206 protein-coding genes, 3 tRNA genes, 2 rRNA genes and 2 pseudogenes (2 of these 213 running past the window's edge) are annotated in these 223,847 nt (G+C 71.3%); 119 read left to right on the forward strand and 94 right to left on the reverse strand.

The genetic code is table 11. The features are described from left to right. The 6 genes from IAI59_RS05870 to IAI59_RS05895 all read left to right on the forward strand — a co-directional run. A 23S ribosomal RNA gene (locus tag IAI59_RS05870) occupies nt 1-1,381 on the forward strand; it begins 1,355 nt to the left of the window's first position. A 134-nt stretch (nt 1,382-1,515) separates the two neighbouring features. Continuing rightward, a 5S ribosomal RNA gene (rrf, locus tag IAI59_RS05875) occupies nt 1,516-1,630 on the forward strand. A gap of 54 nt (nt 1,631-1,684) precedes the next feature. Continuing rightward, a tRNA-Met gene (locus IAI59_RS05880) sits at nt 1,685-1,758 on the forward strand. A 141-nt stretch (nt 1,759-1,899) separates the two neighbouring features. Beyond that, nucleotides 1,900-3,348 carry an amidase gene (locus IAI59_RS05885; protein WP_207419594.1) on the forward strand — a complete coding sequence of 483 codons (1,449 nt, stop codon included), beginning with the start codon at nt 1,900-1,902 and terminating at the stop codon, nt 3,346-3,348. Between the two features lie 29 nt (nt 3,349-3,377). Further along, on the forward strand, nt 3,378-3,596 hold the full coding sequence (locus IAI59_RS05890) for a DUF1289 domain-containing protein (RefSeq protein ID WP_207419593.1): 219 nt from the start codon (nt 3,378-3,380) through the stop codon (nt 3,594-3,596). A gap of 112 nt (nt 3,597-3,708) precedes the next feature. Further along, the gene (locus IAI59_RS05895; RefSeq protein ID WP_207419592.1) at nt 3,709-4,188 is read left to right on the forward strand and encodes a hypothetical protein; all 480 of its coding nucleotides are present in this window, start codon (nt 3,709-3,711) and stop codon (nt 4,186-4,188) included. Between the two features lie 67 nt (nt 4,189-4,255). Here the strand turns inward: IAI59_RS05895 and IAI59_RS05900 are convergent, their stop codons facing one another. The 3 genes from IAI59_RS05900 to IAI59_RS05910 all read right to left on the reverse strand — a co-directional run bounded on the left by IAI59_RS05900 (nt 4,256) and on the right by IAI59_RS05910 (nt 11,041). Further along, nucleotides 4,256-6,403 (reverse strand): transglycosylase domain-containing protein, encoded by a 2,148-nt coding sequence (locus tag IAI59_RS05900; protein ID WP_207419591.1) that lies wholly within the window; start codon nt 6,401-6,403, stop codon nt 4,256-4,258. Nucleotides 6,404-6,563: 160 nt separating this feature from the next. Beyond that, nucleotides 6,564-8,084: a sensor histidine kinase gene (locus IAI59_RS05905; protein ID WP_207419590.1), complete on the reverse strand. Its 1,521-nt coding sequence runs from the start codon at nt 8,082-8,084 to the stop codon at nt 6,564-6,566. Between the two features lie 155 nt (nt 8,085-8,239). Further along, the gene (locus IAI59_RS05910; protein WP_207419589.1) at nt 8,240-11,041 is read right to left on the reverse strand and encodes a phosphoenolpyruvate carboxylase; all 2,802 of its coding nucleotides are present in this window, start codon (nt 11,039-11,041) and stop codon (nt 8,240-8,242) included. A gap of 248 nt (nt 11,042-11,289) precedes the next feature. Between IAI59_RS05910 and prpC the strand changes: the two genes are divergently transcribed. Continuing rightward, nucleotides 11,290-12,438: a bifunctional 2-methylcitrate synthase/citrate synthase gene (prpC, locus tag IAI59_RS05915; RefSeq protein ID WP_207419588.1), complete on the forward strand. Its 1,149-nt coding sequence runs from the start codon at nt 11,290-11,292 to the stop codon at nt 12,436-12,438. Nucleotides 12,439-12,717: 279 nt separating this feature from the next. Here prpC and IAI59_RS05920 read toward each other — a convergent pair whose 3' ends face one another. The 7 genes from IAI59_RS05920 to IAI59_RS05950 form a co-directional block, all read right to left on the reverse strand. Next, nucleotides 12,718-13,023, reverse strand: coding sequence for a YciI family protein (locus IAI59_RS05920; protein WP_207419587.1), 306 nt, complete (start codon nt 13,021-13,023; stop codon nt 12,718-12,720). Nucleotides 13,024-13,427: 404 nt separating this feature from the next. Then, nucleotides 13,428-14,969, reverse strand: coding sequence for an acetolactate synthase large subunit (locus tag IAI59_RS05925; RefSeq protein ID WP_207419586.1), 1,542 nt, complete (start codon nt 14,967-14,969; stop codon nt 13,428-13,430). 333 nt (nt 14,970-15,302) lie between these two features. Continuing rightward, entirely contained in the window at nt 15,303-16,316 is a 1,014-nt protein-coding gene (locus IAI59_RS05930) for a cysteine synthase A (RefSeq protein WP_207419585.1), read from the reverse strand. Next, the gene (locus IAI59_RS05935; protein WP_207419584.1) at nt 16,313-16,951 is read right to left on the reverse strand and encodes a peroxiredoxin; all 639 of its coding nucleotides are present in this window, start codon (nt 16,949-16,951) and stop codon (nt 16,313-16,315) included. The genes IAI59_RS05930 and IAI59_RS05935 overlap by 4 nt, the downstream gene beginning before the upstream one ends. Nucleotides 16,952-17,088: 137 nt before the next feature. Further along, nucleotides 17,089-17,376: a hypothetical protein gene (locus IAI59_RS05940; RefSeq protein ID WP_207419583.1), complete on the reverse strand. Its 288-nt coding sequence runs from the start codon at nt 17,374-17,376 to the stop codon at nt 17,089-17,091. Nucleotides 17,377-17,403: 27 nt separating this feature from the next. After that, nucleotides 17,404-18,087 carry an SCO family protein gene (locus tag IAI59_RS05945; RefSeq protein ID WP_207419582.1) on the reverse strand — a complete coding sequence of 228 codons (684 nt, stop codon included), beginning with the start codon at nt 18,085-18,087 and terminating at the stop codon, nt 17,404-17,406. 84 nt (nt 18,088-18,171) lie between these two features. Continuing rightward, nucleotides 18,172-19,092, reverse strand: a complete 921-nt coding sequence (locus IAI59_RS05950; protein ID WP_207419581.1) for a LysR substrate-binding domain-containing protein — start codon at nt 19,090-19,092, stop codon at nt 18,172-18,174. 169 nt (nt 19,093-19,261) lie between these two features. On the opposite strand from IAI59_RS05950, the gene IAI59_RS05955 reads away from it, so the two are divergent. From IAI59_RS05955 to IAI59_RS06000, 11 genes are all read left to right on the forward strand, one after another. After that, nucleotides 19,262-20,011: an SIMPL domain-containing protein gene (locus IAI59_RS05955; RefSeq protein ID WP_207419580.1), complete on the forward strand. Its 750-nt coding sequence runs from the start codon at nt 19,262-19,264 to the stop codon at nt 20,009-20,011. A gap of 247 nt (nt 20,012-20,258) precedes the next feature. Then, nucleotides 20,259-21,200 carry a DMT family transporter gene (locus tag IAI59_RS05960; RefSeq protein ID WP_207419579.1) on the forward strand — a complete coding sequence of 314 codons (942 nt, stop codon included), beginning with the start codon at nt 20,259-20,261 and terminating at the stop codon, nt 21,198-21,200. Between the two features lie 125 nt (nt 21,201-21,325). Continuing rightward, complete coding sequence (locus tag IAI59_RS05965; protein WP_207419578.1) at nt 21,326-22,054, forward strand: class I SAM-dependent methyltransferase; 729 nt, start codon at nt 21,326-21,328, stop codon at nt 22,052-22,054. Between the two features lie 367 nt (nt 22,055-22,421). Beyond that, nucleotides 22,422-23,348, forward strand: a complete 927-nt coding sequence (gene coxB, locus IAI59_RS05970; RefSeq protein ID WP_237181006.1) for a cytochrome c oxidase subunit II — start codon at nt 22,422-22,424, stop codon at nt 23,346-23,348. A gap of 49 nt (nt 23,349-23,397) precedes the next feature. Next, nucleotides 23,398-24,996: a cytochrome c oxidase subunit I gene (ctaD, locus tag IAI59_RS05975; RefSeq protein WP_207419577.1), complete on the forward strand. Its 1,599-nt coding sequence runs from the start codon at nt 23,398-23,400 to the stop codon at nt 24,994-24,996. Between the two features lie 51 nt (nt 24,997-25,047). Next, a complete protein-coding gene (locus tag IAI59_RS05980) occupies nt 25,048-26,022 on the forward strand; it encodes a heme o synthase (protein ID WP_408887632.1) in 975 nt (324 codons plus the stop codon). Beyond that, nucleotides 26,019-26,147: a hypothetical protein gene (locus IAI59_RS23320; RefSeq protein WP_272874692.1), complete on the forward strand. Its 129-nt coding sequence runs from the start codon at nt 26,019-26,021 to the stop codon at nt 26,145-26,147. Before IAI59_RS05980 ends, IAI59_RS23320 begins: the two co-directional genes overlap by 4 nt. Before the next feature lie 4 nt (nt 26,148-26,151). Next, nucleotides 26,152-26,784, forward strand: coding sequence for a cytochrome c oxidase assembly protein (locus IAI59_RS05985; protein WP_207419576.1), 633 nt, complete (start codon nt 26,152-26,154; stop codon nt 26,782-26,784). A gap of 144 nt (nt 26,785-26,928) precedes the next feature. Continuing rightward, nucleotides 26,929-27,774: a cytochrome c oxidase subunit 3 gene (locus tag IAI59_RS05990; RefSeq protein WP_207419575.1), complete on the forward strand. Its 846-nt coding sequence runs from the start codon at nt 26,929-26,931 to the stop codon at nt 27,772-27,774. 226 nt (nt 27,775-28,000) lie between these two features. Then, complete coding sequence (locus IAI59_RS05995; protein WP_207419574.1) at nt 28,001-28,681, forward strand: SURF1 family protein; 681 nt, start codon at nt 28,001-28,003, stop codon at nt 28,679-28,681. After that, a complete protein-coding gene (locus IAI59_RS06000; protein WP_207419573.1) occupies nt 28,678-30,159 on the forward strand; it encodes a carboxypeptidase M32 in 1,482 nt (493 codons plus the stop codon). The genes IAI59_RS05995 and IAI59_RS06000 overlap by 4 nt, the downstream gene beginning before the upstream one ends. A 274-nt stretch (nt 30,160-30,433) precedes the next feature. Here IAI59_RS06000 and IAI59_RS06005 read toward each other — a convergent pair whose 3' ends face one another. After that, nucleotides 30,434-30,886: an Lrp/AsnC family transcriptional regulator gene (locus IAI59_RS06005; protein ID WP_207419572.1), complete on the reverse strand. Its 453-nt coding sequence runs from the start codon at nt 30,884-30,886 to the stop codon at nt 30,434-30,436. 177 nt (nt 30,887-31,063) lie between these two features. Between IAI59_RS06005 and maiA the strand changes: the two genes are divergently transcribed. The 3 genes from maiA (at nt 31,064) to IAI59_RS06020 (ending at nt 33,553) form a co-directional block, all read left to right on the forward strand. Then, nucleotides 31,064-31,711, forward strand: a complete 648-nt coding sequence (gene maiA, locus IAI59_RS06010; RefSeq protein ID WP_207419571.1) for a maleylacetoacetate isomerase — start codon at nt 31,064-31,066, stop codon at nt 31,709-31,711. After that, nucleotides 31,701-32,045, forward strand: coding sequence for a hypothetical protein (locus IAI59_RS06015; protein WP_207419570.1), 345 nt, complete (start codon nt 31,701-31,703; stop codon nt 32,043-32,045). The genes maiA and IAI59_RS06015 overlap by 11 nt, the downstream gene beginning before the upstream one ends. 92 nt (nt 32,046-32,137) lie before the next feature. After that, entirely contained in the window at nt 32,138-33,553 is a 1,416-nt protein-coding gene (locus IAI59_RS06020) for a M20/M25/M40 family metallo-hydrolase (protein ID WP_207419569.1), read from the forward strand. A 280-nt stretch (nt 33,554-33,833) separates the two neighbouring features. On the opposite strand, the gene pheT is transcribed toward IAI59_RS06020, so the two are convergent. The 4 genes from pheT to rpmI form a co-directional block, all read right to left on the reverse strand. Beyond that, nucleotides 33,834-36,311, reverse strand: coding sequence for a phenylalanine--tRNA ligase subunit beta (pheT, locus tag IAI59_RS06025; RefSeq protein ID WP_207419568.1), 2,478 nt, complete (start codon nt 36,309-36,311; stop codon nt 33,834-33,836). A gap of 4 nt (nt 36,312-36,315) precedes the next feature. Continuing rightward, nucleotides 36,316-37,398, reverse strand: coding sequence for a phenylalanine--tRNA ligase subunit alpha (pheS, locus tag IAI59_RS06030; protein ID WP_207419567.1), 1,083 nt, complete (start codon nt 37,396-37,398; stop codon nt 36,316-36,318). A gap of 94 nt (nt 37,399-37,492) precedes the next feature. Further along, nucleotides 37,493-37,864: a 50S ribosomal protein L20 gene (rplT, locus tag IAI59_RS06035; protein ID WP_207419566.1), complete on the reverse strand. Its 372-nt coding sequence runs from the start codon at nt 37,862-37,864 to the stop codon at nt 37,493-37,495. A gap of 13 nt (nt 37,865-37,877) precedes the next feature. Beyond that, nucleotides 37,878-38,084 carry a 50S ribosomal protein L35 gene (rpmI, locus tag IAI59_RS06040; protein ID WP_207419565.1) on the reverse strand — a complete coding sequence of 69 codons (207 nt, stop codon included), beginning with the start codon at nt 38,082-38,084 and terminating at the stop codon, nt 37,878-37,880. A 211-nt stretch (nt 38,085-38,295) separates the two neighbouring features. Here rpmI and IAI59_RS06045 point away from each other — a divergent pair, with 211 nt between their 5' ends. From IAI59_RS06045 to ftsY, 4 genes are all read left to right on the forward strand, one after another. After that, entirely contained in the window at nt 38,296-39,198 is a 903-nt protein-coding gene (locus tag IAI59_RS06045; RefSeq protein WP_207419564.1) for an EamA family transporter, read from the forward strand. Between the two features lie 83 nt (nt 39,199-39,281). Further along, nucleotides 39,282-40,124, forward strand: coding sequence for a diaminopimelate epimerase (dapF, locus tag IAI59_RS06050; RefSeq protein WP_207419563.1), 843 nt, complete (start codon nt 39,282-39,284; stop codon nt 40,122-40,124). Next, complete coding sequence (mtaB, locus tag IAI59_RS06055) at nt 40,121-41,362, forward strand: tRNA (N(6)-L-threonylcarbamoyladenosine(37)-C(2))-methylthiotransferase MtaB (RefSeq protein WP_207419562.1); 1,242 nt, start codon at nt 40,121-40,123, stop codon at nt 41,360-41,362. The genes dapF and mtaB overlap by 4 nt, the downstream gene beginning before the upstream one ends. 695 nt (nt 41,363-42,057) lie before the next feature. After that, nucleotides 42,058-42,924, forward strand: a complete 867-nt coding sequence (gene ftsY / locus IAI59_RS06060) for a signal recognition particle-docking protein FtsY (RefSeq protein ID WP_336512484.1) — start codon at nt 42,058-42,060, stop codon at nt 42,922-42,924. A gap of 71 nt (nt 42,925-42,995) precedes the next feature. On the opposite strand, the gene IAI59_RS06065 is transcribed toward ftsY, so the two are convergent. The 10 genes from IAI59_RS06065 to hemH all read right to left on the reverse strand — a co-directional run bounded on the left by IAI59_RS06065 (nt 42,996) and on the right by hemH (nt 52,227). Continuing rightward, entirely contained in the window at nt 42,996-43,388 is a 393-nt protein-coding gene (locus IAI59_RS06065) for a PRC-barrel domain-containing protein (protein ID WP_207419561.1), read from the reverse strand. Nucleotides 43,389-43,597: 209 nt separating this feature from the next. Further along, a complete protein-coding gene (gene trmB, locus IAI59_RS06070) occupies nt 43,598-44,311 on the reverse strand; it encodes a tRNA (guanine(46)-N(7))-methyltransferase TrmB (RefSeq protein WP_207419560.1) in 714 nt (237 codons plus the stop codon). 90 nt (nt 44,312-44,401) lie between these two features. Further along, a complete protein-coding gene (metK, locus tag IAI59_RS06075) occupies nt 44,402-45,589 on the reverse strand; it encodes a methionine adenosyltransferase (RefSeq protein WP_207419559.1) in 1,188 nt (395 codons plus the stop codon). Nucleotides 45,590-45,708: 119 nt separating this feature from the next. Beyond that, nucleotides 45,709-46,377: a DUF7002 family protein gene (locus IAI59_RS06080; protein WP_207419558.1), complete on the reverse strand. Its 669-nt coding sequence runs from the start codon at nt 46,375-46,377 to the stop codon at nt 45,709-45,711. Next, nucleotides 46,341-46,601, reverse strand: coding sequence for a CBU_0592 family membrane protein (locus IAI59_RS06085; protein WP_207419557.1), 261 nt, complete (start codon nt 46,599-46,601; stop codon nt 46,341-46,343). The genes IAI59_RS06080 and IAI59_RS06085 overlap by 37 nt, the downstream gene beginning before the upstream one ends. A gap of 64 nt (nt 46,602-46,665) precedes the next feature. Then, nucleotides 46,666-47,448, reverse strand: coding sequence for a 4-hydroxy-tetrahydrodipicolinate reductase (gene dapB / locus IAI59_RS06090; RefSeq protein WP_207419556.1), 783 nt, complete (start codon nt 47,446-47,448; stop codon nt 46,666-46,668). A gap of 189 nt (nt 47,449-47,637) precedes the next feature. Next, complete coding sequence (locus IAI59_RS06095; protein WP_237181005.1) at nt 47,638-49,632, reverse strand: BCCT family transporter; 1,995 nt, start codon at nt 49,630-49,632, stop codon at nt 47,638-47,640. Nucleotides 49,633-49,967: 335 nt separating this feature from the next. Further along, the gene (hemJ, locus tag IAI59_RS06100) at nt 49,968-50,420 is read right to left on the reverse strand and encodes a protoporphyrinogen oxidase HemJ (RefSeq protein ID WP_207419555.1); all 453 of its coding nucleotides are present in this window, start codon (nt 50,418-50,420) and stop codon (nt 49,968-49,970) included. Continuing rightward, entirely contained in the window at nt 50,417-51,103 is a 687-nt protein-coding gene (locus tag IAI59_RS06105) for an HAD family hydrolase (protein WP_207419554.1), read from the reverse strand. The genes hemJ and IAI59_RS06105 overlap by 4 nt, the downstream gene beginning before the upstream one ends. Then, nucleotides 51,100-52,227 carry a ferrochelatase gene (gene hemH / locus IAI59_RS06110; protein ID WP_237181004.1) on the reverse strand — a complete coding sequence of 376 codons (1,128 nt, stop codon included), beginning with the start codon at nt 52,225-52,227 and terminating at the stop codon, nt 51,100-51,102. The genes IAI59_RS06105 and hemH overlap by 4 nt, the downstream gene beginning before the upstream one ends. A gap of 344 nt (nt 52,228-52,571) precedes the next feature. Between hemH and IAI59_RS06115 the strand changes: the two genes are divergently transcribed. The 4 genes from IAI59_RS06115 to rho all read left to right on the forward strand — a co-directional run bounded on the left by IAI59_RS06115 (nt 52,572) and on the right by rho (nt 58,549). Continuing rightward, nucleotides 52,572-53,144 (forward strand): nucleotide exchange factor GrpE, encoded by a 573-nt coding sequence (locus IAI59_RS06115; RefSeq protein ID WP_207419552.1) that lies wholly within the window; start codon nt 52,572-52,574, stop codon nt 53,142-53,144. A 402-nt stretch (nt 53,145-53,546) separates the two neighbouring features. Further along, nucleotides 53,547-55,472, forward strand: coding sequence for a molecular chaperone DnaK (dnaK, locus tag IAI59_RS06120; protein WP_207419551.1), 1,926 nt, complete (start codon nt 53,547-53,549; stop codon nt 55,470-55,472). A 99-nt stretch (nt 55,473-55,571) separates the two neighbouring features. Continuing rightward, a complete protein-coding gene (dnaJ, locus tag IAI59_RS06125; RefSeq protein ID WP_207419550.1) occupies nt 55,572-56,711 on the forward strand; it encodes a molecular chaperone DnaJ in 1,140 nt (379 codons plus the stop codon). Between the two features lie 563 nt (nt 56,712-57,274). Beyond that, nucleotides 57,275-58,549, forward strand: a complete 1,275-nt coding sequence (rho, locus tag IAI59_RS06130; RefSeq protein ID WP_207419549.1) for a transcription termination factor Rho — start codon at nt 57,275-57,277, stop codon at nt 58,547-58,549. A gap of 168 nt (nt 58,550-58,717) precedes the next feature. Here the strand turns inward: rho and IAI59_RS06135 are convergent, their stop codons facing one another. Further along, nucleotides 58,718-59,743, reverse strand: coding sequence for a DUF2125 domain-containing protein (locus tag IAI59_RS06135; RefSeq protein WP_207419548.1), 1,026 nt, complete (start codon nt 59,741-59,743; stop codon nt 58,718-58,720). A 22-nt stretch (nt 59,744-59,765) separates the two neighbouring features. On the opposite strand from IAI59_RS06135, the gene IAI59_RS06140 reads away from it, so the two are divergent. Further along, on the forward strand, nt 59,766-60,338 hold the full coding sequence (locus IAI59_RS06140; RefSeq protein ID WP_207419547.1) for a gamma-glutamylcyclotransferase: 573 nt from the start codon (nt 59,766-59,768) through the stop codon (nt 60,336-60,338). A gap of 217 nt (nt 60,339-60,555) precedes the next feature. Here IAI59_RS06140 and IAI59_RS06145 read toward each other — a convergent pair whose 3' ends face one another. The 4 genes from IAI59_RS06145 to IAI59_RS06160 are packed head-to-tail and all read right to left on the reverse strand — an operon-like array spanning nt 60,556 to nt 63,704. Next, nucleotides 60,556-61,425: a lysophospholipid acyltransferase family protein gene (locus IAI59_RS06145; RefSeq protein WP_207419546.1), complete on the reverse strand. Its 870-nt coding sequence runs from the start codon at nt 61,423-61,425 to the stop codon at nt 60,556-60,558. Nucleotides 61,426-61,451: 26 nt separating this feature from the next. Beyond that, on the reverse strand, nt 61,452-62,141 hold the full coding sequence (locus tag IAI59_RS06150) for a YdcF family protein (RefSeq protein ID WP_237181204.1): 690 nt from the start codon (nt 62,139-62,141) through the stop codon (nt 61,452-61,454). Next, on the reverse strand, nt 62,138-63,037 hold the full coding sequence (locus tag IAI59_RS06155) for a cell division protein FtsX (protein ID WP_207419545.1): 900 nt from the start codon (nt 63,035-63,037) through the stop codon (nt 62,138-62,140). The genes IAI59_RS06150 and IAI59_RS06155 overlap by 4 nt, the downstream gene beginning before the upstream one ends. Then, nucleotides 63,030-63,704, reverse strand: coding sequence for a cell division ATP-binding protein FtsE (locus IAI59_RS06160; protein ID WP_207419599.1), 675 nt, complete (start codon nt 63,702-63,704; stop codon nt 63,030-63,032). Before IAI59_RS06160 ends, IAI59_RS06155 begins: the two co-directional genes overlap by 8 nt. 106 nt (nt 63,705-63,810) lie before the next feature. Here IAI59_RS06160 and IAI59_RS23325 point away from each other — a divergent pair, with 106 nt between their 5' ends. After that, nucleotides 63,811-64,776 carry a zinc-ribbon domain-containing protein gene (locus IAI59_RS23325; protein WP_207419544.1) on the forward strand — a complete coding sequence of 322 codons (966 nt, stop codon included), beginning with the start codon at nt 63,811-63,813 and terminating at the stop codon, nt 64,774-64,776. Between the two features lie 164 nt (nt 64,777-64,940). Beyond that, nucleotides 64,941-66,050: a TRAP transporter substrate-binding protein gene (locus IAI59_RS06170; protein ID WP_207419543.1), complete on the forward strand. Its 1,110-nt coding sequence runs from the start codon at nt 64,941-64,943 to the stop codon at nt 66,048-66,050. Nucleotides 66,051-66,146: 96 nt separating this feature from the next. Here the strand turns inward: IAI59_RS06170 and IAI59_RS06175 are convergent, their stop codons facing one another. Continuing rightward, nucleotides 66,147-66,296 (reverse strand): hypothetical protein, encoded by a 150-nt coding sequence (locus IAI59_RS06175; protein WP_207419542.1) that lies wholly within the window; start codon nt 66,294-66,296, stop codon nt 66,147-66,149. A gap of 377 nt (nt 66,297-66,673) precedes the next feature. Here IAI59_RS06175 and IAI59_RS06180 point away from each other — a divergent pair, with 377 nt between their 5' ends. Continuing rightward, nucleotides 66,674-67,396, forward strand: coding sequence for an aspartyl/asparaginyl beta-hydroxylase domain-containing protein (locus tag IAI59_RS06180; RefSeq protein WP_207419541.1), 723 nt, complete (start codon nt 66,674-66,676; stop codon nt 67,394-67,396). Between the two features lie 107 nt (nt 67,397-67,503). Beyond that, on the forward strand, nt 67,504-68,322 hold the full coding sequence (locus tag IAI59_RS06185; protein WP_207419540.1) for an undecaprenyl-diphosphate phosphatase: 819 nt from the start codon (nt 67,504-67,506) through the stop codon (nt 68,320-68,322). Between the two features lie 162 nt (nt 68,323-68,484). On the opposite strand, the gene IAI59_RS06190 is transcribed toward IAI59_RS06185, so the two are convergent. Further along, nucleotides 68,485-69,792 (reverse strand): esterase-like activity of phytase family protein, encoded by a 1,308-nt coding sequence (locus IAI59_RS06190; RefSeq protein ID WP_207419539.1) that lies wholly within the window; start codon nt 69,790-69,792, stop codon nt 68,485-68,487. Nucleotides 69,793-69,929: 137 nt separating this feature from the next. On the opposite strand from IAI59_RS06190, the gene IAI59_RS06195 reads away from it, so the two are divergent. Continuing rightward, nucleotides 69,930-70,925: an SPFH domain-containing protein gene (locus IAI59_RS06195; RefSeq protein ID WP_207419538.1), complete on the forward strand. Its 996-nt coding sequence runs from the start codon at nt 69,930-69,932 to the stop codon at nt 70,923-70,925. Nucleotides 70,926-70,930: 5 nt separating this feature from the next. Beyond that, nucleotides 70,931-71,356, forward strand: coding sequence for an NfeD family protein (locus IAI59_RS06200; protein ID WP_207419537.1), 426 nt, complete (start codon nt 70,931-70,933; stop codon nt 71,354-71,356). Nucleotides 71,357-71,474: 118 nt separating this feature from the next. On the opposite strand, the gene IAI59_RS06205 is transcribed toward IAI59_RS06200, so the two are convergent. Beyond that, entirely contained in the window at nt 71,475-72,230 is a 756-nt protein-coding gene (locus IAI59_RS06205) for a hypothetical protein (protein ID WP_207419536.1), read from the reverse strand. Continuing rightward, entirely contained in the window at nt 72,227-72,853 is a 627-nt protein-coding gene (locus IAI59_RS06210) for a hypothetical protein (RefSeq protein ID WP_207419535.1), read from the reverse strand. The genes IAI59_RS06205 and IAI59_RS06210 overlap by 4 nt, the downstream gene beginning before the upstream one ends. Before the next feature lie 208 nt (nt 72,854-73,061). Between IAI59_RS06210 and IAI59_RS06215 the strand changes: the two genes are divergently transcribed. Together IAI59_RS06215 and IAI59_RS06220 are read left to right on the forward strand one after the other, a co-directional pair. Beyond that, entirely contained in the window at nt 73,062-73,610 is a 549-nt protein-coding gene (locus IAI59_RS06215; protein WP_207419534.1) for a transposase, read from the forward strand. 80 nt (nt 73,611-73,690) lie between these two features. After that, nucleotides 73,691-74,926 (forward strand): argininosuccinate synthase, encoded by a 1,236-nt coding sequence (locus IAI59_RS06220; RefSeq protein ID WP_207419533.1) that lies wholly within the window; start codon nt 73,691-73,693, stop codon nt 74,924-74,926. 124 nt (nt 74,927-75,050) lie between these two features. Here the strand turns inward: IAI59_RS06220 and IAI59_RS06225 are convergent, their stop codons facing one another. Then, a complete protein-coding gene (locus IAI59_RS06225) occupies nt 75,051-75,530 on the reverse strand; it encodes a nucleoside deaminase (RefSeq protein ID WP_207419532.1) in 480 nt (159 codons plus the stop codon). Nucleotides 75,531-75,575: 45 nt separating this feature from the next. Here IAI59_RS06225 and IAI59_RS06230 point away from each other — a divergent pair, with 45 nt between their 5' ends. After that, complete coding sequence (locus tag IAI59_RS06230; RefSeq protein ID WP_207419531.1) at nt 75,576-76,283, forward strand: hypothetical protein; 708 nt, start codon at nt 75,576-75,578, stop codon at nt 76,281-76,283. A gap of 1 nt (nt 76,284) precedes the next feature. On the opposite strand, the gene IAI59_RS06235 is transcribed toward IAI59_RS06230, so the two are convergent. The 4 genes from IAI59_RS06235 to IAI59_RS06250 all read right to left on the reverse strand — a co-directional run bounded on the left by IAI59_RS06235 (nt 76,285) and on the right by IAI59_RS06250 (nt 80,632). Continuing rightward, a complete protein-coding gene (locus IAI59_RS06235; protein WP_207419530.1) occupies nt 76,285-77,247 on the reverse strand; it encodes a Bug family tripartite tricarboxylate transporter substrate binding protein in 963 nt (320 codons plus the stop codon). Nucleotides 77,248-77,323: 76 nt separating this feature from the next. Next, nucleotides 77,324-78,043, reverse strand: a complete 720-nt coding sequence (locus IAI59_RS06240; protein ID WP_207419529.1) for a class II aldolase/adducin family protein — start codon at nt 78,041-78,043, stop codon at nt 77,324-77,326. Next, nucleotides 78,040-79,962, reverse strand: coding sequence for an FAD-binding monooxygenase (locus IAI59_RS06245; protein WP_207419528.1), 1,923 nt, complete (start codon nt 79,960-79,962; stop codon nt 78,040-78,042). Before IAI59_RS06245 ends, IAI59_RS06240 begins: the two co-directional genes overlap by 4 nt. Nucleotides 79,963-80,194: 232 nt before the next feature. Continuing rightward, nucleotides 80,195-80,632 (reverse strand): MarR family winged helix-turn-helix transcriptional regulator, encoded by a 438-nt coding sequence (locus tag IAI59_RS06250; protein ID WP_207419527.1) that lies wholly within the window; start codon nt 80,630-80,632, stop codon nt 80,195-80,197. Between the two features lie 117 nt (nt 80,633-80,749). Here IAI59_RS06250 and IAI59_RS06255 point away from each other — a divergent pair, with 117 nt between their 5' ends. The 3 genes and pseudogenes from IAI59_RS06255 (at nt 80,750) to rsmD (ending at nt 82,992) form a co-directional block, all read left to right on the forward strand. Continuing rightward, on the forward strand, nt 80,750-81,463 hold the full coding sequence (locus IAI59_RS06255) for a gamma-glutamyl-gamma-aminobutyrate hydrolase family protein (RefSeq protein ID WP_207419526.1): 714 nt from the start codon (nt 80,750-80,752) through the stop codon (nt 81,461-81,463). A 14-nt stretch (nt 81,464-81,477) separates the two neighbouring features. Continuing rightward, nucleotides 81,478-82,260: pseudogene (locus tag IAI59_RS06260) on the forward strand (pseudouridine synthase); the annotation flags it as partial. 177 nt (nt 82,261-82,437) lie between these two features. Beyond that, entirely contained in the window at nt 82,438-82,992 is a 555-nt protein-coding gene (gene rsmD, locus IAI59_RS06265; RefSeq protein ID WP_207419524.1) for a 16S rRNA (guanine(966)-N(2))-methyltransferase RsmD, read from the forward strand. A 256-nt stretch (nt 82,993-83,248) separates the two neighbouring features. Here the strand turns inward: rsmD and serA are convergent, their stop codons facing one another. Further along, complete coding sequence (gene serA / locus IAI59_RS06270; RefSeq protein ID WP_207419523.1) at nt 83,249-84,541, reverse strand: phosphoglycerate dehydrogenase; 1,293 nt, start codon at nt 84,539-84,541, stop codon at nt 83,249-83,251. 251 nt (nt 84,542-84,792) lie between these two features. On the opposite strand from serA, the gene IAI59_RS06275 reads away from it, so the two are divergent. Further along, nucleotides 84,793-85,110, forward strand: coding sequence for a hypothetical protein (locus IAI59_RS06275; RefSeq protein ID WP_207419522.1), 318 nt, complete (start codon nt 84,793-84,795; stop codon nt 85,108-85,110). A 244-nt stretch (nt 85,111-85,354) separates the two neighbouring features. On the opposite strand, the gene IAI59_RS06280 is transcribed toward IAI59_RS06275, so the two are convergent. From IAI59_RS06280 to IAI59_RS06300, 5 genes are read right to left on the reverse strand one after another with little or no spacing between them, the layout of a single operon-like run. Further along, nucleotides 85,355-87,151: a polysaccharide biosynthesis/export family protein gene (locus tag IAI59_RS06280; protein ID WP_237181003.1), complete on the reverse strand. Its 1,797-nt coding sequence runs from the start codon at nt 87,149-87,151 to the stop codon at nt 85,355-85,357. After that, nucleotides 87,141-88,256, reverse strand: coding sequence for a KpsE/RkpR family capsule polysaccharide export protein (locus tag IAI59_RS06285; protein ID WP_237181002.1), 1,116 nt, complete (start codon nt 88,254-88,256; stop codon nt 87,141-87,143). Before IAI59_RS06285 ends, IAI59_RS06280 begins: the two co-directional genes overlap by 11 nt. Before the next feature lie 28 nt (nt 88,257-88,284). Continuing rightward, on the reverse strand, nt 88,285-88,929 hold the full coding sequence (locus IAI59_RS06290; protein ID WP_237181012.1) for an ABC transporter ATP-binding protein: 645 nt from the start codon (nt 88,927-88,929) through the stop codon (nt 88,285-88,287). An 18-nt stretch (nt 88,930-88,947) separates the two neighbouring features. Beyond that, nucleotides 88,948-89,748, reverse strand: a complete 801-nt coding sequence (locus tag IAI59_RS06295; protein WP_207419520.1) for an ABC transporter permease — start codon at nt 89,746-89,748, stop codon at nt 88,948-88,950. A gap of 4 nt (nt 89,749-89,752) precedes the next feature. Further along, nucleotides 89,753-90,196 (reverse strand): hypothetical protein, encoded by a 444-nt coding sequence (locus IAI59_RS06300; protein ID WP_207419519.1) that lies wholly within the window; start codon nt 90,194-90,196, stop codon nt 89,753-89,755. A 94-nt stretch (nt 90,197-90,290) separates the two neighbouring features. Here IAI59_RS06300 and IAI59_RS06305 point away from each other — a divergent pair, with 94 nt between their 5' ends. Then, nucleotides 90,291-92,210, forward strand: a complete 1,920-nt coding sequence (locus IAI59_RS06305; RefSeq protein WP_207419518.1) for a capsular polysaccharide export protein, LipB/KpsS family — start codon at nt 90,291-90,293, stop codon at nt 92,208-92,210. Nucleotides 92,211-92,260: 50 nt separating this feature from the next. Here IAI59_RS06305 and IAI59_RS06310 read toward each other — a convergent pair whose 3' ends face one another. Next, complete coding sequence (locus IAI59_RS06310; RefSeq protein WP_207419517.1) at nt 92,261-92,446, reverse strand: CsbD family protein; 186 nt, start codon at nt 92,444-92,446, stop codon at nt 92,261-92,263. A gap of 299 nt (nt 92,447-92,745) precedes the next feature. Between IAI59_RS06310 and ffh the strand changes: the two genes are divergently transcribed. The 10 genes and pseudogenes from ffh to IAI59_RS06360 all read left to right on the forward strand — a co-directional run bounded on the left by ffh (nt 92,746) and on the right by IAI59_RS06360 (nt 100,588). Continuing rightward, a complete protein-coding gene (gene ffh / locus IAI59_RS06315) occupies nt 92,746-94,131 on the forward strand; it encodes a signal recognition particle protein (RefSeq protein ID WP_207419516.1) in 1,386 nt (461 codons plus the stop codon). Nucleotides 94,132-94,162: 31 nt separating this feature from the next. Then, complete coding sequence (gene rpsP / locus IAI59_RS06320) at nt 94,163-94,495, forward strand: 30S ribosomal protein S16 (RefSeq protein ID WP_207419515.1); 333 nt, start codon at nt 94,163-94,165, stop codon at nt 94,493-94,495. Between the two features lie 26 nt (nt 94,496-94,521). Beyond that, nucleotides 94,522-95,019, forward strand: a pseudogene (gene rimM / locus IAI59_RS06325) (ribosome maturation factor RimM); the annotation flags it as partial. A gap of 122 nt (nt 95,020-95,141) precedes the next feature. Then, on the forward strand, nt 95,142-95,855 hold the full coding sequence (gene trmD / locus IAI59_RS06330; protein ID WP_207419513.1) for a tRNA (guanosine(37)-N1)-methyltransferase TrmD: 714 nt from the start codon (nt 95,142-95,144) through the stop codon (nt 95,853-95,855). A gap of 32 nt (nt 95,856-95,887) precedes the next feature. Further along, nucleotides 95,888-96,280 carry a 50S ribosomal protein L19 gene (rplS, locus tag IAI59_RS06335; RefSeq protein WP_207419512.1) on the forward strand — a complete coding sequence of 131 codons (393 nt, stop codon included), beginning with the start codon at nt 95,888-95,890 and terminating at the stop codon, nt 96,278-96,280. A 441-nt stretch (nt 96,281-96,721) separates the two neighbouring features. Next, nucleotides 96,722-98,146 carry a 3-isopropylmalate dehydratase large subunit gene (gene leuC / locus IAI59_RS06340; RefSeq protein ID WP_207419511.1) on the forward strand — a complete coding sequence of 475 codons (1,425 nt, stop codon included), beginning with the start codon at nt 96,722-96,724 and terminating at the stop codon, nt 98,144-98,146. Between the two features lie 3 nt (nt 98,147-98,149). Beyond that, complete coding sequence (gene leuD, locus IAI59_RS06345) at nt 98,150-98,761, forward strand: 3-isopropylmalate dehydratase small subunit (RefSeq protein WP_207419510.1); 612 nt, start codon at nt 98,150-98,152, stop codon at nt 98,759-98,761. A 192-nt stretch (nt 98,762-98,953) separates the two neighbouring features. Further along, nucleotides 98,954-100,066, forward strand: coding sequence for a 3-isopropylmalate dehydrogenase (gene leuB, locus IAI59_RS06350; protein ID WP_207419509.1), 1,113 nt, complete (start codon nt 98,954-98,956; stop codon nt 100,064-100,066). A 21-nt stretch (nt 100,067-100,087) separates the two neighbouring features. Continuing rightward, the gene (locus IAI59_RS06355) at nt 100,088-100,411 is read left to right on the forward strand and encodes a hypothetical protein (protein WP_207419508.1); all 324 of its coding nucleotides are present in this window, start codon (nt 100,088-100,090) and stop codon (nt 100,409-100,411) included. Nucleotides 100,412-100,511: 100 nt separating this feature from the next. Further along, nucleotides 100,512-100,588: transfer RNA gene (locus IAI59_RS06360), tRNA-Arg, on the forward strand. 135 nt (nt 100,589-100,723) lie between these two features. Here IAI59_RS06360 and IAI59_RS06365 read toward each other — a convergent pair. From IAI59_RS06365 to IAI59_RS06375, 3 genes are read right to left on the reverse strand one after another with little or no spacing between them, the layout of a single operon-like run. Continuing rightward, nucleotides 100,724-101,683, reverse strand: a complete 960-nt coding sequence (locus IAI59_RS06365) for an alpha/beta hydrolase (RefSeq protein WP_207419507.1) — start codon at nt 101,681-101,683, stop codon at nt 100,724-100,726. Between the two features lie 46 nt (nt 101,684-101,729). Further along, nucleotides 101,730-102,143: a Zn-ribbon domain-containing OB-fold protein gene (locus tag IAI59_RS06370; protein ID WP_207419506.1), complete on the reverse strand. Its 414-nt coding sequence runs from the start codon at nt 102,141-102,143 to the stop codon at nt 101,730-101,732. Between the two features lie 21 nt (nt 102,144-102,164). Further along, nucleotides 102,165-103,334, reverse strand: a complete 1,170-nt coding sequence (locus IAI59_RS06375; RefSeq protein ID WP_207419505.1) for a thiolase C-terminal domain-containing protein — start codon at nt 103,332-103,334, stop codon at nt 102,165-102,167. Nucleotides 103,335-103,789: 455 nt separating this feature from the next. Between IAI59_RS06375 and IAI59_RS06380 the strand changes: the two genes are divergently transcribed. The 26 genes from IAI59_RS06380 (at nt 103,790) to IAI59_RS06505 (ending at nt 131,975) form a co-directional block, all read left to right on the forward strand. Beyond that, nucleotides 103,790-104,959 (forward strand): acyl-CoA dehydrogenase family protein, encoded by a 1,170-nt coding sequence (locus IAI59_RS06380; RefSeq protein ID WP_237181000.1) that lies wholly within the window; start codon nt 103,790-103,792, stop codon nt 104,957-104,959. Nucleotides 104,960-105,051: 92 nt separating this feature from the next. Further along, complete coding sequence (locus IAI59_RS06385) at nt 105,052-105,720, forward strand: TetR/AcrR family transcriptional regulator (protein ID WP_207419504.1); 669 nt, start codon at nt 105,052-105,054, stop codon at nt 105,718-105,720. Between the two features lie 28 nt (nt 105,721-105,748). Continuing rightward, nucleotides 105,749-106,945 (forward strand): CaiB/BaiF CoA transferase family protein, encoded by a 1,197-nt coding sequence (locus IAI59_RS06390; protein WP_207419503.1) that lies wholly within the window; start codon nt 105,749-105,751, stop codon nt 106,943-106,945. A 109-nt stretch (nt 106,946-107,054) separates the two neighbouring features. Next, complete coding sequence (locus IAI59_RS06395; RefSeq protein ID WP_207419502.1) at nt 107,055-108,272, forward strand: ABC transporter substrate-binding protein; 1,218 nt, start codon at nt 107,055-107,057, stop codon at nt 108,270-108,272. 12 nt (nt 108,273-108,284) lie between these two features. Beyond that, nucleotides 108,285-108,773 carry a 2,4'-dihydroxyacetophenone dioxygenase family protein gene (locus IAI59_RS06400; protein ID WP_207419501.1) on the forward strand — a complete coding sequence of 163 codons (489 nt, stop codon included), beginning with the start codon at nt 108,285-108,287 and terminating at the stop codon, nt 108,771-108,773. A gap of 27 nt (nt 108,774-108,800) precedes the next feature. Further along, nucleotides 108,801-110,117, forward strand: coding sequence for an NtaA/DmoA family FMN-dependent monooxygenase (locus IAI59_RS06405; protein WP_207419500.1), 1,317 nt, complete (start codon nt 108,801-108,803; stop codon nt 110,115-110,117). 23 nt (nt 110,118-110,140) lie between these two features. Continuing rightward, nucleotides 110,141-111,133, forward strand: coding sequence for a Bug family tripartite tricarboxylate transporter substrate binding protein (locus IAI59_RS06410; RefSeq protein WP_207419499.1), 993 nt, complete (start codon nt 110,141-110,143; stop codon nt 111,131-111,133). 152 nt (nt 111,134-111,285) lie between these two features. Further along, nucleotides 111,286-112,887 (forward strand): class I adenylate-forming enzyme family protein, encoded by a 1,602-nt coding sequence (locus tag IAI59_RS06415; protein WP_207419498.1) that lies wholly within the window; start codon nt 111,286-111,288, stop codon nt 112,885-112,887. A gap of 2 nt (nt 112,888-112,889) precedes the next feature. Further along, on the forward strand, nt 112,890-113,765 hold the full coding sequence (locus IAI59_RS06420; RefSeq protein WP_207419497.1) for a cyclase family protein: 876 nt from the start codon (nt 112,890-112,892) through the stop codon (nt 113,763-113,765). Continuing rightward, on the forward strand, nt 113,762-114,805 hold the full coding sequence (locus tag IAI59_RS06425; RefSeq protein WP_207419496.1) for an alcohol dehydrogenase catalytic domain-containing protein: 1,044 nt from the start codon (nt 113,762-113,764) through the stop codon (nt 114,803-114,805). Before IAI59_RS06420 ends, IAI59_RS06425 begins: the two co-directional genes overlap by 4 nt. 4 nt (nt 114,806-114,809) lie before the next feature. After that, a complete protein-coding gene (locus tag IAI59_RS06430; protein WP_207419495.1) occupies nt 114,810-115,745 on the forward strand; it encodes a branched-chain amino acid ABC transporter permease in 936 nt (311 codons plus the stop codon). Next, entirely contained in the window at nt 115,745-117,499 is a 1,755-nt protein-coding gene (locus IAI59_RS06435) for a branched-chain amino acid ABC transporter ATP-binding protein/permease (protein WP_207419494.1), read from the forward strand. Before IAI59_RS06430 ends, IAI59_RS06435 begins: the two co-directional genes overlap by 1 nt. Then, nucleotides 117,486-118,187, forward strand: a complete 702-nt coding sequence (locus tag IAI59_RS06440; protein WP_207419493.1) for an ABC transporter ATP-binding protein — start codon at nt 117,486-117,488, stop codon at nt 118,185-118,187. Before IAI59_RS06435 ends, IAI59_RS06440 begins: the two co-directional genes overlap by 14 nt. A 17-nt stretch (nt 118,188-118,204) precedes the next feature. Next, a complete protein-coding gene (locus IAI59_RS06445) occupies nt 118,205-119,437 on the forward strand; it encodes an ABC transporter substrate-binding protein (RefSeq protein WP_207419492.1) in 1,233 nt (410 codons plus the stop codon). Between the two features lie 9 nt (nt 119,438-119,446). After that, nucleotides 119,447-120,562: a CaiB/BaiF CoA transferase family protein gene (locus tag IAI59_RS06450; RefSeq protein ID WP_207419491.1), complete on the forward strand. Its 1,116-nt coding sequence runs from the start codon at nt 119,447-119,449 to the stop codon at nt 120,560-120,562. After that, on the forward strand, nt 120,550-121,704 hold the full coding sequence (locus IAI59_RS06455; RefSeq protein WP_207419490.1) for a thiolase family protein: 1,155 nt from the start codon (nt 120,550-120,552) through the stop codon (nt 121,702-121,704). Before IAI59_RS06450 ends, IAI59_RS06455 begins: the two co-directional genes overlap by 13 nt. Next, nucleotides 121,701-122,876: a thiolase family protein gene (locus IAI59_RS06460; protein WP_207419489.1), complete on the forward strand. Its 1,176-nt coding sequence runs from the start codon at nt 121,701-121,703 to the stop codon at nt 122,874-122,876. Before IAI59_RS06455 ends, IAI59_RS06460 begins: the two co-directional genes overlap by 4 nt. 24 nt (nt 122,877-122,900) lie before the next feature. Beyond that, complete coding sequence (locus IAI59_RS06465; protein WP_207419488.1) at nt 122,901-123,359, forward strand: Zn-ribbon domain-containing OB-fold protein; 459 nt, start codon at nt 122,901-122,903, stop codon at nt 123,357-123,359. A gap of 32 nt (nt 123,360-123,391) precedes the next feature. Continuing rightward, nucleotides 123,392-124,369, forward strand: a complete 978-nt coding sequence (locus tag IAI59_RS06470) for a Bug family tripartite tricarboxylate transporter substrate binding protein (RefSeq protein WP_207419487.1) — start codon at nt 123,392-123,394, stop codon at nt 124,367-124,369. A gap of 4 nt (nt 124,370-124,373) precedes the next feature. Next, nucleotides 124,374-125,327 carry an SMP-30/gluconolactonase/LRE family protein gene (locus IAI59_RS06475; RefSeq protein ID WP_207419486.1) on the forward strand — a complete coding sequence of 318 codons (954 nt, stop codon included), beginning with the start codon at nt 124,374-124,376 and terminating at the stop codon, nt 125,325-125,327. A 94-nt stretch (nt 125,328-125,421) separates the two neighbouring features. Next, nucleotides 125,422-126,411, forward strand: a complete 990-nt coding sequence (locus tag IAI59_RS06480; protein WP_207419485.1) for a Bug family tripartite tricarboxylate transporter substrate binding protein — start codon at nt 125,422-125,424, stop codon at nt 126,409-126,411. Continuing rightward, nucleotides 126,408-128,516: an acetate--CoA ligase family protein gene (locus IAI59_RS06485; RefSeq protein ID WP_207419484.1), complete on the forward strand. Its 2,109-nt coding sequence runs from the start codon at nt 126,408-126,410 to the stop codon at nt 128,514-128,516. Before IAI59_RS06480 ends, IAI59_RS06485 begins: the two co-directional genes overlap by 4 nt. Further along, on the forward strand, nt 128,513-129,664 hold the full coding sequence (locus IAI59_RS06490) for a thiolase family protein (protein WP_207419483.1): 1,152 nt from the start codon (nt 128,513-128,515) through the stop codon (nt 129,662-129,664). Before IAI59_RS06485 ends, IAI59_RS06490 begins: the two co-directional genes overlap by 4 nt. Nucleotides 129,665-129,669: 5 nt before the next feature. Beyond that, nucleotides 129,670-130,086 (forward strand): Zn-ribbon domain-containing OB-fold protein, encoded by a 417-nt coding sequence (locus tag IAI59_RS06495; RefSeq protein ID WP_207419482.1) that lies wholly within the window; start codon nt 129,670-129,672, stop codon nt 130,084-130,086. A gap of 3 nt (nt 130,087-130,089) precedes the next feature. Beyond that, entirely contained in the window at nt 130,090-131,211 is a 1,122-nt protein-coding gene (locus tag IAI59_RS06500) for a nitronate monooxygenase (RefSeq protein WP_207419481.1), read from the forward strand. Then, nucleotides 131,211-131,975, forward strand: coding sequence for a crotonase/enoyl-CoA hydratase family protein (locus IAI59_RS06505; RefSeq protein WP_207419480.1), 765 nt, complete (start codon nt 131,211-131,213; stop codon nt 131,973-131,975). The genes IAI59_RS06500 and IAI59_RS06505 overlap by 1 nt, the downstream gene beginning before the upstream one ends. Before the next feature lie 102 nt (nt 131,976-132,077). Here IAI59_RS06505 and IAI59_RS06510 read toward each other — a convergent pair whose 3' ends face one another. The 3 genes from IAI59_RS06510 to IAI59_RS06520 are packed head-to-tail and all read right to left on the reverse strand — an operon-like array spanning nt 132,078 to nt 134,832. Further along, nucleotides 132,078-132,884 (reverse strand): enoyl-CoA hydratase/isomerase family protein, encoded by an 807-nt coding sequence (locus IAI59_RS06510; RefSeq protein ID WP_207419479.1) that lies wholly within the window; start codon nt 132,882-132,884, stop codon nt 132,078-132,080. Then, a complete protein-coding gene (locus IAI59_RS06515) occupies nt 132,881-133,591 on the reverse strand; it encodes a metal-dependent hydrolase (protein ID WP_207419478.1) in 711 nt (236 codons plus the stop codon). Before IAI59_RS06515 ends, IAI59_RS06510 begins: the two co-directional genes overlap by 4 nt. 56 nt (nt 133,592-133,647) lie before the next feature. Beyond that, on the reverse strand, nt 133,648-134,832 hold the full coding sequence (locus IAI59_RS06520) for an alpha-hydroxy acid oxidase (RefSeq protein WP_207419477.1): 1,185 nt from the start codon (nt 134,830-134,832) through the stop codon (nt 133,648-133,650). 77 nt (nt 134,833-134,909) lie between these two features. Between IAI59_RS06520 and IAI59_RS06525 the strand changes: the two genes are divergently transcribed. After that, nucleotides 134,910-135,959 carry a ketopantoate reductase family protein gene (locus tag IAI59_RS06525; RefSeq protein ID WP_207419476.1) on the forward strand — a complete coding sequence of 350 codons (1,050 nt, stop codon included), beginning with the start codon at nt 134,910-134,912 and terminating at the stop codon, nt 135,957-135,959. Between the two features lie 2 nt (nt 135,960-135,961). Here IAI59_RS06525 and IAI59_RS06530 read toward each other — a convergent pair whose 3' ends face one another. Both IAI59_RS06530 and IAI59_RS06535 read right to left on the reverse strand, forming a co-directional pair. Next, on the reverse strand, nt 135,962-136,372 hold the full coding sequence (locus tag IAI59_RS06530) for a PaaI family thioesterase (protein WP_207419475.1): 411 nt from the start codon (nt 136,370-136,372) through the stop codon (nt 135,962-135,964). Next, nucleotides 136,369-138,027 (reverse strand): thiamine pyrophosphate-binding protein, encoded by a 1,659-nt coding sequence (locus IAI59_RS06535; protein WP_207419474.1) that lies wholly within the window; start codon nt 138,025-138,027, stop codon nt 136,369-136,371. The genes IAI59_RS06530 and IAI59_RS06535 overlap by 4 nt, the downstream gene beginning before the upstream one ends. Before the next feature lie 117 nt (nt 138,028-138,144). On the opposite strand from IAI59_RS06535, the gene IAI59_RS06540 reads away from it, so the two are divergent. Then, the gene (locus tag IAI59_RS06540; RefSeq protein ID WP_207419473.1) at nt 138,145-139,131 is read left to right on the forward strand and encodes a Bug family tripartite tricarboxylate transporter substrate binding protein; all 987 of its coding nucleotides are present in this window, start codon (nt 138,145-138,147) and stop codon (nt 139,129-139,131) included. Between the two features lie 4 nt (nt 139,132-139,135). On the opposite strand, the gene IAI59_RS06545 is transcribed toward IAI59_RS06540, so the two are convergent. Next, nucleotides 139,136-140,752, reverse strand: a complete 1,617-nt coding sequence (locus tag IAI59_RS06545; protein WP_207419472.1) for a flavin-containing monooxygenase — start codon at nt 140,750-140,752, stop codon at nt 139,136-139,138. 211 nt (nt 140,753-140,963) lie between these two features. Here IAI59_RS06545 and IAI59_RS06550 point away from each other — a divergent pair, with 211 nt between their 5' ends. The 7 genes from IAI59_RS06550 to IAI59_RS06580 are packed head-to-tail and all read left to right on the forward strand — an operon-like array spanning nt 140,964 to nt 149,195. After that, on the forward strand, nt 140,964-141,833 hold the full coding sequence (locus tag IAI59_RS06550; protein ID WP_207419471.1) for a branched-chain amino acid ABC transporter permease: 870 nt from the start codon (nt 140,964-140,966) through the stop codon (nt 141,831-141,833). Next, nucleotides 141,830-144,340 carry a branched-chain amino acid ABC transporter ATP-binding protein/permease gene (locus IAI59_RS06555; protein ID WP_207419470.1) on the forward strand — a complete coding sequence of 837 codons (2,511 nt, stop codon included), beginning with the start codon at nt 141,830-141,832 and terminating at the stop codon, nt 144,338-144,340. Before IAI59_RS06550 ends, IAI59_RS06555 begins: the two co-directional genes overlap by 4 nt. Before the next feature lie 44 nt (nt 144,341-144,384). Beyond that, a complete protein-coding gene (locus tag IAI59_RS06560; protein WP_207419469.1) occupies nt 144,385-145,611 on the forward strand; it encodes an ABC transporter substrate-binding protein in 1,227 nt (408 codons plus the stop codon). A 14-nt stretch (nt 145,612-145,625) separates the two neighbouring features. Beyond that, nucleotides 145,626-146,957, forward strand: a complete 1,332-nt coding sequence (locus tag IAI59_RS06565; protein WP_207419468.1) for a flavin-containing monooxygenase — start codon at nt 145,626-145,628, stop codon at nt 146,955-146,957. Continuing rightward, nucleotides 146,957-147,733, forward strand: a complete 777-nt coding sequence (locus tag IAI59_RS06570) for an SDR family NAD(P)-dependent oxidoreductase (protein ID WP_237180999.1) — start codon at nt 146,957-146,959, stop codon at nt 147,731-147,733. Before IAI59_RS06565 ends, IAI59_RS06570 begins: the two co-directional genes overlap by 1 nt. 53 nt (nt 147,734-147,786) lie before the next feature. Then, on the forward strand, nt 147,787-148,524 hold the full coding sequence (locus tag IAI59_RS06575) for a CoA transferase subunit A (protein ID WP_207419467.1): 738 nt from the start codon (nt 147,787-147,789) through the stop codon (nt 148,522-148,524). Nucleotides 148,525-148,535: 11 nt separating this feature from the next. Beyond that, nucleotides 148,536-149,195, forward strand: coding sequence for a CoA transferase subunit B (locus IAI59_RS06580; protein WP_207443845.1), 660 nt, complete (start codon nt 148,536-148,538; stop codon nt 149,193-149,195). Nucleotides 149,196-149,613: 418 nt separating this feature from the next. Here the strand turns inward: IAI59_RS06580 and IAI59_RS06585 are convergent, their stop codons facing one another. From IAI59_RS06585 to IAI59_RS06610, 6 genes are read right to left on the reverse strand one after another with little or no spacing between them, the layout of a single operon-like run. Continuing rightward, nucleotides 149,614-150,402 (reverse strand): HpcH/HpaI aldolase family protein, encoded by a 789-nt coding sequence (locus IAI59_RS06585; protein ID WP_207417057.1) that lies wholly within the window; start codon nt 150,400-150,402, stop codon nt 149,614-149,616. 20 nt (nt 150,403-150,422) lie between these two features. Further along, entirely contained in the window at nt 150,423-151,817 is a 1,395-nt protein-coding gene (locus tag IAI59_RS06590) for an amidase (RefSeq protein ID WP_207417056.1), read from the reverse strand. Then, nucleotides 151,814-152,008 (reverse strand): hypothetical protein, encoded by a 195-nt coding sequence (locus tag IAI59_RS06595; RefSeq protein ID WP_207417055.1) that lies wholly within the window; start codon nt 152,006-152,008, stop codon nt 151,814-151,816. The genes IAI59_RS06590 and IAI59_RS06595 overlap by 4 nt, the downstream gene beginning before the upstream one ends. Continuing rightward, a complete protein-coding gene (locus tag IAI59_RS06600) occupies nt 152,005-152,808 on the reverse strand; it encodes an ABC transporter permease (RefSeq protein WP_207417054.1) in 804 nt (267 codons plus the stop codon). Before IAI59_RS06600 ends, IAI59_RS06595 begins: the two co-directional genes overlap by 4 nt. Then, nucleotides 152,801-153,655, reverse strand: a complete 855-nt coding sequence (locus IAI59_RS06605; protein ID WP_207417052.1) for an ABC transporter permease — start codon at nt 153,653-153,655, stop codon at nt 152,801-152,803. The genes IAI59_RS06600 and IAI59_RS06605 overlap by 8 nt, the downstream gene beginning before the upstream one ends. Further along, on the reverse strand, nt 153,655-154,755 hold the full coding sequence (locus IAI59_RS06610) for an ABC transporter ATP-binding protein (protein ID WP_207417050.1): 1,101 nt from the start codon (nt 154,753-154,755) through the stop codon (nt 153,655-153,657). The genes IAI59_RS06605 and IAI59_RS06610 overlap by 1 nt, the downstream gene beginning before the upstream one ends. Nucleotides 154,756-154,919: 164 nt before the next feature. On the opposite strand from IAI59_RS06610, the gene IAI59_RS06615 reads away from it, so the two are divergent. Together IAI59_RS06615 and IAI59_RS06620 are read left to right on the forward strand one after the other, a co-directional pair. Beyond that, on the forward strand, nt 154,920-155,996 hold the full coding sequence (locus IAI59_RS06615; RefSeq protein WP_207417048.1) for an ABC transporter substrate-binding protein: 1,077 nt from the start codon (nt 154,920-154,922) through the stop codon (nt 155,994-155,996). Then, on the forward strand, nt 155,993-156,838 hold the full coding sequence (locus tag IAI59_RS06620) for an amidohydrolase family protein (RefSeq protein WP_207417047.1): 846 nt from the start codon (nt 155,993-155,995) through the stop codon (nt 156,836-156,838). The genes IAI59_RS06615 and IAI59_RS06620 overlap by 4 nt, the downstream gene beginning before the upstream one ends. A 9-nt stretch (nt 156,839-156,847) precedes the next feature. Here the strand turns inward: IAI59_RS06620 and IAI59_RS06625 are convergent, their stop codons facing one another. From IAI59_RS06625 to hisD, 5 genes are read right to left on the reverse strand one after another with little or no spacing between them, the layout of a single operon-like run. Next, nucleotides 156,848-157,912, reverse strand: a complete 1,065-nt coding sequence (locus IAI59_RS06625) for an ABC transporter substrate-binding protein (RefSeq protein WP_207417046.1) — start codon at nt 157,910-157,912, stop codon at nt 156,848-156,850. 14 nt (nt 157,913-157,926) lie between these two features. After that, the gene (locus tag IAI59_RS06630; protein WP_207417045.1) at nt 157,927-158,304 is read right to left on the reverse strand and encodes a Rid family hydrolase; all 378 of its coding nucleotides are present in this window, start codon (nt 158,302-158,304) and stop codon (nt 157,927-157,929) included. Continuing rightward, the gene (locus tag IAI59_RS06635) at nt 158,301-159,587 is read right to left on the reverse strand and encodes an NAD(P)/FAD-dependent oxidoreductase (RefSeq protein WP_207417044.1); all 1,287 of its coding nucleotides are present in this window, start codon (nt 159,585-159,587) and stop codon (nt 158,301-158,303) included. The genes IAI59_RS06630 and IAI59_RS06635 overlap by 4 nt, the downstream gene beginning before the upstream one ends. Beyond that, on the reverse strand, nt 159,587-160,906 hold the full coding sequence (locus tag IAI59_RS06640; RefSeq protein ID WP_207417043.1) for an LLM class flavin-dependent oxidoreductase: 1,320 nt from the start codon (nt 160,904-160,906) through the stop codon (nt 159,587-159,589). Before IAI59_RS06640 ends, IAI59_RS06635 begins: the two co-directional genes overlap by 1 nt. 28 nt (nt 160,907-160,934) lie before the next feature. Next, nucleotides 160,935-162,221, reverse strand: a complete 1,287-nt coding sequence (gene hisD, locus IAI59_RS06645) for a histidinol dehydrogenase (RefSeq protein WP_207417042.1) — start codon at nt 162,219-162,221, stop codon at nt 160,935-160,937. Between the two features lie 159 nt (nt 162,222-162,380). Here hisD and IAI59_RS06650 point away from each other — a divergent pair, with 159 nt between their 5' ends. From IAI59_RS06650 to IAI59_RS06670, 5 genes are all read left to right on the forward strand, one after another. Beyond that, nucleotides 162,381-162,929 carry a cupin domain-containing protein gene (locus IAI59_RS06650; RefSeq protein ID WP_207417041.1) on the forward strand — a complete coding sequence of 183 codons (549 nt, stop codon included), beginning with the start codon at nt 162,381-162,383 and terminating at the stop codon, nt 162,927-162,929. A gap of 194 nt (nt 162,930-163,123) precedes the next feature. Continuing rightward, on the forward strand, nt 163,124-164,302 hold the full coding sequence (locus IAI59_RS06655; RefSeq protein WP_207417040.1) for an extracellular solute-binding protein: 1,179 nt from the start codon (nt 163,124-163,126) through the stop codon (nt 164,300-164,302). A gap of 19 nt (nt 164,303-164,321) precedes the next feature. Continuing rightward, nucleotides 164,322-165,404, forward strand: coding sequence for an ABC transporter ATP-binding protein (locus IAI59_RS06660; RefSeq protein ID WP_207417038.1), 1,083 nt, complete (start codon nt 164,322-164,324; stop codon nt 165,402-165,404). Further along, nucleotides 165,401-166,294 carry an ABC transporter permease gene (locus IAI59_RS06665; RefSeq protein ID WP_207417037.1) on the forward strand — a complete coding sequence of 298 codons (894 nt, stop codon included), beginning with the start codon at nt 165,401-165,403 and terminating at the stop codon, nt 166,292-166,294. Before IAI59_RS06660 ends, IAI59_RS06665 begins: the two co-directional genes overlap by 4 nt. Nucleotides 166,295-166,306: 12 nt before the next feature. After that, nucleotides 166,307-167,149, forward strand: coding sequence for an ABC transporter permease (locus IAI59_RS06670; protein WP_207417036.1), 843 nt, complete (start codon nt 166,307-166,309; stop codon nt 167,147-167,149). Between the two features lie 232 nt (nt 167,150-167,381). Here the strand turns inward: IAI59_RS06670 and IAI59_RS06675 are convergent, their stop codons facing one another. The 5 genes from IAI59_RS06675 to IAI59_RS06695 form a co-directional block, all read right to left on the reverse strand. After that, entirely contained in the window at nt 167,382-168,572 is a 1,191-nt protein-coding gene (locus IAI59_RS06675; protein ID WP_207417035.1) for an extracellular solute-binding protein, read from the reverse strand. 118 nt (nt 168,573-168,690) lie between these two features. Beyond that, nucleotides 168,691-169,731, reverse strand: a complete 1,041-nt coding sequence (locus IAI59_RS06680; RefSeq protein ID WP_237181205.1) for a Gfo/Idh/MocA family protein — start codon at nt 169,729-169,731, stop codon at nt 168,691-168,693. A gap of 11 nt (nt 169,732-169,742) precedes the next feature. Then, complete coding sequence (locus IAI59_RS06685; RefSeq protein WP_207417034.1) at nt 169,743-170,558, reverse strand: transporter substrate-binding domain-containing protein; 816 nt, start codon at nt 170,556-170,558, stop codon at nt 169,743-169,745. Nucleotides 170,559-170,581: 23 nt separating this feature from the next. Further along, nucleotides 170,582-171,232, reverse strand: coding sequence for an amino acid ABC transporter permease (locus tag IAI59_RS06690; protein WP_207417033.1), 651 nt, complete (start codon nt 171,230-171,232; stop codon nt 170,582-170,584). After that, a complete protein-coding gene (locus IAI59_RS06695) occupies nt 171,232-171,903 on the reverse strand; it encodes an amino acid ABC transporter permease (RefSeq protein WP_207417032.1) in 672 nt (223 codons plus the stop codon). Before IAI59_RS06695 ends, IAI59_RS06690 begins: the two co-directional genes overlap by 1 nt. 334 nt (nt 171,904-172,237) lie before the next feature. Between IAI59_RS06695 and IAI59_RS06700 the strand changes: the two genes are divergently transcribed. Continuing rightward, nucleotides 172,238-175,096 (forward strand): PAS domain-containing protein, encoded by a 2,859-nt coding sequence (locus IAI59_RS06700; protein ID WP_207417030.1) that lies wholly within the window; start codon nt 172,238-172,240, stop codon nt 175,094-175,096. Here IAI59_RS06700 and pqqE read toward each other — a convergent pair. The 5 genes from pqqE to pqqA are packed head-to-tail and all read right to left on the reverse strand — an operon-like array spanning nt 175,069 to nt 178,195. Continuing rightward, entirely contained in the window at nt 175,069-176,160 is a 1,092-nt protein-coding gene (pqqE, locus tag IAI59_RS06705; protein WP_207417029.1) for a pyrroloquinoline quinone biosynthesis protein PqqE, read from the reverse strand. The genes IAI59_RS06700 and pqqE overlap by 28 nt on opposite strands. Beyond that, the gene (gene pqqD / locus IAI59_RS06710; protein ID WP_207417107.1) at nt 176,157-176,426 is read right to left on the reverse strand and encodes a pyrroloquinoline quinone biosynthesis peptide chaperone PqqD; all 270 of its coding nucleotides are present in this window, start codon (nt 176,424-176,426) and stop codon (nt 176,157-176,159) included. Before pqqD ends, pqqE begins: the two co-directional genes overlap by 4 nt. 2 nt (nt 176,427-176,428) lie before the next feature. Further along, nucleotides 176,429-177,157 (reverse strand): pyrroloquinoline-quinone synthase PqqC, encoded by a 729-nt coding sequence (gene pqqC / locus IAI59_RS06715; RefSeq protein WP_207417028.1) that lies wholly within the window; start codon nt 177,155-177,157, stop codon nt 176,429-176,431. Then, nucleotides 177,154-178,080 (reverse strand): pyrroloquinoline quinone biosynthesis protein PqqB, encoded by a 927-nt coding sequence (pqqB, locus tag IAI59_RS06720; protein WP_207417027.1) that lies wholly within the window; start codon nt 178,078-178,080, stop codon nt 177,154-177,156. The genes pqqC and pqqB overlap by 4 nt, the downstream gene beginning before the upstream one ends. Before the next feature lie 28 nt (nt 178,081-178,108). After that, a complete protein-coding gene (gene pqqA / locus IAI59_RS23450) occupies nt 178,109-178,195 on the reverse strand; it encodes a pyrroloquinoline quinone precursor peptide PqqA (protein WP_207417106.1) in 87 nt (28 codons plus the stop codon). A gap of 321 nt (nt 178,196-178,516) precedes the next feature. Between pqqA and IAI59_RS06730 the strand changes: the two genes are divergently transcribed. After that, nucleotides 178,517-179,818, forward strand: coding sequence for a PQQ-dependent sugar dehydrogenase (locus tag IAI59_RS06730; RefSeq protein ID WP_237180645.1), 1,302 nt, complete (start codon nt 178,517-178,519; stop codon nt 179,816-179,818). A 185-nt stretch (nt 179,819-180,003) separates the two neighbouring features. Here the strand turns inward: IAI59_RS06730 and IAI59_RS06735 are convergent, their stop codons facing one another. From IAI59_RS06735 to IAI59_RS06750, 4 genes are read right to left on the reverse strand one after another with little or no spacing between them, the layout of a single operon-like run. Then, nucleotides 180,004-181,056, reverse strand: coding sequence for a sulfate/molybdate ABC transporter ATP-binding protein (locus IAI59_RS06735; RefSeq protein WP_207417025.1), 1,053 nt, complete (start codon nt 181,054-181,056; stop codon nt 180,004-180,006). Further along, on the reverse strand, nt 181,053-181,877 hold the full coding sequence (gene cysW, locus IAI59_RS06740) for a sulfate ABC transporter permease subunit CysW (RefSeq protein WP_237181206.1): 825 nt from the start codon (nt 181,875-181,877) through the stop codon (nt 181,053-181,055). The genes IAI59_RS06735 and cysW overlap by 4 nt, the downstream gene beginning before the upstream one ends. Further along, a complete protein-coding gene (gene cysT, locus IAI59_RS06745) occupies nt 181,874-182,689 on the reverse strand; it encodes a sulfate ABC transporter permease subunit CysT (protein WP_207417105.1) in 816 nt (271 codons plus the stop codon). The genes cysW and cysT overlap by 4 nt, the downstream gene beginning before the upstream one ends. Before the next feature lie 2 nt (nt 182,690-182,691). Continuing rightward, nucleotides 182,692-183,720: a sulfate ABC transporter substrate-binding protein gene (locus tag IAI59_RS06750; protein ID WP_207417023.1), complete on the reverse strand. Its 1,029-nt coding sequence runs from the start codon at nt 183,718-183,720 to the stop codon at nt 182,692-182,694. A gap of 407 nt (nt 183,721-184,127) precedes the next feature. On the opposite strand from IAI59_RS06750, the gene IAI59_RS06755 reads away from it, so the two are divergent. Beyond that, a complete protein-coding gene (locus IAI59_RS06755; RefSeq protein ID WP_207417021.1) occupies nt 184,128-185,132 on the forward strand; it encodes a DUF2891 domain-containing protein in 1,005 nt (334 codons plus the stop codon). 10 nt (nt 185,133-185,142) lie between these two features. On the opposite strand, the gene IAI59_RS06760 is transcribed toward IAI59_RS06755, so the two are convergent. Then, entirely contained in the window at nt 185,143-185,730 is a 588-nt protein-coding gene (locus IAI59_RS06760) for a TetR/AcrR family transcriptional regulator (RefSeq protein WP_207417020.1), read from the reverse strand. A 94-nt stretch (nt 185,731-185,824) separates the two neighbouring features. Between IAI59_RS06760 and IAI59_RS06765 the strand changes: the two genes are divergently transcribed. Genes IAI59_RS06765 through IAI59_RS06775 form a run of 3 tightly spaced genes read left to right on the forward strand, consistent with a single transcriptional unit; the run spans nt 185,825 to nt 189,598 of the window. Beyond that, complete coding sequence (locus IAI59_RS06765; RefSeq protein WP_207417019.1) at nt 185,825-186,307, forward strand: (2Fe-2S)-binding protein; 483 nt, start codon at nt 185,825-185,827, stop codon at nt 186,305-186,307. Further along, nucleotides 186,304-187,362, forward strand: coding sequence for an FAD binding domain-containing protein (locus tag IAI59_RS06770; protein WP_207417018.1), 1,059 nt, complete (start codon nt 186,304-186,306; stop codon nt 187,360-187,362). The genes IAI59_RS06765 and IAI59_RS06770 overlap by 4 nt, the downstream gene beginning before the upstream one ends. Continuing rightward, nucleotides 187,355-189,598: a xanthine dehydrogenase family protein molybdopterin-binding subunit gene (locus IAI59_RS06775; RefSeq protein WP_207417017.1), complete on the forward strand. Its 2,244-nt coding sequence runs from the start codon at nt 187,355-187,357 to the stop codon at nt 189,596-189,598. Before IAI59_RS06770 ends, IAI59_RS06775 begins: the two co-directional genes overlap by 8 nt. A 165-nt stretch (nt 189,599-189,763) precedes the next feature. On the opposite strand, the gene pbpC is transcribed toward IAI59_RS06775, so the two are convergent. The 4 genes from pbpC to IAI59_RS06795 all read right to left on the reverse strand — a co-directional run bounded on the left by pbpC (nt 189,764) and on the right by IAI59_RS06795 (nt 199,387). Continuing rightward, the gene (pbpC, locus tag IAI59_RS06780) at nt 189,764-191,740 is read right to left on the reverse strand and encodes a penicillin-binding protein 1C (protein WP_207417016.1); all 1,977 of its coding nucleotides are present in this window, start codon (nt 191,738-191,740) and stop codon (nt 189,764-189,766) included. Continuing rightward, nucleotides 191,737-196,890, reverse strand: coding sequence for an alpha-2-macroglobulin family protein (locus IAI59_RS06785; protein WP_207417015.1), 5,154 nt, complete (start codon nt 196,888-196,890; stop codon nt 191,737-191,739). The genes pbpC and IAI59_RS06785 overlap by 4 nt, the downstream gene beginning before the upstream one ends. A 104-nt stretch (nt 196,891-196,994) precedes the next feature. Next, nucleotides 196,995-198,878, reverse strand: a complete 1,884-nt coding sequence (locus IAI59_RS06790) for a putative bifunctional diguanylate cyclase/phosphodiesterase (protein WP_207417013.1) — start codon at nt 198,876-198,878, stop codon at nt 196,995-196,997. A 164-nt stretch (nt 198,879-199,042) separates the two neighbouring features. Beyond that, nucleotides 199,043-199,387 carry a hypothetical protein gene (locus IAI59_RS06795; RefSeq protein WP_207417012.1) on the reverse strand — a complete coding sequence of 115 codons (345 nt, stop codon included), beginning with the start codon at nt 199,385-199,387 and terminating at the stop codon, nt 199,043-199,045. Nucleotides 199,388-199,817: 430 nt separating this feature from the next. On the opposite strand from IAI59_RS06795, the gene IAI59_RS06800 reads away from it, so the two are divergent. The 3 genes from IAI59_RS06800 to IAI59_RS06810 all read left to right on the forward strand — a co-directional run bounded on the left by IAI59_RS06800 (nt 199,818) and on the right by IAI59_RS06810 (nt 204,065). Next, the gene (locus IAI59_RS06800; RefSeq protein ID WP_207417011.1) at nt 199,818-200,078 is read left to right on the forward strand and encodes a hypothetical protein; all 261 of its coding nucleotides are present in this window, start codon (nt 199,818-199,820) and stop codon (nt 200,076-200,078) included. Between the two features lie 163 nt (nt 200,079-200,241). Then, nucleotides 200,242-201,906: a Na/Pi cotransporter family protein gene (locus IAI59_RS06805; protein ID WP_207417010.1), complete on the forward strand. Its 1,665-nt coding sequence runs from the start codon at nt 200,242-200,244 to the stop codon at nt 201,904-201,906. 284 nt (nt 201,907-202,190) lie between these two features. Further along, entirely contained in the window at nt 202,191-204,065 is a 1,875-nt protein-coding gene (locus tag IAI59_RS06810; protein WP_207417009.1) for a ribonucleoside-diphosphate reductase subunit alpha, read from the forward strand. Nucleotides 204,066-204,192: 127 nt separating this feature from the next. Here IAI59_RS06810 and IAI59_RS06815 read toward each other — a convergent pair whose 3' ends face one another. Then, the gene (locus tag IAI59_RS06815; protein WP_207417008.1) at nt 204,193-205,122 is read right to left on the reverse strand and encodes a DMT family transporter; all 930 of its coding nucleotides are present in this window, start codon (nt 205,120-205,122) and stop codon (nt 204,193-204,195) included. Between the two features lie 130 nt (nt 205,123-205,252). On the opposite strand from IAI59_RS06815, the gene IAI59_RS06820 reads away from it, so the two are divergent. Both IAI59_RS06820 and IAI59_RS06825 read left to right on the forward strand, forming a co-directional pair. Next, the gene (locus IAI59_RS06820; protein ID WP_207417007.1) at nt 205,253-206,143 is read left to right on the forward strand and encodes a dihydrodipicolinate synthase family protein; all 891 of its coding nucleotides are present in this window, start codon (nt 205,253-205,255) and stop codon (nt 206,141-206,143) included. A 146-nt stretch (nt 206,144-206,289) separates the two neighbouring features. After that, nucleotides 206,290-207,321 (forward strand): ribonucleotide-diphosphate reductase subunit beta, encoded by a 1,032-nt coding sequence (locus IAI59_RS06825; protein WP_207417006.1) that lies wholly within the window; start codon nt 206,290-206,292, stop codon nt 207,319-207,321. Nucleotides 207,322-207,366: 45 nt separating this feature from the next. Here the strand turns inward: IAI59_RS06825 and IAI59_RS06830 are convergent, their stop codons facing one another. Next, nucleotides 207,367-207,774 (reverse strand): DUF2934 domain-containing protein, encoded by a 408-nt coding sequence (locus IAI59_RS06830; RefSeq protein ID WP_207417004.1) that lies wholly within the window; start codon nt 207,772-207,774, stop codon nt 207,367-207,369. 286 nt (nt 207,775-208,060) lie between these two features. Here IAI59_RS06830 and IAI59_RS06835 point away from each other — a divergent pair, with 286 nt between their 5' ends. Further along, nucleotides 208,061-209,005: an MYG1 family protein gene (locus IAI59_RS06835; protein ID WP_207417001.1), complete on the forward strand. Its 945-nt coding sequence runs from the start codon at nt 208,061-208,063 to the stop codon at nt 209,003-209,005. Nucleotides 209,006-209,050: 45 nt separating this feature from the next. Here IAI59_RS06835 and IAI59_RS06840 read toward each other — a convergent pair whose 3' ends face one another. After that, on the reverse strand, nt 209,051-210,394 hold the full coding sequence (locus IAI59_RS06840; protein ID WP_237181207.1) for an MFS transporter: 1,344 nt from the start codon (nt 210,392-210,394) through the stop codon (nt 209,051-209,053). Between the two features lie 159 nt (nt 210,395-210,553). Between IAI59_RS06840 and cyoA the strand changes: the two genes are divergently transcribed. The 7 genes from cyoA (at nt 210,554) to IAI59_RS06875 (ending at nt 217,439) form a co-directional block, all read left to right on the forward strand. After that, complete coding sequence (gene cyoA / locus IAI59_RS06845; protein ID WP_207416999.1) at nt 210,554-211,672, forward strand: ubiquinol oxidase subunit II; 1,119 nt, start codon at nt 210,554-210,556, stop codon at nt 211,670-211,672. Nucleotides 211,673-211,798: 126 nt separating this feature from the next. Beyond that, entirely contained in the window at nt 211,799-213,772 is a 1,974-nt protein-coding gene (cyoB, locus tag IAI59_RS06850) for a cytochrome o ubiquinol oxidase subunit I (protein WP_419556589.1), read from the forward strand. A 4-nt stretch (nt 213,773-213,776) separates the two neighbouring features. Further along, nucleotides 213,777-214,424 (forward strand): cytochrome o ubiquinol oxidase subunit III, encoded by a 648-nt coding sequence (gene cyoC / locus IAI59_RS06855; protein ID WP_207416997.1) that lies wholly within the window; start codon nt 213,777-213,779, stop codon nt 214,422-214,424. Next, nucleotides 214,421-214,819, forward strand: a complete 399-nt coding sequence (gene cyoD / locus IAI59_RS06860) for a cytochrome o ubiquinol oxidase subunit IV (RefSeq protein ID WP_207416996.1) — start codon at nt 214,421-214,423, stop codon at nt 214,817-214,819. The genes cyoC and cyoD overlap by 4 nt, the downstream gene beginning before the upstream one ends. Before the next feature lie 10 nt (nt 214,820-214,829). After that, complete coding sequence (locus IAI59_RS06865) at nt 214,830-215,585, forward strand: SURF1 family protein (protein WP_336512471.1); 756 nt, start codon at nt 214,830-214,832, stop codon at nt 215,583-215,585. A gap of 29 nt (nt 215,586-215,614) precedes the next feature. After that, nucleotides 215,615-216,916 (forward strand): ATP-binding protein, encoded by a 1,302-nt coding sequence (locus IAI59_RS06870; protein WP_207416995.1) that lies wholly within the window; start codon nt 215,615-215,617, stop codon nt 216,914-216,916. Next, nucleotides 216,906-217,439 carry a response regulator transcription factor gene (locus tag IAI59_RS06875; RefSeq protein ID WP_207416994.1) on the forward strand — a complete coding sequence of 178 codons (534 nt, stop codon included), beginning with the start codon at nt 216,906-216,908 and terminating at the stop codon, nt 217,437-217,439. The genes IAI59_RS06870 and IAI59_RS06875 overlap by 11 nt, the downstream gene beginning before the upstream one ends. 10 nt (nt 217,440-217,449) lie before the next feature. Here the strand turns inward: IAI59_RS06875 and IAI59_RS06880 are convergent, their stop codons facing one another. Further along, nucleotides 217,450-217,608 (reverse strand): hypothetical protein, encoded by a 159-nt coding sequence (locus tag IAI59_RS06880; RefSeq protein WP_207416993.1) that lies wholly within the window; start codon nt 217,606-217,608, stop codon nt 217,450-217,452. A gap of 222 nt (nt 217,609-217,830) precedes the next feature. Then, entirely contained in the window at nt 217,831-218,016 is a 186-nt protein-coding gene (locus IAI59_RS06885) for a hypothetical protein (RefSeq protein ID WP_207416991.1), read from the reverse strand. A gap of 569 nt (nt 218,017-218,585) precedes the next feature. Between IAI59_RS06885 and IAI59_RS06890 the strand changes: the two genes are divergently transcribed. Then, entirely contained in the window at nt 218,586-219,143 is a 558-nt protein-coding gene (locus IAI59_RS06890) for a metallophosphoesterase (RefSeq protein WP_207416989.1), read from the forward strand. Beyond that, a complete protein-coding gene (locus IAI59_RS06895) occupies nt 219,140-219,868 on the forward strand; it encodes a DUF1028 domain-containing protein (protein ID WP_207416987.1) in 729 nt (242 codons plus the stop codon). The genes IAI59_RS06890 and IAI59_RS06895 overlap by 4 nt, the downstream gene beginning before the upstream one ends. Before the next feature lie 26 nt (nt 219,869-219,894). Here the strand turns inward: IAI59_RS06895 and IAI59_RS06900 are convergent, their stop codons facing one another. The 4 genes from IAI59_RS06900 to IAI59_RS06915 all read right to left on the reverse strand — a co-directional run bounded on the left by IAI59_RS06900 (nt 219,895) and on the right by IAI59_RS06915 (nt 222,328). Continuing rightward, a complete protein-coding gene (locus IAI59_RS06900) occupies nt 219,895-220,443 on the reverse strand; it encodes a hypothetical protein (RefSeq protein ID WP_207416985.1) in 549 nt (182 codons plus the stop codon). Nucleotides 220,444-220,559: 116 nt separating this feature from the next. Further along, the gene (locus IAI59_RS06905; protein WP_207416983.1) at nt 220,560-220,793 is read right to left on the reverse strand and encodes a hypothetical protein; all 234 of its coding nucleotides are present in this window, start codon (nt 220,791-220,793) and stop codon (nt 220,560-220,562) included. A 36-nt stretch (nt 220,794-220,829) separates the two neighbouring features. After that, nucleotides 220,830-220,906: transfer RNA gene (locus IAI59_RS06910), tRNA-Arg, on the reverse strand. A gap of 60 nt (nt 220,907-220,966) precedes the next feature. Then, a complete protein-coding gene (locus IAI59_RS06915; protein ID WP_207416981.1) occupies nt 220,967-222,328 on the reverse strand; it encodes an amidase in 1,362 nt (453 codons plus the stop codon). 300 nt (nt 222,329-222,628) lie between these two features. Here IAI59_RS06915 and IAI59_RS06920 point away from each other — a divergent pair, with 300 nt between their 5' ends. Continuing rightward, nucleotides 222,629-223,480, forward strand: coding sequence for an NAD-dependent epimerase/dehydratase family protein (locus tag IAI59_RS06920; RefSeq protein ID WP_207416979.1), 852 nt, complete (start codon nt 222,629-222,631; stop codon nt 223,478-223,480). Then, nucleotides 223,477-223,847: the 5' end (the start) of an aldose epimerase family protein gene (locus IAI59_RS06925; protein ID WP_237180643.1), read on the forward strand. 484 nt of this gene lie beyond the right edge of the window; 371 of the gene's 855 nt are visible here — the first part of the coding sequence; the start codon lies at nt 223,477-223,479; the stop codon falls past the right edge of the window. Before IAI59_RS06920 ends, IAI59_RS06925 begins: the two co-directional genes overlap by 4 nt.

The following is a 223,847-nucleotide window of genomic DNA, read 5'->3' on the forward strand; positions in this document are numbered from 1 at the left end:
GATGGAAATCAGGTGAATATTCCTGAGCCCGCTAGAAGTGACGACCGTGAACCGTTGTTCCTCCTTATCGGATTGGAGGGGCTGCCGGATCGGTCCAGGAAATAGCTCTAGCATATGGTCCGTACCCGAAACCGACACAGGTGGACTGGTTGAGTATACCGAGGCGCTTGAGAGAACCATGCTGAAGGAACTAGGCAAATTACTCGCGTAACTTCGGGATAAGCGAGACCCCTTTGCGGGCAACCGTGATGGGGTGGCACAGACCAGGGGGTGGCGACTGTTTAGTAAAAACACAGGGCTCTGCGAAATCGAGAGATGACGTATAGGGTCTGACGCCTGCCCGGTGCCGGAAGGTTAAGGGGAGATGTGCAAGCATCGAACCGAAGCCCCGGTAAACGGCGGCCGTAACTATAACGGTCCTAAGGTAGCGAAATTCCTTGTCGGGTAAGTTCCGACCTGCACGAATGGCGTAACGACCTCCCCACTGTCTCCAGCATGGGCTCAGCGAAATTGAATTCCCCGTGAAGATGCGGGGTACCCGTGGTCAGACGGAAAGACCCTATGAACCTTTACTGCAACTTCGCAGTGGTGCCAGGACAGAGCTGTGTAGGATAGGTGGGAGCCATTGAACCCCGGGCGCTAGCTTGGGCGGAGGCAACCTTGAAATACCACCCTGAGCTTTTCTGGCATCTAACCGAACCCCGTTATCCGGGGTCGGGACCCTGCGTGGTGGGCAGTTTGACTGGGGCGGTCGCCTCCCAAATGGTAACGGAGGCGCGCGATGGTGGGCTCAAGCCGGTCGGACATCGGCTGTTGAGTGCAAAGGCATAAGCCCGCCTGACTGTGAGCGCGACAGCGCGAACAGAGACGAAAGTCGGCCTTAGTGATCCGGTGGTCCCGCGTGGAAGGGCCATCGCTCAACGGATAAAAGGTACTCTAGGGATAACAGGCTGATCTCCCCCAAGAGTCCACATCGACGGGGAGGTTTGGCACCTCGATGTCGGCTCATCGCATCCCGGGGCTGGAGCAGGTCCCAAGGGTTCGGCTGTTCGCCGATTAAAGCGGTACGTGAGCTGGGTTTAGAACGTCGTGAGACAGTTCGGTCCCTATCTGCCATGGGTGTAGGAGATTTGCGAGGATCTGTCCCTAGTACGAGAGGACCGGGATGGACGTACCTCTGGTGTACCAGTTGTGCCGCCAGGCGCATCGCTGGGTAGCTAAGTGCGGAACGGATAACCGCTGAAGGCATCTAAGCGGGAAACCAGCCTCTAAACGAGATCTCCCTAAGGGCCGTGATAGACCATCACGTCGATAGGCCGCAGGTGGAAGTCTGGTAACAGACGCAGCCGAGCGGTCCTAATAGCCCGATCGATCTCAACTCTATCAACGCGGTCCATCTCACGATGAACACCGCACGCAGCATCCATCCGCGACACACTCACAACACTTCCACCCGATATCACCATCCTCATCACCTCACATCTGTGCACCATCAACTTCGATCCGGCTCGGTGGCCCGGTGGCCATCGCGAGGCTGCCACACCCGATCCCATCCCGAACTCGGCCGTGAAACGCCTCAGCGCCCATGGTACTGTGTCTCAAGGCACGGGAGAGTAGGTCGCCGCCGGGCCACCCAGCCGGATCGTACCGTTGATCACCGCACAGATCCCAACACATACACCCACGCGGGGTGGAGCAGCCCGGTAGCTCGTCAGGCTCATAACCTGAAGGTCACAGGTTCAAATCCTGTCCCCGCATCCCTCACCAAAACCTCCCCCCACTCACCATCAACCCCCGAACGCATCATACGCGTCCGGGGGGTCAGCATGCGTGGGGTGGTCTGGTGGCCTGGGCCGTCACCCGGTAGATGTTCAGCATCGCCATGCCGAGGCCCGCTTCATGACCCCTCCTGCCGACCCTACGCTGATGACGGCCAAGGATCTGTCCGCCGTCATCCAGGCGCGCCAGATATCCTGCCGTGATGTCATGACGGCGCATCTCGATCGCATCGCCCGCTTCAACCCCGCAGCCAACGCCATTATTGCACTGCGGGACCGCAATACCTTGATGGCTGAAGCTGGGGAGCGCGACGCCCAGTTGGCGCGTGGCGAAGTCCTTGGGTGGATGCACGGCCTGCCGCACGCCGTGAAGGACATCGCACAGGTCCGTGGCCTGCCCACCACCCTTGGTTCGCCCCTGCTGCTGGACAACGTCGCCGTCCAGGACTCCCTGATCGTCGAGCGGATGCGCCGCGCCGGCGCCATCATCATCGGCAAGACCAACGTGCCGGAATTCGGCCTCGGCTCGCATACCTACAACACCCTGCACGGCGTCACCCATAACGCTTACGACCCCTCCCGCTCCGCGGGCGGGTCCAGTGGCGGCGCGGCGGTTGGCTTGGCGCTGCGCATGCTGCCTGTCGCCGACGGCAGCGACTTCGGTGGCTCGTTGCGCAATCCCGCCGCCTGGAACAATGTTTTCGGCCTTCGCCCGTCCGCCGGCCGGGTGCCGGCCTGGCCCGCGACCGAAAGCTTCATCAGCCAGCTTTCCACCGAAGGACCGATGGCGCGTACCGTGGCCGATCTCGCCATGCTGCTGTCCACGATGGCCGGGCGCGACGCCCGCGCGCCGCTGTCTCTGGAAGACGATCCCTCGCTCTTCGCCCAGCCGCTCGCCGGCGAGTCCAAGGGACTGCGCATCGGCTGGCTGGGCGACTACGCGGCCAAGCTCCCCATGGAGCCAGGTGTGCGCGAGGTCTGCCAACAGGGTCTCGACCGCCTCGCCACCATCGGCTGCCGGGTCGAGGACGCCCGCCTGCCCATCTCGCGCGAGCAGATCTGGGACACCTGGCTCGGCATGCGTCACTGGCTGACTATGAACAGCCTGCTGCCTTTCTTCAACGACCCCGCCAAGCGCGCGCTCCTGAAGCCCGAGGCGGTGTGGGAGGTGGAAGGCGGGCTGCGCATGTCGGCCGCCGACACGCTGCGGGCTTCCGCTCAGCGCAGCGCGCTGTACCAGGCCTTTCTCGGACTGTTCAGCCGCTTCGACATGCTGGTGCTGCCCAGTGCCCAGTGTTTCGCCTTTCCCGCCGAATGGGACTGGCCCAAGGAGATCGACGGCACGGCGATGGATACCTACCATCGCTGGATGGAAGTGGTGTTCCCCGCCAGCCTGGTCGGCTGCCCGGTGATCAGCGTGCCCGCGGGCTTCGGCGGCGCGCTGGATCTGCCGATGGGGATGCAGATCATCGCTCCGCCGCGTCAGGATCTCGCCCTGCTGCGCCTCGCGCATGCCTATGAGCAGGCGGCCGGGTCGGTGCTCGGGCGGTTGCCGGCCGTGCTCGGGTAACTTTCAGGTCCGGCTGGCGTCTTGCCTGCATGGATACGACCGAACGACCCTGCATCAAGGTGTGCCGCTTCGACGATGTCAGCGGCTGGTGCTTCGGCTGCGGCATGACCAAGCCGGAGCGCAAGGCCTGGAAGCAGGTGCCGGGCTACCGGGCCGCCATTTTGTCCGGCCTGCCGCCACGGCTGGAGGCCCTGGCGGGCGAGGGCCATGTCACCGGCGCCGCCGCCGGCAAGAAGAAACGCGGATGAAGCCCCCTCTATGTCGGCGCGGCAGCCGAAACCTTGGCCGCAAGGCGACGTTGGCTTGCTGTCGATCCCCGCTTCCGGCGGGTCCGAGCAGAAACATTGAAGGAAACGGAGCATGATCCGCATTCCCCTGGCCCTCGCGGCCGCGACTCTCGCCATTGGCGTCGGCAGCTCCATGGCCCAGGCCCAGATGCCGATGGCCCCGAGCTCGCCTTCCATGGCGCAGCCCACGATGCCCGGCATGGCGCCCGCCCCGATGCCGGGTGGTCCCGGCATGGCGCCGCCGCCCGCCGTCGGCATGGCCCCCATGGCGCCTGCCGCCATGACGCCGCCCCCGCCGCACCGCCGCCCGATGCCGGGCCGCGCCATGCGTGGCCAGCCGCCCCACGCCATGGGCGCCGGCATGGGCGCGCCCCCGATGCAGCCGCCGATGGGCCAGCCCCCGATGGTCAGCAACGGCATGGTGCAGACGCCGGCCCAGCCCTTTTCCAACCTGAACCTGCCCAACACGGGCGTGGGTGACGGCGCCTATGGCGGCGGCGGCATGGTGATCGAATACCTGCCGGACGGCACCCGCCGCATCGTGCAGCAGTAAGCCGCACGACGATCAGCCCGCCCGGACCATCCGGGCGGGCTTTTTCGTGCCCGCCGGTCCGCCAGCCTCAGCCACCCCACACGCCCAGCCGCGCCGCCCGCGCCGCCTGCTCCGCCTGCCGCAGCTCCGGCGTGGCATCCGTGGTGGCCCGGCCGCCGCCGTTGGACAGCACCAGCTCCGACAGGTCCCGCCCGTCCACCCGGCAGCGCCAGGTGTTCGCATCCTGCGGCGTGCACACCGCGTCCCGCCCGGCGATCCACTGCGCCATGGCGCCGGTGAAATCCCCCGGCACCCCCACCACCCCACCCAGCCGCACCACGCGCCCCGCCACCTGCAGGGTGGCGGTGTCCAGCACCTGCGGCACGCCGCGCAGCGGCTCGGGCGCCAGAACCGGCGCGGCGGGCAGCGGGGCGGGCGGCGGCGCGGCGGAGGGCGCGGCGGCGGTGCGGATGCGGTCGGCCTGCCGCATGAAGTCCTGCCAGATGCGCGCCGGCAGGCCGCCGCCGCCGACGCGGTTCATCGGGCTGTTGTCGTCGTTGCCCACCCACACGCCCACCACCGCGTCGGCGGTGATGCCGACGAACCAGGCGTCGCGGCTGTCCTGAGTGGTGCCGGTCTTGCCGGCCACCGGCCGGTCCAGCCGGGCGGCGCGGCCGGTGCCGTCGCGCACGGCGGCCAGCATCAGGTCCAGCATGCCCTGCTGCGCCGCCGCGTTCAGCACCGGGGCGCCGCCGCCGCCGGGCGGGCGGGTGTAGAGCGCGCGGTCCCGGGCGCGCACCTCCTGCACCACATAGGGGCTCAGCGCCGTGTTGTAGCCGACGCGGCCAAAGGCAGTGACCATCTGCGCCAGCGTCGCTTCCGTGGTGCCCAGCGCCATGCTGGGCACCAGCGCAATGTCCTGCGTCAGGCCCAGGCGCTTGGCCATCTCCGCCACCCGCGCGCGGCCGACGCTGTCCTGCACCCGCACCGCCACCGTGTTGATCGAGCCGGCGAAGGCCTCGCGCAGCGTCACCGGGCCACGGAAGCGGTTGTCGGCGTTGTTGGGCGACCAGCCGTCGATGGTCAGCGGCGCGTCCTGCACCACCTGGTCGGGGCGGAAGCCCGCTTCCATCGCCGCCGCGTAGACGAACAGCTTGAACAGCGAGCCCGGCTGGCGCTCCGCCTGGGTGGCGCGGTTGAACTGGCTCGTGGCGTAGTCCCGGCCGCCCACGGCGGCCAGCACCGCGCCGTCCGGCGCCAGGGCCAGCAGCGCGGCCTGCCCGGCATGGGCGGCCGCGCCCTCGCGGTCCAGCCACTTGGCCACCACCTGCTCCGCCAAGTCCTGCAGGCGCGGGTCCAGCGTGGTGCGCACGGACAGGTCCAGCGGCAGCGGCCCCACCAGCCGCCGTGCCTCGGCATCCGCCCAATCCGCGAAGTAGCCGCGCTGTACCAGCGGCTCGGGCGGTGCCTGCAGCGCGGGGGGCGCGGCGCGGGCGGCGGCCACGGCCTCCGGCGTCGCGGCGCCCGTGTCCTGCATCACGCCCAGCACCACCTGGGCGCGCTCCCAGGCGGCCTCGGGGTTGCGGGTGGGGGCGAGGGCGGAGGGCGCGCGCAGCAGCCCCGCCACCATCGCCGCCTCGCCCAGGGACAGCTCTCCGGCCGGCTTGCCGAAATAGCGCCGCGCCGCCGCGTCCACCCCCACGGCGCCGGCGCCGAAATAAGCGGCGTTCATGTAGCGGGCCAGGATCTCGGGCTTTTCCAGCCGGGATTCCAGCCACACCGCCAGCACCGCTTCCTGCACCTTGCGGGTCAGCGTGCGGTCCTGCGACAGAAAGGACAGGCGCGCGAGCTGCTGGGTGATGGTGCTGGCGCCTTCGCGCAGCCGGCCGGAGGTGGCGGCGCGCGACAGCGCCCGCAGCAGCCCGCGCGGGTCGATGCCGCCGTGGCTGAAGAAGCGCCGGTCCTCGATGGCGACGATGGCATCCGTCAGCGGCTGCGGCAGGGCATCCGCCGTCACCGGGTCGCCGCGCAGCACGCCGCGCGTGGCGAAGCCGCTGCCGTCGCGGTTTTCCAGGATCAGCGTCGCCGCCGTGCCGGCCGGCTGCATGCCGCCGCCCACCGGCACCCGCAGCATCACCCAGCCCAGCCAGGCGACGGCGGCCAGCGCCAGCAGCCCCACTCCGCCAAAGCTCCAGGGCAGCCAGCGCAGGCGGCGGCGGCGGGCGGGTTGGCTCATGGGCGTTCGTCCTCTCACCGTGACGCTGACGGCACGGGCCATGCGACGACCGGCGCGACGCCGGCACCGCCGCGGCGCAGCCGGCGGGCCAGGGGCGCCACCTGTGCCCCATCCGGCGGCAAATGCCAAATCCGCGCGTGGCGGCGCCGGGGAAAGGCGCTCAGGCGGTCCGCTGCTGCTGCTGTTGCTTCTGGGCCGGCGCGCTGCCCAGCGGCAGCACGATCCGGCAGTGCACGCCGTCGTCGCCGAATTCCAGCCGGGTCTTCGCCTTGAGCTGATAAGGCAGCGCGCGGGTGATCAGCTCGCTGCCGAAGCCGCGCCGCGCCGGCTGGTCGTCCGGCATGGCCACGCCGCTTTCCCGCCAGTCCAGCACCAGCTGGCGGCCGCCCGGCTCGGCCTCCACTGTCCATTCCACCTGCAGGCGGCCGTCCGGCTGGCCGATGGCACCGTATTTCATGGCGTTGGTCGCCAGCTCGTGCAGCGCCAGGGCCATGGGCTGCACCTTGTTGCCCGGCAGCTGCAAGGGCGGCCCCCGCACCTCCACCCGTTCCGACAGCCCGTCGCCCACCGCCACCAGCTCCGCCGCCAGCAGCTCGAACAGCGACACCGACCATTCCGGCGAACAGGACAGGAAGCCCTGCACCCGGCCCAGCGCGCTGAGCCGGGCGTTGTAGGTTTCCCGCCCTGGCGAGGGCGCCATGCTGCGGCTGGCGATCGACTGCACCACGCCCAGGAGGTTGCGGGTGCGATGCTGCAACTCGGCCACCAGGATGCCTTGCCGGTCCTGCGCCCGCTTCAGGTCATCCACGTCGGTGCAGGTGCCCAGCCATTCCGCCACGCCGCCCCGCGGCTGCCCCGCGTCCGGGCCGGCGCGCAGCGGCAGCGAGCGCACGCGGTGCCAGCGGTAGCTGCCATCGGCAGCCCGGCGCAGCCGGCACTCGACATCCAGCCCGCCATGGGTGGGGGAGGACTGCCAGGCATGCACCATCGCGCCCCGGTCGTCGGGGTGCACCACGTCCAGCCAGCCCAGGCCCTGGCAGTCCTGCTGCTCCTGGCCGGTGTAGTCCGTCCATTGCCGGCTGGCCCAGGTCCACCGGCCGTCGCTGACGGAACACCACACCAGCTGCGGCATGCCATCCACCAGCATGCGGAACCGCGCCTCGTCGCCACGCGGGGCGGAAGCCGCCAGCAGCCGGTCGACCGCGGGGCCCAGCATGGCGGACAGCACCGGCAACAGGTCCAGGTCGCCGTCGCTGAATGCCCGCGGCTCCGCCGCATCGGCCTGCAGCAGGCCGAAGCACCGCCCGCCCGGCAGCAGCACCGGCAGGTGCACCACCGCCACCGCGCCGGCGGCAGGGGCGGGCATGGCGGCGAAGCGCCGGTCCAGCCGCGTGTCGCCGATGGCCACCGCCGCCGCCGAGCGGATCGCGGCTTCTTCCGCCGAGCCGTCCCGCAAGGCCGGCGGCGGCGGCGCGGCGTCCCATCCCAGGCTGGCGCGGACCAGCAGCTGCCGCTCGCCGGGCCGCAGCTCCAGCATCCTGGCGCGGCCAAGGCGCAGCATCCCGGCCAGCAGTTCGCAGGCGCGCTGCAGCACCTCGTCCAGGTTCTGCGCGCGCAGGGCGAACTGGCCGAAATCGCCCAGCATCCGCGTCTGCTCCGACAACAAGGCGACATCGACCATCAGGACATCCCGCCGGTGCAGAAACGAGGCGCGAACAATTTATGAAGATAATTCACATCTGAAACAACGTCGCTCAAATCGTTTGGATGCCGGACCGTCATGCCGCGGTCGCACCGCGCCGCGAAACCGGCCGCCTGCCGCCCGCGGAAACGCGGCTAGCCGAAGGCGCCGCATTCCAGCGACACCACGGCGCTCGCCTCGCGCACCAGCGCGAACATCGCCCGCAGCGGCGCCACGATCTCCGCCTGCTCGCGCCCGTAGCCGGCATGGCGCGGCGCCGGCGGCTCAAAGAATTCCAGCGCCTCCTCTGGCGGCGGGGCTGCGGGGAACACCTGGTCCAGCAGGTCGGCGGCGGCGGGCACGTCCAGCCGCAGCAGCCGCTTCACCAGCCCTTCGCGCGTCACGCCGTGGCGGGGCGAGAAGTCAGGCACCGCCACGGCCAGCAGCCAGATGCGGTGGATCAGGCACAGCCGCAGCGCGTGCAGCGCGAACAGCCGGTCGCTCATCAGCGGCACGTCGCCCGGCCAGGCGGCGCGCAGGCGCAAGTCGTCGGCCTTCAGGCGGCGGAACACCGCGCGCGCCGGGTCGCCCAGCGCCAGCTCCTCCAGCGCGCGGGCCACGGCCAGCAGGGCGGCGGGGCGGCCGGGGCGGCGGGTTTCGGCCGCGCGGTCCAGCCAGGTGCCGGGGTCCAGGCTCGCCACGTAGCCGCGCAGCACCTGGGTGTCGGACAGCGCCAGCCCCGCGCGGGCAAAGGCCAGCGCGTTGCCGAAGCGCGGGCTGCGCCGCAGCAGCTCATGGAAGGCCTCCGGCTCCCGCGCCGCGCCGAGGCCGAGGCCGTGCATCAGGTTGGCCGGAAAGCCCAGCTGCTGCAGCACGGCGTTGTTGGGGATGGCGCGCAGCTCGCTGGGGTGGCTGATGGCCACGGGGCCACCGCTGTCGCTTTGCCGGTTGGCGGGGCGCGAGCCGGTGCGGTCCAGCAGCGCGGGGCCGAAGGCGCCCAGCATGGCGGCGTAGCCGCGGTCCTCCACCAGCCCGTTGAAGGCGGCCCGCGCGCCCGCGAACAGGTCGGACGCGAAGCCGCCCTCGGCGTAGACCGGGTCCGGCTCGCCGCCGGGCAGGGGGGCGAAGGCATGCTCGGCCAGCCGGGCCACGGTGGCCTGGGCCAGCGCGGGGGTGCCGAAGAACAGGTAGCCGTCGCCCCCCTGGAACGCCACCTCGGCCCGCACGGCGGTGCGGTGGCGGGCAAAGGCGGCGCGCACCGCCGGCGGGTCCAAGTAATCGAAGCGCTCGGCCAGCCCGTCCGGGTGGCCGCCGCGCCCCAGCCCCTCGCCGTGGGTGTCGAACAGCACCACCTCCAGCCCGGCCAGGTTGTGCCGCGCCAGCAGCTCCGCCACCCGCAGCTTCAGGCGCTCGATCAGGTGGGTGGCCGCCACCTGGCCGATGTAGCGGCCCGAGTCGGAATAGCCGAACTGCAGGCACAGCCGGCCGACGCGGCGCAGATGGGCGCGGAAATGCGGCGAGCGCAGCGCTTCCTCCACCACCCGCTCGCCGCGCTGCTCCAGCGCCTCGGCGGTTTCAAACAGCGGCGAGATCTCGATCCGGTCCTCGACGCCCGCCAGCCGCGCCAGCAGCAGCGCCGCCAGCAGCGTGTAGCCGCTTTCCGTTTCCGCGATCAGGAAGCGCACGGGCTGGCTGCTGTCGATGTGCTTGGTCACCTGCGCCACCGTCATCATCAGCCGGGTGGCGCTGGCCTGGGTGGCCATCAGCCCGCCGGTGTCCACCGGCTCGGCCCGCGCCTCGTCCAGCACCGCGTCGATGGCGGAAAACAGCGCGCGGCGCCGCGCCGGGTCCTCCGGCCCGCCGCCCAGCGCAGGAAAGCGCAGCCGCGCCGCGTTATGCAGCTGCGTGGCGTTCAGCCGCACATGGGTATGCGCCAGCGACAGCCCGTGCGCCGCCAGCCCCGCCCGCGCCACGCACAGCGCCACGCGCGCCCGGTCGTCCGCCGCCGCCGCCAGCGCCGCCGGAAACAGCGCCAGCAGCGGCGCCGGGGTGGTCAGCGCCGCGTCCCGCCGCTCCACCAGCGCGCGGGCGAAGGTCTGCGCCGCCTCGCCCGAGGGGGTGCCGGGGGGCGGGCAGGCGTCGAGCTGCGCGTCCACCGCTTCCAGCGCCTCGGCCGTGCGGCGGCGCAGCGGCGCGGTGCAGTCCTCCGGCAGCGCCTGCAGCTGCGCCGCTAGCCGGGCCAGTTGCAGGCGCTTCATGCGCAGCCTGAGCCGCAGCGTGTCCTGCCAGCCGATATCCGTGCGCCCGTCCGTGTCATAGCCCACCCAGGAGGCCAGGATCACCGGCCGGGGCTCCAGCGTCGTCCAGCGGTCGGGCCAGCAGTCGCGCGCGGTGCCGAGAAAGGCCGCCGCCAGCCGGTCCAGAGCGTCGCGCCCGTTGGCGATGGCGAAGGCCGCCTGGTCGAATTCCTCTTCCAGCGTCGGCGGCACGGGGCGCAGCGGCAGCGGCCCGGGCGGCGCTTCCCCACCGGCCGCCCGCGCCAGCGCTAGCCCCGTGGCGCGCGGCAGGCTGAAGGTCGGGTGGGCGGTAAAGACGGCGGCCATGCGCGGCCGCTCGCAGGCGGCGCGAAACGCTGCCAGCGGCACCGGTTCAGGTGCCGATCTGTCCGCCGGGTCGCGCCGCGCCGCGCGCAGCGCGACCTCCGCCATCGCCGCGTCTGCGGGGGTGGCGCCGGTCAGCCCGGCATCGCGCGCCAGCTTGGCGGCGCGGTCGCGGAAGGCATCCCGCCCCAGCCCCTGAAGCAGCGCCGCCATGCCCGCCAGGTCCAACGCCCCCTCGTCCATCCGCCGGCTCAAGGCCAGCGCGACCGAGAGCGCCGGATTGGCGAAGGGGTCGCCCGCCGCATCGGCGCGGGCGGTGGCGGCGAGCGTGGGCAGGTCGAGGGGGGTCTGGGACATCGCGCGATGCTGCATGGGCGAAGGGTGTTTGTCGCGGGGGGAAAGCCAGGCCGGGGGAAAGAATTCCCCCGGGCCCCATCTTTTTTCCGCCCGTCTTTCCGGCGTGGCCGTTGCGGCGTTCCGCTGGCCACGGCCATGCCGGGGCGGCAGATCAAAAGAAAAGAAGGGGTCCGGGGAATTCGTTCCCCGGCCTTTCCAACCTGCCCGCGAAGGACGATCCTCCCGGCAACAACGGAGGACCAGCCACCATGAACGACACCCCCGCCGCGCCCAAGCCCAAGAAGTCCGTCGCACTGTCCGGCGTCACCGCCGGCAACACCGCGCTGTGCACCGTCGGCCGCAGCGGCAACGACCTGCATTACCGCGGCTACGACATCCTCGACATCGCGACGCGCTGCGAGTTCGAGGAGATCGCCTACCTCCTGGTGCACGGCTCCCTGCCGACGGAGGGCGAGCTGCGCGGCTACAAGGCCAAGCTGCGCTCGCAGCGCGGCCTGCCCGCCAGCGTCATGCAGGCGCTGGAAGCCATCCCCGCCGCCGCGCACCCGATGGACGTGATGCGCACCGGCGTCTCCGCCCTCGGCTGCGTGCTGCCGGAAAAGGACGACCACAGCCACACCGGCGCGCGCGACATCGCCGACCGGCTGATGGCTTGCCTCGGCTCCATGCTGCTCTACTGGTACCACTTCAGCCACAACGGCCGGCGCATCGCGGTGGAAACCGACGACGACAGCATCGGCGGCCACTTCCTGCACCTGCTGCACGGTAAGGCGCCGCGTGAAAGCTGGGTGCGCGCCATGCACACCTCGCTCAACCTCTACGCCGAGCACGAGTTCAACGCGTCCACCTTCACCTGCCGCGTGATCGCCGGCACGGGGTCGGACCTGTATTCGGCCATCGCCGGCGGCATCGGCGCGCTGCGCGGCCCGAAGCACGGCGGCGCCAACGAAGTCGCCTTCGAGATCCAGAAGCGCTACGCCGACCCCGACGAGGCGGAGGCCGACATCCGCGCCCGCGTCGAGCGCAAGGAAGTCGTCATTGGCTTCGGCCACCCGGTCTACACCATCGCCGACCCGCGCAACGAGGTGATCAAGGCGGTGGCGCTGGAACTCTCCGACGAAGTGCATTCCCGCAAGATGTTCGACATCGCCGACCGCATTGAGGCGGTGATGGCCGACACCAAGAAGATGTTCGCCAACCTCGACTGGTTCAGCGCCGTCTCCTACCACCTGATGGGCGTGCCGACGGCGATGTTCACGCCGCTCTTCGTCATCGCCCGCACGGCGGGATGGAGCGCCCACGTCATCGAACAGCGCATCGACGGCAAGATCATCCGGCCGACGGCGAACTACACGGGGCCGGAGAACCGCGCCTTCGTGCCGGTGGCGGAGCGCTGAGCAGACGGGCCGGGGCCAAAAGGGGCTCTGCCCCTTCTGGACTTCCCCGCTGGGTGTTTGAAACACCCCAGACCCCAACGGCAGAAAGCGATGGGGGCTTTCCCGACTTGGCGAAGCGCCTGTGGCGGACAAGATTTTTTATGAAATGGCCGCGCGCACCGCGCGCTCAGTCGCCGGGGGCCATCGGCCTCTGGCGCGCGACGCAAAACAGATGCCGGGGCCTGGGGTGGTTCAACCACCCCAGCGGGGGTCCAGGGGGCAGCGCCCCCTGGCCTTGCGTCATACCTTGGGCAGGTAGGACGTCCGGTCCAGATAAGCCTTGCGCCAGCGGGTGATGCTGTTGCGCTGGAACAGCCCGGCCTGGCTGAAGGGGTCGCCGGCCAGGAAGTTTTCGGCCTGGATGCGGCTGTCGACGTCGACAATGTAGAAGCTGCCGCCGCCGTCGTTGCCGTCATCGGTCAGCTTGGCGCCGCAGGCCAGCAGGCGCGGCGCGTTCTGCGCCAGGTAGTCCAGGTGCGCGGCGCGGTGCTCGGCGCGCAATGTGCCGGCATCGGGCTTGTCCCAGGTCTCGATCATGTAGGGCATGGTGGGGTCCTCCTGGCCCGCAGCGTAGCGCGGTGGGGCGCGGAGGGAAGGGGGGCGGGTCGGAGTGGCACACCCTGCCCGTGTGCCAACGAGGTATCCCGGCGGCACCCCCTTCGGGCACCTCGGGATTCTGGACCGGGCGGTTCGCAGCACACCCGGGCCCTCCGACCCGCTTCCGACCTTTGCCACCCCTGCTGGCGCCGGCCGGTAAACCCGCTGTTGTTTCAAGCGACCGAAGAGGCCCGGGGAGAGAATGCGGGACCCGGGAGAACGGAGGGACGGTGGCCGCCCCCTTCGGTTGCTCGCTGCAACTGCGAGTGATTTGCAATTAAGCCCCGCCACCCGCCGCGTCAAGCACCATCGACGCGGCGGGGCAAATTAAATGCGAATGGCTCGCAAGTCCGTCAGATCACCAACTCGATCACGAAGGGCGCGTCCTGCGCGAAGGACTGCCGCATCAGGTCGGCGCATTGCTCCAGCGTGGTCGCCCGCGCCGCCTCGACCCCCAGCCCGCGCGAAAGCTGCAGCCAGTCCATGTCCGGGTTGCCCAGGTCCAGCATGCCCATGGCCGTCGGCCCCGGGTTGGCGCCGACGTTGCGGTATTCGCCGATCAGGATCTGGTACTTGCGGTTGGACAGGATCACGGTGGTGACCGGCAGCTTCTCGCGCGCCTGGGTCCACAGTGCCTGCAGCGTGTAGAGCGCCGAGCCATCGGCCTGCAGGTTCACCACCCGCCGCTTGCCGCCCGCGCCGATCGCGGCCCCCGTGGCCAGCGGAATGCCGCAGCCGATGGCGCCGCCGGTCAGCGACAGCCAGTCGTGCGGCGCCGCCGCATGGGTTTCCGCGAAGAAGCCGCGCCCGAAGCTGACGCTTTCATCCGCCACGATGCCGCCTTCCGGCAGCAGCGCGGCTAGCACGCGCGCCAGCCCTTCCGGCGTCGGCGCGCCGCGCGGGGCCTCGGGGCGGGGGCCGGCCCCGGGCAGCGGCGCTTCCGGCGCGCCCAGCTCGTCCACCAGGGCCTGCAGCCCGGCCAGCGGGTCCTGCTCGTAGCGCGTCAGCACGTGCAGCTCGGCGGTGTCCGGGTAATGCAGGCTGGGCTTGCCGGGATAAGCGAAGAAGCCCACCGGCCCGCGCGCGTTCACCAGGATGATGTGCTCGAACTTCGCCAGCGCCGCGATCGCCACGTCCGCCACATAGGGCACGCGCTCCAGCGGCACGCGCCCCTGGCCACGCTCCACGCGGGCGTTGGACATCTCGGCCATCACCGTGGCGCCGCCGAACTGCGCCGCGCGCCACGCCAGCGCCTGCGGGCCGGCGCGCAGCGCGGCGTTGCCCAGCAGCACCAGCACGTTTTTCTTGTCCCGCAGCACGCGGGCCGCGTTGCGCACCGCCAGCGGGTCCGGCGCCACCGGTGCCGGCACGGGCAGCGCCGCCGCCGGCTCGCCACCCTCATTCCAGGCCGTGTCCGCGGGCAGGATCAGCGTCGCCACCTGCCCGGGCGCGCCGCGCGCCGCCTGCACCGCCACCGCGGCATCCGCGCCGACGCGCGTGGCATCCGTCGCGGTCCGCACCCAGCCGGACACGGGGCGCGCCCAGCCCTCGGTGTCGGCGGTCAGCTGCGCGTCGTATTGCCGGTGATAGGTCGCCTGGTCGCCCACCACGTTGACGATGCCGCTGCGCGCGCGCCGGGCATTGTGCAGGTTGGCCAAGCCGTTCGCGAGCCCGGGGCCGCAATGCAAGAGCGTCGCGGCCGGCTTCTCCGCCATGCGGTAGTAGCCGTCGGCCATGCCGGTGACGACGTTCTCCTGCAGGCCCAACACGCAGCGCATGCCGGGGATCCGGTCCAGCGCGGCCACGAAATGCATCTCGCTGGTGCCGGGATTGGCGAAGCAGGTGTCCACCCCGCTGGCCAGAAGCGTGTGGACGAGACTTTCAGCGCCATTCACCGGGGCGTTCCTCCTTGGATGCAGGAGCGACAGCGTGGCGGGAAGGGGGGCGCTTGCCAAGGGGAGGACAGGCCAGGGGGCGCCGCCCCCTGGACCCCCGCCGGGGTGGTTGAACCACCCCGGACCCCGACATCTGTTTGGCGTGAAGCCCCGAGGGTCTGAAACCCTCGGGGACTGATGGCTCGGCCCGGGCGGCCTTTATTTTAAAAAACCCAGCAAGCGCCCCGCTCACCCAGAAAGCCCAAAACTGCTTTCAGATGCTGGGGTCCGGGGTGGCTCAGCCACCCCGGCGGGGAAGTCCAGAAGGGGCAGCGCCCCTTCTGGCCCCAACCCTCAATGCGCGAGCCACCCCGGCACCGGCAGTCCCTTGTCCCGCAGGAAATCCGGGTTGAACAGCTTGGACTGGTAGCGCGCCCCCCCGTCGCACAGCACCGTCACCACCGTGTGCCCCGGTCCCAGCGACTTCGCCACGCGGATGGCGGCGGCGACGTTCAGCCCGGCGCTGCCCCCCACCGAGATGCCTTCGTCGATCAGGAGCGAGAACACCTGCGCCAGTGCCTCGGCGTCCGGCACCGTCAGGCTGTCGTCGATCGGCGCCCCTTGGAGGTTGCCGGGCGCGCGCGCCGCCTGGCCGATGCCTTCCGTGACGGAGGAGCCGGGGCTGGCCCGCACCGTGCCGGTCTTCACCCAGGCATCCAGCCCGCTGCCCTCGGGGTCGGCGAGTGTGATGCGGATGCCGGGGTTGCGCGCCTTCAGCGCGCGCGCCACGCCGGCCAGCGTGCCGCCGGTGCCGCAGGCGCAGGTGAAGGCGTCCAGCTTGCCGCCGGTCTGGTTCCAGATCTCGGGGCCGGTGGTGCGCTCGTGCGCCGCGCCGTTGGCGGGGTTGTCGAACTGGTTGGCGTAAAGCACGCCGGCGGATTCGCCGCCCAGCTCCTCCGCCAGGCGGCGGGACACATGCACGTAGTTGCCGGGGTCGGAGAACGGCTTGGGCGCCACCAGCCGCAGGTCGGCGCCGATCATCCGCAGGAAGTCCAGCTTTTCGCGCGATTGGGTTTCCGGCACCACGATCACGCTTTTCCAGCCGCGCGCGTTGGCGGCGAGCGCGAGGCCGATGCCGGTGTTGCCGGCCGTGCCTTCCACCACCGTGCCGGGCTTGCCCGGGGTCAGCACGCCGCGCGCCACGGCGTCCTCCAGGATGCCCAGCGCGGCGCGGTCCTTGACCGAGCCGCCGGGGTTCATGAATTCCGCCTTGCCTAGGATCTCGCAGCCCGTCGCCTCGGAGGCGCGCTTCAGCCGGATCAGCGGCGTGTCCAGCACCGCGCCCCAGAAGCCCTCGGCGATGCTCACGACGGGGCCTTCACGTCCACCCAGCGCAGATAGGGCTTCTGCGCGTCCCAGCCCTGGGGAAAGCGCTCGCGCGCCTGCTCGTCGGACACGGAGGGCACGATGATGGCGCGCTCCCCCGGCTGCCAGTTCACCGGCGTCGCGACCTTCTGCGAGTCGGTCAGCTGCAGGCTGTCGATCACCCGCAGCACCTCCTGGAAGTTGCGGCCGGTGGAGGGCGGATAAACCAGCATCAGCCGCACCTTCTTGTTCGGGTCGATCACGAACACGGTGCGCACCGTGACCGAGGGGTCGGCCTCGGGGTGAACCATGCCGTAGAGGTCGGACACCTTGCGGTCGGGGTCGGAGATCATCGGGAAGTTGACGGCGCTGCCCTGGGTTTCCGCGATGTCCGCATCCCAGCGCGCGTGGTTGTCTAGCGTGTCCACCGACAGGCCGATCGCCTTGGTGTTGCGGCGGTCGAACTCGGGCTTCAGCCGCGCCGTCTCGCCCAGCTCGGTGGTGCAAACGGGGGTGAAGTCCTTGGGGTGGCTGAACAGCACCACCCAGGAGGAGCCGGCCCAGTCATGGAAGCGGATGCGGCCCTGGCTGGTGTCGGCCTCGAAATCGGGGGCGGTCTGGCCGAGCTGGATGGTCATGGGGGCAGCGTCCTTTCTGCTCATGGCGAGGAAATCACGCGCAAAGATCGTGCGTCAACCCGCCCGCCGGAAGGGGGCGGCAGGCGCCGCTGTGGAATTGGCGCGCGGCCGGGGCGCGGGCGCCCCGCGCCGCCGGCTCAGCTCTCGCTGTCCGGGTGGCGCAGCAGCCACAGCCGCTCATGCGCCGCGACGAGGCTTTCCAGGTTCTTGCGGCGGTTGCTGTCGTTGGCCACGGGGCGGCGCGTCAGCATGCGCTCCAGGATCTGCAGCAGCTCCTCGGCCACCTCGAAGTCGGTCTGGTCGCAGGCCTGGTGAAAGGCGATCAGGATCTTGTCGGACAGCCGGCGGGTGTAGCGCGGCGGCGGCGCCACGGCGGGGTTGCGCGGCGCGCGGCCCACCAGGTCCTCGAACTCGTCCTCAGCCATGCGGGCGCTCGCTTCTCGTCGGGGGTGTCAGGCGCGCGGCAACTGGGCGCGGATGGCGGCCGCGATGTCCTCGGCCGAGCTTTGCGGCCGCAACAGCGCCCGCACCCGGCCGTCCGCGCCGATCAGGTAGACGAAGGAGGAATGGTCCATCAGGTACTCGCTCATCTCCGGCCGCTGCACCTTGGCATAGAACACCCGGAACTGCTTCGCCATGGCCGCCACCTGCTCCGGCGTGCCGGTCAGGCCCACCATGCGCGGGTGGAAGTTGGCGACATAGCCCTTGAGCTGCTCCGGCGTGTCCCGCTCGGGGTCCACGGACACGAACAGCGGGGTGGCGCGGGCGGCTTCCTCCGGCGTCAGCAGGTCGAAGGCGTTGGCGATGGTCGCCAGTTCGGTGGGGCACACGTCGGGGCAGAAGCTGTAGCCGAAATAGCCCACCAGCAGCGTGCCGCCGAAGCTGTCCTGCGTCACGGCGCGGCCGTCCTGGTCGCGCATCGCGAAGGCGCCGCCCATGTTCATGCCGGCGGGCAGGCGGATGCCCCCGGCCGGCACCGGCGCCGCCGCGTCGCCCCGCCCGGTCAGGGCAGCGAACTGGCGCTGGAAGCTCGCCCCCAGCGGCTCGTTGGGCTCGCGCCCGAACCACGCGGCGCCCCACAGGGCGCCGAGCCCCAGGACAACCAAAACGACGAGAACCCGGATCACGCGTTGCATGCGCCCTGTCTAGCGGATGCCCGCCCGCCGCGAAACCGCCTGGCGGGTGGACGGATTGTCCTGCCCGCCCGGCCCGCGCCGGCGCTAGCCCTTCTGGCGGATCAGCTCGGCGATGGCGGCGCCCACCGTGTCGCGGAACCAGCGCTCCGCCGGGTCCTGATCGCGCGAGCCGTTCCACACCAGGGCGTTGGAGGTGGAGGCCGGCGTCACCGGCGGAAGCTCCATCACCAGTCCGGCGCGCTGCGCCAGCCGGCGGCCGATGAAGTCCGGCACCGTCGCCACCAGGTCGGTGCCCGGCAGGGCGGCGGCCAGCAGCGTGAAGGAGCCGAGTCCCAGCACCACGCGCCGCTCCCGCCCTTCCGTGCGCAGCAGGGCATCCACGTTGCCTTCCAGGTGCCCGCGCGAGGAGATCAGCGCGTGCGGCCGCGCGCAATAGGCGTCCATGGTCGCGACGGAAGGCGTGGCGGGGTCGCGCAGCACCACCCAGCCGGAATGGCCCACCACCCGCATGCGGGCATTGGCCGGCAGGTCGTCGCCCAGGTAGCCGACGGCGGCGCTGATCTCGCCGGCGGCCAGCATGGGCGGCAGGCTGTGGTGGTCGCCCACCCGCAGCGCCAGGGCGCTGTGCGGCGCCGCGCGGCGGAACAGCGCCAGCAGCGGCGGCAACAGGGCGAAGCTCAGCGCGTCGCTGCAGCCCAGCACGAAGTGGCGGCGGTCGGTCATCGGGTCAAAGGGCAGGGCGGCGGAAATGCCGTCCGACAACGCGGACAGGAGCGGCTCCAGCGTGCCGTACAACGCTTCGGCGCGCGCCGTCGGCCGCAGCTCCTGGCCTTCGCGCACCAGCAGCTCGTCGTGGAACTGCTCGCGCAGCCGCTTCAGCCCGCCCGAGGCCGCCGGCTGCGACAGGAACAGCCGTTCGCCCGCCCGCGTCACGTGGCGTTCCTGCATCAGCGCCACGAAGAGACGCAGCAGGTTGAGGTCGGGCAGGCGGTCGATCTGGCTCATGGCGGTGGTTCCTTCCCCGGCGTGGCCACCCAGGCTCAAGCTCGTTTCGGGAAAGCTGGCATCGCGCAGCGGGCGCTTCAACGGCCCGCGGCGCGGCGCTGCCCCGCCCTGGGGTCTTTCCCCGCGCGGTGCGGCACCAAACATGGGGGGCACCAAGCAGGAGACCGCCATGTTGCGTTGCCCGACCCCCCGATCCGCCCTTGCCGCCCTGGCCGTGCTGGCCCCGCTGGCCGCCCTGGCGCCCACCGCCCAGGCCCAGACCGGCACCCAGACCGGCACCCCGCCCGCCGCCACTACCACCACCGCCCCGGGCGAAACGCTGCTGCGCCTGAGCGAGGCCGGCGAGGTCAGCCGCGCCCCCAACGAGCTGCGCCTGGACCTGCGGGCCGAGGCCCGGGGCACGGAAGCCGCCGCCGTGCAGGCGCAGGTCAACCGCGCCGTGCAGGGGGCGCTGGAGCGTGCCAAGGCGGTGTCGGGCGTGCGCGCCAGCACCACCGGCTACTGGACCAACCGCGAAGGCCCGCCCAACCGCGCCTGGGTGGCCAGCCAGCGCATCGCCCTGCGCGGCTCGGACCCCGCGCCGTTGCTGGAGCTGGCTGGCGCCCTGCAATCCCAGGGCCTGGCGCTGGACAACATGAGCTGGACCCTGTCGCGCGAGGAAACCCAGGCCGCGCGCCAGCAAGCCGGCAAGCTGGCGATCGACCAGCTGCGCGCCCGCGCCGCGGCGGTGGCGGAGCAACTCGGCATGGAGGTGGCCGGCATCCGGCAGATCTCGCTGGACGCGCCCGAGCCCCCCATGCCGCGCATGGCCATGGCGATGCGCGCCGAGGCCCGCCCCGCCCCGCCGCCGGCGGCCGCGCCGGAGGATGTGACCGTGACAGCCAACGTCACGGCCGAGGTTGTGCTGCGGGCGAAGTAGGGGAGAAAAACTCTGGGGAGGGATTCCCCGGGCCCCTTCTTCTGTTTTGGCGGTTTCCCCCGCGGGTGGCGGGCGAGTCGCCGCGGCCGGGGGTGCGAGGGCTGCCTGGCGCGGCGCAGAACACGGATCAGAAAGAGGATGGGGGTTCGGGGGACTTCTTTCCCCCAGCCTTTCCGTCACCGAAGACAGAAAATAACACGGGCCACCCCTGCCGCGCCGCCCGCTGGCCGTGCATGATCGGCGGCACATGTCCGCCACCCTGTCCGGCATCGCGCTCAACCTCGTCGCGCTGCTGCTGTTCACCACCATGGATACCACCGGCAAGCTGCTGACGGCGCACTTCCCCGTGCTGCAGCTGGTGTTCATGCGCTTTGTCTTCCACGTGATGTTCGTGGCGCTGGCCATCCGGCTGCTGACCGGCGCGCTGCCCTGGCGGTCCCGCGCGCCCTGGCTGCAGATGGCGCGCGGGCTGTGCCTGGCGCTGGCCAGCACGCTGTTCGTCTTCGCGCTGGCCTATATCCCGCTGGCGGACGCCACGGCCATCGGCTTCGCCTCGCCCCTGTTCACCGTGGTGCTGGCGGCGCTGTGGCTGCGCGAGCAGGTGGGCTGGCGGCGCTGGCTCGGCGTGTGCATCGGGCTGCTGGGGGTGCTGGTGGCGGTGCGGCCGCCGTTTCTCACCGGCGGGCCGCTGCCGCACTGGGCCACGCTGCTGCCGCTCGGCAACGCCGTGCTCTACGCCATCTACCAGATCCTCACCCGCCGGCTCGCGGCGGTGGACGACCCGCGCGTCACCATCCTCTACACCGGCGTCATGGGCGTGCTGCTGCTGGCGGTGGCGCAGCCCTGGGTGTGGCTGTGGCCGGGCTCCACGGGCACCGGGCTGGCGGCCGGCTGGGGCTGGGCGGGCATGGTGGCGCTGGGCGCGCTGGGGGCGGCCGGGCACGGGCTGCTGGTGCTGGCGTTTTCCCGCGTGCAGGCCAGCCTGCTAGCGCCGCTCGCCTACACGCAGCTCCTGTGGGCGCTGATCGCCTCCGCCGTGGTGTTCGGCCAGGGGCCCGACGGCGTGACGCTGTCCGGCGCCGCCATCATCGCCTGCGGCGGCGTGCTGGTCGCCTGGCCTGCCCGGCGGCGGCGCGCGGCCCCCGCCGCGGCGGCGGCGGGCCCCCTGGCGAGGCGCGGAAAACCATGACCGAAACCCCCGGCGGACAGCCCCCCGACCCCGTGCCCGGCCCCGCCGGCGGCCCCCCGCCGCGTCCGCCGGGGTTGCGCCACAAGGCCCGAGGCGCTAGCGGAAGCCCGGCGCGAGGACAAAATATGGCCAGCATCACCGAGCTTTCCCGTAATCCGACGGCCGACCAGGCCCAGCGCGACCATCCCCGCGCGGCGCTGGACGCCGCCTCGGTGCGGGATGCCTACCGCCGCTGGGCGGGCGTCTACGACGCGGTGTTCGGCGGCGTGTCGGCTTTTGGCCGCCGCAAGGCGGTGGCCGCGGTCAACCGCCTGCCCGGCACCCGGGTGCTGGAGGTCGGCGTCGGCACCGGCCTCGCCTTGCCGCGCTACACCGCCGACAAGCGCGTCACCGGCGTGGACCTGTCGCGCGAGATGCTGATGAAGGCCGAGGAGCGCGTGCGCCTGGAGCACCTGTCCCACGTGGACGGGCTGCTGGAAATGGACGCCGAGCAGATGGCCTTTCGCGACGGCGCCTTTGACATCGCGGTGGCGATGTTCACCGCCTCCGTGGTGCCGGACGCCCGCAAGCTGTTCGGCGAGATGCGCCGCGTGGTGCGGCCGGGCGGCCACCTGCTGTTCGTCAACCACTTCGCCGCCGAGGCCGGGCCGCGCTGGTGGGTGGAGCGCGCCATGGCGCCGCTGTCGCGCGTGCTGGGCTGGCACCCGGACTTCGCGCTGTCCGACCTGCTGGACCGCGACGCGGTGCAGCTCGACGCCGTGGAGCCCTGCCAGCCGGGCGGCCTGTTCACCCTTGTGCAGGTGCGCAACAGCCCGCCCGCCGCCGCCGGCCTGACCGCCGTCGCCGCCGCCTGAGTCGCCGCCGGCCGGGCGGGCGCCCGGCCGCGACTCGGTGCGGTTCCGCCAGCCGCCCCCGGCGGCCCGCGAATCCTCCCTTTGTTCCTGTTATCGGCCGCCCAGTTGCACCCCGCTCACTTGTGCGGGGCAGGGGGCGGCGACTATGGTCCGCCGGAAGCCGGGCCGCCTCTCGCAGGGGTGGTCCAGGGGTGGCTAAGAGGTCGGCCGGGGCGCACGGTGTGCCGCGGCATGGTTCGGAACGGCGCCCGCGGGGGCCGCGCCCCGGGCCTTGTGACGCAAGGTGCCTTGGGGCGCGCAAAGAACGGACGGGCGCATGAGAGACGGTCGCATGAGAGACGGGCTGGCGGGATTGGGAATGCGGGGGATGTCGGCGCTGCGCATGCTGCCGGCCCGGGCCGGGGTCGCCGCCGTGCTGGCGCTGGCCGCGGGCCCGGCGCTGGCGCAGCAGGCCACCGGCGCCGCGGCGCCCAACACCAGCGCCTCGCCCGAGGTGATCGCGCCGATCGACTGGGCCATGGGCCTGCAGCGCTCGGCCGGCCCGGTCAAGGACGCGATCCACGACTTCAATGACCTGGTGATGTACATCATCGTCGCCATCACCGTCTTCGTGGGCGCCCTGCTGGCCTACGTGGTGTGGCGCTTCCGGGCGGAAAAGAACCCCGTGCCGTCGCGCACCAGCCACCACACGCTGCTGGAAGTGGCCTGGACCGTGGTGCCGGTGCTGATCCTGATTGTCATTGCCATCCCGTCCTTCCGCCTCATCTACTATGAGGACCGGGCGGTGGATGCCGACATGACCATCAATGTCACCGGCCGGCAGTGGTTCTGGCACTACGCCTACCCCGACGCCGGCAACATGGCCTTCGACAGCTATCCCATCGCGGAAGCCGACCTGAAGCCGGGCCAGCTGCGCAACCTGGAAGTGGACAACCCCCTGGTGATCCCGGTGGGCAAGACCATCCGGGTGCTGACCACGGGCCAGGACGTGATCCATTCCTTCTTCGTGCCGAGCCTGGGCGTGCAGAAGTACACGATCCCCGGCCGCACGCTGGAGACGTGGTTCAAGGCGGACCGCGCCGGCACCTTCTACGGCCAGTGCAACCAGATCTGCGGCCAGAACCACTGGTTCATGCCGATTGTCGTGAAGGCGGTGCCGCAGGCGGAGTATGATGCCTGGCTGGCGGATGCCCGCACGCGCTTCACGGCCGACAACGGGGTGGCCCCTGCCGCCCCCGCCGTCGCCGCCGTGGCACAGGACGGCGCCACCACGGTGGCGGAGCTGCGCCGCTAAGGAGCGGCGCTTTCAAAGACCGACGGGCTCGAGAGCGGGACGGACACAGATGGCGACCGCCACACACACGCATGACGACCACGGCCACGGGCACGACCACGCCCCCGGCTTCTTCAAGCGCTGGTTCTACAGCACCAGCCACAAAGACATCGGCATCCTCTACCTGTTCTACGCGGTGGCGGCCTCCTTTGTCGGCATCGGGCTCAGCCTCTTGATGCGGATCGAGCTGCAAAGCCCGGGCATGCAGATCTTCGCCGATGGCCAGAGCTGGAACGTGGCGGTCACCGCGCACGGCGTGCTGATGGTCTTCTTCGTGATCATGCCCGCGCTGATCGGCGGCTTCGGCAACTACTTCGTGCCGATCATGATCGGCGCGCCGGACATGGCCTTTCCGCGGCTGAACAACATCAGCTTCTGGCTGCTGATCCCGGCGCTGATGCTGGCCGTCGGCAGCCTGTTCGTCGGCGGCGCCGGCACCGGCTGGACGCTGTACCCGCCGCTGTCCAACAGCACCTACCAGTCGGGCATGGGCGTCGACATGGCGCTGTTCGCGCTGCACCTGGCCGGCGCCTCCTCGATCCTCGGCGCGGTGAACTTCATCACCACCATCTTCAACATGCGCGCGCCCGGCATGACGCTGCACAAGATGCCGCTGTTCGTGTGGGCGATGCTGGTGACCGCCTTCCTGCTGCTGCTGTCCGTGCCGGTGCTCGGCGGCGCCATCACCATGCTGATCACCGACCGCAACTTCGGCACCTCGTTCTTCGACCCGGCCGGCGGCGGCGACCCGGTGCTGTTCCAGCACCTGTTCTGGTTCTTCGGCCACCCCGAAGTCTACATCATGATCCTGCCGGGCTTCGGCATCATCTCCCACGTGCTGGCCACCTTCTCGCGCAAGCCGATCTTCGGCTACCTGGGCATGGCCTACGCCATGGTCGCCATCGGCGTGGTGGGCTTCGTGGTGTGGGCGCACCACATGTTCACCTCCGGCATCTCGGTGGACACGCGGGCCTACTTCATGGCCGCCACGATGATCATCGCGGTGCCCACGGGCATCAAGATCTTCTCCTGGATCGCCACCATGTGGGGCGGCTCCATCACCCTGAAGACGCCGATGCTCTTCGCCATCGGCTTCATCTTCCTGTTCACCATGGGCGGCGTGACGGGCGTGAAGCTGTCCAACGCCTCGGTGGACGTGATCCTGCACAACACCTACTACGTGATCGCGCACTTCCACTACGTGCTGTCGCTGGGCGCGGTGTTCTCCATCTATGCCGGCTTCTACTACTGGATCGGCAAGATGAGCGGGAAGCAGTACCCCGAGCGGCTCGGCCAGATCCACTTCTGGCTGACCTTCATCGGCGTGAACCTGACCTTCTTCCCGATGCACTTCCTGGGCGCGCAGGGCATGCCCCGCCGCTACCCGGACTATCCGGAGGCCTTCGCGGGCTGGAACATGGTCGCCAGCTTCGGCGCCTATATCTCGGTCGCGTCCTTCCTGTTCTTCTTCTACGTCTGCTACCGCACCTTCACGAGCAAGGAGCTGGCCCCGGCCAACCCCTGGGGCGAGGGCGCGACCACCCTGGAATGGCAGGTGGCCTCGCCCCCGCCGTTCCACACCTTCGACGAGCTGCCCCGCATCCGCTAAGCGGGCAGCCAACACGGCACTATGGAGACCGGCGTCATGAGCGACAGTGTCATGAGCAATGGGGCGATCCGGAACGGCATCCAGATGGGGGGGGCTCACGCCCCCCTCGCCACGTCCGACGACCTGCAGCTGGACCTGAGCGAGGCGCGCGACTGGCTCGCGCTGCTGAAGCCGCGCGTCATGACGCTGGTGGTGTTCTCGGGCATCGTCGGCCTGCTGGTGGCGCCGGGCTCCATCCACCCGGTGCTGGCGCTCACCGCCATCCTGTGCATTGCTATCGGCGCCGGTGCCGCGGGTGCCATCAACATGTGGTACGACCGTGACATCGACGCGGTGATGCGCCGCACCGCGTCGCGCCCCATCCCGGCCGGGCGCATCCGGCCGGAGGCGGCGCTGTCCTTCGGCGTGGTGCTGGCCGTGGCCTCCACCATGGTCATGGGGCTGGCCGTCAACCCGGTGGCGGGCGCCGTGCTGGCCGCCAGCATCGGCTTCTATGTCTTCGTCTACACCATGTGGCTGAAGCGCCGCACGCCGCAGAACATCGTCATCGGCGGCGCCGCCGGCGCCTTTCCGCCGGTGATCGGCTGGGCCGCCGTCACCGGGTCGCTGTCGGTCGAGGCGCTGGTGATGTTCGCCATCATCTTCGTCTGGACGCCGCCGCACTTCTGGGCGCTGTCGCTCTACGCCTCGGGCGACTACCAGCGCGCCGGCGTGCCCATGCTGCCCGTGGTGGCCGGCGCCAAGGCGACCCGCCGGCAGATCTGGTGGTATTCGCTGCTGCTGGTGCCGGTCAGCCTGCTGCCCGTCGCCATCGGCATGGCGGGTCCGGCCTATGCCGCCGCCGCCGGCGTGCTCGGCGCCTACTTCCTGTACGTGATGTGGCGCGTGAAGCGGGACGCGCAGGACGAGAGCGGCGTCAGCCTGAGCAACGACGCCCCCGCGCGCGCCGGCTTCCGCTACAGCATCCTCTACCTGTTCGCGCTGTTCACGGCGCTGGCCGCCGACGTGCTGGTGTTCGGCGCATGACGCCCGAGGAGCTGGCCGCCTTTCACCGCCGCCGCCGCGGCCGCAACTACGCCATGCTGGCGGCCCTGCTGGCCCTGGTGGCGCTGTTCTATATGATCGCCATGGCGCGGCTGACGGTGGGCTGACGGCATGCAGGACCCGCAGCTTTCCCGCCGCAACCGGCGCCTCGGCCTGATCTTCGGCGGCGTTGCCGCCTCCATGGTCGGGCTCGCCTTCGCCTCGGTGCCGCTTTACGCCATCTTCTGCGCCGTCACCGGCTACAACGGCACGCCCATGATCGGCGGCGTGGCGCCCGGGGCCACCGACAAGCGCATCACGGTGCGCTTCAATGCCAACACCAACCCGGGCCTGCCGTGGGACTTCGCCGCCGGCCAGGGCCCTTCGCAGCTGGCGCTGGGCGAGGAAGGCATGGCCTTCTACACCGCCCGCAACCGGGCGGAGACGCCGGTCACCGGCATCGCCACCTACAACGTGACGCCCGAGGTCGCGGGGCCGTATTTCCACAAGGTCGCCTGCTTCTGCTTTGACGAGCAGACGCTCGCCCCCGGCCAGCAGGTGGAGATGCCCATCGCCTACTGGGTGGACCCCAAGATCGCCGAGGACCCCAACACCCGCGGCATCAACACCATCACCATCAGCTACACCTATTTCCGCACGCTGGCCGATGCCGAGCGCGCCGGCGCGCTGGCCAAGGCCGGCGAGCACGTGGGCAAGCGCACGGAGTTGATCCGCCCCGGCACGCAGCACACGGCGACGCCCTGATGCCCGCCGCGCTCAAGGCACCGGCGGCCCGCTTGATCCGCGCCCGTTTTTCGGGATTGATGCTCGGCATCGGTCCCGCCGACCACGGCCGGGGCACTGCCCGACCCCGCCCAACCCTTGCTTGATCCGAGTCCAGGAAGTCCGATGGCCAGCAGCAACGTGACGGCGGCCCCCGCCAACCACAACAAGCACCCCTACCACCTGGTAGACCCCAGCCCCTGGCCGATGATCGCCTCGCTGTCCGCCGGGCTGATGGTGTTCGGCATCATCCTGTTCGCGCAGAAGAACATCCACTGGGTGCTCGGCGTCGGCGTGCTCGGCATCCTGGCCTCGATGTTCTTCTGGTTCCGCGACATCATCCGCGAATCGCGGATGCCGGGCGTGCACAACCCCATCGTCCGCATCGGCCTGCGCTACGGCATGGTGCTGTTCATCGCCTCCGAGGTGATGTTCTTCGTGGCCTTCTTCTGGGCCTACTTCCACTTCTACCTGTACCCCGAGCACGTGGCCGGCGCCGCCAAGGCCATCTGGCCGCCCGCCGGCGTGCACACCTTCGACCCGCTCGGCCTGCCGCTGCTCAACACCATGATCCTGCTGCTGTCGGGCTGCACGGTCACCTGGGCGCACCACGCGCTGATCGAGGGCGACCGCAAGGGCATGCTGCAGGGCCTGGGCCTGACCGTGCTGCTCGGCCTCTCCTTCTCCGGCTTCCAGTTCTACGAGTATGCCGAGGCGCCCTTCGCCTTCCACGGCGGCGGCATCTATCCCTCCGTCTTCTTCATGGCCACCGGCTTCCACGGCTTCCACGTGATCGTCGGCACCATCTTCCTGGCGGTCTGCTGGCTGCGCGCCCGCCGCGGCGACTTCACGCCCGAGCGCCACTTCGGCTTCGAGGCCGCCGCCTGGTACTGGCACTTCGTGGACGTCGTCTGGCTGTTCCTGTTCGTCGCCGTCTACCTGCTGGGCGTGGGCGAGATCGCGGTCCACTGACCGAACAAGGCCGGGGGGAACGAATTCCCCCCGGCCCCCCCATCTTTCTTCCGATTTTGCCCCTGCTCCGCGCCCCGCCTCCGCGGTAGCGCCACCGCCACACCGGTGCCGGTTTCCATAAAAGAACCTGCCCCAGGCGCCCCGCCTCCCGCCCACGCCGACAGACAGAAAAAAGATGGGGGCCCGGGGGAATTCTTTCCCCCGCCCTTCTGCTACAGCCACAGTCATGACGTCCCCCTGGCGCCGGCTGCTCCTCCCCATCCTGTGCCTCATCCCCGTGCTGGTGGTGCTGGTCGGGCTCGGCACCTGGCAGGTGCAGCGCCTGCAGTGGAAAACCGCCCTGCTGGCCCAGTTCGCCGCCGCCGAGGCCGGTCCCGCCGCGCCGCTGTCCGGCGAGCCGGAGCCTTATCGCAAGGTCTTCGCCGAAGGCCGCTTCCGCCATGACCGCGAGGCGACGCTGGGCGTGGAGGTGCGCGGCGCCGTGCTGGGCACGCACCTGCTGACTCCGCTGGAGCGCGACGGCGCCGCCCCGCTGCTGGTCAACCGCGGCTGGGTGCCGCTGGATGGCGGCGCCATCGCCCGCCCCGACGGCGTGGTGCGGGTGGAGGGCTACACCCGCCCCGCCGAGCCGGCCGGCAGCATGAGCGCCACCGACGACCCCGCGAAGCGTCGCTTCTACAGCTTCGACCCCGCCGCCATCGGCCCCGCCATCGGCGAGCCGGGGCTGGCACCCTTCGGGCTGGTCGCCCTGGGGCCGGTCGGCACCGCCCTGCCGCAGCCGGCGCAGCACCTGCCGGAGCCGCCCAACAGCCACCTCGGCTACGCCATCACCTGGTACGGCCTGGCGCTCGCCGCGCTGGGTGTCTTCATCGCCTGGGCCCGCATCCGCCTGAAGGAACCCGCATGAGCGCTTATGACCGCCTGAAGGCCCGCTTCGCCCGCATCGCCACCCTGGGCGAGGCGCAGGGCATGCTGCACTGGGACGCCGCGGCGGTGATGCCCCCGGGCGGCGGCGCCGCGCGCGGCGAGCAGCTCGCCACCCTGTCCGGCTTGGCGCATGAGCTGCTGACGGCGCCCGAGGTCGCGGCCGACCTCGCGGAAGCGGAGGCCGCCGGCGACTGGGACAGCGCCAACCTGGCCCTGATGCGCGCCGCCCACCGCCGCGCCACCGCGCTGCCCGTGGCGCTGGTGGAAGCCAGCGCCCGCGCCAACGCCGCTTGCGAGCAGCTTTGGCGCGTGGCGCGCGAGCGCTCGGACTTCGCGATGGTCGCCCCCGCCCTGGCCGAGGTGGTGCGGCTGCAGCGCGAATCCGCGGCGGCACTCGCCGCCGCCACGGGCCTGTCGCCCTATGACGCGCTGATGGACAGCTTCCAGCGCGGCATCCGCGCCGCCGACGTGGAGCCCATCTTCGCCGCCTATGAGCGCTTCCTGGCCGATGCCCTGCCGCGGGCCGAGGCCATCCAGGCCGCTCGCCCGGCCCCCGTGCCGCTGCCCGGCCCCTTTCCCGTCCCCGCCCAGCAGGCGCTGTGCCGCGAAATGGCGGAGCGCGTGGGCCTCGACTTCGCCCACGCGCGGCTGGACGAAAGCACCCACCCCTTCTGCGGCGGCACGCCCACCGACGTGCGCATCACCACCCGCTACGACACCGCCAGCGTCGCCCAGGCGCTGCTCGGCGTGCTGCACGAGACCGGCCACGCGCTGTACGAGCGGGGCCTGCCCGAGGCCTTCGCCCGCCAGCCGGTGGGCGAAGCCGCCGGCATGGCCGCGCATGAATCGCAAAGCCTGATCATCGAGATGCAGGCCTGCCGCTCCAACGCCTTTCTGCGCTTCGCCGGCCCCCGCCTGCACGCCACCTTCGGCGGCGACCCCGCGCCCTACACCCCCGCCAACTTGGCCGGGCTGTGGCGTCGGGTGGAACGCGGCTTCATCCGCGTGGACGCCGACGAGCTGACCTACCCTGCCCACGTGATCCTGCGCTTCCGCCTGGAACGCGCCCTGATCGAGGGCAAGCTGGCGGTGGCCGACCTGCCCGGGGCCTGGAACGAGGGCTTCCAGCGCCTGCTGGGCCTTTCCCCGCCCGATGACCGGCGCGGCTGCCTGCAGGACATCCACTGGTACGACGGCGCCTTCGGCTACTTCCCTTCCTACACCCTGGGCGCCATGGCCGCCGCCCAGCTGATGCGCGCCGCCCGCGCCAGCCTGCCGGGGCTGGACCACGCGCTGGAACACGGCGACTTCACGCCGCTGCGCGACTGGCTGCGCCTCAAGGTGCATGGGCAGGGGGCGCGGCTCGGCTTCCAGGACCTGTTGCGGGCGGCCACCGCCAAGCCGCTGGACCCGGCGGATTTCACGGCGCACCTGACGGAACGGTATCTGATCGACTGACAGGGCGGGCCAGGGGGCGCCGCCCTCTGGACCCCCGCTGGGGTGGCAGGGCCACCCCAGGCCCCGCCATGAGAAAGCAGCCGGCTTTCAGGCCGAAGGCGGCCGCTGGTGAAATTTTTATCGTGAAAAGTCGCCAGCCCCGGCCTGTCAGTCGTCGGGCGGCACGAACCCTCGGCGCGCGGGTCGGGCAAAAGCCGCATCTGCCGGGGTCCGGGGTGGCTCAGCCACCCCGGCGGGGTCCAGGGGCGGCGCCTCTGGCGGCGCAACGCCGCCGTCATGGCACCGGTGACAGGTTCCGCTTCAGGCAGCGCAGGGTAAAGGCGCTGCGCGTGTGGCGCACCCCTGGCAGGCGGTACAGCTTGTCCCGCAACAGGGCCTCGTAACCGGCGGTGCCGCTGACGGCGGCCTTGATCAGGTAGTCGTATTCCCCTGTTGTCAGGTGGCATTCCAGAATTTCCGGCATGCCGTTCACCGCCTGCTCGAAGCGGCTCAGCGCCTCCTCGTCATGCTTTTCCATCATGACCTCCACGAACACCGTGTCCGGCAGGCCCAGCGCCGCCTGGTCCAGCAGCGCCACGTAGCCCTTGATCACCCCGGCGCTTTCCAGCCGGCGCACCCGCGTCCAGCAGGGGGAAGGCGACAGGCCCACCGCCTCCGCCAGCTCGGCGTTGGTCAGGCGCCCGTTGCGCGCCAGAGCGCGCAGAATGCGGTGGTCGGTCTGGTCCATGGCGGCGGGGTCCTGCTGCGGCCAAGCCGGAATTGGCCGGTTCTGCGGCAGACGCAACGGCATTTTCGCCATGTTGTGGTCGAAAATGCCGCCCCTCGCTGGTTTCGGCCGGACAACGGATTTGCTTGACGTGGTTTCGGCCATCGATCACATAACCGAGAGCAGGAAGGGAAAGCGATGCGGTTGCACGGCTATGTCCGCGGGTCCGCGACTTGGCGGGTGCGGATCGCCCTTGCACTGAAGGGGCTTCAGGCGGAGCACGGCCTGCCGCCGGCCACGCCCGACCGCCCGGGGCTGGACACCTATTGGCCCGTGGCGCCGCTCGGCGCCGCGCCCGCGATCACCACCGATGACGGCAACACCTTTCACCAGTCGCTGGCCATCGTGGAATGGCTGGAAGAGCGCTGGCCCACGCCGCCGCTCCTGCCGCCGGACCTCGCCGGGCGCGCGCGCGTGCGCGGCTTCGCCTTTGCCATCGCCTGCGACGTGCACCCCATGCAGACCGGGCGCGTGCTGCGCCGGCTGGCCGGGCTCGGCCTGTCGGACGCGCAGATCCGCGGCTGGGTGCGCCATTCGCTGGACGAGGGGCTGGAAGCCTGCGAGGCCCTGCTCAGCAGCGCCGACGGGCCTTTCTGCTTCGGTGCCGTGCCGACCATGGCCGACATCTGCCTGGTGCCCCAGCTCCACCTGGCGCGGGAGCTGGGCTGCTCCCTGACCTTTCCGCGGCTGCTGGCGGCCGAGGCCGCCTGCCTGACCTTGCCCGCCTTTTCCGCCACCCGCCCGCCGCCCGCCGCGCCGATGGAGTTGCCGTCCGATGCCCGCTGACCCCGCCCCCTCGCGCCGCCGCCCGCTCGCCGCCCTGCTGCTGCTGCCGCTGGCCTGGCCCCTGCCGGCGGCGGCACAGCTCCGCAGCGTGGCGGTGCCGGCCGGCGCCGGCGTGGTGGTCGCCCCGCGCGGGCAGGCCGCGCCGCGCCTGGTGGCGCCGCCGCGCGGCATGGCGGTGGCCGAGCCCGCGGCGCCGGTGCAGCTCGCCCCCGGGCCGGGGCTGGCGGGGCCCATGGTCGGCATCTTGCTGCCGGCGGCGGCGGCGGCGCTGCTGGGCTCCAGCCTCGCCGGCGGCGGCGGGGGTGGCGGCGGCGGCCCGGTGCGCACCCGCTAGGGGCTCCCCCCCTCGACGCCCGCCGTCCCGCCGCCCATGCTGCGGCCCAGAGTTGCGGGGGCCCCTTGCCCCCGCCGGGCCGGGAGAATGGCATGGTTGAGCAGGACGGGCGCGCCGGCGCCGTGGAACGGGCGCGGCGCTTCTTCGACGACGGGGGCTTCAAGGACCTGCTGACGCGGCTGGTGGCCATTCCCTCCACCTCGCAGGAGCCACAGCACCGCGCGGCGCTGGACACCTACCTGTCCGAGGCCATCCTGCCCTGGCTGGACCGCCTGGGGTTCCAGTCCACGCTGCACGACAACCCGCGTCCCGGCTTCGGCCCCATCCTGTCCGCCCACCGCATCGAGGACCCAGGCCTGCCCACCGCCCTACTCTACGGGCACGGCGACACGGTGGCGGGGCTGGACGCGCAATGGTCCGAGGGCCTCGCCCCCTGGACGCTGACGGAGCGCGACGGCCGCTGGTATGGCCGCGGCACCGCCGACAACAAGGGCCAGCACGCCCTGAACCTGGCGGCGCTGGAAGCGGTGCTGGCCGCGCGCGGCGGCAAGCTCGGCGCCAACGTCAAGCTGGTGCTGGAAATGTCCGAGGAGCGCGGCAGCACCGGCCTGCGCGACTTCGTCGCCGCCCATGCCGAGGAACTGGCCGCCGACGCGCTGATCGGCTCCGACGGCCCGCGCGTGGAGCCGGGGCTGCCCACCATCGCCTCCGGCACGCGCGGTACCTTCCACTTCGACCTGGCGGTGCGGCTGCGCCCGGGCGGCGTGCATTCCGGCCACTGGGGCGGCCTGACCACCGACCCCGCCATCATCCTGGCCCACGCCCTGACCACCATCATGAGCCGCGAAGGCCAGATCCTGGTGCGCGACTGGCTGCCCGGCGGCGGCACCGGCGGCGTGCCGGAAGCGGTGCGCGCCGTGCTGGACGGCTGCCCGGTGGGCGGCGGCGGCGCGGCCGCCACGATCGACCCCGCCTGGGGCGAGCCGGGACTGACCGCGGCCGAGAAGATCTACGGCTGGAACAGCTTCATCGTGCTGGCCATGACCAGCGGCGTGCCGGCCAACCCGGTCAACGCCGTGGCCCCCAGCGCCGTGGCCCACTGCCAGATCCGCTACACCGTGGACACCGACCCCGACACCTTCGAGCCCGCCCTGCGCCGCCACCTGGACCAGCACGGTCTGCAGGCGGTGCAGATCGAGAAGGCCGGCCTGCGCATGCCCGCCAGCCGCACCGCGCCCGACCACCCCTGGGTGCGCTGGGCGCAGGCCAGCATGGAGAAGACCCTCGGCCAGCGCGTGCAGATCATCCCCAACAGCAGCGGCGGCCTGCCGGGCGACGTGTTCATGGACCACCTGCACGTGCCGCTGGTCTGGGTGCCGCACAGCTACAACGGCTGCAAGCAGCACGGGCCGGACGAACACCTGATGATCGCGCCGGCGCGGGAAGGCATCGCCGCCTTCGCGGGGCTGTGGTGGGACCTGGGGGAGGCGGGAACGCCGAAGCGCTGAGGGCGCGGCCAGGGGGCGCCGCCCCCTGGACCCCCGCTGGGGTGGCAGTGCCACCCCAGACCCCGCCAGCAGAAAGCGATTCGGGCTTTCCGGGCTGGCACGGCGCCAGCCGCAGGCGGGGAAATTTTATAAAAGAAGCAGCAGGACCCGGCCCATCAGTCGCCGGGGGTTCTCAAACCCCCGGCGCGCAGGTCCGGCAAAAGCCGGAGATGCCGGGGTCCGGGGTGGCTCAGCCACCCCGGCGGGGGTCCAGGGGGCAGCGCCCCCTGGCTACGGCCCGTCACCCGCGCAGGGTCGCTCCCGTCGCCTTAGCCACCGCCGCCACCACCTTGGCGCCGACCGCCTCGATCTCGGCTTCCGTCAGGCTGGCTTCGCGCGGCTGCAGCGTCACTTCCAGCGCCAGCGACACCTTGCCCTCCGGCAGCTTCTCGCCCGCGAAGCGGTCGAACAGCGCCACGTCGGTGATCAGCGTGCGTTCGGCGCCGCGCGCCGCGCGCACCAAATTCTCCGCCGGCACGGAGGCATCCACCAGGAACGCGAAGTCGCGCTTCAGCGGCTGGAAGGCCGACAGCTCCGGCGCCGGCTTGCGGCGCTTCTTGGGGTCGGGGATGGCGTCCAGGAACACCTCGAACCCCACGGCCGGGCCGTCGAGGTCCAGCGTCGCGCGCAGCTCGGGGTGCAGCTCGCCGAAGGTGGCCAGCACCACCTTGGGGCCCTGGCGCACCACGCCGGAGCGGCCGGGGTGGAAGAAGCCCGGGGCGTCGGCCGTCACCGTCACGGCGGCCATGGGCACGCCGAGCGCGGCCAGCACGGCCAGGGCGTCGCCCTTGGCATCCATGGCATCCACCGCGCGGGCGGGGGTGTCCCAGTGGCGCGGGGTGTGGCCGGTGCGAATCCCGGCCGCGACAGCGAGCTGCCCGGTGGGCGAGGCGTCGCGGTAGGCGGCGCCCACCTCGAACAGCGCCACCTCCGCGAAGCCGCGCGCGGCGTTGCGCGCGGCGGCGGTGGCGAGGCTGGCCAGCGGCGTCGGGCGCATCTGGTCCAGGTCGGCGGCGATGGGGTTTTCCACCCGCAGCGCGGCCGGCGTGTCGCCGAACAGTGCCGCCACGCGCCCGTCCATGAAGCCGAAGGACACGCAGTCCAGCATGCCGCGCGACGCCAGCACGCGCCGCGCCAGTACGGCGCGCGACTGGCGCGGCGAAAGGCTGGCGCGCGGCACGGGGGAGGACACGGGCAGCGACACGGGCGGCACGGCGTCCAGCCCGCGCAGGCGCAGCACCTCCTCCAGCAGGTCGCATTCCGGCTCGATCACGGCGCAGCCCTCGGCGGCCTTGCGGGCGCGCTCGGCGGGCAGTTCCGGGTTCTGCGCCAGAATGGCGTCGGGCGCCGCGATGTCGTTGCGCCAGGGCGGCACGGCCACCGTGACGCCCGCCTCGTCGCGCGCCTCGACGGCGAAGCCGAGCCGCTCCAGCCCTTCCACCGCCTGGTCCGGCGTGATGGCGGAGCCGCCGAGGCCGGCGATGCGCTCGAATCGCAGGTGGGCGGTGCGGCGCCAGTCCGGCTCGGCGCCGGCGGAAGCGACGGTGGAGGCCTCGCCGCCGCAAAGCTCGATGATCATGGCGGTGGCGGCGTCCAACGCCAGGGGCGGCAGCGCCGGGTCCACGCCGCGCTCGAAGCGGGCGCGGGCGTCGGAGCGCAGCTCATGCCGGCGGCCGGACAGCGCGATGCGCACGGGGTCGAACAGCGCGGCCTCGATGAACACCTCGGTGGTGCCGGCATCCGAGCCCGAATGCTCGCCACCCATGATGCCGGCCAGCGATTCCACGGCCTCGCTGTCGGCGATGACGATGTCCTCCGGCGTCACGGACACGGTCTTGCCGTTCAGCGCCAGGTAGCTCTCGCCTTCGCGCCCGCGCCGGATGCCCAGCGTGTCGCCCGCCACCTTCTTGACGTCGAAGACGTGCAGCGGGCGGCCGAGGTCGTAGGTGAACCAGTTGGTCACGTCGACCAGCGCGTTGATCGGCCGCAGCCCGATGGCGGACAGCTTGTCCTGCAGCCACTGGGGGGAGGGGCCGTTCCGCACGCCGCGCACGGCGCGCCCCAGCACCCAGGGGCAGTCCGCCGGGTTCTCCACCGTCCAGCGCAGCGGCGAGGGATAGGCCTCCGCCACCGGCGCGTGCTCCAGCGGCTTCAGCGTGCCGAGGCCGGCGGCCGCCAGGTCTCGCGCCACGCCGCGCACCGCCAGCGCGTCGCCCCGGTTGGGGGTGACGCTGATCTCGACGACGGGGTCGTCCAGCCCGGCCCAGGCGGCGTAGGGCATGCCCACCGGCGCGTCGGCCGGCAGGTCCATGATGCCGTCATGCTCCTCGCCGAGTCCCAGCTCGCGGGACGAGCACATCATCCCCTGGCTTTCCACGCCGCGGATCTTGCCGACCTTCAGCACCATGCCGTTGGCGGGCACCACGGCGCCGGGCAGGCCCAGCACGGTCTTCATGCCAGCCCGCGCGTTGGGCGCGCCGCAGACGATGGTGCGCGGGGCCGCGCCGTCGCCCGCATCGACGGTGCACACGCGCAGCCGGTCGGCCTCGGGGTGCTGCACGGCGTCCAGCACGTGGGCGATGCGGAAGGCGGCGAGCGCCGCAGCGCGGTCCTCCACGCCCTCCACTTCCAGGCCGATGGTGTTCAGGCAGTCGAGGATCTGCGCGAGCGTCGCCTCGGTCTCGAGGTGCCGCTTCAGCCAGCTCAGGGAAAACTTCATGGTCTCAGACCCCTTCGGCCAGGGTGGCGGGGGACAGCGGGCTGGTGCCGTAGTGGCGCAGCCAGCGCACGTCGCTCTCGTAGAAGGGGCGCAGGTCGGGGATGCCGTGCTTGAGCATGGTGATCCGCTCGATGCCCATGCCAAAGGCGAAGCCCTGGAACTCGCGCGGGTCGATGCCGCAATTGGCCAGCACGCGCGGGTGCACCATGCCGCTGCCCAGGATTTCCAGCCAGTCGCTGCCCTTGCCCAACTCGCCCGTCCTGCGGTTCCAGCCGATGTCCACTTCCATGGAAGGCTCGGTGAACGGGAAGTACGACGAGCGGAAGCGCACCGGCAGGTCGGAGATGTCGAAGAAGGCGCGCAGGAAGTCGATCAGGCAGCCCTTCAGGTGGCCCAGCGTGATGCCGCGGTCGATCAGCAGCCCCTCCACCTGGTGGAACATCGGGCTGTGCGTCGCGTCGTGGTCGGCGCGCCAGGTGCGGCCGGGCACGATCACGCGGATCGGCGGCTCTTGCGTGATCATGGTGCGGATCTGCACGGGGCTGGTGTGGGTGCGCAGCACCGGGCGCTTCCCGTCCGCGCCGGCGGGCACATAGAAGGTGTCGTGGTCCTGCCGCGCCGGGTGGTGGTCGGGGATGTTCAGCGCGCCGAAGTTAAACCAGTCGGCCTCGATGTCCGGCCCCTCCGCCACCGCAAAGCCCATGGCGCCGAAGATCGCCGTCAGCTCCTCGACCGTGCGGGCGATGGGGTGGATGGCGCCGGCATCGGCGCCGGCGGGCGGAAAGGGGCGGGGGGGCAGCGACACGTCCAGCCGCTCGGCCAGCAGCCGCGCCTGCAGGGCGGCGCCTTCCAGCGTGGCGCGGCGCTGCTCGATCGCCGCTTCCAGCACGCCCTTGACGGCATTCACCGCGGCGCCGCGCGCCTTGCGCTCCTCCGGCGGCACGGCGCCGAGGCCCTTCAGCAGCGCGGTCAGCGCGCCGCTCTTGCCCAGCGTCGCGACCCGCACGGCGTCCAGCGCGCGGAGGTCGGGGGCGGCGGCGAGCGCGGCCTCGGTTTCAGTCTGCAGCTTTGAAAGGTCGTCCGACATGGTGCTTCCGCCCTGAAACGAAAAAAGCCGCCGGACGCCCGGGTGCCCGGACGGCGGCGGCTCCATTCTCGGCACCCGTTTCCGGGTGCGGGGATTACGCTGCGGCCTTGGCCGGCAGCGCCGCCTTGGCCTTCTCGACCAGGGCGGCAAAGGAGGCGGCGTCATCGAAGGCGATGGCGGCCAGCATCTTGCGGTCGATCTCGATGTTCGCCGCCTTGATGCCGGCGATGAACTTCGAATAGGTCAGGCCATGCTCGCGGGTCGCGGCATTGATGCGCTGGATCCAGAGGCCCCGGAAGTCGCGCTTCTTGTTGCGGCGGTCGCGGTAGGCGTACTGCAGCGCCTTCTCGACCCGCTCCAGCGCGGGGCGGTAGGCGGTGGAGGAACGGCCCACATAGCCCTTGGCGAGCTTGAGGATCTTCTTGTGACGGGCGTGGGCGGTAACGCCGCGCTTAACACGTGCCATGGGTCAGGCCTCCTTAACGCGCCGAGCCGTAGGGCATCCACTGCTTCACAGTGTCGCCGTCCTGCTTGTCCATGATGAAAGAGCCACGATTCTGGCGCTTCATCTTGTTGGTCTTGGCGGTCAGCATGTGGCGCTTGTTGCCGGCGCCAGCCTTGACCAGGCCCGTGGCCGTCAGCCGGAAGCGCTTCTTGACGCTCGACTTCGTCTTCATCTTGGGCATTTCGATCTCCTGAAACGGGGGCGCCCGCCAGACGGCGGACACGAAACCACGGCCGGGCATGCCCTACAGGCCCGGACGCGCGGGGAAGAGCGCGGCGTATAGACGCAGAGCGGCGCAGCCACAACCGTTGAATCCGCCGCCCCGGGGGTGACAGCGCGCCGAACCGGGGCGATGCTCCGCGAAACGGCCCCGGACGGGCGCGGAGGATCGCTTGAGCGCGCCGGACACCGGGGAACACCCCAGCAATGCGACCGCCGCCATCGGGCTCACGGTGCTGGCGGGGCTGCTCTACGTGCTGGGCTACGCCATGTCGCGCGACTTGGTCACGCGGCACGGGCTGAGCCCGCTGCAGGTCACCTTTCTGCGCTGCGCCATCATCCTCGCCGCCGGCATCGCGCTCGCCGCCTGGCCGGGCAGCCGCGTGTCGCCGTCCCGGCTGCTGCACCCCGCCCGGGCGTGGGAACAGCGGGCGGCGGCGGCGGCGCTGGTCATCTCCAACGCCCTGGCGGTGCTGGCCTATTCGCTGCTGTCCGTCACCGCCGCCTCCGCCCTCGGCTTCACGGCGCCGCTGCTGCTGGCGGTGCTGGGCGGGCTGTTGCTGCGCGAGCGGCTGTCGGCCGGGCGCGTGCTCGGCACCCTCGTGGGCTTCGCCGGCATGCTGCTGATCGTCCGCCCGGGCGGGGAGGCGGGACTGGCCGGCATCGCCGCCGCCTTCGCGGCCGCGCTGACCTATGCGACCTATCAGATCCTGGTCCGCCGCCTGCGCGCCGTCGCCACCACCACCGACACCGTGCTGCAGGTCGCGCTGGTGGGGTCCGTGGCGCTGGCCGTGCCGGTGGTGGCCGGCTGGCAGCCCGTCAGCCCGCCCGCCGCCGCGCTGGCGCTGCTGGTCACGGCCGTGCAGACCGCCGCCCTGGCCTGCATCGCGGCCGCCCTGCGGCGGGGCGAGGCCTCGCGCCTGGCGCCCTGGCAGTTCACCGGGCTGCTGTGGGCCATGCTGCTGGACGCCGTGGTGGGGCACGCGGCGCCGGCCCCCCTCGCGCTGCTGGGCGCCGCGCTGGTCATCCTGGGCGGCATTCTGGCGCAGCGGTTCGGCGCCCGCCCGCGCCCGTAGCGGCGGACCCGACGCGCTTTCGCCCGGCGCTTTCACCGGGCGGTCTCTTCATTTGTGGGCCGTTCCGCCGCATATCCCACCCCATGATTCCGTTCCGCAAGATGCACGGCCTCGGCAACGACTTCGTGGTGGTCGATGCCCGCAAGCCGGAAACCCTGGGGCCGCTCGGCGTTTCCCCCGCCCGCGCGGCGGCGGTGGCCGACCGGCACCGCGGCATCGGCTGCGACCAGTTCATCGTGCTGGAGCCCACCGGCCCGGGCGCCGACGTGTTCATGCGCATCCTCAACCCCGACGGCTCCGAGGCCGGGGCCTGCGGCAACGCCACCCGCTGCGTCGCCCAGCTGCTGATGGCGGAAACCGGGCGCGAACAGGTGACGGTCCGCACCCTGCGCGGCGAGCTGCCCTGCGAAAGGCTGCCCGACGGCACCATCCGCGCCGACATGGGCCCGCCCAGCCTGGACTGGCGGGACGTGCCCCTGGCCCGCGCGGTGGACACCGCGCACGTGCCCATCGACCTCGGGCCGGTGTCCGACCCCGCCGCCTGCTCCATGGGCAACCCGCACCTGACCTTCTTCGTGGGCGACCTCGACCGCATCGACTGGCCGGCGCTGGGCCGCGCGGCGGAACACCACCCGCTGCTGCCGGAACGCGCCAACATCGGCTTCGCCCAGGTGATCGACACGGACCACATCCGCCTCGGGCTGTGGGAACGCGGCGCGGGGGTGACACTGGCCTGCGGCTCCGGCGCCTGCGCCACGCTGGTCAATGCCCACCGCCGGGGCCTGTGCGGCCGCCGCGCGCGCATCGACCTGCCGGGCGGCACCCTGCAGCTGGAATGGCGGCTGGACGGCCACGTGCTGATGGCCGGCCCCGCCACCACCAGCTTTCTGGGCGCGCTGGACTGGGCGGCGCTGGGCGTCGCATGAGCGTCGAGGTCCTGTCCTTCGGCTGCCGCCTGAACGCCTATGAAAGCGGCGCCATGCGGGAGCTCGCGGTCGGCGCCGGCCATGCCGGCACCGTGCTGGTCAACACCTGCGCCGTCACGGCCGAGGCCGAGAAGCAGGCCGCCCAGGCCATCCGCCGCCTGGCGCGGGAACGGCCGGGCGTGTCCGTGGTGGTGACCGGCTGCGCCGCGCAGATCGCGCCCGCCCGCTGGAGCGCGCTGCCCGGCGTGGCGCGCGTGATCGGCAACGCGGACAAGCTGAAGCCCGAGGCCTGGGCGCTGGACGCCGCCCCCGCGCCGGTGTCCGACATCATGGCCGCGCGCGGCGTGGCGGCCTATCCGGTGGCGGATTTCGCCAACCGCGCGCGGGCCTTGATCGAGGTGCAGCAGGGCTGCAACCACCGCTGCACCTTTTGCGTCATCCCCTATGGCCGCGGCCCGTCCCGCTCGGCGCCGGTGGGCGCGGTGGTGGCGCAGGTGCGCGCGGCGCTGGAAGCCGGCTGCCAGGAGGTGGTGCTGACCGGCGTGGACATCGCCTCCTACGGCCCCGACCTGCCGGGCGCGCCGACGCTGGGCCAGATGGCCCGCCGCCTGCTGGCTCTGGTGCCGGAGCTGCCGCGCCTGCGCCTGTCCTCCATCGACCCGGCGGCGATCGACGACGACCTGTGGCGGCTGCTCGGCAACGAGCCGCGGCTGATGCCGCACCTGCACCTGTCGCTGCAGCACGGCCATGACCTGCTGCTCAAGCGCATGAAGCGCCGCCATTCCCGGGCCGATGCCCTGGCGGTCGCCGCCCGCGCCCGGCGGCTGCGCCCCGGCATCGCGCTGGGCGCCGACCTGATCGCCGGCTTTCCCACCGAGGGCGAGGCCGAGTTCGCCGCCACCCTGGATCTGGTGGGGGAGGCCGGGCTGCAGTTCCTGCACGTCTTTCCATACTCGGCCCGCCCGGGCACCCCGGCCGCGCGCATGCCGCAGCTGCCCATGGCCGTGCGGCGGGAACGCGCGGCCCGGCTGCGGGCCGCTGGCGCCGAGCGCGCCCAACAATTCTACGCTGCCCGGATGGGCGAGGAGGAAGCCGTGTTGCTGGAACATCCCGACCGGGGCCACACCGAACACTTCTGCCCGGTCCGTTTGGCGGCGCCCGCCGGCGCGCGCGGGCAGGTGCTGCGCGCGCGGGTGACCGGCGCCGACGCGCGCGGCCTCCTGGCCGAGGCGGCCTGACGGTGGCGCTGCGCGACATCTGGGCCAAGCTGACCGGCCGCCCGCCCGAGCCCGAGCCCGAGGCGAAGCCCGAGCCGCCGCCGCCGCCGGCCGAATCGCACCCCGCCGAAACCGCCCCGGCGCCCGCCGACACCCGCAGCCCCGCGCCGGCGCCCGCGGCACCGCCGCCCCGGCCGGACGCCACCCCCGCCGCGCCGGCCGACACCCGGTCGGATGCCGTGCCGGACGCGCCGGGCGGGGTTCCGGCCGAGATGCCGGCCGAGGTGCCGGCCCCGGCACCCCCGCGGCCGGCGCCCGCCGCCCCGCCGGAAGCCCCGCCGCCGGCACCATCCCCCGAGGCGCCGCCCGCCCCGCCGGAACAGCCGGCGCCGCCCCCCGCCACGCCGCCCGCGCCCGGCGCGCCGCCGCCCGGCTGGCAGCCGATCCCGCCGGACTGGGCCAGGCCGCCGCAACCCGCCCCCGCCGCGCCGCCGCCGGCCGAAATGCCCGTGCGCGGCCCGCCGCCGCAGCCGGTGCCGCCGCCCGAGGTGCCCGCGCCCACGCGCGACACGCCGCCGGCCATCACCCCCGACATCCCGGCGCCCGTGCCGCCGGTGCCGCCCCCCACCGTGGCCCTGGCGCCGGCGGAACCCGCCGCCCCCGCCGGCGGCTGGTTCGGCCGGCTGAAGGCGGGGCTGTCGCGCTCCACCGCGCGCATGACCGACGGCCTCACCGGGCTGTTCACCAAGCGCAAGCTGGACGACGCGGCGCTGGAGGAGCTGGAGGAGGCGCTGATCGGCGCCGACCTCGGCGTGCCCGCCGCCAGCCGCATCGTGGCGAACTTCCGCCGCACGCGCTTTGGCAAGGAGGTGGGCGACGGGGAGGTGCGCGAGGCGCTGGCCGGCGAGATCGCCGCCATTCTGGAACCGGTGGCCCGTCCCCTGGTGCTGGACGCCGCGCTGCGGCCGCATGTGGTGCTGGTGGTGGGCGTCAACGGCGTCGGCAAGACCACCACCATCGCCAAGCTGGGCCAGCAATGGCGGGAAGAAGGCAAGAGCGTCACCTTCGTGGCCGGCGACACCTTTCGCGCCGCCGCCGTGGAGCAGCTGCAGATCTGGGGCGCCCGCACCGGCTGCGACGTGGTGGCCCCCGCCAAGCAGGGCGCCGACGCCGCGGGGCTGGCCTTTGATGCCCTGACGGACGCCAGGCGCAAGGGCACCGAGGTGCTGCTGGTCGACACCGCCGGCCGGCTGCACAACAAGTCCGCGCTGATGGAGGAGCTGCGCAAGGTGATCCGCGTGATGCGCCGCGTGGACGAGACGGCGCCGCATTCCGTGCTGCTGGTGCTGGACGCCACGACCGGCCAGAACGCCACGCAGCAGTGCAAGGTGTTTTCCGAGCTGGTGGATGTCACCGGGCTGGTGGTCACCAAGCTCGACGGCTCGGCCAAGGGCGGCATCGTGGTGGCGCTGGCGGAGGAATTCGCGCTGCCGGTGCATGCGGTGGGCGTGGGCGAAAAGGCGGCGGACCTCAGGCCATTCTCGGCACGCGACTTTTCCCGTTCGCTGCTGGGCGTGGAATAGCGCGGGGCGGGGCCCCGAACAGCACGGGCCGGAACATCGCTGTCCCGGCCCGCATGGTTTCGAAAGGCCGCTCAGTCGTTGTAGTTGACGCCCGGCAGCTCGCGCAGCTGGTCGCGCGTCATGTTGACGGTGACGCGGCGCTCGCCCGGCGTCAGCTTCAGCTGGTTCATCGGCACCGCGACATACTTGCTGGTGAAGCCCAGGCGGGTCTCGATCTCGATGATCGCGTTGACCACGCGGCCATTCGCCGGATCGACGATCAGGTCCTCGATCTCGCCGATCTCCACGTTGTCCGTGCTGTACACGTCGCGGTCCATCAGCTGCTTGGCGCGCAGGTGGCTGGCATCGATCTGCACGCCCCGCGTGGCGTTCTGCGTGGTGGACGTCGTCTGCGCCTGCAGCGCCACGGGGGCGGCGGCCAGGGCGGTGAGGGCGGCGGCGGTCAGAAGGGCCTTGCGGAACATTGCAGTTCTTTCATGTTGTGGTCTGGCGAGTGTTCAACGCCGGGCCACCGGCCGGGTTGGACAGGCAAAGCGCTTTTTCTCTGCCCGGCATGCCGCGCCCCGCGCCCCATGCGCGGTTCTTGCGATTCCGCAAAGACCTTGCCGCCCGCAGCGAAGTTGCCGGGCCCGCGCCAGCGGCCCGGTGTTCGCGCCGTTGGCGCGGCCGCCCGTCACACGCGCCGCCACACCCAGTACATCGGCTGCCGCCCTTCGCGCAGCGCCTTGGCCTCGTAGCGCGTCGGCGGCCAGCCGTCGGGGCGCCGCAGGTCCAGCGACACCTGCTCGAACGCGTCCTGCCCGCCCATCACCGCCATCACCCAGTCCTGGTAGGTCGGGTCGTCGGTGGCGATGCGCCATTGCCCGCCGGGGCGGATGGCGCGCGCCAGCTCGGCGATGATGGAAGGGTGCACGAAGCGCCGCTTGCTGTGCCGCGCCTTGGGCCAGGGGTCGGGAAACATCAGGAACAGCCGCGACAGGCTGCCCTCGGGCAGCGAGCGGATCAGCCGCCGCGCGTCCTCCGTCCAGAGCCGGAGGTTGGGGGGCAGGGGGGCATCGGCCTCGCCGCCTTCCGGCACCAGCTTGCCCAGCAGGGAGCAGATGCCGTTCTCGAACACCTCCGCGGCGATCAGCCCGGCCCGCGGGTGGGCGGCGACCTGCGCCGCGCTGTGCTCGCCGCCGCCGAAGCCGACCTCCAGCCACACCTCCTCCACCGGCCCGGGAAAGGCGGCGGCGGGGTTCGTGGCGGCGGCCTCGGCCGGCAACAGCAGGCGCGGCAGCGTCACGTCCAGCAGCGCCTGCTGGCGCGGCCGCAGCGGGTGGCCGCGCCTGCGGCCATACAGCCGGTCGGGGACGGCGGGGGAATCGTTCGGGGTGTCGTCGGTCATGGCATCGGTCATGGCATGGGGGGCCTTTCACGGCGAAGGGGGCGGCACCCGTGGCGCCGCCCCCTCCGGTTCCTGCACGCGGCAGATGGATCAGCGGCCGAAGGCGCGCTTCAGCTCGGCCGCCAGATCCGTCTTTTCCCAGGTGAAGGTGCCGAGCTCGGCATCCGGCGTGCGGCCGAAATGGCCGTAGGCGGAGGTCGGCACGTAGATCGGCCGGTTCAGGTGCAGGTGCTCGCGGATGCCGCGCGGCGACAGGTTGACCATGTCGTTGACGGTCTTGGCGAGCTTCACCTCGTCCACGTCGCGGCCCGTGCCGTGCAGGTCGAAATACACCGACAGGGGCTTGGCCACGCCAATGGCGTAGGAAACCTGCATGGTGCACTTCTCGGCCAGGCCCGCGGCCACCACGTTCTTGGCCACGTAGCGCGCCGCATAGGCGGCCGAGCGGTCCACCTTGGTGGGGTCCTTGCCGCTGAACGCGCCGCCGCCGTGCGGCGCCGCGCCGCCGTAGGTGTCCACGATGATCTTGCGCCCCGTCAGGCCGCAGTCGCCGTCCGGGCCGCCGATCACGAAGGTGCCGGTCGGGTTCACGTAGAGCTCGTCCTCCGGCACCGTCCAGCCGTCGGGCAGCGAGGTGGCGATGATCGGCCGCACCAGCTCGCGCACCTGGTCCTGGCTCATGCCATCCTCGTGCTGGGTGGACACCACCACCGAGGTCACGCCGACCGGCTTGCCGTCCACGTAGCGCAGCGTCACCTGGGACTTGGCGTCCGGCAACAGGCCGGCGACCGTCTTGTCCTTGGAGCGGCGCAGCTCGCTGATGCGGCGCAGGATCAGGTGCGAGTAGTACAGCGGCGCCGGCATCAGGTCCGGCGTTTCGGTGCAGGCGTAGCCGAACATGATGCCCTGGTCGCCGGCACCCTCGTCCTTGTTGCCGGCGGCATCCACGCCCTGGGCGATGTGCGCGGACTGCGCGTGCAGGTGCACGGCAATGTCGGCGTTGCGCCAGGAGAAGCCTTCCTGGTCGTAGCCGATGTCCTGCACCGCCATGCGGGCCAGGTGCGCCAGCAGCTCGTGCGTCACGCTGCCCGGGCCGCGGGTTTCGCCCGCCAGCACGATGCGGTTGGTCGTCACCAGCGTCTCGCAGGCGACGCGGGAATAGGGGTCAGCCTCCAGAAACGCGTCCAGCACCGTGTCGCTGATGCGGTCCGCGACCTTGTCGGGATGGCCTTCGGAAACGGATTCCGAGGTAAACAGGTATTCGCCCTTGTCGCGCATGGCCTTGATCGTCCTCTTGTCGCGATGGCGACCGGTGGCCCCGGCCTGGCTGTCCCCCGGGATTCCGGGCGCGGGCTGTTTCGCAGTCGCGGCAAAGGGGGTCAAGCCACCTTGGGGGGTCAGGAGCCCTGCGCGGGCTCGATAGGTCGCGCATCCAGCAGGGCCGCGGGCGCCGCCGGCACCGCATGCGGCACCACCACCTCCACCACCGGCCGGCCATCGGCGCGCGGCCATTCGCCCAGCGGCCGGAAGGTTTCGTCGCCGCGCGGGGTGGGCTTCATGGCGAAGGGCGCGCCGCTGTTGAGGGGGCTGCTCATCGCCGCCGCCGCGTGCGGCGCCAGCAACGCGGCGGCATCGAATTCCAGCAGAATTTGCGGCCGCGCCCGGCTGGCGCCATGCAGCTTCGCCGCCCGCCGCGGGTCGGCCCACAGAAAGACCATGCCGTTCAGCAGCGCCCGCCACGCCGCCGGCCGGTCGGCATAGCCGCCGGTCAGGCAGCGCAGCAGCAGCCCGTCCGGCAAAAGCTGGTCGCGCAGCGAGATGTCTGGCAGGCCGGGGGCGGACAGCGGGGCGAAGTGGCCCTTGCCCCGGTCCTGTTCCAGCAGCGCCGCGCGGCGCGCCGGCGCCACGCCGTAAAGGTCGCACAGCGCCGCGGCCGACAGCAGCCCGTGCTTCTGAAAGGAACCCCAGGCTTCCGCCGGCAGCAGGTGGAACAGCCGCGGGTAGCGTGCCGCGAATCCGCCCGCCCGCGTCACACCACCGGCCGGGCGGCTCGGGCGCGCCGCCACAGGCCCACAAAGCCCACCAGCGTGAAGAACAGCCACAAGGCCTGGGTGACAAAGGAGGGCAGGTTGAAGTTGCCCATCAGCGACATCAGCAAACAGACCGAGCCCAGCCCGTTCAGCAGCAGGTAGCGGCCATCGCCGCTGTGCAAGCGCCCGAGCTGCAGCAGCGCGTAGGCGCTGACATAGGCAGCGACGCCGACAAGGCCAATGAGATCGGAAAATGGCATGCGCTGAGACACCCCGGGAAATCCGCCTCTAGCGTGCCGGATCGGGGTGGTAAAGCGCTGTTTTTCAGGCCCCTGGCGTGCCCCCCACGCCCATCACGTCGCGCATGGAATACAGCCCCGGCGGCCGCCCCGCCGCCCATCGCGCCGCCTGCACCGCGCCCGTGGCATAGACCCGCCGGTCAAAGGACCGGTGCGTCAGCGAGATGTGCTCGGACGCCCCCGCGAACAGCAGCGTGTGCTCCCCCACCACCTGCCCGCCGCGCAGCGCCGCGAAGCCGATCGGCCCGGTGGCGCGCGGGCCGGTGTGGCCATCCCGCCCGCTGTCCATGCCCACCTCGGCCAGCGTCTTGCCCCGCCCGCGCGCCACGGCGGCCCCCATCATCACGGCGGTGCCGGACGGCGCGTCCACCTTCTGGCGGTGGTGCATCTCCACGATCTCGGCATCGAACTGCTCGGGCGGCAGGGCGGCGGCGAATTGCTCGATCAGGGCGAACAGCACGGTCGCCGCCGGCGCGAAATTGGCGGACGCCACCACCGGCACCACCCGCGCCGCCGCCGCCACCGCCGCGTCCTGCGCCGCCGACAGGCCCGACGTGCCCAGCACCAGCGGCGTGCCATGCTCCGCCGCCAGCGCGGCATGCGCCTCGGCCGTGCTGGCGATGGTGAAGTCGATCACCACGTCGCTGCCGGCGAACAGCGCGGCGGCATCGGCGAAGACCGTCACCCCCTGCGCGCCGCGCCGCGCCGTGCCGCCGGCGAGCTGGCAGCCGGCGGCGGCCACCTCCTCCACCAGCAGGCGGCCCATGCGGCCGGAAATGCCGGCGATGCCGATGCGGAGCGTGCTCATCTGTGGTGGGAATCCCTGCGTTGCCGGGGGCCAGTGTGCGGCGGGGGCAGCGTCAGGCAAGGGGTTCTTTTTTGGAAAAAAGAACCAAAAAACTTTTGCTGGTTGGCGTGGCGCGGGACACCTCGTGCCACGCCGCTTTCAGCCAAGGTCTTTTGGCTTCTGTTTCTTCGGAAAAAGAAGGTGGCTGCTTCAGACCGTCCGCACGGCGTGCAGGAACTGGAAGTGCCGGTCGTATTGCTGCAACACGTCCTGCATCAGCTCCTCGCGCGTGAAGCCCATGACGTCGTAGTCCTGGCCGCCGGTTTCCAGGAACACCTCGGCGCGGAAGAAGTGCTCGTCGGTCTTGTCGCGGTCCATGTAGCTGTAGCTCGGCGTCTCGTAGCGGCGCAGGCGCAGCCCGTACTGGAACTCTTCCGGCGTGCCGGGCATGACGGCCAGGAGCAGCCGGTCTTCGCGCTCCGACACCTCGGCTTCCAGCCCGCGCCCGCGCAACTCGGCCGCCACCGCGTCCAGCACCGGGTGTGCCGTATCGCGCAGGAAGCGATCGGCTTCCCCGCGGTGCGGATGTGCCAGGATGCCGTGCAGCTGCCGCTGCCAGGTCAGGCCCTGGCGGGGGCGCAGACTTTGCGCCAGCGCGTCCTGCCGCAGCCCTTCGCGCTGCAGGCCGCGCCACAGGCCCCAGCACATCACCAGCATCACCCCCGTGAAGGGCAGCGCGCTGGTGATGGAGGCTGCCTGCAAGGCCTGCAGCCCGCCCGCGCTCAGCAGCGCCGCCGCGATCACGCCGCCGACCACAGCCCAGAACACCCGGCGCCACACTGGCCCGTCGTCGCGCCCGCCGGCGGTGATGGTGTCGATCACCAGCGCGGAGCTGTCGACGCTGGTGACAAAGAAGAACACTACCAGCGCCATGGCGAACCAAGACACGATGGCGCCGAGCGGCAGCTGCTCCAGGAACACGAAGAGCGCCAGCGTCACGTCGCGCGCCACGGCGTCCGACACGGCGGTGTTGCCCTGGTACAGGTGCATGAAGATGCCGGTGTCGCCAAACACGGTCATCCAGGCGAAGGAAAAGCCGGTCGGCACCAGCAGCACGCCCATCACGAACTCGCGGATGGTGCGGCCGCGCGAGATGCGGGCGATGAACATGCCCACGAAGGGCGACCACGCCACCCACCAGCCCCAGTAGAACAGCGTCCAGTCGCCGAGCCAGGCGCCGGGCAGCTCGTCCGGTGCATAAGCGTACATGTAGAAGGTGCGCAGAACGAACTGGTCGAGGTAGCTGCCGAGGTTCTGCACGAAGGCGCGCAGCAGGAAGGTGGTCGGCCCCACCGCGAAGACGAAGATCATCAGCGCGGTGGCCATCAGGATGTTGACGTTGGACAGGAGCTTGATGCCCTTGTCCAGCCCGGTTGCGACGGACACGGTGGCCAGCGCCGTGATCACCACGATCAGCGGCAGCTGCACCCAGAAGCTGGTGGGCCAGCCGGCGAGGTGGCTGAAGCCGGCATTGACCTGCAGCACGCCGAGGCCGAGCGAGGTGGCCACGCCGAACAGCGTGCCGATGGCCGCGAAGATGTCCACCGCATGGCCGATCGGGCCGTGGATGCGGTCGCCGATGATCGGGTAGAGCGCCGAGCGCATGGTCAGCGGCAGTCCGTGGCGGAACGAGAAATACGCCAGTGACAGGCCCACCACCGCATAGACCGCCCAGGCATGCAGGCCCCAGTGGAAATAGGTGATCCGCATGGCATCCCGCGCGGCGGCGACGCTGGCGGGGTCGCCCACCGGCGGCGCCGTGAAGTGCTTGAGCGGCTCGGCCACGCCGAAGAACACCAGCCCGATACCCATGCCGGCGGCGAACAGCATGGAGAACCAAGCGCCGTAGCTGTAGGCGGGCTCGGAATGATTGGGGCCGAGCTTGACGCGCCCGTGCTTGGAAAAGCCGAGAAACAGGGTGAACATCAGGAAGATCGCCACCGCCAGCAGGTAGAACCAGCCGAAATCAGCCACGATCAGGTCCTGCAGGTGCTTGAAGAACACCGCCGAGCGGTCCGGCGCGACGATGCAGGCGATCACGAACAGGGCGGTGATGCCGGCGGTCCAGAAGAACACCGGCTTGCTGACGCCCTCCAGCAGCCCCATCCGGGCCGGTGTGGGCGAGTGATCTGGCGGGGTGGACATGGACAGCCCTTCCTTCGTCAGGTGGCGGGCCGGTCGGCCCGCCGAAATGGAAGTGGAAAGCCGCCGCGTGGTTCCGGCCGAAAGGCCACGGCAAGGCGTGGCGCGGGCACGACACCGTGCCCGCCGGGGGTGTCCGGCGGGCCGCGACCGTGTGGAGGCGCCGTGGCGCCAATGATGCTGCGGGGGCATGGCCCGCTTTGCCGCGCCGCACAAGGGGCGGAACGGCGGCGCGTGGCCGGCATGTGCCGAACCTGCCAGCGGGGCGCTGGAATGTCGACGTTTCGCGGGGATGTCGTTTTTTCTGGCAGGGGCGGGCGGCGGTGGCCGCCCGCCGGTCAGAACGGGCGGACGATCACCATCACGACGATCAGCACCAGCAGAATGGTCGGCCCCTCGTTGACCACCCGCCAGTACTTCTCGGAATGCCGGCGCTCGTCACGCTCGAAGCCTTTGCGGGCGGCGGCCAGGTGGCCGTGCAGCCCGGTCATCAAGAGAAAGCCCAGCATCTTGCCGTGCCACCAGCCGGCCGACCAGTCGATCACCCCCGGCGTCAGCACCAGCGTGATGCCGAGCAGCCAGGCCAGGATCATGGCCGGGTTCATGATGGCGCGCAGCAAGCGGCGCTCCATCACCTTGAGCATCTCCGAGCGGTCGGAGCCCACGGGGGCGGGGGTGTGGTACACGTACAGGCGCGGCAGGTAGAACATGCCGGCCATCCAGGCGAACACCGCGATCAGGTGCAGCGCCTTGGTCCAGGGGTAGAGCGCCGCGAAGAGCTGCACCGTCATGCCACGATGCCCAGCAGCGCCGGCAGCTCGTCCATGCTGTGGAAGGGCTGCGCGCCCTCGGCCTGCAGCAGGGCGGCGGGCGTCTGGTGCGCGAAGCCCATCACCCGGGCCCCGGCGGCGACGCCCGCGCGGGCGCCCAGCGCGCTGTCCTCCACCACCACGCAGTCGCGCGCGTCCACGCCGCAGGCCTGCGCCGCGGCCAGGTACATGTCCGGCGCCGGCTTGGGGCGCGAGACGTCTTGGTAAGAATAAACGCGGGTGCCGAACAGCTCCGCCATGCCGAGCCCGGCGAGCTTGGCCTGCAGCTCGTCGCGCCCCGAGTTGCTGGCGCAGGCGACGGGAATGCCGGCGGCGGCGACGGCCCGCACCACGGCCAGCGCGCCCGGCATGGGCGGCGTGCCCTGGCGCATGCGCGCCGCGATGGCGCCCGCGATCTGCTGCGGCCATTCGGCGGGCAGCGGGCCGACCTGCGCCTCCACCATCGGCACCATGTCCGGGATGGCGCGGCCCAGGAAGATGCCCTGGCACTGCTCGGCGGAAAGCGGCCAGCCGCGGCGGGTCAGGTCCTCGGCGACCAGGGCGTTGACCACCCCCTCGCTGTCGGCCAGCACGCCGTCGCAGTCGAACAGCACGGCGGCGGGGCGCAGGATGGCGGCGGGGGCGGGGGAAGGGATGTGGTTCATGCCGGCACCTTGGCAGCAGCGCGCGGCGGCTTCACCCCCGTATGCGGGCATCCCGTGTGAACCTTCGGGCATTGCCGCCCGCCGGCAAAGGAGCACAGCCGCCGCTCGCCCGCGCCGCGCACCTGCTGCACCAGCCGCGCCAGCGAGGCGATGAAGGCCGGGTCGCTGTTCTGCGTGGGCGCGCGGTGGTAGCCGGGCACGCCCAGCTTGTGCGCCAGCTCGCGGTATTCCACGTCCAGCTCCACCAGCGTCTCGGAATGCTCGGACACAAAGGCGATGGGGTGCACCAGCACCGCCACCTTGTCCTGCGCCGCTTTTTCCAGCGCCGTCTCGGTGGACGGCGCCAGCCACTTCTGCGGCGTCACGCGGGACTGGTAGCAGAGCTGGAAGTCCAGCCCCTCGATGCCCATGGCCTCCACCAGCCCGGCCATCATCTGCTCCACCTGCCACTGGTAGGGGTCGCCCTGCTTGACGATGGTCTCGGGCAGCCCGTGCGCCGAGAACAGGATGCGCAGCCCCGTGCCTTCCGGCACCTCCGCCCGCGCCTGCTCGTAGGCGCGCTTCAGCCCCAGCGCGGTGGCCTTGAGCATGTCGTCGTCGGAATGCCAGCAGCACAGCGTGCGCGTCGGCCGCTCCAGCCGGATCTTGCGGCAGGCCTCGGCCCAGGCGGTGATGGAGGAGCCGGTGGTGGTGGTGGAGAACTGCGGATACAGCGGCAGCAGCACGATCTCGTCCGCGTCCCAGTCCTGCACGGCCCGCGCGGTGGCGTCCGACAGCGGGTGCCAGTAGCGCATGGCCACGAAGCAGCGCGCCTCGATCGCCTCCTCGTCCTCGTTCAGCGCCGCCTGCAGCGCGCTTCCCTGCTCCTCCGTCAGCGGCAGCAGGGGGGAACGGCCGCCCAGGATGGCGTAGTTCTCCGTCGCCGCCTTGGTGCGCCGCCACGCCACCAGCCGCCCCAGCGGCTCGCGCAGCACCGTGGGCAGGCGGAAGATCGCCGGGTCGGTGAACAGGTTGGTCAGGAAGGGCCGCACCGCCTCGGGGGAATCCGGCCCCCCGAGGTTGAACAGCACGACGGCGACTTTGGTCTTGCGGGCGGGGGTCGGGCGGGCGGGGGGGGACTGCATGATGCGCCTGCACATGCCACCCCGGGCGGTGGGGTCAAGGTGCGGCGGCGGGAAATCGGTGCGAGGGGCAGCGAAGGCCGGGGGAAGGAGTTCTCCCGAACCCCCATCTTCTTTTTGATTCCATCGGCATCCGCTGGCCGCAGGCGGTCCGCCCCAGGCCCGGGCGGCGCGCGTGCCTGGGCCTGTCAGCAGACAGAAAAGAAGGGGTCCGGGGAATTCTTTCCCCGGCCTTCCCGCCCCTCGCAGCACCGCCGCAACTTGTCCCCGGCCCCTCGCGCGCCTAGGTGGTGGCGCAGAACCGGGCCCGACCGGCCCCCCTCCTGACCGTGAGATCGTATCGCCCCATGTCCGACCACAGCCACCAGCCGCCCCAGCCCGCCGACGCCGAGCCGGCCACGGAAGCCCAGCCGCAGCAGCCCGCCGACGCCATGGCCCGCGTGGCCGAGCTGGAAGCCGAGCTGACCGAGATGCGCGACCGCTGGATGCGCTCGGAAGCGGAGATGCAGAACCTGCGCACCCGCACCAAGCGCGAGGTGGAGGACGCCCGGCAGTACGCCGTGCAGAAGTTCGCCCGCGACGTGGTGGAGGCCGCCGACAACCTGCGCCGCGGCCTGGACGCCCTGCCGGCCCAGGCCGAGGGCGAGGCCGAGCTGCTGACCAAGCTGCGCGGCGGCTTCGAGGGCGTGGAGCGCGCCTTCGTCGCCATCCTGGAGCGCAACGGCATCAGCAAGCAGGACCCCGCCGGCAAGCCCTTCGACCCCGAGCTGCACCAGGCGATGGCGCAGCAGCCGCCGCCGGAAGGCGTCGCCGCCGGCACCGTGATCCAGGCCTGGACCCCGGCCTGGACGCTGAACGGCCGCCTGCTGAAGCCCGCCATGGTGGTGGTGGCTGGCGAGGGCGTGTCGGAAACGGCGTGACGTCGCGCTGTGAAAGGGGCGCTGCCCCTTTCACACTTTCCCCGCCAGGGGATTGAATCCCCTGGACCCCCGTTTGTAGCGGGGCGATCAGCTCCAAGTATTTGTTTGTAGTGTCATTAGTTGCCCTCCGGCCGCGGCAGTGCCGGCAGCCGGGGGCGCAGGGGATTCAATCCCCTGCCAGGGGCGCTAGAGGGGGCGGCGCCCCCTCATGAGCCCTTTCCCGCACGGATTTTCGCGCCCAACCCCACCCCCGGGTCTTGTCCCGAAGCGCCGCGCTGAATACATCGGTCCCATCGCCGCCCAGGCCAGCAGGGCGGCATTTTCCCCGCCTGCTGAGCAGTCAAAGGGGGTGGACGCGGTGCCGGACCAGGGCCGTTCCATCCGCCGCAAAGGAGAATTCTGATGAGCAAAGTGATCGGCATCGATCTCGGCACCACCAATTCCTGCGTCGCCATCATGGAGGGCAGCGAGGTCAAGGTGCTGGAGAACGCCGAGGGCGCGCGCACCACGCCGTCCATGGTCGCCTTCACCAAGTCGGGCGAGCGTCTGGTCGGCCAGGCCGCCAAGCGCCAGGCGGTGACCAATCCGAACGACACGCTCTATGCCGTCAAGCGCCTGATCGGCCGCCGGTTCGATGACGCCATGGTCAAGAAGGAAGCGGGCCTGGCCCCCTTCAAGATCGTGCGCGCCGACAATGGCGACGCCTGGGTCGAGGCCGGCGGCTCCAAGCAGGCGCCGCAGCAGATCAGCGCCAACGTCTTGACCAAGATGAAGGAAACCGCCGAGGCCTATCTCGGCGAGAAGGTGACGCAGGCGGTCATCACCGTCCCCGCCTACTTCAACGACAGCCAGCGCCAGGCCACCAAGGAAGCGGGCGCCATCGCCGGCCTCGAGGTGCTGCGCATCATCAACGAGCCGACGGCTGCGGCCCTCGCCTACGGCATGGACAAGAAGCACACCGGCACGATCGCGGTCTACGACCTCGGCGGCGGCACCTTCGACGTGTCGATCCTGGAGATCGGCGACGGTGTGTTCGAGGTGAAGTCCACCAACGGCGACACCTTCCTGGGCGGCGAGGACTTCGACCAGCGCGTCATCGACTACCTGGCCGACGAGTTCAAGAAGGAGAACGGCATCGACCTGCGCGGCGACAAGCTCGCCCTGCAGCGCCTGAAGGAGGCCGCCGAGAAGGCCAAGATCGAGCTGTCGAGCGCCAAGCAGACCGAGATCAACCTGCCCTTCATCACCGCCGACGCGTCCGGCCCCAAGCACCTCGTGCTGCAGGTCAGCCGCGCCAAGCTGGAAAGCCTCGTCGACGACCTGGTGCAGCGCACGCTGGAGCCCTGCCGCCAGGCGCTCAAGGACGCCGGCATGGCCGCCAATGAGGTGGACGAGGTGATCCTGGTCGGCGGCATGACCCGCATGCCCAAGGTCATCGAGGCGGTGAAGCAGTTCTTCGGCAAGGAGCCCGCGCGCAACGTCAACCCGGATGAGGTCGTGGCCATCGGTGCCGCCATCCAGGGCGGCGTGCTGAAGGGCGACGTCAAGGACGTGCTGCTGCTCGACGTCACCCCGCTGAGCCTTGGCATCGAGACGCTGGGCGGCGTGTTCACCCGGCTGATCGACCGCAACACCACCATCCCGACCAAGAAGTCCCAGACCTTCTCCACCGCCGACGACAACCAGACGGCGGTGACCATCAAGGTCTTCCAGGGCGAGCGCGAGATGGCGGCGGACAACAAGCTGCTGGGCAATTTCGACCTGCAGGGCATCCCGCCCGCGCCGCGCGGCGTGCCGCAGATCGAGGTGACCTTCGACATCGACGCCAACGGCATCGTGTCCGTCCAGGCCAAGGACAAGGCGACCGGCAAGGAAACGCAGATCAAGATCCAGGCCAAGTCCGGCCTGTCGGATGCCGACATCGAGCGCATGGTCAAGGACGCCGAGGCGAATGCCGAGGCCGACAAGAAGCGCCGCGCCGGCGTCGAGGCCAAGAACCAGCTTGAGGCGCTGATCCACACGACCGAGAAGTCGCTGAAGGAGAACGCCGACAAGGTGGGCGAGGCCGAGAAGGGCGAGGCCGAGGCGGCGCTGGCGGCTGCCCGCACCGCCAAGGACGGCGACGACGTGGATGCCATCAACAGCGCCGCCGAGCGCCTGTCCGCCGCCGCCATGAAGGTGGGCGAGGCGATCTACAAGGCGACGCCGCAGGAAGGTGCCCCCGAGGGTGCCGCCCAGGCGCAGCAGGGCCAGCCTGGTGCGAACGGCGAGAAGGTGGTCGACGCCGAGTTCGAGGAAGTCGACCCCAGCAAGAAGAAGCCCGGCTGACGGGCGGCTTCCTGACAGTCTGAAGCGTCGCGCCCGGCACCCGAGAGGGGGCCGGGCGCAGCCTTGTTGAGCACCTTACCGCGGGGGAATGACCCGGCCATGGCCAAGCGCGACTATTACGAGATCCTGGGCGCCTCCAAGGGCGCCAGCGACGATGAGCTGAAGAAGGCCTATCGCAAGCTGGCCATGAAGCATCACCCGGACCGCAACCCGGGCGACAAGCAGGCCGAGGCCACCTTCAAGGAATGCTCCGAAGCCTACGAGGTGCTGAAGGACCCGGAGAAGCGCGCCGCCTATGACCGCTACGGCCACGCGGCCTTCGAGGGCGGTGGCGGCGGTGGCGGCGGCAACCCCTTCGGCGGCGGCGGCTTCGAGGACATCTTCGAGCAGATGTTCGGCTTCGGCGGCGGCGGCCGCCAGCGGCAGGGCCAGGCCGCCGGCCGCGGCGCCGACCTGCGCACCGAGGTGCAGATCACGCTGGAGGAAGCCTTCGCCGGCGCCAAGCAGTCCATCCGCGTCGCCACCGGCGTGCAGTGCGAGGCCTGCAACGGCACCGGCGCCGAGGGCGGCAGCAGCGCCGCCAGCTCCACCTGCGGCACCTGCGGCGGCGCCGGCAAGGTGCGCGCGCAGCAGGGCTTCTTCCTGATCGAGCGCGCCTGCCCCACCTGCGGCGGCACCGGCCGCGTGGTCAAGAACCCCTGCAAGGTGTGCCAGGGCGCCGGCCGCGTGCAGCGCGAGCGCACGCTGAACGTCACCATCCCCGCCGGCGTCGAGGACGGCAGCCGCATCCGCCTGTCGGGCGAGGGCGAGGCCGGGTTGCGCGGCGCCCCCGCCGGCGACCTCTACGTGGATGTCGGCATCCAGCCGCACACGCTGTTCCAGCGCGACGGCGCCAACATCTTCGTCCGCGTGCCGCTGCGCATGACCCAGGCGGCACTGGGCGAGGCGGTGGAGGTGCCCGTCATCGACGGCGGCCGCGCCCGCGTCACCATCCCGGCCGGCACCCAGTCGGGCGACCAGTTCCGCCTGCGCGGCAAGGGCTTCTCCGTGCTGCGCTCCGCCGCGCGGGGCGACATGTACGTGCAGGTGGCGGTGGAAACCCCGCAGAACCTGTCCGCCCGCCAGCGCGAGCTGCTGGAGGAATTCGAGGGCGAGGCGGTGGAGCGCGAAAAGAGCAGCCCGGAAAGCGAGGGCTTCTTCTCCAAGGTGCGCGACTTTTGGGAGGGCCTTGGCCGCTGAAGGCTCTGGCCAGGGGGCGCCGCCCCCTGGACCCCTGCCGGGGTGGCTGAGCCACCCCGGACCCCGGCATTTCCGGCCGTTGGCGGACCTGGGCGCCGGGGGTCGATGACCCCCGGCGGCTGAGGGGGCAGGGCCGGTGGCCAGTTTTTTTATGACATCCATGCCCGCTGAACCTGGCGATCCTCAGGTCCTGGAAGCCTGATGCTTTCTCCCGCCGGGGTCCGGGGTGGCTCAGCCACCCCGGCGGGGGGTTCCAGGGGGCGGCGCCCCCCTGGCCACGGCTAAAATCAAGGCCCCGCCCCAGAACCTCTTGAACGCCGGGCGTTTTTCTCTACTTTTCCATTGACGGGCCAGTGGCCGTGACCCTAGCGTTGCGGCGCTGCCAGTCCTTGGCGGCGTACCGGACCTTTCCGGTCTGGCACATCGCCTCGACTTCCCCTCCTTGATCTTCGGGACATTCGCCGGCCGCCCACCTTCGGGTCGTGGCCGCACATGGGCAGGCCCCGGGCCATGCCTTTGGGAAGTGTCCCCTGCTCTACGCCGGAACGGAACGCGTCCCGCCCATGCATCTTTCTGACCTCAAGGCCAAGAGCCCCGCAGACCTGCTGGCTTTTGCCGAATCCCTGCAGATCGAGAACGCATCCAGCCTGCGCAAGCAGGACATGATGTTCGCGATCCTGAAGCAGCTGGCCGAGAACGACCAGGCGATCCACGGGGATGGCACGCTGGAGATCCTGCCGGACGGCTTCGGCTTTCTGCGCTCCCCGCAGTCCAACTACCTGCCGGGCCCGGACGACATCTACGTCTCCCCCGCCCAGGTGCGCCGCTTCGGCCTGCGCATCGGCGACACGGTGGAAGGCCAGATCCGCGCGCCCAAGGATGGCGAGCGGTACTTCGCGCTGCTGAAGGTCAACACCGTCAACTTCGAGCCGCCCGAGGCGCTGCGCCACCGCATCAACTTCGACAACCTGACGCCGCTCTACCCGACGCGCCGGTTGAAGATGGAGAACGAGAACGCCGAGCCGCCGCCCAAGGGCATGCAGAAGGACAACACGCCCCGCGTGATTGACCTTGTGGCCCCGATCGGCATGGGCCAGCGCGCGCTGGTCGTGGCGCCGCCGCGCACCGGCAAGACCGTGATGCTGCAGAACATCGCGCGCAGCATCAGCATCAACCACCCCGACGTCTTCCTGATCGTGCTGCTGATCGACGAGCGGCCCGAGGAAGTCACCGACATGGCCCGCACCGTGCGCGGCGAGGTCGTGGCGTCCACCTTCGACGAGCCGGCGACCCGCCACGTGCAGGTCACCGAGATGGTACTGGAAAAGGCCAAGCGGCTGGTCGAGCACAAGCGCGACGTGGTGATCCTGCTGGATTCCATCACCCGCCTCGGCCGTGCCTACAACTCGGTCGTGCCGTCCTCGGGCAAGGTGCTGACGGGCGGCGTGGACGCCAATGCGCTGCAGCGCCCCAAGCGCTTCTTCGGCGCCGCGCGCAACATCGAGGAAGGCGGCAGCCTGACCATCATCGCGACCGCGCTGATCGACACCGGCAGCCGCATGGACGAGGTGATCTTCGAGGAGTTCAAGGGCACCGGCAACTCGGAGCTGATCCTCGACCGCAAGCTGTCCGACAAGCGCGTCTTCCCCGCCATCGACATCACCAAGTCCGGCACCCGCAAGGAAGAGGTGCTGGTGGAGCGCGCCACGCTGTCCAAGATGTGGGTGCTGCGCCGCATCCTGAACCCGATGGGCACGCAGGACGCGATGGAGTTCCTGTTGGACAAGCTGAAATACAGCAAAACCAACCAGGACTTCTTCGACGCGATGAACACCTGATCCTGCCTGCGGACTTCGCGAAAAGCCCGGCTCGTGCCGGGCTTTTTTTGTGGCGTGGCGGCATGGCCACGGGGCCGGAAGGCCCCTGAACCTTTGCTCCGCCTGCTGGCATTCCGGGCAGGCCTGGCCCCGGGAACGGTCACTCTCCCCCGGGTCCGCTTCGCTGTCTCAGGGCGCCCAGACCCAGGGCTGCAGCCGCAGCAGCGGCAGCCGCATGATGCCGAGCGTCCGGTCCTCCAGCGTCACCGGCAACTCCACCACCGGCGCCCCCGCCGCGTCGGGCCGCGTCATCAGCGGCAGCAGGCGCCGCGCCATGGACAGGTTGCGGGCCGGCACGGCATTGGCCTCGCCCAGCGCGTCCAGTAGCGCGGCGGGGTTGGCGATGCGCAGGGTGCCGATGCCGCTGGGCTGCAGCGCGGCATCCAGCGCCAGGGTGGCGGCGGCACTGCCCGCCATGGCACCCCAGCGCAGCGTCAGGCCCATGATTTCCAGCCGGCCCCCGGCATCGCGCCAGCGGGTGGCCTGGGCGGCGGCGGCGCCGGCGCCGTCCGGCAGGCCATGCAGCCGCGATTGCAGCGTCAGCTCCTCGATGCGCGGGCCAAGCGGCACGTCCACCGGCAGCGCCAGCCCGTGCAGCCGCCCGGACAGCGCCGCCGTGCCCGGCTGGTCGCCGAGGTCCAGATTGATCTGGCCGTTGTCCAGCCGCAGCGGGCCGGCGGGCGTGCTCAGCGCCGCGCCGCGCAGCGCCAGCAAGGCGTCGCGCCCGCCGGACAGGGCGATCTCGGCCTGCGCCGTGGCGGCGGTCAGCGGCATGGGCGGGCCGCCCAGCGCCAGGCTTTGCTCGCCGCTGGCATCCAGGCGCAGCCGCTGCGGCGAGAAGGGGGAAACCCGCGCCAGCACCCGCTCCGCCCGCCAGGCCACGCCGCCGGATTCCAGCCGCACCGCCGGCAGGCGCAGCGTGGCCGCCAGCGGCTCGGGCTGCCAGGCAGGCTCCGCGTATTCCACCACCCAGCCCTGGGCGCGGCGCTGCGCCGCCCAGTTGTCCAGGGCCAGGCGCATCTGGCCGCCCATCCACCACAACAAGGCGGCATAGGCGGCGCACAGCAGCAGCGCCACCGCCAGCAGCGCCAGCAGGACCCGCCGGAAGCGGGAAGGGGAGGGCGCGGCCGGGGCCGCCTGCTTTCGGGATGTCACGGGGCGGGATATAGCGCGCCGCATGCCCCCGCGCAGGATGCCAGACCCCCGCCAACCCCTGCTGGACCCGGATGGACACCTGTATGTGTTCGGCTACGGCTCCCTGATCTGGAAGCCGGGCTTTCCGCATGACGGCGCGCACCCGGCGCTGCTGCGCGGCTTTCACCGGCGCTTCTGCATCTGGTCGCGCTCCTATCGCGGCACGCCGGAGGCGCCGGGGCTGGTGCTGGGGCTGGCGCGCGGCGGCGCCTGCCGCGGCGTGGCGTTCCGCGTGCCCGCCGCCGGGGCCGCGGAGGTGCTGGACTACCTGGACGAGCGGGAAATGACCGGCGGCGTGTACCACCGCCGCGTGGTGCCGCTGCGGCTGCTGGACGGTGGTGGCACCAGGCGCGCGGTGGCCTTTGTCGCCGACCCCAAGGGGCTGGCCTATTGCGCCACCCTGACGCCGGAAGCCATGGCGGCGGCCATCGGCGCCGGGCATGGCATCATGGGCGCCAACCGGGACTACCTGCTGAACACCATCTCGCACCTGCGGGAGATGGGGGTGCGGGACGCGGGGCTGGACCGCGTGGCGGCGTTGCTGCCACCGGCTTGAATCCACAGGGTTCCGAATTGTCCACAGGGTGGAATCGCATTGCCTGTGGTGTTGCTGCCACAGCGTGGGCTGGCTGCGACACCTGCCAGAAACCCCTTGGAAATCAGCACGTTGCAACAGAAATCAATGACATCGTTGCGGTGATGTGGCAGCGAATCCAGGTTTTAGAGGCGCTTGCGCGGCATTCTTGGAAAGCCGGAGAAGTTCCGTTCCCGACTTATCCCACAGAATTATCCACAGGTTGCGGGGCGGGCAGCGGATAACCCGGCGGCAGCAGCCGCTCGCTTTCCGTCTCGATCAGCTGCTGCATCTGCGCCAGCAGCGCGGCGCGCGGCAGGCCGGCGGGCAAGGGCGGCAGCACCGCCACCGTCAGCACGCCGGGGCGCTTGGCAAAGGCGCGGCGGCCCCAGAACACGCCGCTGTCGGTGGCGGCCGGGATGATCGGCCGCCCCACCGCGGCGCCCAGCGCCACCACCCCGGGCAGGTAGGGCACGCGCTGGCCGGGCTGGGTGCGGGTGCCTTCGGGGAAGATGATGATCTGCGAGCCCTCGGCCGCCGCGGCGCCGGCTTCGCGCACCATGCGCTTCAGCGCCGTGGCGCCGCCCGCGCGGTCCACCGCGATGGCACCGTATTTGCGCGCCATGCGGCCCCACACCGGAATGCGCAGCAACTCGCGCTTCAACACGTAGACGGGGTCGCGCAGCAGGGCCAGCCAGATGATGGTGTCAAAGGCGGACTGGTGCTTGGCCGCGATCACCGCCGGCCCGTCCGGCAGGTGCTCGCGCCCGGTGACCCGCACCCGGATGCCGCAGACCACGCGCAGCACCCACAGCATCAGATGCGCCCAGCCCTGCACGTAGCGGCGCAGGATGTTGCGGTGGAACGGCAGCAGCAGCATGCCGAAGCTGACGCACAGCGCCGTCAGCAGAAAGAACAGCGCGTTGAACACCGCCGAGCGCAGCAGCGTCGGCAGCGTCACCGGGGCATCGGGCAGCTGCGCGTCGGTTTCGGCGCTGCGCGGCCGGCGGGGCTGCTCCAGCGGGTCGTTCGGGGCGGCGGGGGCGCGCGGGGGCAGGTCGTCGGGCATCGGGGCTTGGCTCAGGCGGGCGGGGGTCATCGCGGGGGCGCATCGGTCTTGAGGGCGGACAGGCCGAACATGGCGCCGATCAGCTTGGCATATTCGCGCGCCAGCAGCCCAGGCCGCGGCCCCTGCGCCTGCACCGGGTGGGGCACCAGCAGCACGTCCGGCAGGTTGCGCCGCAGTTCCAGCAACGAGCGCGGCATATGGTAGCCGGCGGTGACCACGCGCAGCGAATGGATGCCGTGTTCCCGCGCCCAGTCCGCGATCTCCATGCCATTGCCGCGCGTGCTGGTGGCGAAGCGCCCCAGCGTCACGGTGGGCGGCGTCACGGCGGACGGCGCGGGCGGGGTCAGGGCCGGGCCCTCGGGCGGCGGCGCGTCGGTGGCCTCGTCGCCGTCCAGCCGCTCCACCGTCAGCGGCAGGGCGACGGCGGGCAGCGCCGCCGCCGGCACGTTGTTGCTGCGCGCCAGGTCCGCGAGCTCCGCGCTGCGGCCGACGCCGGACACGATCAGGTGGGCCGCCTTGCCCTCGGCCAGCAGCCGCAGCCCGGCTTCCACCCGCTCCGGCCCGCCGGTCAGCACCGCGATGCCGTCCGTGCGCTGCAGCGGCACCTGCGGCTTGGCGCGGCTTTGCCCCAGAAACAGCGCGAAGCCCGCCAGCAGCAGCGCCGCCGGCACTCCTGGCAGCAGCAGCCAGCCCAGCCCCGCGCCACGCTGCCTCACGGCAGCCGCCGCAGCCAGCGGCGCACGCTGAACTGCGCCGTCGCCCAGCCGATCAGACCCGCCACCGGCGGCAACAGCGCCAGGTCGAGCCAGGGCAGCGACGCCCAGCCCACCGCCTGCCCGCCCGCGAAGGGCGCGGCCAGCGAGGACAGCGCGGCCAGCGCCGGCACCGCCAGCGCGGCGCCGGCCAGTGCGCCGCCCGCCGCCAGCAGCCCGATGCGCCGCGCGAAGCGCCCGGCGATGTCGCGCTGCGTGGCGCCCAGGTCGTGGAAGATCTCGATCGCCTCGCGGCGCGAGGCGATGCCGGCACGCGTGGCCACCGCCACCACGGCGACCGCCACCCCCGCCACCAGCCCCAGCACCGCCAGCGCCACGCCCTGCACGGAACCCGCCAGCGCCGCCAGCCGCGCCACCCAGATGCCGTGCGCTTCCAGCTCGGCACCCGGCACGGCCTCGGCCAGCCGGGTGGCCAGCGGGGCGGGGTCGATCTCGGCATTGACCAGCCGCAGCTCGATCACGGCGGGCAAGGGCAGGGCGGTCAGCCCGTCGTCCAGCGCGCTGCCCAGCCAGGGGCGCAGCAGCGCGCGCATGCGCTCGGCGCTCACCGCCTCGGCGGTGCGCACCTCCGGCATGGCGCGCAGCACCGCCAGCGCCTGATCCATGCGCGAGGCCTGCTCGGGCGGCAGCTGCACCGTCACGGCGGCGGCGGCGCCGGCTTCCCAGCGGTGGCGCAGCGCTTCCGCCCCGCGGCTGCCGGCGAGCGCCAGCGCCGCCAGCAGCGCCATGGCCGCCACCAGCCCCGGCAGCAGCCGGTCGGACAGGGCGCGGCGCAGCCCCAGCGGGTCGCGCGCGTAGCGGGTGCGGCGCTCAGCCCCGCCGCGGCGCGGCTCAGCCATGGTGCACCACCTTGCCGCCGCGCAGCACCAGCGACGGGGCGGGAAAGCTTTCCACCAGCTCCTCCGAGTGGGTGGCCACCACCACGGTGGTGCCCATGCGGTTCATCTCGGTCAGCAGCGCCAGCAGGCGGCGGGCCTGGTGGGAATCGAGGTTGCCGGTGGGCTCGTCCGCCACCAGCAGGGCGGGGCGCGTCACCACCGCGCGGGCGATCGCCACGCGCTGCTGCTCGCCGCCCGAAAGCTGCTGCGGCAGGGAGGCTTCCTTGCCCGCCAGCCCTACCCAGCGCAGGATTTCCGTCACGTCCGGCCGCGCGCTGCTTTCGGCGCGCCCCGCCAGCCGCAAGGGCAGCGCCACGTTGTCGAAGGCGGAAAGATACGGCAGCAGCCGGAAATCCTGGAACACCACGCCGATGCGCCGCCGCAGGGCCGGCAGCTGCGCCCGGCGGTCGGCCCGCACGGTGCTGCCCAGCACTTCCAGCGCGCCGCGCGTGGGCAGCTGCGCCAGGTGCATCAGCCGCAGCAGGGACGACTTGCCGGCGCCGGACGCCCCCAGCAGCCAGGTGAAGCTGCCGTCGGGCAACGTGAAGGTCAGATCGGACAAGGCCTCGGGTCCCCCGGCCCCTTGCGGGGAGGGGTAGCGCAGGCCGACGTCGGTGAAGCGCACCATGGCGGAGGGACATGCCACGCCGCGCGCCGCCATGCCACCCGGCGGATGTGCGCGACGGGCCCCACAATCATCTTGCGGCCGCCGCCGCGCGTGGTCATAGCGCCGGATGCGGATTGAATGCCCGAACTGCGCCAGCGCCTACGACATCCCCCCGGCCCTGCTGGCGGCGGGCCGCCCGGTGCGCTGCCTGCGCTGCGGCCAGTCCTGGCGCCCGGCGGTGCCCGAAGCCCCCGCCGCCGCCGCGGCGCCGGCCCCCCCCGCCGCGCCGCCACCGCCGCGCCGCGCCGTGCCGCTGGCGGAAGCCGCCACCATGCCCATGGGCCCGCCGCGCCCCGCCACGGCGCCACGGCCCGCGCCGCCGGCCGCCGCCGCCGCCACGCCCCCGGGCGAGCCCGCGGCGCTTCCAGCCACGACCGCCAGCCCTCCGCCACCCAGCCCCGCGGCACCCAGCCCTGCGGCCCCGGGGCCTGCGGCCGAGCCGGTGCCCGAAGCCTTGCCCGGGCCGGCGTCCAGGCCGGAACCGCTGCCCAGGCCGGCTTTCAGCCCGCCGCGCGGTCCCGCCCCGGCACCGGTGCCCGAGGCGCCCACGCCCGAAGCCCCCGTGCCGGAAGCACCCGTTCCGCCCGGCCCCGGCCGCCTGGCCACCAAGCCGGACAGCAGCCGCCCCGCGCCGCCCGCCGCGCCGCTCGCCCTGGCCGAGCCGGCGTCTCGCCTGCCGGGCCCCGCCGTGCCCGCCGGCGAAAGCGCGCCGCCGCGCGGCGGCGCCCGCCTGTTGCGCCCCGCGCCCCGCGCTGCCACGCCGCCGGCCCCGGCCCCGGCCCCGGCCCCGGCCCCGGCCGCGCGGCAGGCACCGGTTGCGCCCGTCGCGGCCCCGCCCGCGGCCTCGGTGTCCCCGGCTCTGGCTTCCCCGGCTCCGGCTTCCCCCGGGCGCGGCGGCGCCCCCTGGCTGGCCTGGCTGGTGTCGGTGCTGCTGGTGGCCGGCGCGCTGGCGCTGCTGCTGGCCAACCACACGGCGGTCAGCGCCGCATGGCCGCCGGCGGCGCGGCTGTTCCAGTGGCTGGGCCTGCAATAGGGGCATCATACGCCCAGCATCATTTTCTTCCGTTGCGGTGCCGCCCGACGCACGATCCGCATGGTTCCGGGCGCCGCGCGGCAGGAATCCGCAAGGTCATGCTTCCGCCTTCCGCATCGATGGCGTAAAGACCGGCCTTCGCACGCCTCCGGGAGAGAACGTCCATGAACCGCCGCGCCCTGCTCGGCGCCGCCGCGACCGCCGCGCCGGCTGCCCTGACGCTCGCCACGCCCGCCCTGGCCCAGTCCGCTTCAGCCGCGACGGCGCCCGAGATCCGCTGGCGGCTGACCAGCTCCTTTCCGCGCAACCTGGACATCCTGTTCGGCGCGCCGGAGTTCATCGCCCGGCGCGTGGCGCAGCTCACGGACAACAAGTTCCAGATCCGCGTGTTTCCGGCCGGCGAGATCGTGGGCCCGCTGCAGGCGCTGGACGCGGTGCAGGCCGGCACGGTGGAATGCGCCCACACCGCGCCCTACTACTACACCGGCAAGGACTTCACCTTCGCCTTCTACACGGCGGTGCCCTTCGGGCTGAACACCCGCATGTCCAACGCGTGGTTCCGCCACGGCGGCGGGCGGGAGCTCTCGGCCGAGCTGTTCCGCGGCTACAACATCGTCAACTTCCCGGCCGGCGACACCGGCGCCCAGATGGGCGGCTGGTTCCGCAAGGAAGTGAAGTCGCTGGCCGACATCCAGGGCCTGAAGTTCCGCATCGCGGGCCTCGCGGGCGAGGTGTTCAGCAAGATGGGCGCGGTGCCGACGCAGGTGGCGGCGGCCGACATCTACCCGGCGCTGGAGCGCGGCTCGATCGACGCCGTGGAATTCGTCGGCCCCTATGACGACGAGAAGCTGGGGCTGAACCGCGTGGCGCCCTTCTACTACTTTCCCGGCTTCTGGGAGCCGGGCGCGCGGCTGCACTTCCTGGCCAACCAGGCGGCCTTCGACGCGCTGCCCGCCGCCTACAAGGCCGCGCTGGAAACCGCCTGCGCCGATGCGGATGCCGACATGACCGCCCGCTACGACGCCGGCAACCCGCTGGCGCTGCGCCGGCTGATCGCCGCCGGCACGCAGCTCCGCCCCTGGCCGCGCGAGGTGATGGCCGCCGCCTGGAAGGCGACGCACGAGCTGTACGAGGAAACCAGCGCCCGCAACCCGCTGTTCAAGAAGACCTGGGAATCCTACCGCAAGTTCCGCGACGACGAATACGCATGGTTCCGCGTGGCCGAGAACTCCTACGACAACTTCGCCTTCACCGCCGCCAACACGGTGCGCTAGCCGCGCGGGGCAGGGGGGCGTTTCCCCTTCCTGCCCCGCCCCGCCGGCACGGGCGGAACGATGAAAGGGGGGCTACCCTGATCCCCCGACCGGCCTTCAGGGTCTCCGCAGCCCGTCCAGCAGTGCCCCGGTGCCTTGCCGGATCGCCGCCCAGTCCGGCAGCAGCCGCGCCGCGAAGGTGACTTCCACCGCCGCTGCGTCGCGCATCCGCCACATCTGGCAGGACAGCCCGGCGCGGCACGTCATCAGCAGAACCGGCCGGCCAGGCGCGACACAAAGCCGTTGTGCCGGAAGCGGTGCCGCGCGCGCGCCCCGGTGCTTGAAAGCGGATGACCGGGTGCGGCGGCGCCGGGCCTTCCGCCACGCCGGTGGCGTGCCGCAGAAGCCGCAGGGCATCCGCCGCCCGCCAGCCGCCACCCGGGCGGGACATCAGCAGCGAACGGCGTTCATTGGGGCCGCTCCGGCCCGGCGCGCAGCAGCCAGGCGCCGGGCCGCCGCGCCACGGGCGGGCGAGGTCATGCGCGGCATGATGCGCCGCGCCGGCGCCGCCCGGCCAGCCCCGCCGATTGACACCGCCCCCCGGCGGGGAGCAGCTTTCCCCCCTGCTTTGGGGGAGGCACATCATGGACATCGGCGTACCGCTGCGCGACCTGGGCAAGGTCGAGGTCGGGCCGCTCATCAAGGTGATGGAAGGGCTGACGGAAGAGGACTGGACGGGCAACACCTTTCGCCAGGACGCCGTCGCCGCCACCGCGCATTCGGCCACCGACAACATCATGATGAAGACCGAGTGGCACCCCTCGGCCTCCACCAGCGGGCTGCAGCACTTCGAGGACCTGATCAGCGTCTGGGCCACCCAGACCGGCCGGGACCCCGCGCCATACCTGCCCATCGCGCGGGAAGACACGGACATCTGGCCCGTCTACACCATGCCCGACTGGCTGCGCTTCAAGGAGGTGCTGGAGCCGGTGGTGGACCAGGCGCTGGCGCCGCTGAAGCGCCCGCGCGGCGTGGTGACGCGGCTGGCGCTGGTGCGGCTGCGCGGCGGCGCCACCATCGCCCCGCACGTGGACGCGCACGCCATGGCCGCCAAGGCGCACCGCATCCACGTGTCGCTCAGCAGCACGCCCTCGGTGGAATACAAGATCGACGGCCGCAAGTTCACCATGGACCTCGGCCATGCCTACGACTTCAACAACCGCGTGCGCCATTCCGTGAAGAACAAGGGGCGCGGCCACCGCATGAACCTGTTCATCGACTACTATCCGGAGCCCGGCATGGTGTTCCGCAACCCGCTCGACACCGCGGTGCCGCTGATGGCGCCGCCCACCCCGCGCATCAACTAGGGCGTGGCCACGGCGGTTTGGGGTGACAACGGGGCCAGCCGGCGCTAACCGGCTGGCCCGAACCCCTTTGGCGACTCGCTCGCCCTCCCACCCGACAGGACGCCCGCATGGACGCCACGCTGCTGCTTTCCGCCATCCTGATGGGATTGGTGGAGGGGCTGACCGAGTTCCTGCCCATCTCGTCCACCGGCCACCTGATCGTGCTGGCCGAGGCCATCGGCTTTCAGGGGCCGCCGGGCAAGACCTTCGAGATCACCATCCAGCTTGGCGCCGTGCTGGCCGTCATCTGGATCTACCGCCACGCCCTGGTGCGCATCGCCACCGGCATGTGGCGGCGCGGGTCGGAGGAATACTACATCGCCGTCAACCTGGCGCTGGCCTTCATCCCGGCCATGATCCTGGGCGCCACCCTGCACGGCTACATCACCCGCCTGCTGTTCAACCCGCTCACCGTCGCCATCGCGCTGATCCTGGGCGGCATCGCCATCATCGTGATCGAGCGCCGGCGGCCCACGCCCACCATCCATTCCATTGCCGAGATCGGGCCGCTCGCGGCGCTGCTGGTCGGGCTCGGCCAGGCGCTGGCGATGATCCCGGGGACCAGCCGCTCGGGCGCCACCATCATCTCCGCCCTGCTGGTGGGGGTGGAGCGCAAGACGGCGGCGGAATTCTCCTTCCTGCTCGCCATCCCCACCATGCTGGCAGCCACCGTGTTCAGCCTGTTCAAGGCGCGCGCCGAGCTGGACTTCAACGGGCTCGGCATCATCGCGGTCGGCTTCGCCACCGCCTTCGTGGTGGCGCTGCTGGTGGTGCGCTGGCTGCTGGGCGCCATCAGCCGCATCGGCTTCACGCCCTTCGGCTGGTACCGCATCGCGCTGGGCGTGCTGATTCTCCTGTGGCTGGCGCTGCGCACGCCGGTGGCGTGACGAAAAAGGCCGGGGGAAGGAATTCCCCCGGACCCCCATCTTCTTTTTGTCGGATTCCAGCACCCGCTTGAAGCAGGCGCCGCCCATTCCAGCCAGGCGCCAAAAAGTCAGAAAAAAGATGGGGGCTTGGGGGCATTCATTCCCCCAACCTTCTCCCCCCGCTCACAGCCCCAGCGCCAGCCCCCGCACCAGAACGATCTTCGTCCGTTCCCCGCTGATCCCGAAGTCGTCGTCGTTGATCAGCATCAGCGTGCCGTCCGGCAGCAGCGCGATCCCTTCCAGCTTCACCGGCAGCTCCGGGTGGTCGGCGCTGTCCAACACCAGCCGCTTGTGCAGCGGCACGATGCCCGTGCCGGCAAGGTCGTTGCTCTGTTCCAGCGTCGGCCGCGTCGCGGCATCGTCCCAGCGGCTGCCGCTGATGTCGGTCGCCTCCCCCAGCCGCACCTCGAACAGCTTGGTGGTCTTCTCCGTCCGCTCCAGCACCAGCAGCCGGTCCGGCCCCAGCCAAGCGGCCTCCGAGATGCGCGGGTCGGTTTGCCGGTCCGACGGGTCCAGCCGGAAGGACTGCGGCGCCTCCAGCGGATACACCCACTCCCCCGTGACCCGGTTGCTGCCCGGCTCATACCGCAACACCCGGCTGTTGCGCGCGGCGCGGTACGCCGCCGCATCCGGGTTGGCCAGCGGGTTCTGCACGATGGCATACAGCGTCTCGCCATCCGGCGTCCCCGCCAAGCTCTCAATCCCGCGGTTGGACTGGCGCTTCGCCAGGATCGCCGGCAGCCCCTCCACCACCGGGTAATCCGCCCCCGCCAGCTCCCCCGCCGTGCCCCCCGACGGCACCACCCGCCGCAGCACCCGCCCGTCCGCGCCCACATGCACCAGCGACGGCCCGTTCTCCTCGCCGATCCAGGCACTGCCATCCGGCAGCCGCACCAGCCCCTCGGCATCGATCGCCGACGGGTCGAAGGCCAGCCTGGCCCCCGTGCCGTCCAGCGGCTGCTCCGTCCGCCCCGGCAGCGGGTTGGTCAGCCCCGTCAGCGGCACGCCGCGCCGCGTCTTCAGCGCGATGCTCTCGAACACCTCGAACCGCCCCTCGGCCGGCCGCAGCCGCACGCCGTAGAGCGAAGGCGCATAGCCCGGCACCGGATACACCCGCCCGTCCCGGTCCGCCGCGCACAACACCCCGCGCCGCACCCCCGTCACGGCCTCCGCCTCCGAACACGCGAAGTTCGGCCCCCGGTCCGACAGGGTATAAACGATGTCCGCCGGGTCCCCCGGCCGGTGATACGCCGCGCTGCCGATCCCCACCGTCAGATCCAGCGCCCGCCCGCCCGCGAAGTCCACCCGCCCCAGCCGCAGGATCGGGTCCTCGCTCACCAGCACCGAGATCTCCGGCGCCGCCCGCGCCGGCAAAGCAGGGGCCAGCACCGCCGGCAGCATCAGCACAGTGGACAGCAACAAGGCGCGCATCGTGAACCATTCCGCTTCAAACACAGCCCGCTGGCATAACCCCCCGCACCCCGCTGGCAACGTGACCGTTGCATGAACTCGGCAACCGCCCCCGAACAGTCTAACCTCGCCCCCACACGCATTCGGGGAGCACAGCCATGAACGACCTGTCCAGCGGGGTTCCCCCGGCGGGGCTCATCGTCGCCGTCATCCTGGTGGCGCTCGCCATCCTCACCGCCTTCAAGGGCATCCGCACCGTCCCCCAGGGCGAGAACTGGACCGTCGAGCGCTTCGGCGCCTTCACCCGCGTGCTGCGCCCCGGCCTCAACCTCATCATCCCCTTCATCGACGCCATCGGCCACAAGGTGAACGTGCAGGAGATCGTGCTCGACATCCCCGAACAGGCCGTCATCACCCGCGACAACGCCAACGTGTCCGTCGACGGCATCGTCTACTACCGCGTCATGGACCCCGAGAAATCCGCCTACCAGGTGCAGAACCTGCAACAGGCCCTCTCGGCGTTGGCCATGACCAACATCCGCGCCATCATCGGCGAGATGGACCTCGACGCCGCGCTGTCCTCGCGCGACAAGATCAACTCCCACCTGCTCTCGGTGCTGGACGGCGCCACCGACCCCTGGGGCGTCAAGGTCACGCGCGTCGAGATCCGCAAGATCGAACCCCCCGCCAACCTCGTCATCGCCATGAACACCCAGATGATGGCCGAGCGCGAGCGCCGCGCCACCGTCATGCGCGCCCAGGGCGACCGCGAAGCCGCCGTGGCCCGCGCCGAGGGCGCCAAGGCCGCCCAGATCCTGGAAGCCGAAGGCCGCCTGGAAGCCGCCTCGCGCGACGCCGAAGCCCGCGAACGCCTGGCCGAGGCCGAGGCCAAGGCCACCGAGGTCGTCGCCAACGCCGCCCGCGACGGCGGCACGGCGGCGCTGAACTACTTCATCGCCGAACGCTACATCGGCGCCTTCGGGGACCTGGCCAAGAACCCCTCCTCCAAGCTGGTGGTGGTGCCGATGGAAGCCTCCTCGCTCGCCGGTGGCATCGCCGCCGCGCTGGAACTGTTCCGCAACGGCACCACGCCCCCCGGCACGCTGCCCCCCGCCACCCCGCGTGCCCCCACGGGCAGCGTGCCGAGGGTCTGAGCACCATGGACGCCTGGGCCATCTGGGTCGGCCTCGGCCTGCTGGCCATGGGCGCCGAGCTGCTGCTGCCCGGCGCCTTCCTGGTCTGGATCGGCGCCGCCGCCGTCGGCACCGGCCTGCTGCTGTGGCTGGCCAACCCGGGCACCGCCGCCACCCTGCTAGTCTTCATCGCCCTCCTGGCGCTCGGCATCGGCCTGAGCCTGCGCGTGTTCCGCCGCAAGCCCGGCGGGGCGGGGGAGGGGCTTAACACCCCGTCCTCCGGCCTCGTCGGCCGGGTGGGGGTGCTGCTGGCGGCGGACGGGCCGAGCGGCCGCGCCCGCATCGGTGATTCCGACTGGCCGGTGCGGCTGGAGGATGCGGCCGAGGTGGGCGCGCGGGTGGAGGTGGTGGCGGTGCAGGGGATGACGCTGCTGGTGCGGGCGGCGCGCTGAGTGGGGCGCGCGGCCAGGGGAAGGCGCTGCCTTCCCCCGGACCCCCATCCGCCAGGAGGCTGAGCCTCCTGGACCTGCTTTTACAATAGGCGTGGGCTAGACGCTCATTTCGGCAATACTAAAATTCCAGCTTAAGAACCACATTCATTATTAGGTCTGTAATCATATCATCTGCTTGATGTTGATTGATTTGAACTCGTGACGGATGGGCTGCCATATTTCGGCGACCTAGCTTGTCTTTTAAAATCTGGTGTGTGTTTTTTTCTATTAAGTTAGAAGCTCTAAGAGCATCAATAAATTCGAATTCTTTCAAGAGGTCTAAATCTGACCTTTCTTTAATCATCAAATTTTTCTTGGGAAATTTAGAATTTAATCCTATGTTCAGATTAACAACACGATCTGAATCGCTGAAAATCCAATGTGCTAGATGTGAATATGTTAAGTTCCAGGTCATAACTATACATGCACGAAAAGCTTTGACCTTGTAGCAATTTAACGCCTCATTCAGAAACTCGCGCTCTTCTAGGTTTGGTATTTGGTTCGGCAGATTTGTAAGGGTGCTTACTACAGCGATTTTGACGTGATCAGCTCCAAGGCGCGCATCCAATGCCCGACGTGTGCCGCTGGCAAGCCGATAGCTGCTCCTATCCTTGATAACCTGAGGAGGCTTCTTTGCCGCTAGGCGCGGTAAATACACACTCATGTCAGGGGCGTCTAAACCCGCTTCTTTGAAACATTGACGCAAATGTACCGCATCAAAATTTGTTTTTTTCTGATGAGTTTCAATAAACCAAGCTAAAATAAGCAGTTGATCAACGGCCGTTTCTCTGTAAAAATTTTTTACTGTCCCGGCAAATTCTGCTACCGCGGTCAAGAGGCGCTCATCTTTTCAACTCGAGCCATGCCTAAATGATTAATGACATACTGTCCACGCCCAGAACTTTTGACGAGTTGCGTACTCTTTAGCTTTCGTAATGTACTAGCAAAATCGTCAATGGCGGTTGACCATTTCATGGCACGATAGCAGGTGTAAACATGATTCATGGTCACGGGCTCGTCATTTCGGTGATCTTTAAACCAAGCAAGAATAACAAGATTCTTTTCGTTCTCATTTTTTGGTGGGTGCTCGTTGACAAAGCTTTCGAACGACACGTCGGACGTGAGATCTAAATCTAGGACTTTAGGGGTAGTTAATTTGCGGACGCGTACTTCGCGTGCTTTGCGAGGAGTGGGGACTTCTTCAGGAATCTCATCGTCCGCCTCGATTGGCTCCGGATTGGATTCCGTTAGTAGCTTTTGGGAGTTACTCGTCGCTTCAAGCGATGTTTGAGAAGGAAGGCGCTGCTGGATAACTGTTGTATGAGGTTTGAGGGCATTTTGAATTGCAGAGGTGATTTGGCTCAAATCACCCTCCGGAATTTCTGCGTCTAGCATGATGAATCTGATTCGAGCGACGCCATTCTTCGGGAGGGACGATTTTGCCACTACAGACTCCATGCGAATTACCCTTATGCAAATGTTAAGGATACGGTCTGATTAATGCAACTAACTGTCCAGAATTTTTAAAATAAAAGCCATTTGTCAATGACTTAATAGAAATCTTGTGGGTTTATCTCGGAAGCGCGCGTCATGCCAGGAGGCCTTAGCGCCGCTTGACAAAAGGAAAATATTCTTATATTTTTTGGAAAACTATGGAGTTGAGTCGATGGCTTCCATCACCACCCTCTCCGACACCACCTACGCCGCCCTCATCCACTACCTCCCGCCCCACGCCCCCCAGGGCCGCCGCACCGCCGACCTGCGCCTCCGCCTGGAAGCCATCTTCCACATGGCCCACCACCCCGCCCACGCCTGGCACCAACTGCCGGAACACTTCGGCCGTCCCAACACCGTCGCCCGCTTCTTCCGCCGCCTCACCCACGCCGGCACCTGGCATCGCTTGTTAAAAGCCCTGGCGGAATCACCCCCCAACCACCCCCTCCGCACCATCCAGCACGCCATCTGCCGCGTCTGCCGCCGCGCCGCCCGCCTCGGCGGCCTGCCGCTGCTCGCCCTCATCCGGCGGCTGGACCTGCGCGCCGCCCTCAACGGTCCCCCCTGGCTGCTGCCGGACCCGGCGCTCGCCGCCACCCTCCACGCCATCCCGCTCGGCAGCCTGCAAACGCCCGGGGCGCTGCAAACCCTGTTCCGCCTGTCCCGCGCCGCCCTCGGCCGCGCCCGCATTCCGCGCTCCGTCCGGCTGTCCTGGCCCTAACACCGGCTTGCCCGCGCCCCCCCGCTGCGGCAAACCCCCGGCCACACTTCGCCCAAGCGCAGCAAAAGGAATCCGGCACCATGGCGGTGAAAGACGTGAAGAAGGTGGTCCTCGCCTATTCCGGCGGGCTCGACACCTCCGTCATCCTCAAGTGGCTGCAAACCACCTACCAGTGTGAGGTCGTGACCTTCACCGCCGACCTCGGCCAGGGCGAGGAGCTCGGCCCCGCGCGCGACAAGGCCCTGATGCTCGGCATCAAGGAAGAGAACATCTTCATCGACGACCTGCGCGAGGAATTCACGCGGGACTTCGTCTTCCCCATGTTCCGCGCCAACGCGCTGTATGAGGGCACCTACCTGCTGGGCACCTCCATCGCCCGCCCCCTCATCGCCAAGCGGCAGATCGAGATCGCGGAGATGGTGGGCGCGGACGCCGTCTCCCACGGCGCCACCGGCAAGGGCAACGACCAGGTCCGGTTCGAGATCGGCTACTATTCCCTCAAGCCCGACGTGAAGGTCATCGCCCCCTGGCGCGAATGGGACCTGACCAGCCGCACCCGCCTGCTGGAATTTGCCGAGGCCAACCAGATCCCCATTGCCAAGGACAAGCGCGGCGAGGCCCCCTTCAGCGTCGACGCCAACCTCCTGCACAGCAGCTCCGAGGGCAAGATCCTCGAAGAGCCCTGGGACGAGCCCCCCGAGATCGTCTGGCAGCGCACCATCCGCCCCGAGGACGCGCCCGACAAGCCGACCGAGATCACGGTCGAGTTCGAGCGCGGCGACGCCGTCGGCATCAACGGCGAGCGCCTGTCCCCCGCCACGCTGCTGACGCAGCTCAACGCGCTGGGCAAGGCCAACGGCATCGGCCGCCTGGACCTGGTGGAAAACCGCTTCGTCGGCATGAAGTCCCGCGGCTGCTACGAGACGCCGGGCGGCACCATCCTCCACGTCGCCCACCGCGCCATGGAAAGCATCACCCTGGATCGTGAGGTCGCCCACCTCAAGGACAGCCTGATGCCCAAGTACGCCGAGCTGATCTACAACGGCTTCTGGTTCGCGCCCGAGCGCCGCATGATCCAGGAGATGGTGGACGCCAGCCAGGCCAGCGTCACCGGCACCGTCCGCCTGAAGCTCTACAAGGGCAACACCATCGTGACGGGCCGCCAGTCACCGCACAGCCTGTACTCCATGAAGCACGTCACCTTCGAGGACGACCAGGGCGCCTACGACCAGTTCGACGCCCAGGGCTTCATCAAGCTCAACGCCCTCCGCCTGCGCCTCGGCGCCATGGCGGGCCGCAAGGGTGGTGCGCTCTAGCCGCCAGACCTGGCCAGGGGCTCTGCCCCTGGACCCCGCCGGGGTGGTTGAACCACCCCGGACCCCGACCCCAGTAAGCCTTTTGTCCCTTTTCTTCCTGCCGGCGGGGTCTGGGGTGACACTGTCACCCCAGCGGGGGGTCCAGGGGGGCGGCGCCCCCCTGGCCGCGCAAGCCACTGAAGAACGCCCGCAGCACCGCCCCGCACTCGCCCTCCCGCACTCCGCCGATCACCTCCGGCACGTGATGGCAGGACGACGCCGCGAACACCCGCGCCCCGTGGTCGACGCCGCCCCCCTTGGGGTCGTAGGCGCCGAACACCACGCGCCGCACCCGGAAGAAGCTGGCTGCCTGCGCGCACATCGGGCAGGGCTCCAGCGTCACGAACAGGCTGCAATCCGGCAGGCGGGGGCTTTGGCGCAGCGCGGCGGCCGCGCGCAGCGCTAGGATTTCGGCATGCGCGGTGGGGTCGTGCAGTTCTTCCACGCGGTTGCCGGCGCGGGCCAGCACGCGGCCGTCGGGCGCGCAGACCACGGCGCCCACCGGCACCTCGCCGCGCGCGGCGGCGGCGCGGGCCTCCTCCAGCGCGATCTCGATGGGGCTCATGGCCCTGGGGCTTGCAATGGAAACCGCCGCGCCGCAAGCCGCCGGATGATCCGCATCCTGGCGTTGCTCCTGTTGTTCCCGCTCGCCGCCCTGGCCCAGGTGCCGCCCGAGGTGTCGCGCCAGGGCCAGGCGGCCGGCGAGGCCATCCTGGCCCGCGCCGCGAACAGCGAGGCCGATGCCCTGCCGCGCTTCGCCACGGGCGGCGCGCAGCTCCGCGCCCTGTTCAACGCCGACGCCGTGCTCGCCGCCCGCCCGCAGCCCGAGGCCGGCACGCCCGAGCTCGCGGCCTGGAGCAACACGGCGGCCGAGGTGCTGCGCTTCTACCTCGCCGCCAGCGACCCGCGCACCCGCGCCGCCCTGGCCCGCCAGGGCCGCGCGCTGCCCGACTACCAGGACGAGATCTCGGCCGGGCTGGTGTTCCTGTTGCGCGCCACCGCCAGCGCCGGGCAGGGCGCCGCCGACCACCTGTCCCGCCTGCCGCCCGCCGGGCGCGCGGATCGCGAGGCCGGGCTGCGCCGCATGGGGGAGGGGGCGGCGCAGATGCTGCAGGGCCTGCTCGCCGTGCTGCGCGAGCCCGCGCTGCGCGCGGACAATGCCCGCGCCCTGGCCGGTGCCCTGGCCACCGACCTGCCGCTCCTGCGCGCCAGCCTGCCGGACCAGGCGCGCGCGGCCCTGCAACGGCAGATGGCATCGCTGCGGCTGGCCGATGCCGCTGCCGCCGCGCTGCTGGACCAGGCGCGGCGAGCGCTGTGAGCTATTCCGGCTGGATGCCCGCCGCTTCCGCGATGCGGGTGTTGCGCGCGTATTCGGCCGCGATGAAGCGCGCAAAGGCGGCGCGGTCCTCGTCCACCGGCTCGGCACCCTGTTCCACCAGCCGGGCGCGCAGCCCGGCATCCTGCGCCAGGGTGCGCACGGCGGCATTCAGCTTGTCGGCTTCCGCATCCGGCAGGCCCTTGGGGGCCCAGAGCGCGTACCACAGCGTGAAGTCCAGCCCCGGCAACCCCGCCTCGGCGGCGGTGGGAATGTCCGGCGCGCGGCTGGCGCGGGCGGGCGACAGCACCGCGAAGGCGCGCAGCTGCCCCGCCTCCACCTGCGGCAGCGCCGAGCCAAGGGGCGCGACCATCAGCGCCACGTTGCCCGACATCACGTCCGTCAGCGCCGGCGCGGTGCCGCGGTACGACACGATCAGCGACCGCACTCCCGCCGCGCGCTGCAGGCTCTCGGTCGCCAGATGACCCATGGAGCCCAGCGCCGAATTGGCGAAGCCGAAGCGGTCCGGCTGCGCGCGCAGGGCGGCCAGCAGGGCGGGCAGCCCTTCCGGCGTTTGCCGCGGGTTGCCCACCAGCACCATGGGCGAGGTGGCCAGCCGCGCGATGGGCGTGAAGTCGGCCAACGGGTCGTAGGGCACGCTGCGCATCACGCGCTGCGCCATCAGGTGGATGTCGGCGTTGACCAGGAGGGTCTGGCCGTCGGGGGCGGCGCGCGCCACCTCGGCCGCGCCCAGGGTGTTGCTGGCGCCGGAGCGGTTTTCCACCACCCAGGTCTGTTGCAGGACCTCGCCCAGGCGGTTGGCATACAGGCGGCCGATCACGTCGATCGCGCCGCCGGGGGCGGCGGGCACGATCAGCCGCACGGGGCGGCGCTGCGCCCGCGCGGCCCCGGGGGCGAGCCCCGGCAGCGCGGCGGCGGCGAGCAGGAGGGTGCGGCGAAGCGTCATGGTCGTGGTTCCTTCCCTGGAAGCCCCGCCGGCGCGGCCATGGCTCTGCGGCCTGTGCCGCGCCGGGGCTGTGGTTCTAGATGCCGCCGAAGCCCGCGCGGGCGCGCCAATAGGACCAGGCGCGGTCCAGCGGCCGCTCGCCCATCAGCATGGCCGAGGTGAGCTTGGTTTCCCCCTCGGTCAGGAAGCGCGGCGTGCCCAGGGCGGCGGCGCGGGCCTGCAGCTCGGCGTTGTCCTTCATGCGCACGCACACGAACACCACGGCGGGCAGCGAATGCGCGGCGCAGGTGGCGCCGTGGTTGCGCAACAGCACCGAGGTGCCCTGGCCCAGCGCCGCGGCCAGGCTGTCGGCGCGGGGGATGTCGTCGATCAGCATGTTGGTGTCGCCGAAGCCGTCGCGGCTGTCCCACACCGGCACCGGCCCGCCGAGCACGGAAGCCATGTGGAACACCGGGCGCAGCGGCACCTCGGCCACCGTGAAGGGCAGCACGGCGGGGCAGTGGTGGTGCACGGTGGCCTGCACGTCCGGCCGCGCCGCGAAGATGCGGGCGTGCAGGACGCTTTCCAGATAGGGGCGCAGGCCCTGCGGGTTCACCGCCACGCCGTCCAGGTCGAATTCCAGCAGGTCGTCGCGGCTGACCAGCTCGGGCGAGCGGGAACGGGACAGGAAGAAGCGGTCCGCCCGGCCGGGGTGGCGCACGGCCACGTGGCCGAAATCGTCCAGCACCCCCTCATGCGCCAGGATGCGGTTGGCGATGACGAGGTCGCCCAGCAGGGCGTGCAGGTCCTGGGTCACGCGGGGCTGGCCATGGCGGCGGCGGGGCGGGGGTCGGGCATGGGCGGTTCCTCGTGTTGCTTTTGGGGTGCGGGCAGCAGGACGCGGCCGAGAAAGGCGGCGAGCCCGGCATGATCGTCCAACGGCAGAACATGCGCCACATGCTGGTCCGGGCGCACCAGCACCATGCAGCCCTGGTCGCGGTCGATGCCGCGCAGGTCAAAGATGTCGGGCAGCGGCGCCAGCGCGGGGCAGAAGGCCTTTTCATAGTCGGTCAGGCCGAGGCGCCCCTTGGCGGGGCGCAGCAGCGGCGGCAGGTCATGCAGCTCCAGCGCCCGGTGCGGCTGCTGCAGCACGGCGCGGGTGTCGATCACGGCATCGCCGTCGGCACCCGGGGGCGTGTGGCGCAGCAGGGGCGAGGCGGGGTCCTCGGCCAGGGAGCGGCACAGCGACACCAGCCGCGCGCCGCAGGCATCGGCGAACAGCAGCAGGCGCCAGCGCCCGTCGGCTTCCGCCACATGGCCCAGATGCACCGGCTTGGCGTCGGCCAGCCGCGTCACGGGCGCGGAATGCAGCCGCATGCCGATGGGAAAGCCCGTGGCCAGCCCCTGATGCGTGTCCGGCCCGGTGATCAGCGATGGCGCGTAGCGCATGGCGGTGCCGGCGGTGAAGCGCCCCTGCTGCTGGAAGTAGGCCTGGAACTCCGCCGGGTCGACGCCCACCCCGTCCGGGTCGCCCGGCCGGCGCACGGGGGCGGAGAACATCCGCGCCAGCTTGCGGTCAAAGGCGATCAGCTCCTCGGCCACCGCGTGGCGTTCAAAGGAATAGGTTTCCAGCAGCGCGGGGGGCGACTGGCCGCGCAGCACGGCGGCCAGCTTCCAGCCCAGGTTGAAGGCGTCCTGCATGGACACGTTCATGCCCTGGCCCGCCTTGGGGCTGTGGGTGTGGCATGCATCGCCCGCGATGAACACGCGCGGCACCGCCGCCCCATCGTCGAAGCGCGCGCACAGCCGCTGGCCGATCTCGTAGACCGACCACCACGCCACCTCCCGCACCTGCAGCGTGTAGGGGGCCAGGATGCGCTGCGCCGCGGCGATCAGGTGGTCCACGCCGATGTTGCGGCTGGCCACGCGCTCGTCCGGCGCCAGCTTGTCCAGCTCGATGTAGAGCCGCACCAGATAGCCGCCTTCGCGCGGGATGATCAGCATGTTGCCCTGGGCGGCGGAATGGATCACCGCCTTGAGCCGCAGGTCGGGAAAGTCGCTTTGCGCCAGCACGTCCATGACGCCCCAGGCCTGGTTGGCGGAATCGCCTTCCAGCGTGGCGCCCAGCGCCTGCCGCACGGCGCTGCGGGCGCCGTCGCAGCCCACCACGAAGCGGGCGCGCACCGTCTCCTCCACCCCGCCCGGCCCCGCCAGCCGCACGGCGACGGGGTGGCTGCCGGTGCCGACCTCCAGCCCCAGGAACTGCCGCCCGTAATCCGGCTCCAGCGGCTGTGGCGCGCGGCGCATGCGGTCCAGAAAGAAGTCGTGCACCCGCGCCTGGTTGAGGATCACGTGCGGAAACTCGGACAGCCCGTCCTCGGTGTCCTGAATGCGGCCGCTGCGGCGGATGGCGCCGGAATCGCCCGGCTTCCAGAACACCGTCTCGTTGACCCAGTAGGCTTCGCGCAGCACCCGTTCGGCGAAGCCGAAGGCGTTGAACATCTCCATGGTGCGGCAGGCGATGCCGTCCGCCTGCCCGAGCTGCAGCGGCCCCTCCCTGCGCTCCACGATGCGCGTGGTGATCCCGGGAAAGGCCGCGAGCTGCGCGGCCAGCGTCAGCCCCGCCGGGCCGGAGCCGACCACCAGCACGTCCACCTCCGCCGGGGGCGTGGCGGGGGGCAGGGCACGTGGCTGCTCCGGGTCGCCGGGGCGGAAGCCGTCGAGGTGGAACTGCATGCCGGTGGCCTCCCGCATCGTGCTGATAGAGTGAACACATAAAATATGTATGCGGTCAATGTTGATGGGGGAGGGGAAAGGTCAGGGAAATGAATTCCCCTGAAACCCCTTCTTTTTTCTGGCTGATGTCGGGGAGTGGCTATGGACGCGGGTGCGGCGGCTGCCAGCACGTGGCCACCGGAAACAGATAAAAAGAAGATGGGGCCCGGGGAATTCCTTCCCCGGCCTTGCTTCATTCCCCCGCCGGCAGCCGGCCCACGAAAGTCTTGAGCAGCGCCACGAACTGCCGCTGCTCGGCCGGCGACAGGCGTTGCATCATCTCGGACTGCACCGCCGCCACGCGCGGCCCGATCTCGCGCAGCAGCGCCGCGCCGGCGGGGGTAAGGGACACGGTCTTCACCCGCCGGTCGCGCGGGGAAGGCGCGCGCAGCACCGCGCCCTTGGCTTCCAGCCGGTCCAGCACGCCGCCCAGCGTCGCCCGGTCGATGGCGATCAGCTCCGACAGCCGCGTGGCGTCGATGCCGGGCTGCGAGGCGATGGCTTCCAGCGCCGCGTATTGCATGGAGGTGACGTCGTGCCCCGCCAGATGCGCCGAGAACACCGCCCCCGAGATCTGGTGCGCGCGGCGGATCAGGTGGCCGGGCATCTCGTACAGGGCGTCGATCGACATCGGGGCATCCGGGGTGGTGGCGGGCGCTGTCTAGGGCAGGGCGGCCCCGTGGGGAAACCGGGGGTGGCGGCGGGAATAACATTTGTCGCCGTGCCGGTGCCGGTCTAGCAACCGCGCATGCGCAAGATGCCCCTGATTGGCGTGACCCTGGACGCCGAGCCCGCCGGCGGCTGGTCCAAGCTGCCCTGGTACGCGGTCCGCCAGAACTACCTGTCCGCCATCGCGGCGGCCGGCGGCCTGCCCGTGGCCCTGCCGCACGAGCCGGAACTGGCCGAGCACTACCTGGAGCGGATCGACGGCCTGCTGGTCACCGGCGGCGCCTTTGACGTGGACCCCGCGCTGTATGGCGGCGGCCCGGCGCATGCCACCGTATCCCTGAAGTCCGGCCGCACCGCCTTTGAGCTGGCGGTGACGCGCGGCGCCCTGGCGCGCGACATGCCGGTGCTGGGCATCTGCGGCGGCCAGCAGCTGCTGGCCGTGGCCTTCGGCGGCACGCTGATCCAGCACATCCCGGACAGCGTGGAGAACGCCCTGGCGCATGAGCAGCCCAACCCGCGCACCGAGCCGGGGCACGAGGTTTCGGTGACCGCCGGCACGCTGCTGGCGCGCATCGTCGGCGGCACGCGCATGGCGGTGAATTCCGCGCACCATCAGGCGGTGGACCGGCCCGGCCAGGGCGCCGTCGTCAACGCCGTGGCGCCGGACGGGGTGGTGGAAGGCATCGAGCACCCCGGGCACCGCTTCGCGCTGGGCGTGCAATGGCACCCGGAATACGCGGTGGACCCGGCCGACCCCCGCATCTTCGACGCCTTCGTGGAGGCCGCCCGATGAGCGACGACAGCGAGATCCCCGAGGTCGAGCGCGGCGAGCGCATCGCTAAGTGGCTGGCGCGCGCCGGCATCAGCAGCCGCCGCGACGCCGAGAAGCTGGTGGCCGAGGGGCGCATCGCCATCAACGGCGAAACGCTGGACACCCCCGCCAGCTTCGTGGCGCCCAACGACGTGGTGTCGCTGGACGGCCAGCCGGTCGGCGCGCCGGACCGCACCCGCCTGTTCCGCTACCACAAGCCCGACGGGCTGGTAACCACGCACAAGGACCCGGAAGGCCGCCGCACGGTGTTCCAGGAGCTGCCGGCCGGCCTGCCGCGGCTGGTGTCCGTCGGCCGCCTCGACCTGACCAGCGAGGGGCTGCTGCTGCTGACCAACGACGGCGCGCTGAGCCGCAAGCTGGAACTGCCGGACAACGCCTGGATCCGCCGCTACCGCGCCCGCGTGCACGGCTTCGTCGATGAGCGCGCGCTGGAGCAGCTGTCGCGCGGCATCACGGTGGACGGCGTCGCCTATGGCCCGATCGAGGCCGGGCTGGATTCCCGCCAGGGCACCAACGCCTGGCTGACCGTGGCGCTGAAGGAAGGCAAGAACCGTGAGGTGCGGCGCGTGCTGCAGCACCTGAACCTGACCGTGACGCGGCTGATCCGCACCGCCTACGGCCCGTTCCAGCTCGGCACCCTGCCGCGCGGCGCGGTGGAGGAGGTCAATGCCAAGGTGCTGCGCGACCAGCTGGGCCTGGACGCCCCGCCGCGCATCCGCCGCGGCAAGGACGCCGCCGCCCCGGCCACGCCCGCCGAGCCCCTGCCGGAAGCCATTGCCCGCAGCCGCCCGGCCAAGGCGCCGCAGCCCAAGCTGCCGCGCGCGCGCAACGCCGCCCGCTCGCTGGGGCTGGACGGACCGCCGCGCAACGGTCCCGGCGGCACGCGCGGCGCCCCCAAGCCCGGCACCCGCGCCGCCCGCAAGCCCCGCTAGCCGGTGCGCATCGTCGCCGGCCTGCACCGCGGCCGCCGCCTGGCGGCGCCGGACGGGCAGGCCACCCGCCCCACCGGCGAGCGGATGCGCCAGGCGCTGTTCGACATGCTGTGGCACGCCCCCTACGCCGGCCGCGAGGCCATCGAGGGGCAGGCGGTGCTGGACGCCTTTGCCGGCACCGGCGCGCTGGGACTGGAAGCCCTGTCGCGCGGCGCGGCGGGCGTGAGCTTCATCGAGCAGGACCGCGCGGCACTGGCGGCGCTCCACGCCAACATCGCCGCGCTGAAGGCGGAACCCGCCTGCACCGTGCTGGCCGCCGATGCCACCCGGCCGCCCCGCGCGCGCGCGCCTTGCAGGTTGGTGTTCCTCGACCCGCCCTACGCGAAGGACCTGGTGCCCCGTGCGCTGGCGGCGCTGGCCGGCGCCGGGTGGATCGCGCCCGGGGCGCTGGTCTGCGCCGAGGTGGGGCGGGCAGAGGTGCTGGAAGCACCGGGCTTCGCGGTGCTGGCGGAGCGGGAGCACGGGGCGGCGCGGGTGGTGGTGATGCGCGCCGGTTGATGAGGTGGCCAGGGGCGCTGCCCCTGGACCCCGCTGGGGAGGCTGAGCCTCCCCAGGCCCCTGCGAAAGAAAGCATTCCGGGCCATGAGGCCGGGGCGGGGCGCCGGTCCAATTTTTATAAGGAAAGCCGCCGGCGCCGAACCCTCAGTCCCCGGGGGTCATCGACCCTCGGGGCGCTGAAAACAGATGGCGGGGCCTGGGGGGACACTGTCCCCCCAGCGGGGGTCCAGGGGGCGGCGCCCCCTGGCCTGTCCCCTCAGTGCCGCTCGTAGATCAGCCGGGCGCGAATCGTCCCCGGCACCTCGCGCAACGCGCCCAGCACGCCCTCCGGGTCCTGCACGCTGTCGGCGTCCACCACCACGTAGCCGATCTGCGGGTCGGTCTGCAGGTACTGGGCGGAGATGTTCAGGCTGAAGCGGCTGAAGGCCTCGTTCAGCGCCGCCAGCACGCCGGGCACGTTGTGGTGGACGTGCAGGAAGCGGGTGCCGCGGGTGGTGGCGGGCAGCGTCACTTCCGGGAAGTTCACGGCGCCGAGCGTGGCGCCGGTGTCGGAATAGTCCGACAGCTTGCGGGCGGTTTCCTCGCCGATGCGTTCCTGCGCTTCTTCCGTGCTGCCGCCGATGTGCGGCGTCAGGATGACGTTGGGCAGGCCCTGCAGGGGGGAGGAGAAGACGTCGCCGTTGCGCTTGGGCTCCTCGGGGAAGACGTCGGCGGCGGCGCCCAGCAGGTGGCCGGACTTCAGGGCGGCGGCCAGGGCGTCGAGGTCCACCACGCGGCCGCGGCTGTTGTTGATCAGGATGGCGCCGGGGCGCATGGCGGCGATCTCGGAGGCGCCGATCAGGTTGGCGGTCTGCTCGGTTTCGGGCACGTGCAGCGTCACCACGTCGCTGGCCGCCAGCAGGTCGTGCAGGCTGGCGGCGGCCACCGCGTTGCCGTGGCCGAGCTTGGGGATGGTATCAAAGTAGATGACACGCATGCCGAAGGCCTCGGCCAGCACCGAGATCTGGCTGCCGATGTTGCCGTAGCCGACGATGCCCAGCGTCTTGCCGCGCACCTCCCGCGCATGGGTGGCGGACTTGTCCCAGCCGCCGGCATGCGCGCTGTTGGAGCGGTCGGGGATGCGGCGCATCAGCATCACGATCTCGCCCATCACCAGCTCGGCCACGCTGCGGGTGTTGCTGAAGGGGGCGTTGAACACCGGGATGCCGAGCTGCTTGGCCGCCGCCAGGTCCACCTGGTTGGTGCCGATGCAGAAGCAGCCCACGCCGATCAGCCGGTCGGCGGCGCGCAGCGCCTCGGCCGTGAGCTGGGTGCGGGAGCGGATGCCCAGCAGGTGCACGCCCTGCAGGGCACGATGCAGCGCCTCGCCCTCCAGCGCGCGGCTTTCGCGCTGGATGTTGCTGTAGCCCGCGGCGCCCAGCAGGCTGACGGCGGTGTCGGACACGCCTTCCAGCAACAGAATGCGGATGCGGTCCTTGGGCAGCGAGATGCGCTGGTTGGACGGCACGGGGCTGTTGGGCGGGGCGGGGGGCGCGGTCAGGTCGGACATGCCGCTTCCATGCCTCTGATCGCGGGGCGCGGGAAGTGCCAAACCGGCAGGCAAGTCCTGCCGCCGGCGCAACGGACGCGGCCCGCCCCGAAATCGCCGTGCCACCGCCACGCGGCGCCAGGGCATGGGCGCCATGCGGCGGCGGGGGGCATTGCGCTGTTGCAGGGCGGCGCCGCCACGGCCACCTTCCGCCTCACAAACGGCCCGCCGCCGCAAGAAGCGGGCACAGCCCCACCTCGGAGATTGCCCCCATGGCCCTCGAAACCCTCGCCCTGTCCCCCAGCGCCCGCCGCCGCCTGACGCTGGACGCCCTCCGCGGCATCGCCCAGGGCGACCTGGCCGAGCGCCTGCGCCTGGATGCTGCCGCCCGCATCCTCGGCACTGTCCGCCGCATGGCCGAGGACGGCATCCCCGCCCCGCGCGCCGCGCTGGACTGGAACCCCGCCCTGGTCACCGCCCGCGAGCAGGCCGAGGCGATGACCCCCGCCCAGGTGGACGCCCTGCTGGCCGAGGCCCCGGCCTGGGCCAAGGATGCCCTGGCGGTCCCGGCGCTGCGCCACGCTGCCTGAAGCGGACGCCGCTTTCTGAAAAAAGCCGGCGGGGGCGTGGCCCTCGCCGGCTTTTTCATGTCCGGCGGTGGGGAGGGAAGGCTGGGGGGGAGGAATTCCCCCAGGCCACCAGCTTCTTTTGGCAGCCGAAGAGGGTCTGGTGCAGCCGGATCGCCGCACTGCGGGCGACCCGCCTGACCGGCCGAAACCGTAAGTCCGATAGAAGAAAGATGGGGGTCCGGGGGAATTCCTTCCCCCGGCCTTCTCACAGGTCGCTGATGTAGCGGGCCGACAGGGCCGACTGGTATACCAGCTGCAGCAGGTCGCGCGCGATCTGGAAGCTCTTGGCGCCGAGCTGCGGCAGGGCGATCAGCTCGTCGCCCGGGCGCGGGCCTTCGCGCGGGTCCAGGATCACCTGCCCGCTGGCGCGGCGGATCATCACGGAGCTGGTGTCGCCGCGCTGGGTGACGCCGCCGGCGGCGTCCAGGTAGTCGCGGATGCTCATGCCTTCGCGCCACACCACGCCGCCGGGGTTCAGCACCTCGCCGCCCACCAGCACGGTGTCGGAGCGCTCCGGGATGACGATGGTGTCGCCGTCTTCCAGCCGGATGGCGGCGCAGCGGCCCTGGTTGTCCACCGCCACCAGCCGGCCCTCGGGCTGGATGCGGCGGCCGCGCTGGATGTAGGTGGACACCAGCTGCGCTTCCTGCGCGCGGATCTCGGCCACGCCCGTGGTGGTGGAGGAGGCGGTGAAGAGCTGCCGCTCCAGCCGGTCCAGCGCCTCGTTGATGGAGCGCAGCTGCTGCGCGGCGAGGCGCTTGCGCAGCACGTAGACCGAGCGCGTATCGGCCAGCGCCGGGTTGACGGCCACGTAGTCCAGCAGCTGGCACAGGTTGGCGTCGCGGTCGGCCACCAGCACGGAGGGGCCGATGCGGCTGCCTTCCACGAACACCCGCACGGTGGGGGCGGGGGCATCGGTGATGAAGGTGACGGTGTCCTGGTCCAGCAGCGGCAGGCGGCGCAGCTCCGCCAGCGTCGCGTAGCGCGACCAGGGCTGGCTGTTGCGGGTGCCGCGCACCACGGCGTTGGTGGCCGCCGGCAGCGGGCCGGCGAGGTCCACCAGCTCCTGCCCCGTCATGCTGCGCCCGTCCACCTCGAACAGGTAGTTGTTGCGCACCGCGCCGTCGGCCGAGATGGTGGCGCCCTGCTTGCCGACCACGATGGTGTCGCCGTCCTGCAGGCTGATGCCGGGCAGGGCGCCGCGCAGCAGAAAGGGGTAGAGGTCGATCCGGCCTGCCGTGCGGCCGCCGCGCTTGACCTCGATATCGCGATACGAGCCGCGCGCGGGGTCCACGCCGCCGGCGCGCAACAGGAAGTCCAGCACGGTGTCGGAGGCCGCGCCCATGTGGCGTCCGGGCACGCGCACGTAGCCGGTGACGAACACGCCCACGTTGCCGGCCGACAGCAGCACGGCATAGACCTGCACCTGCTGGGTGTAGACGCGGCGCACTTCCGCCTCGACGTTGCGCTGCAGGTCGCCGGCGCGGATGCCGGCCAGGCGGATCGGGCCGATGGAGGGGAGGAACACGTTGCCCTGCGCGTCCAGCGCCGCGATCACCTCGCTTTCCACGGGGCCCCACACGCGGATGCTGACGCGATCGCCCGCCGCCAGGCGGTAGTTGGGGTTGCCCGTGTCGGAAGGCGAGGGCGCCTGGCGCGTGAACAGCGCGGCGCCGAACACGGTGCGCGACGGCCCGGCGAAGCGGAAGGGCTCGGCCAGCGGACCCTGCGCGGTGGCGCCGGCCTCGGCCTCGGTGGTGGAGCCCGCGCGGTTGATCAGGGTTTCCGGCGGCAGCAGGCTGGGCAGTTGCGCCTGGGTGGAGGAGGACTGCGTCAGCAGCCCCGGCGTGGGCGAGCTCAGGGTCTGCTGCCCGGCGCCCGTCTGCTGCTGCTGGGCCTGCTGCGCCTGCAGCATCTGCTGCTGCAGCGCGGACTGGGCCCGCGCCGCGCCGGGTGCCAGCGCGAGCGCGAGCAGGAGGGGAAGGACGCGGCTAGAGCGCATGTTCACGAACACCCTGGATCAGGAGCCAACCGACCCCGTAGGTCATGGCGAGGACGCCGAAGATGCTGAACAGCGTCAGCGCCGCCTTCGGGTAGAGCGGATATTCCGCGAGGTTGGGCTGCACCACGCGCGACAGGAACAGCTGCTGGCGCTGCGCGTCCATGCGCGCGGTTTCCAGCGAGGCGGCGGCGGAGGCGAGCTGCTTGGTGGCGAATTCGCGTTCCAGCGACAGGCGCTCGAAGGTCGCCAGCCGCTCGGGCAGCGCCGCCTCGCCGGTGGCTAGGCGCGTGCGCTCAGCGGCGATGCGCGCTTCCAGCGCCGCGATGCGGTTGCGCAGCGTCACGATCTGCGGGTTGTCGGCGCGCATGAAGGAGGATTTCTCCTGCAATTCGGTGCGCGTGCTGTTGAGCGCGTTTTCCAGCGCCGCGAAGCCCTGCTGGCCGATGGCGGCGATGCCGGTGGGGTCCACCGCCTGCTCGCGCTGGCGCCATTCGGTCAGCGCCAGCTGGGCGTCCACCACGCGCTGCTCGGCGCGGTCCAGTTCCGCCTGCGCGCTTTCCACCGAGGCGGCGCGGGCGCGCGAGGAGAGCTGGTTGACGAATTCCTCCGAGATGGCGAGCTGCGCTTCCGCCATGCGCCGCGCGTCTTCCGGGCGAAAGGCGCGGGCCTGGATGGTGGTGATGCCGCCGGTGGCGTCCACGGTCACGCTGTTCATGTGGTTGTAGTAGATCTGCAGGAACTCGGCCGGCATGTCCGGGCCCCACAGCCGCGCCAGCCGGTCGGCTTCAGGGCGCCGGTAGATGTCGATCAGCCCCGCGCGCTCGCGCAGCTTTTCCACCGCGTCGTGCGACTGCAGGTAGTCGCGCACCGTGATGGCTTCCTCCGGCATCTGCTTGAAGCCGGTGGCGGCGCCGAGCGCCTCGCTCAGCGCCGAGCCGCCGCGGGCTTCCTGCCGGCCGCGGATCACGAAGCGGGCTTCCGACACGTATTGCCCGGCGGCGATGCCGTAAAGGTACACGCCGGCCAGCACGGTCGGCAGCATCACCAGCAGCAGAAAGAAGCGGCGCTTCCACAGCATGCGCAGCGGCCACGCGGGGCGTGCCATGCGCGGCCGCGCCGCCGTCAGCGGGATGTCAGAGACCCTGGTAGGCGGCGATAGCTTCATCGACATCCTCATAGAATTCCAGCATGCCGTTCCGCAGGATGGCCGCCGTGTCGCAGTATTGCCGGACGTGCATGGCGTTGTGGGACACCATGATCATCGCCGCGTTCTGCCGCCGCATCTGCAGCATGTGCTGGCATTTCGCGGCAAAGCGCGCGTCGCCGGTGGAAAGCGCCTCGTCCACCAGGTAGCAGTCGAAATCCACCGCGAAGGACAGGCCCATCAGCAGGCGGCTGACCATGCCGGAGGAATAGGTGTTCACCGGCTCGAAGAAGTAGCGGCCGAGCTCGGAGAACTCCTCCACGAAGTCCTGTGTCTGCTGCACGGGCGTGCCGTAGAGCCGCGCGATGAAGCGGGCGTTGGACGCGCCGCTGGTGATGGTTTGCAGCCCGTAGGCCCCGCCAATGGGCCAGGAGATGCTCATCTCGCGCCGGATCACGCCGCGGTCGGGGTTCTCCACGCCGCTCAGCAGCCGCAGCAGCGTGGACTTGCCCGAGCCGTTGCGGCCGAGGATGCCCACCTGGTCGCCGCGGCGGATGCGCCCGTGCACGCCGCGCAGGATGACGTGCTGCGCGCCGCTCTTGTGGCTGTGAAAGCCCTTCCAGACGTCGAGCATCTCGATCACCGGCGCGCCTCACCGGGCCATGGAAAGGCGTGGCCGCGCCGCGCGCATCGCCGCCATGGCCAGCACGTTGAGGATCAGGATCCACAGCATCACGTAGGGGAGGCTGAAATAGGACACCACCTTGTCGCCCCATTGGGCGTGGCGCATCGCCTCGTGCACATTGGCCAGCGGGTTGTACAGAAGCGCGTCGCGCGTCGCGGGCGTGACGCTGGCGAGCATCAGAAAGGCGGCGGAGAAGGGCATCATCAGGTAGGTCAGCGGGTGCACCAGGCGCTCGACCGGCTCCACGAACACGATCAGCGCCGCCAGCAGGGTGCCGACGCCGTGGCCGATCAGCGCGCTGAACACCAAGCTGACCACGAACAGCCCGGGGTGCGCCGGCCAGTAGCCGCCGAACAGACCGCCGCCCACCACCAGCAGCCCGATCACCACGCTGCAGGCCGCGGCTTCCAGCAGGGTGCGCGCCATGGTCAGGTCGTGCAGCTTGACGCTGCGGTGGTACAGCAGGGGCATGCTGTGGGTGATGGCGCCGGCGTTGCGCGTCAGGATGCCGCGGAACATGTAGAAGGGCGCGTAGCCCAGCGCGTAGAACAGAAAGACCGGGATGTTGTTGGGCAGCCCGCGGTCCGTCATCCAGTGGATCAGCGAAACGCCGAAGCCCAGCATCATCGGCTCGGCGACCAGCCACAAGTAGCCCACCTTGCTTTGCCCGAAGCGCAGCTGCATTTCCCGCAGCACCAGCGCGTGGAGCACGCCCAGCTGCGCCGAAAGGGCGCCGCGCCGGGCACGGCGGGGGACGTGGTCGCTCATCGGCTCAGGGAGCGAAGACGGCGGCATTGGAGGGCGGCGCGCCGTTGCGCAGCAGCGGGCGCACGCCCACCCACTGGCCCGGCGCTTCCTCGCAGTAGATCAGCTGGCGCCCGGCGGTCAGGCCGCCCAGCAGCAGCTCGCGGCAGGGCCGCCCGCCACCCGAGTTGTAGGCGCGGGTGACACGCGCGGGCGCCTGCGGGTTGCCGACGTATTCCTCCTGACCGATCTGCGCGCGGGCGGCGAAATCGGCCAGCGGGTCCGGCACCCGGGCGGGGACGCTGGCGGGGGCGGAGCGCGCGTCAAGGCTGCTGCCGCCGCCGGACCACAGTGATCCGCCGCCGCCGCAGGCGGACAAGGCGACCAGCAGGGGCAGGGCCAGGCACCGCCTGAACAGCCCCGCCAGCATCGCTGGCGCGAATGATCCGTTCGTTGTGAGAAATCCGTTCACGCCGACTTTGCATCCTGTTTAACGAAGCGGAAGCTACTCCACCGCAATGGCCGTGGCAAAGCGAACCCGCAGCGGGCATGCTGCCTTGCAGCAAATGACTGGAATCGCCCCCGCCCCGGATGCCTCGCCCCGCCGCCGCCTGCTGTTTCCGGCGGCGGACCTGTTGCGCTGGCCGCACCTGCCGGCCTTCTGGCCTGAGCACCAGCCAGTGGCGGGAAACGCCGACCTGCTGGCATGGCCCGAAGGGCGGGCGGTGCCGCCGGACGCGCCCGCCACGCTGCTGCGCTACGCCCCCGGGCCGCTGCGGGCGCCCCGTTTCGGGACGCGGCACGCTCCGGTGGCGCTGCTGCTGCCGCCATGGCCGGCCCCGGAGTCGCGGGGCCCGGAGTCGCGAAAGCTGGATCCGGCCGTTGCCGCCCGCGCCGCCCAGGCGGCGGAGTTCCTGGCCAGGGCGCGCATCGGCGGCGAGCCGGGGTTGCCGGACCCGCGTGCCGCCGCGCTGGGCCTGGCGCCGCGCGGCGCGGTGCTGCTGCTGGACCCCTGCCGTCCGGGGCCGGCCGTGCCGTGCGTCGCCGCCGCCAGGGCCGCCGCCGCGCGGGCGCGCCTGCCGCTGCTGCTGGCGCGCAACCCGGCCGCCCCCGCCGGCGCGCCGCCGGTGTTGCCCGTGCCGCCCGGCGCCACGCGGCTGGACGCCCGGCTGTCGCCCTGGACGCTGCTGGATTGCGCGGCCGACCTGCATGGCGCCAGCGACGAGATGGCGCTGCTGGCCGCCGCCGCCGGGGTGCCGGTGGCGGGCGAGAAACTGGACCCGGTGCCCCGCCTGGCCGCGCTGATCGCCGCTAGCCGCTGCGCCGACCCGTTTCTGCGCCGCCCCTGGCGATTCGAAGAGGCGCTGGAACAGCTGGACGCCTGGTGCCGGGCGCAGGGGGAAAACCGGCCCGTGGCGGTGTGCCTGGGCATGTCCTGGTGGAAGCGCGAGCGCGTTGGCGCCTTGTTCGCCCATGCCGGTGGCATGCCCCGCTTCGCGCGGCGGCCGGAGGCGGCGCTGCGCCAGGCCGCGGCCGCCAGGGCGCGCGACGGCGAGGCCGCGCTGGCCGCCTGGGCCCGCGCCGTGCCCGCCGGGTTCCGGGCCCGTTGCGAGGCCGCCGGCGTGGCGCTGTTGACGGTGGAGGACGGCTTCGTGCGGTCGCGCGGGCTGGGGGCGCGGTTTCTGCCGGGGGCGTCCTATGCCGTGGACGGCTCGGGCATCTACTACGACCCCGCGCGGCCCAGCGCGCTGGAACGGCTGCTGGCCACCGCCGAGTTTTCCCCCGCGCTGCTGGCCCGCGCGGCGGCGCTGCGGGAGGCGATCGTTTCGCGCGGCGTGACCAAGTACAACCTGTCGGGTGCCGCGCCCGTGCTGGCGCCGCCGCCGGGCCGCCCGGTGCTGCTGGTGCCGGGGCAGGTGGAGGACGATGCCTCCGTGCGGCTCGGCGGCGGCGCCATCCAGGGCAACCTGGCGCTGCTGCGGGCGGTGCGGGCGGCGCATCCGGGGGCCTGGATCGTGTTCAAGCCGCATCCGGACTTGGAAGCCGGGCTGCGCCGCAACGCCGTGCCCCTGGCGGCGCTGCGCGCGGTGGCCGACCAGATCGTGTCCGGCGCGCCGCTGACCGGGTTGCTGGGGCAGGTGGACGCAGTGCACACGCTGACCTCGTTGTCCGGCTTCGAGGCGCTGTTGCGCGGCGTGCCGGTCACCACCTGGGGGCAGCCCTTCTATGCCGGCTGGGGCCTGACGGAGGACCGCAACCCCGTGGGACGCCGCGGGCGCGTGCTGCCGCTGGACGCGCTGGTGGCGGCGGCGCTGATCCTGTTTCCCCGCACGGTGGACCCGCTGACCGGCCTGCCGTGCCCGCCGGAGGTGATCCTGGAACGGCTGGACGACCCGTCCGCCTGGCCGCTGCCGAGCGGCGGCTGGTACCGGGGAATGGAGGCGGCGCTGCGGCGGGCGCTGGACCGCCTGCGGGGGCGGGCATGAAAAAGGCCCGCCGGGTTTCCCCGGCGGGCCTGTTCTGATCGCGGGGGCGATCAGATCTTGCGGGTGGAGTCCCGCACGTCGTCCTTGGCCTGGCCGACCGCGGACTGCGCCTTGCCGGCGGTCTTCTCGGCCTTGCCTTCCATCTCGGTGGAGGTGCTGCCGGTCACCTTGCCGGCAACTTCCTTCACAGCGCCCTTGGCCTGCTTCAGCGCGCCGTCGATGCGATCCTTGTCCATGTCAATGGCCTCCGTAAATTGTTGATTACGCTTTGCTTCGCCTGTCCGGTCGGCGGTTCACGCCGGCCTATGGGATGAACGGTTTCACCCTGGCGGAGTTGCAGGGGGAAACGCGGCGCTTGACCCGCCGGCGGTGCGGCGGGTAGACAGCGGCCTCGCGCGTCCTGTGATGGGACACGCGCTTTCGGTCGGTGCGATCCTGTGAGACGCCCGGCTCCGTCGCTCCGCGAAGACTCGCGCAGCGGCGCGTTTTGTTTTGGGCGGGCCTCATCCCGCCGCGAGAAGGAGTGACCAGCGCGGTGTTCGAGGCTCTTTCGGGCAAGTTGAACGGGGTGTTCGATCGGCTGCGCCGCCGTGGCGCGCTGACCGAGGCCGACGTCGCCGAGGCCTCCCGCGAGGTGCGCCTGGCCCTGCTCGAGGCCGACGTGGCGCTGCCCGTGGTCAAGGACATCGTCGCCAAGGTGCGCGAGCGCGCCGTGGGCGCCGAGGTCATCAAGTCCGTTTCGCCCGCCCAGCAGGTCATCAAGATCGTCAACGACTGCTTGGTCGAGGCGCTGGGCGGTGGCGAGGGGGTCGAGCACGTGCCGGGCATCAGCCTGGCCGCCGCCGCGCCGGTCGCCATCCTGATGATCGGCCTTCAGGGCTCGGGCAAGACCACCACCTCGGGCAAGATCGCGCTGCGGCTGCGCACGCGGGACAAGAAGAAGGTCTTGCTGGCCTCGCTCGACGTGCACCGCCCGGCCGCGCAGCTTCAGCTCGAGACGCTGGCCAGGCAGGCGGGCGTGACCAGCCTGCCCATCGTCGCCGGCCAGTCGCCCTTGCAGATCGCGGCGCGCGCCATGGAAGTGGCCCGCGGCGAGCTCTACGACGTCGTTATCCTCGACACCGCCGGCCGCCTGTCGATCGACGAGGCGCTGATGGACGAGGTCGCCGCCGTGAAGGCCGCGACCCGCCCGCATGAAAGCCTGCTGGTGGTCGATGCGATGACCGGCCAGGACGCGGTGCAGACCGCGCGCGCCTTCAACGAGCGCGTGGGCGTGACGGGCATCGTCATGACGCGCGTGGACGGCGATGCGCGCGGCGGTGCGGCGCTGTCCATGCGCGCCGTCACCGGCGCGCCGATCAAGCTGCTGGGCGCGGGCGAGAAGCTCGAGGCCCTGGAGGATTTCCACCCCGACCGCATCGCCGGCCGCATCCTCGGCATGGGCGACATCGTCAGCCTGGTGGAAAAGGCGGCGGAGACCATCGACCGCGCCGAGGCCGAGAAGATGGCCGCGAAGATGCAGAAGGGTCAGTTCGACCTGGAAGACTACGCGGGCCAGCTCAAGCAGATCGGCAAGATGGGCTCGCTGTCCGGCATCCTCGGCATGCTGCCCGGCATCGGCAAGATGAAGGCGCAGATCGAGAACGCCAACCTCGACAACACGCTGCTCAAGCGCCAGGCCGCCATCATCGGCAGCATGACGCCCAAGGAGCGGCGTAATCCAGACATCCTGAAGGCCTCCCGCAAGAAGCGCATCGCCGCCGGCGCGGGAGCCACCGTTCAGGACGTGAACCGGCTGCTGAAGCAGTTCGACGACATGTCCGCGATGATGAAGCGGATGAGCAAGCTCGGCCAGAAGGGGATGATGCGCGGCGGTCTCGGCGCGCTTCTCCCTGGGGCCGGGGGCAAGCGCCCCTTCTAGTTTTCATAGACCAACACAGGAACTGATCCTTATGGGCCTGAAGATCCGCCTCGCGCGCGCCGGTGCCAAGAAGCGCCCCTACTACCACATCGTGGTGGCCGACAGCCGCTCGCCCCGCGACGGCCGCTTCATCGAGAAGGTGGGCAGCTACAACCCGATGCTGCCGGCCGACCACGCCGACCGCGTGCGCCTGCAGGACGAGCGCATCAAGCACTGGCTGAGCGTCGGCGCGCTGGCCACCGACCGCGTCGCCAAGTTCCTCGGCAAGGCCGAGCTGGCGCCGATGCCGGTGTTCCGCGAGCAGCCCAAGCAGTCCGCGCCGAAGAAGAAGGCGCAGGAACGCGCCGCCGCCAACGCCGCCTGACCAGCGACGCCCGGTAGCAGCCAGCCATGGCCAATCAGCGCATCCTGGTGGGGGAGATCGGACGGCCGCACGGTGTGCGCGGGCTGGTCCGTGTCCAGTCCTTCACCGCGCGGCCGGCGGATATCGCCGGCTACGGCCCGCTCTCGGACGAGGGCGGGGGGAAGGTCTTCGCGCTGCACTGGCTGGCCGAGGGGCTGGCGCGCATCGACGGCGTGGCCGACCGCGACGCGGCCGCCAAGCTGACCGGCACTAGGCTCTACGTCGACCGCGCCAGCCTGCCGCCGCCGGAGGAGGACGAGTACTACCTCGCCGACCTCATTGGCATGGTGGCGCGCGACGCGGCCGGCACCGAGCTCGGCACGGTGCGGGCGGTGGAGGATTTCGGCGCGAGCCCCTTCCTCACCGTCATCACCGAGGCGGGCCGCGACGTGCTGGTGCCCTTCACCCGGGCCGCCGTGCCCGAGGTGAAGGTCTCGGAAGGCTGGCTGACCGTGGTGCCGCCCGCCGACGGCGCGCTGCCCGAGGGTCTGGCCACCGCGCCCGAGCCCGACAGCGCCCTGGACGGCGAGGCGCCGCACGCGCTGCCGCGCCGCCAGGATGTCGGCCGCCGCGGCATTCCGCGCCCACCGCGTGGCAGCACGCTGCCATGACGCCCTGGCACGCGACCGCGCTGACCCTGTTCCCGGAGATGTTCCCCGGCACGCTCGGCCATTCCCTGGCCGGCCGCGCGCTGCGGGACGGCAAGTGGAGCCTGGATACCCTCCAGATCCGCGACTTCGCGACGGACAAGCACCGCACCGTGGACGACACCCCCTTCGGGGGCGGCGCGGGCATGGTGATGCGGCCGGACGTGGTGGATGCCGCCTGCGCGGCGGCGCTCGCCGCCGGGCCGGCGCGGCCGCTGGTCTACCTCACCCCCCGCGGGCGGGTGCTGGACCAGGGGCTGGCGCGGGAGCTGGTGGCGGGCCCAGGGGTGATCCTGGTGTGCGGCCGCTACGAGGGGCTGGACCAGCGGGTGATCGAGGCGCGCGAGATGCGCGAGGTCTCGGTCGGCGACTATGTGCTGAGCGGAGGCGAGCCGGCGGCCCTGGTGCTGCTGGATGCCTGCGTGCGGCTGCTGCCGGGTGTGATGGGCGGGGCGACGAGCGCGGAGGAGGAAAGCTTCTCCGAGGCGGCGCCCCTGCTGGAATACCCGCATTACACGCGGCCGGCGGAGTGGGACGGGCGGGCGGTGCCCGAGGTCCTGCTTTCCGGCCACCACGCCGAGGTGGCGCGCTGGCGCCGTGGCATGGCGGAGGCGGCGACGCGCGAGCGGCGGCCGGATCTCTGGTCGCGCCGCACCTCGTCCGTGGCCCATTGATTCTAGAACGTCTTTTCGAGAGGTTATTAGCCATGAACCTGCTGCAGCAGTTCGACGCCGAGCAGAAGGACCGCCTGCTCGCCGCCCGCGCCGTTCCCGAGTTCGCCGCCGGCGACACCGTCCGCGTGATGGTGAAGGTGGTCGAGGGTGAGCGCACCCGCACCCAGGCCTATGAGGGCGTCGTGATCGCGCGCTCCAACAAGGGCCTGCACAGCAACTTCACGGTGCGCAAGCTGTCCTACGGCGAGGGCGTCGAGCGCGTCTTCCCGCTGTACTCGCCCAGCATCGCCGAGATCGCCGTGCTGCGCCGGGGCAAGGTGCGCCGCGCCAAGCTGTATTACCTGCGTGGCCGCACCGGCAAGTCGGCGCGCATCGCCGAGAAGACCGTGGCCCGCGCGCCCAAGGCGACCGCCGCCGAGGCCTGATCCTTTCCGGGATCGGCTTTGCGGGACGCCGCGCCCCGGAAGGGGCGCGGCGTTCTGCGTTTTGGGGATGGTGGAGGAAGTTCGAGGAAAGGCATTCCCCCGAGTCCCCATCTTGCTTTTGCTTCCCTGTTCGGTCGCCGCCGTTGCCCGCGGTTCGCACCCTTGATCGGTGTTCTTTTAAACGAAAAGAAGATGGGGGCCTTGGGGAATTCCTTCCCCCAGCCTTCTCTTCCTTTCCCACCCAAGGCACCCCACGCAAGATTTCGCCTCTTTCCACGGGTTCAGGCGACAGTTATGTGCTGAGCCGGGGTGAGGACCGCGTCTGTCGCGGTGGCAGCCGGCGGGTGCCGGTGCTTCAATGACGGCGCGTCAGGGTCCATATCGCCCGGGATGCCGATGCCGCCTGCCCGTGGCACCGTTTGAACGCCTGTTCCGAGGGAAATGCCGATGTCGGCCACGAAGCCGCGTACGCTGTTCGACAAGATCTGGGATGCCCACGTCGTGGAGACGCTTCCGGACGGCACCGCGCTTCTCTACATCGACCGGCACCTCGTGCATGAGGTGACCAGCCCGCAGGCCTTCGAGGGGCTGCGCATGGCGGGCCGCAAGGTGCGCCGGCTGGACGGCACCATGGCGGTGATCGACCACAACATCGCCACCGACCAGAGCCGCTACACGGGGCAGATCGAGGATCCCGAAAGCCGGCTGCAGGTCGAGACGCTGGAAAAGAACGTCGCCGAGTTCGACGTGCCCTACATCCCGCTGACGGATGCGCGGCAGGGCATCGTGCACATCGTGGGGCCGGAGCAGGGGCTGTCCCTGCCGGGCATGACCATCGTCTGCGGCGACAGCCATACCTCGACGCACGGCGCCATGGGGGCGATGGCGTTTGGCATCGGCACCTCCGAGGTGGAGCACGTGCTGGCCACGCAGACCATCCTGCAGAAGCGCGCCAAGAATATGCGCGTGACGGTGGACGGCACGCTGCCGCCGGGCTGCACGGCCAAGGACATCGTGCTGGCCATCATCGGCAAGATCGGCACCGCCGGCGGCACCGGCCACGTGATCGAATACGCGGGCGAGGCGATCCGCGCGCTCGACATGGCCGGGCGCTTCACCATCTGCAACATGTCGATCGAGGCGGGCGCGCGCGCCGGCATGATCGCGCCGGACCAGACCACCTTCGACTACGTCAAGGGCCGGCCCTTCGCGCCCAAGGGCGAGGCCTATGAGCGCGCGGTGGAATACTGGCAGACGCTGCCCTCCGACGAGGGCGCGCATTTCGACACCGAGGTGGTGCTGGATGCCGCCGAGATCGTGCCGATGGTGAGCTGGGGCACCAGCCCCGAGGACGTCTTGCCGATCACCGCCAGCGTGCCCGACCCTGCCGCCGAGCCGGACGAGGCCAAGCGCGCCCAGTTGCAGCGCATGGTGGAGTACATGGGCCTGGTGCCTGGCCAGAAGCTCACGGAGCTGAAGGTGGACGTGGTCTTCATCGGCTCCTGCACCAACAGCCGGATCGAGGACATCCGCGCCGCCGCCGCCGTGGTGCGCGGCCGCAAGGTGGCGCCGGGCGTGCGCGCCATGGTGGTGCCGGGCTCGGGGCTGGTGAAGCACGCGGCCGAGGCCGAGGGGCTGGACGCCGTGCTGAAGGAAGCGGGCTTCGAGTGGCGCGAAGCCGGGTGCTCCATGTGCCTCGGCATGAACCCGGACAAGCTGACGCCGGGCCAGCGCTCGGCCAGCACCAGCAACCGCAACTTCGAGGGCCGCCAGGGCCCCGGCGGGCGCACCCACCTGCTGAGCCCCGCGATGGCCGCCGCCGCCGCCGTCACGGGCTTTCTGACCGACGTGCGGGAGATCGGCTGAACCATGGACGCCTTCACCAAGCTCACCGGCATCGCGGCGCCGCTGCCGATGGCCAATGTCGATACCGACAAGATCATCCCCGCGCGCTTTCTCAAGACCATCCAGCGCACCGGGCTGGGCAAGGCGGCCTTCGCCAACCTGCGCTACCGCGAGGATGGCAGCGAGAACCCGGACTTCGTCCTGAACCAGGAGCCTTACCGCCGGGCGGAGATCCTGATCGCACATGAGAACTTCGGCTGCGGCTCGTCGCGCGAGCACGCGCCCTGGGCTTTGCTGGACTTCGGCATCCGCTGCGTGATCGCGCCCGACTTCGCGGACATCTTCCACGGCAACAGCTTCAAGAACGGCATCCTGCCGATCAAGCTGCCGCGCGAGGTCTGCGACCAGCTGATGGAAGACGCGAAGATGGGCGAGAACGCACGCATCAGCATCGACCTGGAGCGCCAGGTGGTAGTGCGGCCGAACGGCCAGGAGATTCCCTTCGAGGTGGACCCGCTGCGCCGGCACCTGCTGCTCAACGGGTTGGACGACATTGGCCAGACCATGCAGCGCGGCGCGCAGATCGACGACTACGAGGCGAAGCGGCGGGCGGAGCAGCCCTGGCTTTACGCCTGAAGCGAGACAAGGCCGGGGGAAGGAATTCCCCCGGACCCCCATCTTTTTTCTGATTCATGTCCGGGTGTGTGAGTGGACAGCCCGCGCACCGGAAAACGGATAAAAAGAAAAGAAGATGGGGTCCGGGGAAGAATTCATTCTTCCCCGGTTCCAAGCCAAGACGGCCAAGCACCCCCGATCAGGAAGTGATGGATGACGGCGAACAAGAAGATGCTGGTGTTGCCGGGCGACGGCATCGGCCCCGAGGTGATGCGCGAGGTGCTGCGCGTGGTGGACTGGATGGACCGCCGCCGCCACGTCAGCTTCTCGCTGCAGGAAGGGCTGGTGGGCGGCGCCGCGCTGGAGGCCGAGGGCTCGCCCTGTCCTGACCGCACGGTGGAGCATGCGCTGGAAGCGGACGCGGTGCTGTTCGGCTCCGTGGGCGGGCCGAAGTGGGACAGCCTGCCCTTCGACCGCCGTCCGGAGCTCGGCATCCTGCGGCTGCGCAAGGAGCTGGGGCTGTTCGCCAACCTGCGCCCCGCCACGGTGCTGGACCCGTTGGTGGATGCGTCCAGCCTGAAGCCCGACGTGGTGCGCGGGCTGGACCTGATGATCGTGCGCGAAACCACGGGCGGCATCTATTTCGGCGAGCCGCGCGGCGTGGAAACCATGGCCAACGGCCAGCGCCGCGGCGTGGACACCGAGGTCTACACGGAAGAGGAGATCGCCCGCGTGGCGCGCGTGGCCTTCGACCTGGCGCGCAAGCGCACGGGCCGCCTGTGCAGCGTGGAAAAGGCCAACGTCATGCAGTCCGGCCGCCTGTGGCGGGCCGTGGTGGGCGAGGTGGGCGCCGCCGAGTTCCCGGATGTCGAGCTGAGCAACATGTATGCCGACAACTGCGCCATGCAGCTCTGCTCGCGCCCCAAGCAGTTCGATGTGATCCTGGCCGGCAACCTGTTCGGCGACGTGCTGTCGGACCTGGCGGCGGCGCTGACGGGCTCGCTGGGCATGCTGCCCTCCGCCACGCTGGGCGCGCCGGACTCCTCTGGCCGGCGCAAGGCGCTGTACGAGCCGATCCATGGCTCGGCGCCGGACATCGCGGGCAAGGGCATCGCCAATCCCTGCGCGCAGATGCTGTCCTTCGCCATGCTGCTGCGCTGGTCCTTCGGCATGGAGGAGGATGCGGTGATGATCGAGACGGCGGTGGAGAAGGTGCTGGCCGGCGGGCTGCGCACGGCCGACATCATGGGGCCCGGCACCGCGCGCGTCGGCACCTCCGTGATGGGCGATGCCGTGCTGCGCGAGCTGGACAAGCTCGCGGCCTAACGACGGGCGGGGCGGGCGGGCGTGCTGGACCTGACCGGGGCCGGCGTGATGCTGCTGGTGCTGGCCAGCGGCGCGGTGCTGCTGCTCGCCCTGCTGGTGAAGGTGGGGGCGATGCTGTGGTCTCAGCCGCCGCGCCACCCGCCGTTGCGCGGCGTGCTGGCGGCGCTGGCGGTAAACCTGGCGGCCCTGCTGCTGTTGTGGCGTGACCGCGAAGGCGGCCGGGGCCTGGACGCCATCCTGCGGACGCTGGAGCAGGACCTGGCGGCCACCGCGGCGGCCTGGGGGCTGCTGCTAGCGGCCGTGTGGTGGGGCTTTTCCCGCCCGTGGCGGCGCGCTGGCCGGTGAAAGCCGCCTTTGTCACCGGCCCGCCATAAAAAATCGCCGGATTGCGCGTTCCCCCGGTTGCGCTCCGCCCCCGGGGTGGGTATTCCCCCGCCACTGGCCGGCGCCCGTAGCTCAGCTGGATAGAGCACCAGACTACGAATCTGGGGGTCAGGAGTTCGAATCTCTTCGGGCGCGCCAGTCTTTCCTGATGCAGATCAGGACCTTATCGAAAAGCCCGGCAGAGATGCCGGGCTTTTCGCGTTTGGGCAGACTGCCACCCGGTCCTCCGCCAACGCGGCAAGCCGCGGGAACAGGAGCGAGTGGCCGCGCCGGTCAGACACCGCCGGGGCTGTCCCAGCAGTCGCGAAGCACTGCCGCCGCGAAACGCGCCACCGGCGCGCCGACGGGCAGGACCTGGCCCATCATCAGCATGCCATGGATCTGATCGCTGACATGCAGCGCCGTGACACGGACGCCTTCGGCCTCCAGCCGGGCGGCATAGTCGCGCCCCTCGTCCGCCAGCGGGTCCTGCGCCACGGTCAGCACAAAGGCAGGGGGCGTGCCCGCCAAGCTCGCCGCGCGCAGGGGTGAGACGCGCCAGTCCGTGCGGTCCAGCCCGGCGGGCAGGTAGTGGTCGGCGAAGTAGCGCATGGTGGCGGCGGTCAACGGCACGCCTTCCGTCACGCGGGCGTAGGACGCGGAGGCCATGGTCGCGTCCAGTACCGGGTAGAACAGCAACTGGAACGCGGTGGCCGGCAGGGTCCCGTCGCGCCCCATCAGCGCGAGCACGGCGGCGAGGTTGCCGCCGGCGCTGTCGCCTCCGATCGCGAGGCGCGCGGGATCGATGCCGATTGTGCCGGCCTCGCACGCCAGCCAGCGCAGCGCGGCCGCGGCATCGTCGAGCGCGGCGGGGAAGGGATGCTCGGGGGCCAGGCGGTAGTCCACCGCGACAACCCTGCAGCGGGCCGCATTGGCCAAACGGCGGCACAGGCCGTCATGGCTGTCCAGGTCGCCGATCACCCAGCCGCCGCCGTGCAGGAACAGCAGGCAAGGCTGTGGCCCGGCATCGTCGCAGCCACCGCCGCGATAGATCCGCAGCGTCAGCGGGCCGCCAGGGCCTGGGATGGTGATGTCCCGCACATCGGCCACGTCCTCCGGAGGGGACTGCAACAGCGGGCGCCCGGCAGCATAGGCGGCGCGGGCCTCGGCAGGCGTGAGATCCTGGAAGGGCGGGCGGCCAGCGGCGCGTACGGCGGCCAGGAAGCGGGCGAGGGCAGGATGCAAAGGAGACATGATGCGCGGCCTTGCGGCAGGGGGCGTCAGAAGATTTGGCCGAGGGTCACCGCAGCCTGAAGCGAGGCAGGGTGACCCGGTCCGTCACGTCGTCGAAGATGACCTCGACCGGCAGGCCGACCCGCAGCGCCTCGTTGGGGCAGCCCACCACGTTGCCCGTGAGCCTCACCTTCTCCTCCAGCTCCACCTGCACGGCGTTGTAGGGCAGGTCCGCCTCAAAGGCCGGCAGCCACGCCTTGTGGACGACCACCCAGGAGGAGATGGTGCCGAGGCCGCTGGCCTGCCGCCACATCAGCGCATCCCTGAAGCAGAAGGGGCAGACCGGCCCGGGGGGCCAGTGCGCGCGGTCGCAGGCATCGCACCAGGGCAGCATGATCTTGTGGTCGCGGCAGCCGTTCCAGAAGGGGGCGTTGTCCGGGGTCAGGCGGGGAACGGGCTTGGCGGTGTGGTCTGCGCACATGGTCTTGGCGTTCCTTCGGCGTCAGCGGCGCAGGATCACGGAATCGCCCCAGCAGGTGCCCCATTGCAGGGCCTCCGCGCCGGGAATCTGCCGCGTATCCGCCTCGCCGCGCAGCTGGCGCGTCATCTCGATGATCGAGTTCCAGCCGCACACATGCGCCTCCGACAGCAGCCCGCCCGAGGTGTTCACCGGCAAGGTGCCGCCCGGCCCGATGCGCCCGTCCTGCACCCAGGCCGCGGCCTCCCCCGGACCACAGAAGCCGAAACGCTCCAGCGCGAAAAGCACGAGCGGCGAGAAGGCATCATAGGTGTAGAAGCCCTGCAACGCGTCGCGGCCGATGCCGGCGGCGCGATAAACGGCGAGGTCGCGCTCGCGCGGCGTTTCGCTGCTTGTGGTCTGTTGGTTGATGCCGAGTCCGGGCGGCGCGAAGATGAACTCGCTGCGCCCCGATCGCAGGCCCTGCATGCCGGCCAGCAGCACCGGCGGCTTCGGCATGTCCCGTGCCCGCTCCGCGCTCGCCAGGATCACCACGGCCGCGCCGTCGGTCACCAGGCTGCAGTCGAACAGGTGCAGCGGGTCGACGACCATGCGGGATGCCTGGTGCTGCTCCACGGTCAGCGGACGCTGCATCAGCGCCGCCGGATTGCGCTGCGCGTGGCGCCGCAGCGCGACCGGCACGGCTGCCAGTTCCGCCGAGGTCACGCCGTAGCGCGCCATGTAGCGCTGCATCGCCAGCGCCGCGCCGACGGCGGGCGAGGTGAGGCCGTAGACCGGGTTCTCGCCATGCGTGGCGCCCTGCTCGCGCATGCCCTCCGGGTCGCCCGGCCCGCCGAGGATGCTGGCTTCCCGCGTGAAGCTGACGGCTGTGATGCAGGCCACGACGTCGGCCATGCCGCAGGCGATGGCCATGGCCGCGTGCTGCAGCGTGCTGGTGACGAAGCGCCCGTGTGTCCAGCCCTGGTGGACGTAGTCGACCTCCAGCCCATACACCTCGGCCATGCGGTCGTAGTCGGCGCCGAGCGGCCAGCCCATGTGCAGCGCGAGGCCATTGATGTCGCGCCGCTGCAGGCCGCAATCGGCCAGCGCCGCCTTCAGCGCCCGGGCACCGAGGCCGAGCTGGCTGGTGGGCAGGTGGCGGCCGAACTCGCTTTGCCCGATGCCGACGATGGCGACTGTGCCGTTGAACCGCATCGATGCTCCTGGGCGTGGAATGCCATGCATTACACTGTTGGGGGGGAGCCGCTGTCCAGGGGCAGTGGCGCCGGTGGCCTTTTTGAAAGGGGCGTTGCCCCTCTCGAACTCTCCCCGCCAGGGGATTGAATCCCCCTGGACCCCCAATCCGTCAGGATGTGCCGGCGGGAAACGTAGCTCACAAGATTTTCATTGCAAAACAATGTTTTAGAGCCCCACTGGGAGCCGAAGCGCCAACAGATGGGGGTGCGGGGGATCCAGCCCCCTGCCTGGGGCGTTCGAGGGGGCGGCGCTCCCTGCAGGGCCGCACGCGCACCGGCCACCGGAACGACTTGCAAACCAAGAAGTCGTTAATCATACTAATCGGTATGATCCACCCCCACGGATATGCCCATGCCCGGTGACCAGAGCGGCCCCAGCGCCGCCCGCACGCAGCGCCCCGGCGGGAGGGGCGCATGATCCCGCGCACCCTGTTCTCCGAGGAGCACGAGATCTTCCGCGACTCCGTCCGCCGTTTCATCGCGGCGGAGGTCATGCCGCATCATGACGAGTGGGAGCGCGCGGGCATCGTGCCGCGCGACGTCTGGCGCAAGGCGGGCGAGGCGGGGCTGCTGTGTTCCGAAGTGCCGGAGGCCTATGGCGGCCTGGGCGGCGACTTCCTGTTCGGCGCCATCGTGGTGGAAGAGATGGCGCGGGCCGGCGCCACGGGCCCGACCTTCTACCTGCATTCCGAGATCATCTCGCCCTACCTCGTGCACTACGGCACGGAGGAGCAGAAGCGCCACTGGCTGCCGCGCATGGCCACCGGCGAGGTGATCACCGCGCTCGGCATGACGGAGCCCTCGGGCGGCAGCGACGTGCAGGGCATCCGCACCACCGCCATCCGCGACGGCGACGACTACGTGATCAACGGCCAGAAGGTCTTCATCACCGCCGGGCACAATGCCGACATGGTGGTGATGGCCTGCAAGACCGACCCCAAGGCCGGCGCCAGGGGCGTCAGCCTGATCCTGGTGGAAACCGACCGGCCGGGCTTCAAGCGCGGCCGCAAGCTGGAGAAGATCGGCTGCAAGGCGCAGGACACGGCGGAGCTGTTCCTGTCCGACCTGCGCGTGCCGGTGTCCAACCTGCTGGGCGAGGAAGGCCGCGGCTTCTACCAGCTCATGCAGGAACTGGCGCAGGAGCGGCTGGTGCAGGCGATCCGCGCCGTGTCCTCGTCCGAGGCGGCGCTGGAATGGACGGTGGACTACGTGGTCCAGCGCAAGATGTTCGGCCAGACCCTGGCCGACTTCCAGAACACCCAGTTCAAGCTGGCCGAGATGAAGGCCGACCTCGCGGCGCAGCGCGTGTTCCTCGACCGCTGTATCGAGCTGCACCTGCAGAAGAAGCTGGATGCGGTGGATGCCGCCATGCTCAAGCTGACCACCACGGAGCTGCAGGGCAAGGTCATGGACCAGTGCCTGCAGTTCTTCGGCGGCTGGGGCTACATGTGGGAATACCCCATCGCCCGCGCCTTCGTGGATGCGCGCCTCGGCCGCATCGGCGGCGGCAGCGTCGAGGTCATGAAACAGATCATCGCCCGCAGCATGCTGCCGCGCAACGAAGGTCCCGCGCGGGCGGGATGACGCTCCCCGTAATTCCGGGGGTGGATTTCGCAGTGCAGCACGGATAGGGTAGAAAGACTTACCAACCGGCATGATCACCACCGCAGGGTCCCATGGCTGCACCGACACTGGCCTCCGTGCCCGGAATCCGGGACGAAGTCGCGACGTTGAAGCGGGAGCGCACGCTCTCGGCGGCGGTCGATCTGTTCTACGAACGTGGCTACGAAAACACGACGCTGGATGCGGTGGCCGAGCGGCTGGGCGTGACCAAGCCCTTCATCTACGCGCACTTCCATTCCAAGGCCGAGCTGCTGACCGAGATCTGTACGCGCGGCATCGCCTCCGCGCTGGACGCGATCGAGCGCGCGCTTTCTTCCACCGGCAGCCCGACCGAGAAGCTGCGCGCGCTGGGCGAGCACTTCACGCTGGCGGTGCTGCAAAGCCAGATGCACATCGCGATCTTCGCACGCGAGGAAAAGAACCTGCCGCCGGCGGATTTCGACCGCATCAGCACCATGCGCCGCAGGTTCGACCGCAAGCTGGTGGCGCTGCTGCGCGAAGGGGTGGCGAGCGGCGAGTTCACCGTGCCGGACCCCGAGATGGCGGCGCTGGCGATCGGCGGCATGGTGAGCTGGGCCTATGTCTGGTACCGCCCCAATGGCCGCCTGCCGTTGCCGGCGGTGGCGGGCGAGATGTCGGGGTTGATCCTGTCCATGGCCGGCGCCAAGCCCGCCCCGGCGCGTCGCGCCGCCGCCCCGCGCCGGGCCGCCGCCCGGCGCTGAGCACCGCCCCCCGCGGGGGGCACCGCTGATGGACGGGCCACTGGCGGGGCTGCGGGTGCTGGACCTGTCCTCCGTCATCCTGGGGCCGATGACCGGGCAGTATCTCGGCGACATGGGCGCCGATGTCATCAAGGTGGAAGCGCCGGAAGGCGACATCACGCGCCAGATCGGCCCGCGCCGCTCTGCCCGCATGGGCGCGCTGTTCATGGCCAACAACCGCAACAAGCGCAGCCTGGTGCTGGACCTCAAGAACCCGGCCGCCGGCACCGTGCTGCGCCGCATGGCGCGACAAAGCGACGTGCTGCTGCATTCCATCCGCAGCTCCGCCGCCGCGCGCCTCGGCCTCGGCTACGACGCGCTGGCGGCGGCCAACCCCCGGCTGGTGTTCTGCCACGTGACAGGCTTCTCCGACCTCGGCCCCTATGCCGGGCGGCCGGCCTATGACGACATCATCCAGGCGCTGTCCGGCCTCGCCGCGCTGCAAACGGTGGCGGCGGGCGAGCCGCGCTACGTGCCCTCCATCATGGCCGACAAGATCACCGCCGTGCACGCCGCCTGGGCCATCGCGCTGGCGCTGTTCCAGCGGGAGCGCACGGGGCTCGGCCAGCAGGTGTCCCTGCCGATGCTGGAAACCATGGTGGCCTTCAACGCCGCCGAGCACCTGGGCGGCGCGGTGTTCGAGCCGCCGGTGGGCCGCATGGGCTACGACCCGATCCGCCAGGGGCTGCGGCGGCCGTTCCGCACCGCCGACGGTTATCTCTGCTTCCTGCCTTATAACGACGCGCACTGGCGCCGCTTCTTCCAACTCGCCGGGCATCCCGAGATGGCCGAGGACCCGGGCTTCGCCACGCTGGAGGGGCGGCAAAAGGACCTGGACGCCGTGTGGCGCCGGGTGGGGGAGCTGATCCGCACGCGCGGCAATGCCGAATGGCTGGCGCTGTTCGAGGGGTCCGACGTGCCCTTCTCGGTGGTCAACGAGCTGGAGGACCTGCTGGAGGACCCTCACCTCATGCAGACCGGCTTCTGGCAGATGATGGAGCACCCGACGGAAGGGATGCTACGGCTGCCGGCGATCCCGATCGGCATGTCGGCGGCGCGGCCCGCCATTCGCCTGCTGCCGCCGCGCCTGGGCGAGCATACCGGCGAGGTGCTGGCGGAGTTCGGGCTGTCCACCAGCGAGATCGCCGAGCTGGCGGCGGCGGGGGCATTCGGCCCGCCTGGCTGAAAACGTGATCTACCGATCAGTATGATGCTTGACTGAGCGGTTTTTTAAGCCTCCAATCCGCCCCAAGCCGCGGCGCATGGCGCCAGCGGTCCTCGGGAGGAAGACCAGGATGCTGTCGCGCCGCGCTGCGCTGTCCGGCCTGTCCGGACTTGCGCTGACCGCCCCTGCCCTCAGGGCGCAAACCGTGCCCACCCTCCGCATCGGCATCCTGCAGGACCGCTCCGGCCCGGCGAGCCACCTGGGCGGCGCCGGCTCCGTCGCCTGCGCGCGGCTCGCCGCCGAGGAGATGGCGGAGCGCGCGGGGCTGAAGGTCGAGCTGCTGCAGGCCGACCACCAGAACAAGCCGGACCTTGGCATGTCCATCGCCCGGCAATGGATCGACAGCGGCGTCGATGCGCTGCTGGAGTTCAATAACTCCGCCATCGCGCTGGCCGTGAACGACCTGGTGCGCGACCGCGACAAGGTGATGCTGGCCAACAATGTCGGCAACGCCGCGCTCAGCGGCCGCGCCTGCACACCCAACATGACGCACTGGACCTTCGACACCGCGATGCTGGCCAACAGCCTGGGCAACGCGCTGGTGGAGCAGGGCGGCGACACCTGTTTCTTCATTCGCGCCGACTACACCTTCGGCCAGGCGCTGCGCGACGACACGGCGGCGGTGGTCGAGAAGCGCGGCGGCCGCGTGCTGGGGGAGGTGGCGGTGCCGGTCGGCACCACCGACTTCGCATCCGCCCTGGTGCGGGCGCAGGCCTCGCGCGCCAAGGTGGTGGCGCTGGCGCTGTTCGGCACGGACCTGCTGAACTGCATCAAGCAGGCGGGCGAGTTCGGCATCGGCCGGCGCAACCAGAAGCTCGGCGCGCTGATCATCTACCTGCAGGACGTGCACTCGCTGGGGTTGGCGGCGGCGCAGGGCACGCAGCTCACGGAGTCCTTCTACTGGGACCTCGACGACCGCACCCGCGCCTTCACGCGCCGCGTGCTGCCGCAGACCGGCGGCGTGCCGCCCAACATGGGGCAGGCCGGCGCCTATTCCGCCACGCTGCACTACCTGAAGGCGGTGGCCGCCCTCGGCCCCGCCGCCGCCAAGGCCTCGGGCCGCACTACGGTGGCGCGCATGAAGCGGCTTCCCATCGAGGACGACGTGCTGCGCAACGCGCGCATCCGCGAGGATGGCCGCGTGGTCAGTGACGTCTTTCTGTTCACTGTCAAGACGCCCGCCGCCAGCAAGGGCGAATGGGACCTCTACGAGCGCAGCGCCACCATCGGACCGGACCAGGCTTGGCGATCGATGGCGGACGGTGGCTGCGTGCCGGGCAAGGCCTGAGGAAAGACCGCGATGATGCAGATCCCGCCATCCCCCTACACCTACCCCGAGATGTTTCAGGGCAACGTGCTGGCCGAGGACAACACCTGGTATCCGCTTGGCCAGATCGGCGAAACGCGGCCGCTGATCTTCGATGTCAGCCATGGCTCCTGGGTCAGCATTCTGCGCGCCCGGGGCGCGGGCACCATCCAGAAGCACCGCCACGCCGCGCCGGTGACCGCCTGGACCATGGACGGCACCTGGGGATACCGCGAGCACGACTGGATCGCCCGGCCCGGCAGCTTCGTCTACGAGCCCGCCGGCCACATCCACACGCTCTACATCCACCCCGAGGAAGCGCACATGACGGCGATGTTCCATGTGTTCGGGCCGCTGGTCTACCTCGACGAAAACAACGAGGTCACCGGCTACGACGATGTCTTCCTGCGCCTCGACCGCTACGCCGCGCATTGCCGCGCCGTGGGGCTGGGCGAAAGCTGGGTGCGCTCGCTGATCCGCTGAACGGCAACAGGACAGGCGGGAACAGCCATGGCCGCGACCCAGATGCACCTGATGCAGATGCTGATCCACAGCGCCGGCACGCATACGTTGATGAGCTGGGCGGACCCGGCCGACCTGCAGCTCGCCGGGCTGCGCGACTTCGCCTATTGGCAGGATCTGGCGCGCACGCTGGAGCGCGGCTGCTTCGACGCGGTGTTCTTCGCGGACAGCCCGGCGACGCATGGCGTATACCAGGACAGCGTCGTGCCCTCGATGACATACGGTGCCTCCTGGCCCAACCACGACCCGATGCCGCTGGTGGCCATCATGGCGGCGGCCACGACCAAGCTCGGCTTCGGCGTCACGCTGTCCACCTCCGGCACCACGCCCTATCTGGCGACGCGGCGCATCACCACGCTGGACTATCTCAGCCGTGGCCGGGTGGGGTGGAACATCGTCACAGGCTTCAGCGCCGCCGAGCACCGTGCCAACGGCCTGGCGACGCAGCTGGCGCATGACGAGCGCTACGACTGGGCCGACGAGTTCATGGAGATCTGCTACCGGCTCTGGGACAGCGTGCCGCCGGCGGCCATCCTGGCCGATGCGGCGGCGGGGCGCTTCGCCGATCCCGCGCAGATCACGCCGGTGGACTACGAGGGACGGTATCTCCGCTGCAAGGCGGTGGCGCCCGTGTTGCCGGCGCCCTCCGGCCGGCCGGTGCTGTTCCAGGCGGGCTCCTCCGGGCGGGGGATGCAGTTCGCGCTGAAGCATGCCGAGGTGGTCTTCGCCATCCAGCCGCATGTCGCCGGCATGAAGAAGACCATGGCGCAGATCCGGGCCGCCGCGCGCGAGGCCGGGCAGCCGGAGGACGTGCGCCTGCTGTTCGGCCTGCAACCCATCCTGGGTGGCACCGAGGAGGAGGCACGGCGACGCGCCGACGAACTGCTGGAGCGCATCCCGCTGGATGCCATCCTGGCGCGGCTTTCCGGCGTGCTGGGCACCGACCTCGGCCGCCTCGACCCCGATGCCGCGCTGGGCGAGATGGACACCCAGGCCTCGCGCGGGTTGCTGGCGGCCACGGCCAGCAGCGAGGACGGCCGCGCGGTGACGCTGCGCGATGCCGCGCGGCGCTGGGCGCTGTCCGTCGCCATCCCGCAGTTGATCGGCACGCCGGAGCAGGTGGCCAACCGCATCGAGGCGATCTGGCGCGAAACCGGCTGCGCCGGCTTCAACATCAGCCCCACCACCAGCCCGGACAGCGTGCGCGACATGGTGGACCAGGTGGTGCCCCTCCTGCAGCGCAAAGGCGTCTTCCGCCGCGAATACGCGGGCGACACGCTGCGCGACCACCTGACGCCGCGCTGACCGAGACGCGAGGAACCCACAGCATGAATGACATCCTCCCCCGCCGTGCGGCGCTGGCCCTGCCGGCGCTGTTGCTGGCCGCGCGCCAGGCCCGTGCGCAAGCCGAGTGGAAGCCGACGCATTCGGTGCGGCTGGTGGTGCCGACCACCGCCGGCGGCACCACGGATGTCATGGCGCGGCTGCTGGCGCAGCACCTGCAGCAGGTGTGGGGCCAGCCCGTGGTGGTGGACAACCGTGCCGGCGCCGGCGGCGTGATCGGCACGGTGGAGGTGGTGCGCGCGGCGCCCGACGGCCACACCTTCCTGATGGGCAATGTCGGGCCGCAGAGCATCGTCTACTCGTTGGTGCGCAACCTGCCCTATGCGGAAGGCGACCTGCTGCCGGTGCACGGCATGATCTCCGGCCCCAATGCGCTGGTGGTGCATCCCTCGCTGCCGGTCAGAAGCGTCGCGGACTTCGTGAAGTACCTGCGCGACAACCCGGACAAGCTGAGCTACGGCACGCCGGGGGTGGGGCAGACGCCGCATCTGGCGGGGGTGTGGTTCAACCAGATCCTCGGCACCCGCAGCACGCCGGTGCATTACCGCGGCTCCGGCCCTGCGGCGACCGACCTGTTCGGCGGCACCATCCAGTACATGTTCGATGCGCTGGTGAATGCCGGCGAGCCCGCCAAGAGCGGCCGCATCCGCCTGCTGGCGACCAGCGGCGAGGAACGCTACCCGACGCTGCCGGACGTGCCGACGGTGCGCGAGAGCCTGCCGGAGCTGGCACCCTTCACCACCGCCAGCTGGGTCGGGCTTTTCGCGCCCAAGGCAACGCCGCCCGCGGTGATCCGCAGCCTGGCGGCCCACGCCGGCGCGCTGCTGGCCGAGCCCGCCTCGCGTCAGCGCTTTCTTGACCTGGGCGGCGTGCCGCTGACGCTGCCGACGGAGGACTACGCCGCCTTCGTGCGGGCGGAAACCGCGAAGTGGACAGGGGTGATCCAGCGCGAAGGGCTGAAGATCGACCTAACCTAAGCGCATCGCCTCTTGCAAACCGGTTGGTTCACGATAATACTGACCAGTAAGAGAGGCCTGGCGGCGAGACGCCAGGGCATCGTCGCGGGAGGATCGCATGCGTCAGCGCCAGTCTCATTCGCAGTCCCCGCGGTCCGGGCACTGAGCCGCGCATGCGCCCCCCCTACGCCCGCACGATGTTCGAACTGCTGGATGAGCAGGCCTGTCGCTATCCGGGCGGCGTGGCCGTCATCTGCCGCGACCGCAGCATCACCTATCCCGAACTGGCGCAGCGCGCGCGCCGTGCCGCCGGCCTGCTGCGCGCCCAGGGCGTGCGGCGCGGCGACCGCGTCGGGCTGCTGCTGAACAACCGGGCGGAATGGCTGGAGGTCGCCTTCGGCGCCGCGCTGCTGGGCGCCGTGCTGGCGCCGCTCAGCACCTGGTCCACCAAGGCCGAGTTGGAATACTTGCTGGCGGATTCCGAGGTGACGCTGGTGATCGCCCTGGCCCACTTCGGCCGCGAGGACTTCGCCGCGATGCTGCGCGATCTGCTGCCGCAGGGTGGCCGCTCGGAGCGCTTTCCACGACTGCGCGGCGTGCTGCTGCTGGAAGGCCAGGAGGGCGACGGCTTCCCCGACTACGCCGCCGCCGTGGCCGCGCAGGCGCCGCTGGAAACGCCGCCGCCGGGCGAGGGCGCCAGCGCGCGCGACGACTTCGTCATCCTCTACACCTCCGGCTCCACCAGCCGCCCCAAAGCGATTCCGCTGATGCACTACGCGGTGGTGGAGAACGGCTTCAACATCGGCGAGCGCCAGGGCCTCGGGCCGCAGGACCGCGTGCTGCTGTCGCCGCCGCTGTTCTGGACCTATGGCGGCGTCAACGCGCTGCCCGCCACCTTCACCCATGGCGCCGCGCTGGTGCTGCAGCCGCGCTTCGAGGCGGGCGAGGCGCTGGAGCTGATCGAGCGCCATGGCTGCACCTCGCTCTACACCCTGCCGGGCATGACGGATGCCATGGTGCGCCACCCAGACTTCCGGCTGGAGCGCACGCGCACGCTGCGGCGCGGCATGACCATCGGCAGCCCGCAGGATGTGGTCAAGGCCGCGACACAGCTCGGTGCCCGCGAAATCTGCAACATCTACGGCTCCAGCGAGACCGGCGGCAATTGCTGCGTCACGCAGCACGACTGGCCGCTGGAGCATCGCGCCAACAGCCAGGGCCACCCGCTGCCGGGGGTGGAGATGCGCATCGTCTCGGTCGAAAGCGGCCAGCCAGTGGCCGCCGGCGAGCCGGGCGTGGCCGAGGTGCGCGGCCCCTATGTGATGCGCGGCTATGTCGGCGGCAGCGCGCAGCACAACGCCGCCGTCTTCACCGCCGATGGATGGTTCCGTACCGGCGACATCGGCACCCTGACGCCGGGCGGCGAGTTCAACTTCCTCGGCCGCGACAACGAAATGATCAAGCGCGCCGGCATCAACGTCTCCCCCGCCGAGGTGGAGGACGTGTTGATGCAGCATGGCGGCGTGGCGCAGGCCGGCGTGGTGGGCGTGCCCTCGGCCGAGCGGGGCGAGATGATCGTCGCCTTCGTGGTGCCCAAGGCCGGCGCGGCGCTGGACGCCAAGGTTCTGGTCGATCACTGCCGCGCCGTCGCCTCCTCCTACAAGGTGCCGGACCGCTTCGAGATCCTCGACGCCCTGCCCACCACCGTCACCGGCAAGCTGATGCGGCGGGAGCTGAAGAGCGCCGCCGCCAAGCTGGTCGGCGCGGGCGCCTGAGCATGGCCCGCGAAGCCTGGGGCCGCTGGGGCGCGGCGGACGAGGCCGGCGCGCCCAACCGCATCGGCCGCGAGCAGGTGCGCCTGGCGGCCTCGCTGGTGAGGACCGGCCAGGTGGTCAGCCTGGCGCAGCCGCTCTCCCCCGCCTCACCGGTGCCGAAGCACCGCGCCGGCATGCAGCACTTCATGGGCCGCGACGGCGGCGACTACGCGGCCGGTGCCAAGCGCCCCGGCGGCTTCCAGTTCGCCGAGGACACGGTGGTGCTGCCGCTGCACCTCGGCACCCACATGGACGCGCTGTGCCATGCGTGGTGCGACGACCACCTGTATAACGGCTTCCTCGGCAGCACCGTCCGCAGCACCACCCGCGCGCTGCGCTGCGGCGCCGAGAAGCTGCCGCCCGTCACCACGCGCGGCCTGCTGCTGGACGTGGTGGCGCTGCGCGGCGGGCCGCTGCCGGGCGATGCCAGCATCGGCCGCGAGGCGTTGCAGGCCGCCTGCGCGCGCATCGGCGCCACGCCGGGCGAGGGGGACGCGGTGCTGATCCGCACCGGCTGGCAGGAAGCGCAGCAGCCCGGCGCCGAGGTCGATTTCACCCGCGAGCCGGGCATCGATGTCGAGGCCGCCGAGTGGCTGGCGGACTCCGGCGTCGCCCTGGTGGGCGCGGACAACTACGCGATCGAGGTGCTGCCCTTTCCGCCCGGCACGGTGTTTCCCGTGCATCAGCGGCTGATCCGCGACTATGGCGTGCCGCTGCTGGAGGGCATGGTGCTCAAGCCGCTGGCCGAGGCGGGCGGGGGCGTGTTCCTGTTCGTCGCCGCCGCGCTGCCGCTGGTGGGGGCCACCGGCAGCCCCGTCAACCCGCTGGCCGTGCTGTGAGGGCCGCCGTCGTGCGCCGCACCGGCGGGCCGGAGGCCCTGGTGCTGGAAACCCTGCCGGACCCGGCGCCGCGCGCGGGCGAGGTGATCGTCGCCGTCGCGCATTGCGGGGTGTGCTTCCACGACGTCGTCACCCGCAACGGCACGCTGAAGGCGGGGGTGGAGGCGCCCTTCATCCCGGGCCACGAGATCGCCGGCACCATCGCCGCGCTGGGGCGGGACGTGCGGGGCTTCGCGGTGGGGGACCGGGTGGCCGCCACCCAGCGCTCGCATGTCTGCGGCCATTGCCGCTACTGCCGCTCGGCGCGCGAGCCGCTCTGCGCCGAGGCGGTCTTCACCGGCGACCGGGGGCTGAACGGCGGCTATGCCGACTTCGTGGCGCTGGAGGCCGAGAGCCTGGTGCGGGTGCCGGATGGCCTCGGCCTGGATGCCGCCAGCATCGCCGCCTGCGCCATTGGCACCGCCTATCACGCCGTCGTCGCCGTGGGCCGCGTGCAGGCCGCCGAGACGGTGCTGGTGACGGGAGCGGGCGGCGGCGTCGGCATCCATGCCGTGCAGGTCGCGCGGGCCGCCGGCGCCACGGTGCTGGCCGAGACCGGCTCGCCCGCCAAGGTGGCGGCGCTGCGGGAGGCCGGCGCACACCACGTCATTCTGCACGCACGCGGCGAGGATTTCTCCGCCGCCGTGCGCGACGCCACGGAAGGCGAGGGCGTGGAGGTGGTGGTCGACACGGTCGGCACGCCGGTCTTCGCGCCCACCCGCCGCTCGCTGGCGCGCGGCGGCCGCTGGGTGATGGTGGGGCAGCTCACTGGCGGCTTCGTGCCCTTCAACCCGGCGCAGCTCTTCCTGAAAGGCATCTCCCTGCTCAGCAGCACCAGCGTGACGCGGGAGGAGCTGCGGCGCTGCCTGGCGCTGCTGGCCAACGGCACGCTGCGCGCGGTGCTGGGAGAGGCCTTGCCGCTCTCCGCCGCCGCCGAGGCGCATCGCCGCCTGGAGGCCGGTGCGGCGCTGGGCCGCATGACGCTGGTCCCGGGGGGCTGAGCGGATGTTCGTGGAATCCCTCCTCCAGGCCATCGCCGCCGGCCTCACGCTCGGCGCCTTCTACGGGCTGACCTGCGTCGGCCTCGCGCTGATCTTCGGCATCATGCGCGTCATCAACTTCGCGCAGGGCGACTTCATGATGGTGGGGATGTATCTCGCCGTCGGGCTCTCGGCGCTGCTGGCGGGGCTCGGCGTCGCGGCGCCCTTCGTGGCGGCGCTGCTGGTGGCGCCGCTGCTGTTCATCGCGGGCGCGCTGCTGCACCGCTTCCTGGTGTCCCGCACCACGGGGCTGCAATCGGTGGGCCTCTCGGCGGACGGGCACCAGGCGCAGCTCATCCTGACGCTCGGCATCGCGCTGGTGCTGCAGAACGGCGCGTTGATCCTGCTCGGCTCGGCGCCGGTCGCGGTGGTATCGCCGCTCTCCTCCGCCGCCTGGGAGCTGCCGCTGCTGTATGACGATTTCAGCGCGCTGTTCCTCAACAAGGCGCGCACCATCGGTGCGCTGGTCAGCCTCGGCGTCGCGCTGGTGCTGTTCCGGCTGATCCGCAGCACGCATCTCGGCAAGTCGCTGCGCGCGGCCGCCGACAACCCCGAGGCCGCGACCTACCAGGGCATCGACGTCGATCGCGCGCACCGCATCGCCTTCGGGCTCGGCACCGCCATCGCGGGCGTGGCCGGCGGGCTGATCGTGCTGTCCTACCCGGTGCAGCCCTTCGTCGGCACGGAGTTCATCATCATCATGTATGCCGGCGTGGTGCTGGGCGGCATCGGCAGCATCACCGGCGCCTTCTGGGGCGGCATGGTGATCGGGCTGGTGCAGCAGCTCGCCATCCTGGTGCTGCCGCTGCAGTTGCAGAACACGCTGGTCTTCCTGGTCTTCGTGCTGATCCTGCTGCTGCGCCCGCAGGGCCTGTTCGGCCGCAGCGTGGAGCGCGCCTGATGCCCGACCGCTCCATCCTCCGCCCGCTCGGCCTGTTCCTGCTGCTGGCGCTCGGCTGGCTCGCCATCGGCTTCGTGGTGCAGGACGCCTATTGGCGGCTGATGCTGACGCTGGTGCCGATCTGGGGACTGCTGGCGGTATCGTGGAACATCTTCAGCGGCTACAGCGGGCTGGTCTCCTTCGGCCACGCCGCCTTCTTCGGGCTCGGCGCCTATCTGGTGGCGCTGGGGCAGGCGCGGTTCGGCCTCACGCCCTGGCTCGGCATCCCGCTGGCGACGGTGCTCGGGGGTGCTGCGGGGGCGGCGATCGGCTATCCCACCTTCCGGCTGCGCGGCAACTACTTCGCGCTGGCCATGCTGGCCTATCCGCTGATGCTGGTCTCGCTGTTCGGCTGGATGGGCTTCCAGGAGGTCTCGGTGCCGCTGCACCGCGAGGCGCCGGGCTGGTACATGCAGTTCGGCGACGGGCGCATCGACATCGCCATCGCGCTGGCGCTCCTCACCATCGGCTTCGCCGCCTCGCTGCTGGTGGAGCGCTCGCGCTTCGGCCTGTCGCTGCTGGCGATCAAGCAGAACGAGCTGGCGGCCGAGGCGGCGGGCATCGACACCCGGCGCTGGAAGATGCGCGCCATGGTGCTGAGCGGCGCGCTGGCCGCGGCGGCCGGCGGCTTCTACGCGGTGGTGCTGCTGGTGGTCACGCCCAACAGCGTCTTCGGGCTGGTGGTCTCGGCGCAGGCGATGATCCTGTCGCTGTTCGGCGGCGCCGGCACGGTCTGGGGCCCGCTGATCGGCGCCGTGGTGCTGGTGCCGCTGGGCGAGACGCTGCAGGCCGAGCTGGGGCACATCCTGCCCGGCATCCAGGGTGTCATCTACGGCATCGCCGTCATCGTCGTGATCCTGGCGGCGCCCGAGGGGCTGTACTGGAAGCTGCGGGACCTGCGCCGCCGCGCCCCCGCCATGGCCGCCGCCGAGGCCCCGCCCGCGCCGCCGGCCGCGGCGCTGCGCCCGCCGCTCGGCGCGCCGATCCTGGAGGTCGAGGGGCTGTCCAAGTCCTATGGCGGCGTCCATGCCGTCTCGGATGTCAGCTTCTCGGTGAGGGCGGGCGAGATCCTCGGCATCATCGGCCCGAACGGTGCCGGCAAGACCACGCTGTTCAACCTGCTCAACGGGCTGGTGCAGCCCAGCCAGGGCAGCGTGCGCTACGAGGGGCAGTCGCTGGCCGGTCTGCGGCCTAGCGGCATCTGCCGCCGGGGTATCGGGCGCACCTTCCAGGTGGTGCGGGCCTTTCCGCGCATGAGCGCACGGGAGAACGTGGTGGTCGGCGCCTTTGTCGCCCATGGCACGGACGACGCGGCCACGCGCGCCGCCGACGCCGCGCTGGCGCAGGTTGGCCTGTCGCACCGCGCCGGGGCCGCCGCCGGCACGCTGACCAACCGCGAGCTGCGGCTGATGGAGCTGGCCCGGGCGCTGGCCGCCGGGCCGAAGCTGGTGCTGCTGGACGAGCCGCTGGCCGGCCTCGGCAGCACCGACACGGAAGCCCTGATCGCCGTGGTCCGTACCCTGCCGTCCCTCGGCATCACCGTCGTCATCATCGAGCATTCCATGCCGGCGATGCTCGGCCTGGTGGACCGCTTCCTGGTGCTGGACAACGGCCGACTGCTGACCGAGGGCCCGCCGCAGGAGGTGTTGCGGCGACCCGCCGTGGTGGAGGCCTATCTGGGCCGCAAATGGGCGACGGCCGATGCTGACGGTTGAGAACATCGAGGTCCGCTACGGCGGCTCGGAGGCGCTGCGCGGCGCCGGGCTGGAGGTCAACCGGGGCGAGCTGGTGGCCGTGGTCGGCCCCAACGGCGCCGGCAAGACCACGCTGTTCAAGGCCATCTCCGGCACCGTGCCGGCCGCTGGCCGCGTCACCTTCGAGGGCGCGGACCTGCTGGCGATGAAGCCGCGGGACCGCGCGCATCTCGGCATCGCCCACGTGCCCGAGGGCCGCAAGGTCTTTGCCAGCATGAGCGTGCTGGAGAACCTGGAGATGGGCGGCTCGACAGAGGCCGGCCGCGCCGACCGCCGGCGCGCCTTCGAGCGCATCTTCGCAATGTTCCCGATCCTGGCGGAGCGGCGCGCGCAGCTGGCGGGCACGCTGTCGGGCGGCCAGCAGCAGATGCTGGCGATCGGCCGCGCGCTCGCCTCCTGTCCGCGCCTGCTGATGCTGGACGAGCCCTCGATGGGCCTCTCGCCCGTCATGGCCGACACGATCTTCGATGCCGTACGCGAGATCCGTCGCGAGGGCGGCATGACGATCCTGCTGGTCGAGCAGCGCGTCACCGACGCGCTGGCCGATTGCGATCGTGGCTACGTGCTGGAAGGCGGCCGCGTCATGCTGCACGGCACGCCGGCCGAGCTGTCCCCCGAGAAACTCCGCCGCGCCTATCTGGGCGTGTGATGCAAAGGAACCGCGCCATGACCACCACGCGTCGCGACCTGGGCCGCCTGGCCGTCGCCGCCGCCACCACGGGCCTCGCCCGGCCGGCCCTCGCGCAGGCCCCGCGCGAGATCAAGATCGGGCTGGTGACGCCGCTCAGCGGCGCCTGGGCCAAGTCCGGCGAGCTGTCCCGCATGGGGATGGAGATGGCGGTGGACGAGGTGAACCAGGCGGGCGGCATCAAGTCGCTCGGCGGCGCCCGCCTGCGGCTGGTGGTCGGCGATTGCGGCGATAGCCCGGAAAAGGCCAAGAGCGCGGCGCAGCGCCTGCTCTCGCAGGAGCCCGACATCGTCGGTGGCGCCGGCGCCTATGTCTCCTCCTTCACCCTCGCCGTGACCGAGGTGACGGAGCGTGCGGGCGTGCCCTGGTTCACGCTCTCCTACGCGGACGCCATCACCAACCGAGGCTTCCGCTACGTCTACCAGACCTCGCCCACCGCCGAGGCGCAGGCCGCCGCCGCGCTGCCGACGCTGCTGCAACTGGCGCAGACCGCCACGGGGCAGAAGCCCACCCGGCTCGGCATCGTCATGGACAACACCGCGTCCCCGGTGAACTTCACGCGCCGGCTGCGCGAAAGCGGCGCCCGCGAGCTGGGCATGACCATCGTGGTGGACGAGACCTTCACCCCGCCGCTGGCCGATGCCGGGCCGGTGATGCAGCGGGTGCGGCAGGCGCGGCCGGAGATGCTGCTGCTGCTGCCCACCGCCGTGCCGGACATCAAGCTGACGCTGGAGAAGCTGAACGAGATCGGCCTCGGCAAGGGGCGGCTGCCAGCCATCAACAACGGCGGCCCGATGGGCTCGCCGGACCTGCTGCGCGTGGTCGGCAAGGACATGCTGGAGGGCGTGCTGTTCATCACCGCCACCTGGGGCAACAAGAACACCCAGGCGCTGAACGAGGCCTTCCGCGCCCGCACCGGCGAGGCCTGGATCACCCAGGACAGCCTGTCCAACTACGCCCATGTGATGATCCTGCGCGACGCGCTGGAAGCCGCCGCCTCCATCGACCGCGACAAGCTGAACGCTGCCATCAAGGCGATGGACAGCACGGAGGGCGCGGCCAAGCTGTTTCCTGGCGGGCGCATCAAGTTCGACGAGCGCGGCCGGCGCGAGGGTGCCGCGCTGGTCATCGCGCAGTGGCAGAACGGCGTGCCGGTCACGGTTTTCCCGACCGACGCGGCGGTGGCGCAGCCGATCTGGCCGCGCCGGTAGGATCGCGCCATGTCGCGCCTCCGTCTCTTTGCCAAGGGCCTGCGGGTGATCGACCTCTCGGCCTTTCTGCCGGGGCCGCTCGCCAGCCTGCTGCTGGCCGACATGGGCGCCGAGGTGCTGAAGGTCGAGCCGCCGGCGGGCGACATGATGGCGCAGATCGGCCCGCGCGACGCCGGCGGCGAGCCGGTGTTCTACGGCGCCGTGAACGCCGGCAAGGCGCTGCGGCGGATGGACCTGAAGCAGCCGGAGGTGCGGCGGGAGTTCCTTGACCTGGTGGCCCGCGCCGACGTGCTGATCGAGGGCTTCCGCCCCGGCGTGATGCGCCGCCTCGGCCTCGACTACCTTGTGCTGCGGGCACTGAACCCGGGGCTGATCTATTGCTCGCTGAGCGGCTACGGCGCGGAGGGGCCGCTGGCGCAGGCGGCCGGGCACGACGCCAACTACCTGGCGCTGTCCGGCATCCTGCACCGCAACGGCGCCGATGCGCCGGCTTACTATGATCCGCCGCTGGCCGATTCCGCCGGCTCGCTGTTCGGTGTCATCGCCATCCTCGGCGCGCTTCGGGCGCGCGAGGCGGACGGGATGGGCTGCCGCATCGACATCGGGCTGGCGGATGCCGCCATGCCGCTGCAGCTGTTTCCGATCGCCGAGCTTGGCGCGACCGGCGCGGTGCCGGAACGCGGCGGCGGATTCCTCAACGGTGCCGCCGCCTACTACCAGGTCTATGCCCTGGCCGATGGCCGCCACGCCATGCTGGGCGCGGTGGAGCCGAAGTTCTGGGCTGCCTTCTGCCACGCCGCCGGCCATCCCGACTGGATCGCCCGGCAGCAGGAGCCGCTGCCCCAGCACGCGCTGATCGCCGATGTGGCGGCGGCCATGGCGGCGCTGACGCTGGACGACTGCCTGGCCCGCTTCGGCGCGGCCGATTGCTGCCTGACCCCCGTGCTGGACCTGCGGGAGGCGCTGGCCTCCCCCCACCATGCCGCGCGCGGCGTGGTGCGGCAGGGGCCGGCCGGGGACACCCAGGCCCTGTTTCCCGCGCATGTGGACGGAGAGGCGCCGCGCCCGCGGCCCCCCCTGCTGCGTGAACAATCCCAGGACAAGGAGCGCGCATGCCCTACGTAGTCAAACCCGGCGTCATCGGGGTGACGATCATGCCCAGGATCGAGGGCGACGGCCGCTCGCTGGAGGAGCTGCTTTACGACGCCACCCAGGCGGTGCTGAAGGATGCCGGCATCACGGTCGAGGAGATTGACGGCATCGTCGTCGCCTCGAACGACCAGTACGATGGCCGCGCCATCTCGATCATGATGGCCTCCGGCTCCGTCGGCGGCGTGGACCGCGACATCCTGTCCACGCCTTCCGCCGGCGAGCACGCCTTCGTGCTGGGCGCGCTGCGCGTCGCCTGCGGCCAGTACCGCACGCAGCTGGTGCTGTCCTGGAGCCCGACCGAGGCCTCCTCGATTCCCGAGGCGCAGCGGCTGGCGGCCGACCCCTACTTCCACCGCCGGCTGCCGATGGACGAGCAGGCCTCGCACGCGCTGCAGGCCAGCGCGCTGATGGCGCAGGTACCGGGGCTGGAGGCGGCCGCGGCGGCGGTGCTGGAGAAGAACCGCGCGCATGGCAAGGCCGCCTATCCCGACCTCGTGGCGCAGGCCGATGCCAACGCCAAGCCGACCCGCTGGCCGCTGCCGGCCGGCAGCATGGCGCCGCCGGTGACCGGCGTGGTGGCCATCCTACTGGCGGGCGAGGACTTCATTCGCGAGAAGAACATGACCGATCCCGCCTGGATTGCCGGCATGGGCTGGACCACCGAGCCAGCCTTCCTGGGCGATCGCGACCTGGGCGAGGCCGCCGCGCTGCGCGAGGCCGCGCGGCAGGCCTATGCCGAGGCCGGCATCGACGGCCCGCTGGGCGCCGTGCAGGTGGCCGAGGTCTCCGACGCCACGCCCTTCCAGGAGCTGATGGCCTACGAGGCGCTAGGCCTGGCGCCGCGCGGCGAATGGGCGGCGCTGACGGCCGACAAGCGCTTCGGCGCCGATGGCAGCCTGCCGGTCAACCTGTCGGGCGGCGTCACCTGCCTGAACCCCGTCTATTGCACCGGGCTGATCCGTATCGCGGAAGTGGCGAACCAGGTGCGCGGCAAGGCCGGGCGCCACCAGAAGCAGGGCGTGACGCGCGGTCTGGCCCAGGCCAGCAGCGGCATGGCCATGCAGTACCAGACCGTGGTCGTGCTGGACCGCGAGCAGCAGGGAGCGGCGGCATGAGCGCGCGCGTCGGCATCATCGGCATCGGCCAGTCGGCCTTCAAGGCGCGGCGGGACGACGCCAGCTACCCGGACCTGGTGCGCGAGGCCGTCACCATGGCGTTGAACGACGCGTCCATGGAGCTGGATGACATCCAGGCCGTCGTCTACTCGCTGTCGCCGGACGCGATGGTGGGCATCGGCAATGCCGAGCGCGTCGGCGTCGATGCCGTGGGGGCGCGCAACAAGCGCTTCCTGCGCATCAACACCGGCGGCGCCACCGGCATCTCCTCCGTCGCCGCCGCCTATTACCACGTGGCGGCGGGCGCCTGCGACGTCGTGCTGACGGCGGGCGCCGACAAGGTCGGCGAATGCGGCGACAGCCAGACCGTGCTGAACAAGATCTGGGACCCGACCTATGAGCGGCAATTGCCGCTGGGGACCATCAACATGCTGGCCATGTCGGCCGTCCGCTACATGCATCTGTATGGCATGACGGAGGAGGACATGGCGCGCGTGGTGGTCAAGAACCGCTGGCACGCCGCCAAGAACCCGAACGCGCATCTCCGCAAGGAAACCACGGTCGAGGAGGTGTTCCGCTCGCGCTACATCTCCTGGCCGGTCAAGCTGTTCGATTGCTGCCCGCAATCCTCCGGCGGCTGCGCCATGGTGCTGGCGAGCGAGAAGTACATCAAGGAGAACAAGCTGGACGCGGTGTGGATTACCGGCGTCGGCCATTCCTCCGAGAGCTACTTCCTCGGCGACCGCATGGGCAACGGCCAGACCGCCGACCACGCCGATGCCTTCGCGCTGAAGGGCTCCTTCGAGCGCGCCTACAAGATGGCCGGCATCAAGGAACCGCGGAAGCAGGTGGACGTGGCGGAGCTCTACGCGCCCTTCAGCAACACCGAGTTCCATTCCATCGAGGCCGCCGGGCTGGCCGATCTTGGCCAGTCGCCGGCCATGCTAAAGGAAGGGCGCTTCCAGATTGGCGGCGACATTCCGGTCAACACCTCGGGCGGGGTGCTGTGCACCAATGCCATCGCCGTCACCGCCATGGTGCGCGTGGCCGAGGTCGCACAGCAGGTGCGCGGCAAGGCGGGCGGGCACCAGGTGGCGGGCGCCAAGATCGGCATCGCCAGCGGCAATGGTGGCGACCACCAGTTCTTCGGCACCATGGTCGTCGAAGCGTAAGACACAGGCACAAGGAACACGGACATGGAACTGCTGAAGCGCAAGGAAGACTGGAAGATCACCTACACCCACGCGCTGGGTGAGACGGCGAGCTGGTTCTACGTGCAGCTGCGCGACCACGGGAAAATTTATGGCAAGCGCGACGCCAAGACCGGCCGCGTGCTGGTGCCGCCGCGCTCCTTCTCCGACCAGTCGCTGCAGCCGACCACGGACTGGGTGGAGGTCGGCCCCGGCGGGCGGATTGAGACCTTCTCGATCGTCTACGAGGAGTTCAACAACCTGCCGCCGCCGCCCTATGCCTTCGGCTACGTGCTGCTGGACGGCGCGGACACCGCGATCGGCGGCTTCTTCAAGGGCGTCGACCTGACGGACCCCAAGGCGGCGTCGGAGAAGCTGAAGATCGGCACGCGCATCAATACCAAGTTCGCCGAGAAGCGGATCGGCGACGTCTTGGACTTCTGGTTTGAGCCCGAGGCCGGCTGACGCGCCGGCGCGGCCGGCAGGGAGGAAGACCAATGAAAAGATCCGAGTTCCTGAAGGCCGCCCTCGCGGTCCTGGCCTGCGGCGGGGCGATCCCCGCCGCCCTGGCCGCGGAGGAATACCCCGCCCGCCCGGTGAAGCTGGTGTCCGGCTTCGCCCCGGGCGGCGGCACCGACATCCTGGGGCGTATCGTCGCGCAGCGGTTCAGCGAGCTGTGGCGCGGCAACATGCTGGTCGAGAACCGCAGCGGCGCGTCGGGCAGCGTCGGCGCCGCCTATGCGGCGCGCTCCGCCCCGGATGGCTACACGGTGCTGCTGGCGCCCAATTCCTACACCATCACGCCGCATGTGCAGCCCAACCCGGGCTTCGACATCCTGCGCGACTTCGCGCCGGTCGGCATGATCGCCACCTCGCCGCTGGTGCTGGCGGTGAACCCGAAGCTGCCGGTGCGCACGGTGGCCGAGCTGATTGCCTATGCCAAGGCGCATCCGCGCGAGCTGAACCAGGGCAGCGCGGGCTCGGCCACCGCGCCGCACCTGGCGGGCGAGTTGTTCAACCTGATGGCGGGCACCACCATCGCGCATGTGCCGTATCGCGGCTCCGGCCCGGCGGTGACGGCGCAGCTGGCCAACGAGGTGCAGCTGTCCTTCGGCCCGCTGAATGCCATCGAGGGCTTCGTACGGGACGGGGCGCTGCGCGTCATCGCCGTGCTCGGCGCGGAGCGCTACGCCGGCTTGCCGGACGTGCCGACGGTGGCCGAAAGCGGGTTGCCGGATTACGCGGTGGACCTGTGGTATGCGCTGCTCGTGCCCGCTGGCACACCCGCGCCCATCGTCAGCAAGCTGAACGCCGACCTCAACCGCCTGCTGGCCGAGGAAGCAACGCGGCGCAGCCTGTACGAGAAGGGCTTCGTCACCGCCCCCGGCACGCCTGCCGCCCTGGCCGATGTCATCCGCGCCGACTTCGCGCGCTGGAAGTCGGTGACGGAGCGCGTCGAGATCAAGCTGGATTGAACGCATGACCCCCATCTCCCTCGATGCCGTGGACTTCACCGCGCGGGACCTGTCGCGCCCCGAATGTGTGCTGGCGCTGCGGAACGGCACGCTCTTCGTTTCGGACAAGCGCGGCGGCATCACGCGCATCGCGCCCGATGGGGCACAGGTGCTGCTGGGGCAGGGGCCGGTGGTGCCGAACGGCATCGCGCTGCTGCGCGATGGCAGCTTCGCCATCGCCAACCTGTCGGATTCCGGCGGCGTGTGGCGGCTGGCGCCGGACGGCACGCTGCGACAGGAGATCGACAGCATCGCCGGCCGGCGTCTCGGCAGCGTCAACTTCGTGCGCACGGACCGGCAGGGGCGGCTGTGGATCTGCGTCAGCACGCTGCGCCCGGGCGAGGACCAGTACCGCACCGACATCGCCGACGGCTTCATAGCCCTGCGCGACGAGCGGGGCATCCGCGTGGTGGCGGAAGGCCTGTGCTGGACCAACGAATGCCTGCCGGACGAGGATGCCGGCTGCCTCTACGTCAACGAGACCTTCGGCCGCCGCCTGACGCGCTTCAGCATGGACGCCGACGGTACGTTGAGCGATCGCGTGACCGTCGCGACCTTCGGCCATGGCGACTACCCGGACGGGCTGACGCAGGATGCGGAGGGCGGCCTCTGGGTGGTCAGCGTCGGCAGCAACCGCCTGATCCGCGTGGCGCCGGACGGCACCCGGCAGGTGATGCTGGAGGACAGCGATGCGGCGCATCTGGAGGCGCTGGAACAGTCGCTGCAGGCCAAGCGCCTGACCCGGCCGATGATCCACGAGGCGCGCTCCAAGCGCCTGCGCAACATCAGCAGCCTAGCCTTCAGCGGGCCGGATCTGCGCACCGGTCTGATGGGCAGTCTGGCGGGCGATGCGCTGGCGCGCTTCGCCGCACCCGTGGCTGGCAAGCCGCCGGTGCAATGGGACTGGTCAACACCCTAGGCCGGTCAGGAAGGCTTGAATGGCCCGGCTGTCTTGATATACTGACCAGTAATAAAAAATAATGGCAGGTATATCCTGCCCGGAGGATTGCCCCATGCAGCCCGGCTCCGTCATTCCGGTTCCGTTCGGCCGCCGCGCCGCGCTCGCGGGGGCCGCCGCATTGCTGGCCACCCCGGCGCTGGCGCAGCCGCGCGCCGCCGGCCCGATCCGCTTGGTGGTCGGCTTCCCGCCCGGCGGCTCCGGCGACATCTTCGCGCGCCTGGTGGCGGACCCGCTGCGCGAGGAGCTGGGCCGCACCGTGATCGTCGAGAACCGCCCCGGCGCGGGCGGGCTGACGGCGGCGGAATACGCGCTGCGGGCGCCGGCCGACGGATCGGTGCTGATGATGCACACCGGCTCCTCCGCCGTCTCGGCGCCGATCGCCCGCAAGGTGCCGCCCTACGACCCGGTGCACGACTTCTCCTGGGTAGCCCTGCTGTCCGAGGCGCCCTTCGCCCTGGCGCTCAACCCGCGCCTGCCGGCCACCGACTTGAAGGGCTTCATCGCCTACGCCAAGGCCCGGCCGGGGCAGCTTTCCTACAGCAGCGCCGGCATCGGCACGACGGTGCATCTGGCGGCCGAGGCCTTCAACGATGCCGCCGGCATCCAGGTGCTGCACATCCCTTACCAGGGCAGCGGCCCGGCCATCACGGACGCGATCAACGGCACCGTCGCCTACAATGTCGAGACCTTCGGCACGCTGCTGCCGCACCACAAGGGTGGCGCGCTGCGCATCGTCTCCGCCATGGCGGCGGAGCGCACCGCCATCTCGCCAGAGACGCCGACGATGCGGGAGGACGGGATCGACGTCACCGCCGGCACCTACAACCTGCTGGCGGCGCCCCCCAACACTCCGCGCGAGGTGCTGGCGCCGGTCGCCGCCGCCATCGGCCGCGTCATGGCTCGCCCGGCGGTGCAGGCGCAGCTCCAGGGGCTCGGCATCGCCGGCGTGACGCAATCGGACCCGGATGGCGCGCGCCGCTTCGTTTCCGCGGAGATCGCCCGCTGGACGCCGGTGGTGCACCGCCTCCGGCTGGCGCTGTGACCCAGGCCGCCATCGAGGCCCTGCTGCGGCCGCGTTCCGTCACGATCCTGGGGGCCTCCGACCGCTCCCGCTGGTCGTGCACCGCGTTCGACAACCTGCGGCAGGGCGGCTTCGCCGGCACGGTGCAGCTGGTCAACCGGCGCGGCGGCAGCGTGCACGGGCAGGCGGCGGCCCAGAGCGTCGCCGCGCTGGGCGAGGCGCCGGATCTCGGCCTGGTGCTGTTGCCGGCCGAGGCGGTGGCCGAGGCGGTGCGCGACCTCGGTGCCGCTGGCGCACGCTCGGCCGTGATCCTGACGTCCGGCTTCGCCGAACTGGGCGATGCGGGGGCAGCCGTGCAGCGAGAGGTGGCGGAGGCTGCGGGGCGGGCGGGGGTGCGGCTGCTAGGTCCCAACAGCCTCGGCTTCATCAACTTCGCCGATGGCGTCTGCGCCTGGACCACGCCGGTGCGGGCACCGACGCGGCGCGAGGGCGTGGCCATTGTTTCGCAAAGCGGGGCCACCGCCTATTTCCTGGCCACCCTGGCCTGGCGGCACGATGTCGGGCTGAGCCATGTGGTGGCCACCGGCAACGAGGCCGATCTCGACCTCGCCGCAGTCGCCCTGTCGCTGCTGCGGCAGCCGGCGACGAAATCCCTGGCGCTGTTCATCGAGACGTTGCGCGACCCGGCCGGCTTCCTGGCCCTGGCCGAGGCTGCGCTGGCGGCGCGCAAGCCGCTGGTGGTGCTGAAGGTCGGCACGAGCGAGGTGACGGCGAAGTCGGCGCTGGCGCATACCGGCGCCCTGGTGGGCGACGACCGCGTCTTCGACGGCATTTGCGCGCAATACGGCATCGTCCGCGCCCGCTCGGTCGAGGAGCTGCTGACCACCGCCGACGTGATGGGCCGCGCCGGGCCGCTGCGGCCGGGCGGTCTCGGCATCGTCTCCAACTCGGGCGGCATCTGCGAGATCGCCGCCGACAGCGCGGCCGCGCGCGGCCTGGTGCTGCCGGAGCTGGCGCCGGAGGCGGCGGCGGCGCTGCGCGAAACCATCCCCGGCTTCGCCACCCCGCACAACCCGCTGGACCTGACCGGCGCCATCACGCCAGAGCAGTGCGAGGCGGTGGTGGAGATCGTCGCCGCCCAGCCGGCGCTGGCCGCCGTCCTTTGCCCTTACTACGAGGTGCCGACGGAACAGGCGGACATGAGCGAGCGGCTCAGCGGGCTGCACGCCGCGCTGGCCGCCGGCCTGACCCGCGCCCCCGTCCCGGGCTTCGTAGTCAGCTACACCGCCACGCATCTCACGCCGCTGTCCAAGCGCATCGTCGCCGAAACGGGCATGCCCTACCTCGCTTGTGGCCTGGACTTGGCGGTGACGGCGCTGGCCGGCAGCGCCCGCTGGTCCGGACGACTGCGACAGCCGCCCGCCGCCGTGCGCGTGGCGCCGGCCCCGGAAGCGGAACGTCCCCGCTCGGAGCATGCGGCCTTGCAGGTCCTGGCACGGCACGGCGTGCCCGTGGTGCCGGTCGTGCTGGCGCGGGATGCCGAACAGGCCGTGCGGGCCGCCGCCGCGCAGGAGGGCGAGGTGGTGCTGAAGATCGCCTCCCCCGACATCGGCCATAAGTCGGACATGGGCGGCGTCGCGCTGGGGCTGCGTGGCGCGGAGGCGGTGCGAACGGCGCATGACCGGCTGCGCGCCGCCGCCCTGGCCCATGCGCCGGAGGCGGTGGTGGAGGGCGTGCTGGTGGCGCCGATGCGCCCGCGCGGCATCGAGCTCTTCGTCGGCGTGACGCGGGATCCGCAATGGGGCGCGGTGCTGGCCGTGGGGCTGGGTGGCGTCTGGGTGGAGGTGCTGAAGGATGTCGCCCTGCGCCTCTTGCCGGTGGATGCCGACGAGGTGCGGCGGATGCTGGAAAGCTTGTGCGGCGCCGCCATGCTGGCCGGCCAGCGCGGCGTGCCGGCCGCCGACCTGGATGCCGTGGCGGGAGCCATCGCCCGCATCGGCGACGCGGCGCTCGCCTTCGGGCCGGAGCTCGTGGCGCTGGACGTCAATCCGCTCTGGGTGCGCGGCGGGCAGGTGGAGGCGCTGGACGCGCTCTGCGTCTGGCAGGATGGAGAGGAGGGGGCATGAGCCTGCGTGACACGGCGGCGATGACGGGGGTGGGCGAGACCCGCTACCAGCGCGGCGCCACCCGCCCATCCACCGCGCTGCAGCTGGAGGCGGCGCTGGCCGCCATCGCCGATGCGGGCCTGCGGCCGCGCGACATCGACGGCATCATCCCGATCGGCATCACCGGCGCGCCCGCCGAGGAGCTGGCGACCAACCTGGGCGTGGAGGAGCTGCGCTTTTCGGCGCTGACGCCGATGGGCGGGGCCAGCAGCATCGCCGCCATCCAGTGCGCGGCGGCGGCCATCCAAGCCGGGCTGTGCAACCACGTGCTGATCGCCGCGGGCCGCAACGTCTCGGCCGGCGCCAAGGCCGGCACGCGCATCCACCAGATGCCGCAGTTCCACCTGATCACGGAGTTCGAGCTGCCGCTCGGCGCCATCGCCCCCGCGCAGCTCTACGCGCCGATGGCGCGGCGGCACATGGAGCTTTACGGCACCACCAGCGCGCAGCTGGGCGAGATCGCCACCACGGTCCGCGCCCACGCCCTGCTGAACGACAACGCGGTGATGAAGAAGCCCATGACGCTGGCCGACCACCAGGCGTCCCGCATGATCGCCGACCCGTTCCGCCTGCTGGATTGCAGCCTGGAAACCGATGGCGGCGCCGCCTTCGTGGTCAGCGGCGCCGAGCGCGCGCGCGACATGCGGGCGCCGCGCGTGCTGGTGTCCGGCATCGCCGAGGGCCATCCGGACAGCCCCAGCGCCATCACCCAGCGTGGCGACATGACGCGGCTCGGCATCGCCAAGGCCGCGCCGCGCGCCTTTGGCATGGCCGGCGTCACGCCTGCCGACATCCAGGTGGCCGAGATCTACGACTGCTTCACCTGGGTGGTGCTGTGCCAGCTGGAGGACATGGGATTCTGCGCCAAGGGCGAGGGGGGCGGCTTCGTGGAAGGCGGGCGGCTGCGCCTGGGCGGCGCGCTGCCGGTCAACACGCATGGGGGGCTGCTGTCGCAGGCGCATATGCTGGGGCTGAACCACGTGGTGGAGCTGGTGCGGCAGCTGCGCGGCGAGGCCGGGCGGGCGCAGGTGCGGGGCGCGGAGCTCGGCCTTTGTACCGGCTACGGCGACATGGGCGATGGCGCCATGGCCATCATGCGGCGGGGATGACAGCGATGACCGACACCACAGCCGCGCGGCCGCTGCCGCACGCCTCCGACCTGACCCGCCCCTACTGGCAGGGCGCGGCGCAAGGCAAGCTGCTGATCCAGCGCTGCCTGGACTGCGGCACGCTGCGCCACTACCCGCGCTACATCTGCGACCATTGCCATTCCTTCGAAACGGAATGGGTGCCGAGCAGCGGCCGCGGCCGTGTGCACAGCTGGATGGTGGCGCACCACCCCTACCACCCCGCCTTCACGGACGTGCCCTACACGCTGGTGACGGTGGATCTGGAGGAGGGCGTGCGGGCGCTCGGCCGCTACAGCGTGGCGGACGGCGCCGGGCTGCGGCTGGACCTGCCGGTGACGTTGCGCATGGAACCGGTGGCCGAGGGCGTCGCCCTGCCATTCTTCACCCCGGCGGAGGACTGAGTCATGCGGACGCAACTGGCCAGGCGCCTGGGCTGCGAGGTGCCGATCTTCGCCTTCTCCCACTGCCGCGACGTGATCGTGGAAGTGACCAAGGCCGGCGGCTTCGGCGTGCTCGGTGCCTCCACCTTCTCGCCCGAGCAACTGGAGCAGGAGCTGCGCTGGATCGACGAGCACGTGGCCGGCCGCCCCTATGGCGTGGACGTGCTGATCCCGGCCAATTACGACAAGGCGGCCGAGGCCTCGCTGGGCGAGCTGGAGCGGCTGATCCCGGACACGCAGCGGCAGTTCCTCGACGGGCTGCTGACCGAGGCGGGCGTGCCGCCTTTGCCGGAGGACGAGCGCGCCCGCGTGCGGCAGGAGTTGGCCGAGGGCCGCGGCGGCATGACGCCGGACGGCGCCCGCCGGCTGCTGGCCGTGGCTTTGCAGCACAGCCAGGTGAAGCTGGTCGTCTCCGCCCTCGGTGCGCCGCCGCCGGACGTGGTGGCGCTGCTTCGCGAGCGCGGCCTGATGATCGGCGCGCTCTGCGGCAAGGTCTCGCACGCCACCCGACAGCGCGACGCGGGCGTGGAGGTGATCATCGCCCAGGGCACCGAGGCGGGCGGCCATACCGGCGACATCGCCACCATGGTGCTGGTGCCGCAGGTGGTGGAAGCCTGCCCGGAGATTCCCGTGCTGGCCGCCGGCGGCATCACCCGCGGCAGTCAGATCGCCGCCTGCCTGGCGCTGGGGGCCGAGGGCGTCTGGTGCGGCAGCGTCTGGCTCGGCACGCGGGAAAGCGAGCTGACGCCCTTCGAGAAGGATGCGATCTTCGCGGCCAAGGCCGAGGACACGGTGCGCCGCCGCGCCCGCACCGGCAAGCCCGTGCGGATGCTGCGCAGCACGCTGTCGGAAGCCTGGGAACAGCCCGGCGCCCCCGCCTACCTGCCCACGCCCTTGCAGGGCATCCTGTACAACGAGGCGCACCACCGCGTGGTCCGCGCCGGGCGGCGGGACCTGTATTCCTTCCCCGTCGGCCAGGCCGTCGGCACGATGAACCAGGAGACCTCGGTGCGCGAGGTCATGCTGCAGATGCAGAACGAGTACCTGGCCGCGACCGAGCGCCTCGCCGCGCTGTGGGAGGACTGATGACCGACGAGGTCCTGGTGACGCATGAGGACGGCATCGCCACCATCACCATCAACCGCCCCGACCAGCGCAACGCCGTCAACCGCGCCGTCTCCTACGGCGTCTGCGCCGCCGTGGACGAGCTGGACGCGCGCGACGACCTGCGCGTCGGCATCCTGACCGGCGCCGGCGGCACCTTCTGCGCCGGCATGGACCTGAAGGCCTTTCTGCGTGGCGAGGTCACGCGCGTCGAGGGCCGCGGCATCCTCGGCATCGCCATGACGCCGCCGAAGAAACCGCTGATCGCCGCCGTGGAAGGCTACGCCCTGGCCGGCGGCTTCGAGGCCGTGCTGGCCTGCGACCTGCTGGTGGCCGCGCGCGATGCCAAGTTCGGCCTGCCCGAGGCCAAGCGCGGCCTGGCCGCCGCCGCCGGGGGCCTGCTGCGCCTGCCGCGCCTCTTGCCGCCGCGCATCGCCCTGGAACTGGCCCTGACCGGCGAGATGGTCACCGCCGGGCGGCTGGACCGCTACGGCCTCGTCAACGCCCTGGTGGAGCCCGGCGAGGCCCTGGCCGAAGCGAAGCGACTGGCCCGCAAGATCATCGCCAACGCTCCCATGTCAGTCGCTGCCAGCAAGCGCGTGATGGTGGAGCAGCAGGACTGGACGCTGGAGGAGATGTTCGCCCGGCAGGCGGAGATCACCGGGCACCTGCTGGCCTCCGAGGACGCGCGGGAGGGGGCGACGGCCTTTGCCGAGAAGCGGGTGCCGGAGTGGAAAGGGCGGTGAAGGTCAGGGGAAAGAATTCCCCCGAACCCCCATCTTCTTTTTATCAATCTGGATTGATCGCCGGTGGAGCGGTCGCGCCCCACCCGCACCACCGGACAACAGTCAGAAAAAAGATGGGGGGTCCGGGGGGAATTCATTTCCCCCGGCCTTCTCCCGCTCGGCAAACACCGGCTGCCGCCGCTCACTGAAAGCGGATAACCCTTCCGCCGCATCCGCCCCCGGCAGCAGCGCCATCGCCGCCTCGGCCTCCGCCTCCGGGCTGCCGTGGCGTGCCAGGCGCTTCATCGCCGCCAGCGCCGGGGCACTGCCGGCGGCGAGCGCGGCGCAGCAGGCCCGGGCCTCGGCGGCCAAGGCACCGGTGGGCAGCACGCGGGACACGAGGCCCCATTGCGCGGCCTCGGCGGCGCTGATCCAGCGGCCGGTCAGCATCAGGTCCAGGGCGCGGGGGCGGCCGATGGCGCGGGGCAGGCGCTGGGTGCCGCCCCAGGCGGGGAGCAACCCGTAGCGCGCATGCTGGTCACCGAAGCGGGCGTCCTCGGCGGCCAGGACGATGTCGCAGCACAGCGCCAGCTCCAGGCCGCCGGCGAGGCAGAGGCCTTGCACGGCGGCGACCACGGGGAGGGGGCTGGTGTCCAGCGCGGTGGCCAGGGCGTGGCCCTCGGCCAGGAAGGCGGCGAGGGCGGCGGGCTCCTGGCGCAGGGCCTGGAAGGTGCCGAGGTCCATGCCGGTGCAGAAGTCCCGGCCCTCCGCCTTGATCAGGATGGCGCGGATGGCGGGGGTGGCCTCGAAGTGCCGCAGCGCCGCCAGCATCGCCACCCGGTCCTCGGGCCGCAGGGCGTTGCGGCGGGCGGGGCGGGCCAGGGTGAGGATGCCGATCGCGCCCTCGGCCCTGGCGAGGAGGCCGGTCACAGCGTGACGGCGGTGTTTTTTTCGGGCAGCAGCACGCGGTGGCGCTGGTCGCCCATCTCAGCGAGAAAAGCGTCGGCGTTGGGCTGCAGCGGCGGGAAGGTGGCGAAGTGGCAGGGGATGACCGTGCGCGCCGCCGGCAGGAAGCGCGTGACCGCCATGGCGGCGAGGCGCGGGCCCATGGTGAAGCGGTCGCCGATCGGGGCGATCACCACGTCGGGCTGATAGATCTCGCCGATCAAGGCCATGTCCGAGAAGATGTCGGTGTCGCCCATGTGGTAGACGGTGGGCTCGTCGGCGTCCTTCGGCGTCACCACGGCGCCGTTGGGCAGGCCGAGGGAGTGGGCGATGCCGTCCTCGCCCATCTGGCTGGAGGAATGGAAGGCGATGGTGAGCGCCACGGAGAACTCGCCGAGGTCCACGGCGCCGCCGGTGTTCAGCGGCTCCATCTTTTCCAGGCCCTGCCTGCCCAGCCACATGCAAAGGTCGAAATTGGCGATGACCGGCGCGCCGGTGCGCTGCGAGATCTCGACCGCATCACCCACGTGGTCGGCATGGCCATGCGTCAGCACGATATGGGTGGTGCCGGCGGTGGCGGCCGCGAGGTCGCCGGTGAAACTGGGATTGCCGGTCAGGAAGGGGTCGATCAGCACGACCGAACTGCCGAAGTCCAGGCGAAAGGTGGCGTGGCCGAACCAGGTGAGTTGCATGGCGTGCTCCTTCATGGCGGTGTCGCGGGGCTAACGGCGGGGCCGGCCCGGGGTTGTCAGTGCCCGCGCAGCCGCAGCAGGTGGTGGGGCCCGAGCTGGCCGGTGGCGGTGACGCCGAGCAGCGCCATGTCGCGCGACACCTCCTCGGCCAGCAGGGAGATGGCGTGGCGCAGCCCAGCCTCGCCGCCCAGCGCCGCGGCGTACAGGAAAGGGCGGCCGACGAACACGAAGCTGGCCCCCAGCGCCAGGGCCTTCAGCACGTCGGTGCCGCGGCGGATGCCGCTGTCCAGGATCACGGGCAGGGGCCCCGCGGCCTCCACCACCTCTGGCAGCGCGCGCAGGGGCGAGATGGCGCCGTCCAGCTGCCGCCCGCCGTGGTTGGACACCACCACCGCATCGGCGCCGCTGTCCCGCGCCCGCCGCGCATCCTCCGCCGTCAGGATGCCCTTGATCACCAGTGGGCCGCGCCAGAGCTGCCGCACGCGCTCCAGCCGCCGCCAGTCCAGGTGGTCGCGCTGCGCCAGGTCACGCGGCTCGGTGCGGGACAGCAGGGGGGCGCCGCGCGCGGGGCCGGCATTCTCGAAATGCGGCATGCCGTGGCGACGCAGGGTGCGCAGGAAGGTGCCCAGCGTCCAGGCGGGGCGCATCATGCCGTCCCAGGCCAGCCGCGCGGAGGGGCGCAGCGGGGCGGAGAAGCCGGCGCGGACGTTGTTCTCGCGGTTGGCCAGCACCGGCACGTCCACCGTCACCGCCAGGGTGCCGAAGCCGGCTGCGGCGGCGCGGTTCACGAGGCCTTCCATGCGCGCCATGTCGCCCAGCAGGTAGGCCTGGAACCAGGCGCGCGGGTTGGCGCGGATCACCGCTTCCATGGCGATCAGCGAGGCGCCGCTCAGCATCATCGGGATGCCGGCCGCCGCCGCGCCTTGTGCCAACACCAGGTCGCCGCGATAGGCGGCCAGGGCGCTGAACCCCATGGGCGCGATGCCGAAGGGCGTGGCGTAATCCTGCCCCAGCAGCGGGGTGGCGAGGCTGCGGGCGGAAACGTCGATCAGCGTGGCGGGGCGGAGGCCGTATTCGGCGAAGGCGGCGCGGTTGTCACGCAGCGACCAGTTGCTTTCCGCGCCGCCCGAGACATAGGCGAAGACGGGGCGCGGCAGGAAGCGGCGTGCCGCCGGCTCCAGGTCCTCCAGCGACAGGATGCCGCGCATGCGGCGCGGCAGGGTCGTGGAATCAGCAGTCATTGGCAAGAACCTTTCGATTCGGTGCTTGCCATGCCCGGGCGGGGGAAGATGATACAGGCAAAATAGGGGAGGGCGGCATGAGCGAGCGGGTCATCATTATCGGCGCCGGCGCGGTGGGCGGCTATCTCGGCGCCTATCTGGCGCGGGCAGGGCATGCGCCCGTGCTGGTGGATGCCTGGCCCCAGCATGTCATGGCGATGCAGCGCGACGGGCTGGACATCCGCATGATGGAGGCGGGCGAATCCTTCCGCACGCCGGTGCGCGCGCTGCACATCTCGGACGTGCCGCAGCTGGTGCGGGAAGCCCCCTTCGACATCGCCTTCATCTCCGTGAAATCCTATGACACGGCCTGGGCCACCGCGCTGGTGCTGCCCTACCTGGCGCCGGACGGCTGCATCGTCTCGGCGCAGAACAGCATCAACGAGGACAGCATCGCCGCCGTGACCGGATGGGGGCGGGTGCTGGGGCTTTCGGTCAACGTGCTGGCAGCGGAGCTGGTGGCGCCGGGGCGGATCGAGCGCAACTCGCTGCGCGCCACGGGCGACAAGCTGGGTCTGGTGGTGGGCGAGGCGCATGGGCGCGTCACGCCGCGCGCACGGCGCATCGCCGCCCTTTGCGCCCTGGGGGACAGCGCCGGCGTCACCACAAACCTGTGGGGCGAGCGCTGGTCGAAGCTGACCATCAACGCCATGCGTAACGGCGTCTGCGCCATGACGGGGATGAGCAGCAAGGAACGGGACTACGACCCGGCGGTGCGCGCGCTCTCCATCCGCCTCGGTAGCCAGTCGGTGCGGGTCGGCCGCGCCATGGGGCTGGCACTGGAGCCGATGAGCGGGCTGGACCTCGACCTGCTGGCGCGGGCGGAGGCGGAGCCGGCGGCGATGCAGGCGGTCATCGCGCAGATCCTGGAGGTGGTGGAGAAGCGCGGCGATTCGCAGCGCCCCTCCATGGGCCAGGACATCCTGAAGGGGCGGCGGACCGAAAGCGCGATGATCAACGGGCTGGTGGCGCGGCGCGGCCAGGAGTTCGGCGTCGAGGCCGGGCTGCACGCACAGGTGGACGAGATCGTGCGGCGCATCGAGCGCGGCGAGGCGCGCCCCGACCCGGCGCTGGCCCGCGCGCTCTAGCCTCACCGGGGCGGACCCGCCAACAGCTTCCAGACGCCCTCGGCGGAGGCGACCAGCGTGTCCCCCGCCGTCACCAGCCCGCGCACGAAGACGATGGAGCGGGTGCGCCGCAGCACCTCCGCCCGCACCTCCACGAAGCTGCCGGGGCGGGTGACGCCGATATAGCGGATGTCGAGCTGGATGGTGGCGGCGGGCGCCGCCTCTACCGCGCGGCGCACCGTCATGCCTAGCGCGTGGTCGGCGAAGAGCGCCATGATGCCGCCATGCACCATGTCGCGCCCGTTGAAGTGCTCCGGCCGGGTCTGGAAGCCGAAGGCCACCGCCTCGCCCTCCGCGCGGGTCCAGAGCGGGCGGAAGAAGACCGGCAGGCCGGGGTCGTCCTGCTGCCGCCAGCCCTGCTCGGCCGGGTTCATGCCGCGGCCGCTGGGCGGCGGTACACGCCATAGGCGGGGGCGGGGCCGATGGCATGCATGTTGACCTCCACCAGCGCCGGCCCGGGCACGGCGATGGCCCGCGCCACGGCGGCGCCGAAGTCCTCCGCCCGGTCCACGCGCCAGGCGGGCATGCCGGCGAGCTGCGCCAGCCCCTGCAGGTCCGGCCCCCGCAGCTCGCCGAAGAAGCGCCGGCCCTCCTGAAAGGTATCCTGGATATGGCCGATGGCGGCGTAGATGCCGTCGTTCATCACAATGATGCACAGGTCGGCCTGTTCCTGCACCACCGTCCAGAGCTCGGTCATGTTCATCGCGAAGCCGCCGTCGCCCGCCAGCATCACCGTCTTGCGGCCGCTGCGCCCGGCATGCAGCGCGGCGCCGATGCCGAGCGGCAGGCCCGGCCCGATGCCCGCCCCCACGGGATGGATGGAATCGCGCGGGCCATAGACCGGCATCAGCCGGTGCGCCCAGGTGGCGCCGGCCACCGTGGCGTCGCGCACCCAGAGCGCGTCGCGCGGCATGGCGGCGCGCAACTGCGCCGGGAAGCTGGCATAGGGTCCGAGGGATGCCCGGTAGCTCTCGCTGGCGCGGCGGCGGACGGCGGCGATATCGTCGCCGAAGGTGGGGTCCACTTGCAGCCGACCGGCCAGGCGTTGCCGCAGCCCCTCCAGCACCAGTCCGGCATCGCCGCAGACGAAGAGCTCGGAAGGGTAGGTGCGGCCGCTGGCGCGCGGGTTCAGGTCCACCTGCACCCGCCGCTCCGGCAGCTTCAAGGCGCCATCCAGCATCTCGTGCCCGCGCAGGCGGGAGCCGACCACGAGCATGGCATCGACGCCCTCGTAGAATTCCAGAACTTCCGGCGCGCCGTTGCCGTGCAGGGCGCCCAGCGTGCGCGGGTCGTCCTCCGCCACGATGCCGCGGCCGTTCCAGGAGCTGACGGCACCGAAGCCGAGGTCGAGCAGCGCGCCCGCCCCCGCGCCCGCTTCGCAGGCGCCGTTGCCCAGCCAGAGCATCGGCCGCCGGGCGGAGGCCAGCAGCTCGGCGGCGGCATCCAGCTCGGCCTCGGCGGGCGGCGCGCTCCGGCTGGGCAGCGCCAGCCGGTCCAGCGCCGCCGGGCGCCGCACCTCGGCGCGCTGCAGGTCGGCTGGGATCTCGACGGTCACCGGCCCGCGCGGCGCGGCCAGGGCATCGGCGGCGGCGGCCAGCAGGGCGCCGAAGGCCTCCTCCGGCGCGCGGATGCGGTGGACGGACTTGCAGACGGCGGCCAGCATGGCGCCCTGGCCCGGCAGGTCGTGCACCGCGCCGCTGTCGCGGTCCAGCAGGCACGTCGCGGTCTGGCCGGTGATGTGCAGCACGGGACTGCCGGCAAAGCCCGCCTCCACCAGCCCCGGCACGGTATTGGCCGCGCCTGGGCCGGTGCTGCTGATCACCACGCCGAGACCGCCGGAAGCGCGCGCCAAGCCATCCGCCATGTGTCCCGCGCCCATCTCGCCACGCGCGGGGACGAAGCGGATGGCGTTGCGCCGGCCGATGCCGTCCAGCACGGGGATGTTGTGGACGGAGACGATGCCGAAGGCGGTCTCCACCCCCGCCGCCGCCAGGAATTCCGCCACCAAGTCGCCGACGGTATAGGCCATGGACGCTTCCTTTCCCCGGACCCACTTTGCGCTGGCGAGTCTCCTACTTATCGGTATCTAATCCTGCCCAACGGTTCAAGGCCCGAAGGCCACGCCGACCAGGGAAGGAACGACACCATGGTGAAGGACAGCCTGTGGCGCCGCCGCGCGGTGCTGGGCGTGGCGGCGGGTTGCGCCATGCCGCGCCTCGCCGCCGCGCAGGGCGGCTGGCCGGAACGGCCGGTGCGCATCGTCATCCCCTTCGGCGCCGGGGCCTCCCACGATGTGCTGGTACGGATGCTGGCGGAGCAGTTGCAGGTGAGGCTCGGCCAGCCCTTCGTTTGCGAGAACCGCGTCGGCGCCGGCGGCAACATCGGCACCGAGGCGGCGGCCCGCGCGGCGCCGGACGGCTACACGATCAACGCCGCGACCATCGGCACGCTGACTATCAACCAGTTCCTCTATGCCAAGCTGCCCTACGATCCGGCGCGCGACTTCACGCCCGCGACGCTGATCTGGGAAGGGGCCAACTGCCTGTTCGTGTCGGAGAAGAACCCGTCCCGCACGCTGGCCGAGTTCATCGCCTGGGCCAGGGCACGCCCTAACGGTACCACCTTCAGTTCCGCCGGCGCTGGCACGACGCCGCACCTGGCGGGCGAGCTGTTCTACCGCAAGGCGGGATTCCGCGCGCAGCACGTGCCCTATCGCGAGGGCGGGCAGCGGGTGCTGGACCTCGCCAGCGGCACGCTGGACTTCGCGGTGGACAACGTCGCGACCTATACAGCGCTGCTGGGGGAGGGGAAGGTGCGCGCCATCGCGGTCGCCGCCGCGCAGCGCTGGCCGACGCTGCCGGAGGTGCCGACCATGGCCGAGGCCGGCATGGCGGGGATGGAGGTGCCGACCTGGGGCGCCTTCGCCTTCCCCGCCGGTACGCCGCCGGCGGTGGTGGCGAAGCTGGCCGAGGCGGTGCGCCAGATCACTGCCGACCCCGCCATGCAGCAGCGCTTCCTGCGCGCCGGCGGCCGGGCGGTGTCCTCGACACCCGAGGACACCGCGGCCTTCGTGGGCCGGGAGCGCGAGCGGTGGCAGGGGGTGGTGCGGGACTCGGGTGCGCGGATCGACTGATCCGTCAGCCCACGCGGAAGCCCCGGTAGTTGTCGCGCACCACCTCCTCGCAGATCCGGGTGTAGTTCCCGAAGCCGCCGACATAGGGCAGGAAGACGCGCGGCTTGCCCGGCACGTTGGCGCCCATGTACCAGGAGTTGGCGACCGGGAAGAGCGTGCGGTCCGCCACCTCGTTGACGTGGGCAACCCAGTTCTCCTCCGCTTCCGGCTCGGCCTCGATGGTGGCGATGCCGTGCGACTGCAGATGCGCCAGACAGTCGGCCACGAAGCCGACATGCTGCTCGATGGCGACCACCACGTTGGTCAGCACCGAGGGGCTGCCCGGGCCGGTGATGATGAAGAAGTTGGGAAAGCCCGCGATCATGATGCCGAGATAGGTCTTCGGCCCGTCCCGCCACTTGTCGCGCAGCGCCTCGCCGCCGCGCCCGCGGATGGCGATGCGGTCCAGTGCACCGGTCACGGCATCGTAGCCGGTGGCGAAGATGATACTGTCGAACGGGTAGTCCCGTTCCGTCGTGCGCAGGCCCTCACGCGTCACCCGCTCGATCGGCGTCCGGCGGACATCGACCAGCGAGACGTTGTCGCGATTGAAGCTGTCGTAGTAGTCGGTATCGACGCAGATGCGCTTGGTGCCGATCGGGTGGTCCTTGGGCACCAGCGCCTCGGCCACCTCCGGGTTTCGCACGATGGCGCGGATGCGGGTGCGCACATAGTCGGCGGCGGCCTCGTTAGCCTCGGGACGCACAAAGATGTCGTTGAAGGCATGGGTGTAGTTGGCGCCGCCACGGCCCCAGCGGCGCTCGTACTCTGCCTGCCGCTCTGGCTCCTCAACGTCGAAGGTGCCGCGCTGACTGTACTCGTAGAGGATGCCGGAGCGGGTGTCGCGCGCGCGGGCGCGGTGCTCCGCGTAGTTCGCCTTCCAGGCGGCCTGCTTCTCCGGCGCCAGCGGTTCGTTCCAGGCGGGGATGCTGAAGTTCGGCGTGCGCTGGAACACGGTGAGATGCGCGGCCTGCTTCGCCACCACCGGGATGGTCTGGATGCCGGAAGAGCCGGTGCCGATCACCGCGACGCGCTGGCCGGTGAAGTCCACTGGCTCATGCGGCCAACTGCCGGTGTGGTACCAGCGGCCCCCGAACTCCTCCAGCCCCGGCATCTCGGGCCGTTTGGCGGCGGACAGCGCGCCGGTCGCCATGATGCAGAAGCGGGCCGAGACGCGGTCGCCTTTGTCGGTCTCGACGTGCCAGAGCTTCGCCGCCTCGTCGAAGGTGGCGGCGGTGACGCGGGTTTCGAACCGGATGTCCCGCTTCAGGTCGAAGCGTTCGGCGGCGTGCTCGATGTAGCGCAGGATCTCGGCCTGCGCCGGGTAGCGCTCGGTCCATTCCCAGTCCTGCTGCAGCTCATCCGAGAAGGAATAGGAATACTGCAGGCTTTCCACGTCGCAGCGCGCGCCGGGGTAGCGGTTCCAGTACCAGGTGCCGCCGACGCCGCTGCCCGCCTCGAAGCCCCGCGCCGTCAGGCCGAGCTGGCGCAGGCGATACAGCATGTAGAGGCCCGCGAAGCCCGCCCCCACCACCACGGCGTCGCAATCCGCCCGGCCGCGGTCTGGCACAGTGTCATTCATGGCGCATCCCATGGGCTCTTTGTGAGGGCTTCCGCCCGGACCTGTCGTCGCAACAACAGGCTTGACGAACGCTTTGGTCCGATAAGATACTAAACGGTAAGTCGGGCTGTCCACCAGGAAGTTGATCCGGCAATCAAGGCCTTGGGGGAGGATCGCGTGCGGCCAGTTGCCTGCCGTCCGGCTGAACGGCGTGCCCGAGCAGAGATGCGCGATGCTTGACCTCGTCCTGGCGCAGGCGGTCAACGGGCTGGTGCTCGGCTTCGTCTATGTGCTGATCGCGGTCGGCCTTTCGGTCATCTTCGGGCTGCTTGGCATCGTCAACTTCGCGCATGGCGCCTTCTTCGCGCTCGGCGCCTATTTCACCGTCAGCCTGCAGGCGCAGTTCGGCTGGTGGGCGGTGCTGCTGGCGCCCTTCGCGGTGGGCGTGGTCGGCGCCTTGGTCGAGCTCACGCTGATCCGCCGCCTCTACGGGCGCGAGCCGCTGACCGTTATCGTCCTCACCTTTGCTCTGGCGCTGTTCCTAGAGGCGCTGATCCGCCTCGCCTGGGGCACCCGCAGCTATCCCTTCTCGCCGCCGCCGTTCCTGCGCGGCTTCCTGGAATACGGGCCCTTCCTGATCACCCAGTATCGCCTGGCGGTGGTGGTGGTCACGGTGCTGCTGCTGGCGCTGCTCTGGTTGCTGCTGGTGCGCACGCCCTTCGGCCGCATCCTGCGCGCCGGCAGCCGCGACCCGGAGATGGTGGGGCTGCTCGGCATCAACTTCCCCCGTGTCCTGACCGGCGCCTTCGGCCTGGGCTGCCTTCTGGCGGGCGTCGCCGGCGTGCTGGCGGCGCCGCTGTGGAGCGTCACGCCCTCCATGGCCGCCGGCGCCATCATGCCGGCCTTCGTAGTGGTGACGATCGGCGGCCTCGGCTCCTATGGCGGCGCCATCCTGGCGGGGCTGATGGTGGGGCTGGTGACGGGGCTCGCCGTGCAGTTCTGGCCCGAGGCCTCCTCTGCCGCCATGTACGGGCTGATGGCGCTGGTGCTGCTGCTGCGCCCGCGCGGGCTGCTGGGCGAGCGGTGGGAGCGCTTCGAGTGACGCGCCTCACCCGCAACCCGGCGCTCTGGGCCGGGCTGGCGCTGGCCGCGATGTCCGTGCTGGCGGTGCTGGCCGGCATCCCGCTGTCGCGCGTCACGCAGATCGGCATCTACATGCTCTACGGCGCCGGCGTGAACCTGCTGATCGCTTATGTGGGGCTGACGCCGTTCGGCGCCTCGGTGTTCTTCGGCTGCGGCAGCTACGTGGCGGCGCTGGCCATGCAGCATGTCGCGGGCAACGAGGCGATGGGGCTGCTGGCCGCACTGCTGTTCTCGCTGGTCTTTTCCGTCGTACTGGGGCTGGTGGTGCTGCGGCGGCGCGGTCTGTATTTCTCGCTGCTGACGCTCGCCGCCTCGCAGATCGTCTTCGAGGTGGTGTTCCGCTGGACGGCGCTGACCGGCGGCGAGAACGGGCTGCAGAACCTACCCCGGCCGCTGCTGCCAAACGCGCTGTCCTTCCACCTCTTCGCGATGGCCTCGGTCGTGCTCTGCCTGTGGCTGCTGTGGCGGCTGGTGCATGCGCCGCTGGGCCGCGCCTTCCAGGGGGTGCGGGACAACGAGGCACGGATGGCGAGCCTGGGCTACGACACCTTCCGGCTGAAGCTGGTGGGCTTCGTGCTGACCGGCAGCTTTGTCGGCTTCGCCGGCGGGCTGCTGGCGCTGATGCTGCAGGGCGCCTACCCCAACAACCTGAGCTGGCAGCATGCCGGCGACGCCTTGCTGATGGTGGTGATCGGCGGCGTGCACCACGCCCTCGGCCCGCTCTGGGGCGCCGCCGTCTTCATCCTGCTGGAGGACTGGCTGAGCGCGCTGCTGGAGAACTGGTGGCTGGTCTTCGCGCCGGTACTGATCGTCTTCGCGCTGGCCGCGCCCGAGGGGCTGCACGGCCTGCTGCGCCGCGCCACGGGCCGCGGCGGCTGGAGCCTGGTGCGCCCCGGCCTGCCGCCCCGCCCCGCCGCCATCCGCCCCTACGTCGCCGCCGATGGCGCCGCCCTGGACCCGGCGGTGCCGCTGCTGACCATCCGCGGCCTCAGCCGCCACTTCGGCTCGCTGCATGTGGCGCGCGAGATCGACCTCGACGTCATGCCCCGCCAGCTGCACAGCCTGATCGGCCCCAATGGCGCCGGCAAGACCACCTTCTTCAACATGCTGACCGGCATCCTGCCGCCGAATGCCGGGGAGATCCGCTTTCTCGGCACTGACGTCACCCGCATGGCGGTACACCGCCGCGCCCGGCTGGGGCTGGCGCGCTCCTTTCAGATCATTTCCATCTTCCCGCACCTGACCGCCTTCGAGAATGTCCGCCTCGCCGTGCAGGCCCGCAGCCCGCACCGCCACGGCATCTGGCGCGACGCCCATGCGCTGCGCGAGATCAACGAGGAAAGCTGGTCGTTGCTGGCCGCCGTGGGGTTGGAGGCGCGCGCCGGCGAGACTGCCGACAGCCTGCCGCATGGCGCGCGCCGGTTGCTGGAGATCGCCGTCACCCTGGCCACCGACGCCAAGCTGCTGCTGCTGGACGAGCCGCTGGCGGGGTTGGCGGAGGCCGACCGCGTGGTCGTGTCCCGCCTCATCCGCCAGCTCGCCACCAGCCACGCGGTGCTGCTGGTGGAGCACGACCTCGACCGCGTGGTGGCGCTGTCCGACCGCATTTCCGTGCTGCACCAGGGGCGGCTGATCGCCGACGGGCCGCCGTCCGCCGTGGTGGGGGACCCGGCGGTGATCGCCGCCTATCTCGGCAAGTCGGGTGAGGCGCCGGCGGTATCGGCCGCGCCGCCCTTGGCAGCCCCCGCCGTACCGTCTCAGGCAGGCGAGGAATTGCTGCGGGTGGAGGGGCTGGTCGCCGGCTATGGCGGCAGCAAGGTGCTGGACGGCATCGACCTGCTGGTCCGCCCCGGCGAAGCGGTCGCGCTGCTGGGCCGCAACGGCGTCGGCAAGACCACGCTGCTGCGCGCCATCACCGGCACCGTGCCGGTGACGGAAGGGCGCATCCTGCTGCAGGGAAAGCCGGTCCAGGGGCAGCCCACCTATGCCATCAACCACCGCGGCATCGCCCTGGTGCCGGAAGGGCGCCGGCTGTTTCCCAACCTGACGGTGCGGGACAACCTGCTGATCGCCGCGCGCCCGGGCGGCGCCTCGCTGGAGGATGCCTTCCGGCTGTTCCCCCGGCTGCGCGAGCGCGCTTCCGTGGCGGCGGAGAACCTGTCGGGCGGCGAGCGGCAGATGGGCGCCATCGCCCGCGCGCTGATGACGCCGAGCCGGCTGCTGCTGCTGGACGAGCCTTTCGAGGGACTGGCGCCGGCCATCGTGGCGGAGCTGACCGAGGCCATCCTGCGGCTGCGCGGCGAGCGCGCCATCATCCTGGTGGAGCACCATGCCGAGAAGGTGCTGCCGGTGGTCGAGCGGGTCTACGTGCTGGTCAATGGCCGCGTGGCGCATGCCGGCCCCAGCGCGGATTTCGCGGCGGACCACGCGCTGCAGGCGCGGCTCTTGGGCGTGGTCGAGGCATGACAAACGAAATCAACGAGCGCCGCGAAGGCGACAGGGAGCAAGGCATGGCGCAGGTGAATCACGGGCCGGGGCGGCGGCAGGTCGTGGCGGGGCTGGCGGCGGCGGCGCTGTTACGCCCGGCCATCGGCCGCGCGCAGGGCGGCGAGGCCATCAGGATCGGCCTGGTTTATCCGAAGCAGGGCACCTTCGCCGATCTCGGCGCGGGCGCCGCGGCGGGCGCGCAGCTGATCCTGGAGCAGGCGGGGGCGCGCGTGCTGGGCCGGCCGGTGCAAACCATCTGGCTGGATGACCCGAACCCGCAAAGCGCCCAGCAGAACATGCAGAAGCTGATCGAGGAGGAGAAAGTCACCGCCGTGCTGGGCGGCGCCAGCGGCGCCACGGCGCTGGCGCTGTCCGCCCTCGCCAAGCGCGCCAAGATGCCCTTCATCACGCTCAGCGGCGCCACGACGCTGACGGGCAAGGACTGCAACCGCTACACCTTCCGCTGCAACGCCCCCGCGCCCGTCGCGGTGCGCGCCATCGCGCCGGTGCTGCTGGAACGCGGCAAGCGCTGGTACTTCCTGATGCCGGACTATGCCTTCGGTCAGGATGTCTATGCCGCCTACAAGGCCTTCCTGGACGCTGCCGGCGGCCAGCAGGTGGGCTACGACAAGACGCCGCTCGGCACCTCCGACTTTTCCGGCTTCATCCTGAAGATCCGCCAGGCGCGGCCGGACGTGGTGGTGACCGCGCTGTCGGGCAACGACCTGCCGCTGCTGCTGAAGCAATACGCCGACTTCGGCATGAAGGACGGCGCGCCCATCAGCAGCCCGATCATCACCGATACCGACATCGTCAATGCCGGGCAGCAGGCCTCGGGCATCTACGGCAAGGTCTGGCACTACGAGGACCCGAAGAACTCCGAGGCCGACAACGCCTTCACCAAGGCCTATGTCGCCAAGATGGGCCGCCCGCCGCATGCCAATTCCTTTCTCGCCGCCGTCTCCATGCGGCTGATGCTGGCGGGTATCGAGAAGGCGGGCTCCACCCAGGCGGACGCCATCGTGCGGGCGCTGGAGGGTGTGCGGATCGAGGATGGCGATTTCCCGATCTTCTTTCGCGAATGGGACCACCAGCTGATGCACCGCGCCGTGGTGCTGAAGGTGCGGCCGCAATACACCGACCCGTGGAAGGCGCTGGAGGTGATCAAGAGCGCGCCCGATGCCCCCGCCGGGCTGGACGCGCTCTACGGACAGCGGGCCGACAGCGCCTGCGCCATCGGCGATCTGTGACGGGGGACGGGGACATGAAGCGCTTCGCGGTCATCGGCGCCGGCGCGGGCGGGCTCTGCGCCGCCAAGAACCTGCTGGCGCGGGGGATCGAGGTGACGATCCTCGAGATCGGCTCCAAGATCGGCGGATTGTGGGTTTATGAGAACGACAGCGGGATGAGCCCGGCCTACCGCTCGCTGCACATCAACTCGGAGGCCCGCGTCAGCTCCTTTGGTGACTTCCCGCTGCCGGAGGACGGGGGCCTCTACCCCGACCACCGCGACATGCACCGCTACTTCGAGCGCTACGCCGCGCATTTCGACCTGACGCGGCGCATCCGCTTCAACAGCCGCGTGGTCGCGATCGCGCCGGGGGACGACCGCTTCACCTTGCGGCTGGACAGCGGCGAGGAGGAGGTCTTCGACGGCGTCGTCGTGGCCACCGGGCACCAGAGCGTGCCGCGCCATCCGCCGGAGGTCGTGGCCTTCACGGGCGAATACCTGCACGCCCACGGCTACCGTGTGCCGGAGCCCTTCGCCGGCAAGCGCGTGCTGGTGATCGGCCCGGGCAACAGCGGCGTGGACATCGCGGCCGACATCTGCACGGTGACGGAGCGCACGGTGCTCTGCGCCCGCTCGCCGGTGCTGATCATGCCGCGGATGATGTTCGGCGTGCCGAACTCGCGCATCCTCGGGCTGGTCGAGAAGCCCTGGGTGCCGATGCGCTTGCGCATCTGGTTCCGCTCCATGCTGACGCGCATGTTCCATGGCAGCATGGAACAGTGGGGCTTCCGCACACCCAAGGGCCGCACCCACCCGATCAGCCACCCGACGCTGATCTCGCACATCGCCTGGAAGCGCATCGCGGTGAAGCCCGGCATCCAGGCCATCGAGGGGCGTGAGGTGCGCTTCGTGGACGGCACTGCGGAGCAGTTCGACAGCATCATCGCGGCCACCGGCTATCGCACCGAGTTCCCCTACCTGCCGGAGGAGCACGTGCCGCTCGCCGGTACGCGGCTCGCGCTATACAACCGGGTCTGTCACCCCTCGCTGCCAGGCCTGTACTTCGTCGGCTTCTTCGATGTCAGCGGCGGCAGCAACATCCGCATGATGGACGACCAGTCCGAATACATCGCGGCCGTGGCCAGCGGCGCCGTGACGCTGCCGAGCCGCGAGGCCATGCTGGCCGCCATCGCCGACGACCATGCCTGGGCGGAGAAGCAGTTCCCGCACAGCCCGCGCTACGGGCTGGAGCTGGACCCGCGCCGCTACCGCCATGGGCTGGCGCGCGACTATGCCCGCGCCGGCGTGAGCCGCCCGGCCGCCGCGGCCCCGGCGCCGCAGCCGGCCACGGCCGCGCGCGGCTGATGGCGATGTACGGGCTGCAAGGCCGCGTCGCCCTGGTCACGGGCGGCGGCGGCGGCATCGGGCGCGCCATCGCGTCGCGCCTGGCGGAGGAGGGCTGCGCCGTCGGCATTCTCGACCGGGATGCGGCGGGCGCCGAGCAGACGGCGGCGCTGGTGCGGGCCGCGGGCGTACCGGCGGCCGTGGCGGTCGGCGGCGTGGAGCGACCGGAGGACGTGACGCGGGCCGTGGCGGCGCTGACGGTCGCCCTGGGCGCGGTCGATATCCTGGTGAACAATGCGGGTATCCTGCGTACCGCGCCCTTTCTGGAAACGAGTGCGGAAACCTGGCGCGAGACGCTCGCCGTCAACTTGGATGGCACCTTCCATGTCTGCCATGCGGCGCTGCCGCAGATGGTCGCGCGGCGGCGTGGCGCGATCGTGAACATGTCGTCCTGGACGGGCAAGAAGGGCGTGCCGAACCACTCTGCCTACAGCGCCAGCAAGTTCGCGATCATCGGCCTGACCCAGAGCCTCGCTGGCGAGATGGCCGCGCATGGCATCCGCGTGAACGCGGTCTGCCCTGGCATCATCGTCGACACGCAGATGCGAACCGAAGCCGAGGAACTGAACCGGCGTCAGGGCCTGCCCGACGTCGAAGCCCGGGCAAAGGGCATACCGCTGCGCCGGCCGGGCTACCCACAGGATATTGCACGCGTGGTAGCCTTCCTGGTCTCGGATGAGGCTGACTACATGACGGGGCAGGCGGTCAACATCACCGGCGGGCTCTGGATGTCCTAGCCACGCCTGCGATGCCGGCAATGCCGAAACGACAATGACGGAGGAGCGAAATCATGCGGAAGATCTACCCCGATGCGCGGGCGGCGCTGGAGGGCGTGCTGCGGGATGGCATGCTGATCCATTCGGGCGGCTTCGGGCTGAGCGGCATCCCGACCCTGCTGATCGAGGCGATCCGCGATTCCGGCGTGAAGGACCTGACGGTGGTGTCCAACAACGCGGGCATCGACGGCGCCGGGCTGGGGCTGCTGCTGGAAACGCGGCAGATCCGCAAGATGATCTCCTCCTACGTCGGCGAGAATGCCACCTTCGCCAAGCAGTTCCTGGCGGGCGAGCTGGAGATCGAGTTCAACCCCCAAGGAACGCTGGCCGAGCGCATCCGCGCCGGCGGCGCCGGCATCCCCGCCTTCTTCACCAAGACCGGCTACGGCACGGCGGTGGCCGAGGGCAAGGAAACCCGCGAGTTCGACGGCGAGCACTACGTGATGGAGCGCGGCATCATGGCGGACCTTGCCATCATCCACGCCTGGAAGGCCGACACGGAAGGCAACCTGGTGTTCCGCAAGACGGCGCGCAACTTCAACCCGATGATGGCCACCGCGTCGCGCATGACCATCGTGCAGGTGGAGGAGCTGGTGGAGCCCGGGCAGATCGACCCCGACCACATCCACACGCCGGGCATCTACGTGAAGCGCATCGTGCGCGTGCCGGCCAACTACGAGAAGCGGATCGAGCAGCGCACCACGCGCAAGCGCGTGACCGACCTCAACCCCGCCCACAGCAACGTCGCCTGAGGAGCCCGCCCATGGCCTGGACCCGTGATGAGATGGCGGCCCGCGCGGCGCGCGAGCTGCAGGACGGCTTCTACGTCAACCTCGGCATCGGCATCCCGACGCTGGTGGCCAACCACATCCCCGACGGCGTGTCGGTGCAGCTGCAATCCGAGAACGGCATGCTCGGCATGGGGCCGTTTCCCTTTGAGGGGGACGAGGACGCGGACCTGATCAACGCCGGCAAGCAGACGGTGACGGCACTGCCGACCACGAGCTTCTTTTCCTCGGCTGACAGCTTCGCGATGATCCGCGGCGGGCATATCGACCTGTCGATCCTCGGCGCGCTGCAGGTGGCGGGCAACGGCGACCTGGCGAACTGGATGATCCCGGGCAAGATGGTCAAGGGCATGGGCGGCGCCATGGACCTGGTAGCCGGCGTCAAGAAGGTGGTGGTGCTGATGGAGCACACCGCCGGCGGCAAGCCCAAGCTGCTGAAGGCCTGCACCCTGCCGCTGACCGGCAAGGCGGTGGTGGACGTGGTGATCACGGAACTGGCCGTCTTCAGCATCGACCGCGCGCAGGGGCGGATGACGCTGGTGGAACTGGCCCCGGGCGTCACCGAGGCCGAGATCCGCGACAAGACCGAAGCCGATTACGAAACCAAGCTCGCCTTGGCCGATATCGCTAACTGACGGGTAGACACCCACTGGCACTCTCTGCGCACTTGAGAGTGCGATGTCAAAAGGCTTTGTCGGCAGCGCGGATGTCGGGTCGCTACGGCAGATGGCTGCGCTCAGCCGCCCGAACCGAACGCCTTGCGGCGTCATTCACGGGCACAAACTCAACCTGTTTCTAAACCTGAGAATCTGGTTCGTACGGTAGCTGATGCAGAGACGAAAATCTTCGAGTACGGGATATCATGCCAAATGGGCGGGAGGGGGCGTACCGAGGTCTCGGTGTGAGCTGTTAATACTCGTTGATAGCTCTTTGTGCCGAGCACGGGCGTTCCATTCGCCAACCCGCAAATTTGGGGGCAGAATCCCGAGTCCCTTGGGCGCGCCAGTCTTCTCTGAGAATGCTCTGGAACTCTACGCGTTCAGGGGCCGGCGGTCAGTAACGCGCGGTGGCCTGTTCCGCCGGGCGGGCCGCAGCCACGAAGGCGCGCGTGATCAGCGACGTGGTGACATTGGCGAAGAAGCGCGCGCCCATGGCCGCGTAGCGGTCCTCGTCCGCGGGGTTCAGGGCGATGATACCCGGGCATTTGCCGGCGCCCGAGACCGCCGACAGCCCGGCCGAGATCGCCTGCTGCACCGCGGCCACGCTCCAGTCGCTGCCATGGCCCATGGCGTGGGCGAGGTCGTTGGGGCCGATGAACACGCCGTCCACGCCATCCACAGCCGCGATCTCCGCCGCGCGGCCAATGGCTTCCGGCGTTTCGATCATCGCGATCAGCGCCACGCCGGCATTGCTGCAAGCGGTGTGGGCGTCGCCGCCGAAGGCGCCGTAGCCGGCGGCGCGGTTGCTGAAGGCGGCACCGCGGCGGCCCAGCGGCGGGTAGCGCACCATGTCCACCAGCGCCCGGGCCTCTGCCGCATCCTGGACCATCGGCACCTGCACCGCGCTGGCGCCCATGTCGAGCACGCGGGGGATGTCGGCGGCGAAGCAGCGCACGACGGGGATGATGCCGGCGGCGCGGGCGGCGCGCAGCATGTGCTCGGTGTCGCCGAGGTCGGCGCTGCCGTGCTCGTTGTCGATGATCACGAAGTCGAAGCCGGCATGGCCGCACATCTCCACGATGGCGGGGCTGGGCAGGCCGTTGAACACGCCGCGCAGGCGCCCGCCGGCGCGCAGCAACCCGGGCAGGCGCTGGTCGATGGGGTGGTGGCGGGGATCTGGCATGGCGGGGCCTCGCGGGATGATCAGGGGGTGGCGATGGAAGGTAGTGGCACAGCGTCCCAGCCCGTCAGGCGCTCTATCGCGCGGCCGGCGCGCAGCACTCCCGCCTCGTCAAAAAAGCGCCCGACCACCTGCACGGCGAGCGGCAGCCCGTCGCGGCCCAGGCCCACCGGCACGCTGAGCGCCGGGTGGCCCGAAACGTTGAAGGGGCTGGCCTGCAGCGGCCAGGACACCGGGCCGAGCTGCGAGACGAAGGAGGGCGCCGTGTCCAACGAGATGGCGGTCACCAGCACGTCGTTGTCACGCAGCGCGGCGCTGACGGCGGCGGCGAGGGACGCGCGCAGCCGTTGCGCGTCCAGGTAGTCGGCGGCCGCGATGCCGGCGCCGGGGAGGAAGCGGCCCGCGGCGGCCTCGCCGTAGTCGTGCAGCCGGCGGGCCAGATCGCGGCGGTGGATAGCGAAGGATTCCGCCGCCATGATCACCCGGCTGCAGGCGATGAACTGCGCCAGGTCGGGCAGCGCCACATCGCGTACCACCGCGCCCGCGGTCCGCAGCCGTGCCAGCGTGGCGGCGATGCCGGCGCGCGCATCTGGCGCCAGGGCCGGCTGATCCTCGAAAAAGGCGCGGGGCACGCCGATGCGCAGGCCCCGCACGCCCTTGTCCAGCGCGGCGCGATAGTCCGGCACCGGGTGGTCGATGCTGCCGGGGTCCAGCGGGTCATGGCCGGCCATGTTCTGCAGCGCGATGGCCGCGTCCTCCACGCTGCGGGCGATGGGCCCGCAGTGGTCCATGGTCCAGGACAGGGGGAAGACGCCGCGCCGCGACACCCGGCCGAAGCTGGGCTTCAGCCCCGCGACGCCGCACCAGGCGGCCGGGCCGCGAATGGAGCCGGAGGTGCAGGACGCCGTCGCGACGCGCAGCAGCCCGGCCGCCACGGCGGCGGCGGACCCGGAGGAGGAGCCGCCGGGAATGTGGTCCGTGTTCCACGGGTTGCGCGCGGGGGGGAAGGGCAGGTCGAAGCTGGTGCCGCCGAGCGCGAACTCAAAGGTGGCGAGCTTGCCCAGCAGCACCGCGCCGCCGGCGCGCAGCCGCGCCGTCACCGCCGCGTCCGCCGGCGCCACGTGGTCCAGCCGCAGGCGGGACTGGCAGGTGGTGGGCAGGCCCGCGACGTCGAAGATGTCCTTGGTGGCGTAGGGGATGCCGTGCAGCGGGCCGCGGTCGTGGCCGCCGCGCAGCTCGGCATCCGCCGCGCGGGCGGCGGCGAGAGCGGCGTCCTCCTCCACCCGCACAAAGGCGTGCAGGGTGCCGTCCAGCGCGGCGATGCGCCCGAGGGCGGCGCGGGTCACCTCCTCGGCGGAAAAGGCGCCGCGGCGCAGCCCCTGGCCGAGCTGCGAAACGGACAGTGCCAGCAGGCTCACGCCGCCCCCGGCGGGCGGTAGCCGAGCGGCAGGGGCGCCTCCGCCGGGCAGGCGGCGCGGATCAGCAGCACATGGCGGTGCAGCGCCAGCGCGTCGGCGACCGTCGCCGCCATCCGGTCGGGCGGCAGGGAAATGCCGGCCCCGGCCAGCGCCGCCCGCAAGGCGGCTTCCACGCCAGCGTCCCCGCTCACTGCGCACCCCGGCGGGCGGCGGCGCGCTTGGCCATGTCGGCGAACCACATCAGCGCCACGGTGCCGACGACAAAGACGGTGGAGGCGGCGGCGATGACCGGCGACACGTTGAACTCGATGTCCTCGAACATCTTGCGGGTGATGGTCTTGTGCTCGATGCCGGAGATGAAGAAGGACACCACCGTCTCGTCGAACGAGGCCAGCGCCGCGAACACCGCGCCGGCCAGGATGGCGGGGCCGATCAGCGGCATGGTGATGGACCAGAAGCAGCGCAGCCGGGAGGCACCGAGGTTCAGCCCCGCCATTTCCAGCGAGGGCGGCAGGCGTTGCAAGGCGGCGGACACCACCAGCACCACGTAGGGCACCGCCAGCGCCGTGTGGATCAGCACGAAGCCGAGCCGCGTGCCGGTCAGCCCCAGCGGCGCGAACTGCAGGTAGACCGCGATGGCGACGATGATGTGCGGCACGATCAGCGGGGCCAGCAGCAGCGCTTCCAGCGTTTGCCGCCCGGGCAGGCGGCCGCGCACCAGGGCGATGGCGCCCATGGTGCCGATGACCGAGCTGCACAGCGTGGTCCAGGCCGCGATCTCCAGCGAGAACAGCGTCGCCGCCACCCATTCCGGGTCGCCGAAGAAGGTCTCGTACCATTTCAGCGAGAAGCCGCGCGGCGGGAAGGCGAGGCTCTCGGTCGGGCTGACCGACATTGGCAGGATCAGCAGCGTCGGGATCATCAGGAAGACGAGGATGACCGCGCAAAGCGCCAGGAAGGCCCATTCCCAGGGGCCGGTGCGCCTAGTCATGGGCCACCACCCGGTCCAGCCGCAGCAGGCGCTTGAAGGCGACGGTCAGCCCCAGCGACATCACCAGCAGCACGCAGGAGATGGCGCCGGCGAAGGGCCAGTTCAGCAGCGTGGTCGCCTGCTCGGCGATCAGGGTCGCGATCATCAGCGTCTGCGGACCGCCCACCAGCGCGGGAGTGACGTAGAAGCCGAGCGACATGACAAAGACCAGCAGGCAGCCGGCGAAGACGCCCGGGAGGCTGAGCGGCAGTGTGACGGAGAAGAAGGTCCGCACCCGCCCGGCGCCGAGGTTCAGCGCCGCGCGCGGCAGGTCGGGCGAGATGCTGCCGAGTGCCGAGGCGATGGGCAACACCATGAAGGGCAAGAGCACGTGGGTCATGGCCATCAGCACCGCGCCATTGGTGTAGAGCATGGTCCAGGGTTTGGCTTCCGGGTCCCAGGCCAGCAGCAGGGAGTTGATGACGCCCTTGCGCTGCATCAGCATGATCCAGGCGTAGGAGCGGATCAGCGCTGAGGTCCAGAGCGGGATCATCACGCAGACCAGCGCGATCTTGGCGCCGCGATGCCCGGGCCGCGCCATCAGCGCCGCGATCGGGTAGCCCAGCAGCAAGGCGGACACGGTGCAGACCAGCGCGATCCACAGCGTGCGGACGATCACCTGCCGGTACAGCGGCTCCACCCACAGCCGCCGGTAGTTGTCGAGGCTCAGCGCCGGTTCCGTGACGCTGGTGAGCAGCAGCTTGCCGATCGGCAGAAAGAATGCCCAGGCCAGCAGCAACAGCAGCGGTGCGATCAGCAGCAGCGACAGCGACAGCGGCAGCTGGCCGCGGCGGGATGCGGCGGCCATCAGCCGGGCTCCGGAAAGACGATGGCGCTGCCGGCGGGCCAGCGCGCGATCACCGGCGTGCCCGGCTGCAGCAGGGCGAGTTCCGAGCGCGCGCCGACATCGACACGCAGCGTATCGCCGCCCTGCAGCTCGATCTGCACGGCGGTGTTGGCGCCGTTGAACACGCTTTGGGTGACCTCGCCGCGCAGGCCGGTGGCATCGTTGGCGGCGGCCCGCGCCAGCTCCACATGCTCAGGCCGGACGGCGAGGCGGACGCGGCTGCCGGGCGCCGCGCCCTCGCCCTGCGCCAGGGCCGTGCCGGCCGCGCAGCGCAGCGTGCAGGTCTCGCCCGTGACGGATTCGACCGTGGCGGACAGCAGGTTCATCTCGCCGATGAAGTCGGCGACAAAGGCATCCGCCGGGCGGTCGTACAGGTCGCGCGGGCGGCCGAGCTGCGCCAGGCGGCCGCCGTTCATGACGGCGACGCGGTCCGACATGGTCAGCGCCTCTTCCTGGTCGTGCGTGACGTAGATCACGGTCGCGCCGAGCCGTTGCTGCAACTGGCGAAGCTCGAACTGCATGTGCTGGCGCAGCTTCTTGTCCAGGGCGCCCAGCGGCTCGTCCATCAGGATCACCGGCGGCTCGAAAACAATGGCGCGGGCCAGCGCCACGCGCTGCTGCTGGCCGCCGGAGAGTTCAGCCGGCTTACGCTCGGCATGCGCGTCCAGCTTAACCATCTCCAGCGCGCGGCGCACCTTCTCGTCGCGCTCGGCGCGGCCGACGCGGCGCATGCGCAGCGGAAAGGCAATGTTGTCGGCCACCGTCATGTGCGGAAACAGCGCGTAGCGCTGGAACACCATGGCGATGTCGCGCTTGTTCGGCGCGAGGCGGGTGATGTCGCGCTCGCCGACCGTAAGGCGTCCTTCGTCGGGTTCCTCGAATCCGGCCAGCATCATCAGCAGCGTCGTTTTGCCGGAGCCCGAGGGGCCGAGCAGCGAAACGAACTCCCCGGCGCCGACGGTAAGCGACACGCCGCCCACCGCCGTGACGCTGCCATAGCGCCGCCAGACGTCGTGGATGCCGACCTCAAGGCCGTGGGAGCCACCCGCGCGCAGGTTCATGAGCTGCTGTCCGCAGCCGAGATCGGACGTCTCATTCGTTTGTTCCCAGACATCATAGCGATTCTTGTTGTTGCAAACATCTTTGCCATACGAAGCATCCTTGGCAAGCGGCAAGGAAACGATCTAGGCTCATCACGCACAACAACACAGCGCGGAGAGCCTGCATGCTCGTCAACCGGCGAAGCTTCCTTGCCAGCACCACCATCGGCACCGCGGGCCTGCTCGCGGCACCGCGCGTCCGGGCGCAGGCGCCGTCCCCCACGCTGGAGAATACGCTGGTGGTCCGCACCACGGGCGGCGTGTTCGAGCAGTCGCTGAAGCGCAACTTCTTCGACCCCTTCACCAAGGCGACCGGCGTGCGCGTCATCCCCGTCGCGGCGTCGGACGCCGACATGCAGGCCAAGGCGGCGGCGATGCAGGCGGCGGGCCGCGTGGAATGGGACATCATCTCGCCGCAGATGAGCGAGCTGGCCAACCTGTCGCACCTGCTGGTCGATCTCGGTGACTGCGGCAGCATCCCGAACATGGCGACCGCCTTGCCCGGCACCTGCGGCCGCTACGGCGTGCTCTACCTGGTCGGCGCGCAGGTGCTGGCCTACGACACGCGCAACTACAAGGACCGCCCGCCGCGCACCTGGATGGACTTCTGGAACGTCAGGGATTTCCCCGGCCGCCGCGCGCTGTCCAACAGCGGCGGTCCCTTCGCCACCATCGTTTCGGCGCTGATCGCCGACGGCGTGCCGCGCGACAAGCTGTTTCCGCTCGACCTCGACAGGGCCTTCCGCAAGCTGGATGAGATCCGGCCGCATGTCGCCGTGTGGTGGCGCACCGGCAGCCAGAGCTCCTCGATGTGGGAAAGCGACGACATCGACATGGCGTTGATGTGGAGCGGCCAGGCCTGGGCCACCAAGAAGACGGGCTTTCCGCTGGACTGGAGCTATGAGGACACGCTGGCCAACTTCGGGGCCTGGGCGATCCTGAAGAACTGCCCGCACCCCAATGCGGCGCGCGCCTTCATCAACTTCTACCTGGGCAGCGCCGAGGGCGGCGCCGGCTTTGCCCGCGACGTCGGCTACGCCACGCCCAACACCGCTGCCGCCGCGCTGATGACGCCGGCCGAGCGAGCCGAGCTGATCACCACGCCGGAGATCATGGCCAAGCTGATCGACATGGACCCGGCCTGGGTGCAGCAGAATCGCGCGCGCACCCTGGAACGCTGGAAGGAATGGATCTCGGCGTGAGCGACCTGCCCAGCCCGCGTCTCCAGGCCCCGGAAGGGGCCTGGGATTCGCATATCCATATCCTCGACCCGCGCTTCCCGCCCATCGCGGACGCGGTGTACCAGCCGCCCGTGGCGACGGTGCAGGATTACCGCGCGGTGCAGCAGCGCCTCGGGCTGCGGAAGGCACTGGTGATCCAGTCCTCCACCCACGGCACCAACCATGACTGCCTGCTGGATGCCATCGCGCAGCTCGGCCACGGCACGCGCGGCGTCGGCATGGTGGCGGCCGACGTGGCGCCCGCCGAGCTGCGGCGGCTGACGGACGGCGGGGTGCGTGGCGCGCGCTGCCTGATGACTCCGGGCGGCGTGCTGTCATGGGACGACGTGCCCAGGCTGGCCGCGCGCATCCAGGCGTTCGGCTGGCACACCAACATCCAGATGCGCGGCAACACCTTTCCCGAGCGCTTCGAGGCCATCGCCGCGCTGCCGGGGCGCGTGGTGATCGACCACATGGGCCTGTTCAGCCGGCCGATCGAGCCGGACCACCCGGAGGTGGGCTTCCTGCTGCGGCTGCTGGATAGCGGCAAGGTCTGGGTGAAGCTGTCCGCGCCCTATGGCGGCGGCATCATGGGACCGCCGCCCTTCACCGCCGCCTGGCCGCTGGCGCGTGCCCTGGTGCGGCACGCGCCGGAGCGGCTGGTCTGGGGCAGCGACTGGCCCAACACCTTCATGACGGAGGTCTACAAGCTGCCGCCCGGCGACCCGGCGCTGTTGCTCGACCTGCTGCTGGAATGGGCGGATGACGACGCCACGCGGCGCCGCATCCTGGTGGACAACCCCGAAGCGCTGTTCGGTACCTGATCGCACGGCTCAGGCGGAAACCCAGGCGTTGAACCGGTTCAGCACCGCGGCCCGGTTCGCCGCCAGCCAGTCGTAGTCCACCGTCACGATGCCGGCCAGGCGCTCGGGGCTGGAGATCAGCTCCTCCTTCTCCTCGGCTGACAGGAGCGCCTGGCTGGCCTTGTTGGAGGTGGTGTAGCCGGTTTCGCGCGAGAAGGCGGCATGCGCCTCCGGGTTGGTCATGTAGAAGTCGATGAAGGCGCGCGCCGCGTTGGGGTGCGGGGCGCCCTTCAGGATCGCCCAGGCGCCGAAGTCGGCGATGGCCTGATTGTAGGTCCAGGCCAGCTTGGCGCCGCGCCGCTTGGCGGCGAAGGCCGAGCCGCTCCACATCAGCGACATGGCGATGTCGTCGCCGTCCCACATCTTCTGGCTCTGGTCACCAGTGCGCCACCAGGTGGCGACATGCGGCTTGATGGTATCCAGCTTGCGGAAGATGCGGTCGAGGTCCATCGGGAACAGCTGCTCGCGCGGGATGCCATCCGCCAGCGCGGCCAGGATCAGCGTCGCCCAGGGGCTGCCAGTGTTGGGCAGGGCGCGGCGGCCGGGGAAGTTCTGCACGTCGAAGAAGTCCGCCCAGCTCTGCGGCTTGCGCGACGTGTAGAGGTCGGAATTCCAGGTCAGGCACTGGCCGCCGGTCAGGTACAGCACGCCGTAACGGCCGCAGGTGCCCGCCACGCCGTCACGCGCCACGTTCGGCATGGCGCCGCAATCGCCGAGGTCCGTCAGGTACTGCGAGATCTGCGACAACTCGCTGAACTGCGGCGCGATGATGTCCCATTCCACGCGGCCGGCGGCCTGCATGGCGGCGGTCTTGGCCATCATGTCCCCGTAGGTGGCGGAGAAGGGGATGACGCGCACGCCGGTGGCCTTGCTGAAGGGATCGAAGAAGTTGCGCTTCAGCGAGGCCTCGAACACGCCGCCGGTGCTGCGGATCAGCAGGGTAGATTCCAGGGTGCCCTGGGCCAGGGCGGGGCGGGCCAGCGGCAGGGCGAGGGCGGCGGCGCTGGCGATCAGATGGCGGCGATGCACGGTCATGGCGGTCTCCTCCTTCAGGTGGATGCGACGACGATCATCTCGACGCGGATGTCCTTGTTGGCCATGGTCACCTGGCAGCAGGCGCGCACCGGCGGGCATTCCGGGTCGGCCCATTCGTTCCAGGCCTGGGTGAAGGCGGGAAAGTCCAGCACATGCGCCAGCCACACGGTGATGTGGCCGATCTTGCGCTTGTCCGAGCCGTGGCGGGCCAGACGCTCCTCGATCAGCGCGAAGACTTCCTTCGCCTGCTCCACCACCGTGCCGCGGCCGACCAGCGTCGTGGTCGGGATCACGGTCATGTAGATGGTGCCGTTGATGATGGCGGCGTCGGCGGAAACCACGGGGGTCGCCTTGAACCGCTCGGGCGACTTCAGGAAGTGCTGGATGCTCATGCGGTGGTCGCCTTGCTGGAGGAACGCCGCCCGAAGCGGTCGATGGCATAGGGCGCCATGTCGATGTCCGGCGTATCGCCGTGCCAGAGCTGCGACAGCGCGCGCCCGGCGGCGGCGCCGTTGATCATGCCGGAGGAGGAGAAGCCGAACATGTAGTACAGGCCGCGCGTCTTGCGGGAATCGCTGATCACCGGCAAGGCGTCCGGCAAGTAGGAGCGGAAGCCGCGCCAGGTGGAGGAGGGCGTGGCATTCACCCCCGGCAGCACGGCGGTGATGTGGCGCAGCATGTCGTCGATCTTGGAGCGCACCGGCGCCGTCGCGGCGCCGCCGAACTCGTAGGTGCCGGCGAGGCGGATGCCATCGCGCATGGGCGTGATGGCGAAGCGGAAGTCGAGCGGCAGCAGCGGCGTTTCCAGCGTCACCCCGGGCTGGCCCAGCATCACGTGGTAGCCGCCGACGGCCTGGTGCGGCACCGCCTCGTCCATCGCTGCCGCCAGCTTCGCGGTGCCGGTGCCGGCGGCCAGCACCACGCTGCCGCCCGGCACCAGGCCGGTCCGGGTGTGCAGGCCGGACACGCGGCCGCCCTCGGTCGCCACGCCCTGCACTTCGGTGCGGATCTGCGTGCCACCCCGGGCGATGAAGCTTTCGAACAGTCGGGCCACGAAGGCTTCCGGGCTGGTGGTGTGTTGGAAGTCGGGCGAATACACCCCCGCCGCGTAGCGCGGGCCGACCGGCGCCAGCTCCCGCATCCGGGCGCCGTCCACCTTCTCCATTGGCACGCCGGCAGCGCGGTAGGCCGCCAGCGGGCCGTCCCAGTCGCGATCCCGCTCGGCTTCCGACAGGTTCAGCGCCAGCGAGCCGCGGGCGCGCACCAAATCGCTCATGCCGGCCTCTTGCCACAGCGAGGCATAGGTCTGCTCGCCGCTGCGGCACAGCACGGACAGCGCGGCGGTGATGCGCTGCACGTCCGCCGGGTTGGCGTTGGACAGCATCCGCATGAACCAGGGCGACAGGCCGAGGAATTGCGACCAGCGGACGTTGAGCGGCGAGGCCGGGTCCCGCAGCATAGAAAACAGCGAGCGCGCGGTGAGGCCCGCGAAGACCGGCCGCGTCTTGGTGTTGACCACGATGCCGGCATTGCCGAAGGAGGCGCCGGTGCCGGGGGCGTTCGGATCGACGATCGTCACCCGCGCGCCGGTCCTCTGGATGAACAGCGCGGCGCAGACGCCCGCGATGCCGGAGCCGACGACCAGGCAATCCGCCTGCGGGGAGGTCGCGGGCATCAGCGGCGCTCCGGCTTCGGCAGGCGCAGGTGGTCGCGCAGCGTGGTGCCCGCGTATTCGCGGCGGAACAGCCCGCGCCGCTGCAGCTCCGGCACCACCAGTTCCACGAAGTTCCGCAGGCCCAGCGGCACGACGGGGAAGGTGAGCACGAAGCCGTCGCAGGCCCTGGCGTGGTACCAGTCCTCCAGCATGTCGGCGACCTCGGTGGCACTGCCCTTGACCACGGGGGTGCCGAAGTCGCGCACCACCATGCGGGCTGCGTCCCGCACCGTCATGTTGCCAGCGCGGATCTGCTTCACCACCAGGGTGCGGACGGTGCTGCTGCCGACCACGCTGTCCGCCAGCTCCGGCATCGGCCCATCCAGCGGCAGGCCGGACAGGTCCTTTGTGACGATCTTGGACAGGTAGTCGACGCCGAGCGCGGGCGGGATCAGCGCGTTCAGCTCCTCGTACAGTTCGTCGGCTTCCGCGCTGCTTTGGCCGGCGAAGACGGTGACGCCGGGGATGAAGCGCAGGCTGTCCGGGTGACGGCCGTACTTCTCCATGCGGCCCTTGATGTCGGCGTATTCCGCCTGGCATGTTTCCTTGGAATCGCCGGCGCCGAACATCGCGTCCGCGTGTCGCGCCGCCAGTTCCTTGCCGGCGGGGGACTGGCCGGCGGTGAAGATGACCGGGTGGCCCTGCGGCGTGCGCGGCACGTTGAGCGGGCCGGCGACCTTGAAGAACTTCCCGGCATGGTCCAGCGCCCGCACCTTGGCGGGGTCCAGGAAGCGGCCGCTTGCCTTGTCCTGCACGAAGGCGTCGTCGGCCCAGCTGTCCCACAGCCCGCGCACGACTTGCACGAACTCCTCGGCGCGTGCGTAGCGCTCCTCCCGTCCCACCGGCTGGGCGTGGCTGAAGTTCAGCGCGTCGCCGGCGTTGGAGGCGGTGACGGCGTTCCAGCCCGCACGGCCGCCGCTGACATGGTCCAGCGACGCGAAGCGGCGGGCGACGAACCAGGGTTCGTCAAAGGTGGTGGTGGCGGTGGACACCAGCCCGATGCGGCTGGTGTGCCCGGCCAGCGCTGTCATCAGCACCACCGGGTCAAACACGCCCGGGCGGGCGGAGGGGAAGTTGGCGGCGAACAGCGCGGGCTTGTCCATGTCACGGATGCCATTGCCGTCCGCCAGGAACAGCCCGTCCAGCAACCCGCGCTCGGCCAGCTGCGCATACTCGATCATGCGCTGCAGGTTCATCACCGGCGCGTCATAGGCAGTGGGGTGCCGCCAGCCGCCCAGATGCGCGCCGATCATGTTGGGAATGGCCAGCAGGTGCATCATGGCGCGGCGGCCTCCTCTGCGGCGCGGGTCAGGCGGCGTTGCGGGTCAGGCGCAGGGCGGCGGCGCGGCGGTGGCCTTCCAGCCCCTCGCTGGCGCTTTGCCGCACGGCGGGCGGCGCCACGGCGGCCACGCCGCGCCGGTCCAGCCACTGGTGCGTGCAGATCTTCAGGAAGGAGCCGACCCACAGCCCGCCGGTGTAGCGGCCCGCGCCCATGGTCGGCAGCGTGTGGTTGGTGCCGCAGCACTTGTCGGAATACACCACGCTGGCCTCGGTGCCGATGAACAGCGAGCCGTAGTTGCGCAGCTTGGCGGCCGTCGCATGCGGGTCGGCGGTGTGGACCTGCAGATGCTCGGCGGCGATGCTGTCGGAATAGGCCAGCATCGTTGCTTCGCTGTCGCACAGCACGATCTCGCCGCGGTCGCGCCAGGCCACCGCCGCCACGGGGGCGGTGGACAGGTCCTGGAGCTGCCGCTCGACGGCGGCGAGCGTCGCTTCCGCCAGCGCGGCATCGGTGGTGATCAGGCCGACGCGGGTGTGCACGTCGTGCTCCGCCTGGGCCAGCAGGTCGGTGGCGATCATCTCGGCATCGCCGGTGCTGTCCGCCACCACGTAGATCTCGCTGGGACCGGCGAGCTGGTCGATGCCCACGGGGCCGAACACCTGGCGCTTGGCCTCGTTCACATAGGCGTTGCCGGGGCCGACGATCTTGTCGACCGCCGGCATGGTTTCCGTGCCGAAGGCCATGGCGGCGATGGCCTGCGCGCCGCCGATGCGGAACACCCGGTGCGCGCCGGACAGGTGGCAGCCGGCGATCATGGCCGGGTGCGCGGTGGGCGGCAGGCAGGCGATCACCTCGTCGCAGCCGGCGACGACCGCGGGCACGATGGTCATGATGGGCGCCGACAAGAGCGGGTAGCGGCCGCCGGGCACATAGGCGCCGACACGGGCGATGGGGATGACGCGGTGGCCGAGATGCAGGCCGGGCAGCGCCTCCATCTCCAGCGGCAGCATGGTGGCGCGCTGGGCTTCCGCGAAGGCCCGCACGCGCTCGATGGCGAATTCGGTGTCGGCACGGGTTTGCGGGTCGAGGTTGCGCACCGCTTCCTCGCGCTCGGCCATCGTCACCTCGGCCGGGTCGGGGGCGGTGCCGTCGAAGCGCAGCGAGAAGTCGCGGACGGCGGCGTCGCCGCGCTGGCGCACATCGGCCAGGATGGCACGCACCGCGTCCTGCACCGCGGCGGTGCCGCTCGATGCTTCCTGTTCCGGGGACTTGACGAAGCTCACCCCCGGCAGAACACCGCTGCTCAGTACCATCTCGTGTATTTCCTCGGTCTTATCCGTTGCGCCGATGATCCGGGATCGGCCGGGCGGTCGCAACAAATCCATGCGTCCCCGGGGCGAGTTGGTTCATTATCCTCAACACTGTGCGTCGCGGCGGCCAGGCGGCCCGCCGCATACGGAAGGGGGTGGGCGATGCCGGAGATCGGACGCAAGCTGCGGGAACTGCGGGCCCGCCGGAGCCTGGGCATGCGCGAACTGGCGGCGCGTTCCGGCGTGTCGCATTCGGCGATCTCGCTGATCGAGCGCGACCGCATGAGCCCATCGGTGGACACGCTGTCGGCGCTGCTGGCGGCGCTCGGCACCACCATGTCCACCTTTTTCGGCGACCTGGACAGCGGCGTTCCCTACAGCCCCTTCTACGGCGCGGAGGAGCTGGTGGAGATCGGCCGTGCCGACCGGGTGTCCTACCGCCTTGTCGGCATGAACCATCCGAACCGGCGCATGCTGCTGTTGTGTGAGCGCTATGCCCCGGGCGCGGCCACCGAAACGGCGCTGTCGCACGTGGCGGAAGAGGCGGGCATCGTCGTGCGCGGCGCGGTGGAGGTGACGGTGGACGGCAGTACCCGCGTGCTGAACAAGGGCGACGCCTATTACTTCGACAGCCGCTCGCCGCACCGCTTCCGCAACGTGTCGGACGGGGTGAGCGAGATCATCAGCGCCGTGACGCCGCCATCCTATTGAGCCGGCTGTGCAGGATTCTGGACAGGCTCCGGCGCCCGGCCCCCGGCCGGCCGTGGGGATCAGCCCAGGGTCCTGACCTTTTCCCGTAGGCGGCCCAGACTGCTATAGCAGTAGCGCCGGACGGCGCGGGTCATTAGCATCCCTCTCAATCCACCGGCGGCGGGGACCGCCGGGGCCAAGAAAGAGGGAACAAGATGCAGAACGCTTCACGTCGTGGCGTGCTGGGCGGTGGCGCCGGGCTGCTGCTGGCCGCGGGCATGGGCACCGCCCGGGCGCAGGAAGCCCCCCGCAGCCCGCTGGTGCTCAACATCGTCGACGCGGCGGGCAACCTCGCGCTCACGCAGAAGGCCTTCGAGAACTACCGCCGCGCCAAGCCGCGCAACGTGTCCCGCATGGTCTTCACCAAGGCACCGGCCCCCGAGGTCCCGGGCAAGATCAAGGCGCAGCAGGACGCCGGGCGGGTCGACATCGACATGGTGATCGTCGGCACCGACGCGCTGTCCGCCGGCATCCAGCAGGGGCTGTGGAACGAGCTGACCACCGCCCACGCGGCGGCGCTGCCCAACCTGCAGGAGATCTTCCTGGACCCGGCCTGGCGCATGCAGGGCCTGGCGCGCGGGCAGGGCGTGGTGGTGTCCTACTACCCGTCGGGCCCGCTGCTGGAATACATGCCCGCCAAGGTCGCCACCCCGCCGGCCAGCGCCGAGGAACTGCTGGCCTGGGCCAAGCAGAACCCCAACAAGTTCTCCTACGCCCGCCCGGCCAATTCCGGCCCCGGCCGCACCTGGCTGATGGGCCTGCCCTATATTCTGGGCGACAAGGACCCCTCCGACCCCATGGCCGGCTGGGACAAGACCTGGAGCTACCTGAAGGAGCTGGGCCAGTCGATCGAGTCCTACCCGACCGGCACCGGCGTCACGATGAAGGAGCTGGGCGAGGGCACGCGGGACATGATCATCAGCACCACGGGGTGGGACATCAACCCGCGCGTGCTGGGCATCGTGCCGAAGGAAGCGAAGATCGGCACCCTGCGCAACTTCCGCTGGGTGGTGGACGCGCACTACCTGGTCATCCCCAAGGGCGTGTCGGAGGAGCGCATGCGCGTGCTGCTCGACCTCGCGAGCTTCCTGCTGACCAAGGAAAGCCAGGCCTATACCTATGACGAGGGCTACTTCTACCCCGGCCCCGCCGTGAAGGGCGTGACGCTGGACATGGCGCCCAAGGAAAGCCAGGACGCAATCCGCGAATACGGCCGCCCGGAATACGAGAAGCTGATCGCCGACGTGCCGACCGAGCTGCCGCTCGACGCCGACAAGATGGTGCAGGCCTTCCGCCGCTGGGACGAGGAAATCGGCGCGCGGAGGGGCCGGTGAGCGAACAGGGTATTCCGGCATGACCAACGCGGCGGAATTCCGCGAGCTGCGCCTCGACAACATGCGGCGCAGCTTCGGCAACCTCAATGCGCTGAAGGGCATCGACCTGACCATCCGGCGGGGCGAGTTCATCGCCCTGCTGGGCCCTTCGGGCTGCGGCAAGTCCACCGCGCTGAACTGCCTGGCCGGGCTGCTGCCGCTGACCGGCGGCAGCATCTGGCTGGACAGCAAGCGCATCGACACCCTGCGGCCGGAACAGCGCGGTTTTGGCATGGTGTTCCAGAACTACGCGCTGTTTCCGCACATGACCGTGCGGCGCAACGTCGCCTTCGGGCTGATGATGCAGGGCGTGAACAAGGCCGAGGCCGCGCGGCGGGTGGATGAGGCGCTGGCCACCGTGCGGCTGCAGGCGCAGGCGGACAAGCTGCCCGGGCAGCTGTCCGGCGGCCAGCAGCAGCGCGTCGCCATCGCGCGCGCCATCGTCATCGAGCCGCCGCTGGTGCTGATGGACGAGCCGCTGAGCAACCTCGACGCCAAGCTGCGGCTGGAGATGCGCGCCGAGATCCGCCGCATCCATGAGGGGCTCGGCTCCACCACCATCTACGTCACCCACGACCAGGAGGAGGCGCTGTCGCTGGCCGACCGCATCGTGGTGATGCGCGAAGGCGAGATCCGCCAGGTCGGCACGCCGGAGCAGCTCTACGCCCATCCCGCGCATCTCGATGTCGCGGACTTCATGGGCTACCGCAACCGGCTGCACGGCCGCGTGGCGGGGCGGGACGGCAACCTCGTCACGCTGGACATGGGCGATGGCGGGCGGCTGACCGGCACGCTGAGCCGGGCGGTGGGCGAGCCGCTGGGCGGCACCGCCGTGATCGCGGTGCGGCCGGACGACATGACCACCACGCACGAGAATGCATCCGGCGTGCCCGCCACGGTGCGGGCCATCGAGTATCGCGGGCGCGAGTTCCACGGCATCGCCACCACGCCCTCCGGCACGGACCTGTTCTTCCACACGGACCACGCGGTGGAGATCGGCACCACGGTGCGGCTGGCGGCGGAGCCGCAGCGCGCGCTGGTCTTCGCGGGGGAAGCGGCGTGAGCGCGGTGATCGACGACCGCCCGCCGCTGCGCCTGCGCCTGGCCGCGCGCGGGCTGGACCCGGTGGCGCTGCTGGTGCTGCCGGCGGCCCTGGTGATCGTGGCGCTGTTTCTCTACCCCTTCCTGTACGGGCTGTGGCTGTCCTTCCGGCCCAAGGACGGCAGCCTGCTCGGCAACTACGCCCGGTTCTTTTCCGACCCGTTCCTGTACGACACCATCTGGGCCACCATGCGGCTGGCCGTGCCGGTGACGCTGCTGAACCTGCTGCTGGCCATTCCCGTGGCCTTCCGGGTGCGGCTAATGCGCAACCAGCGGCTGCTGACCACCATCCTGATCCTGCCCATCACGCTCGGCACCGTGCTGGTGGCGGAGGGCATGCTGTTCTACTTCGGCGCCCAGGGCTGGTTCAGCCGCAGCGTCATGATGCTGGGCCTGTCCTCCGGCCCGGTGAAGCTGACCAACAGCTATATCGGCGTGTTCCTGTCGCTGCTGATCACGGGCTTTCCCTTCACCTTCCTGCTGACGCTGTCCTACGTCACGGGCATCGACAACTCGCTGGAACAGGCGGCGGCGACGCTGGGCGCCGGGCCGCGCTCGCGCTTCCGGCACATCTTCCTGCCGCTGCTGCTGCCGGGGCTGGCCATCACCTTCTGCCTCAGCTTCGTGCAGGCCTATTCGGTGTTCCCCTCCGCCGTGCTGGTGGGCGAGCCCGCGCGAATAACCAGGGTGATCTCCATCGCGGCCTATCAGGCCGCCTTCGAGGAATACGACTACTCGCTGGCCTCCGCGATCGCGATGATCATGGGCTTCACGCAGCTCGCCGTCGTGGTGGCGGTGCTGGCGTCGCGGCTGCTGTTCTACCGCGGCCCGGCCGGCGGCGGCAAAGGCTGAGGAACCACCGTCATGCACAGCAATCCCAGCCTCTCCACCCGCCTCTGGGCCGCGGCCCTCTGGGTGGTCGTCGGCTTCTTCGTCCTCAACCTGCTGGCGCTGATCGCCTCCGTGGTGGTCAGCTCCTTCGGCACGCGCTGGCTCGGCACCTGGCTGCCATCGGGCTTCACCACCCGCTGGTACGCCGCCGCGTGGGAGGAATTCCAGCTCAGCGACGTGCTGCTGGTCACCTTCCAGGTCGCCTTCTCGGTGGTCATCCTGTCCGGGCTGCTCGGCGTGCCGGCGGCCTATGCCATGGCGCGGCGGAACTTCCCCGGCAAGCGCGTGCTGATGCTGCTGTTCCTGTTGCCGCTGCTGGTGCCGCCCATCACCTACGGCATCCCGATGGCGACGGTGCTGTACCAGACAGGGCTCGGCGGCACGATGGCCGGCGTGATCCTGGCCAACCTGGTGCCGACCGTGCCCTTCGTGATTCTGGTGATGATCCCCTTCGTGGAGCAGATCGACCCGCGCATCGAGGACGCGGCCCGCGTGTTCGGCGCCGGCACCATGCGGCTGTTCATCCATGTGCTGACGCCCCTGCTGCTGCCCGGCGTGCTGGCCGCGCTGCTGCTGGTGCTGGTCCGCACCATCGCCATGTTCGAGCTGACCTTCCTGACCGCGGGGCCGACCAGCCAGACCCTGGTGGTGGCGCTCTACTACTCGGTCTTCGCCGCCGGCGTGCGGGCGGTGCAGTCGGTGGACGCCATGGCGGTGATCTACATGCTGGCCACGCTGGTGTGGCTGGTGATCGCGCTGCGCTTCGTCAGCCCGACGCAGATCGTGTCGCGCGCCAAGCAACAGCAGGCGCATTGAAGAAGGCTGGGGGAAGGAATTCCCCCAGACCCCCATCTTTTTTCTCCGGGTTGGTGCTGGTGGGTAGGGCAGCGCATGTGTGAATCTTGAAAAGTCACTTGGGCTGAACCCTCAGTCGCCGGAGGCCATCGGCCTCCGGCGCACCCGCAACGGGCACCCGCTTTCAACAGGCGCCAACAAGCAGAAAGAAAAGAAGGGGTCCGGGGAATTCCTTCCCCGGCCTTTCCTTCTTCTACCCCGCGCGCGGCTTCTTAGACCCGATCTGCTCGTCCCACCGCCGGAAGGCGGCCACCAGCCGGTCCGGCGTCAGCGGCGGCGCCACGGGGCGGTCGCGGAACCAGCCCTCGTATTCCGGCCGGCCGAACTCGCGGATCACGTCCTGGCTTTCCTGCGGCGCCATGGACAGCGGCGCGCCGTCGATCACCGGGCCGGGGTAGAGGTAGCCCTTGTCGTAGGTCATCGCCTGCTGCGGCGGCTGCAGCAGAAAGGCCATCAGCTTGGCGGCGACGGCCACGCGTTCCGGCGCGACGCCCTTGGGCACGGCCATGAAGTGCGCGTCCGGCAGCCAGTGGGTGCCGTCCAGCATGAAGACCTTGGCTTCCTTGGGCACGATGCCGATGGCGCGGGGGTTGATGTCCCAGCCGCAGGCGGTGGCGATGATGTCGCGCGAGCCTTCGCCGAACTCGCGCATCGTGGCGGCGGTGCCGGTGGGGTAGTAGTCGATGGTCTCGCCCAGCGCGTGCAGAAAGTCCCAGCTCTTGTCCCAGCCATTGACCGGGTCGGCGGGGTCCTTGTCGCCCAGGATGTAGGGCAGGCCCTGCAGCAGGGTCCAACCCGGGCCGGAATTGGCGGGGCGGGCGTAGACAAAGCGCTTGGGATGGGCGCGCGCCCAGCCGAGCAGGTCGGCCGGCGTGCGGATGGTGTCGGTCATGCGGGCGGGCATGTATTCGAACAAGGGGCCGGAGGGGGTGTAGGACACCTCGATGCCGTAGCCGCGGCCGAAGTTGTCCTGCAGCATCTTGGCGCCGGGGATCAGGATCGTATTGAGATCGGGCAGCACGTCGGAGTAGGCGGGCAGCATCTGCGTCCAAAGGTTCTGGTTGATGCCGTCCGACAGCGGCCCGAGGCCGAGCAAAACGAAGTCGATATCCACCCGCCCGGCATCCTGCTGCGCCCGCAGCTTGGGCGCCAACTCGGGCGAGGGCGCCACCTGAATGTTGAGGCGCGAGATCAGGCGCGGGTTCTGCTGACGGAACAACTCGATCGCCGGGCGGTCGATCTGCAGCGCGCCGGCGACATCCATGATGGACAGCGCGATGGGCGCGCTGGGCAGGGCGGGCGATTGCGCGTGGGCATGGCGCAGGGCGGCGGCCGTGGCGGCGGCGCCCAGCAGCGTGCGCCGGCCGAGGGAATGGTTGGGCATGCTTCCTCCGTTACTTTTTAGCGCGGCCGGACGGGAGGGCCACGCGAGCCCGGTCGCGCCCTGCGGCGCGCCGGTCCCGCAACGAGCATGCCGCACTCCGCCCCGGCGCGGCAGCAACTTATGCGGCGGTCACGCCCGCCACGCGGCAGGGGCGGCCATTGCGCGCGCTGGCCAGCAGGGCATCGACCAGCCGGTGCACCTGCAATGCGGCGGCCCCGCTGGCGGCCGGCGCGCGCCCGTGGTCCAGCGCGTCCAGGAAGTCGGTCAGCACGGCGCGGTGGTTGTCATGCGGGAAATCCATGGGGTCGGCGCCGGTGCCGCCGTTGCCGCCCGGGCGCAGCTCGGTGATCTCGCCGTCCTGGTGGCACACGCGCAGGTCCACGCCGCTGAGCGTGGCGGTGGCAAGGGTGCCAGACAGCTCGATCCGCTCGGGAAAGCCGGGAAAGGCGGCGGTGGTGGCTTCCAGCGTGCCCAGCGCGCCGCTGGCGAAGCGCAGCGCGGCGCAGGCCAGGTCCTCGGTTTCCATGCGGTGCGCGGCGCTGGTGGTGGCGTAGCCCGTCACCTCGGCCACCGGGCCGGCCAGGCTTTGCAGCAGGTCCAGCGTGTGGATGCCCTGGGTGATCAGCACGCCGCCGCCATCGCGCGCCAGGGTGCCGCGGCCGGGCTGGTCGTAATAGGATTGCGGGCGCCACAGGCGAATGCCGGCGGAGGCCGAGATGAGCGGGCCGATCCGCCCCTCGCGTTGCAGGGCCGCGCACCGCAGCGCCGCCGCGCGGAAGCGGTGCTGCAGCACCAGACCGAGGGTGACGCCGGCGGCCGCGCAGGCGGCGACCAGTTGCTCGGCCCGTTCCGTCGTCACCTCCAGCGGCTTTTCCAGCAGGATATGCTTGCCGGCGGCGGCGCAGCGGCGGACGAGGTCGAGATGCGTGTCCGGCGGCGTCAGGATCATCACGCAATCCACCGACGGGTCGCCGAGGATCGCGTCCAGGCTGTGTGCCAGCGGAAAGGGAAAGCGCTGCGCGAAGTCCTCGCGCCGCGCGGCGCTGCGGGCAAAGGCGCCCGCCACCTCCACGCGGTCGGCAAGGTCGAGCAGCGAGCGGGCATGCGGCGTGACGGCCATGCCGAGGCCGATCAGCCCGATGCGGTGCGGGGCCGTCACGCGCCGCGCGCTCAGAACTGCGGCATGGGCGGCAGCGGGTCCATCGGCACCTTGAACCAGCGCTGGTGGATGCGGTCCAGCTCGCCATCCGCCACCAGCTTGGCGATAAAGCTGTTGGCGTAGTCGCGCAGCGCCTCGTCCTGCTTGCGGAAGGCCATGCCGTTGGCCTGGGCGCGCAGCGTGAACTTGGGCTCGATCTGCAGGTTCGGGTAGTTGGCGGTGAGCTGCGCCAGCACGGTGGAGCTGGCGCCGATCGCCTGCACTTGGCCGGAGATGATGGACTGCGTGGTGGTGGCGTCGTCGTCGAAGCGCATCACGCGGATCTCGCGCGGCGCCACGGCCATCAGCGCGCTGTCCTGGGTGCTGGCGCGCGCCACGCCGACGCGCACGCCCTTGAGGTCGTCCGGCCCGCGGATGCTGGTGGCCTTGGGCGCCAGGATGTAGGTGGTGAAGGCGCTGTAGGGGTTGGAAAACAGCACCTGCTTGGCGCGCTCCTCCGTGATGCCGAAGGTCGCGATCAGCATGTCCACCTTGTTGGTCAGCAGGAAGGGGATGCGGTTGGGGCCGGTGACCGGCACCAGTTGCAACGTGACGCCCAGGTCCTTGGCCATCAGGTTGGCGACGTCCACGTCGTAGCCGGCGGGCTGCTGGTTGCCGTCGATGCCGCCGAAGGGCGGATAGTCGGTCAGCACGCCGACCGACAGCGTGCCGCGCTTCTTGATCTCGTCCGGCGTGGCGGCGCGGGCGGGGCGCGCCAGCAGGGCCGCGCCGCCGGCCATCGCCAGGGCCGCGAGCGTCGCGCGGCGGGTGATGCGGATGTCGTTCATGATGGCGTTTCCTTCCGTTGTGGTTATCGGGTGGCCGCCGCCAGCCGCCGTTCCATCCGCTTGCTGTAGGCCGACAGCGGCCAGCAGACGGCGAAATAGGCGAGGCCGACGATGCCGAAGATGGTGAAGGGCTGGAACACGGCGTTGTTGATCACCTGCGCCGCGCGCGTCAGTTCCACGAAGCCGATGATGGAAGCCAGCGACGTGCCCTTGATGAGCTGCACCAGAAAGCCGACGGTGGGCGGGATGGCGATGGGCACCGCCTGCGGCAGCACCACCAGCCGCATCTGCGACCAGTAGCGCAGGCCGAGGGCGGCCGAGGATTCCCATTGCCCGCGCGGCACCGTCTCGATGGCGCCGCGCCAGATCTCGCCCAGGAATGCGCTGGCGTGCAGCGACAGGCCCAGCGCCGCGGCGCCCCAGGGGTCGACATCGAAGCCGAACAATCCGGGCACGAAGAACGCCAGGAACAACTGCATCAACAGCGGCGTGCCCTGAAACAGCTTGATGTAGCCGAAGGCGACCCAGCGCAGCGGCTTGATGCGGCCGCTGCGCATCAGCGCGATCAGCATGCCGCCGATGCTGCCGCCCACGAAGGCCGCCGCCGACAGCAGCAGGGTCCAGCGGATGGCCGCCAGGATGAACAGGATCTCGCCGGAGCCGAGCGTGCGCATCAGCGGACCGCCGGCTGGCGCAGAAAGGCGCGCTCGATCCAGGCGAAGATGCCCCAGAACAGCAGCGACAGCGCGAAGTAGATGCCGGTCACCACGAAATACACCTCGAAGGAGCGGAAGTTCCGGGCCTGGATGTCGTTGGCCGCCCCCGTCAGCTCGCTGGCCGCGATGGCCGAGCAGACGGAGGAATTCAGCATCAGCAGGATGAACTGGCTGGTCAGCGCCGGGTAGACCGCCTGCACGGCGGGCTTCAGCACGATCAGCCGGAAGATCTGCAGCCGGCTCAGCCCCAGCGCCCGCCCGGCCTCGATCTGGCCCTTGGCGATGCTCTCGATGCCGGCGCGGATGATCTCGATGCCATAGGCGCCGACATTGACCACCAGCGCCAGCAGCGAGGCCTGGTCGGCTTCCAGCCGGATGCCGATGGCGGGCAGGCCGAAGAACACCACGAAGATCTGGATCAGGAAGGGCGTGTTGCGGATCAGCTCGATATAGGCATCGATCACCCAGCGCAGCGGGCGCGGCCCGCCGGTCTTGCCCAGCGCGCCCAGCACCGCCACCACCATGCCGATCGCCATGGCGGCGGCCGACAGCCACAGGGTGCGCAGCGCGCCGGCCAGCAGCTCGTCCCAGGCCGCGAAGACCTGGGAGAATTCGAAGACATAGTTCATGCCGCCGGGCTGCCGGCCCGCAGCGACGACTGTGACATGGGACCCGATCCTTCCCCCGCCGTTTCCGGCTGGCCGTTCCGGCCTGTGCTTGTTCCTGGACGCCGGCGCGACCGGCGCGGAAAGGCTCGCCTGGATCGGCACGCCGTGCAAGGCCCGGGCAATGACAGGGGAGTGACCCGGGATGCTGGCGCCTTGCCTCGGTCGTCCGCAGATGCGAGAAGCGCAGCATCGCTTGTTCGGCCTTTCATTCTGGCGGGGCTTCCATGACGGTCAGCTCATCCCGCTCCGGCGCTGCGGCGGTTCCGCCCCGCCGGCGGCGCCCGGGGGCCGCCGCGTGACCGACCGCCGCCTGTTCGACGCCTCGCCGAACCCCTACCTGCTGCTGGACCGCCGGCTGCACATCGCGGATGCCAACCGCGCCTATCTCGACACCGTGCGGCGCGACCTCGATGACCTGGTCGGGCGCTGGGCGTGGGACGCCTTTCCGGGCGAGCCGGACACGGTGCGGCAGGTGATCGCCTCCTGCGAGCGGGTGATCCGCACCGGGCAGCCCGACACCATGGCGCTGCTGCACTTTGCCATTCCGCGCCCCGCGGCGGAAGGCGGCGGCTTCATGGACCGCTACTGGAGCCTCACCCACGCGCCGGTGCTGGATGCGGCGGGCGCGGTGGAATTCGTGTTGCAGCACCCCATCGACGTGACGGAGCTGCAACACCTGCAGGCGGCGATCGAGCAGTCGGGACTGTCCTCGGCGTTGCAGGTGTCGCCGGCGCAGAGCGGCATCTTCCAGCGTGCCCAGAGCGTCTACGACAGCAACCTGACATTGCGGGCGCAAAGCGAGCGGCTGACGGAGATGTTCGCCCAGGCGCCCGGCTTCATGGCGCTGCTGCGCGGCCCTGAGCACCGGTTCGAGCTGGCCAACCAGAGCTACATGCAACTGATCGGCCACCGCCCCGTGCTGGGCCGGACGGTGGCCGAGGCGCTGCCGGACGCCGCCGCGCAGGGCTACGTCGCGCTGCTGGACCAGGTGTTCCGGAGCGGCGAGGCGCATGCGGCCAGCGGCGCGCGCTTCGCCGTGCAGGCCGTGCCGGGCGGGCCGGAAGACGAACGCTTCATCGACTTCGTGTGCCAGCCCATCCGCGACGAGGCGGGGCAGGTCACCGGATTGTTCGTGGAAGGTTCCGACGTCACGGCCCGCAAGGCGGGCGAGGCGGCGCTGGCGGACAGCGAGGCGCGCTACCGCACCCTGTTCGAAACCATCGAAACCGGGTTCTGCATCATCGAATTACGCTTCGACGGGGCCGGGCGCGCGGTGGACTACCGCATTGTCGAGGCCAACCCGGCCTTCGAGCGGCTGACCGGGCAGCATGGCGTGACGGGGCGCTGGGTCAGCGACTTCGCGCCAGAGCTGGAGCGGCACTGGTTCGACACCTACGGCGCCGTGGCGCTGACCGGCGAGCCACGGCGCTTCGAGAATGCCGCCCGGGCCTTTGGCCGCTGGTACGACGTGCAGGCGCTGCGCATCGGCGACCCGGCTGCCCACCGCGTGGCAGTGCTGTTCAACGACATCTCCGAACGCCGCCGGGCGGAGGAGGCGCTGCTGGACCTCACCGCCTCGCTGGAAGCGCAGGTGGAGGAACGGACCCGCGACCGCGACCGGATGTGGCGCCTGTCCACCGACATCATGCTGGTGGCGGGCTTCGACGGCCACATCATGGCGGTCAACCCGGCCTGGGAAGCGGTGCTGGGCTGGACCACGGCGGGGCTGGTGGGGCGCAGCTTTCTGGAACTGGTGCACCCCGACGACCTGCAAGGCACGCTCGACGCTGCGGCGCAGCTGCGCGGCGGCGAAACGGTGCGGCGGTTCGAGAACCGCTACCGGCACAGCAACGGCACGTACCGCTGGATCACCTGGGCGGCGGTGCCGGGCGACGGGCTGATCAACGCCGTGGGCCGCGACGTCCAGCAGGACAAGGAACGCGCCGAGGCCCTGCGCCGGTCCGAGGAAGCCCTGCGGCAAAGCCAGAAGATGGAGGCGGTGGGCCAGCTCACCGGCGGGCTGGCGCATGACTTCAACAACCTGCTGACCGCCGTGACCGGCAGCCTGGAGCTGCTGCAGTCGCGCATCGCGCAGGGCCGCTTCGACGAGCTGGACCGCTTCGTGGCGGCGGCGCAGAACGGCGCGGCGCGGGCGGCGGCGCTGACGCACCGGCTGCTGGCCTTTTCCCGCCGGCAAACGCTGGACCCGCGCCCGACCGACGTGAACCGGCTGGTGCGCGGCATGGAGGAGCTGGTGCGGCGCACGGTGGGGCCGGAGATCGCCGTGTCGCTGCAGGCGGCGGATGATCTGTGGAACACGCTGGTGGACCCGGGGCAGCTGGAGAACGCCCTGCTCAACCTGTGCATCAACGCGCGCGACGCCATGCCGGGCGGCGGGCGGATCACGGTGGAAACCGGCAACCTGTGGCTGGACGAGCGTGCGGCGCGGGAGCGCGACCTGCCGCCCGGCCCTTATGTCTCGCTCTGCGTCGCGGACACGGGCGCGGGCATGGCGCCCGACGTGATCGCCAAAGCCTTCGACCCCTTCTTCACCACCAAGCCGATCGGCCAGGGCACCGGGCTGGGGCTGAGCATGATCTATGGCTTCGCGCGCCAGTCCGGCGGCCAGGTGCGCATCCGCTCGCGGCCGGGCGAGGGTGCGCGGGTGTGCCTGTGCCTGCCCCGCTATGTGGGCGAGGCGGGCAGCCCGCCGCCGCGGCCCGAGCTGGCGGACGCGCCGCGCGCCGACACGGGCGAGACGGTGCTGGTGGTAGACGACGAGCCGGCGGTCCGCATGCTGGTGGCCGAGGTGCTGCAGGAGTTGGGCTACGCGGCGTTGGAAGCGGCGGACGGCGCCGCCGGCTTGGCGCTGCTGCAATCCCCCGCGCGGGTGGACCTGCTGGTATCCGACGTCGGGCTGCCGGGCGGCATGAACGGCCGCCAGCTGGCCGACGCGGCGCGGCTGCTGCGCCCCGGGCTGCGGGTGCTGTTCATCACCGGCTACGCCGAGGCCGCGGTGCTGGGCGAGGGACAACTCGAGCCCGGCATGCACGTCATGACCAAGCCCTTCGCGATGCAGGCCCTGGCCAGCCGCATCAAGGCGCTGATCGCCGGTGGCGGGGCGGCTCAGCCGGCGCGGCCCATCTCGCGGTAGGTGAAGTCCGTTGTCGCCGCGGCCGCGTCCCGCACGGCGAGGTCCAGCAGGTGGTGGTCGGGCGACAAGGCGCAGGCCGGGTCGGTGCGGCCCGCATTGCCGGTCAGCGCAAAGGCCTGGCAGCGGCAGCCACCCCAGTCCTGTTCCCGGCGGTCGCAGCCGCGGCAGGGCTCGGGCATCCAGTCCGTGCCGCGAAAGCGGTTGAAGGCGTCCGAGCCCGTCCAGATGTCCGCCAGGGACAGGTCGCGCACATTGGGGAAGTGCAGGCCCGGCAGGCTTTCGGCGGCGTGGCAGGGCAGCACGCGGCCGGCGGGCGAGACGGCCAGGAACGACCGCCCCCAGCCCCCCATGCAGGCCTTGGGCCGCGCGGCGTAGTAGTCGGGCACCACGTAGTCGATCACCAGCCGCCCCGTCAGGGCGCCGCGCGCGGCCTCCACCATGGCGGTGGCGGCGTCCAGCTGCGCGCGGGTGGGCAGCAGGGCGTCGCGGTTGCGCAGCGCCCAGCCATAGTACTGCACATGCGCCACCTCCAGCCGCCCGGCGCCGAGCTGCAGGGCCAGCTCGATCAGCTGGTCCAGCCGGTCGAGGTTCTGCCGGTGCACCACGGCGTTCAGCGTCAGCGGCAGGCCGGCGTCGCGCACCTCGGCCGCGAAGCGCAGCTTGCGCTCGTGGCCGCCGCGCAGCCCGCCGATGCGGTCGGCCGAGGTGGCCTCGGCGTCCTGCACGGACAGCTGCACGTGGTCCAGCCCGGCGGCGGCCAGGGCCCGCAGCCGCGCGCCGTCCAGCATCACGCCCGAGGTGATCAGGTTGCTGTACAGCCCGGCGGCGGCGGCATGCGCCGTGATGGCTTCCAGGTCGCGCCGCACGGCGGGCTCGCCCCCCGACAGGTGGAGCTGCAGCACGCCCAGCGCCGCCGCCTCATGGAACACGCGCCCCCAGGTATCGGCGTCCAGCTCGGCCGAGGCGCGCGACAGTTCCAGCGGGTTGGAGCAGTAGGGGCAGCGCAGCGGGCAGCGATGCGTCAGCTCCGCCAGCAGGCCGATCGGTGGCGGCGGCGGGATCACGCGCTCACCACGCCGCGCGCCCGCAGGTCGTCCAGCAGCGCGGCGACATCGGCGGCGATGCGCTCGCGCGGGGCGCTGAAGCGGGCGGCGAGGTCGTCAACAATGGCGCCCAGGCTGCGGCTGCCGTCCACGAGCCGCAGCACCTCCAGCGCCACGGCGTCCGGCACGAACAGCCGCTCCGGTCCCATCACCACCCAGCGGCCGCGCGCGCGGTCCTCGCGCAGCTTCATGCCCAGGGCGAAGCGGGGGATGGCGGCATCGTCCATGCTCACGCCGGCCGGAATGCGCCGGGGGGCGGCAGGGCGGGGCTGACATAGGCGTGGTGCAGCGCGTCCAGCTGTGCCCACAGCAGGTCGCACTTGAAGCGCAGCGCGGCCAGCACCTGCTCCTGCTGCTCGCGCGTGCGGGCTTCGCGCGCCACGTAGCCGAGGGCGAAGTCCACGTCCTGCGGCGCCTGGGTCAGGCGCGGGGTGAAATAGGCCAGCGTATCGGCATCCACGAAATCATAGGCGCGCAGCATGCCGCTGACGCGCTCGGAGATGATGGCCGGCGAGAACATCTCGGTCAGCGACGAGGCGACGGCTTCCAGCACGGACCGGTCGCGCACGAAATGCACATAGGCATCCACCGCGAAGCGCGTGGCCGGCAGCAGGCCCTGCAGGGACGTGACGTAGCTGTCTTCCAGCCCCAGCCCGCGCGTCAGCACCAGCCAGCGCTCCACGCCGCCGGGCTTGCTGCCGTCGCCGTCGTGGTCCTCCAGCCGCCGGCGCCATTCGCGGCGCAGCTTGGTGGTGGGCAGCCGGGCCAGCAGCGTGGCGTCCTTGGCCGGAATGCTGGCCTGGTAGTAGTAGCGGTTCAGCGCCCAGGCCTGCACCTGTCCCTTGGACAGCTTGCCGTCATGCAGCAGGCGGTGGAACGGGTGCAGGTTGTGGTAGCGCTCGGCGCCAATGGCGCGCAGCGCCGCGTGCAGGGCCTCGGGCGTCAGCAACTCGGTCAAACGGTGAACTCCATGCCGTCCTCGGCCACAGTCCAGCCGGCGGCGACGACGGCCGCGCGTTCCGGGCTGTCGGCCAGCAGGACGGGGTTGGTGTTGTTGAGGTGGACCAGCACCGGCCGCGCCACGCCCAGCCCGGCGAAGCCCGCCAGCGTGCCGTCCGGCCCGTCGATGCTCATGTGGCCCATGCGCGCGCCGGTCTTGGGCCCGGCACCGGCGCGGATCATTTCGTCGTCCCGCCACAGCGTGCCGTCAAAGAACACCAGGGCGGCGCCGCGCAGCCGCTCGCGCAGCGCCGGCGTCAGCGCCGCGCAGCCGGGGATGAAAAAGGCGGCCGGGCCGTCCCCCGCGCGCAGCGACAGGCCGATCGTCTCGCCGTCGTCGGCGCGGCCGGGGTCCTCGCCCCGTTCCAGGAACAACGGCACCTTGCCCGGCACGGCAAAGGCCTCCACCGTCAGGCCCAGCGCGGTTCCCGCGGCATCGCGCAGCGCCAGCGGGGTGCCGACGGGCAGCGCGCGGCGCGGCACCAGCGCCGGGTCCAGCGCGCGAAAGATCGGGTTGGCGTCCAGCACCGCCAGCGTGGGCACGGCGCCGTGTAGCGCGAAGGCGTGGCGTTCGCGCAGCGACAACAGGCCGGCCAGGGTATCGACCTCGCCCCCGGTCAACACCACGGCGGCGATGGGCGAATGGCGCACGGCATCGCCCCGCGGATGCAACGCGGGCGTGGCGGCGATCTGCGCCAGCAGCTCTGGTGCCGCATTCAACAGCACCCATCGTTCGCCATCGGCACTGGCCGCCAGGGAGCATTGGGTGCGGGGCAGGGCGGCCGGGTCGCCGGCACGCGCGCGGCGGCAGCCGGGACCGGCGGAGTTCCACTGCGGAAAACCGCCGCCGGCCCCGGCACCCAGCACGATCAGCTTCAGCATCGCCTGGCGGGGCCAGGGCAGCGCCGTCTCAATCCTTGCGGATCTCGGCGGAAGCGTAGGCGGTGACTTCCATCGAAACGGCGATCTCGGTCACGGTCGGGGTGGTCCAGGTCATGGCGCTGCTCCTCGGGTTGGTCGCCCGCCCAGCGTGCTGCGAGGCGTCAACTCCTGCAAGATGGGAAGCGGGGGGCGGGTTTCACCGGGGGAAGACGGCAGGGCCGGCGAAAGAGCCCCTGATGCTGTTCTTTTCGCTGTTCTGCTGCTGGTGGCGCGGGCGGGCCGCCGCTGCCCGGGCCTCATGCCGGCAAAACCCGGCCACCGGATGTTCCGCAACAAAACAGAAAAAAGCCCGGGCGTTCGGAGGAATTGCCTTCCCCGACCTTCTGCCGTCGCCCCAGCCGTGCCTACCCTGTTGCCGACCAGGGGGAGAAGACCATTGGACGTTTCGAATGTCGTGGCCAAGGCCGTGGCCGTGGTGGGCGCCGCGGCGGTGGCCGTGCGGCGGGTGACCGGCGGCACGCCGGAGCCCGCCTGGGGCAGCACCCCCGCCATCCCGCCCGGCAAGTCCCAGGGCGCCATCCCGACGCTGAAGATGCCCACCGCCCAGGGCTGGGCGCCGGGGCACAAGCCCACCGCCGCGCCCGGGCTGGCGGTCAACGCCTTTGCCACCGGCCTGCTGCACCCGCGCTGGATCTACGTGCTGCCCAATGGGGACGTGCTGGTGGCGGAGGCGACCAGCGTGCCGCGCGCCGCCAAGTCCGTCTTCGACTACGCCAAGATCAGCACCATGAAGCGCGCCGCCGCCGTGGGCGTCAGCGCCAACCGCATCACCCTGCTGCGCGACGCGGATGGCGACGGCGTGGCCGAGATCCGCGAGGTGTTCCTGGAAAACCTGAACCAGCCCTTCGGCATGGCGCTGATCGACGGCACCTTCTTTGTCGGCAACACCGACGGCATCGTGGCCTTCCCCTACGAGGAGGGCGCGACGCGCATCACCGCCCCCGGCCGCAAGCTGGTGGACTTCAAGCCCGGCGGCCACTGGACCCGAAGCCTGCTGCCCAGCCCGGACAACAAGCAGCTTTATGCCGGCGTCGGCTCGCTGACCAACATCGCCGACAACGGCATGGCGGAGGAGGAAGGCCGCGCCGCCATCCACGTGCTGGACCTGGCCACCGGGCAAAGCCGCATCTTCGCGTCCGGGCTGCGCAATGCCGTGGGCCTGGCCTGGGAGCCGCAGACCGGCGCGCTGTGGACCGTGGTGAACGAGCGCGACGGCCTGGGCGACGAGACGCCGCCCGACTACCTGACCTCCGTGCGGGACGGCGGCTTCTACGGCTGGCCCTACAGCTACTGGGACCGGGTGGTGGACGACCGCGTGCCGCAGGACCCCGCCGCCGTGGCGGCTTCCGTCACGCCGGACTACGCGCTGGGCGGCCACACCGCCTCGCTCGGCCTGTGCTGGCTGCCGGAGGGCACGCTGCCGGGCTTCCCGGCCGGCATGGCGATCGGCCAGCACGGCTCGTGGAACCGCAGCACGCTGAGCGGCTACAAGCTGGTCTTCGTGCCCTTCGCCGATGGCAAGCCCTGCGGCCCGCCGCGCGACATCCTGTCCGGCTTTCTGGCGCCGGACGAGAAGGTCTCCTACGGCCGCCCGGTGGGCGTGACGCTGGGGCCGGACGGCGCGGTGCTGATGGCGGATGACGTGGGCGATGTCATCTGGCGGGTGACGGCGGCCTGAGAAGGGGGGAGAAGGTTGGGGGAATGAATTCCCCCAAACCCCCATCTTTTTTCTGATTCATGGTCCGGTGGCGGACGCTCGCCTGGACCGCCGCCGGTCATTGAGCGCCGGAAGCGATCCTAGAAAACAGAGCAGAAAAAAGATGGGGGTTCGGGGGAATTCCTTCCCCCGACCTTTCTTCCCTGTCAGGGCTTGTCCGCGTAAGCCCGCGCCGTCACCGCCTCGATCCGGCAGGGTTGGCCGGGCTGCAAGAGGCCCGGCGCCGCTTCCGCCTCGATGACCTGCCCGGCGAGGTCGATCTCCAGCTGCTCCTGCCCGCCGCTGCGCCGGGCGTGCAGCAGGGTGGCGTTGCCCTCGCCGGCGGCGGCGGGCCGGATGCGCCATTCGTGACTGCGGACGAAGGCCACCGCCGGGCCCTCGGCTTCCGGCGTGGCGCGCAGCGCGGCGCGGGGCAGGGGCGGCAGGGGCAGGGGGTCGAAATGCAGCGCGTCGGCGGCAAGCCGCGCGGGCAGGCGGGCGGCGTGGCCCAGGAAGCCGGCGACAAAGGCGCTGGCGGGGCGGTCCAGGATGGCGGCGGGGGTGTCGAACTGCACCACGGCACCGGCCTGCATCACGGCCACGCGGTCGGCCAGCTCCATCGCCTCCTCCTGGTCGTGGGTGACGAACAGGCTGGTGAGGCCGAGCTCGGCATGCAGCGCGCGCAGCCAGCGGCGCAGGCCCTTGCGCACCTCGGCGTCCAGCGCGCCGAAGGGCTCGTCCAGCAGCAGCAGGCGCGGCTCGATGGCCAGCGCGCGGGCCAGCGCCACGCGTTGCCGCTGGCCGCCGGAGATCTGCTCCGGCAGGCGGCGGGCAAGCTCGGCGATGCCCATGCGCCCCAGAAGCGCCTCCACGCGGCGGGCGATCTCGGCGCGTGTCGGGCGTTGCGCGCGCGGGCGCACGCGCAGGCCGAAGGCGATGTTCTCGAACACGCTCATGTGCCGGAACAGCGCGTAGCTCTGGAACACAAAGCCGATGCCACGCTCGCGCGCCGGCACGGCCGACATGTCCCGCCCGTCGATACGCACCGTGCCCGCATCGGCGAAGTCGAGGCCGGCGAGCACGCGCAGCAGCGTCGTCTTGCCGGAGCCCGACGGCCCGAGCAACGCCACGAACTCGCCGCCCCGCACGGCCAGCGATACGTCGCGCAGCGCCTGCGCGTCGCCGAAGCGGCGGGACAGCTGCGCGACCTCCAGGCTCATGCGGGCAGGCCGCGCCGGGTGCCGCGTTCCAGCAGCGTCTTGGCGGCGAGCGTGACCAGCGCCAGCAGCGCCAGCAGGGCGGCCACCGCGAAGGCGGCGACGAACTGGTACTCGTTGTACAGGATCTCGACATGCAGCGGCATGGTGTTGGTTTCCCCCCGGATGTGGCCGGACACGACGGACACGGCGCCGAACTCGCCCATGGCGCGGGCGTTGCACAGCAGCACGCCGGACAGCAGCGCCCAGCGGATGTCCGGCAGGGTGACGCGCCGAAAGGTTTGCCATCCGGACGCGCCGAGGGTGGCGGCGGCTTCCTCGGCGCCGCGCCCCTGGTCCTGCATCAGCGGGATCAGCGTGCGGGCGACAAAGGGAAAGGTGACGAACAGCGTGGCCAGCACCAGCCCCGGCACCGCGAAGACGATCTGCACGTCATGCGCCTGCAGCCAGGGACCGAACCAGCCCTGCGCGCCGAACAGCAGCACCCACACCAGCCCGGAAATGACGGGGGACACGGAAAACGGCAGCTCGATCAGCGCCAGCAGCAGGCTGCGGCCGGGAAAGCGGAACTTGGCGATGCACCAGGCCGCCGCCACGCCGCCCGCCATGTTGACCGGCACGGCGATGGCCGCGACCAGCAGCGTGAGCCGCACCGCCGCCACGGCGTCCGGCTCGGACAACGCCTGCCACGCGGGCGCCCAGCCGCGGCGCAGCGCCTCGGTGAACACGGCGGCGAGCGGCAGCAGCAGGAACAGCCCCAAGAGCAGCGCGGCGGCGCCGATCAGCAGCCGGCGCAGCCAGCGGGGCTCGGCCGTCGGGCTCACGCCGGGCGCCACAGCCGGCGCGCGAGGTTCAGCGCCAGCAGCATCAGAAAGGACAGCGCCAGCATCGCCAGCCCCACGGCGGCGGCGCCCGCGTAGTCGAACTGCTCCAGCCGGGTCACGATCAGCAGCGGCGCGATCTCGCTCACCATCGGCATGTTCCCCGCGATGAAGATGACGCTGCCATATTCGCCGATGGCCCGCGCCGACGCCATGGCGAAGCCGGCCAGCAGCGCGGGGGCCAGCGCCGGCAGCACCACGCGCCACAGCGCCTGGGCGCGGGTGGCGCCCAGCGTCGCCGCCGCCTCCTCCGCCTCGCGCGGCAGGTCGCGCAGCACAGGCTCGACGCTGCGCACCACGAAGGGCAGGCCGACAAAGAGCATGGCTAGCCCGACGCCGAGCGGCGTGTAGGCCACCTTCAGCCCCAGCGCCGCCAACGGCGCGCCGATCCAGCCATTCGGCGCGTAGAGTGCGGTAAGCGCGAGGCCCGCCACGGCGGTGGGCAGCGCGAAAGGCAGGTCCACGGCGGCGTCCAGCAGCCCGCGCCCGGGAAAGCGGTAGCGCACCAGCACCCAGGCCACCAGCAGCCCCAGCGGCAGGTTGAGCGCCGAGGCCGCCAGCGCCGCGCCAAAGGACAGCTGCAGCGCCGCCAGCACGCGCGGCTCGGTGACCGAATGCCACAGGCCCGCCGGCCCCAGCTCCGCCGGGCGCAGCAGCAGCGCCAGCAGCGGCAGCAACACCAGCCCCCCCAGCCACAGCAGCGTGACACTCAGGCTGAAGCCGAAGCCCGGCACCGCGTCGCGCCGGCGCGGCATGCTCACCGGCCGCCGGGCCGGTAGATCCGGTCGAACAGCCCGCCGTCGTCGAAATGCGTGCCCTGCGCCTTTTGCCAGCCGCCCAAGGCCGGGTCGTCGATGGTCACCATCTCGAGCTGCGGAAAGCGGCTGCCGGCGGCCGTCAGGGCGGCGGCGTCGCGCGGGCGATAAAAGTGCTTGGCGACCAGCGTCTGCCCTTCCGGCGCGTAGAGCCCCTGCAGATAGGCTTCCGCCAGGGCGCGGGTGCCGCGCCGGTCGACGTTGCGGTCCACCACCGCGACGGAGGGCTCGGCCAGGATGGACAGCGGCGGGTAGACGATGTCGAACTTGTCCGCGCCGAACTCGGCGGCGGCGAGGTGGGCCTCGTTTTCCCAGGCCAGCAGCACGTCGCCCTGGCCGCGCTGCACGAAGGAGGTGGTGGAGCCGCGCGCGCCCGTATCCAGCACCGGCACGTTGCGGAACAGCCGCCCCAGGAAGTCCTGCGCGGCGGCGGCGTCGCCGCCCGGCTGCCGCAGGGCCCAGGCCCAGGCCGCCAGGTAGTTCCAGCGCGCGCCGCCGGAGGTCTTGGGATTGGGCGTGATGACGGCAACGCCGGGGCGCGCCAGGTCGCCCCAGTCCCGCACGCCCTTGGGATTGCCCTTGCGGACCAGGAACACGATGGTGCTGACATAGGGCGCGCTGTTGTGCGGCAGGCGGGACTGCCAGTCCGGCGCGATCAGCCCGCGGGCGGCGATGGCATCCACGTCGTAGGCCAGAGCCAGGGTCACCACGTCGGCCTGCAGCCCGTCGATCACCGAGCGCGCCTGCCGGCCCGAGCCGCCATGCGAGGTATTGGCCCGCACCGCCTGCCCGGTGCGCGCCTGCCATTGGGCGGTGAACAGGGCGTTGAAGTCGCGGTACAGCTCCCGCGTCGGGTCGTAGCTGACGTTCAGCAGCGTGGCGCCGGCCTGGGCCCGCGCGGGCGTGCCGGCCATGAGGGCAGGCAGGGCGAGCAGCGCCAGCTGGCGGCGGGCGATCGCGGGACGGGTCATGCTTGGCTCCTGTCCTGGGCGGGCCTTGGCGGCCGCCTGTGGTGCGGCGAAGCATGGTTCCGCAGCGGCCGGGGCGGCGCAACAGCAAAAATCACGATGGAAGATGGTTGGTCGCGCGATGCACGACGCCGCGTCGTGCTAGCGGGGGCCGGGTGCTGCCGCGCTCCGCCGGCGGCCTACAGGCCGCCCAGCGCCACCGCGAAGACCAATGCCACCAGAACGCCCGCCACGACGCCGGCAACGCCTCTGCTGATGACCATGTTCCCGCCCTCGTCCGATGAGTGACCGATGCGGAACAAACACGCCGGGCGGGGGAAAGGTTCTCCGGCGCCGGCGGGGTGGCATCGATTTCCCCCGCCTGCCGGGCGGCCTAGACTGCGCCGCGCACCCTGCTCGTGGAGCCACCGATGCGACATGTCCTTTCCCCTGAAACCGGCGCGCGCTTCGCGGCCATCACGCTGGGCCATGTTGGGCGGGAATATCCCAACAAGCCGGACCATACCCTGTCGGGGCCGGAAGACGCCCGCACCCCCGCGACGCTGCACCCGGTGTTCTTCGGCAGCTACGACTGGCATTCCTGCGTGCATGGCTACTGGCTGCTGGCGCGCATGCTGCGGCGCTTTCCGGATGGGGCAGAGGCACCGGCCATCCGCACGCTGTTCGACCGGCAACTGGTGCCGGCCAAGGTGGCGGGGGAATGCGCTTATCTGGCCGCGCCCACCGCGCGGGGCTTCAAGCGGCCCTACGGCTGGGCCTGGCTGCTGAAGCTGGCGGACGAGCTGCGCCGGCTGCCGGAGCCGCGCTGGGGGGAAGCGCTGGCGCCGCTGGCGGAGATCTTCGCGCAGCGCTTCCGCGACTTTCTGCCCATCGCCACCTATCCGGTGCGGGTGGGCACGCATTTCAACACCGCCTTCGGCCTGCGCATGGCGGCCGATTTCGCGGCGGGCGGCGGCGACGCCGCGCTGCTGGCGCTGCTGCGCGACACCGCGCTGCGCTGGTATGGCGAGGACACCGACTGCCCCGCCTGGGGCGAGCCCAGCGGCGACGACTTCCAGTCTTCCGCGCTGATCGAGGCGGAATGCATGCGCCGCTTGCTGCCGCCCGGGGAATTCCTGCCGTGGTTCGACCGCTTTCTGCCCCGGCTGGCGGAGCAGCAGCCGGCCACGCTGTTCCGCCCGGCGGCGCCGAGCGACCGCAGCGACGGCAAGATCGCGCATCTGGACGGGCTGAACCTCAGCCGCGCCTGGTGCTTCCGCGCCCTGGCGGCCGCGCTGCCGGACGGCGACCTGCGCTGCGCGCCGATGCGGGCGGCGGCGGAGCGGCACCTGGATGCCAGCCTGCCGCACCTGCTGGACGACTACATGGGCGAGCACTGGCTGGCGAGCTTCGCGACGCTGGCGCTGGAGGCCTGAACGGCATTTCTCAGGCGCGGTCCCGGCGCATGCCGTCCACGAACACGTCCAGCAGCCGCAGGACGTTGTGCTGCCAGCCGGGCGCGCTGGAGCCGTAGCACAAGCTGACCAGCAGCCGCAGCAGGTCCTCCGGCCCCACGTCGCCGCGCAGCGCGCCGGCGGCGACGGCACGGTCGATCAGCCCGCCCACCGCCGCCGTCAGCCGCTCGGCGGTATAGGCGGACAGGTCGGTGGTGCCCTGCATCACGATGGCCAGCGCGGCCGCCATGCCCTTCTTGGTGGCCACGAACTCGACATTGGCGCGCAGCCAGCGGCGCAGCGCGGCCACCGGGTCCGGCCCGCCTGCCAGCTGGCCCGCCAGCTCCACCAGCTGCTCGACCTCGCGGCGGTAGACGGCCTCGAACAGGGATTCGCGCGTCGGGAAGTGGCGGTACAGCGTGCCGATGCCGACGCCGGCCTCGCGCGCCACGGCTTCCAGGCTGCTGTGCGCGCCGTCGTCCCGTCCGAACACCCGCTTGGCCGCTTCCAGCAGGCGCTCGCGGTTGCGTGCCGCATCCGCGCGTGGCCGCCGTGCTCGCCCGGGGGGCCGTGCCTCCACCGCAATGACTCCTTGATAAACGGAGGGTGCCTCCGTATAAGACTCTCTGCGCCCGGCCCCTGTCCGGATGCAACATCTCTCATCGGAGCGTCCCATGAGCCTGTCAATTTCGCTCACCGTCAACGGCGTGGTGCACGCCGTGGCGCTCGACGACCCGCGCGTCACCCTGCTGGACCTGTTGCGCGAGCGGCTGCACCTGACCGGCAGCAAGAAGGGCTGCGACCGCGGCCAGTGCGGCGCCTGCACCGTGCTGCTGGACGGCCGCCGCACCAATGCCTGCCTTGTGCTGGCCGTGGCGCAGGACGGCGCCAGCGTCACCACCATCGAGGGGCTGGCGGATGGCGGCGCGCTGCACCCCATGCAGCAGGCCTTTATCGACCACGACGGCTTTCAATGCGGCTTCTGCACGCCGGGCCAGATCATGAGCGCGGTCGGGCTGGTGCGGGAAGGCCAGGCGGGCAGCGACCCGGAGCGGGTGCGCGAAGGCATGAGCGGCAACCTGTGCCGTTGCGGCGCCTATGCCGGCATCACCGAGGCGGTGCTGGACGCGCAGGCGAAGATGGAGAAGGCCGCGTGAACCGCTTTGAATTCCTCCGCCCCGCCACGCTGCCGGAAGCCGTGAACATGGCCAGCGCGCCCGGCGCCGCTTTCCACGCCGGCGGCACCAACCTGCTGGACCTGATGAAGGGCGGCATCATGCGCCCCGACCGGTTGGTGGATGTCAGCCGCCTGCCGGGGCTGGACGGCATCGAGCACGCGGCGGATGGCGGCGTGCGCATCGGCGCGCTGGTGCGCAATGCCGAGCTGGCGCACGACGCGGGCTTCGCGGCACGCTTTCCGGCGGTGGCCGAGGCGCTGTTGTCCGGCGCGTCCGCGCAGCTGCGCAACGCCGCCACGGTGGGCGGCAATCTGCTGCAGCGCACCCGCTGCGGCTATTTCTACGACACCGCCAGCGCCTGCAACAAACGCCAGCCCGGCGCCGGCTGCGACGCGCGCGGCGGCGAGAACCGCCTGCACGCCATCCTGGGCTGGAGCGAGCATTGCATCGCCACGCACCCCTCCGATTTCTGCGTGCCGCTGCTGGCGCTGGGCGCGGTGGTGGAGATCGAGGGGCAGCACGGCCGGCGCGAGGTTCCGCTTGCCGGGTTCCACCTGCTGCCGGGCGAAACGCCCGAGCGTGAAACCGTGCTGGCGCCGGGCGAGCTGGTGGTGGCGGTGCGGCTGCCGGCCGAAGCCGCGCGCTTTGCCGCGCACAGCCGCTACCTGAAGCTGCGCGAGCGCACCTCCTACGCCTTTGCCGTGGTATCCGCCGCCGCCGCGCTGCGGCTGGAAGGCGGGCGCATCGCGGAAGCGCGCATCGCGCTTGGCGGCGTGGCGCTGAAGCCCTGGCGCGCCGAGGCCGCCGAGGCGGCGCTGGCCGGCCAGGCGCCGGAGCCCGCCGCCTTCGCCCGCGCGGCGGAACTGGCGCTGCAAGGCGCCGCGCCGTCCGGCGACAACGGCTTCAAGATCGGGCTGGCGCGGCGCATCGTGGCGCGCGCGCTGGCCCTGGCGGCGGCCGGCACGCCGGACCGCGTGCCCGCCCTGCCAGCCTCGCCCTTCGCACCCGTTCCGGGAGGCCCGATCCATGTCTGACACCGTGCAACACCGCCATGGCTCCAGCATCGGCCAGCCGCTGACGCGGCGCGACGGGCCGCTCAAGGTCACCGGCCAGGCGACCTTCGCCGCCGACAACCACCCGGACGGCATGCTGTTCGCGGTGCTGGCCGTCAGCGGCATCGCGCGCGGCCGGGTGGTGGCGATGGACCTCGCCGCCGCCCGCGCGCATCCCGGCGTGGTGGAGGTGATGACGCCGGCCAACCGCCCGCCGCTGGCCGCCGACCCGGATGGCAAGGACCATCCCTTCATGTTCCGCATGGAGGCGTTGCAGAACGACCGCGTGCGCTACCCCGGCCAGCCCATCGCCGTGGTGATCGGCGAAACGCTGGAAGCGGCGACGGAGGGCGCCGCCCTGCTGGCGCCGCGCTACGAGGCCGAGGCCGCGCGCGTCGGGCTGGACGGCGCCGCCGTGTTCACGCCGCAATCCGTCGGCGTCGGCAACCCCGCCGCCGTGCAGCACGGCGACGTCGAGGCCGGGCTGGCGGCGGCGGAGCACCGCATCGAGGCGACCTACGAGACGCCGGCGCAGTACCACAATCCGATGGAGCCGCACGGCATCGTCGCGGCCTGGGACGGCGACCGGCTGTCGCTCGACACGCCCAGCCAGGGCATGGCCATCGCGCAGGGGCGCTTCGCGCAGCTCTTCGGCATCCGCCCCGAGGATATCGAGATCCGCAGCCCCTTCCTCGGCGGCGGCTTCGGCTCCAAGGGCCTGCCGAACGGGCCGCAGGTGCTGGGCATCCTGGCGGCCAAGCTGGTGGGGCGGCCGGTGAAGCTGGTGCTGCGCCGCGAGCAGATGTACGGCCCGGTCGGCCACCGCGCGCCGACGCGCCAAACCATCCGCATGGGCACGGACGCGGCGGGTGGCTTCACCGCCATCAGCAACCACACCCGCACCGCGACCAGCACCTTCGACGACTTCCTCGAGCCCGCCGCGGATGTCGCGCACACGCTGTATGCGACGCCGGCGCTGAGCACCAGCCACGACGCCGTGCGGCTGGACACCGGCACGCCCCTGTTCATGCGCGCGCCGGGCGAGGCCACCGGCTCCATCGCCCTGGAAAGCGCGATGGACGAGATGGCCGAGGCCTGCGGCATGGACCCGCTGGAGTTCCGCCTGCGGAACTACGCCGAGGTGGAGCCGGCATCCGGCAAGCCCTTCTCCTCCAAGGCGCTGCGCGAATGCTACGCGCAGGGCGCCGCGCGCTTCGGCTGGGCCGGGCGCCCGCTGAAGCCGCGGCAGATGCGCGATGAATCCGGCCTGCTGGTCGGCTGGGGCATGGGCACCGCCACCTTTCCGGCGCTGATGTTCGCCGGCAACGCCCGCGCGGTGCTGCGGGCCGATGGCGGCGGCATCGTGCAGACCGGCGCGCACGACATGGGGCAGGGCGCCTGGACCGCGCTGGCCCAGGTGGCGGCCGACGGCCTCGGCCTGCCGATCGAGCGCATCGACTTCCAGTCCGGCCATTCGGGCCTGCCGGATGCCGGCATCGCCGGCGGCTCGGCGCACATGGCCACGGTTTCCACCGCCATCCACCATGCGGGCGGCGCGGTGATCGAGAAGCTGGCGGCACTGGCCTTCGGTGACCAGCGCTCGCCGTTGTTCGGCGCGGGCAATGCCGGCGTGGTGGCACGAAACGGCCGCCTGCACCGCCGCGACGACGAATCCCGCAGCGAAAGCTACGCCGAGATCCTGGGCCGCGCCGGGTTGCAGGAGATCGAGGCCAACGGCACCGGCGCGCCGGACCCCGCGGCGCAGGGCAACTTCGCCATGCATTCACACGGCGCGGTGTTCGTGGAAGTGAAGGTGGACCCCGAGTTCGGCCAGGTGCGCGCCACGCGCGTGGTCGGCGCCTTCGCGGCCGGGCGGGTGATCAACCCGCGCATGGTGCAAAGCCAGTACTTCGGCGGCATGATCTGGGGCGTCTCTTTCGCGCTGCACGAGCACGCGGTGACCGACCGCCGATCGGGCCGCATCATGAACGCCAACCTCGCCGAGTACCACCTGCCCGTGAATGCCGACGTGCCTTCGCTGGAAGCCATCCTGGTGGAGGAACACGACCCGCACATCAATCCGCTGGGCATCAAGGGCGTGGGCGAGATCGCCATCACCGGCACGGCGGGCGCGGTGGCGAACGCGGTGTGGCACGCGACGGGGGTGCGGGTGCGGCATTTCCCGATCGCGCTGGAAAGTCTGATGAGCGTGGATTGAGAAGGGCGCTGCCCCTTTCATGCTTTCCCCGCCAGGGGATTGAATTCCCTGGACCCCTTTTATCCAAAGGGGGACCAGGATTTCCTTTTGAAAGATCTTGCTGCCGGCGATGAAGTCGGAAACATCCCGTCGGCCTGGAAGCAAACAGGCGGGGGTGCAGGGGCTTCAATCCCCTGCCGGGGGAGTTTGCGGGGGCGGCGTCCCTGCAAAGGCCACAGGCGCCACCCGCACCGGCACCGTCGCGCTCGCTCCATCCGCGTCCAGCACCGTGACGCGGTAGTGCCCGGGCCCGTCCGGCCGCCAGTCGGCGTCACGCCGTGCCAGGGTGCTGGCGAGCGGCGCGCCGTCCACCAGAAAGGTCAGCGGCCGCCGCCCGCCGGCGGCGCGCAGCATGACGGGGCCGTCGGTGATCTCCACTCCGGCCGGGGGAAACACGAGGCGCAGGCGGTCGGACAGGTTGCGCGCCGTGGCCGTGGCGGGCGTGCGGGGCGCGTCCGGGCGCGGGGCGGCGGGCAGCAGGGCGAAGCTGCGGGCCAGCAGCGGCAGGGCCAGGGCGGTGCCGGTGGCGCCGCCGGTCGCGGCCACCATGGGCGTGCCGTCCGGCCTCCCCACCCACACCCCCACCGCGTGGCGGCCGTCGAAGCCCAGCGCCCAGCCGTCCCGCCCGCCCCAGGAGGTGCCGGTCTTCCAGGCCACGCCCGCCGGCCCGCCGCCGGGAAAGGGGCGGGTCAGGATGGCGGCCACCTGCGCCGCGGCGCGGGGCTGCACCACGGGCCGGCCATCGGCGGCGCGCCCGCCGTCGGCCAGGGCGGCGTAAAGCCCGGTCATCTCGCGCAGCGTCACGCCCACGCCGCCGAGCGCCAGCGGCAAGGTGGCCTCGGCGCCCGGCGGCAGGCGCGGCAGCACGCCGGCGCGCTTCATGGCGGAGGCGAGTTGCAGCGGCCCCAGCCGGTCCAGCAAGGCCACGGCGGGCAGGTTCAGCGAGCGGCGCAGGGCGTCGGCGGCGGTCACACGGCCGGTGAAGCCGTGGTCGAAGTTTTCCGGCGCGTAGCCACCGAAGCGGCGGGGCATGTCGTCCAGCAGCGTGTCCGGCCGTGCCTGCCCGTCCTCGAAGGCCAGCGCGTAGAGCAGCGGCTTCAGCGCCGAGCCGGGCGAGCGGATGGCCAGCGTCAGGTCCAGCGCGCCGGCCCGCGCTTCCTCGCCCCAGGCGCCGCCGGACAGCGCGCGGATGTCGCGCGTGCGCAGGTCCAGCACCACGGCGGCGGTGGACACGCGCGCCGGCAGGCTGGCGCGGGCTTCCGCCAGCATCGCTTCCAGCGCCTGTTGCAGCGGCGCGTCCAACGTGGTGCGAAACAGGCCCGCCCGTGCCACCTGCCGCGCGTAATGCGGCGCCAGCGCCGGCATGGCGTGGCGCGCGGCGGGAACGGCGGCGGCGACGTCGCGGTCCGCCTGCGTCACGCCGGTGGCGCGGGCGGCGCGCACGCGCAGCAGGGCGTCGCGCGCGGCAAGCGCGGCGGCGGGGTGGCGGTCGGGGCGCAGCGCTTCCGGCCGGCGGGGAATGGCGACCAGCAGGGCGGATTCGGCCGGGTGCAGCGCGCGGGCCTCGCGCCCGAACCAGGCCAGCGCCCCGGCCCGCACGCCTTCGATGTTGCCACCCATGGGCGCCAGCGTCAGCCACACTTCCAGCACCCCCCGCTTGCCGAGGCGCGCTTCCAGCTGCACCGCGCGCGCCATCTCGACCAGCTTGGAGCGCAGGGTGCGCGGCCGGGGCTCCAGCAGCCGCGCCGCCTGCATGGACAGGGTGGAGCCGCCGGACACCACGCGCCCCGCCCGCAGCCACTGCGCGGCGGCGCGGGCCAGGGCCAGCGGGTCGATGCCGGGGTGCCGCCAGAAGCGCGCGTCCTCCGCCGCCACGAGCTGCGCCAGCAGGTGCGGCGGCACGTCCTCCGGGGCGGTCGGCAGGCGCCACACGCCGCCGGGGGCGGGCAGGGCGGCCAGCGGGCGGGCGGCCCGGTCCTCCACCAGCACGGCGTTGCGGGCCATGCGGGACAGGTCCGGCGGAAAGGCCCGGTCCAGCGCCAGGGCGCCCGCCGGGACTGCCGCCAGCAGCAGCAGCCCGGCAAGCAGCCGGCGGTGCCTCATTCCACCGGCTGCACGTCGATGCGCCCGCTGTTCTGCCGGGCGAACACGGCGGGGCGGTACATGTCCCGCGCCTCGGCGCCCGGCAGCTCGAAGCGCCCCGGCGTCACGGCGCGCAGCACCACGGCGAAGCGGCCGGCGGGGCGGCTGGCGGTCAGCTCGGTGGCCAGGGCGAAGCGGTCGTCCAGTGCGGCGGTGGTGTCGGGCTCCGTCAGCTCACCCAGGAAGTCCATGCCGGGCACGGTGCCGGAAGGCAGGCGGCTGGCGACCTCCCACCCCGCCGGCAGGCCCTGCTGCACCAGGGTGCGGTGGCTGTCGCCGTCCTCGGCGCGGGCTTCCAGCAGCAGGATGAAGCGGGTGTTCTGCCGCAAGGCGTCCAGGTTCAGGTCGCTGCCATCCATGGCCAGAAAGCGGCGCGACACGCGCAGGCCGGCGCGCGCCGCCGGCAGCGGCTGCGCCGGCAGGCCGGTCACGGACACGGACTGGATGGTAGCGCGGTCGCCCGCGTTGCGTGCCGTCACGGCGCCGCCGGGGGTGGCGCTGACCACGGGCGCGGCCGGCAGCGCGCTGCCGTCCAGCGCGATGCGCACGGGCTGCGCCCCCTGGCCCAGGCTGGCGGCCAGCAGCACCGCCCAGGCCTGTTCCTGGGTGGAGGTGGTGTCGGGCGACAGCTCGCGCGCGCCGGGCAGGCGGCCAAGCTGCGCCGCCAGGCGGTCGGGCAGCAGGCGGCTTTCGCGCAGTAGCAGGGTCACGGCCAGGGTGTCGCGCGCGGCGCTGCCGTAGTCGTGGAACCAGAAGCGGCGGGTGCCGGCTTCCAGCGCGGCGCGAAAGGCGGCCTCGGCGCGCGGCGCGTCGCCCATGCGGGCCAGGGCGGCACCAAGCTGGGCGCGGGCCAACGGCGTCGGCAGCGCGTCCAGCTGCTCGGCCAGCCGGCGGGTGGCGCCGGGCAGGGGGCGGCCGGCCAGCGCCAGGGCGTGCAGGCGATAGGCCTGGTCGGCCAGCTCCTCCGGCGTGGTGGGGGACACGTCGTCGGCATCGCGCGCCAGCGCCACCAGGGCGGCGTTCAACGCACCTTCCGGCACGGTGGCGCCGCTGTCGCGGGCGCGCGCCAGGGCTTCCACCGCATAGGCGCTGATCCAGGGGCTGGCCTCGTTCTGCGCGCTCCACATGCCGAACAGCCCGTCGAAGCGCTGCTTGTCCAGCAACGAGGCGATGGCGGAGCCTAACTGCTGCTCGCGCTGCGGCAGGCCGGAAGCGGTGGCCAGCGCCAGCACCTTGGTGGCCGATTGCTCGGCGCACCACAGCGGGAATTCCAGCGCCGCGCGCATCAGCGCGTCGGCGTCGTAGCGCACTGGCTGGCCCCAGGTGGCGCGCACCACGGTGCTGCCGGGCACGAAGCGGGAAAGGTCCGGCGCGATGCGCGCCTCGGCGCCCGGCGCCAGCTCGGTGACCGCCACCTCCGTGACGCGGGGGCGGGAGGAACGGATGGTGATGCGGCTTTCGCGGTCGGCGCGGAAGCCGCCGGGGCCGGTGACGGCCAGCCGCACCACGCCCTCGCCCGCGCCGGTGGCGCGCAGGGTGGCGAAGGGCTGGGCGCGGGCGCCGGTGGCCAGCGTCGCCGCCAGCCGCGCGGGGCCATCCAGTGCCAGCGGGCCTTCCAGCGTGATGGTCGCCGCGACCTCGCCCTGCGGCAGCTCGATGTTGTGCAGCAGCAGGGGCAGGCGGGCCGTGTCGCCCGGCGCCAGGAAGCGCGGCAGCATGGCCTCCGCCACCACCGGGTCGCGCACCGTCACGGCGCGGGAAGCGCCGCCGACACGCTCGCCCGACCAGGCGACCACCATCAGCCGCAGCTCGCCCGCGAAGTCCGGCAGGTCCAGCGGCACGCGGGCCACGCCGTCCGCGCCGGCCTCGACGATGCCCGAGAACAGCGAGACGACGCGCTGCGGCGGCTGCACGGCGTCGCCCGCATCCATGTCGCCGCCCTGCCGCAGCGCCGCCAGCTCACCCTCCGGCGGCGGGATCAGCCGGCCGTAGTCGTCGCGGATGTCGGTGCCGAGGCGGCGGCGGCCGAGGAAATGCGCCACGGGGTCAGGGCTGGGGAAGGCGGTGATGCGCAGCACGCCCTCGTCCACGGCGGCCAGCGTCAGCCGCGCGGGGCCGGCGCTGTTGCCGATGCGCACGGGCACCTCCACCCGCTGGCGCGGACGCAGCAGGTCCGGCGTCTCGATCGCGACGGCCAGCCGGCGCGGCGCCGGGTCCAGCGCCACCCAGGCGAGGCCCAGCGCGCGGCGCGGCTGCCCCTCGGCGGCGGCGCCGGGGCGGAACAGCGTCACGGCGACATAGGCGCCCGGGCCCCAGGCGGCATCGACGGGAACGGTGACTTCGCCGCCGCCGGCCGCGATGTCGGCTTCCTGCACGGATACCAGCCGGTCGGTCAGCACGGCGATGCTGGCGCGGCCGGCGAAGGGCGGGTTGATGCGGATGCGCGCGGTGGCGCCCGGCGCATAGGCGCGCTGGTCGGCCGAGACATCCACCTTGTCCGGCACTTCCGCGCTGTCCGAGCCGACCCAGCCGGAGCGGAAGCGGATGGCGGCGATGGCCAGGCCGCCCGGCTGCGTCACCTCCAGCCGGTAGCGGCCAAAGGGCAGGGCGCGCGCGAAGCGGGCGGGCGTGCCGGGGGCGGTGGTCAGCGTCGCGGTATCCACCGGCTCGTCGCGCCACACGGTCTGGTAGCGCGCCACGCTACCGCGCGTGACGATGCGCCATTCCGGCCGTTCGCGCACCAGCTTGGCGGCCAGCCGGCCACCCAGCGCGGCGCCGTTGGGCGACACCAGCGCGACATCAAAGGCGGCCTCGGCATTGGCGTCCACGCTGCCGCCGTCAAAGGCGGGGCGGATGGCGACAAAGGGGTTGGCGCCGCGCACCGGCAACTCCACCCGCGCCGTGCTGCCGCGCCCGTTGGGGTCGGACACCGTGATGGTGTAGGCGACCCGCAGCGGCCGCGTGGCGTCCGGCACCTCGGGCAGGCTGGCGGTGAACACGGCCTTGCCGGCGGCATCCGTGGTCACGCTGCCGCCGGGCACCTCGCCGCCGGCCAGCGGCTCCTCGGCCAGGCCGAAGCGCCAGCCGTCCCACGGGCTGCGGCGGGCGGTGCCGTCGGCGGCATCCGCCGCGAAGGGGGCGGGGTCCAGCGACAGGCTGCCTTCCACCGCGCCTTCCAGGTCGGCGGCAGGGGCGCCGTACAGGAAGCGGGCTTCCAGCGGGACCTCCAGCGGCGTGCCGGGCACCAGCGGGCCGGGGGCGGGGCCGAAGCTGACCGCCAGGCGCTCCGGCACAAAGGCATCCACCCGGAAGGTGGCGGTGGCCACGGGTGGCTGAGTCGGCTCGACCCGCGCTTCCAGCGTCCAGGCGCCGGCGGCGGCGCCGTTGGACAGCGGCACGGACCAGGACAGCGCGCCGTCCGCGCCGCGCGGCGGCACGGCCTCGGCCGCCACCTGCCCGTTGGGGCGCAGCAGCCGCAGGCGCAGCGGCACGTCGCGCGGCTGGCCGGCGGCATCACGCAGCAGCGCGGTCATGTTCACCGTCTCGCCCGGACGATAGATGCCGCGGTCCAGCCACAGGAAGGCGTCCAGCGGCCCGGGATGCGGCATGCCCTCGGCGCCGCGGTCGGACAGGTCAAAGGCGGCGGCATCGAGGTTCAGCGCCACCAGGTCGTCGCCCAGCACCGCGTGCAGCGCCACGGGGGCCACCGGGCCCTCGCCGCGCAGCAGGGGCGCGGCAAAGCGCACCAGCCCGTCGGCGCCGGTTTCGGCCTCGGCCAGGATGTCGTTGTTGCGCGCCATCAGCGCGACCTTCACGCCCGCGCGCGGCCGTGCCTCCTGCAGCGAGCGGACCTGCGCGGCCAGTCCCGCCGCGCCGCGCCACGCCGTGACGCCGAGGTCGGTGCTCAGGATGTTCAGCCCCGTGGCCACGGGGCCGTCCTCGCCGTTGCGGGCTTCGGCATCGCGCGCCAGCAGCACGTAAAGCCCGGGGCCGGCGGTGGCGATCTCGGCCGGCAGCGGCAGCACGATGCGCGACAAGGCGTTGCGGCGGAACCCGGGCACCTCCGCCGTGCCCTGCCACACGGTGCGGCCCCAGCTGTCGGACACGTCCTCGGCGGAGTAGGCGCTGATCGCCTCGGTGATGGTGTTTTCGCGGCCAAAGGGCAGCAGGTTGCGTTCCGTCACCCGCACCAGCCGCAGCGCCAGCTTCTCGACATTCATGGTGGCCAGGCCGACGCGGGCCGCCTGGCCGCGCGGCAGCAGAAAGCGGCTGCCGTCGAAGGCCAGCCGCGCGGTGCGGTCGGGCATGGCGATGTTGACGGGCGTTTCCGCCAGCAGCCGCGCGCCGTCCTCGCCGGGCAGGCCGGCACGCAGCGTCAGCCGGGTGCTGCGGCCCCAGGGCAGGCCGGCGACGCAGAGCGCGCCGTCCTCGCGCGTCACGGCCATGTCCGGCAGCGCGGGCTCGGCGCGCACCCAGTCGGCGGGGCGGAACGCCGGGTCGCGGCTCAGGGTGCCGGCGAAGCTGATGCAGGCGCGGGCCGGCTCGGCTTCCGGCTCGGTCCGCACGCGCTGCACCAGCAGGCCGGCGGCACGGCGGGCGGTGGCCAGGGCTTCGCGCGCCGCCGCGTCGCGCGGCGCGCGCTCCACCACCGCGTCCAGCATGGCGATGGCCTGCGGCCAGCGGTTCAGCTGCTGCAACGCCACGGACATGACGCGCAGCGCGGGGATTTCCGGCTCGCCGGCTTCCACCAGCCCGAAGTTCTGCCACGCCGCCTGCAACGCGCGCGCCGGCTGCGCCGGCGTGCGGGCCAGCTGCGCGCGGGCCAGCGACAGCCACATCCCGGGCGCGGGCTCCGGCATGCCCAGGCGCTGCTCCCAGGCCAGGGCCGCCGCGTTCCAGTCCTGCCGTCCTTCGGCCTCGCGCGCCCGCGCTTCCGCCTGCTGGCGCTGCTGCGCCGTGGCGCCGGCGGGAAAGCGCCGGGACAGCTCCGCCGCATAGCCGGAGGCATCGGCGGACAGGCCGGGCACCTCCACCGCCTGCTGCGCCAGGGCCGGCGTGGTGCCGGCCAGCAGCAGCACGAGCCCGAAAGCACGCGACAGGGACAGGAACATGGTGCCGGGTTTCCTTGGACTCGATGCGGTCGGCTTTACGGCACCTTAAGGCAGCACCGTGACCGTGTCGTTGCAATCATGCCCGCCACCCCGGCGCCAGCGCCTCAGCCCCCCGGAACCACCTGCCTCAGGCGGTGGACGTTGCGCGCCGCACCCTGGCTCAGCCAGTCGGGCAAGGCTTCCGGCGCCATCGGCTCGGCGTACAGGAAGCCCTGGACCACGTCGCAGCCCAGGGCCTGCAGCATGGCGGCCTGGCGCTCGTCTTCCACGCCCTCGGCCACCACCGCCAGGCCCAGGCCACCCGCCAGCGACACGGTGGCGCGCACGATCTCGGCCGCGCGGGCGTCCAGCCCCAGGCGCTGCACGAAGCGCTTGTCCAGCTTCACGCCATCCAGCGGCAGGCGCAGCAGTTGCGACAGGCCAGAATTGCCGGTGCCGAAGTCGTCCAGCACCAGCCGGGCACCGCGGCCGCGCAGCGCCGCCAACTGGTCCAGCGTGCTGTCGCTGACCCGCTCCAGCAGCACTTCCTCCGTGATCTCGATCTCGATGTCGCGCAGCGACAGCCCGGCGCGTTCCACCTGGGTGGCGAGCTGCAGCGCGATGCCGGCGCGCGATACCTCGGCCGCCGACAGGTTCAGCGCCAGCCGCGTGCCGGCCAGCGCGGCGGCGGCGGGCCCCGCGCGCAGCGTGGCAAAGGCGGCCAGCGCCAGGTCCCGCACCGCGTGGCCGAAGCGCGCGGTGCGCTCGGGCCCGATCACCGCCAGCATCTCGCCCGGCGGCACGGCGCCGACCTCGGGGTGGGTCCAGCGCGCCAGCGCTTCCAGCGCCACCAGCGCATGCGGGGTGCCCAGCGTGACGATCGGCTGCAACTGGACGCTGGCGCCCGGCACCGGCTGCCCGGTGCCGGCCACGGGCGCGCCGGCATCAAAGGCGCGCAGCATCAGCGCGATCCGCAGCAACTGCGCCGCGTCCTCGCGCCGGGCGTGGCCGATGCTCCCCCGGCCGCCCTGCTTGGCGCGGATCAGCGCCTCGTCGGCGATGCGCAGCACGATGCCGGCGCGCTCCTCCGGCGCGGCGTCCGCCGGCACGTCCTCCGGCGCGAGGGCGACGCCCAGAGTGGCGCCGAGCCGCAGCAGGCGGCTGCCGAACGGCACCGGGCGGTGCAGCGCGGCGCTGGCGCGGCTGGCGATCTCGCACACCGCCGCGTGGCCGCCCGGCTCGGGCAGCAGCAGGACGAATTCATCGCCGCCGATCCGCCCCACCATGTCCGAAGGGCGCACCGCTTCCCGCAGGCGCTGCGCCGCCGCCTGCAGCAGCGCGTCGCCGGCGGCATGCCCTTCGCTGTCGTTGGCTTCCTTGAAGTGGTCGAGGTCGATGGCGATCACCGCCACCGCGCCGCCGGCGGCCAGGCTTTCGGCCAGCGCGGTCATGGTGGCGCGCCGGTTGGGCAGGCCGGTCAAGGGGTCGGTCAGCGCCGCCTCGCGCGTGTGGCGCAGCGCGCGGCGCAGTTCCAGGTTGGCGGTCACTGCCCGTGCCAGGGTCTGCAGGGTGCCCACTTCGCTGGTTTCAAAGGTGCGGGACTTGTTGTCGAACACGCACAGGCTGCCCAGCGCGTGGCCTTCGGGATTGACCAGGGGCACGCCGAGATAGGCGCGCAGCGCCGCCGGGCCGGTGACAAAGGGATTGTCGCGGAAACGCTCGTCGCGCGTCGCGTCCGGCACCACCAGGGGCTGGCCGGGGGCCAGGATGGTGTGGGCGCAGAAGGAATCCTCGCGCGGCAGCTCCGCGATGTCGGCGCCCACCCTGGCCTTGTTCCATTGGCGCCCCGCATCGACCAGCGACACCATGGCGATCGGGCTTTGGGTCAGGCGGGCCGCCAGGGCCACGAGGTCGTCGAACGCGGCTTCGCTGCCGGTATCGAGAACGCGGTAGCTTTGCAGCGCGGCAAGACGTTCGGCCTCGTTCAAAGGCAAAGGGGCAGGCGACATGGCGTCCTTCGCAACGGCCCAGGCCTGCACGCCACGCGAAAGGCGGGGCGCCGTTCAGGCTGCGGTTCGCCATAAAAGCTAACCGATGCGGCGTCGCGATCAACGTCCGGTTGGAAATTCCGACACAACTTTACAGGTCGCGCGGCCCCGGCGCGCCGCAGCCGTCACAACCGCCGCGCGGCCTGCCCGAAGGCATCGCGCGCGGCGATCAGCGCGCCGATGCTGCGCTGATGCAGCTTGGCGCTGGCCGCATCACCGGGCTCGATCTCGCAGCCCATGTCCTGCGCGGCATCGACGCCCTCGGCCAGCTGGTCGTGCACGCTGTCCAGCCGCTCGCGCATGCTGTCGGCCTGCAGCTCGCCGGCCCAGTCGCTGATCACCGCCGCGGCTTCCCGCTGCAACCGGGCGGCGTCGAAACCGCGGGCGATCAGATCGGAAAAACGGCGCAACGCCGCCTGCGCGGGATCGGCGGCGGGGCGGGCGGGAGCGGGCTTCGCGGGTTTGCTCATGGCTGGTGTTCCGTGTTGGGCGGAGCGTAATGCATGAACGAATCGGGAACAAGCGCCTGCGAGGAGCGGCCGGTGAGGCTTCGAGCCCTGCGCCGAGTGCAGCCGGGCCATGGCAGATCAGGGCTATCACGAAAATGCGAGGCGTAGCATACAGGGGCAGGGTTATTTCTTGTCCGGTTTCGATGCTCAAAATGCGCAAAGTGAACGCGGAAAAAATGCAACAGTCTCCAATTTGCGACTTGCTGGGCAAAATGCTGTGGCAGGCGCAGCCGAACGTTGCTGTGGCGGCTCCCCCGCGACCGGATGCCGGCGCATGAGCGGGACGCGGCGGCGGCGCGTGGCGCATGGCTTGCCAGGCCGGCATGCCTGGCTGCAACCGGAAGCCGGCCGTGCCCGTATGGTTGGCAGGACTGCCGGGGGATATCGCATCGTGGCGGACGCGCGGCCAAGCCTGGGCGACCTGATCCAGGGGCTGGAAATGCTGGAAGAGGTGATCGTCGACGGCGACGCGGTCGCCCGCGCGGTGGCGCTCTGCCTGCTGGCCCTGCTGATCGACCGCTTTCCCACTCTGGACCTGCAGGAACGCGCCGAGGACATGCTGGCCTCGTTCCTGGCCGACTACCCGACGGGCGCGGAACTCCGGGCCACCATCGGCCGGCTGCGCACCGCGCCGCAACGCAGCCTGAGCTGAGCCACGCCGGGTCGGCGGTGGCGATCGCCGGCAGGCGTGGTCCAAAGCATTGGTTCCGGGAGCCAGCCCGCCGGGCCGGAGCGCCGGATGTCGTAAAACCGTCATCGATTCGTCATAACGTCGCCCCGGCAGCCCCGCCGGATGTCAGGGGAGGCCTTGTGCCATGACGTTCGTGGTTGCCGTGATCAGCTTGGCGGGCGCCATCGCGCTGTTGCTGTGGGGCACGCGCATGGTGCAGACCGGCGTGCAACGCGCCTTCGGGCCGCGCCTGCGGGTGGTGCTGGCGCGCGCGCTGCGGCACCGGCCGGGCGCCTTTCTGGCCGGGCTCGGCGTCACCGCCGCCCTGCAAAGCAGCACGGCCACGGGGCTGATGGCGGCGGGCTTCGCGGCCAGCGGCGTGGTCGGGCTGGTGCCGGCGCTGGCGGTGATGCTGGGGGCTAATGTCGGCACCACGCTGATCGTGCAGCTGCTGTCCTTTGACGTCGCCTTTCTGTCGCCCATGCTGATCCTGGCGGGCTTTCTGCTGTTCCGCCGTCCCGCCGGCAGCCGCGCGCACGACCTGGGCCGCGCCGTGATCGGGCTGGGCCTGATGCTGCTGGCCTTGCGCCAGCTGATGGAGCTGATGGCGCCGCTGGAGCAGTCCGCCACGCTGCGCGAGCTGTTGCGCATGATCTCCGTGGTGCCGCTGCTGGATGTGCTGCTGGCCGCCGTGCTGACCTGGGCGATGCACTCCTCGGTCGCCGTGGTGCTGCTGGTGATGTCGCTGGCGGGCCACGGCATCGTGCCGCCGGAGGCCGCCTTCGCGCTGGTGCTGGGCGCCAACCTGGGCAGCGCCGCCAACCCGCTGCTGGAAGGCGCCGGGCGGGCCGACCCGGCGGCGCGGCGCCTGCCGCTGGGCAACCTGGTGAACCGGCTGGCGGGCGTGGCGCTGGCCTTGCCGCTGCTGCCCTGGCTGGCCGGCGTGATGCCGCCCCTGGCGGGCGACGCGCCGCGCGCGGTGGCGCTATTCCACACCGGCTTCAACCTCGTGCTCGCGCTGGTCTTCCTGCCGCTGCTCGGCCCCTATGCCGCGCTGCTGCGCCGTTGGCTGCCGGCGCGGCCGCAGGCGGCCGACCCCGGGGCGCCGCTGTATCTCGACCCCGCGGCGCAGCCCGCCCTGGCGCTGGGTGCCGCGACGCGCGAGGCGTTGCGGCTGGCCGACCTGCTGCAGGGGCTGCTGGCCACCGCCGACGCCGCGCTGGCCGCGCGCGGCGGCACCCGCGGCACGCCCCCCGGCAGCAAGGAACTGGACGAGGCGCTGAGCCGGCTGGCCGATTCCATCCGCACCTACCTCGCGGCGCTGGATACCGAATCGCTGGAGCCGCGCGACCATCAGCGGCTGGGCGAGATCGTGGTCTTCGTGACGCAGCTGGACCAGGCGGGCAGCGTGGCGCGCCGCATCCTGCTGCCGCATGCCGTGGCGCTGGGCCGCCAGCCGCACCCGCCCGCCCCGGCCGCGCTGCAGGAGCTGCGCGCCGCGCTGGCGCGGCTCACCGCCAACCTGCGCACCGCCGCATCCCTGTTCATGACGGAGGACCCGCGCGCCGCGCGACTGCTGGCCGAGGAAAAAGAAGCCTTCCGCACCCTGGAGGCCGAGGCGACGCGCCGCTACCTGGAGCACCTGCGCGGCAGCGGCGGTGGCGATGCGCTGGTGCTGGATCTCCTGCGCGACATCAAGCAGATCAACAGCCATCTCGTGGCCGCCGCCGCCTATCCGGTGCTGGAGCGGCTGGGCGTGCTGCTGCCCAGCCGGGTGCTGGGGACGGAAGGCGTGGCCGGGGGGGAATAGGCGCCCCCGCGCCGCTGTCCTGGCGTCAGGACGCGCGGCCAGGATTCGGGGATGCGCCGCCGGCCCGCCGCAAAATTTTTTCGTCGCTGTGGCGGCTGTGCCCAAGCCTGTGGAGAACCCCTGATAACCGGCTGCTAGCAGGCTTTTCTGCGGTGCTGGCTGAAGGGGGATAACCCCTATCCTTGGGGTGTGCCCTGCATCCCGGCGCTAAATCTGGTGTTGAAGGCGGCGGGCGGCGGGTGCAAACCTCCGCCCCTCGACGCCACTCTCAAGGATGACCCGCCGTGTTCGATGCCGTTCAGCTCGAAGGCCACAGCCAGGTTCGCCTGGACCGCACGCGGGACGCGCTGCTGACCGATTTCGGACGCGCCACGCTGGATGACCGCTACCTGATGCCGGGCGAATCCTATCAGGATCTGTTTGCCCGCGTGGCCAGCGCCTATGGCGATGACACTGCCCACGCCCAGCGCATCTACGACTACATCAGCAAGCTGTGGTTCATGCCGGCGACGCCGGTGCTGAGCAACGGCGGCACCACGCGCGGCCTGCCGATCTCCTGCTTCCTGAACGAAGCCAATGACAGCCTGGATGGCATTGTCGGCCTGTGGAACGAGAACGTCTGGCTGGCTTCCAAGGGTGGCGGCATCGGCTCCTACTGGGGCAACCTGCGCTCGATCGGCGAGAAGGTTGGGCAGAATGGCAAGACCAGCGGCATCATCCCGTTCATCCGGGTGATGGACAGCCTGACGCTGGCGATCAGCCAGGGCTCGCTGCGCCGCGGCTCGGCCGCCGTGTACCTGCCGGTGTCGCACCCGGAGATCGAGGAATTCGTCGACCTGCGGCGCCCCACCGGCGGCGACCCCAACCGCAAGGCGCTGAACCTGCACCACGGCGTGCTGATCCCCGACGCCTTCATGCGCGCGGTGGAAGCCGACGAGGAATGGGCGCTGTGCAGCCCCAAGGACGGCGCCATTGTGCGCAAGATCTCGGCGCGCGGCCTCTGGATCCGCATCCTGATGGCGCGCATCGAGACGGGCGAGCCCTACATCATCAACTCTGACCACGCCAACAACGCGCGGCCGGAACACCAGAAGCTCGCGGGCCTGGAGATCAAGACCTCCAACCTCTGCGCCGAGATCATGCTGCCGACCGGGCGCGACCAGCACGGCCAGGACCGCACCGCCGTGTGCTGCCTGTCGTCGCTGAACCTCGAGACCTGGATGGAGTGGAAGGACGACCCGCACTTCATCCCCGACGTGATGCGCTTCCTGGACAACGTGCTGCAGAACTTCATCGACACGGCGCCCGACAGCATGGCGCGCGCCCGCTACAGCGCCATGCGCGAGCGTTCCGTGGGCCTCGGCGTCATGGGCTTCCATTCGTTCCTGCAGGCGCAGAACGTGCCGTTCGAGAGCGTCATCGCCAAGGTGTGGAACACCCGGATGTTCAAGCACATCCGTGCCCAGGCCGACATCGCGAGCCGCGTGCTGGCGGAAGAGCGCGGGCCCTGCCCGGATGCCGCGGAATACGGCTTCATGGAGCGCTTCTCGAACAAGATGGCGATCGCGCCCACCGCGTCCATCAGCATCATCTGCGGCGGCGCCAGCCCGGGGATCGAGCCGATCGCGGCCAACGTCTACAACCACAAGACGCTGTCCGGTTCCTTTATCGTGCGCAACCCGTCGCTCAAGAAGGTGCTCGCGGCGCACGGGCGGGATGACGAGGACACCTGGACCTCCATCACCGTCAGCAAGGGCAGCGTGCAGCACCTCGACTTCCTGACGCAGCAGGAGAAGGACGTCTTCAAGACCGCCTTCGAGCTGGACCAGCGCTGGGTGGTGGAGCATGCCGCCGACCGCACGCCCTATATCTGCCAGAGCCAGTCGGTGAACGTCTTCCTGCCGGCCGACGTGCACAAGCGCGACCTGCACCAGATCCACTACCAGGCGTGGAAGAAGGGTGTGAAGTCGCTGTACTACTGCCGCAGCCTGTCCATCCAGCGCGCCGACACCATCAGCGAGAAGGTGGCCACGCAGCCCAAGCTCGGCTTCGCCGAGGCCGACAGCCTAGAAGCGGTGCTTCCGCTGACGCCGCCCCGCGCGCCGATGGCGGTGCCGGCGGACAGCACGGATTACGAAGAGTGCTTGGCCTGCCAGTAGCCGGTTAAGGAAACGCCTGGAGGAAGGGATTCCCTCAGGCTCCTGACTTCTTCCCGGCGATGGGTGGCTGTCAGGCGCGGGGCCGGGCGCCTCCGGTCCGCCGGCCGGGGGAACGGCCTCGGTATCGTCAGGGACGTTCTGTTTTCGGCCGCCGTCCCCGCAACTGCTGTTCGCGCAGGAAGATGAACATCCCTGCCGCGATGATCAGCGCGGCGCCCGCCAGCGTCAGGACGTCCGGCAGGTCGCCAAAAAAGGCGTAGCCGAAGATCACGCCCCACAGGATCATGGTGTACTGGTAGGGCACCACCGCGGATGCCGGCGCAAGGTGCAAGGCGCGGTTGACGCACAGGTTGCCGCCCAGCGAGCCGACGCCGAGAAACAGCATCAGCACCAGGTCCAGCGCGCCAGGCGGGGTCCAGCCCTGTGCCAGCACCAGCACCGCGCCGAACAGCAGCGCCGCCACCAGCTGGGCCGTCATCAGCACCGTGCCGGGCACCGCCGCCAGCTTGCGCGTGGCCAGCATGAAGCAGGCGTAGCTGAAGCTGCCCGCCAGGGCGCAAAGCGAGCCGAGCGAGATGGACTCCACCGACGGGTGCAACGCCAGCACCACGCCGCAGAAGCCCACCACCACCGCCGTCCAGCGCCGCCAGCCCACCGGCTCACGCAGCAGCCATGGCGACAGGGCGGTGACGTAGATCGGGCCCGCCATGTAGTAGGTCATCACCTCGGCCAGCGGCAGCTCCACCAGCGCCCAGAAGAACAGCGAGGTTTCCAGCGTCGAGAAGAAGACCCGCAGCAGCTGCAGCCCGGGGCGCGGCGCGCTCAGGAAGGCCACCGGGCCCGTGCGGCGGATGAAGGGCGCCATCACCATCAGCCCGGCGATGCTGCGGACCAGCACCAGCTGGCCCACCGTGAAGCCGCCCACCAGCCATTTGCCCAGCGTGTCGTTGACGGCGAACAGCAGCACGCCGGCCAGCATCATGGCGATGCCCGCGCCATGCCCCGGCTGCGCGGCATCGCCCGCGCCCGGCGCCGCCGGCGGCGGGGTGGTGGACATGGGTCGGGCCCTTTTGTGCTGGTGCCCGCGCGCGGGCCGTGTGTGGTGGCCATTGTTTCCTGGCGGGGACTTGGCGGCAAGGCCACGGCGTGCTGGATCGGTGGCCTTTCCACCGGCAGCAGGTGCTCGCATGCGGTTCCAGGGCCTTTCGGCATTCCCCATCACCCCCGCCGACGCGCAGGGGCGCGTGGATACCGCCGCCTTGGCGCGCCTGCTGCGGCGCCTGGTGGCGGCGGGGGTGGATTCCGTGGGCCTGCTGGGCAGCACCGGCACCTACGCCTATCTGGACCGCGCCGAGCGGCGGCGGACGGTGGAGGCGGCGGCGGCCGAGCTGCGCGGCGCCGTGCCGCTGCTGGTCAGCATTGGCGCGCTGCGCACGGATGACGCGGTGCGGCTGGGCCAGGACGCCCGCGCGGCGGGGGCGGACGCGGTGCTGCTGGCGCCCGTGTCCTACACGCCCCTGACGGAGGACGAGGTCTTCGCGCATGTGCAGGCGGTGGCGGCCGGGGCCGGCCTGCCGGTGGTGCTGTACAACAATCCGTCCACCACGCATTTCACCTTCAGCCCCGGGCTGATCGCGCGGCTGAGCCGGGTGCCCGGGGTGGCGGCGGTGAAGAACCCGGCCCCCGACGCCGATGCGGTGGCGGCCGAGCTGGCGGCGCTGCGGGCCGGTGCCGCGCCGGGCTTCTCCATCGGCCACAGCGGCGACTGGAAGGCCACCGAAGCGCTGCTCGCTGGCAGCGAGGCCTGGTACAGCGTGGTCGGCGGCCTGTTCCCCGAGCCCGCCATGCGCATCCTGCGCGCCGTCCGCGCCGGCGACGCGGCCGAGGCACGGCGGCTGCACCGGTCGCTGCAGCCGTTGTGGGACCTGTTCATTGCCCACAGCAGCCTGCGGGTGATGTATGCGGCGGCCAACCTGCTGGGCCTGACCGACGCGCAGCCGCCGCGCCCGATCCTGCCGCTGGCGGGGACGGCGAGGGAGCAGGTGGCGGCGGTGATCGGGGCACTGGCGCTGCGCTGAGCGCGACTCGGAGGGCGGATCATTCTTGGGCTTCGCCGTATATCGCGAGGCAAAAGAAGGGCTTGGCCAAGGCCCCTTCCGCGCGCCGGATGGCGCCGTTAAGACGGCCGCACCACCGCATCGCCGACCCTGCAGGAGTTCACGCCATGTCCGACACCGCGGAAGCCCCCAAGTTCGACCTGCTGACGGCCAACCCGGTCTACAAGCCCTTCCGCTATCCCTGGGCCTATGACGCCTGGATGACCCAGCAGCGCGTCCACTGGCTGCCGGAGGAAGTGCCGATGGCCGACGACGTGAAGGACTGGCAGCGCACCCTGACGGAAGGCGAGCGCAACCTGGTCACGCAGATCTTCCGCTTCTTCACCCAGGCGGATGTCGAGGTGAACAGCGCCTACATGAAGCACTACAGCCAGGTGTTCAAACCCACCGAAGTGCTGATGATGCTGTCGGCCTTCAGCAACATCGAGACCATCCACATCGCGGCCTATTCGCACCTGCTCGACACCATCGGCATGCCGGAGGTGGAGTACCAGGCGTTCCTGAAGTACCAGGAGATGAAGGACAAGTATGACTACATGCAGTCCTTCACGGTGGACAACAAGAAGGAGGTGGCCAAGACGCTGGCCGCCTTCGGCGCCTTCACCGAGGGCCTGCAGCTCTTCGCCTCCTTCGCCATCCTGCTGAACTTCCCGCGCTTCAACAAGATGAAGGGCATGGGGCAGATCGTCACCTGGTCGGTGCGCGACGAGACGCTGCACTGCCTGTCCGTGATCCGGCTGTTCCGCACCTTCATCCAGGAGAATCCGGAGATCTGGACGGCGGAGTTCCGCGAGGAGCTGACCGAGATCTGCCGCACCATCGTGCACCACGAAGACGCCTTCATCGACCTCGCATTCGAGATGGGCAGCGTGCAGGGCCTGACGCCGGACGAGGTGAAGCAGTACATCCGCTTCATCGCCGACCGCCGGCTGCAGCAGCTCGGCCTCGACCCGGTCTACAACATCGAGAAGAACCCGCTGACCTGGCTGGACGAGATCCTGAACGCGGTCGAGCACATGAACTTCTTTGAAGGCCGCGCGACCGAGTATTCCAAGGCCAGCACCTCCGGCACCTGGGAGGACGCCTTCTCGGACGGCGTGTTCAGCGACAAGCAGCCCGAGGGCGCGGTGCTGCCGTAGCGGCGCCACCGGGGGGGCCGTCGTCCCCCCGGCATCGCCCGGTGGTCAGCCCACCGGGTTCTTGCGCGGCTTGCCGGCGGGCTTGGGCGCTGCCGGCTTCGCCGCCGCGGCGGGCTTGGCGGCTTTGGGCGCCGCCGCCTTGGCCGGCTTCGCCTTGGGTGAGGGCTTGGCGGTCGCCGGCTCGCCCGGCGCTTCCTCCAGCGTGGCGGACAGGGCCGGCGCCGGCTCGTCCTCCGGCGCGGCGGGCAGGGCGGCGGCGCGTTCGGCCGGGTCGGCCAGGTTGTCGGCCTGCTGGTCGTCGGGGCTGCCGCTGCGCTCGTCGCCCTGCTCGATCTCCCGCCGCGCGCGGTGCCAGTGGTCGTCCGGCACGCCGTGCTGGCGGCCTTCCTGTTCCCACAGCTGGTAGGCCCGCTCGCGGATCCGCTGGTCCTGCGCCTTTCGGTCGTCGCTCATCGTCATCTCCATCGTCTCGCTGGGAACGCACGGCCGGGCCGGCGTTCTGCGCGCAGAGTGACGCGCCGGACCCGGCGCGTCCACTTGGCTGCGTGTCCCGCCGCCGGGGCCGCGCTTGGCGGGAAGCGGCGGCGCCGGCGCACGGCCCGGTTGCGCCGCCTGCACGGCCCGGTTGAAGCCGGGCCAGCGCGCGGGCAGTTGTGCCGCCAAAGCATGACTGCGTGTTGCGGCGCGGCCGTGCACGACCGATAAGACCAGCGACCGCGCCTCATCAGGACCAGCATTCATGCCCGACGCCATGCCGCTTCTCGTCACCCACAGCGGCAGTTTCCATTGCGACGAGGCCTTTGCATATGTCGTGCTGCGGCTGGCGCTGGGGCTGGGCCAGGCGGGCGAGGACCACCGGCTGGCCCGCACGCGCGATGCCGCCCTGATCGCCCAGGGCGATCATGTCTGGGATGTCGGCCTGGTCTACGATGTCGCCGCCTCGCGCTTCGACCACCACCAGCGCGGCGCCCCGTCGCGCGAGGACGGCACGCCCTTCAGCGCCGCCGGACTGGTGTGGCAGACGCATGGCGAGACGGCGGTGCGTGCCCTGCTGGCGCCCGCCGACGCCGGCTTCGCGCCCGCCATCGCCGCCGACATCGACCGGGTGGTGATCCGTCGCATCGACGAGGTGGACAATGGCGTGGCCGGCGCGCGGGAGCCGCTCGACCTCGCTTCCCTGGTGGGCGACTGCAACCTGTCCTGGGACGCCCCGGCCGAAGGCCGCCAGGAGGCGGAGGACGCCGCCTTTCTGCAGGCGGTGACATTGCTGGATGGCGTGCTGCGGCGCCGCGTGGCGGCGATGCGGGCGCGGCTGGCGGCCGATGCCATGGTGGTCGCCGCCCACAAGGCCTCGCCTGACCCGCGGGTGCTGGAGCTGGAGCGGGGCATGCCCTGGAAGAACGTGGTGTTCTCGCACAGCCTGCCGGTGCTGTTCGCTGTCTACCCGGTGCCCAACGGCAACTGGATGGTGGACGCCATGCCGCCCGAGCCGGGCTCCTTCGCGCAGCGCCTGCCGCTGCCGCAAAGCTGGGCCGGGTTGCAGGACACGGCGCTGGCCGAGGAGTCGGGCGTGGCGGATGCCGTGTTCACGCATCTGCGCCGCTTCGTGGGGGCCGCGCGGTCGCGGGCGGGGGCGGTGGCCATGGCGCGCAAGGCGATGGCCATCGGCGGGCTGGTGGTGTGAGGCCGCGGCCGGGGAGGGCGGTGCCGTCCCCGGTGCCGCGCTGCCTCAGCCCGGCGCGCTGTCGTCCAGCGCGCGATTGACGGTCAGCGCCAGCAGGGTGCAGACGGCGCCGGACAGCAGGTAGCCACCCACGGCCGCCAGCCCCAGCCAGTCCGACAGCACCAGCACCACCAGCGGCGCGAAGCCGGCGCCGAGCAGCCAGGCGAGGTCCGAGGTCAGCGCCGCGCCGGTGTAGCGGTGGCGGGTGGTGAAGTTGGAGGCGAGCGCGCCGCTGGCTTGGCCGAAGGACAGGCCGAGCAGACCGAAGCCGATCAGCACGAACACCGTCTCGCCCCCGCGCCCGCCGCCCAGCAGAAAGGGCGCGGCAAAGGAGAAGACGGCGATCAGCACGGCGCCGATGCCCAGCAGCTTGCGCCGCCCGATGCGGTCCGCGATGGCGCCCGACAGCATGACCGCGACAATGCAGATGCCCGCGCCCATCATCTGCACCGACAGGAAGTCGGCCGGCGAGCGGTCGGTGAACAGCGCGATCCAGGCCAGGGGAAACACCGTGACCAGGTGGAACAGCGCAAAGGACGCCAGCGGCACGAAGGCGCCGATCAGCACCGTGCGGCCGTTGGTGCGCAGCGTCTCGGGGATGGGGGCGGGCAGCAGCTCGTGCTTTTCCAGCATGTCGCTAAATTCCCGCGTCACCACCAGGCGCAGCCGCGCGAACAGCGCCACGACGTTGACCGCGAAGGCCACGAAGAACGGGTAGCGCCAGCCGAAGTCCAGAAAGTCCTCGCCGGACAGGGTGCCCAGCAGAAAGGCGAACAGGGCGGCGGCCAGCAGAAAGCCCAGCGGCGCACCAAGCTGCGGCATGGCCGCGTACCAGCCGCGCTTGCGGTCCGGCGCGTTGAGCGACAGCAGCGAGGCGAGGCCGTCCCAGGCACCGCCCAGCGCCAGCCCCTGGGCGATGCGGAAGGCGGCCAGCAGCAGCACCGCGTAGACGCCGATGGTGTCGTAGCCCGGCAGAAAGGCGATGGCGGCCGTGGAGCCGCCCAGCAGGAACAGCGCGATGGTCAGCTTGGTGCCGCGCCCGTAGGTGGTGTCCACCCAGATGAAGATGGCCGATCCGATGGGGCGGGCGATAAAGGCCAGGGCGAAGATGGCAAAGGAATACAGCGTGGCCCTGACCGGGTCGATATGCGGAAAGAACAGGCTGGGAAAGACCAGCGCCGAGCCGATGGCGTAGACAAAGAAGTCGAAGGACTCCGACATCCGCCCGATGATCACGCCGAGCGCGATCTCGCTGGACGCGACGGCGTGGTGGTCCGCGTTGATGTCGCGCGCGTCGCGCTCCAGCACCGAGGAATGCAACGGAGCGCGGCCTTTGGTTTCGGTGATCACTTCGCCCTCATTTCGACGTCCAGTGGCCCGGCCCGGGGTCCGGAATGGCATAAAGCATCCGGACCCCGCCGCCGCCCATAGGACAAAACGTCCAATCCCCTGCGGCGTTGTGACATCCTAGATGGTGCCTCACGCATCACAGTGTTCCGAGCGATTGGCATGCCCCGCAAGACCCGACGCCACCACCCCCTGACGCGCCTGCTGGCCCTGGCGCCGCTCGCCCTGCTGCTGGGCGGCTGCAACCTGGTGATCATGAACCCCGCCGGCGACGTGGCGGCGCAGCAGCGTGACCTGATCGTTTACTCCACCCTGCTGATGCTGATCATCATCATCCCGGTGATCCTGCTGACGCTGCTGTTCGCCTGGCGCTACCGCGCTTCCAACAAGGCGGCCAAGTACGACCCCGAGTGGCACCATTCCACGCAGCTGGAGGTGATCATCTGGGCGGCGCCGCTGGTCATCATCGTGGCACTGGGCGCGCTGACCTGGGTGGGCACCCACCTGCTCGACCCCTACCGCCCGCTGCAGCGCCTGGATGCCGAGAGGCTGATCCCGGAAGAGGTGCGCCCGCTGGAGGTGGAGGTGGTGGCGCTCGACTGGAAGTGGCTGTTCATCTACCCGCAGCAGGGCATTGCCACGGTGAACGAGCTGCGCGCGCCGGTGGACGTGCCGATCAACTTCCGCATCACCGCCTCCTCGGTCATGAACGCGCTGTCGATCCCGTCGCTGGCCGGCATGATCTATGCCATGCCGGGGATGGAAACCAAGCTGCACGCCGTGATGAACCAGGAAGGCGTGTATGACGGCATGTCCGCCAACTACAGCGGCGCCGGCTTTTCCGACATGCGCTTCAAGTTCCATGGCATGAGCCAGCAGGGCTTCGACGCCTGGGTGGCCGAGGCCAAGGCGGGCGGCGGCGGCACGCTCGGCCGTGCCGAGTACCTGGAGCTTGAGCGCCCCAGCGTGCGCGACGCCGTGAAGCGCTTCTCGGCCATCGACCCGGCGCTGTTCAAGGCGGTGGTGGAACGCTGCGTGGACCCCGCAAAGATGTGCATGAGCGACATGATGGCGATCGACGCGCGGGGCGGCATGGGCGCCGCCGGTACGGTCAACGTCGCCAGCCTGGATTACGACAAGACGGCCCGGCGCGGCAGCGGCCCCTCGCCGGCCGCCCCCGCCCGCCGCTTCGTGCTGGCCCTGTGCACCCCGGCCGACCCGCTGGGCACCGGGCTGGTGGCATCGGCCGCCACGCCCGACGCCGGAAAGGCCACCAACTGATGCCGCGCCCCGACGACGCCCTCCCCATGGCGGTGCCCGCCGCCCACGGAATGTCTCTGGCGGCGCCTGCCGCCCTTGGAATGACAGAATAAACCCATGGCCACCAATCCGGACGTCCTGAGCCCCGTGTTCGGCCGGCTCTCCCTCGACTCCCTGCCCTTCCTGCACGAGCCGATCGTCGCCATCGCCCTTGTGGGCGTGGTGCTGGGCGGGGTCGCGATCCTCGGCGCCATCACCTACTACCGCCTGTGGGGCTACCTGTGGCGCGAATGGCTGACCACGGTGGACCACAAGCGCATCGGCATCATGTACGTGATCCTGGCGCTGGTGATGCTGCTGCGCGGCTTCTCGGACGCCATCATGATGCGCGCCCAGCAGGCCATGGCCTTTGCCGGGTCCGAGGGCTACCTGCCGCCGCACCACTACGACCAGATCTTCACCGCCCACGGCGTGATCATGATCTTCTTCATGGCCATGCCCTTTATCACAGGGCTGATGAACTACGTGGTGCCGCTGCAGATCGGCGCGCGCGACGTCGCCTTTCCGTTCCTCAACAACTTCTCCTTCTGGATGACCGCCGCGGGCGCCGCCATCATCATGATGTCGCTGTTCGTGGGTGAGTTCGCGGCCACCGGCTGGCTGGCCTATCCGCCGCTGTCGGGCTCGTCCTACTCGCCCGGGGTGGGGGTGGACTACTACATCTGGGCCCTGCAGATCGCGGGCATCGGCACCTTGCTGTCCGGCATCAACCTGCTGGTTACCATCGTGAAGATGCGCGCGCCGGGCCTGCGCATGATGAAGATGCCGATCTTCACCTGGACCTCGCTCTGCACCAACGTGCTGATCGTGGCCGCCTTTCCGGTGCTGACGGCCGTGCTCGCGATGCTGACGCTGGACCGCTACGCCGGCACCAACTTCTTCACGAACGACTTCGGCGGCAACCCGATGATGTACGTGAACCTGATCTGGATCTGGGGCCACCCCGAAGTCTACATCCTGGTGCTGCCGGCCTTCGGCATCTTCTCGGAAGTGGTGTCCACCTTCAGCAGCAAGCGGCTGTTCGGTTACACCTCCATGGTCTACGCCACGGTGGTCATCACCATCCTGTCCTACCTGGTCTGGCTGCACCACTTCTTCACGATGGGCTCGGGCGCCAGCGTGAACAGCTTCTTCGGCATCACGACGATGATCATCTCGATCCCGACGGGCGCCAAGATCTTCAACTGGCTGTTCACCATGTACCGCGGCCGCATCCGTTTCGAGGTGCCGATGCTGTGGACGGTCGGCTTCATGGTCACCTTCGTGATCGGCGGCATGACCGGCGTGCTGCTGGCGGTGCCGCCGGCCGACTTCCAGCTGCACAACTCGCTGTTCCTGATCGCGCATTTCCACAACGTCATCATCGGCGGCGTGGTGTTCGGCCTGTTCGCCGGCGTGACCTACTGGTTCCCCAAGGCCTTCGGCTTCAAGCTGGACCCGTTCTGGGGCAAGATGTCCTTCTGGTTCTGGTTCGTGGGCTTCTACTTCGCCTTCATGCCGCTTTACGTGCTGGGCCTGATGGGCGTGACGCGGCGCATGAGCAAGTTCGACGACCCGTCGCTGCAGATCTGGTTCGTTGTCGCCGCCTTTGGCGCGGTGCTGATCGCCTGTGGCATCGGCTCCTTCCTCATCCAGCTCTGGGTCAGCTTCCGCAAGCGGGAGGAGCTGCGCGACCACACGGGCGACCCCTGGGGCGGCCGCACGCTGGAATGGGCCACCACCTCGCCGCCGCCCGACTACAACTTCGCCTTCACGCCCGTGATCCATAATCACGACGCGTGGTGGGACATGAAGCACCGTGGCTACAAGCGCCCGGTCAGCGGCTTCGAGGCGATCCACATGCCCAAGAACACCGGCGCGGGCGTGATCATCGCGGGCCTGGCCGTGGCCTTCGCCTTTGGCATGATCTGGTACATGTGGTGGCTGGTGGGGCTGACCGCCGTGGCGCTGCTGGTCACCGCCATCGCGCATACCTTCAACTACGACCGGGACTTCTACATCCCGGCCGAGACGGTGACCGCGGTCGAGGACCGGCGCACCCAGATGGTCGCGGGGGAGTAAGCGGATGTCCATCCAGGCCCCCCACGCCGGCCCGCTGGCCGAGCCCGTGTCGCAGGAAGACCTGGTCTTCTACACGGCCGACCACCACGTGAACCCCGGCTCCGGAACCCTGCTCGGGTTCTGGATCTACCTGATGAGCGACTGCCTGATCTTCGCGGTGCTGTTCGCGACCTATGGCGTGGTTGGCCGCAATTATGCGGCCGGCCCCGGCCCGGCCGACCTGTTCGACCTGAACCTGGTGGCGCTCAGCACCGCGATGCTGCTGTTCTCCTCCATCACCTACGGCTTCGCCATGCTGAGCATGGCGCGGGGCCGCAAGGGCGCGACGCTGCTGTGGCTGGCGGTGACGGGGCTGTTCGGCCTCGGCTTCCTCGGCTGCACCGCCTATGAGTTCAACCACCTGATCCACGAGGGCGCGGTGCCGAGCCGCAGCGCCTTTCTGTCCGCCTTCTTCACCCTGGTCGGCACCCATGCCCTGCACGTCGCCTTCGGTGCGATCTGGCTGGTGGTGCTGATGGTGCAGGTGGTGCAGCGCGGGCTGGTGCCGGAGAACCGCCGCCGGCTGATGTGCCTCAGCCTGTTCTGGCACTTCCTGGACGTCATCTGGATCGCCGTCTTCTCCTATGTCTACCTGATGGGGATGCTGCCATGAGCGCGCAACCGCATGCCGCCGCCCACGACCACGACCACGGCCACGCCCATGACGATGTGGAGGACGGCGCGCACGGCTCGCTGAAGGGCTATGTGGCGGGCTTCCTGCTGTCCGTCGTGCTGACCGCCATCCCGTTCTGGCTGGTGGGGGGCGACGTGCTGGGCTCCTCGCGGCTCACCGCCTTCGCGGTGATGGGCTTCGCGGTGGTGCAGATCGTGGTGCACATGATCTTCTTTCTGCACATGAACACGCATTCCGAGGCGGGCTGGAACATGCTGGCGCTGGTGTTCACCGCCGTGCTGGTGGTCATCATGCTCGCCGGCTCGCTGTGGGTCATGTACCACCTGAACACCAACATGATGCCCGGCATGCACGACATGCGGCAGATGCCCTGAGGCCAGCGCGGTGACGGCCGAGCCGGTGGCGGCGCCGTCCTCGCCGCGCAAGCTGGCGGTGCTGGGAACCCTGGCGCTGCTGGCATTCATGGCCCTGCTGGCGCTGGGCACCTGGCAGGTGGAGCGGCGCGCCTGGAAGCTGGACCTGATCGCGCGCGTGGATGCCCGCATCCACGCGCCGGCGGCGCCCGCGCCGGGCCCGGCCGACTGGCCCGCCCTGACTGCGGCCGGGGACGAGTACCGCCATGTCACGGCCACCGGCGCCTTTCTGCCGGGCCAGGACACGTTGGTGCAGGCTACCACCGCGCTGGGCGGCGGCTTCTGGGTGCTGGCGCCGTTCCGGACCGATGGCGGCTTCACCGTGCTGGTCAACCGCGGCTTCGTGCCCGGCGAACGCCGCGACCCGGGCAGCCGCGACCCTGGCTTGGCGCAGCGCCGCGTCACCGGCCTCCTGCGCGTGACCGAGCCCGGCGGCGGCTTTCTGCGCTCCAACGACCCGGCGGCCGACCGCTGGCATTCGCGCGACGTGGCGGCCATCGCGGCCAAGCGCGGGCTCGGGGAGGTGGCACCCTACTTCATCGATGCCGAGGCGGTGCCCGGCGCGGCCCCCCTGCCGGTCGGCGGGCTGACGGTCGTGAGCTTTCCCAACAGCCATCTGGTTTACGCGCTGACATGGTATGGTCTGGCGCTGATGCTGGCCGGTGCCATCTGCTACGTGATGCGCGAGGAATGGCGGGCACGCCGCCGGGCCGCCGCGCGGCGCTGAGCCTGCCCGACGCCGGATGGGGGAGGGCGATGGCAGCTTCATGGGCCCTGCCGGGCGAGGCCACGGCCGGCAAGAACCTGCTGCAGCTGGTGCAGCTGCGCTGGATCGCGGTGGTGGGGCAGGTGCTGACCATCGGCACGGTGCAGCTCGGCTTCGGCATCCCGCTGCCGCTGCGCGAGATGGCGGCGATGCTGGTCACGCTGGTGGCCATCAACCTCCTGTCCATGCTGCGGCTGCGGCTGCGCGCCGCCATCGGCCCGACCGAACTGTTTCTGGGCCTGCTGCTCGACGTCGCGGTGCTGACGGTGCAGCTCTACCTCAGCGGCGGCGCGACCAACCCCTTTGTTTCGCTCTACCTGCTGCAGGTGACGCTGGCGGCCATTCTGCTGGAAGTGCGCTGGGCCTGGGCGATGGTGGCCATCACCGCGCTGTGCTGCCTGGGGCTGACGCTGGACTACCGCCCCCTGGTGCTGCCGCCGCCGCTGCACGAGCGGCTGTTCCAGCTGCACCTGATGGGCATGCTGGCCTGCTTTGTGCTGGATGCCACGCTGCTGGTGATGTTCGTCACCCGCATCAGCGGCAACCTGCGGGCCCATGATGCCGACCTGGCGCAGATGCGCCAGCAGGCGGTGGAGGAGGACCACATCGTCCGCATGGGTCTGCTGGCATCCGGCGCGGCGCATGAGCTGGGCACGCCGCTGGCCACCGTATCGGTGATCCTGGGCGACTGGCGGCGGATGCCGCAGCTGCGCGCCATGCCGGACCTGGCGCAGGAGATGGACGAGATGCAGGCCGCCATCCAGCGCTGCAAGGCGATCGTCACCGGCATCCTGCTGTCCGCCGGCGAGGTGCGGGGCGAGGCGCCGGAGGTGTCCAGCGTGCACGCCTTTCTGGATGGCGCGGTGGAGGACTGGCGTGCCAGCCGCACCGCCACGGGGCTGGTCTACGAGAACCGCTTCGGCGACGACCTGCCGATCGTCGCCGACCCGGCGCTGGAGCAGGTGCTGGCCAACATCCTGGACAATGCGCAGGAGGTTTCGCCGGCGCATCTGCGGCTGCGGGCCACGCGGCGCGACGCGGAGTTGGTTCTGGAAGTCAGCGACCATGGGCCGGGCTTCGCGCCCGACATGCTGCGCGAGCTCGGCAGGCCCTACCAGTCCAGCAAGGGGCGGCAGGGCGGCGGGCTGGGGCTGTTTCTGGTGCACAACGTGGTGCGCAAGCTGGGGGGGAGCGTCGCCGCGCGCAACCGGCCGGAAGGCGGGGCGATGGTCACCGTCACGCTGCCGCTGGCGTCGCTGGCGCTGGATGGGGAAGATCGCGATGGACGATGAGCGCCTGCTGCTGGTGGTCGAGGACGACGCCAGCTTTTCCCGCACCCTGTGCCGCTCCTTTGAGCGGCGCGGCTACACCGTCATGGCGGCGGCGGGGCTGGAGGAGATGCAGGCACTGATCGCGGAGCGGGTGCCGCAATACGCTGTGGTGGACCTGAAGCTGGCCGGTGCCTCCGGCCTCGCCTGCGTGCAGGCGCTGCACGCGCGCGAGCCCGCCATGCTGATCGTGGTGCTGACCGGCTTCGCGTCCATCGCCACGGCGGTGGAGGCGATCAAGCTCGGCGCCTGCCACTACCTCGCCAAGCCATCGAACACGGACGACATCGAGGCCGCCTTCGGCCATGTGGCGGGCGAGGTGGACACGCCGCTGACGCAGCGCGCCACCTCCATCAAGACCCTGGAATGGGAACGCATCCACCAGGTGCTGGCGGAAACCGGCTTCAACATCTCCGAGGCCGCGCGGCGGCTCGGCATGCACCGCCGCACCCTGGCCCGCAAGCTGGACAAGCAGCAGGTGCGCTAGCGGCGCCGGCTCAGGCGGCCGGCCGTCCGCGCACCGTCAGGCTGGCCTCGTTGCGCGGGTCGGCGTTGTGGAACAGCCAGCAGGCCAGCGCGGCGGCGGGCACCGACAGCACGAGCCAGGCTTTCAGGACGACCATGGCGGGCTCCGCGAAGCTGATCAGATCCGTCATGCGAGTGAACCAACCGACATGGCCATGGAGCGTGTCCGAGCGAGAGGGCGGGTCGTCGTGGAACCATATCCGCGACAGGAACATCTTTCTCGCTCTGCGCAATTCTGTCAACAAATTTGCGTTATCGACTGAGGCGCAGGTCAATTTGGCCCAGCTTGTGCTAGACGGGCGTTCGCCATTGCAGCGCCGCCGCCGGGGGCAAGCCCCGGCGGGGATGGCTGGTCACTTCTCGGCGGTGTCCGGGGCGGCCTCGGCCGTGTCGTCCTCGCCGGCGTCCGGGCGGACCTCGCCGGCATCGAGGGCGGCCTGTTCCTTTTCGGCAGCCTTCTTCTGCGCCTTGGCTTCCGCCTTCGCGCGCTTGGCGCCATCGCGCTGGGCGCGTTCGAAATTGTAGTTCGGCTTGCGCATGGGCGATTCCTTGTCGCTGGTTGAGTGGGGCCGCGGCGGCGCCGGGGCGCGACCCGGCGCTGTGGCGGGTGCGCCGTCTGGGCCGCCTGCGGCGCGGCGGCCGGTCCGGGCCGGCCGAAAACCGCTTCCGGGCCATGAGACTACCGTCCGCCCCCCGCGCCGTCGAGGCCGCTTGCGCCATGCCGGGCTTCGGTCACCACCGGGAGGGTGCGCCGTCCGGCTCGCCAGGGCCTTCACCGCTACCACCACAGCGCAAGGCCGTGCTGCCGGAGCATCGTGATCGCGCCGGCGCCGGCCGGCATGCGTGCAACACGGCGAGGCCTGGCTCCGGGGTCGGTTGCCATGCACCGCAGGCGAGGTGGCGCGGGGCTTCCGCAGGGCATCGGGGCGGGGATGGCCGCACCACAAGCTGGCCCCGCTCCGCCAGCCCGGATAACAGGAGGGACGCGGCATGGAGGCCAATGATCCAGGCGGCAACCCCAGCCCGTGCGTGCGTTTCTCCAACGCATGCAGGGCCGGGCCTGTAAATAAATTTTGACAGCCCGGCGGCTGTCCGGGGCGCAAGCGGCATGGCCACCTTCTTCACCGCCGACACGCATTTCGGCCATGGCGGGGCGCGCGGCCTGTACCGGCGCCCGTTCGGCTCCATCGGCGAGATGGACGCGGCCCTGGAACGCGGCTGGAACGCCGTGGTGGGGCCGCAGGACGAGGTCTGGCACCTGGGCGACTTCGCCATCGGGCCCAAGCCCGCGGCGCAGGCGGCGCTGCTGGCCAGGCTGCACGGCCGCAAGCACCTGATCCTCGGCAACAACGACAGCGCGGCGACGGCGGCGTTGCCCGGCTGGCACAGCACCGCCAGCTATGCCGAGCTGGTGGTGGACAGCCAGCCGCTGGTGCTGTGCCATTACGCGTTCCGGTCCTGGCGCAACATGGCGCGCGGCTGGATCAACCTGCATGGCCACAGCCATGGCCGCCTTGCCCCCATGCCGCGCCAGTTCGACGTCGGTGTCGACCCGCGGGGCTTCCGGCCGGTGGCGCTGGCGGAGCTGCTGGCCGCCACCCGCTTGCGCGCGCCCCGGCTTCGCGCGACAGCTTCGGAGCCCCCGCACGAGGACCCCGCCCCATGACCTGGTCGATCCTGACCCATGACCCCGAAACCGGCGCCTTTGGCGTCGCCGTCGCCACCTGCGCCTTCGCCGTCGGCGCGTCCTGCCCCTACCTGCGGCCGGGGGTGGGTGCGGTGTCCACCCAATCCTTCACCAACCGCTACCTTGGCCCTGCGGTGCTGGACGCCATGGCGCGCGGCCTGCCGCCGGACGCGGCGATCGAGGCGGCGCTGGCGGGCGATAGCAACCGCGCCTACCGGCAGGTGCATGCCATCGACCGGCATGGCCGCGCCGCCGCCTGGACCGGCGCTTCCTGCGTGGTCTGGGCGGGCAGCTTGGCGGCGCCCGGCATCAGCGTCGCCGGCAACATGCTGGCCGGGCCGGATGTGGTGGCGCGCACCCTGGACAGTTTGCTGGCCGATGCCGGATCGCCGCTGCCGGAGCGGATGATGCGCGCCATGGATGCCGGCGAAGCCGCCGGCGGCGACCGCCGCGGCCGTCAGTCAGCCGCCATGAAGCTGATTTCCAGCGAGGACTTCCCCGACCTCGACCTGCGGGTGGACGACCATGCCGCGCCGCTGGACGAGTTGCGCCGCCTGGTGGGCATCTGGCGGCGCGAGCGCGCGCCGTCGCTGCCTACGGCACCGCGCCGGGCCGACCCGTCCGGCACGGTGGACCGGGCGGCGACGCAGGCGGCCTGGGCGGCGCGGGGACTGGATCTGCGCTTCGGCGACGAACCCGGCTGAGGCAGGCGCGCGACGCCGCCCGGCCTTCACCGCTTGGATGGCGGCGCCTCGCCACGGGGCGCGTCCTCGCCGGGACGTGCCGCCGAGACGGGCCGGCCGTCGCCGGTGAAGGTCACCACCGTCACCAGCCCGCTGCGGTCGGTCGCCTGGCAGGTGGCGCGCTGCCAGACCTGCCCGTCCGTGCTCATGGCAATGCGGCAGGTGCCGGTCACCTCCTTGGCGGCGCTGCGGCCGGACACGGAGGTGTGCATGCGCGACAGGACCATGGTGTAGTCCTCCGGCCTCGGCTGCTCGTCCCGCTGCGCCTCGAAGCCGATGGTGACGTCCCGCCCGGATTGCACGGACAACAGGATGCTGCCGTCCTGGTGCAGCACATACACCAGCCCGCTGGAGCAGGGGCGGGGGTCCCGGTTGACGCTCATCTCGCAACGCCCGGGGGCGCCGATCACCAGCCGGGGCAACGGCTGCCCCGGCGTGGCGCGCTCCGGCACGGGCCGGGTGGTTTGGGCGATGGCGGGCCCGTGCGGCAGCGGCAGGCCGCCGGCGAGCAGGGCGCAAAGCATGAGGGCACGCATTCCGGCCTCCCTGTTCCCGCCCCCCGGGAGGGGGCGAGCCGACAGCCGAGCCGCCAAACCGGGCAGGAATAAGACAACGGCGCCGCGCCGCCTGGACGCCGCCCGGACGCGGCGGTTCAGTCCCGCCGGTGACCGCGCAGCCGCGCCACGATCATCAGCGCCACGCCCAGGGCGATGACGCCGAAGGTGGCGGGCGAGGTCGTGATGGTGTCGATCAGCGCGGCGGGCACCCAGATCAGGGAATCCAGGATGGTGCGCGGGATCCACAGCAGCGTGTCCCACCCCACCACATGCGCGGCGATGCCGATCGCGACCAGAAAGACACCGAGGGACCACAGGCGGGTTTGCATGGGTGGTGTCTTAGCGCGGAAACAGGCTGGGGAAACTGGCGGACCCGAAAGGATTCGAACCTTCGACCTCTGCCTTCGGAGGGCAGCGCTCTATCCAGCTGAGCTACGGGTCCCGGCCAGGGCTTCCCTTTAGCGGTTCGCCCCGCGCCGGGGAAGCCCCGAAAACCGGCCGATCAACGGTCGGCCAGCGCCTTTTCCACCGCCACGGCGGCGGCCAGCAACGCGGCGTCCGCGTCATGCGCGCCGCTCAGCATCAGTCCCACCGGCGCCTCGCCCGGGCGGTGGCAGGGCAGGCTGATGGAACAGCGGTCCAGGAAGTTGAAGGCCGCCGTGTTGCGCAGCAGCAGCAGGTTGATGCGGGCGTATTCCGCCTCGTCCTCCACCGCCGCCAGCGGTGGCGGGGGCAGCGCCACGGTGGGGCACAGCACGGCGTCATAAGGCGCGGTGCGCGTCCCGGCGGCGGCCGTGATGCGGGCACGCTCGCTCCGCAGCGTCACGTATTCGCCCGCCGTCATGCCGGCGCCGCGGCGGATGCGGGCGATCACGCGCGGGTCGTATTCCCCGCCCGCGCGCTCCATCAGCGGCCCGTGCCAGGCGAAGGCCTCTGGCGCCACCAGGCCGCCCGTGGCGTTGGCGCGCGGGATCTCGGCCAGCTCCGGCATGCTGAAGCGCTCCACCACGGCGCCCGCGGCCGCGAGGCGCGCCAGCGCGCGCTCAAAGGCCGCCGCCACCACGGGGTCCAGCCCGTCAAACAGGTAGCTGCCCTCCGGCACGCCGAAGCGCAGCCCGGACAGGCCCCCGGGGGCGGGCGGCTCGGCCGCCTCGGCGCCAGCCATCAAGCCGTGCAGCACGGCGCAGCAGCCGGCGGTGTTGGCCAGCGGCCCGATGCTGTCGAGCGAGGGCGACAGCGGCAGCACGCCATCCAGCGGCACGCGCTTTGCGGTCGGCTTGTAGCCCACCACGCCGCACAGCGCGGCCGGGATGCGGCAGGAGCCACCGGTGTCCGAGCCCAGCGCGGCCAGGCCCATGCCATCCGCCACCGCCACGCCCGCGCCGGACGAGGAGCCGCCCGGCAGCCGCCCCGTGGCACGGTCCCAGGGCGAGCGGGGGGTGCCGAAATGCGGGTTCACGCCCAGGCCGGTATAGGCGAACTCCACCATGTTGGTGCGCCCCAGCACCACGAAGCCGGCGCGCTGCAGCCGCGCCACGGCGGGCGCGGTGGCCGCCGCCGGCGGCGCGTTCCGCAGCGCCACGGAGCCGGCGCGGGTGGGCACCCCCTCCTGGTCGAACAGGTCCTTCACCGAGATCGGGATGCCGGCCCAGGGGGAAGGGGCGCGGCCGGCGGCGCGCAGCGCGTCCATCGCCCGCGCGCTGGCCAGTGCCTGTTCGGCCTGCACGTCGACAAAGGTGCGCGAACCCTCGCCGGCCGGATCGGCGATGCGGGCCAGCGCGGCCTCGGCCAGCGCCACGGCCGTGGTGCGGCCGGCGGCGAGATCGGCCCGCGCGGCGGCGAGCGAGGAGGGGGCGTGCGGCATCGGGAGCAGTCCTCGGTGAACGGTCGGCGGATGCTGCGGGCAGGGGGGACGGGCCGCAACCCGGGAAGCCCGCTTTTCCGCCGGCCAGGCAGGCGGAGCCGGGCCAGGACAAAGGCCGGGCTTGCTCCCTGCACGGGAAACAGGGCGCGGGCAGGCGTCCCGCGCGGCGTGCCATCTGGCGGGAATCCGGGCCCCCGGCCCGGCGCCGCGCCACCTTGCGGCCCGCCCCGCCGCCGGGCAGGCTGCGGCAACGCCGGGGGGCAAACCCCGGCCACCCTGCTGTCCAAGGATCTTCCGCGCATGACCGCTGCTTCCAAGCCTGTTCTGCTGACCGGCGCTTCCGGCAATCTGGGCCGTGTGCTGGCGCGGGAACTGGGCGCCATGGGCCACCGGCTGCGGCTGACCGACCTGACGGCCTTTCCGGACGAGCTGCCGGCAGGCGCCGAGTTCACCCGCGCCGACCTGAACGACGGCCCCACCATCCTGCGGCTGGCGGAAGGCTGCGGTGCCATCCTGCACTTCGGCGGTGCCTCCACGGACCAGCCGTTCGAAACGGTGATCGGCCCCAACATCCGCGGTCTGTACCATGTGTACGAGGCGGCGCGGCGCGAAGGCGCGCGGGTGCTGTTCGCTTCCTCCAACCATTCCATCGGCTTCCACGAGCGCCCGGCCGGCAACGCGGCCAGGCTGGACGCCGACTGCGCCTTTCGGCCGGACAGCTTCTACGGCCTGTCCAAGGCCTATGGCGAACTGATGGGGCGCATGTACTGGGACAAACACGGGGTGGAGAACCTCAACGTCCGCATCGGCTCCTCCTTTCCTGAGCCGATCGACGCGCGGATGCTGGCCACCTGGCTGTCCTTTGGCGACCTGTCGCGGTTGTGCGACCGCTTTATCGGGGCGGAGCGCGTCGGCCACGCCGTGGTCTGGGGTGCCAGCGACAACCCGGACACCTTCTGGGGCGAGGACCACCGCGACCGCATCGGCTGGGCGCCGCAGGACAGCGCCGAGGCGTTCCGCGGCAAGGTGGGCGGGCTGACCTCCGGCAATCCCGTGACCGAGCGCTACCAGGGCGGTGGCTATTGCGCCGTCGGCTACAGCCGCGACCGGCCGAGCCCCGCCGACGCCTTCGCGCTGGATGACGAGGCATGATGCCACCGGACGGGCTGGAACTGCGGGCCGGCGACTGGCGCGCCGTGCTGCGCCCCGCGCACGGCGCCGCCTTTGCCGCGCTGGAACACCGCCACCGCGCGGTGCTGGAGCCGCTGGATGGCCGCGACCCCCTGCGCAGCAGCGCCGGCGCCTTCTGGATGCTGCCCTGGACCAACCGCCTGGACGGTGGCCGCTTTCCCGTTGGCGGCACGGACTACCGCCTGCCCATCAACCGCCCTGACGAGGGCAACGCCCTGCACGGCCTGGGCCGCGAGGCGCCCTGGACGGTCGAGCTCGCCGGCGCCGACCACGCGGTGCTGCTGCAGCGGCTGCAACACAGCCCCTTCGACTATGCCGCCCGGCTGGA

This window comes from Roseomonas haemaphysalidis, from assembly GCF_017355405.1.
In the GTDB taxonomy this organism is placed as follows: Bacteria; Pseudomonadota; Alphaproteobacteria; order Acetobacterales; family Acetobacteraceae; genus Pseudoroseomonas; species Pseudoroseomonas haemaphysalidis.

Bases quoted from the DNA above. Each gene is read 5' to 3' on its own strand.
- IAI59_RS06200 (WP_207419537.1), top strand. From the start codon at position 70,931: ATGGACGCCTGGGCCATCTGGGTCGGCCTCGGCCTGCTGGCCATGGGC.
- IAI59_RS06545 (WP_207419472.1), bottom strand. From the start codon at position 140,752: ATGAATGACACTGTGCCAGACCGCGGCCGGGCGGATTGCGACGCCGTG.
- IAI59_RS06815 (WP_207417008.1), bottom strand. From the start codon at position 205,122: ATGTCCACCACCCCGCCGCCGGCGGCGCCGGGCGCGGGCGATGCCGCG.
- IAI59_RS06250 (WP_207419527.1), bottom strand. From the start codon at position 80,632: ATGTCGATCGACGCCCTGTACGAGATGCCCGGCCACCTGATCCGCCGC.
- IAI59_RS06735 (WP_207417025.1), bottom strand. From the start codon at position 181,056: ATGAGCCTGGAGGTCGCGCAGCTGTCCCGCCGCTTCGGCGACGCGCAG.
- IAI59_RS05885 (WP_207419594.1), top strand. From the start codon at position 1,900: ATGACCCCTCCTGCCGACCCTACGCTGATGACGGCCAAGGATCTGTCC.
- IAI59_RS06370 (WP_207419506.1), bottom strand. From the start codon at position 102,143: ATGTGCGCAGACCACACCGCCAAGCCCGTTCCCCGCCTGACCCCGGAC.
- IAI59_RS06695 (WP_207417032.1), bottom strand. From the start codon at position 171,903: ATGAACTATGTCTTCGAATTCTCCCAGGTCTTCGCGGCCTGGGACGAG.
- rpmI (WP_207419565.1), bottom strand. From the start codon at position 38,084: ATGCCCAAGATGAAGACGAAGTCGAGCGTCAAGAAGCGCTTCCGGCTG.
- IAI59_RS05910 (WP_207419589.1), bottom strand. From the start codon at position 11,041: ATGTCCCAGACCCCCCTCGACCTGCCCACGCTCGCCGCCACCGCCCGC.
- IAI59_RS05920 (WP_207419587.1), bottom strand. From the start codon at position 13,023: ATGCCCTACATGATCGAGACCTGGGACAAGCCCGATGCCGGCACATTG.
- IAI59_RS06795 (WP_207417012.1), bottom strand. From the start codon at position 199,387: ATGAGCAAACCCGCGAAGCCCGCTCCCGCCCGCCCCGCCGCCGATCCC.
- IAI59_RS06400 (WP_207419501.1), top strand. From the start codon at position 108,285: ATGATGCAGATCCCGCCATCCCCCTACACCTACCCCGAGATGTTTCAG.
- IAI59_RS06190 (WP_207419539.1), bottom strand. From the start codon at position 69,792: ATGCGCGCCTTGTTGCTGTCCACTGTGCTGATGCTGCCGGCGGTGCTG.
- IAI59_RS06825 (WP_207417006.1), top strand. From the start codon at position 206,290: ATGTCCGACACCGCGGAAGCCCCCAAGTTCGACCTGCTGACGGCCAAC.
- IAI59_RS06875 (WP_207416994.1), top strand. From the start codon at position 216,906: ATGGACGATGAGCGCCTGCTGCTGGTGGTCGAGGACGACGCCAGCTTT.
- IAI59_RS05935 (WP_207419584.1), bottom strand. From the start codon at position 16,951: ATGACCATCCAGCTCGGCCAGACCGCCCCCGATTTCGAGGCCGACACC.
- rplS (WP_207419512.1), top strand. From the start codon at position 95,888: ATGAACCTGCTGCAGCAGTTCGACGCCGAGCAGAAGGACCGCCTGCTC.
- IAI59_RS06600 (WP_207417054.1), bottom strand. From the start codon at position 152,808: ATGACTAGGCGCACCGGCCCCTGGGAATGGGCCTTCCTGGCGCTTTGC.
- cysT (WP_207417105.1), bottom strand. From the start codon at position 182,689: ATGCCGCGCCGGCGCGACGCGGTGCCGGGCTTCGGCTTCAGCCTGAGT.
- IAI59_RS06390 (WP_207419503.1), top strand. From the start codon at position 105,749: ATGGACGGGCCACTGGCGGGGCTGCGGGTGCTGGACCTGTCCTCCGTC.
- leuB (WP_207419509.1), top strand. From the start codon at position 98,954: ATGACGGCGAACAAGAAGATGCTGGTGTTGCCGGGCGACGGCATCGGC.
- rpsP (WP_207419515.1), top strand. From the start codon at position 94,163: ATGGGCCTGAAGATCCGCCTCGCGCGCGCCGGTGCCAAGAAGCGCCCC.
- IAI59_RS06630 (WP_207417045.1), bottom strand. From the start codon at position 158,304: ATGAGCATCCAGCACTTCCTGAAGTCGCCCGAGCGGTTCAAGGCGACC.
- pheS (WP_207419567.1), bottom strand. From the start codon at position 37,398: ATGTCGGACGACCTTTCAAAGCTGCAGACTGAAACCGAGGCCGCGCTC.
- IAI59_RS06575 (WP_207419467.1), top strand. From the start codon at position 147,787: ATGCGGAAGATCTACCCCGATGCGCGGGCGGCGCTGGAGGGCGTGCTG.
- IAI59_RS06520 (WP_207419477.1), bottom strand. From the start codon at position 134,832: ATGACTGCTGATTCCACGACCCTGCCGCGCCGCATGCGCGGCATCCTG.
- dnaK (WP_207419551.1), top strand. From the start codon at position 53,547: ATGAGCAAAGTGATCGGCATCGATCTCGGCACCACCAATTCCTGCGTC.
- IAI59_RS06480 (WP_207419485.1), top strand. From the start codon at position 125,422: ATGCAGCCCGGCTCCGTCATTCCGGTTCCGTTCGGCCGCCGCGCCGCG.
- IAI59_RS06230 (WP_207419531.1), top strand. From the start codon at position 75,576: ATGATCCGCATCCTGGCGTTGCTCCTGTTGTTCCCGCTCGCCGCCCTG.
- IAI59_RS06170 (WP_207419543.1), top strand. From the start codon at position 64,941: ATGAACCGCCGCGCCCTGCTCGGCGCCGCCGCGACCGCCGCGCCGGCT.
- IAI59_RS06465 (WP_207419488.1), top strand. From the start codon at position 122,901: ATGGAACTGCTGAAGCGCAAGGAAGACTGGAAGATCACCTACACCCAC.
- IAI59_RS06805 (WP_207417010.1), top strand. From the start codon at position 200,242: ATGACGTTCGTGGTTGCCGTGATCAGCTTGGCGGGCGCCATCGCGCTG.
- cyoD (WP_207416996.1), top strand. From the start codon at position 214,421: ATGAGCGCGCAACCGCATGCCGCCGCCCACGACCACGACCACGGCCAC.
- IAI59_RS06140 (WP_207419547.1), top strand. From the start codon at position 59,766: ATGCCCCCGCGCAGGATGCCAGACCCCCGCCAACCCCTGCTGGACCCG.
- dnaJ (WP_207419550.1), top strand. From the start codon at position 55,572: ATGGCCAAGCGCGACTATTACGAGATCCTGGGCGCCTCCAAGGGCGCC.
- IAI59_RS05985 (WP_207419576.1), top strand. From the start codon at position 26,152: ATGCAGGACCCGCAGCTTTCCCGCCGCAACCGGCGCCTCGGCCTGATC.
- IAI59_RS05995 (WP_207419574.1), top strand. From the start codon at position 28,001: ATGACGTCCCCCTGGCGCCGGCTGCTCCTCCCCATCCTGTGCCTCATC.
- ctaD (WP_207419577.1), top strand. From the start codon at position 23,398: ATGGCGACCGCCACACACACGCATGACGACCACGGCCACGGGCACGAC.
- prpC (WP_207419588.1), top strand. From the start codon at position 11,290: ATGAACGACACCCCCGCCGCGCCCAAGCCCAAGAAGTCCGTCGCACTG.
- IAI59_RS06750 (WP_207417023.1), bottom strand. From the start codon at position 183,720: ATGACCCGTCCCGCGATCGCCCGCCGCCAGCTGGCGCTGCTCGCCCTG.
- leuD (WP_207419510.1), top strand. From the start codon at position 98,150: ATGGACGCCTTCACCAAGCTCACCGGCATCGCGGCGCCGCTGCCGATG.
- IAI59_RS06830 (WP_207417004.1), bottom strand. From the start codon at position 207,774: ATGAGCGACGACCGAAAGGCGCAGGACCAGCGGATCCGCGAGCGGGCC.
- IAI59_RS06690 (WP_207417033.1), bottom strand. From the start codon at position 171,232: ATGCGCACGCTCGGCTCCGGCGAGATCCTGTTCATCCTGGCGGCCATC.
- hemJ (WP_207419555.1), bottom strand. From the start codon at position 50,420: ATGACGGTGCAGCTCTTCGCGGCGCTCTACCCCTGGACCAAGGCGCTG.
- IAI59_RS06650 (WP_207417041.1), top strand. From the start codon at position 162,381: ATGCCGGAGATCGGACGCAAGCTGCGGGAACTGCGGGCCCGCCGGAGC.
- IAI59_RS06410 (WP_207419499.1), top strand. From the start codon at position 110,141: ATGAATGACATCCTCCCCCGCCGTGCGGCGCTGGCCCTGCCGGCGCTG.
- IAI59_RS06635 (WP_207417044.1), bottom strand. From the start codon at position 159,587: ATGCCCGCGACCTCCCCGCAGGCGGATTGCCTGGTCGTCGGCTCCGGC.
- IAI59_RS06515 (WP_207419478.1), bottom strand. From the start codon at position 133,591: ATGCAACTCACCTGGTTCGGCCACGCCACCTTTCGCCTGGACTTCGGC.
- IAI59_RS06310 (WP_207419517.1), bottom strand. From the start codon at position 92,446: ATGGACAAGGATCGCATCGACGGCGCGCTGAAGCAGGCCAAGGGCGCT.
- pbpC (WP_207417016.1), bottom strand. From the start codon at position 191,740: ATGAGGCACCGCCGGCTGCTTGCCGGGCTGCTGCTGCTGGCGGCAGTC.
- cyoA (WP_207416999.1), top strand. From the start codon at position 210,554: ATGCCCCGCAAGACCCGACGCCACCACCCCCTGACGCGCCTGCTGGCC.
- IAI59_RS06675 (WP_207417035.1), bottom strand. From the start codon at position 168,572: ATGCCCAACCATTCCCTCGGCCGGCGCACGCTGCTGGGCGCCGCCGCC.
- IAI59_RS06295 (WP_207419520.1), bottom strand. From the start codon at position 89,748: ATGAGCGACCACGTCCCCCGCCGTGCCCGGCGCGGCGCCCTTTCGGCG.
- IAI59_RS06495 (WP_207419482.1), top strand. From the start codon at position 129,670: ATGACCGACACCACAGCCGCGCGGCCGCTGCCGCACGCCTCCGACCTG.
- IAI59_RS06560 (WP_207419469.1), top strand. From the start codon at position 144,385: ATGGCGCAGGTGAATCACGGGCCGGGGCGGCGGCAGGTCGTGGCGGGG.
- IAI59_RS06185 (WP_207419540.1), top strand. From the start codon at position 67,504: ATGGACGCCACGCTGCTGCTTTCCGCCATCCTGATGGGATTGGTGGAG.
- IAI59_RS06470 (WP_207419487.1), top strand. From the start codon at position 123,392: ATGAAAAGATCCGAGTTCCTGAAGGCCGCCCTCGCGGTCCTGGCCTGC.
- IAI59_RS06615 (WP_207417048.1), top strand. From the start codon at position 154,920: ATGCTCGTCAACCGGCGAAGCTTCCTTGCCAGCACCACCATCGGCACC.
- IAI59_RS06605 (WP_207417052.1), bottom strand. From the start codon at position 153,655: ATGGCCGCCGCATCCCGCCGCGGCCAGCTGCCGCTGTCGCTGTCGCTG.
- IAI59_RS06420 (WP_207419497.1), top strand. From the start codon at position 112,890: ATGGCCCGCGAAGCCTGGGGCCGCTGGGGCGCGGCGGACGAGGCCGGC.
- IAI59_RS06435 (WP_207419494.1), top strand. From the start codon at position 115,745: ATGCCCGACCGCTCCATCCTCCGCCCGCTCGGCCTGTTCCTGCTGCTG.
- coxB (WP_237181006.1), top strand. From the start codon at position 22,422: ATGTCGGCGCTGCGCATGCTGCCGGCCCGGGCCGGGGTCGCCGCCGTG.
- leuC (WP_207419511.1), top strand. From the start codon at position 96,722: ATGCCGATGTCGGCCACGAAGCCGCGTACGCTGTTCGACAAGATCTGG.
- IAI59_RS06005 (WP_207419572.1), bottom strand. From the start codon at position 30,886: ATGGACCAGACCGACCACCGCATTCTGCGCGCTCTGGCGCGCAACGGG.
- IAI59_RS06395 (WP_207419502.1), top strand. From the start codon at position 107,055: ATGCTGTCGCGCCGCGCTGCGCTGTCCGGCCTGTCCGGACTTGCGCTG.
- IAI59_RS06180 (WP_207419541.1), top strand. From the start codon at position 66,674: ATGGACATCGGCGTACCGCTGCGCGACCTGGGCAAGGTCGAGGTCGGG.
- IAI59_RS06870 (WP_207416995.1), top strand. From the start codon at position 215,615: ATGGCAGCTTCATGGGCCCTGCCGGGCGAGGCCACGGCCGGCAAGAAC.
- IAI59_RS06755 (WP_207417021.1), top strand. From the start codon at position 184,128: ATGCGACATGTCCTTTCCCCTGAAACCGGCGCGCGCTTCGCGGCCATC.
- IAI59_RS06085 (WP_207419557.1), bottom strand. From the start codon at position 46,601: ATGCCATTTTCCGATCTCATTGGCCTTGTCGGCGTCGCTGCCTATGTC.
- IAI59_RS06160 (WP_207419599.1), bottom strand. From the start codon at position 63,704: ATGGTGCGCTTCACCGACGTCGGCCTGCGCTACCCCTCCCCGCAAGGG.
- IAI59_RS06000 (WP_207419573.1), top strand. From the start codon at position 28,678: ATGAGCGCTTATGACCGCCTGAAGGCCCGCTTCGCCCGCATCGCCACC.
- IAI59_RS06660 (WP_207417038.1), top strand. From the start codon at position 164,322: ATGACCAACGCGGCGGAATTCCGCGAGCTGCGCCTCGACAACATGCGG.
- IAI59_RS23320 (WP_272874692.1), top strand. From the start codon at position 26,019: ATGACGCCCGAGGAGCTGGCCGCCTTTCACCGCCGCCGCCGCGGCCGC.
- IAI59_RS06900 (WP_207416985.1), bottom strand. From the start codon at position 220,443: ATGCGTGCCCTCATGCTTTGCGCCCTGCTCGCCGGCGGCCTGCCGCTG.
- IAI59_RS06285 (WP_237181002.1), bottom strand. From the start codon at position 88,256: ATGGCACGCCCCGCGTGGCCGCTGCGCATGCTGTGGAAGCGCCGCTTC.
- maiA (WP_207419571.1), top strand. From the start codon at position 31,064: ATGCGGTTGCACGGCTATGTCCGCGGGTCCGCGACTTGGCGGGTGCGG.
- IAI59_RS06820 (WP_207417007.1), top strand. From the start codon at position 205,253: ATGCGGTTCCAGGGCCTTTCGGCATTCCCCATCACCCCCGCCGACGCG.
- cyoC (WP_207416997.1), top strand. From the start codon at position 213,777: ATGTCCATCCAGGCCCCCCACGCCGGCCCGCTGGCCGAGCCCGTGTCG.
- mtaB (WP_207419562.1), top strand. From the start codon at position 40,121: ATGAGCGTCGAGGTCCTGTCCTTCGGCTGCCGCCTGAACGCCTATGAA.
- pqqD (WP_207417107.1), bottom strand. From the start codon at position 176,426: ATGGACGATGCCGCCATCCCCCGCTTCGCCCTGGGCATGAAGCTGCGC.
- dapF (WP_207419563.1), top strand. From the start codon at position 39,282: ATGATTCCGTTCCGCAAGATGCACGGCCTCGGCAACGACTTCGTGGTG.
- pheT (WP_207419568.1), bottom strand. From the start codon at position 36,311: ATGAAGTTTTCCCTGAGCTGGCTGAAGCGGCACCTCGAGACCGAGGCG.
- IAI59_RS06915 (WP_207416981.1), bottom strand. From the start codon at position 222,328: ATGCCGCACGCCCCCTCCTCGCTCGCCGCCGCGCGGGCCGATCTCGCC.
- IAI59_RS06640 (WP_207417043.1), bottom strand. From the start codon at position 160,906: ATGATGCACCTGCTGGCCATTCCCAACATGATCGGCGCGCATCTGGGC.
- IAI59_RS06305 (WP_207419518.1), top strand. From the start codon at position 90,291: ATGACTGGAATCGCCCCCGCCCCGGATGCCTCGCCCCGCCGCCGCCTG.
- metK (WP_207419559.1), bottom strand. From the start codon at position 45,589: ATGCGCGACAAGGGCGAATACCTGTTTACCTCGGAATCCGTTTCCGAA.
- IAI59_RS06905 (WP_207416983.1), bottom strand. From the start codon at position 220,793: ATGCAAACCCGCCTGTGGTCCCTCGGTGTCTTTCTGGTCGCGATCGGC.
- IAI59_RS05950 (WP_207419581.1), bottom strand. From the start codon at position 19,092: ATGAGCCAGATCGACCGCCTGCCCGACCTCAACCTGCTGCGTCTCTTC.
- IAI59_RS06610 (WP_207417050.1), bottom strand. From the start codon at position 154,755: ATGAACCTGCGCGCGGGTGGCTCCCACGGCCTTGAGGTCGGCATCCAC.
- IAI59_RS06220 (WP_207419533.1), top strand. From the start codon at position 73,691: ATGGCGGTGAAAGACGTGAAGAAGGTGGTCCTCGCCTATTCCGGCGGG.
- pqqB (WP_207417027.1), bottom strand. From the start codon at position 178,080: ATGCTGAAGCTGATCGTGCTGGGTGCCGGGGCCGGCGGCGGTTTTCCG.
- dapB (WP_207419556.1), bottom strand. From the start codon at position 47,448: ATGAGCACGCTCCGCATCGGCATCGCCGGCATTTCCGGCCGCATGGGC.
- IAI59_RS06225 (WP_207419532.1), bottom strand. From the start codon at position 75,530: ATGAGCCCCATCGAGATCGCGCTGGAGGAGGCCCGCGCCGCCGCCGCG.
- IAI59_RS06835 (WP_207417001.1), top strand. From the start codon at position 208,061: ATGCCCGACGCCATGCCGCTTCTCGTCACCCACAGCGGCAGTTTCCAT.
- IAI59_RS06570 (WP_237180999.1), top strand. From the start codon at position 146,957: ATGGCGATGTACGGGCTGCAAGGCCGCGTCGCCCTGGTCACGGGCGGC.
- IAI59_RS06880 (WP_207416993.1), bottom strand. From the start codon at position 217,608: ATGACGGATCTGATCAGCTTCGCGGAGCCCGCCATGGTCGTCCTGAAA.
- IAI59_RS06525 (WP_207419476.1), top strand. From the start codon at position 134,910: ATGAGCGAGCGGGTCATCATTATCGGCGCCGGCGCGGTGGGCGGCTAT.
- IAI59_RS06685 (WP_207417034.1), bottom strand. From the start codon at position 170,558: ATGAACGACATCCGCATCACCCGCCGCGCGACGCTCGCGGCCCTGGCG.
- IAI59_RS05990 (WP_207419575.1), top strand. From the start codon at position 26,929: ATGGCCAGCAGCAACGTGACGGCGGCCCCCGCCAACCACAACAAGCAC.
- trmB (WP_207419560.1), bottom strand. From the start codon at position 44,311: ATGACCGACGACACCCCGAACGATTCCCCCGCCGTCCCCGACCGGCTG.
- IAI59_RS06375 (WP_207419505.1), bottom strand. From the start codon at position 103,334: ATGCGGTTCAACGGCACAGTCGCCATCGTCGGCATCGGGCAAAGCGAG.
- IAI59_RS05895 (WP_207419592.1), top strand. From the start codon at position 3,709: ATGATCCGCATTCCCCTGGCCCTCGCGGCCGCGACTCTCGCCATTGGC.
- IAI59_RS06415 (WP_207419498.1), top strand. From the start codon at position 111,286: ATGCGCCCCCCCTACGCCCGCACGATGTTCGAACTGCTGGATGAGCAG.
- IAI59_RS06460 (WP_207419489.1), top strand. From the start codon at position 121,701: ATGAGCGCGCGCGTCGGCATCATCGGCATCGGCCAGTCGGCCTTCAAG.
- hisD (WP_207417042.1), bottom strand. From the start codon at position 162,221: ATGGTACTGAGCAGCGGTGTTCTGCCGGGGGTGAGCTTCGTCAAGTCC.
- IAI59_RS06440 (WP_207419493.1), top strand. From the start codon at position 117,486: ATGCTGACGGTTGAGAACATCGAGGTCCGCTACGGCGGCTCGGAGGCG.
- IAI59_RS06785 (WP_207417015.1), bottom strand. From the start codon at position 196,890: ATGTTCCTGTCCCTGTCGCGTGCTTTCGGGCTCGTGCTGCTGCTGGCC.
- IAI59_RS05890 (WP_207419593.1), top strand. From the start codon at position 3,378: ATGGATACGACCGAACGACCCTGCATCAAGGTGTGCCGCTTCGACGAT.
- IAI59_RS06020 (WP_207419569.1), top strand. From the start codon at position 32,138: ATGGTTGAGCAGGACGGGCGCGCCGGCGCCGTGGAACGGGCGCGGCGC.
- IAI59_RS06885 (WP_207416991.1), bottom strand. From the start codon at position 218,016: ATGCGCAAGCCGAACTACAATTTCGAACGCGCCCAGCGCGATGGCGCC.
- IAI59_RS06895 (WP_207416987.1), top strand. From the start codon at position 219,140: ATGACCTGGTCGATCCTGACCCATGACCCCGAAACCGGCGCCTTTGGC.
- IAI59_RS06245 (WP_207419528.1), bottom strand. From the start codon at position 79,962: ATGCAGTTCCACCTCGACGGCTTCCGCCCCGGCGACCCGGAGCAGCCA.
- IAI59_RS23325 (WP_207419544.1), top strand. From the start codon at position 63,811: ATGCGGATTGAATGCCCGAACTGCGCCAGCGCCTACGACATCCCCCCG.
- IAI59_RS06405 (WP_207419500.1), top strand. From the start codon at position 108,801: ATGGCCGCGACCCAGATGCACCTGATGCAGATGCTGATCCACAGCGCC.
- IAI59_RS06105 (WP_207419554.1), bottom strand. From the start codon at position 51,103: ATGAACCACATCCCTTCCCCCGCCCCCGCCGCCATCCTGCGCCCCGCC.
- IAI59_RS05905 (WP_207419590.1), bottom strand. From the start codon at position 8,084: ATGGTCGATGTCGCCTTGTTGTCGGAGCAGACGCGGATGCTGGGCGAT.
- IAI59_RS06155 (WP_207419545.1), bottom strand. From the start codon at position 63,037: ATGGCTGAGCCGCGCCGCGGCGGGGCTGAGCGCCGCACCCGCTACGCG.
- IAI59_RS05940 (WP_207419583.1), bottom strand. From the start codon at position 17,376: ATGGCTGAGGACGAGTTCGAGGACCTGGTGGGCCGCGCGCCGCGCAAC.
- hemH (WP_237181004.1), bottom strand. From the start codon at position 52,227: ATGCAGTCCCCCCCCGCCCGCCCGACCCCCGCCCGCAAGACCAAAGTC.
- IAI59_RS06765 (WP_207417019.1), top strand. From the start codon at position 185,825: ATGAGCCTGTCAATTTCGCTCACCGTCAACGGCGTGGTGCACGCCGTG.
- IAI59_RS06475 (WP_207419486.1), top strand. From the start codon at position 124,374: ATGACCCCCATCTCCCTCGATGCCGTGGACTTCACCGCGCGGGACCTG.
- trmD (WP_207419513.1), top strand. From the start codon at position 95,142: ATGACGCCCTGGCACGCGACCGCGCTGACCCTGTTCCCGGAGATGTTC.
- IAI59_RS06920 (WP_207416979.1), top strand. From the start codon at position 222,629: ATGACCGCTGCTTCCAAGCCTGTTCTGCTGACCGGCGCTTCCGGCAAT.
- IAI59_RS05900 (WP_207419591.1), bottom strand. From the start codon at position 6,403: ATGAGCCAACCCGCCCGCCGCCGCCGCCTGCGCTGGCTGCCCTGGAGC.
- IAI59_RS06580 (WP_207443845.1), top strand. From the start codon at position 148,536: ATGGCCTGGACCCGTGATGAGATGGCGGCCCGCGCGGCGCGCGAGCTG.
- IAI59_RS06450 (WP_207419491.1), top strand. From the start codon at position 119,447: ATGTCGCGCCTCCGTCTCTTTGCCAAGGGCCTGCGGGTGATCGACCTC.
- IAI59_RS06195 (WP_207419538.1), top strand. From the start codon at position 69,930: ATGAACGACCTGTCCAGCGGGGTTCCCCCGGCGGGGCTCATCGTCGCC.
- IAI59_RS06505 (WP_207419480.1), top strand. From the start codon at position 131,211: ATGACCGACGAGGTCCTGGTGACGCATGAGGACGGCATCGCCACCATC.
- IAI59_RS06430 (WP_207419495.1), top strand. From the start codon at position 114,810: ATGTTCGTGGAATCCCTCCTCCAGGCCATCGCCGCCGGCCTCACGCTC.
- IAI59_RS06565 (WP_207419468.1), top strand. From the start codon at position 145,626: ATGAAGCGCTTCGCGGTCATCGGCGCCGGCGCGGGCGGGCTCTGCGCC.
- rho (WP_207419549.1), top strand. From the start codon at position 57,275: ATGCATCTTTCTGACCTCAAGGCCAAGAGCCCCGCAGACCTGCTGGCT.
- IAI59_RS06365 (WP_207419507.1), bottom strand. From the start codon at position 101,683: ATGTCTCCTTTGCATCCTGCCCTCGCCCGCTTCCTGGCCGCCGTACGC.
- IAI59_RS06275 (WP_207419522.1), top strand. From the start codon at position 84,793: ATGGCCCTCGAAACCCTCGCCCTGTCCCCCAGCGCCCGCCGCCGCCTG.
- IAI59_RS05945 (WP_207419582.1), bottom strand. From the start codon at position 18,087: ATGCAACGCGTGATCCGGGTTCTCGTCGTTTTGGTTGTCCTGGGGCTC.
- pqqA (WP_207417106.1), bottom strand. From the start codon at position 178,195: ATGACCTGGACCACCCCGACCGTGACCGAGATCGCCGTTTCGATGGAA.
- IAI59_RS06585 (WP_207417057.1), bottom strand. From the start codon at position 150,402: ATGCCAGATCCCCGCCACCACCCCATCGACCAGCGCCTGCCCGGGTTG.
- IAI59_RS06235 (WP_207419530.1), bottom strand. From the start codon at position 77,247: ATGACGCTTCGCCGCACCCTCCTGCTCGCCGCCGCCGCGCTGCCGGGG.
- IAI59_RS06625 (WP_207417046.1), bottom strand. From the start codon at position 157,912: ATGACCGTGCATCGCCGCCATCTGATCGCCAGCGCCGCCGCCCTCGCC.
- IAI59_RS06500 (WP_207419481.1), top strand. From the start codon at position 130,090: ATGCGGACGCAACTGGCCAGGCGCCTGGGCTGCGAGGTGCCGATCTTC.
- IAI59_RS06255 (WP_207419526.1), top strand. From the start codon at position 80,750: ATGCGCAAGATGCCCCTGATTGGCGTGACCCTGGACGCCGAGCCCGCC.
- IAI59_RS06215 (WP_207419534.1), top strand. From the start codon at position 73,062: ATGGCTTCCATCACCACCCTCTCCGACACCACCTACGCCGCCCTCATC.
- IAI59_RS05955 (WP_207419580.1), top strand. From the start codon at position 19,262: ATGTTGCGTTGCCCGACCCCCCGATCCGCCCTTGCCGCCCTGGCCGTG.
- IAI59_RS06455 (WP_207419490.1), top strand. From the start codon at position 120,550: ATGCCCTACGTAGTCAAACCCGGCGTCATCGGGGTGACGATCATGCCC.
- IAI59_RS06530 (WP_207419475.1), bottom strand. From the start codon at position 136,372: ATGAACCCGGCCGAGCAGGGCTGGCGGCAGCAGGACGACCCCGGCCTG.
- IAI59_RS06535 (WP_207419474.1), bottom strand. From the start codon at position 138,027: ATGGCCTATACCGTCGGCGACTTGGTGGCGGAATTCCTGGCGGCGGCG.
- IAI59_RS06145 (WP_207419546.1), bottom strand. From the start codon at position 61,425: ATGCCCGACGACCTGCCCCCGCGCGCCCCCGCCGCCCCGAACGACCCG.
- IAI59_RS05965 (WP_207419578.1), top strand. From the start codon at position 21,326: ATGGCCAGCATCACCGAGCTTTCCCGTAATCCGACGGCCGACCAGGCC.
- IAI59_RS06175 (WP_207419542.1), bottom strand. From the start codon at position 66,296: ATGACGTGCCGCGCCGGGCTGTCCTGCCAGATGTGGCGGATGCGCGAC.
- IAI59_RS06775 (WP_207417017.1), top strand. From the start codon at position 187,355: ATGTCTGACACCGTGCAACACCGCCATGGCTCCAGCATCGGCCAGCCG.
- ftsY (WP_336512484.1), top strand. From the start codon at position 42,058: ATGACCGACGGCCTCACCGGGCTGTTCACCAAGCGCAAGCTGGACGAC.
- IAI59_RS06065 (WP_207419561.1), bottom strand. From the start codon at position 43,388: ATGTTCCGCAAGGCCCTTCTGACCGCCGCCGCCCTCACCGCCCTGGCC.
- IAI59_RS06790 (WP_207417013.1), bottom strand. From the start codon at position 198,878: ATGTCGCCTGCCCCTTTGCCTTTGAACGAGGCCGAACGTCTTGCCGCG.
- IAI59_RS06550 (WP_207419471.1), top strand. From the start codon at position 140,964: ATGCTTGACCTCGTCCTGGCGCAGGCGGTCAACGGGCTGGTGCTCGGC.
- IAI59_RS06385 (WP_207419504.1), top strand. From the start codon at position 105,052: ATGGCTGCACCGACACTGGCCTCCGTGCCCGGAATCCGGGACGAAGTC.
- IAI59_RS06095 (WP_237181005.1), bottom strand. From the start codon at position 49,632: ATGTCCACCCCGCCAGATCACTCGCCCACACCGGCCCGGATGGGGCTG.
- IAI59_RS06210 (WP_207419535.1), bottom strand. From the start codon at position 72,853: ATGGAGTCTGTAGTGGCAAAATCGTCCCTCCCGAAGAATGGCGTCGCT.
- IAI59_RS06290 (WP_237181012.1), bottom strand. From the start codon at position 88,929: ATGCTCGACGTCTGGAAGGGCTTTCACAGCCACAAGAGCGGCGCGCAG.
- IAI59_RS05980 (WP_408887632.1), top strand. From the start codon at position 25,048: ATGAGCAATGGGGCGATCCGGAACGGCATCCAGATGGGGGGGGCTCAC.
- IAI59_RS06115 (WP_207419552.1), top strand. From the start codon at position 52,572: ATGTCCGACCACAGCCACCAGCCGCCCCAGCCCGCCGACGCCGAGCCG.
- rplT (WP_207419566.1), bottom strand. From the start codon at position 37,864: ATGGCACGTGTTAAGCGCGGCGTTACCGCCCACGCCCGTCACAAGAAG.
- serA (WP_207419523.1), bottom strand. From the start codon at position 84,541: ATGTCCGACCTGACCGCGCCCCCCGCCCCGCCCAACAGCCCCGTGCCG.
- IAI59_RS06445 (WP_207419492.1), top strand. From the start codon at position 118,205: ATGACCACCACGCGTCGCGACCTGGGCCGCCTGGCCGTCGCCGCCGCC.
- IAI59_RS06540 (WP_207419473.1), top strand. From the start codon at position 138,145: ATGGTGAAGGACAGCCTGTGGCGCCGCCGCGCGGTGCTGGGCGTGGCG.
- IAI59_RS06490 (WP_207419483.1), top strand. From the start codon at position 128,513: ATGAGCCTGCGTGACACGGCGGCGATGACGGGGGTGGGCGAGACCCGC.
- IAI59_RS06890 (WP_207416989.1), top strand. From the start codon at position 218,586: ATGGCCACCTTCTTCACCGCCGACACGCATTTCGGCCATGGCGGGGCG.
- IAI59_RS06015 (WP_207419570.1), top strand. From the start codon at position 31,701: ATGCCCGCTGACCCCGCCCCCTCGCGCCGCCGCCCGCTCGCCGCCCTG.
- IAI59_RS06280 (WP_237181003.1), bottom strand. From the start codon at position 87,151: ATGCGCTCTAGCCGCGTCCTTCCCCTCCTGCTCGCGCTCGCGCTGGCA.
- IAI59_RS06655 (WP_207417040.1), top strand. From the start codon at position 163,124: ATGCAGAACGCTTCACGTCGTGGCGTGCTGGGCGGTGGCGCCGGGCTG.
- IAI59_RS06380 (WP_237181000.1), top strand. From the start codon at position 103,790: ATGATCCCGCGCACCCTGTTCTCCGAGGAGCACGAGATCTTCCGCGAC.
- IAI59_RS05960 (WP_207419579.1), top strand. From the start codon at position 20,259: ATGTCCGCCACCCTGTCCGGCATCGCGCTCAACCTCGTCGCGCTGCTG.
- IAI59_RS06670 (WP_207417036.1), top strand. From the start codon at position 166,307: ATGCACAGCAATCCCAGCCTCTCCACCCGCCTCTGGGCCGCGGCCCTC.